This is a genomic window from Pseudomonas sp. 9Ag (assembly GCF_902506445.1).
Lineage (GTDB): Bacteria > Pseudomonadota > Gammaproteobacteria > Pseudomonadales > Pseudomonadaceae > Stutzerimonas > Stutzerimonas stutzeri_AB.
The window spans coordinates 737,942-965,125 of sequence record NZ_LR733836.1; the positions used below are offsets into that span (position 1 = coordinate 737,942).

At 60.1% G+C, this 227,184-nt stretch carries 207 protein-coding genes, 3 tRNA genes and 2 pseudogenes (1 of these 212 running past the window's edge); 98 read left to right on the plus strand and 114 right to left on the minus strand.

From position 1 onward, the window contains the following. The first annotated feature begins 14 nt into the window (after positions 1-14). Together rfbD and ALTERO38_RS03395 are read left to right on the plus strand one after the other, a co-directional pair. Positions 15-941 (plus strand): dTDP-4-dehydrorhamnose reductase, encoded by a 927-nt coding sequence (rfbD, locus tag ALTERO38_RS03390; RefSeq protein WP_159967275.1) that lies wholly within the window; start codon positions 15-17, stop codon positions 939-941. 131 nt (positions 942-1,072) lie between these two features. After that, positions 1,073-1,972 (plus strand): AEC family transporter, encoded by a 900-nt coding sequence (locus ALTERO38_RS03395; RefSeq protein ID WP_159967276.1) that lies wholly within the window; start codon positions 1,073-1,075, stop codon positions 1,970-1,972. A gap of 9 nt (positions 1,973-1,981) precedes the next feature. Here the strand turns inward: ALTERO38_RS03395 and ALTERO38_RS03400 are convergent, their stop codons facing one another. The 14 genes from ALTERO38_RS03400 to ALTERO38_RS03465 form a co-directional block, all read right to left on the minus strand. Then, on the minus strand, positions 1,982-2,728 hold the full coding sequence (locus ALTERO38_RS03400; protein ID WP_159967277.1) for a VC0807 family protein: 747 nt from the start codon (positions 2,726-2,728) through the stop codon (positions 1,982-1,984). Positions 2,729-2,816: 88 nt separating this feature from the next. After that, entirely contained in the window at positions 2,817-3,767 is a 951-nt protein-coding gene (locus ALTERO38_RS03405; protein ID WP_159967278.1) for a YbhN family protein, read from the minus strand. A 322-nt stretch (positions 3,768-4,089) separates the two neighbouring features. Continuing rightward, positions 4,090-6,888, minus strand: coding sequence for a hybrid sensor histidine kinase/response regulator (locus ALTERO38_RS03410; protein ID WP_159967279.1), 2,799 nt, complete (start codon positions 6,886-6,888; stop codon positions 4,090-4,092). Positions 6,889-7,003: 115 nt separating this feature from the next. After that, on the minus strand, positions 7,004-8,293 hold the full coding sequence (purD, locus tag ALTERO38_RS03415) for a phosphoribosylamine--glycine ligase (protein ID WP_159967280.1): 1,290 nt from the start codon (positions 8,291-8,293) through the stop codon (positions 7,004-7,006). 88 nt (positions 8,294-8,381) lie between these two features. Continuing rightward, complete coding sequence (purH, locus tag ALTERO38_RS03420) at positions 8,382-9,986, minus strand: bifunctional phosphoribosylaminoimidazolecarboxamide formyltransferase/IMP cyclohydrolase (RefSeq protein WP_159967281.1); 1,605 nt, start codon at positions 9,984-9,986, stop codon at positions 8,382-8,384. A gap of 82 nt (positions 9,987-10,068) precedes the next feature. Continuing rightward, positions 10,069-10,389, minus strand: coding sequence for a DNA-binding transcriptional regulator Fis (gene fis, locus ALTERO38_RS03425; RefSeq protein WP_021208373.1), 321 nt, complete (start codon positions 10,387-10,389; stop codon positions 10,069-10,071). Continuing rightward, entirely contained in the window at positions 10,386-11,399 is a 1,014-nt protein-coding gene (gene dusB, locus ALTERO38_RS03430; protein ID WP_159967282.1) for a tRNA dihydrouridine synthase DusB, read from the minus strand. Before dusB ends, fis begins: the two co-directional genes overlap by 4 nt. Before the next feature lie 197 nt (positions 11,400-11,596). Then, the gene (locus ALTERO38_RS03435) at positions 11,597-12,889 is read right to left on the minus strand and encodes a DUF3426 domain-containing protein (protein WP_159967283.1); all 1,293 of its coding nucleotides are present in this window, start codon (positions 12,887-12,889) and stop codon (positions 11,597-11,599) included. A 96-nt stretch (positions 12,890-12,985) separates the two neighbouring features. Next, the gene (prmA, locus tag ALTERO38_RS03440) at positions 12,986-13,867 is read right to left on the minus strand and encodes a 50S ribosomal protein L11 methyltransferase (protein ID WP_102836813.1); all 882 of its coding nucleotides are present in this window, start codon (positions 13,865-13,867) and stop codon (positions 12,986-12,988) included. 142 nt (positions 13,868-14,009) lie between these two features. Beyond that, positions 14,010-15,359 (minus strand): acetyl-CoA carboxylase biotin carboxylase subunit, encoded by a 1,350-nt coding sequence (accC, locus tag ALTERO38_RS03445; protein ID WP_102836812.1) that lies wholly within the window; start codon positions 15,357-15,359, stop codon positions 14,010-14,012. A gap of 17 nt (positions 15,360-15,376) precedes the next feature. Beyond that, positions 15,377-15,832, minus strand: a complete 456-nt coding sequence (gene accB, locus ALTERO38_RS03450; RefSeq protein ID WP_102836811.1) for an acetyl-CoA carboxylase biotin carboxyl carrier protein — start codon at positions 15,830-15,832, stop codon at positions 15,377-15,379. A 79-nt stretch (positions 15,833-15,911) separates the two neighbouring features. Then, positions 15,912-16,355, minus strand: coding sequence for a type II 3-dehydroquinate dehydratase (gene aroQ, locus ALTERO38_RS03455; protein WP_102836810.1), 444 nt, complete (start codon positions 16,353-16,355; stop codon positions 15,912-15,914). Between the two features lie 152 nt (positions 16,356-16,507). After that, positions 16,508-18,289: a protein-disulfide reductase DsbD gene (locus ALTERO38_RS03460; RefSeq protein ID WP_159967284.1), complete on the minus strand. Its 1,782-nt coding sequence runs from the start codon at positions 18,287-18,289 to the stop codon at positions 16,508-16,510. Between the two features lie 71 nt (positions 18,290-18,360). Beyond that, positions 18,361-18,684, minus strand: coding sequence for a Rieske (2Fe-2S) protein (locus ALTERO38_RS03465; protein ID WP_159967285.1), 324 nt, complete (start codon positions 18,682-18,684; stop codon positions 18,361-18,363). Positions 18,685-18,869: 185 nt separating this feature from the next. On the opposite strand from ALTERO38_RS03465, the gene ALTERO38_RS03470 reads away from it, so the two are divergent. From ALTERO38_RS03470 to ALTERO38_RS03480, 3 genes are read left to right on the plus strand one after another with little or no spacing between them, the layout of a single operon-like run. After that, entirely contained in the window at positions 18,870-19,853 is a 984-nt protein-coding gene (locus ALTERO38_RS03470; RefSeq protein WP_178114626.1) for an iron ABC transporter permease, read from the plus strand. Beyond that, positions 19,853-20,620 (plus strand): heme ABC transporter ATP-binding protein, encoded by a 768-nt coding sequence (locus tag ALTERO38_RS03475; protein WP_159967287.1) that lies wholly within the window; start codon positions 19,853-19,855, stop codon positions 20,618-20,620. Before ALTERO38_RS03470 ends, ALTERO38_RS03475 begins: the two co-directional genes overlap by 1 nt. Positions 20,621-20,630: 10 nt before the next feature. Then, a complete protein-coding gene (locus ALTERO38_RS03480; RefSeq protein WP_159967288.1) occupies positions 20,631-21,515 on the plus strand; it encodes a ChaN family lipoprotein in 885 nt (294 codons plus the stop codon). A gap of 236 nt (positions 21,516-21,751) precedes the next feature. Here ALTERO38_RS03480 and ALTERO38_RS03485 read toward each other — a convergent pair whose 3' ends face one another. The 4 genes from ALTERO38_RS03485 to ALTERO38_RS03500 all read right to left on the minus strand — a co-directional run bounded on the left by ALTERO38_RS03485 (position 21,752) and on the right by ALTERO38_RS03500 (position 25,402). After that, positions 21,752-22,549 carry a cyclic nucleotide-binding domain-containing protein gene (locus ALTERO38_RS03485; RefSeq protein WP_102836804.1) on the minus strand — a complete coding sequence of 266 codons (798 nt, stop codon included), beginning with the start codon at positions 22,547-22,549 and terminating at the stop codon, positions 21,752-21,754. 105 nt (positions 22,550-22,654) lie between these two features. Next, positions 22,655-22,927 (minus strand): TfoX/Sxy family protein, encoded by a 273-nt coding sequence (locus tag ALTERO38_RS03490; RefSeq protein ID WP_148925047.1) that lies wholly within the window; start codon positions 22,925-22,927, stop codon positions 22,655-22,657. Positions 22,928-22,935: 8 nt separating this feature from the next. Continuing rightward, positions 22,936-23,688, minus strand: a complete 753-nt coding sequence (locus ALTERO38_RS03495) for a class I SAM-dependent methyltransferase (RefSeq protein ID WP_159967289.1) — start codon at positions 23,686-23,688, stop codon at positions 22,936-22,938. A 151-nt stretch (positions 23,689-23,839) separates the two neighbouring features. Further along, positions 23,840-25,402 carry a bifunctional aminoglycoside phosphotransferase/ATP-binding protein gene (locus ALTERO38_RS03500; RefSeq protein WP_159967290.1) on the minus strand — a complete coding sequence of 521 codons (1,563 nt, stop codon included), beginning with the start codon at positions 25,400-25,402 and terminating at the stop codon, positions 23,840-23,842. Between the two features lie 153 nt (positions 25,403-25,555). Between ALTERO38_RS03500 and mrcB the strand changes: the two genes are divergently transcribed. Genes mrcB through ALTERO38_RS03515 form a run of 3 tightly spaced genes read left to right on the plus strand, consistent with a single transcriptional unit; the run spans position 25,556 to position 28,968 of the window. Next, on the plus strand, positions 25,556-27,868 hold the full coding sequence (gene mrcB / locus ALTERO38_RS03505; RefSeq protein ID WP_159967291.1) for a penicillin-binding protein 1B: 2,313 nt from the start codon (positions 25,556-25,558) through the stop codon (positions 27,866-27,868). A 54-nt stretch (positions 27,869-27,922) separates the two neighbouring features. Then, positions 27,923-28,636, plus strand: a complete 714-nt coding sequence (locus tag ALTERO38_RS03510) for a tetratricopeptide repeat protein (protein WP_159967292.1) — start codon at positions 27,923-27,925, stop codon at positions 28,634-28,636. Further along, on the plus strand, positions 28,636-28,968 hold the full coding sequence (locus tag ALTERO38_RS03515) for a YqcC family protein (RefSeq protein ID WP_102836799.1): 333 nt from the start codon (positions 28,636-28,638) through the stop codon (positions 28,966-28,968). The genes ALTERO38_RS03510 and ALTERO38_RS03515 overlap by 1 nt, the downstream gene beginning before the upstream one ends. Before the next feature lie 39 nt (positions 28,969-29,007). Here the strand turns inward: ALTERO38_RS03515 and ALTERO38_RS03520 are convergent, their stop codons facing one another. After that, complete coding sequence (locus ALTERO38_RS03520) at positions 29,008-29,439, minus strand: DUF4124 domain-containing protein (protein ID WP_148925042.1); 432 nt, start codon at positions 29,437-29,439, stop codon at positions 29,008-29,010. A 403-nt stretch (positions 29,440-29,842) separates the two neighbouring features. On the opposite strand from ALTERO38_RS03520, the gene ALTERO38_RS03525 reads away from it, so the two are divergent. The 6 genes from ALTERO38_RS03525 (at position 29,843) to msrQ (ending at position 35,828) form a co-directional block, all read left to right on the plus strand. Further along, the gene (locus ALTERO38_RS03525) at positions 29,843-31,567 is read left to right on the plus strand and encodes an acetolactate synthase 3 large subunit (protein WP_159967293.1); all 1,725 of its coding nucleotides are present in this window, start codon (positions 29,843-29,845) and stop codon (positions 31,565-31,567) included. 2 nt (positions 31,568-31,569) lie between these two features. After that, positions 31,570-32,061, plus strand: a complete 492-nt coding sequence (gene ilvN / locus ALTERO38_RS03530) for an acetolactate synthase small subunit (protein ID WP_073298694.1) — start codon at positions 31,570-31,572, stop codon at positions 32,059-32,061. 46 nt (positions 32,062-32,107) lie between these two features. Further along, positions 32,108-33,124, plus strand: coding sequence for a ketol-acid reductoisomerase (gene ilvC / locus ALTERO38_RS03535; RefSeq protein ID WP_102836796.1), 1,017 nt, complete (start codon positions 32,108-32,110; stop codon positions 33,122-33,124). Positions 33,125-33,273: 149 nt separating this feature from the next. Beyond that, positions 33,274-34,107 carry a CDP-diacylglycerol--serine O-phosphatidyltransferase gene (gene pssA, locus ALTERO38_RS03540; RefSeq protein ID WP_159967294.1) on the plus strand — a complete coding sequence of 278 codons (834 nt, stop codon included), beginning with the start codon at positions 33,274-33,276 and terminating at the stop codon, positions 34,105-34,107. A gap of 60 nt (positions 34,108-34,167) precedes the next feature. Then, complete coding sequence (msrP, locus tag ALTERO38_RS03545; RefSeq protein ID WP_159967295.1) at positions 34,168-35,190, plus strand: protein-methionine-sulfoxide reductase catalytic subunit MsrP; 1,023 nt, start codon at positions 34,168-34,170, stop codon at positions 35,188-35,190. Then, a complete protein-coding gene (gene msrQ, locus ALTERO38_RS03550) occupies positions 35,190-35,828 on the plus strand; it encodes a protein-methionine-sulfoxide reductase heme-binding subunit MsrQ (protein ID WP_159967296.1) in 639 nt (212 codons plus the stop codon). The genes msrP and msrQ overlap by 1 nt, the downstream gene beginning before the upstream one ends. Positions 35,829-36,665: 837 nt before the next feature. On the opposite strand, the pseudogene ALTERO38_RS03555 reads toward msrQ, so the two are convergent. From ALTERO38_RS03555 to mksB, 4 genes and pseudogenes are all read right to left on the minus strand, one after another. Next, positions 36,666-36,809 (minus strand): annotated as a pseudogene (locus ALTERO38_RS03555) (6-pyruvoyl tetrahydropterin synthase family protein); the annotation flags it as partial. Between the two features lie 399 nt (positions 36,810-37,208). Next, on the minus strand, positions 37,209-40,058 hold the full coding sequence (mksF, locus tag ALTERO38_RS03560; protein WP_159967297.1) for an Mks condensin complex protein MksF: 2,850 nt from the start codon (positions 40,056-40,058) through the stop codon (positions 37,209-37,211). Then, positions 40,055-40,744: an Mks condensin complex protein MksE gene (gene mksE, locus ALTERO38_RS03565; RefSeq protein ID WP_159967298.1), complete on the minus strand. Its 690-nt coding sequence runs from the start codon at positions 40,742-40,744 to the stop codon at positions 40,055-40,057. Before mksE ends, mksF begins: the two co-directional genes overlap by 4 nt. A gap of 95 nt (positions 40,745-40,839) precedes the next feature. Next, the gene (gene mksB / locus ALTERO38_RS03570; RefSeq protein WP_159967299.1) at positions 40,840-42,081 is read right to left on the minus strand and encodes an Mks condensin complex protein MksB; all 1,242 of its coding nucleotides are present in this window, start codon (positions 42,079-42,081) and stop codon (positions 40,840-40,842) included. A 318-nt stretch (positions 42,082-42,399) separates the two neighbouring features. Here mksB and ALTERO38_RS03575 point away from each other — a divergent pair, with 318 nt between their 5' ends. The 5 genes from ALTERO38_RS03575 (at position 42,400) to rimI (ending at position 47,955) form a co-directional block, all read left to right on the plus strand. After that, complete coding sequence (locus ALTERO38_RS03575) at positions 42,400-43,497, plus strand: carboxynorspermidine decarboxylase (RefSeq protein WP_159969624.1); 1,098 nt, start codon at positions 42,400-42,402, stop codon at positions 43,495-43,497. A gap of 32 nt (positions 43,498-43,529) precedes the next feature. Further along, positions 43,530-44,768 carry a saccharopine dehydrogenase family protein gene (locus ALTERO38_RS03580; protein WP_159967300.1) on the plus strand — a complete coding sequence of 413 codons (1,239 nt, stop codon included), beginning with the start codon at positions 43,530-43,532 and terminating at the stop codon, positions 44,766-44,768. A 346-nt stretch (positions 44,769-45,114) separates the two neighbouring features. After that, positions 45,115-46,662: a 2-isopropylmalate synthase gene (locus tag ALTERO38_RS03585; RefSeq protein ID WP_159967301.1), complete on the plus strand. Its 1,548-nt coding sequence runs from the start codon at positions 45,115-45,117 to the stop codon at positions 46,660-46,662. Next, positions 46,659-47,510 carry an energy transducer TonB gene (locus ALTERO38_RS03590; protein ID WP_159967302.1) on the plus strand — a complete coding sequence of 284 codons (852 nt, stop codon included), beginning with the start codon at positions 46,659-46,661 and terminating at the stop codon, positions 47,508-47,510. The genes ALTERO38_RS03585 and ALTERO38_RS03590 overlap by 4 nt, the downstream gene beginning before the upstream one ends. Further along, positions 47,503-47,955 carry a ribosomal protein S18-alanine N-acetyltransferase gene (gene rimI / locus ALTERO38_RS03595; RefSeq protein WP_102838049.1) on the plus strand — a complete coding sequence of 151 codons (453 nt, stop codon included), beginning with the start codon at positions 47,503-47,505 and terminating at the stop codon, positions 47,953-47,955. The genes ALTERO38_RS03590 and rimI overlap by 8 nt, the downstream gene beginning before the upstream one ends. A 98-nt stretch (positions 47,956-48,053) precedes the next feature. Here the strand turns inward: rimI and ALTERO38_RS03600 are convergent, their stop codons facing one another. Continuing rightward, positions 48,054-48,596, minus strand: coding sequence for a hypothetical protein (locus ALTERO38_RS03600; RefSeq protein WP_159967303.1), 543 nt, complete (start codon positions 48,594-48,596; stop codon positions 48,054-48,056). 185 nt (positions 48,597-48,781) lie between these two features. On the opposite strand from ALTERO38_RS03600, the gene otsB reads away from it, so the two are divergent. The 4 genes from otsB (at position 48,782) to ALTERO38_RS03620 (ending at position 52,644) form a co-directional block, all read left to right on the plus strand. Then, positions 48,782-49,537, plus strand: coding sequence for a trehalose-phosphatase (gene otsB, locus ALTERO38_RS03605; protein WP_159967304.1), 756 nt, complete (start codon positions 48,782-48,784; stop codon positions 49,535-49,537). A gap of 34 nt (positions 49,538-49,571) precedes the next feature. Beyond that, the gene (gene otsA / locus ALTERO38_RS03610; RefSeq protein ID WP_159967305.1) at positions 49,572-50,981 is read left to right on the plus strand and encodes an alpha,alpha-trehalose-phosphate synthase (UDP-forming); all 1,410 of its coding nucleotides are present in this window, start codon (positions 49,572-49,574) and stop codon (positions 50,979-50,981) included. 80 nt (positions 50,982-51,061) lie between these two features. Further along, positions 51,062-51,709, plus strand: a complete 648-nt coding sequence (can, locus tag ALTERO38_RS03615; protein ID WP_102838046.1) for a carbonate dehydratase — start codon at positions 51,062-51,064, stop codon at positions 51,707-51,709. Beyond that, positions 51,709-52,644, plus strand: a complete 936-nt coding sequence (locus ALTERO38_RS03620; protein ID WP_159967306.1) for a DMT family transporter — start codon at positions 51,709-51,711, stop codon at positions 52,642-52,644. The genes can and ALTERO38_RS03620 overlap by 1 nt, the downstream gene beginning before the upstream one ends. 153 nt (positions 52,645-52,797) lie before the next feature. Here ALTERO38_RS03620 and ALTERO38_RS03625 read toward each other — a convergent pair whose 3' ends face one another. The 3 genes from ALTERO38_RS03625 to ALTERO38_RS03635 all read right to left on the minus strand — a co-directional run bounded on the left by ALTERO38_RS03625 (position 52,798) and on the right by ALTERO38_RS03635 (position 55,249). Beyond that, positions 52,798-53,190 carry a VOC family protein gene (locus ALTERO38_RS03625; RefSeq protein WP_159967307.1) on the minus strand — a complete coding sequence of 131 codons (393 nt, stop codon included), beginning with the start codon at positions 53,188-53,190 and terminating at the stop codon, positions 52,798-52,800. A 394-nt stretch (positions 53,191-53,584) separates the two neighbouring features. Continuing rightward, a complete protein-coding gene (locus ALTERO38_RS03630) occupies positions 53,585-54,568 on the minus strand; it encodes an MDR family oxidoreductase (protein WP_159967308.1) in 984 nt (327 codons plus the stop codon). A 48-nt stretch (positions 54,569-54,616) separates the two neighbouring features. Continuing rightward, the gene (locus ALTERO38_RS03635; protein ID WP_159967309.1) at positions 54,617-55,249 is read right to left on the minus strand and encodes a TetR/AcrR family transcriptional regulator; all 633 of its coding nucleotides are present in this window, start codon (positions 55,247-55,249) and stop codon (positions 54,617-54,619) included. 424 nt (positions 55,250-55,673) lie between these two features. Here ALTERO38_RS03635 and ALTERO38_RS03640 point away from each other — a divergent pair, with 424 nt between their 5' ends. Then, on the plus strand, positions 55,674-57,587 hold the full coding sequence (locus tag ALTERO38_RS03640) for a sigma-54-dependent Fis family transcriptional regulator (RefSeq protein WP_159967310.1): 1,914 nt from the start codon (positions 55,674-55,676) through the stop codon (positions 57,585-57,587). A 99-nt stretch (positions 57,588-57,686) separates the two neighbouring features. On the opposite strand, the gene aldA is transcribed toward ALTERO38_RS03640, so the two are convergent. Next, entirely contained in the window at positions 57,687-59,123 is a 1,437-nt protein-coding gene (aldA, locus tag ALTERO38_RS03645; RefSeq protein ID WP_159967311.1) for an aldehyde dehydrogenase, read from the minus strand. 16 nt (positions 59,124-59,139) lie between these two features. Beyond that, on the minus strand, positions 59,140-61,296 hold the full coding sequence (locus ALTERO38_RS03650; RefSeq protein ID WP_102838040.1) for a PQQ-dependent dehydrogenase, methanol/ethanol family: 2,157 nt from the start codon (positions 61,294-61,296) through the stop codon (positions 59,140-59,142). Between the two features lie 543 nt (positions 61,297-61,839). On the opposite strand from ALTERO38_RS03650, the gene ALTERO38_RS03655 reads away from it, so the two are divergent. Both ALTERO38_RS03655 and ALTERO38_RS03660 read left to right on the plus strand, forming a co-directional pair. Beyond that, a complete protein-coding gene (locus ALTERO38_RS03655; protein ID WP_159967312.1) occupies positions 61,840-63,840 on the plus strand; it encodes a TonB-dependent receptor in 2,001 nt (666 codons plus the stop codon). Positions 63,841-63,979: 139 nt separating this feature from the next. Then, entirely contained in the window at positions 63,980-65,806 is a 1,827-nt protein-coding gene (locus tag ALTERO38_RS03660; RefSeq protein WP_159967313.1) for a diguanylate cyclase, read from the plus strand. 56 nt (positions 65,807-65,862) lie between these two features. Here ALTERO38_RS03660 and ALTERO38_RS03665 read toward each other — a convergent pair whose 3' ends face one another. Beyond that, entirely contained in the window at positions 65,863-66,765 is a 903-nt protein-coding gene (locus ALTERO38_RS03665; RefSeq protein ID WP_159967314.1) for a LysR family transcriptional regulator, read from the minus strand. A gap of 111 nt (positions 66,766-66,876) precedes the next feature. Between ALTERO38_RS03665 and ALTERO38_RS03670 the strand changes: the two genes are divergently transcribed. Further along, positions 66,877-67,305 (plus strand): VOC family protein, encoded by a 429-nt coding sequence (locus ALTERO38_RS03670; protein WP_159967315.1) that lies wholly within the window; start codon positions 66,877-66,879, stop codon positions 67,303-67,305. Continuing rightward, complete coding sequence (locus ALTERO38_RS03675) at positions 67,302-67,889, plus strand: glutathione S-transferase family protein (protein WP_148924451.1); 588 nt, start codon at positions 67,302-67,304, stop codon at positions 67,887-67,889. The genes ALTERO38_RS03670 and ALTERO38_RS03675 overlap by 4 nt, the downstream gene beginning before the upstream one ends. 63 nt (positions 67,890-67,952) lie before the next feature. On the opposite strand, the gene ALTERO38_RS03680 is transcribed toward ALTERO38_RS03675, so the two are convergent. From ALTERO38_RS03680 to ALTERO38_RS03725, 10 genes are all read right to left on the minus strand, one after another. Further along, the gene (locus ALTERO38_RS03680; protein ID WP_148924452.1) at positions 67,953-69,221 is read right to left on the minus strand and encodes a carbohydrate porin; all 1,269 of its coding nucleotides are present in this window, start codon (positions 69,219-69,221) and stop codon (positions 67,953-67,955) included. A gap of 163 nt (positions 69,222-69,384) precedes the next feature. After that, the gene (locus ALTERO38_RS03685) at positions 69,385-71,517 is read right to left on the minus strand and encodes a PQQ-dependent dehydrogenase, methanol/ethanol family (RefSeq protein WP_148924453.1); all 2,133 of its coding nucleotides are present in this window, start codon (positions 71,515-71,517) and stop codon (positions 69,385-69,387) included. A gap of 380 nt (positions 71,518-71,897) precedes the next feature. Then, positions 71,898-72,665: a lipoate--protein ligase gene (locus tag ALTERO38_RS03690; RefSeq protein WP_102838032.1), complete on the minus strand. Its 768-nt coding sequence runs from the start codon at positions 72,663-72,665 to the stop codon at positions 71,898-71,900. Then, positions 72,662-73,363 carry a 2-oxo acid dehydrogenase subunit E2 gene (locus tag ALTERO38_RS03695; protein WP_159967316.1) on the minus strand — a complete coding sequence of 234 codons (702 nt, stop codon included), beginning with the start codon at positions 73,361-73,363 and terminating at the stop codon, positions 72,662-72,664. The genes ALTERO38_RS03690 and ALTERO38_RS03695 overlap by 4 nt, the downstream gene beginning before the upstream one ends. Before the next feature lie 2 nt (positions 73,364-73,365). Further along, positions 73,366-73,599 (minus strand): lipoyl domain-containing protein, encoded by a 234-nt coding sequence (locus ALTERO38_RS03700; RefSeq protein ID WP_159967317.1) that lies wholly within the window; start codon positions 73,597-73,599, stop codon positions 73,366-73,368. A gap of 5 nt (positions 73,600-73,604) precedes the next feature. Further along, positions 73,605-74,627, minus strand: coding sequence for an alpha-ketoacid dehydrogenase subunit beta (locus ALTERO38_RS03705; RefSeq protein WP_159967318.1), 1,023 nt, complete (start codon positions 74,625-74,627; stop codon positions 73,605-73,607). Between the two features lie 13 nt (positions 74,628-74,640). Then, positions 74,641-75,711 carry a 2,3-butanediol dehydrogenase gene (locus tag ALTERO38_RS03710; protein WP_159969625.1) on the minus strand — a complete coding sequence of 357 codons (1,071 nt, stop codon included), beginning with the start codon at positions 75,709-75,711 and terminating at the stop codon, positions 74,641-74,643. A 98-nt stretch (positions 75,712-75,809) separates the two neighbouring features. Beyond that, positions 75,810-76,799 (minus strand): thiamine pyrophosphate-dependent dehydrogenase E1 component subunit alpha, encoded by a 990-nt coding sequence (locus ALTERO38_RS03715; RefSeq protein WP_159967319.1) that lies wholly within the window; start codon positions 76,797-76,799, stop codon positions 75,810-75,812. A 25-nt stretch (positions 76,800-76,824) separates the two neighbouring features. Continuing rightward, positions 76,825-78,402, minus strand: a complete 1,578-nt coding sequence (locus ALTERO38_RS03720) for a GMC family oxidoreductase (protein ID WP_148924458.1) — start codon at positions 78,400-78,402, stop codon at positions 76,825-76,827. A gap of 49 nt (positions 78,403-78,451) precedes the next feature. Further along, positions 78,452-78,955 (minus strand): gluconate 2-dehydrogenase subunit 3 family protein, encoded by a 504-nt coding sequence (locus ALTERO38_RS03725; protein ID WP_148924459.1) that lies wholly within the window; start codon positions 78,953-78,955, stop codon positions 78,452-78,454. 396 nt (positions 78,956-79,351) lie between these two features. On the opposite strand from ALTERO38_RS03725, the gene ALTERO38_RS03730 reads away from it, so the two are divergent. From ALTERO38_RS03730 to ALTERO38_RS03740, 3 genes are all read left to right on the plus strand, one after another. Further along, the gene (locus ALTERO38_RS03730) at positions 79,352-81,283 is read left to right on the plus strand and encodes a sigma-54-dependent Fis family transcriptional regulator (protein ID WP_159967320.1); all 1,932 of its coding nucleotides are present in this window, start codon (positions 79,352-79,354) and stop codon (positions 81,281-81,283) included. Positions 81,284-81,747: 464 nt separating this feature from the next. Next, the gene (locus ALTERO38_RS03735) at positions 81,748-82,758 is read left to right on the plus strand and encodes an NAD(P)-dependent alcohol dehydrogenase (RefSeq protein WP_159967321.1); all 1,011 of its coding nucleotides are present in this window, start codon (positions 81,748-81,750) and stop codon (positions 82,756-82,758) included. Between the two features lie 187 nt (positions 82,759-82,945). After that, positions 82,946-83,176, plus strand: coding sequence for a class I SAM-dependent methyltransferase (locus ALTERO38_RS03740; protein ID WP_256663934.1), 231 nt, complete (start codon positions 82,946-82,948; stop codon positions 83,174-83,176). A gap of 51 nt (positions 83,177-83,227) precedes the next feature. On the opposite strand, the gene ALTERO38_RS03745 is transcribed toward ALTERO38_RS03740, so the two are convergent. The 3 genes from ALTERO38_RS03745 to ALTERO38_RS03755 all read right to left on the minus strand — a co-directional run bounded on the left by ALTERO38_RS03745 (position 83,228) and on the right by ALTERO38_RS03755 (position 86,874). Next, positions 83,228-83,455: a hypothetical protein gene (locus ALTERO38_RS03745; protein ID WP_159967322.1), complete on the minus strand. Its 228-nt coding sequence runs from the start codon at positions 83,453-83,455 to the stop codon at positions 83,228-83,230. A 245-nt stretch (positions 83,456-83,700) separates the two neighbouring features. Continuing rightward, positions 83,701-86,325, minus strand: coding sequence for an SIR2 family protein (locus tag ALTERO38_RS03750; RefSeq protein ID WP_159967323.1), 2,625 nt, complete (start codon positions 86,323-86,325; stop codon positions 83,701-83,703). A 249-nt stretch (positions 86,326-86,574) separates the two neighbouring features. Further along, the gene (locus ALTERO38_RS03755; RefSeq protein ID WP_159967324.1) at positions 86,575-86,874 is read right to left on the minus strand and encodes a hypothetical protein; all 300 of its coding nucleotides are present in this window, start codon (positions 86,872-86,874) and stop codon (positions 86,575-86,577) included. Positions 86,875-87,332: 458 nt separating this feature from the next. Here ALTERO38_RS03755 and ALTERO38_RS03760 point away from each other — a divergent pair, with 458 nt between their 5' ends. The 16 genes from ALTERO38_RS03760 (at position 87,333) to ALTERO38_RS03835 (ending at position 96,295) form a co-directional block, all read left to right on the plus strand. Continuing rightward, the gene (locus ALTERO38_RS03760; protein ID WP_159967325.1) at positions 87,333-87,605 is read left to right on the plus strand and encodes a DNA-binding protein; all 273 of its coding nucleotides are present in this window, start codon (positions 87,333-87,335) and stop codon (positions 87,603-87,605) included. After that, positions 87,598-87,819, plus strand: coding sequence for a hypothetical protein (locus tag ALTERO38_RS03765; protein ID WP_159967326.1), 222 nt, complete (start codon positions 87,598-87,600; stop codon positions 87,817-87,819). Before ALTERO38_RS03760 ends, ALTERO38_RS03765 begins: the two co-directional genes overlap by 8 nt. 39 nt (positions 87,820-87,858) lie before the next feature. Continuing rightward, positions 87,859-88,188, plus strand: coding sequence for a DUF5447 family protein (locus tag ALTERO38_RS03770; protein ID WP_159967327.1), 330 nt, complete (start codon positions 87,859-87,861; stop codon positions 88,186-88,188). A gap of 3 nt (positions 88,189-88,191) precedes the next feature. Beyond that, entirely contained in the window at positions 88,192-88,629 is a 438-nt protein-coding gene (locus ALTERO38_RS21440) for a hypothetical protein (protein ID WP_256663763.1), read from the plus strand. Positions 88,630-88,819: 190 nt separating this feature from the next. Next, positions 88,820-89,209, plus strand: a complete 390-nt coding sequence (locus ALTERO38_RS03780) for a hypothetical protein (RefSeq protein WP_159967328.1) — start codon at positions 88,820-88,822, stop codon at positions 89,207-89,209. Between the two features lie 15 nt (positions 89,210-89,224). After that, complete coding sequence (locus ALTERO38_RS03785) at positions 89,225-89,404, plus strand: hypothetical protein (RefSeq protein WP_046162625.1); 180 nt, start codon at positions 89,225-89,227, stop codon at positions 89,402-89,404. Then, positions 89,401-89,616, plus strand: coding sequence for a hypothetical protein (locus ALTERO38_RS03790; protein ID WP_046162624.1), 216 nt, complete (start codon positions 89,401-89,403; stop codon positions 89,614-89,616). The genes ALTERO38_RS03785 and ALTERO38_RS03790 overlap by 4 nt, the downstream gene beginning before the upstream one ends. 10 nt (positions 89,617-89,626) lie before the next feature. Further along, positions 89,627-89,836, plus strand: a complete 210-nt coding sequence (locus tag ALTERO38_RS03795; RefSeq protein WP_159967329.1) for a major capsid protein — start codon at positions 89,627-89,629, stop codon at positions 89,834-89,836. Positions 89,837-90,267: 431 nt separating this feature from the next. Continuing rightward, the gene (locus ALTERO38_RS21445; protein WP_256663764.1) at positions 90,268-91,386 is read left to right on the plus strand and encodes a virulence factor TspB C-terminal domain-related protein; all 1,119 of its coding nucleotides are present in this window, start codon (positions 90,268-90,270) and stop codon (positions 91,384-91,386) included. Continuing rightward, the gene (locus ALTERO38_RS03805) at positions 91,386-91,700 is read left to right on the plus strand and encodes a DUF2523 domain-containing protein (RefSeq protein ID WP_159967330.1); all 315 of its coding nucleotides are present in this window, start codon (positions 91,386-91,388) and stop codon (positions 91,698-91,700) included. Before ALTERO38_RS21445 ends, ALTERO38_RS03805 begins: the two co-directional genes overlap by 1 nt. Before the next feature lie 4 nt (positions 91,701-91,704). After that, complete coding sequence (locus ALTERO38_RS03810; protein ID WP_159967331.1) at positions 91,705-92,901, plus strand: zonular occludens toxin domain-containing protein; 1,197 nt, start codon at positions 91,705-91,707, stop codon at positions 92,899-92,901. A gap of 131 nt (positions 92,902-93,032) precedes the next feature. Beyond that, positions 93,033-94,313, plus strand: coding sequence for a hypothetical protein (locus tag ALTERO38_RS03815; RefSeq protein WP_159967332.1), 1,281 nt, complete (start codon positions 93,033-93,035; stop codon positions 94,311-94,313). Continuing rightward, positions 94,310-95,305 (plus strand): tyrosine-type recombinase/integrase, encoded by a 996-nt coding sequence (locus ALTERO38_RS03820; RefSeq protein ID WP_159967333.1) that lies wholly within the window; start codon positions 94,310-94,312, stop codon positions 95,303-95,305. The genes ALTERO38_RS03815 and ALTERO38_RS03820 overlap by 4 nt, the downstream gene beginning before the upstream one ends. A 54-nt stretch (positions 95,306-95,359) precedes the next feature. Next, positions 95,360-95,638, plus strand: coding sequence for a type II toxin-antitoxin system RelE/ParE family toxin (locus tag ALTERO38_RS03825; protein WP_046162618.1), 279 nt, complete (start codon positions 95,360-95,362; stop codon positions 95,636-95,638). 12 nt (positions 95,639-95,650) lie between these two features. After that, the gene (locus ALTERO38_RS03830) at positions 95,651-95,956 is read left to right on the plus strand and encodes a HigA family addiction module antitoxin (protein WP_159967334.1); all 306 of its coding nucleotides are present in this window, start codon (positions 95,651-95,653) and stop codon (positions 95,954-95,956) included. Between the two features lie 69 nt (positions 95,957-96,025). Next, complete coding sequence (locus tag ALTERO38_RS03835; protein WP_306109794.1) at positions 96,026-96,295, plus strand: excalibur calcium-binding domain-containing protein; 270 nt, start codon at positions 96,026-96,028, stop codon at positions 96,293-96,295. Between the two features lie 87 nt (positions 96,296-96,382). Here the strand turns inward: ALTERO38_RS03835 and ALTERO38_RS03840 are convergent. After that, a tRNA-Met gene (locus ALTERO38_RS03840) sits at positions 96,383-96,459 on the minus strand. A gap of 457 nt (positions 96,460-96,916) precedes the next feature. On the opposite strand from ALTERO38_RS03840, the gene ALTERO38_RS03845 reads away from it, so the two are divergent. After that, positions 96,917-97,111, plus strand: coding sequence for a hypothetical protein (locus tag ALTERO38_RS03845; RefSeq protein ID WP_148924464.1), 195 nt, complete (start codon positions 96,917-96,919; stop codon positions 97,109-97,111). A gap of 409 nt (positions 97,112-97,520) precedes the next feature. After that, positions 97,521-98,636 (plus strand): metallophosphoesterase, encoded by a 1,116-nt coding sequence (locus ALTERO38_RS03850; protein WP_159967336.1) that lies wholly within the window; start codon positions 97,521-97,523, stop codon positions 98,634-98,636. Between the two features lie 8 nt (positions 98,637-98,644). Here the strand turns inward: ALTERO38_RS03850 and ALTERO38_RS03855 are convergent, their stop codons facing one another. The 10 genes from ALTERO38_RS03855 to ALTERO38_RS03900 all read right to left on the minus strand — a co-directional run bounded on the left by ALTERO38_RS03855 (position 98,645) and on the right by ALTERO38_RS03900 (position 106,621). Next, positions 98,645-99,343 carry a DNA-3-methyladenine glycosylase gene (locus ALTERO38_RS03855; RefSeq protein WP_159967337.1) on the minus strand — a complete coding sequence of 233 codons (699 nt, stop codon included), beginning with the start codon at positions 99,341-99,343 and terminating at the stop codon, positions 98,645-98,647. Positions 99,344-99,567: 224 nt separating this feature from the next. Continuing rightward, complete coding sequence (gene ychF, locus ALTERO38_RS03860; protein ID WP_159967338.1) at positions 99,568-100,668, minus strand: redox-regulated ATPase YchF; 1,101 nt, start codon at positions 100,666-100,668, stop codon at positions 99,568-99,570. 138 nt (positions 100,669-100,806) lie between these two features. Next, on the minus strand, positions 100,807-101,391 hold the full coding sequence (gene pth / locus ALTERO38_RS03865; protein WP_159967339.1) for an aminoacyl-tRNA hydrolase: 585 nt from the start codon (positions 101,389-101,391) through the stop codon (positions 100,807-100,809). Positions 101,392-101,425: 34 nt separating this feature from the next. Continuing rightward, a complete protein-coding gene (locus ALTERO38_RS03870; RefSeq protein ID WP_102838017.1) occupies positions 101,426-102,043 on the minus strand; it encodes a 50S ribosomal protein L25/general stress protein Ctc in 618 nt (205 codons plus the stop codon). Between the two features lie 124 nt (positions 102,044-102,167). Then, positions 102,168-103,109: a ribose-phosphate pyrophosphokinase gene (locus ALTERO38_RS03875; protein WP_021208703.1), complete on the minus strand. Its 942-nt coding sequence runs from the start codon at positions 103,107-103,109 to the stop codon at positions 102,168-102,170. Between the two features lie 83 nt (positions 103,110-103,192). Beyond that, a tRNA-Gln gene (locus ALTERO38_RS03880) sits at positions 103,193-103,267 on the minus strand. 53 nt (positions 103,268-103,320) lie between these two features. Continuing rightward, positions 103,321-103,395 (minus strand) — tRNA-Gln (locus ALTERO38_RS03885). A gap of 29 nt (positions 103,396-103,424) precedes the next feature. Then, the gene (ispE, locus tag ALTERO38_RS03890) at positions 103,425-104,270 is read right to left on the minus strand and encodes a 4-(cytidine 5'-diphospho)-2-C-methyl-D-erythritol kinase (RefSeq protein WP_159967340.1); all 846 of its coding nucleotides are present in this window, start codon (positions 104,268-104,270) and stop codon (positions 103,425-103,427) included. Further along, entirely contained in the window at positions 104,270-104,890 is a 621-nt protein-coding gene (lolB, locus tag ALTERO38_RS03895; RefSeq protein WP_159967341.1) for a lipoprotein insertase outer membrane protein LolB, read from the minus strand. Before lolB ends, ispE begins: the two co-directional genes overlap by 1 nt. Before the next feature lie 3 nt (positions 104,891-104,893). Next, complete coding sequence (locus tag ALTERO38_RS03900; RefSeq protein WP_159967342.1) at positions 104,894-106,621, minus strand: tetratricopeptide repeat protein; 1,728 nt, start codon at positions 106,619-106,621, stop codon at positions 104,894-104,896. Positions 106,622-106,803: 182 nt separating this feature from the next. Between ALTERO38_RS03900 and hemA the strand changes: the two genes are divergently transcribed. The 6 genes from hemA (at position 106,804) to ALTERO38_RS03930 (ending at position 112,214) form a co-directional block, all read left to right on the plus strand. Continuing rightward, on the plus strand, positions 106,804-108,072 hold the full coding sequence (gene hemA / locus ALTERO38_RS03905) for a glutamyl-tRNA reductase (protein ID WP_102838013.1): 1,269 nt from the start codon (positions 106,804-106,806) through the stop codon (positions 108,070-108,072). Then, on the plus strand, positions 108,069-109,151 hold the full coding sequence (gene prfA, locus ALTERO38_RS03910) for a peptide chain release factor 1 (RefSeq protein WP_159967343.1): 1,083 nt from the start codon (positions 108,069-108,071) through the stop codon (positions 109,149-109,151). Before hemA ends, prfA begins: the two co-directional genes overlap by 4 nt. Positions 109,152-109,221: 70 nt before the next feature. Then, the gene (gene prmC / locus ALTERO38_RS03915; protein WP_159967344.1) at positions 109,222-110,052 is read left to right on the plus strand and encodes a peptide chain release factor N(5)-glutamine methyltransferase; all 831 of its coding nucleotides are present in this window, start codon (positions 109,222-109,224) and stop codon (positions 110,050-110,052) included. Positions 110,053-110,071: 19 nt separating this feature from the next. Beyond that, a complete protein-coding gene (locus ALTERO38_RS03920) occupies positions 110,072-110,827 on the plus strand; it encodes a molybdopterin-synthase adenylyltransferase MoeB (RefSeq protein ID WP_159967345.1) in 756 nt (251 codons plus the stop codon). Continuing rightward, positions 110,808-111,611 (plus strand): glutamate racemase, encoded by an 804-nt coding sequence (murI, locus tag ALTERO38_RS03925; protein ID WP_372239353.1) that lies wholly within the window; start codon positions 110,808-110,810, stop codon positions 111,609-111,611. The genes ALTERO38_RS03920 and murI overlap by 20 nt, the downstream gene beginning before the upstream one ends. Positions 111,612-111,695: 84 nt before the next feature. Continuing rightward, positions 111,696-112,214 (plus strand): acyloxyacyl hydrolase, encoded by a 519-nt coding sequence (locus ALTERO38_RS03930; RefSeq protein ID WP_159967347.1) that lies wholly within the window; start codon positions 111,696-111,698, stop codon positions 112,212-112,214. A gap of 32 nt (positions 112,215-112,246) precedes the next feature. Here the strand turns inward: ALTERO38_RS03930 and ALTERO38_RS03935 are convergent, their stop codons facing one another. The 3 genes from ALTERO38_RS03935 to upp all read right to left on the minus strand — a co-directional run bounded on the left by ALTERO38_RS03935 (position 112,247) and on the right by upp (position 114,561). Then, complete coding sequence (locus ALTERO38_RS03935; protein ID WP_159967348.1) at positions 112,247-112,564, minus strand: YkgJ family cysteine cluster protein; 318 nt, start codon at positions 112,562-112,564, stop codon at positions 112,247-112,249. 93 nt (positions 112,565-112,657) lie between these two features. Next, the gene (locus ALTERO38_RS03940) at positions 112,658-113,920 is read right to left on the minus strand and encodes a uracil-xanthine permease family protein (RefSeq protein ID WP_102838007.1); all 1,263 of its coding nucleotides are present in this window, start codon (positions 113,918-113,920) and stop codon (positions 112,658-112,660) included. A gap of 2 nt (positions 113,921-113,922) precedes the next feature. Next, the gene (upp, locus tag ALTERO38_RS03945; protein WP_102838006.1) at positions 113,923-114,561 is read right to left on the minus strand and encodes a uracil phosphoribosyltransferase; all 639 of its coding nucleotides are present in this window, start codon (positions 114,559-114,561) and stop codon (positions 113,923-113,925) included. Positions 114,562-114,736: 175 nt separating this feature from the next. Between upp and ALTERO38_RS03950 the strand changes: the two genes are divergently transcribed. The 4 genes from ALTERO38_RS03950 (at position 114,737) to ALTERO38_RS03965 (ending at position 121,944) form a co-directional block, all read left to right on the plus strand. Next, entirely contained in the window at positions 114,737-115,294 is a 558-nt protein-coding gene (locus tag ALTERO38_RS03950; RefSeq protein WP_148924479.1) for a hypoxanthine-guanine phosphoribosyltransferase, read from the plus strand. Positions 115,295-115,776: 482 nt separating this feature from the next. Continuing rightward, a complete protein-coding gene (locus ALTERO38_RS03955; protein WP_159967349.1) occupies positions 115,777-117,576 on the plus strand; it encodes a DUF1302 domain-containing protein in 1,800 nt (599 codons plus the stop codon). 108 nt (positions 117,577-117,684) lie between these two features. Continuing rightward, positions 117,685-119,046: a DUF1329 domain-containing protein gene (locus tag ALTERO38_RS03960; protein ID WP_159967350.1), complete on the plus strand. Its 1,362-nt coding sequence runs from the start codon at positions 117,685-117,687 to the stop codon at positions 119,044-119,046. Positions 119,047-119,322: 276 nt separating this feature from the next. Continuing rightward, a complete protein-coding gene (locus tag ALTERO38_RS03965) occupies positions 119,323-121,944 on the plus strand; it encodes a LuxR C-terminal-related transcriptional regulator (protein WP_159967351.1) in 2,622 nt (873 codons plus the stop codon). A 141-nt stretch (positions 121,945-122,085) separates the two neighbouring features. Here the strand turns inward: ALTERO38_RS03965 and ALTERO38_RS03970 are convergent, their stop codons facing one another. The 4 genes from ALTERO38_RS03970 to ALTERO38_RS03985 form a co-directional block, all read right to left on the minus strand. Continuing rightward, positions 122,086-122,355: a DUF3509 domain-containing protein gene (locus ALTERO38_RS03970; RefSeq protein ID WP_102838001.1), complete on the minus strand. Its 270-nt coding sequence runs from the start codon at positions 122,353-122,355 to the stop codon at positions 122,086-122,088. Positions 122,356-122,485: 130 nt separating this feature from the next. Beyond that, positions 122,486-122,749, minus strand: coding sequence for a YebG family protein (locus ALTERO38_RS03975; RefSeq protein WP_159967352.1), 264 nt, complete (start codon positions 122,747-122,749; stop codon positions 122,486-122,488). A 107-nt stretch (positions 122,750-122,856) separates the two neighbouring features. Further along, positions 122,857-123,321 (minus strand): multidrug transporter, encoded by a 465-nt coding sequence (locus ALTERO38_RS03980; RefSeq protein ID WP_159967353.1) that lies wholly within the window; start codon positions 123,319-123,321, stop codon positions 122,857-122,859. Between the two features lie 130 nt (positions 123,322-123,451). Beyond that, a complete protein-coding gene (locus tag ALTERO38_RS03985; protein ID WP_159967354.1) occupies positions 123,452-123,913 on the minus strand; it encodes a DUF721 domain-containing protein in 462 nt (153 codons plus the stop codon). A gap of 238 nt (positions 123,914-124,151) precedes the next feature. Here ALTERO38_RS03985 and secA point away from each other — a divergent pair, with 238 nt between their 5' ends. The 7 genes from secA (at position 124,152) to ALTERO38_RS04020 (ending at position 133,812) form a co-directional block, all read left to right on the plus strand. Further along, entirely contained in the window at positions 124,152-126,890 is a 2,739-nt protein-coding gene (secA, locus tag ALTERO38_RS03990; protein ID WP_159967355.1) for a preprotein translocase subunit SecA, read from the plus strand. 112 nt (positions 126,891-127,002) lie between these two features. Next, positions 127,003-128,220 (plus strand): bifunctional glutamate N-acetyltransferase/amino-acid acetyltransferase ArgJ, encoded by a 1,218-nt coding sequence (gene argJ / locus ALTERO38_RS03995; protein ID WP_159967356.1) that lies wholly within the window; start codon positions 127,003-127,005, stop codon positions 128,218-128,220. 78 nt (positions 128,221-128,298) lie between these two features. After that, positions 128,299-129,237 carry a Nudix family hydrolase gene (locus tag ALTERO38_RS04000; protein ID WP_159967357.1) on the plus strand — a complete coding sequence of 313 codons (939 nt, stop codon included), beginning with the start codon at positions 128,299-128,301 and terminating at the stop codon, positions 129,235-129,237. Between the two features lie 192 nt (positions 129,238-129,429). Further along, entirely contained in the window at positions 129,430-129,993 is a 564-nt protein-coding gene (gene ahpC / locus ALTERO38_RS04005; protein WP_102837994.1) for an alkyl hydroperoxide reductase subunit C, read from the plus strand. Positions 129,994-130,132: 139 nt separating this feature from the next. After that, on the plus strand, positions 130,133-131,698 hold the full coding sequence (gene ahpF / locus ALTERO38_RS04010; protein ID WP_159967358.1) for an alkyl hydroperoxide reductase subunit F: 1,566 nt from the start codon (positions 130,133-130,135) through the stop codon (positions 131,696-131,698). A 229-nt stretch (positions 131,699-131,927) separates the two neighbouring features. After that, positions 131,928-133,055, plus strand: coding sequence for a DUF3182 family protein (locus ALTERO38_RS04015; RefSeq protein ID WP_159967359.1), 1,128 nt, complete (start codon positions 131,928-131,930; stop codon positions 133,053-133,055). Then, entirely contained in the window at positions 133,039-133,812 is a 774-nt protein-coding gene (locus ALTERO38_RS04020; RefSeq protein ID WP_102837991.1) for a S9 family peptidase, read from the plus strand. Before ALTERO38_RS04015 ends, ALTERO38_RS04020 begins: the two co-directional genes overlap by 17 nt. Here ALTERO38_RS04020 and ALTERO38_RS04025 read toward each other — a convergent pair. From ALTERO38_RS04025 to ALTERO38_RS04045, 5 genes are read right to left on the minus strand one after another with little or no spacing between them, the layout of a single operon-like run. Continuing rightward, positions 133,809-134,834 (minus strand): ion transporter, encoded by a 1,026-nt coding sequence (locus ALTERO38_RS04025; protein WP_159967360.1) that lies wholly within the window; start codon positions 134,832-134,834, stop codon positions 133,809-133,811. The two genes, ALTERO38_RS04020 and ALTERO38_RS04025, sit on opposite strands and share 4 nt — an antisense overlap. Continuing rightward, complete coding sequence (locus tag ALTERO38_RS04030; RefSeq protein ID WP_159967361.1) at positions 134,827-135,417, minus strand: cob(I)yrinic acid a,c-diamide adenosyltransferase; 591 nt, start codon at positions 135,415-135,417, stop codon at positions 134,827-134,829. Before ALTERO38_RS04030 ends, ALTERO38_RS04025 begins: the two co-directional genes overlap by 8 nt. A 15-nt stretch (positions 135,418-135,432) precedes the next feature. Then, positions 135,433-137,448 carry a HAMP domain-containing sensor histidine kinase gene (locus ALTERO38_RS04035; protein WP_159967362.1) on the minus strand — a complete coding sequence of 672 codons (2,016 nt, stop codon included), beginning with the start codon at positions 137,446-137,448 and terminating at the stop codon, positions 135,433-135,435. A gap of 42 nt (positions 137,449-137,490) precedes the next feature. Then, on the minus strand, positions 137,491-138,405 hold the full coding sequence (locus tag ALTERO38_RS04040; protein WP_159967363.1) for a putative 2-dehydropantoate 2-reductase: 915 nt from the start codon (positions 138,403-138,405) through the stop codon (positions 137,491-137,493). Next, the gene (locus ALTERO38_RS04045) at positions 138,402-139,370 is read right to left on the minus strand and encodes a response regulator (RefSeq protein ID WP_159967364.1); all 969 of its coding nucleotides are present in this window, start codon (positions 139,368-139,370) and stop codon (positions 138,402-138,404) included. Before ALTERO38_RS04045 ends, ALTERO38_RS04040 begins: the two co-directional genes overlap by 4 nt. A gap of 142 nt (positions 139,371-139,512) precedes the next feature. Between ALTERO38_RS04045 and ALTERO38_RS04050 the strand changes: the two genes are divergently transcribed. Together ALTERO38_RS04050 and ALTERO38_RS04055 are read left to right on the plus strand one after the other, a co-directional pair. Further along, positions 139,513-139,992 carry a YajQ family cyclic di-GMP-binding protein gene (locus ALTERO38_RS04050; protein ID WP_073302618.1) on the plus strand — a complete coding sequence of 160 codons (480 nt, stop codon included), beginning with the start codon at positions 139,513-139,515 and terminating at the stop codon, positions 139,990-139,992. Between the two features lie 87 nt (positions 139,993-140,079). Continuing rightward, positions 140,080-140,904, plus strand: a complete 825-nt coding sequence (locus ALTERO38_RS04055) for a mechanosensitive ion channel family protein (protein WP_159967365.1) — start codon at positions 140,080-140,082, stop codon at positions 140,902-140,904. 43 nt (positions 140,905-140,947) lie between these two features. On the opposite strand, the gene ALTERO38_RS04060 is transcribed toward ALTERO38_RS04055, so the two are convergent. Both ALTERO38_RS04060 and ALTERO38_RS04065 read right to left on the minus strand, forming a co-directional pair. After that, positions 140,948-142,648 (minus strand): AmpG family muropeptide MFS transporter, encoded by a 1,701-nt coding sequence (locus tag ALTERO38_RS04060; protein WP_159967366.1) that lies wholly within the window; start codon positions 142,646-142,648, stop codon positions 140,948-140,950. Positions 142,649-142,684: 36 nt separating this feature from the next. Further along, the gene (locus ALTERO38_RS04065; protein ID WP_159967367.1) at positions 142,685-143,056 is read right to left on the minus strand and encodes an MGMT family protein; all 372 of its coding nucleotides are present in this window, start codon (positions 143,054-143,056) and stop codon (positions 142,685-142,687) included. Between the two features lie 129 nt (positions 143,057-143,185). Here ALTERO38_RS04065 and ALTERO38_RS04070 point away from each other — a divergent pair, with 129 nt between their 5' ends. Continuing rightward, positions 143,186-144,202: a DUF481 domain-containing protein gene (locus tag ALTERO38_RS04070; protein WP_159969627.1), complete on the plus strand. Its 1,017-nt coding sequence runs from the start codon at positions 143,186-143,188 to the stop codon at positions 144,200-144,202. Between the two features lie 56 nt (positions 144,203-144,258). Here the strand turns inward: ALTERO38_RS04070 and ALTERO38_RS04075 are convergent, their stop codons facing one another. Next, a complete protein-coding gene (locus ALTERO38_RS04075) occupies positions 144,259-145,017 on the minus strand; it encodes an SDR family oxidoreductase (RefSeq protein ID WP_102837983.1) in 759 nt (252 codons plus the stop codon). Positions 145,018-145,117: 100 nt separating this feature from the next. Here ALTERO38_RS04075 and ALTERO38_RS04080 point away from each other — a divergent pair, with 100 nt between their 5' ends. The 5 genes from ALTERO38_RS04080 (at position 145,118) to ALTERO38_RS04100 (ending at position 149,096) form a co-directional block, all read left to right on the plus strand. Further along, positions 145,118-145,822 carry a HugZ family protein gene (locus ALTERO38_RS04080; RefSeq protein WP_159967368.1) on the plus strand — a complete coding sequence of 235 codons (705 nt, stop codon included), beginning with the start codon at positions 145,118-145,120 and terminating at the stop codon, positions 145,820-145,822. A gap of 127 nt (positions 145,823-145,949) precedes the next feature. After that, complete coding sequence (locus tag ALTERO38_RS04085) at positions 145,950-146,414, plus strand: FxsA family protein (RefSeq protein WP_159967369.1); 465 nt, start codon at positions 145,950-145,952, stop codon at positions 146,412-146,414. Positions 146,415-146,665: 251 nt separating this feature from the next. Beyond that, positions 146,666-146,959 carry a co-chaperone GroES gene (locus ALTERO38_RS04090; RefSeq protein WP_019340746.1) on the plus strand — a complete coding sequence of 98 codons (294 nt, stop codon included), beginning with the start codon at positions 146,666-146,668 and terminating at the stop codon, positions 146,957-146,959. A 57-nt stretch (positions 146,960-147,016) separates the two neighbouring features. Further along, a complete protein-coding gene (groL, locus tag ALTERO38_RS04095) occupies positions 147,017-148,666 on the plus strand; it encodes a chaperonin GroEL (RefSeq protein WP_019340747.1) in 1,650 nt (549 codons plus the stop codon). 199 nt (positions 148,667-148,865) lie between these two features. Continuing rightward, positions 148,866-149,096: a hypothetical protein gene (locus ALTERO38_RS04100; protein ID WP_159967370.1), complete on the plus strand. Its 231-nt coding sequence runs from the start codon at positions 148,866-148,868 to the stop codon at positions 149,094-149,096. A 27-nt stretch (positions 149,097-149,123) separates the two neighbouring features. On the opposite strand, the gene ALTERO38_RS04105 is transcribed toward ALTERO38_RS04100, so the two are convergent. From ALTERO38_RS04105 to ALTERO38_RS04135, 7 genes are all read right to left on the minus strand, one after another. Continuing rightward, positions 149,124-152,189 carry a multidrug efflux RND transporter permease subunit gene (locus tag ALTERO38_RS04105; RefSeq protein WP_159967371.1) on the minus strand — a complete coding sequence of 1,022 codons (3,066 nt, stop codon included), beginning with the start codon at positions 152,187-152,189 and terminating at the stop codon, positions 149,124-149,126. A gap of 27 nt (positions 152,190-152,216) precedes the next feature. Further along, entirely contained in the window at positions 152,217-153,359 is a 1,143-nt protein-coding gene (locus tag ALTERO38_RS04110; RefSeq protein ID WP_159967372.1) for an efflux RND transporter periplasmic adaptor subunit, read from the minus strand. Positions 153,360-153,653: 294 nt separating this feature from the next. Beyond that, entirely contained in the window at positions 153,654-155,279 is a 1,626-nt protein-coding gene (locus ALTERO38_RS04115; protein ID WP_159967373.1) for a methyl-accepting chemotaxis protein, read from the minus strand. A gap of 114 nt (positions 155,280-155,393) precedes the next feature. Further along, positions 155,394-156,488: a DUF1513 domain-containing protein gene (locus ALTERO38_RS04120; protein ID WP_159967374.1), complete on the minus strand. Its 1,095-nt coding sequence runs from the start codon at positions 156,486-156,488 to the stop codon at positions 155,394-155,396. Positions 156,489-156,490: 2 nt separating this feature from the next. Continuing rightward, entirely contained in the window at positions 156,491-157,564 is a 1,074-nt protein-coding gene (locus ALTERO38_RS04125) for an imelysin family protein (RefSeq protein ID WP_159967375.1), read from the minus strand. 42 nt (positions 157,565-157,606) lie between these two features. Continuing rightward, positions 157,607-159,022 (minus strand): di-heme oxidoredictase family protein, encoded by a 1,416-nt coding sequence (locus ALTERO38_RS04130; RefSeq protein ID WP_159967376.1) that lies wholly within the window; start codon positions 159,020-159,022, stop codon positions 157,607-157,609. A 171-nt stretch (positions 159,023-159,193) separates the two neighbouring features. Beyond that, entirely contained in the window at positions 159,194-160,537 is a 1,344-nt protein-coding gene (locus tag ALTERO38_RS04135) for an imelysin family protein (protein WP_159967377.1), read from the minus strand. 189 nt (positions 160,538-160,726) lie between these two features. On the opposite strand from ALTERO38_RS04135, the gene ALTERO38_RS04140 reads away from it, so the two are divergent. Together ALTERO38_RS04140 and ALTERO38_RS04145 are read left to right on the plus strand one after the other, a co-directional pair. Then, positions 160,727-161,299, plus strand: a complete 573-nt coding sequence (locus ALTERO38_RS04140) for a LemA family protein (RefSeq protein WP_102837972.1) — start codon at positions 160,727-160,729, stop codon at positions 161,297-161,299. Further along, complete coding sequence (locus ALTERO38_RS04145; protein WP_372239354.1) at positions 161,296-162,183, plus strand: GIDE domain-containing protein; 888 nt, start codon at positions 161,296-161,298, stop codon at positions 162,181-162,183. Before ALTERO38_RS04140 ends, ALTERO38_RS04145 begins: the two co-directional genes overlap by 4 nt. A gap of 36 nt (positions 162,184-162,219) precedes the next feature. On the opposite strand, the gene ALTERO38_RS04150 is transcribed toward ALTERO38_RS04145, so the two are convergent. The 4 genes from ALTERO38_RS04150 to ALTERO38_RS04165 all read right to left on the minus strand — a co-directional run bounded on the left by ALTERO38_RS04150 (position 162,220) and on the right by ALTERO38_RS04165 (position 167,368). Continuing rightward, entirely contained in the window at positions 162,220-163,605 is a 1,386-nt protein-coding gene (locus tag ALTERO38_RS04150; RefSeq protein ID WP_159967378.1) for a diguanylate cyclase domain-containing protein, read from the minus strand. 131 nt (positions 163,606-163,736) lie between these two features. Next, complete coding sequence (locus ALTERO38_RS04155; RefSeq protein ID WP_159967379.1) at positions 163,737-164,420, minus strand: spermidine synthase; 684 nt, start codon at positions 164,418-164,420, stop codon at positions 163,737-163,739. Between the two features lie 62 nt (positions 164,421-164,482). Continuing rightward, positions 164,483-166,543: a bifunctional diguanylate cyclase/phosphodiesterase gene (locus ALTERO38_RS04160; protein ID WP_178114566.1), complete on the minus strand. Its 2,061-nt coding sequence runs from the start codon at positions 166,541-166,543 to the stop codon at positions 164,483-164,485. 201 nt (positions 166,544-166,744) lie between these two features. Beyond that, the gene (locus ALTERO38_RS04165; protein WP_102837968.1) at positions 166,745-167,368 is read right to left on the minus strand and encodes a TetR/AcrR family transcriptional regulator; all 624 of its coding nucleotides are present in this window, start codon (positions 167,366-167,368) and stop codon (positions 166,745-166,747) included. A 386-nt stretch (positions 167,369-167,754) separates the two neighbouring features. Here ALTERO38_RS04165 and ALTERO38_RS21680 point away from each other — a divergent pair. Together ALTERO38_RS21680 and ALTERO38_RS21685 are read left to right on the plus strand one after the other, a co-directional pair. Then, positions 167,755-168,783 (plus strand): annotated as a pseudogene (locus tag ALTERO38_RS21680) (cache domain-containing protein); the annotation flags it as partial. A gap of 129 nt (positions 168,784-168,912) precedes the next feature. Further along, positions 168,913-169,641 carry a methyl-accepting chemotaxis protein gene (locus ALTERO38_RS21685; protein ID WP_372239398.1) on the plus strand — a complete coding sequence of 243 codons (729 nt, stop codon included), beginning with the start codon at positions 168,913-168,915 and terminating at the stop codon, positions 169,639-169,641. 219 nt (positions 169,642-169,860) lie between these two features. Here the strand turns inward: ALTERO38_RS21685 and ALTERO38_RS04175 are convergent, their stop codons facing one another. The 9 genes from ALTERO38_RS04175 to puuE all read right to left on the minus strand — a co-directional run bounded on the left by ALTERO38_RS04175 (position 169,861) and on the right by puuE (position 180,202). Then, positions 169,861-170,682 (minus strand): outer membrane protein OmpK, encoded by an 822-nt coding sequence (locus ALTERO38_RS04175; protein ID WP_159967380.1) that lies wholly within the window; start codon positions 170,680-170,682, stop codon positions 169,861-169,863. Between the two features lie 75 nt (positions 170,683-170,757). Then, positions 170,758-172,257 carry a nucleobase:cation symporter-2 family protein gene (locus ALTERO38_RS04180; protein ID WP_102837965.1) on the minus strand — a complete coding sequence of 500 codons (1,500 nt, stop codon included), beginning with the start codon at positions 172,255-172,257 and terminating at the stop codon, positions 170,758-170,760. A 212-nt stretch (positions 172,258-172,469) separates the two neighbouring features. Further along, positions 172,470-174,020, minus strand: a complete 1,551-nt coding sequence (locus ALTERO38_RS04185) for a cation:proton antiporter family protein (RefSeq protein WP_148924516.1) — start codon at positions 174,018-174,020, stop codon at positions 172,470-172,472. 159 nt (positions 174,021-174,179) lie between these two features. Then, positions 174,180-175,529 carry a nucleobase:cation symporter-2 family protein gene (locus tag ALTERO38_RS04190; RefSeq protein WP_159967381.1) on the minus strand — a complete coding sequence of 450 codons (1,350 nt, stop codon included), beginning with the start codon at positions 175,527-175,529 and terminating at the stop codon, positions 174,180-174,182. Between the two features lie 211 nt (positions 175,530-175,740). Then, positions 175,741-176,994: a urate hydroxylase PuuD gene (locus tag ALTERO38_RS04195; RefSeq protein ID WP_159967382.1), complete on the minus strand. Its 1,254-nt coding sequence runs from the start codon at positions 176,992-176,994 to the stop codon at positions 175,741-175,743. Between the two features lie 137 nt (positions 176,995-177,131). Next, the gene (locus ALTERO38_RS04200) at positions 177,132-177,656 is read right to left on the minus strand and encodes an ureidoglycolate lyase (protein WP_159967383.1); all 525 of its coding nucleotides are present in this window, start codon (positions 177,654-177,656) and stop codon (positions 177,132-177,134) included. A gap of 67 nt (positions 177,657-177,723) precedes the next feature. Further along, positions 177,724-178,719 carry an allantoicase gene (alc, locus tag ALTERO38_RS04205; protein WP_159967384.1) on the minus strand — a complete coding sequence of 332 codons (996 nt, stop codon included), beginning with the start codon at positions 178,717-178,719 and terminating at the stop codon, positions 177,724-177,726. Positions 178,720-178,757: 38 nt separating this feature from the next. Continuing rightward, the gene (gene uraD, locus ALTERO38_RS04210) at positions 178,758-179,273 is read right to left on the minus strand and encodes a 2-oxo-4-hydroxy-4-carboxy-5-ureidoimidazoline decarboxylase (protein ID WP_102837959.1); all 516 of its coding nucleotides are present in this window, start codon (positions 179,271-179,273) and stop codon (positions 178,758-178,760) included. Continuing rightward, entirely contained in the window at positions 179,270-180,202 is a 933-nt protein-coding gene (puuE, locus tag ALTERO38_RS04215; protein WP_159967385.1) for an allantoinase PuuE, read from the minus strand. Before puuE ends, uraD begins: the two co-directional genes overlap by 4 nt. Before the next feature lie 358 nt (positions 180,203-180,560). Between puuE and uraH the strand changes: the two genes are divergently transcribed. Next, on the plus strand, positions 180,561-180,914 hold the full coding sequence (uraH, locus tag ALTERO38_RS04220) for a hydroxyisourate hydrolase (protein WP_159967386.1): 354 nt from the start codon (positions 180,561-180,563) through the stop codon (positions 180,912-180,914). A 190-nt stretch (positions 180,915-181,104) separates the two neighbouring features. On the opposite strand, the gene ALTERO38_RS04225 is transcribed toward uraH, so the two are convergent. Continuing rightward, a complete protein-coding gene (locus ALTERO38_RS04225; protein WP_159967387.1) occupies positions 181,105-181,731 on the minus strand; it encodes a LysE family translocator in 627 nt (208 codons plus the stop codon). Positions 181,732-181,906: 175 nt separating this feature from the next. After that, positions 181,907-183,253 (minus strand): NCS2 family permease, encoded by a 1,347-nt coding sequence (locus ALTERO38_RS04230; RefSeq protein WP_102837956.1) that lies wholly within the window; start codon positions 183,251-183,253, stop codon positions 181,907-181,909. A 367-nt stretch (positions 183,254-183,620) separates the two neighbouring features. Between ALTERO38_RS04230 and ALTERO38_RS04235 the strand changes: the two genes are divergently transcribed. From ALTERO38_RS04235 to ALTERO38_RS04250, 4 genes are all read left to right on the plus strand, one after another. Then, on the plus strand, positions 183,621-184,376 hold the full coding sequence (locus tag ALTERO38_RS04235; RefSeq protein WP_019340774.1) for a GntR family transcriptional regulator: 756 nt from the start codon (positions 183,621-183,623) through the stop codon (positions 184,374-184,376). 398 nt (positions 184,377-184,774) lie between these two features. Beyond that, positions 184,775-185,446, plus strand: coding sequence for a metal ABC transporter ATP-binding protein (locus ALTERO38_RS04240; RefSeq protein ID WP_178114628.1), 672 nt, complete (start codon positions 184,775-184,777; stop codon positions 185,444-185,446). 41 nt (positions 185,447-185,487) lie between these two features. Continuing rightward, positions 185,488-186,306: a metal ABC transporter permease gene (locus tag ALTERO38_RS04245; protein WP_178114567.1), complete on the plus strand. Its 819-nt coding sequence runs from the start codon at positions 185,488-185,490 to the stop codon at positions 186,304-186,306. Between the two features lie 9 nt (positions 186,307-186,315). Further along, positions 186,316-187,188: a metal ABC transporter substrate-binding protein gene (locus ALTERO38_RS04250; protein WP_159967390.1), complete on the plus strand. Its 873-nt coding sequence runs from the start codon at positions 186,316-186,318 to the stop codon at positions 187,186-187,188. A gap of 15 nt (positions 187,189-187,203) precedes the next feature. Here the strand turns inward: ALTERO38_RS04250 and ALTERO38_RS04255 are convergent, their stop codons facing one another. From ALTERO38_RS04255 to xdhA, 5 genes are all read right to left on the minus strand, one after another. Next, positions 187,204-188,175 carry an IS110 family transposase gene (locus tag ALTERO38_RS04255; protein ID WP_128122069.1) on the minus strand — a complete coding sequence of 324 codons (972 nt, stop codon included), beginning with the start codon at positions 188,173-188,175 and terminating at the stop codon, positions 187,204-187,206. Between the two features lie 428 nt (positions 188,176-188,603). Beyond that, on the minus strand, positions 188,604-189,911 hold the full coding sequence (gene guaD / locus ALTERO38_RS04260) for a guanine deaminase (protein WP_159967391.1): 1,308 nt from the start codon (positions 189,909-189,911) through the stop codon (positions 188,604-188,606). 127 nt (positions 189,912-190,038) lie between these two features. After that, positions 190,039-190,899: a xanthine dehydrogenase accessory protein XdhC gene (gene xdhC, locus ALTERO38_RS04265; protein ID WP_159967392.1), complete on the minus strand. Its 861-nt coding sequence runs from the start codon at positions 190,897-190,899 to the stop codon at positions 190,039-190,041. A 97-nt stretch (positions 190,900-190,996) separates the two neighbouring features. After that, positions 190,997-193,387 (minus strand): xanthine dehydrogenase molybdopterin binding subunit, encoded by a 2,391-nt coding sequence (gene xdhB, locus ALTERO38_RS04270; protein WP_159967393.1) that lies wholly within the window; start codon positions 193,385-193,387, stop codon positions 190,997-190,999. Next, positions 193,380-194,819: a xanthine dehydrogenase small subunit gene (gene xdhA, locus ALTERO38_RS04275; RefSeq protein WP_159967394.1), complete on the minus strand. Its 1,440-nt coding sequence runs from the start codon at positions 194,817-194,819 to the stop codon at positions 193,380-193,382. Before xdhA ends, xdhB begins: the two co-directional genes overlap by 8 nt. Before the next feature lie 463 nt (positions 194,820-195,282). Between xdhA and ALTERO38_RS04280 the strand changes: the two genes are divergently transcribed. Both ALTERO38_RS04280 and ALTERO38_RS04285 read left to right on the plus strand, forming a co-directional pair. Next, positions 195,283-196,377 carry a calcium:proton antiporter gene (locus ALTERO38_RS04280; RefSeq protein ID WP_159967395.1) on the plus strand — a complete coding sequence of 365 codons (1,095 nt, stop codon included), beginning with the start codon at positions 195,283-195,285 and terminating at the stop codon, positions 196,375-196,377. A 25-nt stretch (positions 196,378-196,402) separates the two neighbouring features. Further along, the gene (locus ALTERO38_RS04285; RefSeq protein ID WP_102835004.1) at positions 196,403-196,927 is read left to right on the plus strand and encodes a nucleoside 2-deoxyribosyltransferase; all 525 of its coding nucleotides are present in this window, start codon (positions 196,403-196,405) and stop codon (positions 196,925-196,927) included. 184 nt (positions 196,928-197,111) lie between these two features. Here ALTERO38_RS04285 and ALTERO38_RS04290 read toward each other — a convergent pair whose 3' ends face one another. The 6 genes from ALTERO38_RS04290 to ALTERO38_RS04315 form a co-directional block, all read right to left on the minus strand. Then, complete coding sequence (locus ALTERO38_RS04290; protein WP_159967396.1) at positions 197,112-198,467, minus strand: 8-oxoguanine deaminase; 1,356 nt, start codon at positions 198,465-198,467, stop codon at positions 197,112-197,114. Positions 198,468-198,672: 205 nt separating this feature from the next. Further along, positions 198,673-199,374, minus strand: coding sequence for an ABC transporter ATP-binding protein (locus ALTERO38_RS04295; RefSeq protein ID WP_102835002.1), 702 nt, complete (start codon positions 199,372-199,374; stop codon positions 198,673-198,675). Positions 199,375-199,376: 2 nt separating this feature from the next. Continuing rightward, the gene (gene livG, locus ALTERO38_RS04300; protein WP_159967397.1) at positions 199,377-200,144 is read right to left on the minus strand and encodes a high-affinity branched-chain amino acid ABC transporter ATP-binding protein LivG; all 768 of its coding nucleotides are present in this window, start codon (positions 200,142-200,144) and stop codon (positions 199,377-199,379) included. Then, on the minus strand, positions 200,141-201,397 hold the full coding sequence (locus tag ALTERO38_RS04305; RefSeq protein WP_148924537.1) for a high-affinity branched-chain amino acid ABC transporter permease LivM: 1,257 nt from the start codon (positions 201,395-201,397) through the stop codon (positions 200,141-200,143). The genes livG and ALTERO38_RS04305 overlap by 4 nt, the downstream gene beginning before the upstream one ends. Continuing rightward, positions 201,394-202,317, minus strand: a complete 924-nt coding sequence (gene livH, locus ALTERO38_RS04310) for a high-affinity branched-chain amino acid ABC transporter permease LivH (protein ID WP_045425061.1) — start codon at positions 202,315-202,317, stop codon at positions 201,394-201,396. Before livH ends, ALTERO38_RS04305 begins: the two co-directional genes overlap by 4 nt. Positions 202,318-202,570: 253 nt before the next feature. Beyond that, on the minus strand, positions 202,571-203,689 hold the full coding sequence (locus ALTERO38_RS04315) for a branched-chain amino acid ABC transporter substrate-binding protein (RefSeq protein WP_102834999.1): 1,119 nt from the start codon (positions 203,687-203,689) through the stop codon (positions 202,571-202,573). 200 nt (positions 203,690-203,889) lie between these two features. Here ALTERO38_RS04315 and ALTERO38_RS04320 point away from each other — a divergent pair, with 200 nt between their 5' ends. Continuing rightward, the gene (locus ALTERO38_RS04320; protein ID WP_159967398.1) at positions 203,890-204,207 is read left to right on the plus strand and encodes a DUF2288 domain-containing protein; all 318 of its coding nucleotides are present in this window, start codon (positions 203,890-203,892) and stop codon (positions 204,205-204,207) included. Positions 204,208-204,220: 13 nt separating this feature from the next. Here ALTERO38_RS04320 and phnE read toward each other — a convergent pair whose 3' ends face one another. The 4 genes from phnE to ALTERO38_RS04340 all read right to left on the minus strand — a co-directional run bounded on the left by phnE (position 204,221) and on the right by ALTERO38_RS04340 (position 207,589). Continuing rightward, on the minus strand, positions 204,221-204,988 hold the full coding sequence (phnE, locus tag ALTERO38_RS04325; RefSeq protein WP_159969629.1) for a phosphonate ABC transporter, permease protein PhnE: 768 nt from the start codon (positions 204,986-204,988) through the stop codon (positions 204,221-204,223). Next, positions 204,985-205,818, minus strand: coding sequence for an ABC transporter permease (locus ALTERO38_RS04330; RefSeq protein WP_102834988.1), 834 nt, complete (start codon positions 205,816-205,818; stop codon positions 204,985-204,987). The genes phnE and ALTERO38_RS04330 overlap by 4 nt, the downstream gene beginning before the upstream one ends. Next, positions 205,812-206,672 (minus strand): phosphonate ABC transporter ATP-binding protein, encoded by an 861-nt coding sequence (locus ALTERO38_RS04335; RefSeq protein WP_159967399.1) that lies wholly within the window; start codon positions 206,670-206,672, stop codon positions 205,812-205,814. The genes ALTERO38_RS04330 and ALTERO38_RS04335 overlap by 7 nt, the downstream gene beginning before the upstream one ends. A gap of 65 nt (positions 206,673-206,737) precedes the next feature. Continuing rightward, entirely contained in the window at positions 206,738-207,589 is an 852-nt protein-coding gene (locus tag ALTERO38_RS04340) for a putative selenate ABC transporter substrate-binding protein (RefSeq protein WP_102834986.1), read from the minus strand. Positions 207,590-208,228: 639 nt separating this feature from the next. Here ALTERO38_RS04340 and ALTERO38_RS04345 point away from each other — a divergent pair. From ALTERO38_RS04345 to ALTERO38_RS04385, 9 genes are all read left to right on the plus strand, one after another. Then, entirely contained in the window at positions 208,229-208,555 is a 327-nt protein-coding gene (locus ALTERO38_RS04345) for a hypothetical protein (RefSeq protein WP_159967400.1), read from the plus strand. Between the two features lie 501 nt (positions 208,556-209,056). Continuing rightward, positions 209,057-209,389, plus strand: coding sequence for a hypothetical protein (locus tag ALTERO38_RS04350; RefSeq protein ID WP_159967401.1), 333 nt, complete (start codon positions 209,057-209,059; stop codon positions 209,387-209,389). Between the two features lie 172 nt (positions 209,390-209,561). Further along, positions 209,562-210,620 carry a M4 family metallopeptidase gene (locus ALTERO38_RS04355; RefSeq protein WP_159967402.1) on the plus strand — a complete coding sequence of 353 codons (1,059 nt, stop codon included), beginning with the start codon at positions 209,562-209,564 and terminating at the stop codon, positions 210,618-210,620. Positions 210,621-210,641: 21 nt separating this feature from the next. Next, a complete protein-coding gene (locus ALTERO38_RS04360) occupies positions 210,642-210,965 on the plus strand; it encodes a protealysin inhibitor emfourin (RefSeq protein WP_102834981.1) in 324 nt (107 codons plus the stop codon). A 66-nt stretch (positions 210,966-211,031) separates the two neighbouring features. Beyond that, a complete protein-coding gene (locus ALTERO38_RS04365) occupies positions 211,032-211,919 on the plus strand; it encodes an NAD(P)-dependent oxidoreductase (protein WP_159967403.1) in 888 nt (295 codons plus the stop codon). Then, positions 211,916-212,698, plus strand: a complete 783-nt coding sequence (locus ALTERO38_RS04370; protein WP_159967404.1) for a hydroxypyruvate isomerase family protein — start codon at positions 211,916-211,918, stop codon at positions 212,696-212,698. Before ALTERO38_RS04365 ends, ALTERO38_RS04370 begins: the two co-directional genes overlap by 4 nt. Positions 212,699-212,824: 126 nt before the next feature. Then, positions 212,825-214,171 (plus strand): MFS transporter, encoded by a 1,347-nt coding sequence (locus tag ALTERO38_RS04375; RefSeq protein ID WP_102834978.1) that lies wholly within the window; start codon positions 212,825-212,827, stop codon positions 214,169-214,171. Between the two features lie 128 nt (positions 214,172-214,299). Continuing rightward, entirely contained in the window at positions 214,300-215,565 is a 1,266-nt protein-coding gene (locus tag ALTERO38_RS04380; RefSeq protein WP_159967405.1) for an Hsp70 family protein, read from the plus strand. 55 nt (positions 215,566-215,620) lie between these two features. Next, positions 215,621-216,517: a CHAD domain-containing protein gene (locus ALTERO38_RS04385; RefSeq protein WP_159967406.1), complete on the plus strand. Its 897-nt coding sequence runs from the start codon at positions 215,621-215,623 to the stop codon at positions 216,515-216,517. Between the two features lie 30 nt (positions 216,518-216,547). Here ALTERO38_RS04385 and ALTERO38_RS04390 read toward each other — a convergent pair whose 3' ends face one another. The 3 genes from ALTERO38_RS04390 to ALTERO38_RS04400 all read right to left on the minus strand — a co-directional run bounded on the left by ALTERO38_RS04390 (position 216,548) and on the right by ALTERO38_RS04400 (position 218,578). Next, positions 216,548-216,961, minus strand: coding sequence for a DUF6306 domain-containing protein (locus ALTERO38_RS04390; RefSeq protein ID WP_159967407.1), 414 nt, complete (start codon positions 216,959-216,961; stop codon positions 216,548-216,550). 69 nt (positions 216,962-217,030) lie between these two features. Continuing rightward, positions 217,031-217,582: a peptidylprolyl isomerase gene (locus ALTERO38_RS04395; protein ID WP_148924561.1), complete on the minus strand. Its 552-nt coding sequence runs from the start codon at positions 217,580-217,582 to the stop codon at positions 217,031-217,033. Positions 217,583-217,645: 63 nt separating this feature from the next. Further along, positions 217,646-218,578, minus strand: a complete 933-nt coding sequence (locus ALTERO38_RS04400) for a LysR family transcriptional regulator (RefSeq protein WP_159967408.1) — start codon at positions 218,576-218,578, stop codon at positions 217,646-217,648. A 66-nt stretch (positions 218,579-218,644) separates the two neighbouring features. On the opposite strand from ALTERO38_RS04400, the gene ALTERO38_RS04405 reads away from it, so the two are divergent. Together ALTERO38_RS04405 and ALTERO38_RS04410 are read left to right on the plus strand one after the other, a co-directional pair. After that, positions 218,645-218,965, plus strand: a complete 321-nt coding sequence (locus tag ALTERO38_RS04405; RefSeq protein WP_102834972.1) for a 3-phosphoglycerate kinase — start codon at positions 218,645-218,647, stop codon at positions 218,963-218,965. Positions 218,966-219,145: 180 nt separating this feature from the next. Then, positions 219,146-220,486 (plus strand): DEAD/DEAH box helicase, encoded by a 1,341-nt coding sequence (locus ALTERO38_RS04410; RefSeq protein WP_148924564.1) that lies wholly within the window; start codon positions 219,146-219,148, stop codon positions 220,484-220,486. A gap of 45 nt (positions 220,487-220,531) precedes the next feature. On the opposite strand, the gene ALTERO38_RS04415 is transcribed toward ALTERO38_RS04410, so the two are convergent. Beyond that, complete coding sequence (locus ALTERO38_RS04415) at positions 220,532-220,828, minus strand: hypothetical protein (protein ID WP_102834970.1); 297 nt, start codon at positions 220,826-220,828, stop codon at positions 220,532-220,534. Between the two features lie 154 nt (positions 220,829-220,982). On the opposite strand from ALTERO38_RS04415, the gene ALTERO38_RS04420 reads away from it, so the two are divergent. Further along, a complete protein-coding gene (locus ALTERO38_RS04420) occupies positions 220,983-221,363 on the plus strand; it encodes a transcriptional regulator (protein ID WP_159967409.1) in 381 nt (126 codons plus the stop codon). 44 nt (positions 221,364-221,407) lie between these two features. Here ALTERO38_RS04420 and ALTERO38_RS04425 read toward each other — a convergent pair whose 3' ends face one another. From ALTERO38_RS04425 to egtB, 4 genes are all read right to left on the minus strand, one after another. Continuing rightward, on the minus strand, positions 221,408-223,510 hold the full coding sequence (locus tag ALTERO38_RS04425; protein ID WP_159967410.1) for a glycoside hydrolase family 5 protein: 2,103 nt from the start codon (positions 223,508-223,510) through the stop codon (positions 221,408-221,410). Positions 223,511-224,003: 493 nt separating this feature from the next. Further along, positions 224,004-225,755, minus strand: coding sequence for a S8/S53 family peptidase (locus ALTERO38_RS04430; RefSeq protein ID WP_178114568.1), 1,752 nt, complete (start codon positions 225,753-225,755; stop codon positions 224,004-224,006). Further along, positions 225,752-226,717 carry an L-histidine N(alpha)-methyltransferase gene (egtD, locus tag ALTERO38_RS04435; RefSeq protein WP_102834967.1) on the minus strand — a complete coding sequence of 322 codons (966 nt, stop codon included), beginning with the start codon at positions 226,715-226,717 and terminating at the stop codon, positions 225,752-225,754. The genes ALTERO38_RS04430 and egtD overlap by 4 nt, the downstream gene beginning before the upstream one ends. 3 nt (positions 226,718-226,720) lie before the next feature. Beyond that, positions 226,721-227,184, minus strand: the final stretch of a protein-coding gene (egtB, locus tag ALTERO38_RS04440; protein WP_159969631.1) for an ergothioneine biosynthesis protein EgtB. It continues 832 nt past the right edge of the window; 464 of the gene's 1,296 nt are visible here — the last part of the coding sequence; its start codon lies beyond the right edge, outside the window; its stop codon occupies positions 226,721-226,723.

Sequence of the window (227,184 nt, forward strand, 5' to 3'; positions counted from 1 at the left end):
GAGGCGCTAACCAGATGCGAATCCTAGTATGCGGAGCCGGTGGCCAGGTCGGTCACGAGTTGATAAACCGTGCCGGTGGGTACGGTCTCGAAGCGCTCGGCATGACTCGCGACCATCTCGACATCACCGATGCGGAGCAGGTGACTGATCTGGTCCGCCGCCTCAAACCGGGGCTAATCATCAACGCGGCCGCTTATACGCACGTTGACAACGCCGAGACGCACCGCGAGCAGGCTTACAGTGTCAACCGTGACGGTGCGGAGCGGCTGGCGCAAGCGGCTCGTCAAGCCTCTATCCCGCTGTTGCATATTTCCACCGATTACGTGTTCTCCGGTGATGCCCGAGCGCCTTATAACGAGGACGATGAAGTCGAGCCTACGGGGGTCTATGGTGCTAGTAAGCTGGCGGGCGAAACGGCCATCCAGGCTGTGCTGGACAAGCACCTCATTTTGCGCACCAGCTGGGTCTATGGGGCGCATGGTCACAACTTCGTTAAGACCATGCTACGCCTTGGCTGTCAGCGTGACGCGCTGTCGGTGGTTGCCGATCAGTTCGGTTGTCCCACTCAGGCCGGCAGCATTGCCGATGTGTTGCTGGAGCTGGCGCAGCGCTATGCCCAGAACGGCGAATTGAAATGGGGGCTCTATCACTACAGTGGACGATCTCCATGCACCTGGTTCGATTTCGCCGTAGAAGTCTTCCGTCAGGCAGAAGCCAAGGGCATGCTTGCTAGTCGCCCAAAGGTATCGCCCATTACCACCGCTCAGTACCCCACTCCTGTACGCCGTCCGGCTTGGTCGGTGCTCGATTGCTCGAAGTTCGAGACTACGTTCGGTATCAACACCCGGGACTGGCATGACGAGCTTTCCATTGTGCTCGACTCGCTGGCCAGGGCTGCAGCCTTAGTCGCAGCTGGCGCCGCGCAACACACCCAGGCTTGAGCATCCAATCCGCAATACCGGCTCTAGCGCATGCAGCTAGGCCTGATGTGGTGATCTGACGCGTCTCTCAGGTATTCTGTCCGGCCTTTTACGAGGCGGCATTAAGCCGCAACGTTTGCTGGAGAAGCCGCGTGGTGGTGTTTCAGGCAATATTGCCAATCTTCGGCTTGATCATGCTTGGCTACCTGCTGGGCTGGCGGAAATGGTTGGCAGGGGAAGCGGCAGCCGGACTCGCCAACATCACCTTCAAGCTGTTCATGCCGGCGGTCCTGTTCACCGGTATTGCTCGGGCCCAGCTGAGTGATGGGATGTCACCAACGCTGTTGCTGGCCTACTTTGGGCCGGTGGTTACCGTTTTCGTACTGGTTTCGCTGTTTGCTCACCGATTGCTCGGACGAGCCTCCCCCCTCGGCTTGACGGCAGCCTACTCAAACAACGTGCTGGTCGGCATCCCTCTGGTAACTACGTTGTTGGGGCCGGAGAGTCTGGTGTACGTATTTGCCATTCTTGTGTTTCACAGCCTGATCCTGTTTTCCCTACAGAGCTTCTATAACGCCTTCGGTTCAGGGCAACAGGTCAGTGCCTCGGCACTGCTGAAGAATCTGGCCAACCCTTTGATTGTCGGTCTGTTGCTCGGCGCCCTGTTGAATGCATCCGGTTGGGACCCGCCAGTGCCGATCTGGCGTGTGGCCGATTGGCTCGCCCAGGCCGCATTGCCATGCGCGTTGATGGTGTTGGGCATCAGTCTGTCGCGTTACCGACTGCGACCCAGCACACCGGCGCTCGGCCTGGCACTGGTGAAGTTGGGTCTGTTTCCATCGCTGGTCTGGTATGTCGGCGGATGGTTACCAGGTCTCAGTCATGAAGCCCTGAGCGTGCTGGTACTGCTGGCTGCCTGCCCAAGCGGTGTCAACGTCCTGGCCTTCGTGGTCAATCCGGAAGACACCCGCGTGGTCAGCTCGACAGTCTTCCTTTCGACGCTGCTGGCCGTGATCACCTTGCCGCTGTGGATGCTGCTGCTGTCGAGATGACTGCGTAGATCATGTCCGCTTATCCGTCTGCGCGTGATTGGCGATTATGTCCTCCAGCCGGAGCCCGGTCAGGCCGTGAATGGTTTTCCAGAGGTAGTAGAAAATCGCCATCATCATCAACATGCTCGGGATGGCGATCATGGGGTAGCTGAGTAAGGTCATGCGCCCCAGTTCGGCATTGAATGCTTCGCTACCGGCCGGACTGTGGACAATCCATTTGGCCAGTACGTAATTCATGAATGACGAAAAAAAGAAGGTGACGCTGAGGAAGTAGGTCGCTCGCAGTAGTCGCGTCTCGAAGTGAGCGGTTTGCCCGTTGCGCTCAAGTTGCTCGTGAACCTTGTCGACGTTTAGTACCTTCGGGTTGTACAGCAAGGTACGGATCAATGGAAAACGGGTGCGAGTAGACGCCAGCACGGCGACCCCAATGATGCCGGGAATCGCAGCTTCCTTGATTGCCAGCCATTGCGGATCGAGCTGTAGCAGGCCGATCCCCCCGGTGAGCAGCACGCTTATCAGGCCCAGCAGGGCGATCCAGTTGAACTTGCGGTATTTCGCCAGCTCGAACAGCCCCCAGCTGAGCGGAAAGGCAAGCGCCAGCAGCAGTGCGCCATCCGCGCCCAGTCGTTCTTCCCCGCTGAGCTTCATCAGGATCAATGATGGGATGACAATGCTGATGGCCAAGTCCATCAACGGGCGCGGTTTATGCGCAGCCGCCTGATCGGAGCTTGGTCGATTGGGTTGGGTATTGTTCATGTGATTCGATTTCGTCTCGTAAGAGGGCGAATGATCGCGCGGCAAAGCGCGCATAGCCATAGGGCAATAGTGTCGTTTCGTGACTCGTTCAGAGGCGCCTCGAGCCAATGCGTCGTCGCTGCGACCACTGTCCCGCTTCGAACAATGCGACGACCAAGATAGCCAAGGCAAGCGGCAGCAACAGGTAGAAGCCTCTGAATACGATCAGCGCGGCCAGCACATCAGCCGTGGGCAGCTCTGGCATTGCGGCAAGGAACGTTACTTCGAGCACCCCTAGACCGCCGGGCGCGTGTGACAGCAACGCCAGGGAGAAAGAGGCCAGAAATACGCCAAGTACGACCACGTAGCCGGGATTGCCTTCGTCCGGCAGAGCAAAATAGATGATCGCCGCAGCGCACGCGAGCTCGAGAGGCGCTGCAATGAGCTGCCGCCCGACGATAGGCAGGCGCGGGTAGGTGATGTGCCATTTGCCTACATGCATCGGCGGGAAGTGTCGCCAGGCACCGATCACATAGAGTCCGATAACACATAGCAGCGAAGTGCCTATCGCAATCGATAGCCATGGATCGACATCCACGAGCCTGTTGAGCAGTTCGGGTCTGAAAATCAACACGAAACCACTCGCCAGCAACGTCCCGAGGAAAAAGGTCAGTGAGCAGAATACGATCAGTACGCCGATCTCGTGGGGTGTCAGTCCTTTGCTGCGATATGCGCGGTACCGCACCACCGCGCCGGAGAACACCGACGCACCGACATTATGCGCAAGGGCATAGGTCGTGAATGAACAGAGTGTGATGAACCACCATGAGATGCGTTTACCGAGGTGCGCTATGGCGATCCGGTCGTACCACGCCAGCGCCACGTAAGCGCCCAGCGTCGCCAGCCCAGCCAGCACCCAGCTGCGCTGGCTGATCGCGTCGAGACTGTCGGTCAGTTCCGCCAACGATAGATTACGGATTTCCTGATAGAGCAGATAGCCGGACAGGATTACTGCGGTGATACCTACAAGCGTCCAGGCGACATCGCTCCTCTTCATCATTACGTGGGCTCCTTGGCGACGGCTTATGCCTCGAAGCGAAAGATTCGGACAATGGGTCATGCTGCGTCGCGGAATAATTCGGGCGGTCTTTTATCGGCAGCGGACCGGGCGTTTTGTTCATTGTCCGGCTAAATGCCGTTGGCCACGGCACCCGTACCCCGCCTTGGGGCCATGCGCGGGGAAGCTCAACAGAGATGCGCTCATGCCAGTTGTTTCTCGCGAAAATCAGGCTTTGGCAGCAGGTCCTTGCGGGGCCAAACGTTCCGGATGCCGGCTGATCTGAAGGCCTGCTGATCATCAGTAGGGCGGGTATGACCAGAGTCTAGCGATCCGCAGCGGCTGCTCGGCTCCTGGCCCAGTGCTCTATCAGCTCGCGTAGCTGGGACATTTCGACAGGTTTGGACATGTGCCCATCCATCCCCGCATCGCGGGCTCGCTCCCGGTGCTCACTGAGAATATGCGCGGTCAGCGCAACCACCGGCGTTCGCGGACGGGCCTCGAACGTTTCCCACGCCCGTAGCTGCGTAGTGGCCTCAAAGCCGTCCATCACCGGCATCTCACAGTCCATCAACACCAGGTCGTATGGATGCATCTTGATCAGTGCGAGCGCCTCTGCGCCATTGCTGGCGGTATCCGGTTTGAGGTTGAGCTTGCTGAGCATGCCGCGGATCACTTTGGTGGATATGCTGTTGTCTTCGGCGACCAGGATTCGGAAATCTTCCGGCACGGATAGAGGCTCGTTGGCTTGAGTCGCTGAGGACTGTGCGAGCGCGCTGGTGCGTCGGGCAAGCTCGTCTGCCAAGGTGGTTTTCAGCGTGTAACCGGCGACGGGTTTGGCCAGGATGCGTTTGATGCCAGCGTTGCGCGCAATGATCTTGCTTGGCGCACTGCTCATGCCCGTCAGCATGATCAGCAGGATGTCGTGATTGAGGCTGAAGTCTTCCTTGATTCTGCTCGCCAGCTGCATGCCCGTCATGCCGGGCATGTCCTGATCCAGCAAAACCACGTCGAAATAGTCGCGTAAGTGCGCCTTGGTCCGCAGCAGCGCCAGCGCCTCTTTGCCTGAGGCCACCGCACTGACCTCCATGCCCCAGCTGCTGCACTGCTGGCCGAGGACCTTGCGGCAAGTATCGTTGTCATCCACTACTAGCAGCCGGGCGCCTTTGAGCTGGTTATCGAGATCGCTGGCGGGTTCGGCAATTTCAGCCGCCAGTGGCAGACTCATCCATAGCGTGTTGCCGGCAATGCCCCCGGTCTGAATGCCGAATTCTCCATCCATCAGGTGAATCAGCTGCCGGGCGATAATCAGGCCAAGGCGGCCGCCAAGGCGGGTCGCGGCGAGAAAGTCTCGGCTATCAAGCGCAGCGTTGAGCAGGGCGTCGCGCTCCTGTGTCTCCAGCGGACGGCCACTGTCCTGCACGGTTATGCGCAGACGGGGCTGTCCTTCGCGCTCATCCACCGCTGCGGTCAGTAGCACCTCGCCTTCTTCGGTTTGCTTGAAGGCATTCTCGAGCAGGTTGAGCAGCGCCTGGCGCAGGCGAGTCGGGTCGCCAGCCACTACGTGCGGCATCTGCGGTTGGACAAAGCTGATCAGCTCGACTCGTTGCTGTTCGGCCTTGGCGCGGAAAATACTGAGACAGTCTTCGATGAGGGCGTTGAGATCGAACTGCACATCGTCCAGCTCGATTTGTCCTGACTCCAACTTGGAAATATCCAGAATTTCGTTGATCAGGTTGAGCAACTCATTACCGGAGCTGTGAATCGTCTGAACATAGTCACGTTGTTTGGCTGATAGCGAGGTGCTGAGCAGCAGCTCGCTCATACCGAGCACTCCGTTCATCGGCGTACGAATCTCATGACTGATCTTTGCCAGGAAGTCTGCTTTGGTCCGCAGCTCGGCGCTATTAACGGCTTCAGCAGTATGTTGGTTGCGGCTGTCGGACTGAATCTGGCGCTGCCGCTCGAGCAGCGCAAAGCTGAGGATCAGCCCGGAACAGGTGGCTACACTGAACATGATGCCAGTCAGCCAATCCGGGTCGAACTGATTGAAACCCAGCAGAACGGGCAGGACCAGCACGAAGCCGCCATCGAACAACAGCATGCCCGCGACCAGCAGCCGGGCGGGCTCGTAGCGCTGCCGCCAGTGATGAACAGCCACGACGGTGACGCTGACGGCAGTGACTAGCACCAGCGCATATATCAACCAGCTGAACCAGAGCTGACCGGTGAACAGTATGGTGGCTGCAAGCGCGCTGACCAGGCCAGTTTCCAGCGCAAGTACTCCTGTCGCCCAAGGTATCTTGCGGTGATGGAAAAAACCGTAGGTGAAGGCCAGCAAGGAAATACAGGTCAGCAATGCCGCCAAATCGGCGATCAACGGCTGGCTATAGATCAGCTTGGGCGACCAGACCGCAAGCAGACCCAGATTTGCGACTGCGCTGGTGAGCAGGGCACAGTGGAGCAAGGCAAGCCATACATGGCTGTAGCTCAAGGTGTAAGCGAAACGCAGCAGGTTGTAGATCGTCAGTAGTGCCAAGGCACCGAACAAGGCACCAAACAGGTAAGCCGGGCGCGCCAGCGCGACCAGTCCTACCTCATCCACGGTACTGAACCAGGCCATGATCGGGTGTGACGACTGCAGGCGGATATAGGCTTCGCGAGGCGTATCGTCATTGGGCAGCGAAAACAGATAGGCGCGGGTAGGCAGCGGACGCGACTCGAGTGGTCGGAGCTCGCCAGTCTCGATATGGCGTTCCAGCTGCCCGTCCCGCAGCAGATAGAAATCGAGGTACTGCACGCGTGGGGCAAAGATCCACAGCCAGTTCGGGTCGGCGAGCGCAGGAAGGTTTACCTGTAGCCAGACGGCGTTTTCACTGGCTGGAGCGGCGTAGGCGCGTTTGTCGATCCGCTGGAACAGGCTGCGCTGGGCGACAACCTCATCAAGCGTGAGCAGACCGGATTGATCGACGAGCAATCGCCAGTTGGACTCTGTCGCCGGTATGGCTTCTGGCGATACAGGAAGGGCCGCAGCTTCCGGAGCGGCGGCTAATGCAGGCCATGCGACCAGCGCAGCCAGCAATAGACTGAAGGTAAAAGCAATGGCGACCCTGAGTCGACGCACGATTGAAGTCCCTTCATGTGTGTGACGGTGGATTATAACCACCGCACAGGCGCTCAGTAATGCGCGCAACGATCAATAAAAGCTGCCGCTGCGCGCATCGCTCCGATTTTGGCGCTTAGCTTTCGCCCTGCTCGCGCGCTATCGCACGATAGCCTATGTCATGGCGATAGAAATGCCCGTCCCATTCGATACGGGCAGCCAGTGCATAAGCATTTTGCTGGGCCGCGGAGACCGTTTCGCCAAGCGCCGTGGCGCAGAGAACACGACCGCCTGCGGTGGTCACCGCGCCGTCCGCCAATGCGGTACCGGCATGGAAGACCTTGCCGTTCAACTGGGCGGCTGCATCCAGGCCGTGGATTACGGCGCCTTTGCTGTAATCACCCGGATAGCCTCCCGCAGCGATTACCACCCCGAGGCTCGGACGCGAATCCCATTGCGCTTCGACCTTGTTCAGCGCTTTGGCCAAGGCTGCTTCGATCAGCAGTACCAGACTGGACTGCAGGCGCAACATGATCGGCTGGGTTTCCGGATCGCCGAAGCGGCAATTGAACTCGATGACTTTCGGCGCACCGTTGCGGTCGATCATGAGGCCGGCGTAGAGAAAGCCGGTGTAAACGTTACCCTCGGCGGCCATGCCATTCACGGTCGGCCAGATAACTTCGTCCATCACGCGCTGGTGAACGTCAGCAGTTACCACTGGCGCTGGGGAATAGGCGCCCATTCCTCCCGTGTTCGGGCCGGTGTCGCCGTCGCCGACGCGCTTGTGGTCCTGGCTGGTGGCCATTGGTAATACATTGGCGCCATCGACCATGACGATAAAACTGGCTTCCTCACCCTCGAGAAACTCTTCTATCACCACCCGCGCGCCCGCATCGCCGAAAGCGTTACCGGAGAGCATGTCGCGCACGGCTTCTTCCGCTTCGGTCAGAGTCATGGCGACGATGACCCCCTTTCCGGCGGCCAGGCCGTCGGCCTTGATCACGATCGGCGCGCCTTTTTCTCGCAAATAAGCGAGTGCCGGTTCGACTTCGGTGAAGTTCTGATAATCGGCGGTCGGGATCTTGTAACGAGCGAGAAAGTCTTTAGTGAATGCCTTGGAGCCTTCCAATTGGGCTGCTGCGGCCGTCGGGCCGAAGCAGTCGAGCCCGCGCGAACGGAACAGGTCGACCACACCTTTGACCAGCGGCGCTTCGGGGCCGACGATTGTCAGCTGCACGTTCTGTTCGGCGAAGTCCGCCAGTTGCTCGAGGGCCAGCACATCGATAGCGACGTTTTCACACTTTGCTTCAGTTGCCGTGCCTGCATTGCCGGGCGCGACGAACACTTTCTCTACGCGGGGATCCTGCGCGACCTTCCAGGCCAGGGCATGCTCGCGGCCGCCGCTGCCGATAATTAAAACCTTCATACTCGATTCTCTCGTCTGAGAGCTGGAAGCCGAAAGCTGAAAGTCGGAAGCAGCAGGGCTTCAGTCTTCCAGCTTCACCTTCGAGCTTTTAGTGCCTGAAATGGCGCATGCCTGTGAACACCATGGCGATGCCGGCTTCATCTGCTGCGGCAATCACTTCGGCGTCGCGCATGGACCCGCCAGGTTGAATGACTGCAGTAATGCCGGCTTTGGCGGCATTATCGATGCCGTCTCGGAACGGGAAGAACGCATCGCTGGCCATCACTGCGCCGGGTACTGGCAAGCCGGCATGCTCGGCCTTGATCGCCGCAATACGTGCGGAGTTGACCCGGCTCATCTGGCCTGCGCCGACCCCGACGGTCTGCCGGTTCTTGGCGTAGACGATGGCGTTGGACTTAACGAACTTGGCCACCTTCCATGCGAAGATCAGGTCGTGGATTTCCTGTTCAGACGGGGCGCGCAGGGTGACGACCTTGAGGTCGGCTTCGCTGATCATGCCAATATCTCGGCTTTGAACCAGAAGCCCGCCGTTGACGCGCTTGAAGTCCCAGCCCGGCGCACGCTCGGCTGGCCACTGGCCGCATTCGAGCAAGCGTACGTTGGCTTTGCTAGCGACTACCTCACGCGCTTGTGCCGAAATGCTTGGCGCAATGATGACCTCGACAAACTGGCGATCAACGATGGCTTTCGCCGTCTCTCCGTCCAATTCGCGGTTGAAGGCAATGATGCCGCCGAACGCGGACTCGCTGTCTGTGGCGTAGGCCAGTTCGTAAGCCTGGCGGATGCCGCCCTCGGCATCCGGGACCACAGCGACGCCGCACGGATTGGCGTGCTTGACGATGACACAGGCTGGCTTGACGAAGCTTTTTACGCATTCGAGAGCAGCGTCGGTATCGGCCACATTGTTGAAGGACAATTCCTTGCCCTGCAGTTGGCGCGCGGTGGCGACGCAGGCTTCGTCGGCGGTTTCCACGTAGAACGCCGCAATCTGGTGTGGGTTCTCGCCGTAGCGCATGTCCTGCGCCTTGACGAACTGGGTGGTGAAGGTGCGCGGCAACAGACTGCGGCCTTCGGTGGAAAGTGTCTCGGCGCTCTGATCAACCGTGCCCAGGTAGTTGGCGATCATGCCGTCATAGGAGGCCGTGTGCTCGAAGGCTTTAAGCGCCAGATCGAAGCGTTGCGCATACGTCAGGCCGCCGGCCTTCAAGTTTTCGATAACGCTGGTGTAGTCATCGGCGTTGACAACGATGGCGACGTCCTTGTGGTTCTTCGCCGCGCTGCGGACCATGGTCGGGCCGCCGATGTCGATATTTTCGATAGCATCCGGCAACGTGCAGCCAGGCTTGGCGACGGTGGCAGCGAACGGATACAGGTTGACCGCAACCAGGTCGATCGGATTGATGCCATGCTCGGTCATGACTTCGCCGTCCAGATCACGCCGACCGAGAATGCCGCCATGTATCTTTGGGTGAAGCGTCTTGACCCGGCCGTCCATCATTTCTGGGAAACCGGTGTAGTCGGCCACTTCGACCGCGGCGATTTCGTTTTCGCGCAGCAGCTTGAAGGTGCCGCCGGTCGAGAGAATTTCGACGCCCAGGGCAACGAGTTCGCGTGCGAATTCAATGACGCCGGTTTTGTCGGACACGCTGATCAGCGCGCGGCGGACGGGAAGGCGGGTGCTTTGGTCGGTCATAGACATTTCCTAGGAGCTACAGGCTGCGAGCGGCAACTCCTTGGGGAACGGCTCGCACCGTTCCATCGGAGCGCGCCGCTGATCAGAGAAGGTCGTATTGCTTGAGTTTCTTGCGCAGGGTGCCGCGGTTCAGACCCAACAGCTCCGAGGCCTTGGTCTGGTTGCCTTTGACGTAATTCATCACGGTTTCCAACAGAGGTGCCTCCACTTCAGAGAGCACCAGGTTGTAAACGTCGGTAACGTCCGCGCCTTCCAGGTGGGCGAAATAGTTATGCAACGCCTTTTCTACACTGCCTCGCAAGGTCTGGCCTGCTTCGCTGGGCGTGTTGAGGTGTTGCTTGAGGTTCACATTGTCGCTCACGGATGTTGTTCCAGTTAACAAGGTTTCGTTCAACAGCGTCATGCAGCCACCCCTTTTCCTTCCCCCGAATCAGGGCTTGTACGGCGCTCGGCGAAAAACCTCCGAACGCTGGCGCATTGCGCATCCCTGTCTTCCAAACCATTGAACCGACCGCGGTACTCCTGCGCGCCGGGCAGTGTTGCCAGATACCAGCTGACGTGCTTGCGGGCGATACGTACGCCCATCACATCGCCGTAGAACACATGCAGCGCCTCAAGGTGCTGCAGCAGAATGTCTTCGACCTCAACCAGCGTCGGCGGCGCCATTAACTTGCCTGTGGCGAGGTAGTGGTTGATCTCGCGAAATATCCAAGGCTTACCCTGGGCCGCACGGCCAATAAGCAATCCGTCCGCACCGGTCTTGTCGAGTACCAGGCGGGCCTTTTCTGGCGTGTCGATGTCCCCATTGGCAAACACGGGTATTGCGACGGCCTGCTTGATCGCTGCAACGGTCTCGTATTCCGCATTACCGGTGTAGAGGTCGGCACGCGTGCGACCATGTACGGCCAGTGCAGCGATTCCGGACTCTTCAGCAATTCTCGCTATGGAGAGCCCGTTCTTGTTCTGCCTGTCCCAGCCGGTTCGGATCTTCAGCGTGACCGGCACATCAACTGCTCCGACCACCGCCTCAAGTATCTCCGATACCAGTTTTTCATCCTTCATCAGTGCGGAGCCGGCAGCCTTGTTGCACACCTTCTTGGCTGGGCAGCCCATGTTGATATCAATAATCTGCGCGCCCAGTTCGACATTTCGAGCGGCCGCTTCGGCCAGCATTTGTGGATCGCCCCCAGCGATCTGCACCGAGCGTGGCTCTGGGTCCCCCTCATGCAGCAAGCGCAGGCGCGATTTGCGGCTATTCCACAGGCGCACATCGCTGGTCACCATTTCCGACACCACCATGCCGGCGCCCAGACGTCGGCATAACTGGCGGAACGGTTGATCGGTCACGCCGGCCATGGGCGCGAGGATCAATCGATTCGGAAGGATGTAGGGGCCGATGCGTACCGCTGACATGAAGATTCCCTGCCTGGAGCCTGCTTGTTAGGTAGATCGGGACAGCAAAAAAGGGTGTGCATAATACCCGCTACGGATGACGGGTTAAAGGCTGTTCTGAACAAAATCTGAACAGCTCCGGACTTATAGCGAGCGGTAGCATGGCGCACTGAAACGGCGCGCGGTAAGCGCCGCCCGTCGTCTCGGGCGAGTGGACGTCAGTCAGGAGAGCGAAAGGCGAGGCTGTAATTCACCGCCTCAGTGCCAGGATCCAAGATGTCCAGCGCAATGTGGATAGGGACCTGCGAGGGCATTTCCCGTTGTCCCGCGAGCTCTCCGGAAAGGTATTCGCCCGGCTTGAAGGTTCGTCGCGCCAGCGTGTTGCCCCGAATGTCATCGAAGCGCACTTCCAGCAGCGGGAAAGGCTGGGCAAATGACGCGCGGTTGTAGATGATTGCATCGACCACCAGTGCTCCAGCGAAATCCGGGTGGCTGCGCACTACGAGATTGCTGCTCTTGATCTGGCTGATATCGACTCGGGGCGGTAGTTTGCAGTCCAGCGCAGGGCAGATTTTCTCCAGCCAAGGGCGGTACTCGTCCTGTCGTGCCAGCTCGTCAAAGTTATAGATCACATACTGGGTCGCCAACCCCAGCAGCGCTATCAGGTTCAACAAACCCCAGCCCAGCCAGCGGCCCCGCGGGCGCCGGCGCGGCTGCCAAGCGAGCTGCAAGGGTTCATCGTCCAGGTCGAACAACCGCTCCTCGCGATCTTGGCGTGTCGAGCGCGGCGATTCTCGCTCGGTACCGATCCTGTCTCGCGGTGCCAGCGTTGTTTGCCCATCGTCGCCGTCAGCGTCAGTAGTCAGATTGACTACCGGTTTGGCGCGTTCTGTAGCGTTCAGCTGCCCGATCACTGGATCACCAGGCGCCCCGAGCGGGCTGGGCGGGGCGGGATGTTCGACATTCACCGGAGTGAAGCGAATCTCTGCGGTGTCATGAGGATGTTCGACAATAGTTTCTGGTTGCGCTTCGAGCGGCTCGTTGCGCTCCTGCGGCTCTGAGTCCGCACTCAGCAGTTGCTCGGCCCACGCTTCGTCATCATCAGTCGAATGGTCGGCGTGCGGGTGTTGTTGTTGCTCGCCGGGTTGCGGCTCCAGCTCCAGAAACTCGCGGGAAAGCTCCAGCTCCTGTCGCTCAAGTTTCGCCAGCTCTTCATCGAGGTCCAGGCTATCCAGGTCCAGATCGTCGTGGATCCAGAAAGTGTCGTCTTGACCCGCAGGTTTGCCCTGCGCTGCCCGCCCGCTCGATGCTCCGCTGACAGGAGCTAGGGCGGTGGCGTCCGTGGTCGCTTCCCTGCTGCCAGCTGTGTCTGCGTCCTGCAGGTAGCGGGCGGCATTGAAAAGCTCCATGCAGGCGCCGCACCGCACCACACCCTGGGCTGCGCCGAGCTGGGTGCGGCTGACGCGGAAGCTGGTCTGGCAATGGGGGCATTGGGTGACGAAGCTGGTCATGCGTTGGTCCGGCTTAAATGGCCGTAGTCTAGCGCATGCTCGCCTGGAAGCAGCAGTGGCGGACGGCCGAGTTGATTGCTGTGTCTAAGGCAATGCTCAGAATCGACGGATACCGGTGATGCGGACCCAGCCGTCTTTTTCCGCCGTCGGGTCGAGCTCGAACTGGTTGGCATAGGCGGCACGCACTTCTTCAGCCTGCTCGGCCAATATTCCCGACAGGGCGAGACGGCCGCCGTGCTTGACCCTTTCGATAATCCGCGGCGCCAATGCCACCAGCGGGCCGGCCAGAATGTTGGCGACCACCACGTCAGCCTGACCTTCGGGCAGCTGCTCGGGCAGATACAGTGGGAAGCGTGCCGGGTCGATGCCGTTGCGCCCGGCATTGTCGCGTGATGCTTCAAGGGCCTGCACGTCGATGTCAGTTCCGACGGCTTGCTTCGCACCCAGGAGCAGGGCAGCAATGGCTAGAATGCCCGAGCCGCAGCCGAAATCGAGCACATCCAGACCCTCCAATGGCTGAGCATCAAGCCACTCCAGGCAAAGCGCCGTGGTTGGGTGAGTGCCGGTGCCAAAGGCCAGCCCGGGGTCGAGCAAAAGATTCACTGCATCCGGCTCCGGAGCAGCGTGCCAGCTCGGTACTATCCAGAGACGGCTGCCGAAACGCATCGGGTGAAAATTGTCCATCCAGCTGCGTTCCCAGTCCTGGTCTTCGATGCGCTCAAGCTGGTATTCAGGCAACTCCCCGCCGGTTAGCAACCGCAGGTGGGCCAGTAGGTTAGTTTCATCGGCATCGCCTTCGAACAATGCCAGCAGATGGGTATGTGACCACAGTGGCGTCGTATTGAGGTCGGGTTCGAATATCGGCTGGTCTTCGGCGTCCATGAACGTCACTGACACTGCGCCAACGCCCAGGAGCGCGTCTTCGAGGGCTTCTGCCTGTTCTGGGGAAATGGCAAGACGAAGTTGTAACCAGGGCATTGTGGCCTCTCGGAGCGAGCAACCGGAATAGCCGGTCGCAAAAGTCGGGATCTTACTGGAGCGTGTTGGAGGCTTCCATCTTGGCGATGCCAGAAACGGCAAGGGCTGCCCTTTGGCAGCCCTTGCTGATGTCAGCACTGGATCAGTGCTTGTCCATTCCCAGCTTCTTTTCCAGGTAATGGATGTTCACGCCGCCTTTGCAGAAGCCTTCATCACGCACCAGATCCCTGTGCAGAGGGATGTTGGTCTTGATGCCGTCGACGACGATTTCGTCCAGGGCGTTGCGCATGCGTGCCATGGCTTCTTCACGAGTGGCGCCGTAGGTGATCAGCTTGCCTATCAGCGAATCGTAATTCGGCGGTACCGAATAACCGCTGTAAAGGTGCGAATCGACCCGTACGCCAAAGCCACCAGGCGCGTGGAAGTGCTTGACCTTGCCCGGGCTCGGCAGGAAGTTCGAAGGGTCTTCGGCATTGATCCGGCATTCCAGGGAATGGCCGCGAATAACCACATCGTCCTGTTTGATCGACAGCTTGTTGCCGGCTGCAATGCTGAGCATTTCTTTGACGATGTCGACGCCCGTCACCATCTCTGTAACCGGATGCTCTACCTGAACGCGGGTGTTCATCTCGATGAAGTAGAAGTGCCCATCTTCGTACAGGAACTCAAAGGTACCGGCGCCCCGGTAGCCGATCTCAACGCAGGCGTCAGTGCAGCGCTTGAGTACTTCGGCACGTGCCTTTTCATCAATGTACGGTGCAGGCGCTTCTTCCAGGACCTTCTGGTGACGACGTTGGAGCGAGCAGTCGCGATCGCCCAGGTGTACGGCGTTGCCTTGGCCATCGGACAGCACCTGAACTTCCACGTGGCGTGGATTGCCGAGGAACTTCTCGAGATAGACCATCGGGTTTCCGAACGCCGCGCCCGCTTCGGTGCGTGTCAGTTTGGCCGACTTGATGAGGTCTTCTTCGTGATGAACGACACGCATGCCGCGGCCGCCACCGCCACCAGCGGCCTTGATGATAACCGGGTAGCCCACTTCACGAGCGATGCGTAGCGCTTCGGCCTCGTCTTCCGGAAGCGGTCCGTCAGAGCCCGGTACCACAGGTACTCCGGCTTTGATCATTGCGTCCTTGGCTGAGACCTTGTCGCCCATCAGGCGAATGGTTTCGGCTTTCGGGCCGACAAAGGCAAAACCGGATTTTTCCACTTGCTCGGCGAAATCGGCGTTTTCGGCCAGAAAGCCATAGCCCGGATGAATTGCGGTAGCGCCGGTCACTTCCGCTGCGGCAATGATCGAGGGGATGTGCAGGTAGGAGTTGGTCGCGAGGGCCGGGCCGATGCAGACGGACTCGTCGGCCAAGGCCAGGTGCATCAGCTCCCTATCGGCGGTGGAATGAACCGCGACGGTCTTGATCCCCAGCTCTTTGCAGGCTCGCAAAATCCGCAGGGCGATTTCACCGCGGTTGGCGATTAGTACTTTTTCCAACATCGCTGGCTCTCCGCGGTTCAAACGATGGTGAACAGCGGCTGGTCGTATTCGACCGGCTGACCATTCTCCACCAGGATGGATTCGATGGTGCCGCTGGTTTCGGCCTCGATGTGGTTCATCATCTTCATCGCTTCGACGATGCAGAGGATGTCGCCTTTCTTAACGCTCTGACCGACTTCAACGAAGTTGGCCGACTCCGGTGAGGAGGCGCGGTAGAAGGTGCCGACCATCGGTGAGCGGACTACAGTGCCATTGAGCTTTGGCTGTGCCGGCGCGGCATCGGCGGCTGGTGCGGCGGCCGGAGCGGCTGCGGGGGCCGGCATTGGTGCTTGCGCATAATAAGGCTGCTGCATTGCAACCTGCTTGCTATGACGGCTGATGCGAACGGACTCTTCGCCTTCGTGAATTTCCAGTTCGTCGATACCAGACTCTTCCAGCAGCTCGATCAGTTTCTTGACTTTGCGAATATCCATGAAGCAGTGACTCCCAGGTAAGTTCAAAGGGCATTGCTGCTCGCTTCTTCGAGGCCGTCGCGTGTTGCGCGCGGTCCTGTCAGGAAGCAGCGAGTTGTTCCAGGGCGGCCTCCAATGCCAGGCGGTAGCCGCTGGCGCCAAGACCGCAGATCACCCCTACCGCGACATCCGAGAAATAGGAGTGATGGCGGAAAGGTTCACGCTTGTGCACGTTTGACAGGTGCACTTCGATGAATGGGATGCTCACCGCCAGCAGCGCGTCACGTAGCGCAACGCTGGTGTGCGTAAAGGCGGCGGGATTAATCAGGATGAAGTCCACGCCTTCGCTGCGTGCGGCATGGATGCGCTCGATCAGCTCGTACTCGGCATTGGACTGTAGATGCAGCAGATGGTGGCCGGCATCACGGGCTCGCTGCTCCAGATCCTGGTTGATCTGCGCCAGCGTCGTGGCGCCATAGACGCCGGGTTCACGGGTGCCAAGCATATTCAGATTCGGGCCGTGGAGGACCAGAAACGTCGCCATGAGTATTCCTTGTTGTTCTGTCCAGACGGGCGCTTGAGCGAGCGGCCATCGGTGAGGGGAAAAACTATGCACGAAGCGAGGGCTGACTGTCCAGTCATGTCTTGATCGGCGTAAATGCCGACATTATGGCTGGAGATTGCTGCAGGGACTGTCTACAGAGAGGCTTCGGCGTGGTCCAGTCGCTCCATGAACTGACCGGTATCGATTTCGCCGACGACCCTTGCGTCGGTCAGCTCCTTGCCGGTGCGATCAAAGAACAGAACCGCTGGCGGGCCGAAGAGCTTATAGCGGTCGAGCAATGCCCGCTGCTCCGGGTTGCTGTCGGTAATGTCGAAGCGAACCAGGCGGTAGTCTGCAAGGCGTGGCGCAATCTCTGGAGCGGCGAACACTTCGCGCTCGATCACTTTGCAGCTGATACACCAGTCAGCGTACCAGTCGAGCATCAGCGGTTGGCCTGCTGCCTGCGCCGCGCCGAGTTGGGCGTCGAGTTCAGCCGGGGTAGTCACTGTGCGCCAGGCTTCTGTTTCGCTGGTGGAGCCACCGGCGGCAACTGAGGTGGAGCGAGGCAGCGGTCGCAGCGGATCGGAGTTCCCCTGCAGCGCACCGACCCAGGCCGCCAGGGCATAGACCAGCAGCACCAGGCCCAGCAGCTGTGCGAGTTTCTGTCGGGGTGTCTTGAGACCAAATTCCAGCGTGCCTAGGAACAGTGCCGTGCCGGCAGCCAGCAAGCCCCAGAGCGCCAGCGCTAGCGGGCCTGGCAAGACTCGCTCGAGCATCCATACGGCAACCGCCAAGAGCATCACACCAAAGACGTTGCGTACCGTGACCATCCATGGGCCGCTCTTGGGAAGTAGGGCGCCGCCGCCAATGGCGAACAGAATCAGTGGTGTGCCCATTCCTAAGCCAAGGGCGAATAGCTTGAGGCCGCCACCCAGCGCATCGCCACTGGCGCTGATATACAGCAAGGCGCCCGCAAGCGGTGCCGACACGCATGGCGAAACCAGCAGACTGGAAACCGTTCCGAGCACCGCGGCACCGAGGAATGAACCGCCTCTGGCATTGCCCGCAATGCGCTCGAGGCGGTGGCCCATCGCTTGCGGCAAACGTAACTCGAACAGTCCGAACATGGCCAAGGCAAAGGCGACGAAAAACAGCGCGAACGGCACCAGAATCCAGGGCGACTGCAAGCGGGCCTGCAGATTCAGTTCAGCTCCGAACATGCCCATCAGCGCGCCAAGCACGGCGAAGCCGGCCGCCATTGGCAGGACGTACGCGAGCGACAGACCAAAGCTGCGCATTCCTCCGATCTGCCCGCGCAAAACGACACCGGAAAGGATCGGCAACATGGGCAACACGCAGGGCGTGAACGTCAGCCCCAGTCCTGCGAGAAAGAACAACGCCACCGAGCGCCAGGACAGCTCGGCAGTGGTCTCAGTTGCAATGCTTGTATCCGTCGCTGCAGGTGCGGCCTTCGGCGTGCCGCCAATATCGATGGACTCGGTCTCCGGCGGATAGCACAAACCCTTGTCTGCACAGCCTTGATAGGTCACCAGTAAGGAAAAGGGCTGGTTCTGCGGGTTGCGGATTGGTAGTTCGACGTCGAGTACGCCGTAATAGACTTCGACTTCGCCGAAATAGTCGTCGGTCTTTTGCTCTCCCGCGGGCAGGTTCGCTTCGCCGATAACAACACCGGACGTATTGGTCTTGAATTTGAACTGGTGCCGGTAGAGGTAATAGCCCTCCGCTGCAACGAAGCGCAGCTTGACCTGTTCTGGCGATGCGTCGACCAGGCTCAGGCGAAACGCTTCGCGTACCGGCAGGAAGTCAGCACTGTTGTTCAGCCCCCCAAGCGTCGAGCTGGGGCGGCTGTCGAACAGGCCGGCAACAGCGGGGAGGGCGAACAATAGGATCAGTAGACTCAGCAAACGGCGCATGGTCATCTCACGGGAAGCAGTGGCCGCATGATACCCAACGCGGCCAATCGTCGCTCGTACGCAACGTCGCACTAGCGCACGTTCTGTAACCAGATGGTGCCGTTTTGCTCGACGTACGGCAGTGCCTGCAGTGCTTGTCCAGCGCAGGGGCCAGCGACGCATTCGCCGCTATCGATAAGAAACAGCGCGCCGTGGGTCGCGCATTGGATGAGGCTGCCGCTGCTGTCAAGAAACTGGTCTGGCAGCCACTCCAGCGGGATTCCGCGATGTGGGCAACGGTTCTTGTAGACATATAGCGTCCCATCCTTGCGAATCGTCAGCAGGCGCTGTCCTTCTCGTTCGAAACCCTTGCTTTGCCCCTCCATCACGTCTGTGGTCTCGCACAATCGAATCATCGGGTCCTCCTTATTTGCGAAGGATTATCACCCAATCGGTAGCGACAGGGTTGGCGAACAGCTGATAGCGCTGGCGGAGTGAGTGGCTGGCTTTTATCCTTCGGCTCGAACCTCAACTGGCGAAACTTTTGATGAGCCCAGTCCTATCCGCACGCCCTTTGTTTCTTTCGCTGGGCCTCGTGTGGCTGATCGCTTTCTGGTTGTCGCTGTCGCTCGGGCCGGTCCATCTGCCGCTGGTCGACATCCTGCAAGCTCTATTGCAGCTGTTTGGCTTATCGTCGGGAGATGAGGGTGCCGACCAGGCTGTGCTGATCCTCGGACAAATCAGATTGCCACGCGCCTTGCTTGGCTTGAGCGTGGGCGCGGTGCTGGCGTTGTCCGGCGTCGCCATGCAGGGCTTATTTCGTAATCCACTGGCCGACCCGGGGTTGGTCGGTGTTTCCAGCGGTGCCGCATTAGGCGCCGCCGCCACCATAGTCGGCGGTGAGCTGGTCGGCGGGATCTCCCTCTTGCTGGAGCCCTATCTGTTGTCGGTCAGCGCATTTCTCGGTGGCCTAGGTGTCACTTGGATGGTTTATCGCCTCGGTCGGCGGGACGGGCGTACCCATGTCGCGACGATGCTGCTCGCCGGTATTGCGCTGACTGCTCTGGCGGGCGCAGTGATTGGGCTTTTCACCTATGTAGCTGACGACAATGCGTTACGTACCTTGACCTTCTGGAATCTGGGCAGCCTTAACGGCGCAAGCTACGCACGGCTCTGGCCACTCTTGCTGGTGACAGTGGCCATGGCATTCTGGCTGCCTCGCCGGGCGCGGGCGCTAAACGCTCTTTTGTTGGGTGAGTCGGAGGCGCGTCACCTGGGCTTTGATGTCGAGCGCCTCAAGCGCGAGCTGGTGTTCTGCACTGCACTCAGCGTCGGCGCTGCGGTAGCGGCGGCAGGAATGATCGGGTTTGTTGGTTTGGTGGTTCCCCATCTTGTCAGGCTGCTGATTGGCCCCGACCACCGATTGCTGTTACCGGCGTCGGCGTTGGCAGGGGGCAGTCTGCTGCTCCTTGCCGATCTTCTTGCTCGGCTTATGCTGGCGCCTGCGGAGCTGCCGATCGGGATTGTCACTGCGCTGCTGGGTGCGCCTTTCTTTCTCTATCTGCTATTGCGGCAGCCTCACTGATGCTCAGTTTGCAGGGGGGCTGCGTTCGGCGAGGAGCATCCAACGTTCTTGTTGACGTTGACGTCAGGCTTGAACCGGGTGAGGTCCTAGGGGTGCTGGGGCCAAACGGTGCAGGTAAAAGCACTTTGGTTGGCGCGATGAGTGGAGAGCTGCCTCTCAACGCTGGCGAGGTGCTGCTGCATCAGAAGCCTTTGCACGACTGGCATGGCCCCGAGCGCGCCCGTTGCCTGGCAGTACTGCCGCAGAGCTCAACCTTGAGTTTTGGTTTTCGTGTCGATGAAGTGGTTGGCCTGGGGCGTTTACCCCATGACACGGGTTTTGAAGCCGACCGGACGATCGTGGCGGCTGCGCTTCGTGCGGCAGATGCGCAGCATCTGGCGCAGCGGAGCTACTTGTCACTGTCCGGAGGCGAGCAGCAGCGCGTGCACCTCGCTCGGGTGTTCGCCCAGCTCTGGCCTGGGCGTACTGGGCAAGTCCTGTTGCTTGACGAGCCTACAGCCATGCTCGATCCGCAGCATCAGCACAGCACCTTGCACGCGATTCGCCAGTTTGCCGAGCTGGGCGGCGCGGTACTGGTTATCCTGCATGATCTCAATCTTGCGGCGCGCTACTGCGATCGCTTGTTGTTGATGGCTGACGGACATGTGCAGCTGAGCGGTACGCCCGAGCAGGTGTTGCAGGCCGAGCCGCTGAAGTCGTTGTTCGGGCTCGATGTGCTGATCCAGCGACACCCGGAACGAGGCCATCCGCTAGTTATTGCCCGCTGAGGATTACCCCATGCGATTGCTATTGCCCCTCGTCATGATTCTGCTCACTGCCTGCCAATCGCAGCCGCTCTTGCCGACCTGGCAAAGCCCGGAGGGGCGTGAACATCCCGATCTGGGACGGATTGTCGATTTGCGAAGCGGCGAGCATATCTCGCCGAAACGGTTGATTGACGAGCTGGCCAAGGTCGATCAGGTCTTGATTGGAGAGCGACATGACAACCCGGACCATCATGCCCTGCAGCTCTGGCTTCTTCAGGCATTGGCGCAGCACCGGGCGCAGGGCAGCCTGTTGCTGGAAATGCTGAATCCGGATCAGCAGGATGATGTGGCGCAGGTGCAGGCATTGATTGACCTCGGGGAATGGCCGGCGGATCTGGCGGCTGCGCTGGACTGGCAAAACGGCTGGGAATGGAAGCAGTACGCGCCGGTGGTCAGGCATGCGCTGGCGCAGCCGTATCCGTTGATGCCGGCCAATCTCGACAGAGCGGAGATCATGCGGGTCTATCGCCGTATACCCACGCTGACCGGTGCGCCCGCTGACAATGAGGTGCAGCGGACCTTGCTTGAGCAGATTCGGATTTCACATTGCGACATGCTGCCCGAGACGCAGCTGCCTGCCATGCTGGCGGTGCAGCAGCAGCGCGACCAGCGAATGGCTGACCAGCTGGATGCTGCGCCGAAGCCGGCGATGTTGTTGGCCGGTGCTTTCCACGTCCGGCGAGATCTCGGCGTGCCGATGCATCTTGAGAGCCATGACGGTCGAGTGACCACCCGTGTACTGATACTTGCGGAGGTGGAAGATGTGGTTCGCGCCGGTCAGGCAGATTTCGTCTGGTACACCCCCGCCCAGCCGCAGCAGGACCATTGTGCCGGACTTCGGAAAGCGACCGAGTAGTTGGCATAACGCTTACGCGAAGCCAATGTTTTTGCGCGGACAAAAAAAGACCCGGCAAGAGCCGGGTCAAAACCGTGATTAGCCTGATGAGGAGATAACCTGAAAGTCCGACTGCCCGTTCTTTCAGCTTACCGGCTGATCTCGCGACCAGTGGTGCTAATAATAACAATTCTCATTCGTTGGTCAATAGGAGAATTCAATTAAATTTTCTCGGCTTTCGTCGGGGTCTCTTGGCGCTAGGCAGAAAGGGGCATGCGCAGCTGGGTGACCTCTTTATTCAGCAAGTCGATGCGCCTGGCCATGCTTTCTATCAGGCTGTGAGCAATCTTGGGGTTGCTCTGCATCAAGCCGAGAAACTGATCCTTGGGAATAAGCATGACGGTGCAGGCGGCGGTGGCGACGACGGTCGCGCTGCGCTTCTCTTGAGTGAAGACGGCCATCGCCCCGAAAATCTCGTCACGCTGCACGTCGCCAACCTTCTGGCCATCTACAAAAGCCTCGGCGTGGCCGTCGATGATGATGAACACGTTGTCCGCATCGTCCCCCTGGCGAATCAACTCGTCGCCCGCGGCAAAATGCTGGAAACCGGTTGTGGGGTGGATCTCGGGTTGCTTAAGGCGCGCCAATGCGTCTGACAACAGCGCCGTCTGCCCAATCAGGTACTGGGTATAGAGTTCCTGACGACGCTGGTCGGTATGAATGTGGCGAAACACCTCGCTGCGCGAATAGGGAATCAGGCGAATCGCTTCCTCGCTGCGGTAACGACAAAGCGGCAGTTCCATTCCTTGACGCAGCCCAAGCAGGTCGCCTTCCTGCATGTAAAACAGCGGTCTTTCATCGACCAGTGCATGCAGCAGCCCGCTGTCGATGATGAACAGGTGCTGCTCGGGTAGATCCTGCGCCAGGTCGTTGGAGCCCTTGATCTCGATAGTAGGTGCCGAAGGGGCGAGGCCTTCGAGCAGTTGCGCGGGGATTCCCTGCAAACGGTTGATCAGTTGATCGGCATAGGCCGGTTGTTCCCCGAGTAGATACATGTCGGCAATCCTTGGACAAGCGGGCTCACTGAGTTGGAGCGATGCGCGCGCTCACCATAAGGCCGCGCCGGACGAGAGTAAATCTCGTCCGGCGAGCATTGTGAGCTAGCTCTTGTCTCGGTAATCGTGCCGGGCCAGGTGCTGGTTCAGCTCGGTCTTCAGGGTGTCCGGCAGTTCCTTCCAGTTGACGTCACGCAATGCGCCTTCGATGGCGTATAGCAGCACTCTTGATGCGCTGAAGCCTCTGGATTTGACCGCGTGGTAAGCGCTGACCGCGCCGAGCCGACGCAGATCATCGGCCGTGTGGATGCCTGAGGCGTGCAGCCACTGCGCGGATGTTTTGCCGAGATTCCTCAAGGTCAACAGCTCGTCGTGCATGATTGCTCCTATCGGCCTGGGTAGCCGGCGAGGAAATGAAGCGGCCAGCGAACCCGGCGTACGCGTTCTGGGTTCCCCCACAGGCGCTTGAACTCAGATTCCAGTTCAGTGACTGGGTCTTGGTCGTGGGTCTGCTGCCACCGCTTCACTGCCGACCAGGTACGCAGATAGCCCAGTAGCTGTGGCAGGCTCCAGTGGATTTCGATAGCGAACGCTGGAGGTTGAAAGGTCTCGAAAGGCACCTGAAAGTTTCGGTAGCCGGCATCGACGCTGGCGCGTCCCGGAGGCCAGTAACCGCTAAGCGTATCGCTATGCAGCCGCCCGATCAGCGCATCCAGCGACGGTTCGATATGAAGCAAGCTGTAGCACCAGGCGCAGAACAGACCGTCTGTTGACAACACTCGCTTTGCTTCGGCAAAGAAGGCCGGCGTAGCGAACCAGTGCAAAGCTTGTGCGACCACCATCACGTCGGCCACACCATCGCGCAGCGGTAGGCGCTCGGCCTGCGCAGCAAATCGCTCCGCAGATCGCCAGTCGGCAGTGCCGGTCAGTTGCTCAATGCTGGCGTCGCATGCCACCACTCGGTCGAAATGGCTTGCTAGTGCGCGCGCGGCCTGACCCGTGCCCGACGCAACGTCAATCGCGCAGCGGGGCCTCGAGCACTGTTCGGCGAGCCAACTGAATAGACTGTTGGGATACGCTGGGCGGAACCGCGCGTAATCGTAAGGACGAATTGAAAAGAGCTGGACGCTGTCACCCATGGCAACGGTCCAGCGGCATCAAAGGCAGAACACTGTGAGGCATGGCCGACTTCCGCTGACAGACCTGTACAAGTATAGAAGCACCGCCGAGTTCTGCCCTCAGCGGTGCCTCGATGACACTTTTCTGTACAGATGTCAGCCAGTCCGGTTGTCAGAGGCCCGGCAGGCGTTGACGAATGTCACTGACCAAGGCGTCGAGGCTTCCCGCCTCGGGTGTGCTGATCTGCCGGTTGAGCAATTGCTCGCTCTCGCTCAGCGGCTCGCGAGAAGACTGTTGTGCTTTGATCACGGCCAGTGTGGCATCGGACGGATCGCCACCCTCAGCCTGCCGCTGGGTGAGCCACTGTTCGATGACTGCGTCAGGCGCCTCGCAGCTGAGAATCATAAAGGGCACGCCGGTCGACTCTGCGACTTGCCAGGCGGCTTGGCGATACTGATGGTTGAGATAGGTGGCGTCGATCACCACCGAGAAGCCTGCGCTAAGCGCGTTTTCAGCCAGCGAGTGCAGTCGCTGATAGGTCGCATCGCCGGCCTCGGCATCGTAAATTCCGGCGTTTAGCTCAGAAGCCTGTGACTCTGGCTGCGGGCCATAGAGTCGTTTGCGCTCAACATCCGAACGAATCCTGATCGCTCCCAGAGCCTCGACCAGGCGCAGCGCAACCTGGCTCTTGCCGACCGCCGATACGCCGTGGGTGATGGCAAGGAAGCGGGATGGAATGGCGCTGTAGCTTTCGGCCAGATTGGCGTAGCTGCGATACTGGCGCAGGACGATCCGGCGCTGAACGGCGTCTTCTTCCTGATGCAATCGGAACAGGCTGACCTTGGCCCGAACAAGCGCGCGATACGCCTTATAGAGGTTGAGCAACTGCAGCGCGGCATAGTCTCCGGTGCGTTCCAGCCAGCCGTTGATAAAGCGCCGTGCCTGACACTTCAAACCACGATCTTCCAGGTCCATCGCCAGAAAAGCTGCGTCGGAAGCGATGTCGATCAGGCGAAATGGCTCGTTGAATTCGATGCAGTCGAACAGCACTACCTTGTCTTCGATGATCGTAGCGTTGCCCAGATGCAGATCGCCGTGGCATTCGCGGATGAAACCTTGCTGGCTGCGCTGCTCGAGCAAGGGCTGCAGGCGGGCGATGCTGGTTTCGGTCCAGTCCAGCAGGGCGTCGAGTTGCTGCAGGTCTGCTTGTTCGGTGAGCAACGGACGAATCTGTTCGAAGTTCTGCCGCATCGGCGCGACGATCCCCTCGGCGCTGTTCAGCGCATGATCCGCAGCCACCTGAGGGATGCTCAGGTGGAACTTGGCGATTTGCTTGGCGAGGGCGTCGATGTGATTGTCCGTCAGCTCACCCCGGGCCTGTACCTCTGCCATCAGTTGCGTTTGTGGAAACTCGCGCATCTGCAACAGGTATTCGATTGGCTCGCCATTCCCGCCGATCTCCGGTTGCTCGACGCTGCCGGTGACAGGCAGGACCTGGAGATACAGTTCTGGCGCCATGCGCTGGTTCAGGCGCAACTCTTCCTCACAGTAATGTTTGCGAGCCGCGAGGTCGGTGAAATTGAGGAAGCCGAAATCAACCGGTTTCTTCATCTTGTAGGCGTACGTTCCGGTAAGGATGACCCAGGAAATATGGGTCTCGATGACTTTGAAGCCGTCGACCGGGTGAGGGTACAGGGCCGGATTCTGCAGTGCAGCAATCAGTGCTTGGCTCACGGTCACTCCTTGTAGGTTTGTTGGGCGGGTGTGTGAGCACTTGGGAGACAGTTCACACAGTCGGAAACGCACCATTATGTCCATCCACGGTAAGCGTGCAAACCGCCAAGAGGCCGTCTTCGGCGCAAATCAAAGTGCGTATAATGCGCCGCCATGACTAAATCACGCTCGTCTCGCTCCCGCTCCAAACGCCGTTCCGGTGCCTCTCGCCCATGGCTAGGCTGGATTATCAAACTTTCTATCGTTGCGCTGGTGCTGCTGGCCGGTGTTGCGGTGTATCTCGATGCCGTGGTGCAGGAGAAATTCTCTGGCAAGCGCTGGACGATTCCTGCGACGGTCTATGCCAGGCCGCTGGAATTGTTTGTCGGGCAAAAACTCGATAAGGATGACTTTCTCACCGAGGTCGATGCGTTGGGCTACCGCCGAGAAAAATCGGTGAGTGGGCCAGGAACTGTATCGGTCGCCAGTAACGCGGTTGAAATGCACACACGAGGCTTCCGCTTTTATGAGGGCGCAGAAGAGTCTCAGCGTATCCGGGTGCGTTTTTCCGGGGACTTCGTTGCGGGACTGGCACGCATGGACGGCGGCGAGCTGCCGGTGGCGCGGCTGGAGCCATTGGTCGTGGGTGGGCTTTACCCTGCGCACAACGAAGACCGGATTTTGATCAAGCTCGATCAAGTGCCGCCGTATCTGGTGGAAACACTGGTCGCGGTCGAAGATCGGGAGTTCTTTGATCATTTCGGCGTGTCGCCTAAGTCCATTGCCCGTGCCGTCTGGGTCAACCTTACCGCTGGGGAGGTGCGTCAGGGAGGCAGCACACTGACGCAGCAGCTGGTGAAGAATTTCTATCTCACCAACGAGCGCAGTCTGAGCCGCAAGGCTACCGAAGCCATGATGGCGGTGCTGCTTGAACTCCACTACGACAAGCCGGAGATTCTCGAGGCCTATCTGAACGAGGTCTTTCTTGGTCAGGACGGTCGTCGCGCCATTCATGGCTTCGGTTTGGCAAGCCAGTACTTCTTTGGACGGCCACTCGCAGAGCTAAAACTGCAGCACGTGGCCCTGTTGGTCGGCATGGTCAAGGGGCCGACCTACTACAACCCTCGCCGTCATCCTGAGCGCGCCATGGAACGACGCAATCTGATCATCGATCTGCTGGCTGAGCAGCAGGTGGTCAGTCCAGAGGAAGCTGCTCAGGCGAGGCAGGCGCCGCTCGGCGTGACGCAGCGTGGCAGTCTGGCCGACAGCTCATACCCGGCGTTTCTCGATTTGGTAAAGCGGCAGTTGCGAGAGGACTATCGCGACGAAGACCTCACTGAGGAAGGGCTGAGGGTTTTCACGAGCTTTGACCCGATCATTCAATCCAAGGCTGAAAAGGCCATGACCGATACGCTGAAGCGTCTGGGCAAGGCAGCCGAAGGCGTAGAAGGCGCGATGCTGGTCACCAACCCGGAAACCGGCGAGCTGCAGGCCATGCTGGGCAGTCGTCATCCAGGCTTTGCCGGCTTCAACCGGGCGCTGGATGCATCGCGGCCAATTGGGTCGCTGATCAAGCCGGCGATCTATCTTGCTGCCCTTGAAAAGCCCAGCCAATACACCTTGACCAGCCTGCTTGAGGATGAGCCGTTTTCGGTTAAAGGTACCGACGGCAAGGTTTGGAAGCCGCAGAATTACGGGCGTACCGCTCATGGCACGGTCTACCTCTATCAGGCCCTGGCGAATTCCTACAACCTGTCTACCGCGCGGCTTGGCTTGGATCTAGGCGTGCCGCATGTGCTCAAGACGCTGGCGCGCTTGGGCGCTTCGCCCGATTGGCCGGCTTATCCGTCGATGTTGCTGGGGGCGGGCGGATTGCGCCCTATCGAGGTCGCCGGCGTCTACCAGACGATCGCCAGTGGCGGCTTCAATACTCCGTTGCGGGCCATTCGCAGTGTCGTTGCGGCCGATGGCGAACCCCTTAGCCGCTATCCGTTCAAGATCGAACAGCGATTCGATCCTGGCGCTATTTACCTGACCCAATATGCCATGCAGCGAACGATGGTCGAGGGGACTGGGCGTTCTGTATACAATCAGGTCCCTAAATCGCTGGCACTGGCAGGCAAGACCGGTACCACCAACGATTCACGTGACAGCTGGTTTGCAGGCTTCAGTCAGGATCTGCTCGCAGTGGTCTGGTTGGGGCGCGATGACAACGGCAAAACTTCGTTAACCGGTGCCACAGGCGCGTTGCAGGTATGGGCGGACTTCATGCGTCGTGCCGACCCCTTACCGCTGCAGATGCCCGTGCCGGATAATGTGTCCATGGCCTGGGTCGATGCACGGACCGGAGAGGGGACGCTGGAAAATTGCCCGGGCGCCGTACAGATGCCTTATATCCGCGGAAGCGAGCCTGCTCCGGGTCCTGGCTGCGGCATCCAGGCCCCGGCTGAATCGGTTATGGATTGGGTTCGTGGCTGGTTGCCATAGGTGGCGGCTGGCCGGTTGGTTTATCAAGAGGTCTGAACTTTGAACAAGCAATGGATGATCGTATTGTTGGCGGCGGCACTGCTGCCTGGCTGCGCATCGGTCAAGCGCGGCGCGATACCCGTCGTCGATTCGGGGGCGCCGGTATCGGAGGAGGTTTCCGCGCGTCAGCCCAGTCGCCGTGCTAACGCACCGGTTACCAGTGGGCAATCTGCGCCTGCAGACTCGGGCGTTATGGTCATGGTGCCGCAGCAAAGCTCCGAGCCATTGCAAACCTATGGCGCGCCTGATGTCGCTTTCTCTGGGGGATCTGCGCAAGCGCCTGCCGTTGGGACTGGACAGTGGACCCCGCCCGCTCAGTCCGCGCCAATGCCCGCCCCGGTCCAGCGACAGCCAGTGCCCAGCGGAATCCCGTCAAGCAGTGGAACCTTGTCAGCCGATGAACAGCTCGATGGGCCGGTGCTGGCGTTGCTTACCACTGCGCAGCAACAACAGGGAGGAGGTGACCTGAACGGAGCCGCGTCCAGTCTCGAGCGGGCTCAGCGAATCGCCCCGCGCGAACCACAGGTGCTCTATCGGCTGGCTCAGGTCCGTCTGGCGCAAGGGGATGCCATTCAGGCCGAACAACTGTCTCGGCGTGGGCTGAGCTATGCGAGCGACCGGCCAGCCCTGCAGGCAAGCCTCTGGGAGCTAATCGCGCAGGCGCGTGAGCGTCAGGGAAATGCTGCAGGCGCTGCGCAGGCGCGCGAGCGGGCCAAGGTTTCGATGTGATGGATAGTCGAGTGCCGGCGTTGGCAGACCAGTTGCTACTGATCGAGCGCGAGCTTCGGTTACTTGGGGTTTGGGCGTCGTCGCCGCCTGCGCCTGAAGCGCTTGCCAGTCAGGAGCCGTTCTGCGTCGATACACTGGCGTTCGATCAGTGGTTGCAGTGGATTTTTCTGCCGCGCATGAAGCACATTCTGGAGCACGGTCAGCCATTGCCAGCCGTGTCGGGAATTTTGGCGATGGCTGAAATGGTTTATCAAGATCAGCCGCAGCGCGTGGGTGGGCTGTTTGAAGCGCTTGAAACCTTCGATCTACTGATCAGTGGGGGCGAAGGCTAAGCAACGCCGGCCTTTATAGGCAGGCGTTGGTCGCTGCGTTCAGTTACAGCTGTCGGCGATCTTCTGCTGGGTTTCGCCAATACGCGCCTGGCGTTCTTCTTCATTCAGGCGCCGAGTGCCGCCGTCTTCTTCTACGCGCACGCGCGGGTTGTTTTGCAGTTGTGCCAGATTGGTGCGCAGGGTAGTGCAATAACGTTGCCGCTCGGCTTCCTGCTCTGCAACCTGTTGCTTAACCTTGCGGTCAATGTCGCGCTGTTCGGACTCGCCTGAGTGTTCCGGCGCGTTGCCTTCGGCCACGGCTGGCTTTGGCGGGGCGATGGCCGTATTGAGCGTTTCGGCCGGCATGCCTTGGGGCGGCTGTGCTCCAAAATGCGTAACGCCTTTGGCGTCGACCCACTTGTAAACCTGGCCGGCCATGATGCTGCTGCTCAGTGCAAGCAGCAGGCCGCCTGCGAGAATGGTCAAACGCATGCTTTTCCCTTCAGTGGATGCAAAACCAAGCCGGTACTATACGCAAAAGACAGGGGGCTTCATTCTGCGCTGGATCACAGCTGAATGCAGCCGAAGGGCAACAGCGGACTTGACTTGACCAAGCCTAATCCGAACAATTCCATGCTTGCTGTTCTGAGAGGCCGCCGCAAGCGAGCCTTTCGCTCAATCATGAGGTGCATACCCGCGCCGACCTGCAACATCCGCAACGCGTTACCTCGCGCTGGGAGGGGCGCCCCGCAACACTTTGGGGCTTCCCTAGTACTCGCTTTGACAGTAGCTGACGTAGTCGGCGACCACCGTCGCTCATGCACTGCTTAGTAGTAAACCTAATTCTGGCCGGTCCGACGCGGAGCGGCTATCTGGCGTTCTAGAGGTGAATAACGTGGAACTTTTATCCGGCGCTGAAATGGTCGTCCGCTTCTTGCGCGACGAAGGCGTTAAGTACATCTACGGCTATCCGGGCGGCGCCTTGCTGCACATCTATGATGCGCTGTTCAAGGAAAAGGAAGTTACGCATATCCTTGTTCGTCATGAGCAGGCTGCTACTCACATGGCCGACGGCTATGCGCGTTCCACCGGCAAGGCCGGTGTAGTGCTAGTCACCTCCGGCCCTGGCGCGACCAATGCCATCACCGGTATTGCCACCGCTTATATGGACTCGATCCCGATGGTGGTCATCTCGGGGCAGGTTGCCAGCAATATGGTGGGCACTGATGCTTTCCAGGAAACCGACATGATCGGTATTTCCCGCCCCATCGTTAAGCACAGCTTCATGATCAAACATCCTTCGGAAATTCCCGAAGTGATGAAAAAAGCGTTCTACCTGGCGCAATCCGGTCGTCCCGGTCCTGTCGTTGTCGACATTCCGAAAGACATGACCAATCCCGCCGAGAAGTTCGAATACGTCTATCCGAAGAAAGCCAAGCTGCGTTCATACAGCCCGGCCGTTCGTGGGCATTCTGGTCAGATTCGCAAAGCGGCAGAGCTTCTGCTGGCTGCCAAGCGTCCGATCATTTACGCCGGTGGCGGCGTGATCATGGGTGGTGCATCTTCGCAACTCACTGAGCTTGCCAAGATGCTCAATCTGCCGGTTACCAATACCCTCATGGGCTTGGGCTGCTATCCGGGAAGCGACCGGCAGTTCGTCGGCATGCTGGGTATGCACGGTAGCTATACGGCCAACCTGGCAATGCATCATTCCGATGTCATCCTGGCTGTAGGCGCGCGCTTTGATGACCGCGTAATCAACGGTGCGACGAAGTTCTGCCCCAACGCCAAAATCATCCACATCGATATCGATCCGGCGTCCATTTCCAAAACCATCAAGGCCGACATTCCGATCGTTGGCCCGGTCGACAGCGTGCTCACCGAAATGGTGGCCGTCGTTAAGGAGATCGGCCAGGCACCCAATGCTGAGACTGTTGCCAGCTGGTGGAAGCAGATCGAGGAATGGCGCGGTAACCGTGGCTTGTTCCCATACGACAAGGGTGACGGCACCATCATCAAGCCACAGGCCGTTATCGAAACCCTGTGTGAAGTGACCAAGGGTGATGCGTATGTGGCTTCGGACGTTGGCCAGCACCAGATGTTTGCGTGCCAGTACTACAAGTTCGATAAGCCGAATCGCTGGTTGAACTCTGGTGGCCTTGGCACCATGGGCTTCGGCTTTCCGGCCGCGATGGGTGCAAAGCTGAACTTCCCTGAAGCTGACGTCGCCTGTGTTACGGGTGAAGGCAGCATTCAGATGAACATTCAGGAGCTGTCGACCTGCCTGCAGTACGACCTGCCGGTCAAGATCATTAACCTCAACAACGGTGCGTTGGGCATGGTTCGCCAGTGGCAGGACATGCAGTACAACAGCCGCTACTCCCACTCCTACATGGAGTCGCTGCCTGATTTCGTCAAGCTGGTCGAGGCGTATGGGCATGTGGGGATGCGCATCACCGATCTGAAAGATCTGAAGTCCAAGATGGAAGAAGCCTTCGCGTTGAAGGATCGCCTGGTCTTCCTGGATATCGCTGTCGATACCAGTGAGCACGTCTACCCGATGCAGATCAAAGACGGCGCCATGCGCGACATGTGGCTCAGCAAGACGGAGCGGACCTGATCATGAGACACATCATTTCTCTGCTGATGGAAAACGAACCAGGTGCCTTGTCGCGTGTGGTCGGGCTGTTCTCGCAGCGTAACTACAACATTGAAAGCCTGACCGTCGCCCCGACCGAAGACCCGACGCTTTCTCGACTGACGCTGACGACGGTGGGGCACGAGGAGGTAATCGAGCAGATCACCAAGAACCTCAACAAGTTGGTAGAGGTCGTTAAGCTGGTCGATCTGTCCGAAAGTGCTCACATCGAGCGCGAGCTGATGTTGATCAAGGTGAAGGCAACCGGCGCACAGCGCGCCGAAGTCAAGCGGACCACCGACATCTTCCGTGGGCAGATTGTCGACGTGACCTCCAATGTTTATACCATCCAGCTGGCCGGCACGACCGACAAGCTGGACAGTTTCATCCAGGCCATCGGTACGGCATCGATTCTGGAAGTGGTGCGCAGTGGTGTTACGGGTATTTCCCGTGGCGACAAAGTGCTGAGCATCTAATACGACTTATCGAATGGCCCGACCGGCCAGCAACAGGGGTAATTCCATGAAAGTTTTTTACGATAAAGATTGCGACCTCTCCATCATTCAGGGCAAGAAAGTCGCTGTCATTGGCTACGGCTCCCAGGGCCATGCCCACGCGTGCAATCTTAAAGATTCTGGCGTAGACGTAACCGTTGGCCTGCGTGCCGGTTCCTCGTCGGTCGCTAAGGCCGAAGCCCATGGTTTGAAAGTCGATAACGTTGCTGCCGCCGTTGCCGCTGCCGATGTCGTTATGATCCTGACTCCCGACGAGTTCCAGGGCCGCCTGTACCGTGACGAGATCGAGCCGAACCTGAAGAAGGGCGCCACGCTGGCGTTTGCCCACGGCTTCTCCATTCATTACAACCAGGTCGTACCGCGTTCCGATCTCGACGTGATCATGATTGCACCAAAAGCGCCGGGTCATACCGTTCGCTCCGAGTTCGTCAAAGGTGGTGGTATTCCTGACCTGATCGCGATTTACCAGGACGCCTCCGGTAACGCCAAGAACGTCGCTCTTTCATACGCATCGGGTGTCGGCGGCGGTCGTACCGGCATTATCGAAACCACCTTCAAGGACGAGACCGAAACCGATCTGTTCGGCGAGCAGGCAGTTCTGTGTGGCGGTTGCGTCGAGTTGGTCAAAGCTGGCTTCGAGACACTGGTAGAAGCCGGATATGCGCCGGAAATGGCTTATTTCGAGTGCTTGCACGAGCTGAAGCTGATCGTCGACCTCATGTTTGAAGGCGGAATCGCCAACATGAACTACTCGATCTCCAATAACGCCGAGTATGGCGAGTACGTAACAGGCCCCGAGGTCATCAACGCCGAGTCGCGCGCCGCGATGCGTAATGCCCTGAAGCGCATTCAAGACGGCGAGTACGCCAAGATGTTCATCACTGAAGGCGCTGCGAACTACCCATCGATGACGGCTTATCGCCGTAACAACGCGGCCCATGGCATCGAAGTGGTTGGTGAGAAGCTTCGCTCCATGATGCCGTGGATCGCTGCTAACAAGATCGTTGATAAGAGCAAGAACTGATCATCGGTATTGCTCGAAAGGACGCGGCCTCGGCCGCGTTTTTTCGTTTTGGCTGTGTGTCTCTGGTATAAACCGGTGTTTGGCCTAGGGTGAACCCGTTGTGCTAGGGCCTGTCGAAATTATTCAAACCTGCTGTAAGGTGAATTTGCATGAGTGAGCATCCCGAAGAGCCGAACAAATCCATCGAAACGGAAAGTCTTCTGCCGATCGACGAGCATATCGAAGAGAGCCAGGACGCCGAAGGTCGCAAGGTTCGCCATCGGGGCATCTATCTGCTCCCCAACCTTTTCACCACGGCCAATCTGTTTGCCGGTTTTTTCTGCATTGTCACGGCTATCAATGGCAACTTCTACGTCGCTGCTGCTACGGTCTTTGTCGCGATGGTGCTCGATAGTCTGGATGGCCGAGTCGCGCGCTTGACCAACACCCAGAGCGCATTCGGTGCGGAATATGATTCGCTGTCGGACATGGTCGCTTTCGGTCTAGCTCCGGCCGTTCTCGCCTACCAGTGGGCGCTGTCGAGTCTCGGAAATGTCGGGTTGACCGTGGCCTTCATCTACGTTGCCTGCGCAGCCTTGAGGCTTGCGCGCTTCAACACCCAAATTGGCAAAGTGGATAAGAAGTGGTTCATTGGTCTGGCGAGTCCTGCCGCTGCAGGGGTTGTGGCTGGATCGGTCTGGGCGGTTTGGGCGCTTGACGAACCGGGAATCCGCGGTCTCGATCTGCCCTTGGCGGTAATCATGTTGTTTGCGCTGCTGGTAGCTGCCGCGGGCCTGCTGATGGTCAGCAACATCAAGTACTACAGTTTTAAGGATCTCGATCTGAAAGGGCGGGTGCCCTTTGTGGCGATACTGATCGTTGTATTGGTGTTCGCCGTGGTGTTCAGTGATCCGCCGCGTATTTTGCTTCTGATCTTCCTCGCCTACGCCGTTTCTGGACCAGTACAGTTCCTGATGCGTCGCCGCAAGCGCGCCGAAAGTTGATTTTTGAGATTATCCGCTGTCTAGTGCTTGTTCATACAGCCTCGGACAGCGGAGTACATCATGCTTATCAAGACGCCGCGTCGCAGTGATTGTCTCGAATCAGAGATAACCCCCGAAGCGCTCTACCTGAACCGTCGTCGGTTCGTTGAGGGAGCGGCTTTCTCAATCGCAGCCGCAGGGCTGCCGGCTATAGCCGAAGCTGAAGCTGAAGCCAACCCGGCGCGCTATGCGGGCGTGGAACCAGCGGACTCGCCCGCTTGGTTTGACGAAAAACTACGACAGGCACATTGGAAAGCGGTAACGGTAAAAAACGAAGCCATTACCCCCTATCAAGATGCTACGCATTACAACAATTTCTATGAGTTCGGCCCGGATAAGGGTGATCCAGCGCGTCACGCGCCGAAGCTTGTCACGGAACCTTGGTTCGTGACGGTCGACGGAGAGGTGGCGAAGCCGGGCGAATATTCGATTGAAGATCTTGTTACGAACGCCGCGCTTGAGGAACGTATCTATCGTTTACGTTGCGTCGAAGCCTGGTCGATGGTCATACCGTGGCTAGGGGTTCCGCTTGCTGATCTGATCAGTCGTCTGGAGCCGACATCCGACGCTAAATATGTTCGCTTTGAGACCTTGGCTCGTCCAGAACAGATGCCTGGTATGCGTACTGGTTTTTCACTGATCGACTGGCCGTATGTTGAAGGCTTGAGAATGGACGAGGCCATGCACCCGCTGAGCTTGGTAGCCGTTGGGATGTATGGACGAGTGTTGCCAAACCAGAACGGTGCGCCATTACGTCTCGTAGTGCCATGGAAGTATGGGTTCAAAAGCATCAAGTCGATCGTTCGAATCAGTTTCGTTCGTGAACAGCCAGCGACCACGTGGGAATCCATGGCTCCGCAGGAATATGGGTTTTACGCCAACGTTAATCCCAAGGTCTCTCACCCGCGTTGGTCACAGGCACGCGAGCGACGGCTTCCGGGGAGTCTGTTTAGTCCAAATGTCCGCCAAACCCAGATGTTCAACGGCTACGAAGAGGACGTCGCGCACTTATACGCTGGGATGGATCTGAGAAAGCACTATTGATGCGCTATCCCTGGTGGAGGTTGTTGCTTTTCTGTTCCATAGCTAGCGTGCCGTGCTACTGGCTGTATCTCGCCGCGGTAGCCGCGCTGGGCCCAGATCCCGGCAAAGTGCTAGTTGATAATCTCGGCCAAGGCGCTTTGGTTCTTCTGCTGTGTTCTCTGGCGATGACGCCGCTGAGGTCTTTGACTGGCTGGTCCGGCTGGATTGTGTTTAGAAGGCAGGTCGGACTATGGGCGTTCGGTTACGCCGTACTTCATTTAGCTGCCTATCTATACTTTCTCTTGGGTTTGCAATTTGGCGATTTTGCTGCCGAGTTGGTTGAGCGCCCATATATAGCGTTAGGGGTTATCGCCCTGGTAGGCCTGTCAGCACTCGCGCTGACGTCAACGCGCTGGAGCATGCGCAAGCTTGGTAAGCGCTGGAAGAAGTTGCACCGCATTGTCTATCCAGCGTTAGTCGTCGCATTGCTTCACATGCTCTGGGTTGTGAGATCCGACGCGGGCCAATGGAGTTTGTACGCCACCCTCGCAGCGATTTTGCTTGCAGCGCGAGTTCCGGCAGTTGAGCGCGCCTTGGTCGGAATCAATGCCAGATGGCATGGCGATCCGTTAGCGAATAAAAACAAAAACAACCGTTGACGTGGGAATCTGAGTGCCTATAATGCGCACCTTCTCCGGCGCAGGCCTTTAGCGAAACCTCTTGTAAATCAAGAAGTTATCGAAAATAAAGGCTTGCACGGATGGCGAATTCGAGTAGAATGCGCCGGGCTGGCAGGGTGGTGGTTTGGCTCTGTTAGTGGCTTCGGTCAGGTTGATCGGAAGCGGTTGAAAGAGGTGGTTGACAGCGGTTTTGAACGCTGTATGATTCGCCNCCGAACTCAGTAGTGAAACGACGCATCGCCGATGGTAGTGTGGGGCTTCCCCATGTGAGAGTAGGTCATCGTCAAGCTTCTACACCAAACCCCCGATCTTCGTAAGAGGATCGGGGGTTTGTCTTTGGGCGCTAAAAAGTTGGGTATCCATCGCTGGGGCTTAAACCCCGTTACACAAGCGGTCGGGCAACTACTCGCAGAGACGCACTGGCTGCAGGCACAAACGGTCAATGCTTACGCGAGCATGCGGAGGCCGCACGAGAGGCAGTAACATTGCATCACAAGCGGAGACGAGCGACGCCAGCGCTAATGAGTCCGAGCAGCGATGACGTGATTGGCGCGCTTAGAAAGGGCGGCCTGAACGCTTTGGACTGAACAAGCCAAGGGTGCATCATCAAATGAGGCCTGGGAGTGAAAACCCATGTTCTCTCGGCTTGGCGCGGTGATACGCATCACACGATGCAAGCGTGAGCGTCGTCAGACCTTCAACGGAATGCGTGGCAAGTAATACGAGGATGGCTCATGGCCGGCAGAGGGCAGTCTCGAAGGGACTAGCCCCTGCTAGCTGCAACGTGTCGCGCAGAGCGCGCTGTCTAAGCGAGCGTCAATCGCCTCGGTACTCGCAACCACTTGTGCAGGTGTCGTGGAGTCGAATTCTCGATAGTTCCGGCAGTAGCGGCATCAGTTCATGCCAGATCCATTTGGCCAAGTTCTCGTTAGTGGGTTTGGCCAGACCGGGCAGATGATTTCAGGCGCAACCGTAGGGGCATGGAAAGGCCCGAATACAGCCTCCAAGCTGCGGGCGCGCGCTTAGAGGACCAAGGCCAAGCGCAGTAGTACGCGGTACCCAAGTGCCGATGACAAGGAGGTTTAGAACACCGTGGACGATCCTCTGTGCGGAGCGATAGCGCCATTATCGGGAGACTAAGGGCGTGCTCCAAAGCGAACTAAGGAAGCGAAAGTATCGGGCGGTCCAGTCGCCAGCAACCATAGCGTAGCTACTCTGACCTCGTTTGCGAGGATGCCTAACCGGCCCAGTTAGCGGACAAGAGACAGGCAGCGCGGACTGGGCTACGAACGCCAGGAAAGACGCCCGTGTTCAATGAGCCAGCCCATCCCAACGGCAGACTGGCTCGCCACCCAGATTTCAGCTGATCGGTTCGGCTTCTCGTACCGCGTTTCGCTCAGCTGCTACATCCGATTGCCCAGCATGTTCGCGCCGCTTGATGTATTTCCAATCCGCTTCGTCTATGTAGATGCCAGTCGGACCGCTGCCGCCTTCCAGGTCGATGGCTACATGGGCCGACACCTGAGGTTTGACCGATGCCAGAATCGGGACGAAGCCTAGTTGCAAACTGGTTTCGATCAACGCTTGCTGGTTTCGCTCGTCGATGTCCGCAGCTTCGTCAAGATAGTAGGGTAGACGTATGCGTCCGGCCTGTTCGCGATCCATTAGGTGCAGCAACAGGTACATGTTGGTCAGCGCCTTGATCGTCATCGTCGTGCCGTTGGATGCCGCGCCGTCGATGTCGGTATGAATTACCGGCTGACCTCCAACTTTGGTGATTTCAAAGGCGAGCTCAAACAGGTCCTTCAGCCCCAGCTGGTTGTTGTTTGCGGCAACCAGGCGCGCCAGATACTCTTTGGCTTCCTCGTTCTTGCTGTCCTGTTCGCTGCTTTGTTGCAGATCGAACACCGACAGCGTCTCGCCCTGCTCGTATTGTCCGGCGCTGTGGATGATCTGGTCGATATGCTTGAGCGCATCCTTGTTCGGTGCCAGGACGATGCGGAAGCTCTCAAGGTTCGACACCTGGCGCTTGTTGATCTCGCGATTGAACAACGCCAGCTGATGTTCGAGGCTGTCGTAGTCGCTTCGAATGTTGCGCAGGGTACGGGCAATGTCGGTAACTGCCGCCCTTCGCGCCTTGGCCAGCGTCAGGGCTTCATCCTGACGATGCGCGTACGCGTTCACCAATAGTTGAAGCCGACGCTCGGGGTCTTCTTCGCTATCAAACTTGGCGACGCCCTTGAGGCGTACCTGGGCGTAGAGCGCTTCGATCTGACCATCGACGCGCTGCAACGCCTGCCAGCTGTCCTGATAGTCGTTGAGCAGCGGTTGGAGGTTATCCAGCGAGTCATCCACTGGGTCCATGAACGGCGTGCCGAAAGGCAGGTCGGCCGGAAGCAGCTGACGGCGACGTAGTGCGTCTTCCAGCGTGCGTTCCTTGGCTTCGAGATCAGCCAACTGCCGGCCAACCAGCTGCAGCTTCGCCGAGAGGTGTTGTACCCGCTCGGTAAACGCATCGCTGGTCCGCTTGAGTTCGTCCTGCGCCGCCTCCGCCTGGGCCAGCTGCTCGAGCTTGCTGTCTTCTTCTGCTGAGAGGGTCTGGCAACGGCGGAAGTCTTCCAGCGCTTTCTGAGCGTCTAGTACCTGTTGATACAGCTGCTCGGCCTGCGCCTTGCTCGCGGCACGGTCGACCGCCACCGAATGCTGGGCCTTGAGTTGTTTCAACTCGCGCTCCAACCGATCCTTCTGATCACGCAGCGCAGTGCGGTCGGCCAGCGCCTGCAGGGCAGGTGGCTCGATATGGGACAGGTCGATGGAGAGCCCAGGCGCTTCAAAGTGTTCACCCTTGAAGCCGTCGAGCACAGCTTCGAGCGACTTGACCCAGGTATCGCCGTCGTCCATGGCGATGCCTTTGTCACCCAAGGGCAGGCTGAACAGTTGGCTATTGAACAGGCGCATCAGACGATCGACATCGGCCTGGGAGAACTCTTCGCGCAGGCGCGAATAGCTGTTGTTGTCTGCATGGTCCAGTTGCTGCCGGACCGACTTGAGGCGCTTTTCCAGGTCGCGCAGACGCTCGTCGAGGTCTTCGCTGGAGAACTGGCGCGCTTGGGAGAGCGCGCCAGCAAGTTCATCGTGAGCATCCTTGGCGGCGAGAAGTTGCTGCTCGAGTACGCGGGCATCCTCGACCAGCGCAAAGCGGTTCTTCAACGCCGAGAGCTCACCTAGCCAGCGCTGAATCTCGCTGATCTCACGCTCTAGGCGCATTAGCTCAGCAGTACCGCCACGCTGTTCATTCTGCAAACCGTCTTGTTCGCGGCGATAATGTTCGGCCTGGATGACCAGCTCTTCCTTGCGGGCGCCGGCATAGTCCTGCCAGGTGCCGAGGAGCGAGTCGAGCAAGGGGGACAGACGATGCAACTTGCCACGTAACAACTCACGCTGCGCGACGCCGGCGGCAAGCGCTTCGACCAGCGGGCCAGCTGCGACCAGTGCTTGATAGTCCTGCTCCATCCGGCGAACGTCGCGGAAGGCTTCTTCGGTGGCAGCGATATAGTCGACGCTGCCCGAGCGCAGGCTGTGCTCGAAGGCGTCCAGGAACAGCTGCTTGAGCTTGGCGGCGGTGATCTCGCGCATATGCAGCAGGTTGATGAACAGCGCACGGAAGGTCTTCAGGCTCTGCTCGCTGGTCGAGCGCAACGGGATCAGCGTCATGTCCAACGGAATCGCGGTATGGCCACCGACCAGCAGCCGGCGCAGTTCATCCGGTTTGGCCTCGTAGGCCTTGATGCCGGCGTGCTCCAGGTTGGCGAACAGCTCACGTTGGCGCAGGCAGGTGCCGTTCTGCTGATAGTGGTCGAGGTCCAGCGAGCCCTGATAGACGAAGAATTGATGGCCGAAGCCACCACCCGGTCCCCGCCCTGCCACACCGATCACGTGCGGGCCATGGGGCAGGGCGACTTCGACGAGGATGTAGCTGGTGTCGCTGGCGAAGTAGAACTTGCGCGACTGTTCCAGGCTGTACTTGCCGAAACTCATGTCCGACATGCGCGCCAGAATCGGAAACTGCAGTGCGTTGATCGATGCGGACTTGCCGAGGTTGTTAGCGCCGTATACAGACAGGGGCGTTTCCAGTGGAAAGATACCGAGGCTGTAGCCTGCGGTGTTCAGCAGGGCAAAGCGGCGAATGCCGTAGCGTTCCTGGCTCATGCTTCAAGCTCCTTTTCTTCAGCGATGGCACGCGCTAGGGCATCTTCTTCGGAATCGTCCGGGCCACGGTCGAGAAGAATGATGTCGTCCTCCTCTTCTTCCTCGGCGATAAGCTGTGGTGCGGGCAGTGGCAGGTCATTGCTGTGCAGGCTCGCCGCCAGGTCGCGGTCCTGCTGAACGGACAGGCAAACATCGAGGAAGCGGTGCATGGGCGGCAGGAAACGGTAGATGCCGTTGCTGTCTTCGGCGAAGCCCAGCTGCGTCAGGCGGCGGATTACCTTTTCCTCCAATTCGTCCTGCGTGGTGACTTCAGCCTGCAGAAACAGGTCGCGGTACTTATCGAGCAGCGCCGGCAGCTCATCACGGCCGAGGGTGCCGCCGTCCAGCACCGCGAGCGGATCGCGACCCTGATCGGCCAAATGTTCGACCAGGATGAAGGTGAACAACGCCAGGCGCTGAGCCGTCTTGTTGACCTGCGCGCCCATCTGCTCAGGGACGAAGTAGTAGAAACCGCGCGGATCGCAGACCAGTTCGAAGCCGAGCGCCTTGAACAGCGCGCGGTACTGGTCCTGCATGTTGGATAGCTGGGCGTAGCACTCGGGCTCGCTGCGCGACAGGTGATAACCCTTGAACAGCTCGCGGAAGATCGGCGCCAGCTGGGTCATTTCTTTCAGGTCGATGTTCATACGCAACTCAGGCAATCATCGTGTGAAACCGCGAAGCGCTTTTCACGAAAATGGGTAAACGGGACGGGCGGCAGGTTGATCGTGCAGTACAAGACTCAACAATCGGCATTAGCCAGCAGCGCGAATGAGCTGAGGCTGACCTGATGCTCGCGTGTCAGGTACTCGCGCCGCTCCAGGCGGTCGCGCTGAAAACGTGCATCGCGGGACAGACGCGAGAACCAGTAGAGCAGCTCATCGGTCGCGCCTTCCGGTTCCTGCTCCAGCAGCCATTGCATCAGGTCAGGCAGCGGCAGCGCCTGCTCGCAGCGGTCGAGCATCTCACGCGCCGTCAGCGGCGACCTCGGTGCGTCAGTCTTGCGCTTGCCGCCTGCCCGCGGAAACTGTGCCGGCTTCGGCTCGAAGCGGGCCAGGGCATAGACGTAGGCTTCGACCTGGCTGGCTGAGCCGAGGAAGGTACTCTGCGGCCGGGTGAACAGCGGCATCGAGGCCTGCGGCACGGCATCGAGGCCTTTCTTGCGGATGGCCGACAGCGCCAGCGCGGCACCACGGGTCACCGCATTGTGTCGACGCGCCTCCTCACGCAAGGGCAGCAGCAGCTCGCGAGCATGACGGAGGGTCAGCTGGGCGGTGCTCTGCATTTCCAGAATCCGCGCATGCGTGCGTAACAGCAGATCGTCGTCGACCAGTTGGCCGAGCCGCTGTTGCTCGCCGAGCAGCTTCATCAGCACCTGTTCGACGCGGTAGACGCCTTGCTCGAAGGCACCGTCAGCCGCGACCAGCTGAATCATTGGCTCGACATATTCATCCCAGGTCGCCAGGACCTCGGCGTAACGCTGACGCAACGGGATCTGCCGATCGCTGGTCTTGGCCCGGTCGGCGACGCCGATCAGCGCCTGCTCGTCGTTGGCGAGCTTCTTCAGTACATCGCGCACACGCATGTCGAGCAGGCGCAGCTGGCGGGCCAGGTCCTGGCCGTCGCGGATCTCGAAGGCGTCCTGGATGTGTCCCGCCAGGCGTTCGAGGTGACGCAGATAGGCTTCAATTTCCAGGCACAGGCCCAGGCGATGTTCGCGGCGCAGGTAGGCCAGGAAGTCATGAATCTGTGCGTTCAGCTCGAAGCGATTCGGGCTTTTCGCCACTGGGGCCAGAATATCCAGACGGATCCATTGATCGAGCAGGGCCGTGATGTCGGTGGGCGTTCCTTCCGGCAGTTGCGCCGCGAGCTGGTGACGGAGTTCGATCAGGCTCAGGGTGCCGGCATCGAAGCGCTCGCATAGCGGCTCGAGCAATGTCCAGTGTTCGGCGAGGGCGCGCAGTACGCGCTTGGGTTCGATCATCGAGGCGCCAATCCAGCCATGAAAAAAGGCGCAAATTGTACTGCATCCCCGCCGGCTTAATGGCAGGCGGAGACGATCGGATGCGCTCTGATCGGCACTCCTGTCAGCAAATGCAACGGTTCACCCGTTCGTCATCGTTTGCGGTTAGTCTGCCGCGCATCTTTGCAGCCCAGCAATTTCGTGGCGACCGAACATCATGAAAGTCGACGAAGTGTCGAAATGCTATTTCGATATGCGTTGGTTACCGGCACAATTCGCCCTTTTTCCAAACGGGAAGCGGTCGGCTTCCTGTCGGCGACCTTTTCGGGGCACGCACACATGATCAAGACGCCGTATTACCTCATCGACAAACAGAAGCTGCTGGGCAATCTGGAAAAGATTGCCTATGTACGCGAGCAGTCTGGCGCCAAGGCGCTGCTGGCGCTCAAGTGCTTCGCCACCTGGTCGGTTTTCGATCTGATGCAGCAGTACATGGACGGTACTACTTCGTCTTCACTGTACGAGCTCAAGCTTGGCCGGCAGAAGTTCGCAGGAGAAGCCCACGCTTACAGCGTGGCCTGGGCGGATGATGAAATTGAAGAGATGGTCGCCAATTGCGACAAGATCATCTTCAACTCCATTGGCCAACTTGAGCGTTTCGAGACCTCCACCGAAGGCACCATTCGTGGATTGCGCGTGAATCCCCAGGTCAGCAGCTCCGACTATCTGCTCGCCGATCCGGCGCGCCCGTTCAGTCGTCTCGGCGAGTGGGACCCGGAGAAAATCGCCTCGGTCATGGGCAAGATCTCCGGCTTCATGTTCCACAATAACTGTGAAAACGGCAGCTTCGAGCTGTTCGACAAGATGCTCGGCACCATCGAGGAGCGCTTCGGCTCGCTGCTCGAGCAGGTTGAATGGGTCAGCCTTGGCGGCGGCATCCACTTCACCGGGGAAGACTACCCACTCGATGCCTTCTGCGCCCGCCTGAAAACCTTCTCCGAGAAGTATGGTGTGCAGGTTTACCTGGAGCCGGGCGAAGCGGCGATCACCCTTAGCTCCTCGCTTGAAGTGACGGTGCTCGACACCCTCTACAACGGCAAGAATCTTGCGGTGGTCGACAGCTCGATCGAGGCGCATATGCTCGATCTGCTGATCTACCGCCTCAACGCCAAAATGGCGCCGAACGACGGCGAGCACAGCTACATGGTGTGCGGCAAATCCTGTCTGGCCGGCGATATCTTCGGCGAGTACCAATTCGATCGTCCGCTGACCATCGGCGATCGGCTGTCGTTTATCGACGCAGCGGGTTACACAATGGTCAAGAAAAACTGGTTCAACGGCCTGAAAATGCCGTCCATCGTTGTAAAGCAGCTCGACGGCAGCGTCGAGGTGGTTCGCGAATTCAACTTTGACGATTACCTGTCCAGCCTTTCCTGAGGCCGGCAGCTAAAAAGGGGTATCAAAAGAAATTGAAGAAGAACGTTCTTATCATTGGGGCAGGAGGTGTCGCCAAGGTGGTGGCCCACAAATGCGCGCAGCACAACGACGAACTCGGTCGTATTGCCATCGCGTCGCGCAGCATCTCCAAATGCCAGGCCATCATCGACAGCGTAGAGGCCAAGGGCGGCCTGAAGCAGCCCGGCGAAATCAAGGCTTATGCGCTGGATGCACTGGATGTTGAAGCGACCAAGGCACTGATTCGCGAAACCGAATCACAGATCGTCATCAACGTCGGTTCGGCTTTCCTCAATATGTCCGTTCTTCGCGCCTGCATCGACACTGGCGCAGCCTATCTCGATACGGCTATTCACGAAGAGCCGAACAAGATTTGTGAAACGCCGCCGTGGTATGGCAACTACGAGTGGAAACACCTGGCCGAGTGTCAGGAAAAGGGCGTCACGGCCATTCTGGGCGCTGGCTTCGACCCGGGCGTGGTCAATGCATACGCCGCCCTGGCGCAGCAGGAATACTTCGACAAGATAGAGTCGATCGATATTCTGGACGTCAACGCCGGTTCGCACGGCAAATATTTCGCGACCAATTTCGACCCGGAAATCAACTTCCGAGAATTCACCGGTCAGGTCTACAGCTGGCAGAACAGCCAGTGGACGACCAACCGCATGTTCGAGGTCAAACGCACCGACAACCTGCCAGTCGTGGGCGAGCAGAGCCTCTACCTGACCGGGCATGACGAGGTGCATTCGCTCTCCAAGCACCTCGAAGTTCCCAACGTCCGCTTCTGGATGAGTTTTGGTGACCATTACATCAATGTCTTCACCGTGCTGAACAAACTCGGCTTGCTTTCGGAGCAGCCGGTACGTACAGCAGAAGGCCTGGAAGTGGTGCCGCTCAAGGTGGTGAAAGCCGTGCTGCCTGATCCCGCTTCGCTGGCGCCTGGCTACACCGGCAAGACCTGCATCGGCGACCTCATCAAAGGCACGAAGGACGGCCAGCCGCGCGAGCTGTTCATCTACAACGTGGCCGACCATGAGGAGGCTTACGCCGAGACGGACAGCCAGGGCATTTCCTACACCGCTGGCGTACCGCCAGTTGCCGCCGCGCTGCTGGTAGCGCGTGGAGAGTGGGATGCGCGGCGCATGGTAAATGTCGAGCAATTGCCGGCGCAGCCATTCCTCAAGCTGCTCGACGCGATGGGCCTGCCGACTCGGATCAAGGACGAGCGCGGCGACCGGGCCTGGGATCAGTAAGCCAGCGACAAGTTGCACGCAAGAACGAAAGGCCCCGCTGCTCTGGCAGCGGGGCCTTTTACTTTGTCCGCGGCGCGGCGGTGGATGTAAAACGCGACATTCACCCTACGTATCAACGTGGGGCCTGGCATTCGTAGGGTGGAAAACCGCGAAGCGTTTTCCACAGACGTTTTTGGCCGTTGATGGCACACGCACCAGTGCCAGCACCACACATGTTTCGTGGTGAAGTAAAAGCGACATCTCCTCTACGAACGCAGCTGTGCCTTCCCGCCCCGTTCATTTCACGCGACAATCCGCAGACAACTGCGCCCCATGAGAGGCGCTTGGCAGCCGTGAGGACCTTCCTATGAGCAGCAATGATCGCGTCATCATCTTCGACACCACTCTGCGTGACGGTGAGCAGAGCCCCGGCGCCTCCATGACGGGCGAAGAAAAGCTGCGCATCGCCAAGGCCCTCGAGCGGCTGAAAGTGGACGTGATCGAGGCCGGCTTCGCCATCGCCAGTCCGGGCGATTTCGCCGCCGTCAAAGCCGTGGCCGACCATATTAAGGACAGCACCGTCTGTAGCTTGGCCCGCGCCGTTGATGCCGATATCGAACGCGCTGCCGAGGCACTCGCTGGGGCCAACTCCGGACGCATCCATACCTTTATCGCCACCAGCCCGATTCATATGCAGTACAAGCTGCGCATGCAGCCGGACCAAGTGGTCGAGCAGGCCGTTCGGGCGGTGACCAAAGCGCGCAACCTCTGCGCCGATGTGGAGTTCTCCTGTGAGGACGCCGGGCGGTCGGAAATCGATTTCCTGTGCCGCATCATCGAGGCGGCCATCGACGCAGGCGCACGTACGATCAATATCCCGGACACTGTCGGCTACGCCATTCCGCATCAGTATGCCGAGACCATCCGCCAGCTGCTCGAGCGTATTCCCAACGCGGATAAAGCTGTGTTTTCCGTGCATTGCCACAACGACCTGGGTCTGGCAGTCGCCAACTCGCTTGCCGCGGTAGTCGCCGGTGCTCGCCAGGTCGAGTGCACCATCAACGGGCTTGGGGAGCGCGCCGGCAATGCCGCCCTGGAAGAAATCGTCATGGCGATCAAGACCCGCCAGGACCTGCTCGACGTGCACACCCGGATCGAGACCGAACACATCCTCAGCGCCTCGCGTCTGGTCTCCGGAATCACCGGCTTTCCGGTGCAGCCGAACAAGGCCATCGTGGGTGCCAATGCCTTTGCCCATGAGTCCGGCATCCATCAGGATGGCGTGCTCAAGCACCGCGAAACCTACGAAATCATGTCCGCGCAATCGGTGGGCTGGAACGCCAACAAGATGGTGATGGGCAAGCACTCGGGGCGCGCTGCGTTCCGTTCGCGGCTCGAGGAGCTGGGCATCGTCCTGCCGGGCGAGGGCGAGCTGAACGCGGCTTTTGCCCGCTTCAAAGAGTTGGCGGACAAGAAGCACGAGATCTTCGACGAGGATTTGCAGGCGCTGGTGTCCGACACGCTGGCCGAGGACGTGCAGGAGCATTTCAAACTGGTCACCCTGGAGGTGGCGAGCAAGACCGGCGAAGTGCCGGACGCCAAGCTTGTACTGAGCGTGGACGGCAATGAGCAGGTCGCGTCCGGACAGGGTTCGGGACCGGTCGATGCGACCTTCAAGGCCATCGAGTCGATAGCCAATTCGGGCGCGACGCTTCAGCTGTATTCGGTCAACGCCATCACCAAGGGCACCGACTCGCAAGGCGAGGTCACGGTGCGGCTGGAGAAGGGCGGGCGCATCGTCAATGGCAACGGTGCCGACACCGATATCGTCGTCGCCTCGGCCAAGGCCTACCTCAATGCGCTGAATCTGATGCAGGTTGGCGCCAAGGCTCATCCGCAGGTGGCCGGGGTTTGATTACCGAAAGTCGGCGTCGGGCCTTTCTCGATGCCATGCAGATCACCACCTGGCTGCCGCGCGCCGAGCTGCCGTTTGCCGCGCCTTCGCGGCCGGAACTGTTGCAGTTCTTCGAGGCGGAAGAAGAGGCCGCGCCAGTCGTCGAGCCTGGCTCGGCGCCACAACCGACCCTTGCGGCACCTGAGGCAATAGCGCCGGCAGCGGCAGCTTCGGCGAGTCCGGCTGCGGATGCGGTTCGCTCGGTCATGTCGCGGGTCGCCATGCCTGAGCCAAAAAAGTCAGCCGCCAAGACTGGCGAGGCGCAAGCGGTCGCCGCCGAGCAGAAAGTTGCCGTACCGCCACCTCGCTTCGCCTTGCAGTTGTTGCGTGCGGGCAATGTCTTGCTCTTGGTCGAGCTGCCCACCGGGGAGTCCTTCCAGAGCCGCGATCCGGCTTACATCTTGCTGAAGGACCTGTTGCGCGCCGCCAGGCTGCCGGACAGCCCGCAGCAAGTCGGTGACGGTGAGCCGATTCGCTGGCCGCTGCTCCATCGCGGCAGCCTTGATCAAGGTGCAGAGGCCGCGCGCGACTATGTGCAAGGCGTGGTTGCCGCTGAGCTCGAGGGTATGGGGTGTGCCTGCCTCTGGTTGGTCGGTTCGCCCGCGCTGCGGTTTGCTGGCGAAGTCGAGGCGGACGCCTGCTACCGCGAGTTGACCATTGAAGGCCTGGGCGTTGCGTTGACCATACCGGGGCTGGAGCAGTTGATGGAGCAGCCCGGCAGCAAGGCGCAGCTGTGGAAAGCCATGCGCCGCAGCATGCCGCGCTGGGTGACTGGTTTGAGTGGGTCCACGAGTAGTGTTCATGAGTGATGCAGTGAGCTTCCGCCCGATGACTGCGGCGGATATCGAAACCGTGCTGAAAATCGAATACGCGGCCTTCAGCCATCCCTGGACCCGCGGCATCTTCACCGATGCGCTCACCGCCTATGAGTGTTGGGTGATGTTCGAGGGCGAGCAGCAGGTCGGTCATGGCGTGATCAACGTCATTCTCGACGAAGCGCATCTGCTCAACATCACGGTCAAGCCACAGAGTCAGGGCCACGGACTTGGTTTGCGGCTTCTGGAACATCTGATGCAACGGGCTCACGAGCGTGGCGGGCGCGAGTGCTTCCTTGAGGTGCGCGCGAGCAATACTTCGGCTTACCGCCTGTACGAGCGTTATGGCTTCAACGAGGTCGGGCGCCGCCGTGGTTACTACCCGTCCGCCGAGGGCCGCGAGGATGCGCTGGTGATGGCCTGTACGTTGATCGACTGAGCAGCGAAGGTCTGAGGCAAGAAGGCCCGACTCCAAAAGAGTCGGGCCTTCTTTTATCGCCATGCATCCATTGCGTATGGCAGGCAGCTTTGTAGACGCTACTGCCCCGGGGCCTTGTCCCGGCCAGAATCCAGCGGTGCGTCGCCGCCGAGTTCGTCGTCGTCCATCACATTGTCATTTTCATGCAGCACGCCGTCGCCGCCGCCAAGACCGGTGTCCGGGTCACCATCTGCCGGGCCGTCCCACGGCTTACCGTCCAGTGGGTCGGAGCGGCCCGCTTCGGCCTCATCCAGGTCGACATCGGCACCGATGCGATGCTCCGAAACTTCACTCAGCTCCTGATCGGCCGGCCCGCCATGACCACGTTCGTGCGGTGAGCGAGAGCCATCGTCAGGAATCAGCGTCTCTGGCGCCATGTCGTCCATGGTGGTCTGCCCGCCAGGTACTTCGCCAGTCGTCATGCCGGCTTCGGCTACGCGCTCTGGCGGAAACTCGTCCTCAAGTTCTTCGGCAGGCACTTCATCTCCAATGCGGCCTTTACGATCGTCCCGATGCTGGTCGAAATCGAGCTGCTCGATGGAACCCATGCGGTCCTCGGTAGTGTCGATTTCCTTGGGGGTGTAGGGCTTGGAATCGTTCATGACAACCTCCTGCTAGAACTCTGGTCTTGCAGGTTGTGACCCGGTGGCGATGTGAAGATTCAGGCCGGCCGCTGGCCGGTTTCGGCTTTATGAACCAAGCTGCAGTGGCTGTGCTTGTTGAATTGCAGGCGGCAGCCGCGATAAAAAAACGCGAACCACCACCGTTGATCGGGGGTCCCAGCTACATGAGTAAACAAGATGATCAACCCGAGCTAGAGACTCGGCGCTGCGCTTTTTTCTTCGATGTCGATGGCACGCTCGCTGATATCCAGTCGCGTCCAGAACTCGTTTTCATCCCGCCTCGTTCGCTGGCCGCGCTGGAACAGCTGAGCGCCAGCGGCATTCCTGTTGCAGTCGTGTCAGGCCGGCCAATCAGCCAGCTCGATGCGCTGCTCACTCCTCTACAGCTGCCAGCAGCCGGTGTGCACGGCGCCGAGCGCCGTACCGCGACCGGGGAGCTGCAAAACCTGGCTCTCGATAACGAGGTGCTCGATGCCATTCAGCGCGAGCTGGCGCAGGCATGTGCCGAGCATCCAGGCCTGTCGCTGGAGAACAAGGGCGTCGCCTTTGCCCTGCATTTCCGCCTGGCCCCTGAGCTGGAAGAGACAGCGCGTCACGTGGCCGAAGATTTTGTCTCCCGTTATGGTGAGGTGCTGGCGCTTCAGCCTGGCAAGTGCGTATTCGAGCTCAAGCCTCGCGGCGCCAGCAAGGGAGAAGTCATCCGTACCTTCATGCAGGAGGCGCCATTTGCCGGGCGGACGCCGGTCTTCATTGGTGATGATTTGACCGATGAAGCTGGCTTCACGGTGGTTAATGAGCTGGGCGGGGTCTCGATCAAGGTGGGCAGCGGAGCGACCGAAGCCACGCAGCGGCTGGAATCAGTAGAGGCTGTTGCCGCCTGGCTGGACCGGTTGCAAAGCACGCTGCTGGAGCCGCAGTAACATCCAATAAAACCAGATTGAAGCGAGAACTAGCATGAGCCGACTAGTAGTGGTTTCTAACCGCGTAGCGCCGATCAAGGCGGGGAAGGTCGCTGCTGGCGGGCTTGCAGTGGGCGTGCATGACGCGTTGCGCCAGGCCGGGGGTATCTGGTTTGGCTGGAGCGGGGACGTGAGCAGCTCCCCGCAAACCAGCACCGAGACCGTCGGTAACATCACCTACGTCACGCTGGGCCTGACCAAGCAGGACTACGATCAGTATTACCGTGGGTTTTCCAATGCCACGCTGTGGCCCATCTTTCACTACCGGATCGACCTGGCGCGCTACAACCGGCAGGAGTACGAGGGCTACAGGCGGGTCAACGGCATGTTGGCGGAAAAGCTCAAGCCCCATCTCAAGCCTGACGACATCATCTGGATCCATGACTACCACCTGATTCCTTTCGCCGAAGCCTGCCGCCAGCTGGGCATTCGCAACCGTATTGGCTTCTTTCTTCACATTCCGTTCCCGCCACCGGAGATTCTCACCGTCATTCCTCCGCACAACGAGCTGCTCAAGACGCTCTGCTTCTATGACCTTATCGGCTTCCAGACCGAGACTGATCGGCTTGCGTTTCAGGACTACATGACCCGCGAGGTGCGCGGCATTCTTGAGTCGGATGGCAGCTTGACGGCTTATGGTCAGAACTTCCGCGCCGGGGTCTATCCCATCGGCGTGGTGCCGGATGAGATTCAGGATCTCGCCGAGTCCTACAAGGGCCGCACCAAGCCCATGCGGCGCACCACGGATGTGGATCGCAAGAAGATCGTCAGCGTTGACCGGCTGGATTACTCCAAGGGGCTAGTGGAGCGTTTCATGGCCTACCAGGCGTTCCTTGAGCGCTACCCGGAGCATCGGCGTGCGGTGGAGTTCATCCAGATCGCGCCAACATCTCGCTCGGATGTGAAGACCTATCAGGCGATCAGGCAGCAGCTGGAAAGCCAGGCCGGACACATCAACGGTTGGCTCTCCGATCTGGATTGGACGCCGTTGCACTACCTCAACAAAAGCCATGACCGTCGCGCCTTGATGGGCCTGTTTCGGCAGTCAGACATCGGCTTCGTTACACCTCTGCGCGATGGCATGAATCTGGTTGCCAAGGAATTCGTCGCCTCCCAGGACCCGGAAGACCCCGGAGTACTGGTGCTTTCACGCTTTGCCGGCGCCGCTCGGGAACTGACCTCGGCGTTGATCATCAACCCCTACGATTGCATCGGCATGGCCGAGGCGCTGGACCGCGCGATGCGCATGTCGCTGACCGAGCGCAAGGATCGCTATGAGCACATGATGCGGGCGATACGTGCCGCTGACCTGGATGCCTGGCGCGACAATTTCCTGCGGGACTTGCGCGCCTTTTCTTCCCGCCCACGAGCCGAAGTCCAGGCGAATCCGTTGTTCACTGTCTAATGCTGTGACGTACCGGTCTGCGTGCTTGTCAAAACGCCGACCGGTTCGTAACGTGCGTGTCGGAATGGAAGGGGCAGGCGATGAGCAACGAGCTTCAACAGTTATTCGAGAACAACGCGCGCTGGGCAGAAGCGATCATCGAGGAAGACCCGACCTTCTTCACCAAACTGGCCAAGCAGCAGGTGCCGGAATATCTCTGGATCGGCTGTTCGGATGCGCGCGTACCGGCCAACGAAATTGTCGGCCTGCTGCCCGGCGATCTGTTCGTTCACCGCAACGTCGCCAATGTCGTCCTGCACACCGACCTCAATTGTCTGTCGGTGATCCAGTACGCGGTGGACGTGCTCAAGGTGCGGCATATCCTCGTCACCGGCCATTACGGCTGCGGCGGTGTTCGCGCTTCGATGCGTGACGACCAGCTCGGGCTGATCGACGGCTGGCTGCGCACCATCCGCGATCTCTATTACGAGCACCGCGAGCACATCGCCAGCTTCCCGACTGAAGAAGCGCAGGTGGATCGCCTCTGCGAGCTCAACGTCATCCAGCAGGTCGCCAACGTCAGCCACACTAACATCGTCCAGAACGCCTGGCACCGCGGTCAGCCGCTGTCCGTGCACGGCTGCATCTACGGCATCAGGGACGGTATCTGGAAGAACCTCAACGTCACCATCAGCGGTCTTGACCAGCTGCCGCCGCAGTACCGCCTTCGCACGCGTCAGCCCGTCTGATGGCGTCGCGTCAGGGATGGGCCTTCGCCGGTCTGTTGCTCGCTGTGCTCTGCTGGAGCGGAAATGCTCTGGTGGCGCGCGCCTTTCATGAGGCGATCCCACCGCTGACCCTCGCGTTCTGGCGCTGGACGCTGGCGACCTGTCTGTTGCTGCCATTCGTGGTGCGCTCCATCTGGACGCATCGCGCCACGCTTCGCGCAGCCGGCTGGCGCTTGCTGGTGGTCGCGGCGCTGGGCATCAGCAGCTACAACTCGCTGCTGTACTCTGCTGCGCAAAGCACCGAAGCCATCAACCTCACCCTGGTCAACACCTGTCTGCCGTTGTTCACCTTTATTGGCGGTGGCCTGTTGCTGGGTGAGTGGCCCGCCCGTCGCGCCTGGTTCGGCATGGCCATCGCCGCCTGCGGATTGGTCTATCTGATCAGCCGCGGCAGCTGGGATGCGTTTGCGAATCTGGCGTTCAAGACGGGCGATCTCATCATGCTCGTGGCCGTGCTGGTATGGGCGCTGTACACCCTGTCGCTGCGACGCTGGAGCAGCTTTCTCCAAGTTCCGCCGTTAACGCTGCTAGGCGTGTTGATGGCAATCGGTACGCCGCTGATCCTGCCGTTCTACCTGTTCGAATACAGCCAGGGCGGCGGTTTCACACCGAGTTTGACCAACCTCAGCGTCATCGCCTACACAGCGGTCTTCGCCTCGCTGATTGCGTATCTGTCCTGGAACCACGGCGTCAAAACCGTTGGCGCAGCCAAAGCGGCAATGGCGACTTATCTGATGCCGGTTTTCACTGCGATACTCGGTTGGCTGCTGCTGGGGGAAGGCTTGCAGCTGTTCCACTGGATTGGTGGCGGACTGATTTTCGCCGGTTTGCTGCTGGCGACCCAGGTCAGAGCAGGTAGCCCGCTCTTAAGTCAGGCGAAACAAAGCCCGCGCTAGCGGGCTCGTTTCAAGGCTTATCAGGGCGCTTGTGCGTCTGGATGGAGGGCCCCGGAACGCAGCCGTCTTATCAGCGTTCATGCGCCGCAGCCGGGGTGCAGCGCATAGACGTTCAACGGTGGCGCCGCTCTTGGTTGTGCGGTGCAGTGTAGATTATGGCGCGCGGTAGATGGCGCACAGCTTGTTGCCATCAGGGTCGCGCACATAGCCCAGATGCATCGCGCCTAGGCTGCTTTCGCGCAGCCCCGGTGGATCTTCGCAAGTTGTGCCGCCATGGGCCACACCGATGTCGTGGAACGCCTGGACCTGCTCGGCCGAATTGCACTTGAAACCAATCGTGCCGCCATTGGCGACCGTCGCTTCTTCACCGTTGATGGGTTCGGTAATACCGAAGAGGCTGCCATCGTGTCGGTAGAAGAGGCGGGTGTGCCCGGTAGGCCCGGTGTTACGGATCGGCTCACCTGCGCCGAGTAGGCCGAGCACGGCGTCGTAGAACCGCTTTGACCGTTCAATATCATTCGAACCGACCATTACATGGTTGAGCATGAGTCCCTCGCTAAGTGGGGTTGGTTGTGCGGCTGTGGACGAGCAATGTAGCACCGGCATGAAGCGGGACGTCAACGGGGTTCTGGGGATCAATGGCGGCTCGGGTTGATCCCGCTTTTGTTCGCTGAGCGCGCCCGGATGTTGGCTGGCTTGGGTCGCCTTTCTCGGCAACGTTCCAAGCCAAGCAAATTCAGTCCGAGCGGCTGGATTTGCTGCCCTCGGCGGAGGTGGGTCGTCATCCCGCTTGGGCTCGCGCCGCGAGACCGCCAGCAGGAACGAATCGCCTGGCAAGAGCGCTGCACATCCACGGCAGTCAACTCTTGGCGCAGCTAAAAGGTGGCGGCTCCGTTATAAAAAATGCGATCTGTAAATGGTGAGGGCAGTTATCTGGTGCTCACCGGTTTACATCAACCACCACACGCCCCCGGACTCTGCCTTCGAGTAACTCGTGTGCAACCGGTATGGCTTCAGTCAGGCCAATTTCATGGGTTATTTCATCCAATATCGATAGGTCCAGGTCGGTGCACAGGCGGCCCCAGGCCTCCACACGTTCGTTGTAGGGACGAGTGACGCTATTGATACCAATCAGGCTAACCCCACGCAGAATGAAGGGCGCCACGGTCGCTGGGAAGTCCATGCCTTGGGCCAAACCGCACGCAGCGACCACCCCGTCTGCGCGTGTGCCTGCGCATACGTTGGCCAGCGTGTGGCTGCCTACTGAGTCGATAGCCGCAGCCCAACGCTCTTTTGCCAAAGCACGCCCGGGATTGGACAATTCATTGCGATCAATGATGGTTGTTGCGCCCAAGCGCTTCAGGTAATCCGCTTCGGCCGGACGCCCCGTAGCTGCAATGACCGAATAACCTTTACGCGCTAACAGCGCGATGGCAAAGCTGCCAACTCCTCCATTGGCGCCTGTAACCAGCACTTCACCACGCTCCGGCGTCACACCTTGGCGTTCCAGCGCTAACAGGCAAAGCATTGCTGTGTAGCCTGCGGTTCCGATTGCCATTGCCTGGCGTTCGCTCAATGCCTCGGGCAACGGGATCAGCCATTCAGCTCGTAGCCTGGCCTTCTGGGCCAACCCACCCCAGTGCCCTTCGCCCACACCCCAGCCGTTGAGCAGAACCCGGTCGCCGATCTTGTAGTGAGGGTTGCTGCTGGCTTCCACGGTTCCGGCCAGATCAATACCGGGCACCATCGGAAACTGACGCACAACTGGACTGCCACCGCTGATGGCTAGCCCATCCTTGTAGTTCAGCGTGCTGTAGGCCACCCGAACGGTTACATCACCTTCAGGGAGCTGCGCTTCATCAAGGTCAGTCAAGCGAGCCCGATAAGCCTCTGCATCTTTTTCAATAAGAATTGCCTTAAACATCATCAGCTCCTAATTTAGACCGATCGTCTATTAATTGTCGAAAAAACTCTACCTAGTGATGCCAGCGAGAAACCCAGCGGCGAAGACCTCCAACGGCGCCGCATCCCGTACCAGCCTGGCGCGCATTACGGCACCTTCCCAACCAATCCAGAAGTATGCAGAGAGATCATCGCAGTTACTGCTTAGGCATATTTGCCGCTGGCTCGCCGCCTGACGTAAGCAATCCGCCAGACGCCTTTGCCAGTCGAGCAGAATATTCTCCAGCTCGTTGCGGAAACTCTCAGGTAGAACAATGACCTCTTGACCGAGATTGCCGACCAGACAGCCTCGGCGGAATTCGTGCTTTTTCATGCCCTCCTTGGCGTCGTCGACAAAATGGCGTATGCGGCGAAGCGGGAGCTCCGTCTCGTCCAGCAGCCAACGATCCAGTTTGCGACCAAAATAATCCGCATAGCGCTGCAACACCGCCTGCCCGAAGGCTTCCTTACTATCAAAGTAATGATAGAACGAGCCTTTGGGCACGCTAACCCGCTTCAGCACTGCGTCGATGCCCGTAGCTGCAAAGCCCTGTTCGGCGAATATCTCCATGCCGCAACGCAGTAGCAGCTCGCGAGTGTCCCCATGCTCTCTTTGGGCATTAGGCGGACGACCTCGGCGGGCATGAGTCTTAACTATAGTCATGGCGCTGATATTAGACCGATCGTCTCAAATGTCAATTGAGAATGTGACGCCAATATTCGTGTTCTCTGATTAGGTCCAGTTTCGTTGGTTTTTTTTCGACGGGCCGCTCTTGGATATGGCAGCAACTCAGCACTGCTTACTGCCGAGGTCGTTCTGCGTAAGCGCTTCGCGCAACCAAAAGGTGAAAGAGATATTTTTTGGGCTGACTGTCCACTTCTAGGCCGATATCTGCTCCTCCCCAGCGTCAACACGCAAGCCTCTCAGCGCCACGAAGCTCAATCAACGAAACGGCCACCTTAAAGACCGCAATCCGGCAGGCGGCGGCCCGGCCTGAAGTGGCCGTGCTAGGCTAGATTTTGGCTGTTCTCAAGTCGATACGAACAATTACGCAAGGCCCGACTCGGCGCCTTGTCTGGAGTCCCGCATGATCGCGCGTCCGCCATCAGAGCTTTCAACCGAACTCTCTGCATTCGTTGCCACGCACTTTGCCGACCGAGGATCCAACCCGGATCGGCTGATTGCCGAATCCTGGTACCGCAGTGTCCACGAGCACGGACTTGACCCGGCTCAACCTGCCGCCCACGTTCAGCTTGAGCATCACGAGATCCGTCTGCATCAGGAAGAGCACCATGACTTTCTGGCCATCGCGAGCCAGGGCATGGAAGGGCTGTCGCGGCGTCTGAATCCTGCCGGGTTCGCGGTGCTGCTCAGTGACCGCCGCGGTATCACGCTCGACGCGCGGCTGCCCGGGCAGTACAGCCCCTATGCCGATTCTGGGCTGGTGGTCGGCAGTTGCTGGGACGAGTCGCTGGTAGGGACCAACGGCATCGGTACGGGGCTGGCAGCGGGCCAGCCGCTGATCATCCATCGGGACGAGCACTTTCTCAGCAGCAACGCCATGTTGAGTTGCTCGGTAGCGCCGCTGTTCGATCCACAGGGTGCGTTGCTGGGCTGTCTCAATGCCTCGTGCCTCAACAGTGGCGGGCCGAAGCAGGCGCAGTACCTGACGCTGCAGTTGGTGAGCCTGTACGCCCGGCTCATCGAAAACGCCAGTTTCCACCAGCGCTATGCCACTTGCGCCATGCTGACTCTGGGCGGCGATGCCGGTGACCTGGGTAATGAGCGGTTGCTGGCGCTCGATGCGGCAGGCCGGATCCTCGGCGCCAATCGCGCCGCCTTCATGGCCTCGGGCCATGAGAACGCGCTGGTGGGGGAGGCGGTTCAGGATGTCCTGTCCATGTCACTGGATGAGCTGATCACCCTGACGCACGGTGGCCAGCGCAGCGCATCGTTACGGCTGGCCGGAGGGTCCGCGCTGGAGGTCACGCTACGTATGCCGTCGACCCCCGCGCCGCGCGCCAGAAGCGAGCGCGGCCTGAACGTCATTCCGGTAGAGCCTACGCTTGAAGACTTGGCCGGGGAGGACCCAGGCCTGCAACGCTCCGTCCAGAAGCTGCGGCGCGTGCTCGATCGGGATATTTCATTGCTGCTGACCGGCGAGACCGGCACCGGCAAGGAAGCCTTTGCGCGGGCGATCCATCAGGGCAGCGTGCGCGCCAAGGGGCCCTTCGTTGCGCTCAACTGCGCGGCGATTCCGGAGTCGCTGATCGAGAGCGAGCTGTTCGGCTACCGCGCCGGGACATTTACCGGCGCCAGCCGGCAGGGGATGAAGGGCAAGCTGGAACAGGCCAATGGCGGGACGCTGTTTCTCGACGAGATTGGCGATATGCCGGCGCACTTGCAGACGCGCCTGCTGCGCGTACTGGCCGAGCGGGAGCTGGTGCCGCTGGGCGCCGCCACGCCGGTGTCGCTGAATGTGCAGCTGGTCTGCGCGACGCACCGTGACCTGCCCGCCATGGTGGCCGCTGGCGAGTTCCGTGAGGACCTGTATTACCGACTCAACGGCTTGACGGTCAGGCTGCCCGCTTTGCGCGACCGGGCGGATCGCGCCGCGCTGATCCGTCGCGTTCTAGGACGCGAGGCCGGTGATGAACAGGTCGAGCTGACCGCCGAAGCGATGGAGCGGCTGGCCGATTACCGATGGCCCGGCAACGTGCGCCAACTGATCAATGTGCTGCGCTGTGCCGTCGCGCTGGCGGACGACGGGGTGATCGGTCTCGATTGCCTGCCGCCAGAGATCATGGCGGTGCTGGCAGAGCGGTCATCCGTTGCGCAGTCGCTGGAGACGACCCGCGACGCTGCCGAAGCGGCCCATTTGCAAGCGACACTCGAACAGCACGGCGGCAACGTCACGTCGGCGGCGCGTTCCCTTGGCATCAACCGCGCCACGCTCTATCGCAAGTTGCACCGTTACGGGCTCACTGCGCCACGCAGGTGAAGCTGCGCTGGCGACTCGGTAGTTTCGGTGGGCTGGCCGATTGCTCGGCCGAATAGCAAGAACCCCGCCGGTGCGGGGTTCTTGGTCACCTCAGGTCACTCAGCTCTGTATGTACACCGCATGGGTATGGGTGTACTCGTACAGCCCGTGCTTGCCATCGGCACCGCCGATGCCGGATTTGCGCACCCCGGCGTGGTAGCCCTGCATCGCCTCGAAGTTCTCGCGGTTGATGTAGGTCTCGCCGAAGTCCAAGCCTGCGGCCGCCTTCATCGCGGTGGAGAGATCGCGGGTGTAGATGGATGAGGTGAGGCCGTACTCGCAGTCGTTGGCCAGGGCGATGGCTTCGTCCAGGTCGTCGATGATCTGCACCGGCAGCACCGGGCCGAAGACTTCCTTACGCATGATCTCCATGTCGTGCGAACAGTTGGCGAGCAGCGTCGGCTGGTAGTGGAAGCCGTTGCCCAGGTCCGCAACGGCGCCGCCTGTAATCAGCTGCGCGCCCTGACTCTGCGCAGTGCGCACCATCTGCTCGACCTTGCGCAACCCGGCCTCGTTGATCAGCGGGCCCATCTCCACGTCCGCCTGGGCTATCGGGTCGCCATAGCGCGTTTCGGCCAGGGCACCGGCAATGCGCTCGATGAACTGGTCCGCGACACCGCGCTGCACGTAGACCCGCTCGGCGCAGTTGCAGACCTGCCCGGTGTTGATGATGCGCGAGGCGCGGATGGCGGTAACGGCGAGGTCCAGGTCCGCGTCGTTCATCACGATTGCCGGGGCCTTGCCGCCCAGCTCCAGGTTGAGCTTGGTGACGTTCTGCGCAGCGGCGGCCATGATCCGCTGGCCAGTACCGACGCTGCCGGTAAAGCTGATCATGTCGATCTTGTCGCTGGTGGTCAGGGCACTGCCGACGCCCGCGCCGCTGCCGCAGACCACGTTGAACACGCCTTTGGGCAGGTCGGTCTCGGCCACCAGCTTGGCGAATTCGAAGCAGTTGTTCGGCGTCTCCTCGCTGGGCTTGATGACAATGGTGTTGCCGGTCACCAGCGCCGGGGCCATCTTCCGGGCGATCAGGAAGAAGGGGAAGTTCCACGGCAGGATGCCGGCGACCACGCCCAGCGGTTTGCGGAACAGGAAGATGTTCTCGCCCGGCCGGTCGCTGGTGATGATCTCGCCTTCGATGCGGCGCGCCCACTCGGCCATGTAGTCGAGGTAATCGGCGGTAAAGTTGACTTCGACAAGCGCCAGGCTCTGGATCTTGCCGCCTTCCTCGGTGATGACCCGGGCCAGGCGCTCGGCGTTCTGGCGGATCTTGCTGGCGATGGCGCGCAGGTAACCCGCGCGTTCGACGGCGGGCTTCTGGCTCCAGGCTTTCTGCGCAGCGCGGGCGGCGGCGATGGCGCGTTCGGCGGTGGCGGCGTCGGATTCCGGCACGCGGGACAGCACCGCGCCTGTGGCCGGGTTGCGTACCTCGATGAGGTTGTCGCAGGCGACAAAGGCGCCGTCGATGTAGTTCTGGTAGGTCGTTGCGTCAGTCATGTCACTCTCCTGAGGGTCAGTTGCTGGCCGTTTTCTGAGTCGGCTGGGGCAGGTCGTTCGGGCCGTGCTCGATTCGGTCGTGGGCGCGCTTGATCAGGTATTGATGGATCTGCTCCATCTGCTCGCGATCAAACGCCTCGGCGAAGGAGGGCATGCCATCGGGGATGCGTGCGCCGTGGAGGATGCCGAGGAACTGCTCATGTTTTTCCGGAGTGAGCATGCGCAGGTCCGGCAACACGCCGCCGCTGACTGCGTGGATGCCGTGGCATTGCGAGCAGTAGCCGTCATAAAGCTTGGCGCCGGCCTCGACGGTGGCGGCATCGGCGGTTAGCGTCGGTGGCTTGGGCGCATCTTCACGCGGTGCCGGTTCCTGCAGTTCGGCCGTACCGCCGAGCTTGTAGGTCAGCACCTGGGCATAGGGCTGCACCCCGGCGCGCAGCGAGAGGGCGCCGGCAAAGGTGGAGAAGGCGCCGCCCCAGCCCGCCATGAAGGTCACGTACTGCTCGCCGTCCACGCTGTAGGTGATGGGCGCGGCCATTACCCCGCTGGCGGCCGGCTGCTCCCAGAGCTTCTCTCCAGTGTCGGCGGCATAGGCGATGACGCGACCGTCGGCGCTGCCTTCGAACACCAGATTGCCGGCGGTGCTCAGGGTGCCGCCGTTGAAGATGGTGACGTAGGGCACTTCCCAGGCCTGCTCTTGCTTGACCGGGTCCCAGGCGATCAGCTTGCCGGACCAGGTGTCGGCGTACTTGCCCAGGCCTTCCGGGTCCTCGGGCATCATTCCGGTCTTCAGACCCAGCTGGTACATGCTCTTGAATTTGTTGCGCGCCGGCGCATCCGGCACGTGCTCGTACCACGCCGACATGATGTGCGCCGGGATGTAGACCAGCCCGGTGTTCGGGTTATAGGACATGGGGTGCCAGTCATGCGCGCCCCAGAAGCCCGGCTGGACCAGCTTCGCCTTCTTCTCACCTTTCCAGTAAGCGGCGGCTTCGTCGTCGACGATGGGCCGGCCAGTCTTCAGATCGACGCCCTTGGCCCAATTGATCGGCACGATGTTTTCGGCCGACAGCAGCTCGCCGGTGGCGCGATCGATGACGTAGAAGAAGCCGTTCTTTGGCGCCTGCATCAGCACTTTGCGCTGTTTTCCCTTGATCTCGAGGTCAGCCAGGATCATGTGCTGGGTGGCGGTGTAGTCCCAGGCATCGCCCGGCGTGGTCTGGTAGTGCCAGACGTACTCGCCGGTGTCGGCGTTGACCGCAACGATGGAGGACAGGAACAGGTTGTCGCCCTTACCCTCACTGCGCCAGATCGGGTCCCACAGCGAGCCGTTGCCGACACCGATATAGAGCAGGTTCAGCTCCGGGTCATAGGCGAAGGAGTCCCAGGCCGTACCACCGCCGCCTTGTTCGACAAAGGCGCGGCCGTGCCAGGTCTTCTTGGCGATCTCCATGCCCTTGCCTTCGGCGGGCTTGTCCGGGTCACCCGGTACGGTAAAGAAGCGCCAGGCCTGATCACCGGTCTCGGCGTCATAGGCGGTGACGTAGCCGCGCACGCCGAATTCGGCGCCGCCGTTGCCGATCACTACCTTGCCGTTGACGACGCGTGGCGCGCCGGTGATGGAGTAGCTGCGGTCCTTGTCGAAGCGGGTGTCGACCGACCAGACGCGCTCTCCGGTCTTGGCGTCGATGGCTTCGAGGCGACCGTCGAGCACGCCGACGTAGACTTTGCCTTTCCACACGGCCACGCCGCGGTTGATCGCATCGCAGCAGGCCTCACCCGCGCGGGCGCGGTCGGACTTGGGGTCGTACTTCCAGATTTCCTTGCCGGTGCGTGCATCCAGTGCGTAGACGATGGAGAACGGCCCGGTGGTGTACATCACGCCGTCGACCACGATGGGCGTGGCTTCCACGCCGCGGTCGATGTCGAGCTTGTAGCTCCAGGCCAGCCCGAGATCGTCGACGTTGGCGTCGGTGATCTTCTTCAGCGGGCTGAAGCGCTGCTCGCCATAGTCACGGCCGTGGCTCATCCAGTTGCCGGGCTCCGCGTCGGCATTGGCGATGCGTTTACCGTCGACTTCGGCGGCGTGCAGCGGCAGGGACAGCAGGGCGGCAAGGCTGGCGCCAAGCAGTGTGGTGGGCCGTCGGCCCAGGTAGGGATCTAGGTGCTTCATCGCAGGCTCTCTCTTGTTATTGGTCTGGCCGCCCCGTGGGGCAGGTCTTTCAGGGAGAGCAACCGCTGTGCCAGCCGTTTCGATTTGGCAGCAAAGCCAGCTATGGCGCTGGCTGGCGCGGGTCGCGGTCGCCGCGGCTTACGCGGCTTGTCGCAACCAAACCGTTGCGCGGCTGCGACAACTGTCGCGCGGCTGCGACAAAGGCGCGCGCCTCCCAGCCTGTTATCCGCAGACTGGATGCAGAGGCGGCGATTGAGAATGGCCTGCCGAGGCAGCAGGACTGCCGGCTGGCAAGCCGTTGCGGAGGCGTAAACGGCAACGAGTGACGTCTTCAGGCTTGCTTGGCATGTGCGTTGCGTTAAAGACGCACAGGCCTCTGCAGGGTTTTCCGCATCGGGTGGTTTCTGTACTTTGAACGCGCGTTCCGGTGCGCCTGTTCCCGAGGCTGCCCAATCGCGTCCTCTTGGCCAGGGCAATTCAGTGGTTTGCCTGGCAACAGCGGTTGGCGACAGCCACGTCACCCCATAACAACAAGGTTCAACCATGTATCGACTCTTACTTGCCGGATCGCTCTTGTTGCCTACCGGACCATTGCTCGCGCAGACGGGCGAGCCGCTCACTCTCGATCCCCTATTGGTGAGCTCGCCCCGAGCCGAGTCCGACTGGTTTACCTTGCCGATGGCGGTATCCGCCGTGTCGGCGCAGGATCGTCCGGGCGAGCAGCTGCTCACCGTCGACAGCCTGCTCGGGCCTGTGCCGGGCGCGCTTTCGCAGAGCCGCTACAACCTGGCCCAGGGCATGCGCTTGTCCATTCGCGGCTTTGGTTCCCGCTCCAGTTTTGGCGTTCGTGGCGTGCGGGTGCTGGTCGACGGTGTGCCGCTGACCATGCCTGACGGGCAGACCGAAATGGATGGGCTGGATACCTCGTTGGTGGAGCGCATCGAGGTGATCCGCGGACCCTCGTCGACCATTTACGGCAATGCTGCCGGTGGCGTACTGGCGATCCAGACGCGACAGCCAGGGGATACGCCGTTCACGCAGGTCGAGGTGACCGGCGGCGAGCTCGGCTATCGCCGCATGCGCGCGGAAACCAGTGGCAGCGCCGGATCGCTGGGCGCCTTGCTAGCGGTCAACGCCACACAGCTCGACGGCTATCGCACGCACGGGACCGCCGAAACCAACCACCTCACCGGCAAGCTGCGCTGGCAAGGGGAGGGCGGCACGCTCGGCCTCACCCTGCATGCGATCGACAACCGAGCCGAAGATCCCGGTGGGCTGAACCTGGACCAGGTCCGGGCGGACCGTTCCCAGGCGCGGCCGCAGAGCCTTCAGTTCGATGCTGACGAAACTGTCGAGCAGCAGCGCCTCTCGCTGGTCTGGGATGGACAGACTGCAGGCGGCGATACCTACCAGTTGCGCAGTTATTACGGCCAGCGCGAGTTCAGCAACCGTCTCCCGTTGCGGAACAACGGCCAGACAGCCTATGACCGCTGGTTCGCCGGGGTGGGCGCCCAACGCACCTTTCACCGTGAACTGGCGGGCCTGCCGCATCAATTGACCGTCGGGATAGACCTGGAAAGCCAGCGGGACGAGCGCTCGCGCAACGACAACCTGCCCGGCGGCATCACCGGCGCCCTGACGCAGCGCCAGCGCGAAACGGCGGACAGCCGGGGTGTGTTTATCGAAGATCAGCTGAGCCTGGGCGACGCTTGGCTGCTCACCGCCGGCGTGCGCTATGACAGCGTGCGGCTCGAGGCCAAGGACCGCTATCTGAGCGACGGCGATGCCTCGGGTGAACGCAACCTGAATGACTGGAACTACAGCCTGGGGCTGAGCCGGCAACTGGACGCCCATCATGTGGCGTACGTGCGTTATGCGACATCCTTCGAGACGCCGACCATCAACGAAATGGCCAACCCAACCGGGGGCGGCTTCAACCCATCGCTTGGCGCGGCGCAGGCGGTCAACCGCGAGATAGGCTTCAAAGGTGAGCACCCGGGGTTGCGCTACGAAGCGGTGCTCTACAGCATGCGTATCGAAGATGAGTTGGTGCCGGAAGTCGACGGACGCACCTTCTACACCAACGCGGGGCGTTCAAGCCGCGACGGTGTCGAACTCAGCGGGGATTGGTTGCTGGGACACTACTGGCGATTGACCGGTGCCTGGAGTTACAACCGTTACCGTTTCGACCAATTCCAGGGCTACGACGGCAACCGCATCCCGGGGATTCCGAGGCAGAGCCTGTTCGCCGAAGTCAGCTATGACCGTGACGACTGGTATGCACGAGTCAACGTCAATGCCTACGACCATCAGTACGCGGACAACGCCAACCGCGACCGCGTGGCCGGCTACGCGGTAACCAACGCCCGCCTGGGTTGGCGGATGGTGTGGGGCGATCAGCGATGGGAGCCCTACATCGGCATCGACAACCTTCTGGACCGCGACTACTACGACAACCTGCGTATCAACGATAACTTCGGCCGCTACTACGAGCCTGCTCCAGGGCGGACGATTTATGCGGGGGCGAAGCTGACGTTCAACTAATGGCCTGAATCTTGGGGCGATGTGCTGTGGTTGCGTTCGCAGCTATCAAGCTGCGCGGAGATCGGTCGATATCAGACCGAGAGGTCGTATCGCATGAGCCACCACTCGCATCCTCCCTTTTCCGAGCGCGTCAGCCAACATGCAGCGACTTCTGGTTTGCCTTGTATGCGTGTTTGCCCTGTCAGTCTTGGGGTGGGGTAGCGCCAATTCCTATGCGTTACCCATAACCGACCTTTCAACCGCGCAGTCTCTCGACAACCGGGATATCAACCTCGAGTATTTGATTGCGCTTGATTCCGAAACCTTTAGCGCAGTAGCCGGCGCCGCCTATGCGGGTGCATGGCAATCAAACGAAAAACCGACCCTCAACATCGGCTACCAGCCAGCGGGGGCATGGGTGCGTTTTCACCTCGTCAATCCCAGCCAGGACGCGGTGCGGCGTTTGCTCCTGATCGACTGGAGCTTTGAAAGAGTCGAAGCGCGAGTGCTGGACCGGGCCAGCGGTGGCTGGTCGGAGGTGGTTAGCACCGGCAGTACTGTCACCCCGTCAGAACGGGCTCTCAAGAGTCCAGTACTGGTTTTGCCTCTCACGCTGCCGCCCGGTGCAGCTGAGGTTTACCTGCGTTTGCAGGCAACGCAGCCCATGGTTCTTCCCATTCGGCTCATCGACCTGGCCGCGTTCAATCTGGAAGAGCGTAACGAGAACCTGCGTATGGGCGCTTTCTTTGGCGCCATGCTGGTCATGATGCTGTACAACGCCTCGCTTTTTATATTCACCAGAGACCGGTCGTATATCTCCTACTGCTGGTATCTGGCGTCGGCCGCGTTCTATGTCGCAAGCGAGTATGGCTACGGTCCGTACTTCCTTTGGTCAGACTGGCAATGGTTCGCCCAACGCTCGAACTTCCTCTCCGTCAGCTTGGCATTCCTAGCAGCAGGTCTTTTCGAACGGCAGTTTCTGAACCTCAAGGGTGAAGGCGGCTGGGTTCTGCGTCTGAGCAATCTGGTGATTGCTTACTGGAGTGTCGCCGCGCTGGTATCTGTCGTTAACCCCTGGGCCATGGGCTACCTCTATATCGAGCACGGCGGCTTCATTACCTGTGTACTGGCCTTATCAATCGCTTTCCTCGTCTGGTTGCGGGGTAATGCCTCTGCAGGTTTCTTCCTCGTCGCGTGGTCAGGGCTGGTTGCGACCACGCTGTGCCTCACGTTGGCAATGGCAGGCTTGATTCCCATGAGCAGCTACGTGCGTTCCGCTCAACTGATGGGCTTCGTACTGGAATTCCTGCTTCTATCCATCGCGTTGGCCGATCGTATCAACCGAGAAAAAGCCTCCCGTTTGCGCGCCCAGAAAGCGCTGTTGATCGCGCAGGAGCAAGCCAATGCACTGCTCGAAGACCGAGTCGCTTCGAGAACGCACCAGTTGGAGCAAGCTAATCAGGAGCTTCGTCGGTTAAGCAGCACCGATCCGCTCACTGGCGTCAGCAATCGGCGCGGCTTCGAGGAACGGGTGAGCGCCTCGATCGAGCGGGGCCGTGCGGAAGGCCAGTGTCTCGCCTTCCTGCTGCTCGACATCGACCACTTCAAGCGTATCAATGACCAGTACGGTCATGGTGTGGGGGACGAATGTCTCGCTGTGCTGGGCGCTACGCTTGCGACGTTCAGTCGACGCGATAACGAGTTTGCGGCTCGTCTTGGCGGAGAGGAGTTTGCGGTAATTTTCTACGGCATGAGTGCACCTAGTGCGGAGGCCATTGCCGAAAAGATTCGGGTCGCTGTGGCTGAGCTGGAGCTTGAACTGCCTGCCAGTTCTATTCGCTTTTCGGTCAGCATCGGCGTCGCTGCCTGGATTCCCACGACGGGCGACAGCCCGCTAACCTACGCCAAAGCTGCCGACGAGGCCCTGTATCGAGCGAAAGCGCAAGGGCGCAATCAAGTTTGTCTGGCGCTTAGTGAGTACGCATGAATAGCAGGGCTCGCTGCGAGAGGAGTCCACTGCAGCTAACCGGCTGAACGCAGCCTTTATCTCTCATCCGGCCCCGGCATCACGCGCTCCAACCGCGGACACGCCCATTCAACGAATGCCCGCACCCTAGGCGACAGCTGCAAGGCGTGGGGGTAGACCAGTTGGATCGGCAGGTCCTCTGGCTCGTAATCCCGAAGAAGTCTCACCAGGCGACCGTCAGCCAGTTCATCGGCGACCTGATAGTGCATCAGCCGTGTGATGCCCACGCCCTGTATACAAGCCAGGCTGGCAGCGCGGATCTGGTTGCAGGTCAGACGTGGGGTGATTTCTTCGGCCTGTTCCTTTTCACCGTGGCGGTAGTACCAGTGACGTCCCTGGCCGGCGAAGGCGATGCAGGCGTGGTCCTCGAGGGCGGCCGGTGTGTCGATGGCCGGGGCGATGCTCAGGTAGTCAGGGCTGGCACAGGTGACCAGACGGGTGCTGCCGATTTGCCGGGCGACCATGGCTGAGTCGGGCAGGTGGCCGATGCGCAGCGCGAGGTCGAGGCGCTCGTCGAGCAGCGGGACGATCTGGTCGCTCAGGTTCAGCTCGACTCGAATCTCTGCGTGTTCCTTGAGAAATTCGTTCACCAGCGGTGCGACATAACGCTGACCGAACTCCATCGGCGCGGTGATGCGCAGCAGGCCGCGAACGGCACCGTCGCTGGCCTCCAGGCGCTGCTCCATGTCGGCGAAGTCCGCCAGCATGCGACGGCTCCAGGCGAGATATTCCGTGCCTTCGTCAGTAAGCGCCATGCGTCGAGTGCTGCGGTTCAGCAGGCGCACGCCGAGCTGGCGCTCCAGCCCAGCCAGCGAGCGCACCACTGATGCCACCGACTGCCCGGTCGCCCCAGCCGCCGAGCTCAAACTGCCGTTGTCGACAATCCTCACGAAATTGGCCATCGCCTTAAGCTTGTCCATTGCTACCTTCGATTAGTGCGGTTGCTGCATAGATGTTGTCAGGGTGGCGGCATAGGTGAAAACCGCTTTCCGGTTGAGACTGCAGGGAGTGAGGTCTTTGGAGTTTCGCACATGAATCAGTCAGCCAGTCCCGCTCGCATTGTCGCCTATGACCACATCGGCATTCGTGTCAGCGACAGGCCGCGCGCGATGGCCTTCTACCAGGCGCTGGGCTTCGTCGAGAGCGCGAGCTTTCCGCTGTTCGAGGCGAATGAAATGCTCAGCCCGGATGGCGTGCGCATCAACCTGATATTCAATGGCGCGCGTGCTCATGACTCGCACAACGTGCTGTTGGATGCGCCGGTCAAGCGGCCCGGTATGACTCATCCGGCCTTTATCGTCGATGACCTGGAGGCTCTTCAAGGCTGGCTGGACCAGCAAGGCATCGTCATTACCGAGGGGCCGCATCCAATCGGTCCACGACGGATCGCGCTGTTCATTCGCGACCCCGACGGCAACGTTCTTGAATTCAATCAGCTCATCGAAGGAGGTGCGCAATGAAACTGTACGACCTGGGTCCGTCCGGCAATTGCTACAAGGTGCGGCTGTTCGCAGCGCTGGCAAACATCGATTTGGGGCTGATAGCCGTCGATTTTCTCAATGGCGAACACAAGAGGCCGCCACTTTCCGAACTGAACCCGCTGAGGCAATTACCCATTCTGGATGACGCCGGGCATGTCGTTCGCGACTCGCAGGCCATTCTGGTTTATCTCGCGGGCGCTTATGGCGGCCTGGCGTGGTGGCCGGACAATCCCCGCGGGCAGGCGGAGATCGTGCAATGGCTGTCCTTCACCGCCAACGAGATCCAGCAGAGCCTGAATGCAGCGCGGCTGGTGCAGAAGTTCGGTTATCCACTGGACAAGGCCGCGGCGCTGGCGAAGGCACCGGAAGTGCTCCAACAACTGGACGACCATCTGCAGCACAACGACTGGCTGGCGCTCGACCGGCCCACCATCGCCGATTGTGCGGTTTACCCCTATGTGGTGCTGGCACCGGAGGGCGATGTGGATCTCACGCCGTATAGCCACGTGGCGGACTGGATGAAGCGATTGGAAGCGTTGCCGGGCTATCTGCCCAAGCCCTGACCCTGCAGCAGCGCTGACTGCACAGGCGACCCGATAGCGCGGGTCGCCGTTCGCGCTATGGGTTCAGAAGCTGACCACCGTCTTCAGACCCATGACTACCACGTCCTGCGCCTCTTCGAAGCCGCCGGGCTGGTGGAAGTATTGGACGTTCGGCGTCAGCGAGAGCGCGGGCGTCAGGGCGACGCGGTAGTAGAGTTCCGTGGGGTATTCCACGTTCGGCACCGGCTCGCCCTGTTCGCGCAGGTGCTTGCGGGCGTCGTCGTTGATTTCCAGGCGGCCGAGGCCCAGGCCGAGCTCGTCATTCGGGCGCGAGGCGAAGGGGGCAGAGAGGATGCCGCCAACCTGCCAGATGCGCTCGATATAGGTCACGTCCGGGTCGGACTGGATGAAGTTGGCGAACAGCTTCAAGCGTCGCTCGGCCACCGCGCTGCTCTGCCAGAGCTGCTGTTCGGCCATCAGATAGCCGCCGGTGGCCTTGTCGTGTTCGGCGGCTGGCGCGCCGGAAAGCGCCATCGGCCGGCCGGCAGCGTCACGGTAGATGTCCTCGAAATCGCCGGTATTGCGCCAGAGGCCCAGACGGTAGGCGCCGGGTTGGCCGGCGAAGGTCGGTGTCCAGCCCAGCTCGGCAACCGCGTGGTAGCCGGTGGTGCCCGACGGGCTGCCGAAATTCAGGCCCTGCTCGCGCTCGGTGAAACGCGGGTTGACCTGATAAAGCGCCGTCTGCAGCGACCACTCTTGGTCCAGCTGGTAACGCGCGGTGGCGCCCCACTGGCTGATCGGCCAGGTGAACCAGTTCGGCGTGACATAACCGGGCACCGTGCCGCAGAAGCCGAGGTTCTGAAACGGGCAGGCGAAGGGGAATATCTCGCCGCTCATGGGCAGGCGGCCGAGCTTTATCAGCAGGCGGTCGTCCAGCAGCGCCTGCTGGTAATAGAACTGCACCAGCCGGGTGACGCTGCCGTAGCCGTGGATTTCCTGGGGTTGCAGCAGGACGCCGAGATCGGCCTCGGCGTTGAGGTTCTCGCCGTTGCGGTTGACTACGCTGAAGCGGAAACCAGCGCCGGACCAGCCGAGCAGTTTCTCCAGGTCCAGCGCGGCATCGAACATCAGCTGATCGGAGTAGGTGCCGGTGTGGTCATCGCCGCCCTGGGTGTTCCAGGCCAGTTCGTTGACGTAGGTGATCTGCAGGTCGACGCCGGCCTCATGCAGACGGGTGCGACTGCCGTTCCAGTCGCCGAAGAGGAACTGATCGGGTGAATACTCGGCCGCGTGGGCAGAAGTGAACAGGCAGGCGGCGAGAACGCCGCTGCCGAAGCGCAGGCTTGTTGTCATTGTTCTGATCCTTCGGATGTAACTGTGCGGGTGCAGCGAATACCGTTAGCCGCAATGCGTGTGGGCATTCACGGTATTCGCGTGCGTTTCTGCTCAGTGGTAACGCCTGGCTATGTAGGCGTTATTGGTTCAAGTGCTTAGTTGGCGATTGGACGTGGCCGGCTTAATGTCCTCCGCCAGACTTCACACCATCGCGCGCTTGCCGACGAACGAAATGGCGAATGCTCTCCAGCTCTGCATCCGTCAGGTCCGGGAATTTGGGCATGCCGTTGGCAAGTAACGCCCCACCGCGCACAACACTCTCGAACGCTTTCTCACTGCCTTTGAGCAATATCGGCGACTCCCGCAGATCGGGTGCTTTCATACCCGCTACAGCTCCGGCGCCGTGACAGCCAACACAGAGGTTTTCCGCAAAGACACCCGCGCCTGCCTCGGCCTTTTTGGCGTCGACCTCGAACTTCTCGTCAATAATTGGCTTGGCAAGTTGCGGTGCAGGCTGTTCAGGAACAACCGCTTTTCCATCTAGCGAAAAGGTCATGATGCGGCGTTCATGCACACCATATTTCCAGCCGTGGCTTTCAAATCCCAGTTCACCGGAGCCGCCGAAGTTGGAGGCCAGTGCACCACCAGGACCCACGAGCAGGGAAACCATCTGCTTGCCATCCAGCTTGTAAGTAATCGGTGGCGCAGAGATACCGAGGCCTACGTCATAGGACCAAAGTTCATCACCAGTGCGGGCATCGTAGGCTTTGAGCATTCCATCAGGCTGGCCCTGGAAAACCAGGTTGCCGGCTGTGGTCAAGGTTCCGCCACCCCATGGGCTCTTCTGATTTACTTGCCACACACGCTTGTTGTTAACCGGGTCCCAGGCCTGTAGGGAACCGCGTGACTCGTGTGGGTCCTTGGTCAGTTCCCAACCGGTCAGCCCCAGGTAAAGTTTGTGGTTCGCCATCTTGTGGCCAGGCTTCGTGTTCTTGCCGTCGTCCTTGAAGGTGTTGCCCAGATGGTTGGTGGGGATAAAGGCAAGATTCAACTCGGGGTTATAGGACATTGCATGCCACGAGTGAGCGCCGAATGCCGACGGATAGATATTCTTCTCGCCATCGGGATACCTGGCGTCTTCCGCAACAATATGGCGCTGTTCTTTCAAGTCATACTTGGTAGACCAGTTAGCGTCTACGAACTTTTCAGCGGACAGGACCTTACCGTTCGAGCGGTCAATCGTATAGAAAAAGCCGTTCTTCGGCGCATGCAATAGAGCATCAACATCCTTGCCATCGATCTTCAGATCGGCCAGCACGATGTCCATGTTTGAGTTGTAGTCCCAGGTGTCACCGGGTGCAGTCTGAACATGCCATTTGTATTCGCCTGTATCCGCATCTACAGCCACGAGAGAGCACAGGAACAAGTTATCGCCACCCTCTGGACTACGCACCTTGATATTCCATGGCCCACCGTTACCTGTACCGAAGATGAGCTGGTTGTATTTCTCGTCGTAAGTCCAGCCATGCCAGGCATTTCCGCCCCCGCCGTTTTCCCACCACCGGCCAGTCCAGGTCTTGGCAGCCATCTCCTGAGCAGCATCCTCGAATCCATCGGCAGGGTTGCCAGGCACGATATGAAAACGCCAGACCTGTTTGCCCGTTTCGGCATCATAGGCGGTCACATAACCACGCATCGGGCCAAGTTCTGTTCCACCATTGCCTACAAATACTTTGCCGTCGAAGGCCTTGGGATGGCCTGTGATATTCAACGGCTGGTCGTGATCGAAGGTTCGGGTCTGCCAGACTTCCTTGCCGTCTTTTCTGTTGATCGCAATCAGACGGCCGTCCCAAGTGGCTATGAATAGTTTGTCACCGTAGGTTGAAAGGCCGCGGTTATGCTTCCAGAAGACTTTCTTCATGTTGTTGTCGATGATCTCTTTGGAAACTTGCGGATCGTATTCCCAAAGCATCTTGCCCGTGCGTGCATCGAACGCACGTGTTCTGTTCATTTCGCCAACGTAGTACATGACCCCATCGACGACCAAAGGTGTTCCTACAATATCGGAGCGATCCGGCAGCGGCGCGTACCATTCAGGCTTGAGCCCGCTGACGTTGTTTACGTTGATGTCTTTGAGGGGGCTGAATCGCTGTTCTGAGTGTGTTCGCCCGTAAGCCAGCCAATCAGTGGTGTTCGATTCGTCAGACAGTTCCTTGTCGGTAATGACTCTGTCTGATGCGTGCAGTGGCGTGACCGCAAGAAGCGAGGCCGCCATGATTATCTGTACCCTTAAACTCGACAGTTTGAATATCATTTTTGTTATTTCCTTGTATGGGGTTGTTTCTCGTTTCAGGCATTCCTTAAACGAGCGTCCGCTGCTAAAGCTCTTCTGATATTTGTTTTATTGGCGAAGCGGCTTCCACTGCTGCGCGCTGTAATGGCTAGCAACATGGATGTGCGTATATCACTGCTTTTGGATTAGTTATTTAAACTTCTATAACTAGAAATCCGGTTTGGTTGCGTTTGGGTTGCCAGCGCTAATGACGGTAGCGTCGCTGCGGTAACGCTCCGCAGAGAGTCGCAGTACATCGTCCTAGCAGGGTGTTGCTGCGTTGGAGCGGGTAAGGGGTGGGGTGGCTCATGGTGTTCCTCCGATGCATGGCCGGCCCGGATGGCCTGCCGTGTTGTTTTTATTCAAAGCAAGGGGGAGTGCCGTCCGGCGGCGAGGCCTTCGGGCGGATAAGTGCTGGCGCGGGCGCCGAGTTCCAGGCCCTGCCAGGCGAGTACGCGCTGGTAGCACTCGGGCAGGGATGTGGCGGTGGCCCAGGCATCGGCCAGTCGCTCGGCGAGCGCCAGATGGCTTTCGGCCTGGCAGCGCAGGTCGCTGGCGCAGGCGTGGTAGAAGCGGTTCACCACGTCAGCCATGGGTTCGCGCCAGTCCTCGATCAGCAGCGCGGCGTGCGCCAGCACCACCGGGCGTCCATCGCGGCTGCGCCGCCAGCGTTGGGCGGTGCCGGCCAGCTTGCGGCCCTCCAGCGTGAGGTTGAAGCGGCCGTCGCAGAATGCACCCGGCACCGCGCCCACACCGGCCTTGAGGCCGTTCTCCGCCAGCCACAGCGCCAGGGGCTCGAGCAGCCGCTGGTAGGCGATGTCGATGCGGTTGCCGGGCTCGTCGCCGCTAGGCAGCGCACAGGCCAGGGCAATGTTGAGCACGGCAGAGGATTGCGGCACCGGCTCGCCGCCCGTGTCGCGCAGCAGGATCGGCCAGCCCTGCGCCGCGCAGCGCTGGCTGGCCAGGGCGAAACCGGGCCGGCGCTCGAAACTGCCGGGCATCACCAGCGCCTGACCGGTCGGCCGCCAGAGCAGCAGCTGGCAGTCGAACAGGCCGTCACAGACGCGCTGCAGCAAGGCCCGCTCGGCATTCAGGCCGGCACCCACGCTGAACCGGGCGATGCCGTTCATGCCGCATACTCCTCGATACGCCGGCACAGATCATCGAGAAACGCTGCGGCGGGCGAGCCATTGACGGCGCGGTGATCGAAGGTCAGGGACAGGCCCATCCACTCGACTTCCACCAGTTCGCCGCTGGGCCCGAGTTCCAACCGCCGCTGAATGCCGCCGACACCCAGGATCGCCACTTGCGGTGGATTGAGGATCGGCGTGAAGTGGTGCACCCGTGACAGCCCCAGGTTGGAGACGGTAAAGGTGGCGCCGGTCAGCTCCTTGACCGACAGCTTGCCGGCCAGGGCCTTGTCTACCAGCGCCTTGCGCGCCAGGCACAGGCTTTCGCCGTCCAGCTGTTCGGCGTCGAACAGCGCCGGGGCGACCAGCAGGTCGCCCGGCAGCGGGATGGCGAGGCCCAGATGCACCGCCACGTGCTGGTGGATCACGTCGTCCTCCAGCGTGGCATTGAGCCCGGGATGGGCCTGCAGCGTCTCGATTACCTTGAGCAGCAACAGGTCCTGCACGGACACCGCGCTGCCCGCGGCCTTCAGCTCGGCGCGACGGGCTTTGAGCGCATCTAGCCGACACTCGCTGTGGTGGGTCAGTTGCGCGGTGGTCTGCAGGCTTTCGTGCATCTTCGCCGCAATCATCTTACGCATGCCCTTGAGCGGCACCCGTTCAGGTGCGCGCTCGGGCAGATTCTCCAGTTGAGTCATGGCTATTGCACCTGGCCGATGACCGCGCCCTTGGCGATCACCGCGTCTTCTTCTTCGATGATTTTCAGTACGCCGGCGGCCGGTGCCTCGATCTCGAACTGGGCCTTTTCCGACATGACCTCGGCGACCAGGTCACCGGCGGCCACTTCGGCACCATCGCTGACCAGCCAGGAGGTGATCACCGCTTCGGCGTCGCCTTCCCAGAGGTCGTCTGCAATCACAATGGGGGTAGTCATAATTGTCATTCCTTATGCATGGCGTGATAGGCGGCCACGATCTTGTCCGCGTTGGGCAGCGCCCATTGCTCCATGACCGGGGTGAAGGGGATGGGGATGTCGGGGAAGGCCACGCGCTGCGGGCGCGCCTTGAGCATGCCGATGTCGTGCTCGACCACGCTGGCGATGATTTCGCCGCTGACGCCGAAGCTGTGGTAGTCCTCGTCGATCACGATCAGTCGGCCGGTTTTCTTCACCGAGGCGATGACGTGCTCACGGTCCAGCGGCACCAGGCTACGCAGGTCGATAACCTCGGCGCTGACGCCGTCCTTCTCCAGCTGCGCAGCCGCGCGCAGGGCGTGGTGTACACCGGCGCCGAGACTGACCAGGCTGACGTCGCGGCCTTCGCGCACGGTATTGGCCTTGCCGATCTCGACGATATAGGGCTCTTCCGGCACCGGCACGGTGGCGCCTTTCTCGGTGCCCAGCCAGCCCATGCCCTGCAGCGACTTGTGGAAGAGGTAGACCACCGGGTTGTCGTCGCGGATCGCCGCGGTCATCAGGCCCTTGGCGTCGTAGGCGTTGCTCGGCACCACCACCTTCATGCCCGGCAGGTGGGCGAAGGTGCCGTAGAGGCATTGCGAGTGCTGGGCGGCGTCCGAGTAGCCGGCGCCGGTGGAGGCCATCAGCACCATCGGCACCGGCACCTTGCCGCCGGAGAAGTAGGTGTTTTTGGCCATCAGGTTGTAGATGGCGTCCATGCAGACGCCGAAGAAGTCGACGAACATCAGCTCGACGATCGGCCGCATGCCGTCCGAGGCAGCGCCGACGGCGGCACCTATAAAGGCGGTTTCGGAAATCGGCGTGTCGCGGATGCGTGTCTTGCCGAATTCCTCGTAGAGCCCGCGGGTGTTGCCGAACACACCGCCGAGCTGGCCGATGTCCTCGCCCATCACGAATACGGTCGGGTCCAGGCGCATCTCCTGCGCCACGGCGGTGGCCATGGCGCGGGCAACGGTGAGTTTTTTATCGGTTGTTGCAGTGGTCATGAGTCTCTCCTGTTCAGCCGGCCAGCGCGCTGGGACTGACGATGATCTTGACGTTGCGGTCCTTGTGGTTGGCCAGCTCCTCGAAGCCCTGCTCGAGGATGTCGTCCAGGCCGATGCGACCGGTGATCAGCGGGGTGACATCAATGCGGCCGTCGGTGATCAGCGCGATGACATCGGCGAATTCGCCGGCGTAGGCGAGCGAGCCGATCACCTGTTTCTCGGTAGCGACGATCTCGAAGAAGTTGAATTCCGAGGGTTCTTCGAAGATGCCGACCATCACGCAGCGACCGGCCTTGCGAATCACGTCGATGGCGAGCTTGGCGGTGGATTTGTGGCCGATGCATTCGAAGGAGACGCCGGCGCCGTAGCCGCCGGTGAGCGCCTTGATTTCGGCGATGGCGTCACACTCGCTGGGGTCGATGACCTGGTTGGCACCCACTTCAAGGGCCTTGGCCTTGCGCGCGGCGGACATTTCCAGGGCAATCACCTGGCCGGCACCGGCGGCCTTGGCGCACATGATGGTGCACAGGCCGATGGTGCCGGCGCCGACCACCACCACGGTTTCGCCAAGCAGGCTGCCAGCCTTCTTCACCGCGTGCATACCCACCGCCAGTGGCTCGATCAGCGCGCCGGCTTCCATTGGGAATCCCTCCGGCAGGCGGTAGAGCAGCTCGGCCGGCACATTGACCAGTTCGGCGAAGGCCCCGTTGTTCATCAAGCCGGTGAAGGCCAGCTGTTCGCAGAGGTTGTACTGGCCGGTCTTGCAGAAGCGGCATTGGCCGCAGTGTTGGCAAGCGTCGGCGGCGACCTTGTCGCCTGGCGCGTAACCCTCGACGCCTTCGCCGGTGGCGACGATCTCGCCGCAGAACTCGTGGCCGAGGATGCATTGACCCTTGATGCCAGTGAGCGGGTGCGGCGCATCCACCGGAATGAACACCGGGCCGGCGAGGTATTCGTGCAGGTCGGAACCGCAGATCCCGCACCAGTGCACGCGGATCTGCACCCAGCCCGGTTGTGGCGCACCCGGCAGGGCGACTTGCTCCAGGCGGATGTCCTTGCGACCGTGCCAGACGGCGGCGGTCATGGTGGCTTGGCTATTCATGGTGGTGTTCCTCCTGTTGCTCTGCTGTGTCCGCGTTTCGCGAGCAGGCTCGCTTCTGCGGTCTTCGGGATTGACCTGCGCTACACGAACACCTTCTCTAGCGCCTCTTCCGGGCGCGGGTAGGGGCTTTCGCGGGCGAACTGCACGGCCTCGTCGATGCGTCCGCGGGCGCGTGCGGCGATGTCTTCGGCCTGCGCTTCGCTCATCACGCCCTCGTCGATCAGGCGCTGGCGGTAGCCGGGGATCGGGTCTTTTTTCATCAGGCCGTCCTTCTCGCCTTCGGGGCGGTAGGTTTCGCCGTCGCCCATGAAGTGGCCGGCCAGGCGATAGGTCTCGATCTCGATCAGGGTCGGGCCGCCTCCGGCACGGGCGCGCTCGATGGCTTCACCCGCGGCGCGGAACACGCCGTCCGGGTCATTGTTCTCGACGAACACACCGGGCATGCCGTAGGCCGCGGCGCGCACGTGGTGCTGCTTGATGCAGGTGGCGCTGGCCTTGGCTACCGAGATGCCCCAGGCGTTGTCCTCGATGACGAACACCACCGGCAGCTTCCACAGCGCGGCGAGGTTCAGCGTTTCGTGGAAGGCGCCTTGGTTGGCCGCGCCCTCGCCGATAAAGGACACGGCCACGCCGGGCTTGCCCTGCATCTGCCGCGACAGCGCCGCGCCGACCGCAGGGCCCATGCCTTCGGCGATGATCCCGGAGCAGGAGAAATTCACCCGGCCATCGAACAAGTGCATGTGCCCGCCGCGGCCGCCGGAGAGGCCGGTGGCCTTGCCGAAGATCTCGGCCATCATCTCGTTGAGGTCCACGCCCTTGGCCACGGCGATGTGGTGCGGGCGGTGGGTGGCGGTGACGATGTCCGCTGGCTTGAGGTGCGCGCAGACGCCCACCGCACAGGGCTCCTGGCCGTTGGAAAGGTGCATCTCGCCGGGGATCGGCCCCTTGGCCATGTTGAACACCGGCGTCTTGCCTTCCATGTAGATGCGCTCGATGGATTCCTCCATGTAGCGGCTGGTCAGCATCTGCTCATACATCCACAGGCGCTGCGAGTTGTTGGGCTGGGTCATGGGTGGACTCCCTTGTAGTGGCGGGTCAGATCGCGCGTTCGTTGAGCAGACGGCCGATCTGTTCGGCCTGGCGCAAGGCCAGCGCGACGATGGTGAGGGTGGGGTTTTGGCCACCGCTGGTGGTGAACTGGCTACCATCGGAGACGAACAGGTTGGGGATGTCATGGCTCTGGCCCCACTTGTTCACCACGCCGTCACGCGCCTTGGCGCTCATGCGGTTGGTGCCCATGTTGTGGCTGGCCGGGTAGGGCGGCAGCTCGATGATGTCGGTGGCGCCGGCGGCCTCGTAGCACTTGGCGGTAGCGGCGACGCCGTGCTTGCGCATGGCGGCGTCCATCGGGTGATCGCTCTTGGTAACCACCGGGATCGGCAGGCCGTACTGGTCCTTCTCGGTGGCGTGCAGGGTGATGCGGTTGCTCTCCAGCGGCAGATCCTCACCGCACAGCCAGACCCCGGACATGTGGTTGTACTTCTCCATCCGCGAAGTGAACTGGCGGCCCCAACCCTGGGGCGTGGGGTCAAGGAAGGCGGAGAGGAAGGGCAGGCCGAGAGCAAGGATTTCCAGGCGGTAACCGCCGACGAAACCGCGCGACGGATCGTTGTAGGACTCGTCGGAAATGACCCCGGCGCAGGTGGTGCCGCGGTGCATGTTCACCGGCTTGGGCATCACCGCGAAGATGCCGGCGGTGGTGTGGGTCATGTAGTTCCTGCCGACCTGGCCGGAGGAGTTGGCCAGCCCGTCGGGGAACATCGCCGAGGCGGAGTTGAGCAACAGCCGCGGCGACTCGATGGAGTTGCCTGCCACGCAGACCACGCGGGCCCTCTGCCGCTGGATGGTGCCGCTGGCATCGGCGTAGACCACGGCATTGGCGCGGCCCTTGGCGTCATGTTCGATGCGCAGCACCATCGATTGCGGCCGCACCTCGCAGTAGCCGCTGGCTTCGGCGCGGGGGATGTCGGTGTAGAGCGTCGACCACTTCGCGCCCATCTTGCAGCCCTGCATGCAGAAACCGAGCTGCTGGCAGGCGGCGCGATCGTCGTAGGGCTCAGTGTTGATTGCCATCGGCCCGGAGAGGATCTCCTTGTAGCCGACCCGCTTGGCGCCGGTGGCCAGCACCTTGAAGGAGTTGTGCCAGGGGTGATAGCCCATGCCGGTGCTCGGCCCGGTCACGCCCATGTGCTTCTCGGCCTTCTCGTACCAGGGCGCCATCTCGTCCAGCGTCACCGGCCAGTCGAGCAGGTTGGCGCCGGCGATGTCGCCGTTGATGCTCTGCATCTTGAATTCGAAGTCGCGAAAGCGCAGAGCGATGCCGGCCCAGTGCACCGTGCTGCCGCCGACCGCCTTGACGATCCACGCGGGCAAGGTTGGATTGTTCTCGGCGAGGTGCCAGCCGCCGGCGGCCTGGCGTTTGTCGAGCCAGGAGATTTTCTTGAACATCGCCCACTCGTCGTTCTCGATATCGTCAAGGCTGAAACGCTTGCCAGCTTCGAGTACCACGCTGCGAATCTTCTGTTTAGCCAGCGCGTTGGCGAGCGTCCCGCCGCCGGCACCGGAGCCGATGATCACCACGACGCCATCGTCGTCCTGGGCAAAAGTTGCCATGGGGTGTTCCTCATCTTGTTCTTGTTGTTGTCCCGTGTGCACGGGGCGTTCAGAGCCAGTTCAGGTCGTTGAAGCCACGGTTGACGTAACCGCCGTACTCCCAGGACGAACCCTCGTAGCCGAACAGCGGAAACAGCGCCTTGTTGTCATACAGGCCGAACATCAGGCTGCTGCGCACGGCCTTGAAGAAGGAGGTGTTCTCGATGTCGGTCAGCAGCGCCACGCGCTCGGCCTCGTCGAGCTGTTCAAATGGAGACTCGTGGGCCTTGCGCGCCTGCTGTTGCAGGTCTTCCAGGCCGCGAGCGACCAGCGCGGGCTGCTCGTCCATCAGGCTGAGCAAGGGCAGCACGTAGTGGTGGTCGCTGATGAACGCGTGGGGAAATACATCGCGGCCCATGCGCAGCAGGCCATCGGGCAGGTCTGGCAGGCGTTCCTCGGCGAGCAGGTTCACCGGAATCAGTTGCGACAGGCTGAATGCCAGCAAGGACTGGCCGGAAATGGAAAGAAAACGTCGCCGGTTTAGCGTGCCGTGCGGGCGAGCTGAATCGTGCATGACATAGCTCCTGATTATTACCGGCCGTTCCGTTGTGCTCGGAATGCTGGCGATCTTGTTATGCGAAGAGTGTGTTCCGCAAAACAGTAAGAGCAGGTGCCATGCCAACTTTAGTTAAAAACATTTAATTAACTTAAGGTGCTGATTCTTAGGTGTTTTCAATAATTTAGTGGCGTCTCAGCTTTCAATGTGTAAAGCAATTCAGGCGTTACACCTGTAAAACGCTGTAAAGCGGTTTACAGTGCAGCGGCAAATAACATGAATAGATAAAGTGCTTCTAAAGTTCAGGATGGTCTGTTCGGCTCAATGGTTTATCCTCTGCTTATCGCACAACAATAAAATATATCGCTGGAGTCGCCCGCGTCAGGTCTGGCGCGAGCGCTTCAAGGAGGAGGCATGAACCTGCTATCCGGTCCTGTCAATCATGTTGATGCAGTGCTGTCGTTGGCCAATGCACCGCATCTGCCCGGTGATCGCGACCCGATCATCGCGCGATCATGGCGTCGCTGCGTGCATGACTATGGCCTGGACCCGGCGCACCCGGCTGAGGCCCGTTTCGTGCCGCGGCAGGTGCTGCGCGAACATCAGGATCAGGCCGACGAGCTGATCAACGTTGCCCGCGCCGGGGTCGAGCAGCTTTACCGGCAGATCGCCGAGCTGGGTTACGTCATCCTCCTAACCGACAACCGCGGCATCGCCGTCCAGTTTCTCGGCGACCCGGCCGATGAAAAGGCGCATCGCAAGACCGGCCTGTTCCTTGGTTCGGACTGGGGCGAAGACCACGCCGGCACCTGTGCAGTCGGTACCTGCATCAAGGAACAGCAGGCGCTGACCTGTCACCAGCAGGATCATTTCAGCGTCTGGCACACCAACCTCACCTGTACCGCCGTGCCCATGTTCAACCCGCACGGGCAGTTGCTAGCCGTGCTGGATATCTCTGCGCTGCGTTCGCCTCCGACGAAGGATTCCCAGACCTTTGCCCTGCAGCTGGTCAAGCAGTACGCACGGATGATCGAGGACGCCTACTTCATGCGCGTTTACCGCGAGCGGCCGATTCTCTGTTTCGACGGTTCCCGCGAATTTGTCCTGATCAACCGGCGCTACCTGCTGGCGCTGGGTGACGATGGCGAGTTGCTCGCCGGCAACACCGCCGCCCGCGGTCTGCTGGCCGAGCACGGGCTGATGATGCCGGGCCCCTTCGGCACCCTGGCGCAGGCGCGCATCGATCAGCTGTTCGATTGCGAGTTGAGCGACGTGCTGAGCATCCCCTACGCCAGTCACGACCAGGTCCGCGCCTTTCGCACCCACCGCCACCAGCTGTTCTTCGCCGCGTTGATGGAGCCGCGTCGCCCGATACCGGTGCCGGCCGAACGCAGCGTGCCCGGTGGGCATGCCGCGCTCGATGCCCTGGCCGACGATGACCCTGTGATGCGCAAGATGCTAGCCCGCGCCAAACGTCTATGCAGCGAGCCGCTGAACGTGCTGCTCAATGGCGAGACCGGCACCGGCAAGGAACGTTTGGCCAAGGCGCTGCACGAAAGCGGTTGCCGGCGCAGCAAACCTTTCGTGGCGATCAACTGCGGCGCGATGCCCGAATCGCTGATCGAAAGCGAACTGTTCGGTTATGCCCCGGGCACCTTTACCGGTGCCCGTAGCAAGGGCATGCGCGGGCTGATCCAGCAGGCCGACGGCGGCACGCTGTTCCTCGACGAAATTGGCGACATGCCGCTGCACTTGCAGACCCGGCTGTTGCGGGTGCTGGCCGAACAGGAAGTGATGCCACTGGGTGCCGAGAAACCGGTGAAGGTGGATATCCGCGTGGTTGCCGCCAGCCACCGCGACCTGCGGCAGATGGTTGAAAGTGGGGCGTTTCGCGAGGACCTGTTCTACCGCCTGAACGGCGCGGCGTTGAAACTGCCACCGCTGCGCGAACGCGCCGACAAGGGCTTCCTCATCGAGCGAGTGTTCGCCGAACTCGCCGAGGGCCGCCCGGGTAACCCGCACCTGCGCGGCGATGCCATGAGTGCGCTGCTGGCTTATCCCTGGCCGGGCAACATCCGCGAGCTGCGCAACGTGCTGCAGTATGCGCTGGCGACCTGTGAGGATGATGAAATTACGGTGCAGGACCTGCCGGACGAATGCCTGCCACCGATCCTGGCGCGCTGCCGTCAGTCGGCAGCCCCCTCCGAACCTGAGTCGGCGTCGGCACTGCGCGACCAGCTGCGTCGACACCGCTGGAACATCAGCGCGGTGGCACGGGAGCTTGGCGTGTCGCGGCCGACGGTGTACCGGCGCATGCGCGTGCTGGGTATCGAAGCGCCGGTGTGAACGGCGTTGGGGGGCTACTCGCTGCCGGGCTGTCGCGACGGCGTTTGCGGCTGGGGAGCATTAGGTCAGGCAGCTGTTCGCATCGGTCGCCGTCGCGCAGCAGGCTTTGTCATAAGGCTGATCATTCCTGCCACTGTTGGTGGGGGAAGTGTCGTGTTTTTCATCCTGCAACCAGAAGAGCGGTCTGACATTGTAACTGGCCCGTTGTGCGTCGGGACTGTTCACGCGAAGCGCATACGAGAAGCAGCATGGCGGGCTTGGGCGTGCCATGGATTAGTGGCGAACGCGCTTTCGAAGATGTGGCACGAGGTTGGTCTGCGCCCGCATCGCCGATGGCGCATTGGCTATGCTGTCGCGAATTCAATCGATGCTCGTGCAGCGATAGGCAGCAGACTTCGGCGGGCCGAACGGTGCCGGTGCCGGCGATTATCATTTAAGTCATCCCGTTAGCAAAGGAGCGATCCATGAGCCATAAAGCGATATTCGTACAGCCCGGTGGCGGCTACGACCGGGTCGTCGTCGGCACTAGCGAGGCGGCCACGCCAGGGGCCGGTGAAATCACCGTGCGGCTGCGCGCCAACTCACTCAACTATCACGATTTCGCGGTCGTGAGCGGGATGTGGGGACCGAGCGAACCGCGCATACCCATGGCCGATGGTGCTGGTGAGGTAGTCGCGGTGGGTACGGGCGTGAGTGAATTCGTAGTTGGTGATGCGGTGGTTAGCACCTTCTTCCCCGACTGGTTGGCCGGTGAACCGCTGATCGAAGGCTTCGCCACGGTGCCTGGCGATGGCATCAATGGCTATGCCCGTGAGATGGTCACCGCTCGTGCCACCTCGTTCACCCGTGCACCCAAGGGCTACAGCCATGCCGAGGCGGCGACCCTGACCACCGCCGGTCTCACCGCCTGGCGTGCGCTAATGGCTGACGGCAAGCTGAAGCCCGGCGACAGTGTGCTGATCCAGGGCACCGGCGGCGTTTCCATCTTCGCTCTGCAATTTGCCAAGATGGCAGGTGCCACGGTCATTGCCACCTCGTCCAGCGATGCGAAGCTTGAGCGCCTGCGCGAGATGGGAGCCGATCATCTGATCAACTATCGCAGCACGCCGGCCTGGGGCGAGACGGTGCGTCAGCTCACCGACGGCCGTGGCGTCGACCATGTGATCGAAGTGGGCGGCCCGGCAACGCTGGAGCAGTCCATGGTGGCCGCGCGCATCGGCGGGCACATCTCGGTTATCGGTATTCTCACCGGTGTTGCCGGCGAGCTGCCGCTGGTGCCGGCGCTGGTGCGCCAGTTGCGTCTGCAGGGCGTACTGGTCGGCAGCCGTACACAGCAGCAGGAGATGGTCCGCGCCATCAATGCCAATGGCATACGCCCGGTCATCGACAAGCATTTCGCAGTGGACGATATCGTCGAGGCGTTCCGCTACCAGGAAACCAACCAGCACTTCGGCAAGATCTGCCTGGATATCTAAGGGCTGATGTCGGCGGCGGCAGCGTTTGTAATGTGCGGTAACGCTGCCGACTATGTTTTTGTATGACTCTGAAACCGCTCATTTCTTGTAAGGCCATCTGCCCGCGGACTGGTTGCTAAGCGGCGTGCTGGTGGTGCAGTTCCATGAACGGAGCGAGATGAAATCGGAGGCACTGAAGTAGATGCTCATGGTATTGGTCGCACTCCGGATCTTGCAGCAGCAAAGCTCCGCACGGCAGCTATTACTTCAGCTACGCTGTCTGCCGGATGCGACGACCGAGACGTTGCTCGGCGATGTGGGTGCCGAGTGGCATATCCGGGAGAGCGGCCTGCGTTGCACGTTTGATCTCTGGCGCAGGCAGGGTCATGGAATGCCTGCTCCGCGACATGCGCTGCGGCCGGCAATGAGGAAGGGATAGATTTCAGTTTCATTTGCTAGGGACAGCCTGTTTCAGTCAAAGCAATCCCATTCATCCCTGAGGCTGTGCTGCCCACGGCGCAACGATGTGCACATCCGCAATAAGCAGCTGCGCCGCCACCATCCAGACCACAGCACCGATCAACCCCAACGACAGATGCCCAACCACGATGCCGATTGCGATCTGTTTCCAGAGAACGGCATGCTGGTTGGGATGGGAGGCAACGGTGCGATAGGGCGTTTCGCGCTCGGCGCGGATGTTGTCGAAGTCGTCTCTCATGGTGCGCTCTCGATGCGGCTGGCTAAACGGCAGGCACAAAAAAAGGGTCCAGCTTTCGCTGAACCCTTTCTTGAATTTGGTGGCTACGCAGGGACTTGAACCCCGGACCCCAGCATTATGAATCACTTGCGTAGCGCCTCGCAAGACCAGAAAACCCCATAAACCTTGGCTTTCAGCGGCCCCGATCCTCACTATCCCTGAGTTTTTCAGAAAGAACCATCGAAGTAGTCACCAAGATATGGGATTCATCCCACTGCACGCAGGTTAGATATTTTCCCGACCTCTGGTTCTGTGTTGCATTTTTTTAATAGAGGATCAATGAGCTGTATGAAGTCTTTTTCTGGTCTTAAATTGTCAAAAGCAGGCCACTTCAGCACCGATGCTAGATCTGTCTTGTCTTTCTCTATGGCCGTTTTAAGCTGCGCAATTGCTTTTTGATTCTCGTCGAGCAGAGAGTTTATAGCCGCTTTCTCCAAGTCGGAAGACGCATGTTTTAATAGTTCAGCGAGACGGACTTTGTCGCACTTGCCGCCATTAGATCTTCTGCAAATCTCGAAATTGACAATCTCACTTGACAAGCTTCTGTCGAATTTATTTTCATTTAGATATTCGCTCAAAATCTTTTTTGCAACTTCGAATTCGCTATTTTTTATAAGTGCGTATGCGTGAACACTTGTGTATCTATCCTTATCTTTAGTTATTTCTAGAAGTTTTTTGGTGGCTTCTACCGCCTTGCCGGGCATAGATAAGTCGTCATGTATATCTGCCGATGCAGTAAGATATGCAACGAGATTAAAGTTTTGTTTTATCGTTTCAAGTGTAGCTAAAGCGCCCAGCTTGTCCTTTGTTAGTGCTTGACATGTCATTAGTACTCTCGACGCCTCATAGTCATCAGCAATATTTCTGGCGCCAGATAGTATTTTTGCGGCCCGGGAAAATTCACCGAACTGCTGTGCTAATGTTACCCCAGCTGTAATGATGGCTTCGCTGTCTTTGTTTTCATCTGCAGTGCTTAATAAGTCATCAATTAATTCTTTTGATTCATTGCTCAGGTCGAGCTTGTAGGCTGCTTTAATTAGTTTTTCTTTAAAGTTTATCAAGTCTTTCTGTTTGACTTTTGTTTGGTGATTCTGCAGGGCTTCAAAAAAAGCAGCTTGTTGTTCCTTGTCGGAGAAATTGCCGTAGAAGTGCGCTTTTAATGAAATGCTCCTTGAGTTAAAAGGGCCTTGCTTATCAAGCGCAGTTATTATATCTAGTAAGATTTGTTTTTGTTCGGAGTTTGGGCGTTCTGTCGCATACTCGAGATCGTAAAGCCTGCCCCAACTGTGGTTAATGTGAGATGGGTTAAGGTTGATGCTTGTTGTTAAAGCTTCTCTTGCTAACGCTTGCGTAATAACCTTTTGAGAGCTTGGTAGGTGTCTCGCTCTCTCAATCAGCAGACTAGCTTTTTTGTCATATGCTATGTATTCATACGGTGAAACTTCTATAGCTTCGTCTATGATTTTTATCTTTTTGTCGCTATTGTTTTCTATTGATGCAATGGCTAGATATGGTCTTGGGTCGTTTGGCTCATACGTTTTAAGTTGCTCGTTGCACTCGATAGCTTTGTCAGTCATATCGGCTAAAATATAGGCTTTGCCTAACTGTGCAGTCAGGGATCTCCTAAGCTCTCTCTTAGGAGCCTTGTTGAGTTCATCTTGGCACTGCGAGATTGCTCCAGTATAGTTTTTGTCCATAATCAGTGCTTCAATCGTCATCAGTGCAGCCATTTCAGCGTCATCAAATTCTGAAACCTGATCCTTTTCTGTTAGCTCTTGTATAAGTCTTGATATGTTGCTTTTTGCTTTTTGTTTTGAAAGTCTTTCTACGTCTGATCTTATTATTTCAGAATTGCTTTGAAGTAGGAATTTGTTTGATGTGTATGACTCAATTATCTTGCTTGTTTTATTGTTTGTGAGGTCTTGCTCAAGAGATAAGCATTTGGTTAGTTTGAGGTTTAGTTCGGCGAAAAACTCATCAAATCCGTCAATCAGAACATAGTAAACTTTGTCTCGCCATAATAGTTTTCTTACTTCTTCTGATATGGTTTCGCCACGTCTAACGCACCAATATACTCCGTTGGTCAGGTGGTCATCTAATCGCAAGAGATAGCTTATTACGTCCATAACAGATCTATCGTATCCTGCGTAACCAACAGCTATGAGTCCTTGGCCTTTTAGCGTTTCTACTAATTTGTTCTTGGTGTTTTGCTCAAGTGACTCAGTCTCCCTGAGCGATCCCTTTATATCATCGAACAAATAGTCGCCGTGTAGCTTGATAATCTTTGGTCTGCTAGAGTATAAGTTTATGCTGTTTACTGAAGAGTCATGCGCGCAGAGCATCGGTCTGCGGTCTGAGTAATGATAGAAAGCTTCATTGAGGAGGTCGTCAAAGTTGGTTGTAAATATGCTATTTAAATAATTGTTCTTTACGAGGTTGACTAAGTAGGCGTAGCCGATAGAGGGTATTTTTTCAGAGACGAGCTCTTCTATAAATTTTCTTCTTTGACTTGGAAGGTCGTATTTTTTCTCAAATAAAGACGAATATTCGTTAGTCTCGCTATACCATTGTGAGAATCGTTCTTTTAAGAGTTTTTTTGCCTCTTCCGTAGAGTATTCGCTACCTTGATCGCTATACTCGTAGAATATCTCTCTTCGCCACTGGTCGATTAGTTCGCCGCCAGATGGTATGCCAGATGTTACTGAGCAACCTGCCCCTAGCAAGAGGCAGTAATTCGGGTTTTTCTCCACTCTTGTTTTTAGAAATCTAGCAATATCATCTACTGTGCGTTGTTTGTGTGGGTTGTCTGCTACAAGTTGTGTGGTGTCCATATACACATCCCCCGTGTTGATCTAAATGTTAATTCGTTCTTGTTCTTGTTCTTGTTCAGCGGTTGGCAAAGAGCTTGCTGACTGGTCTATTAAATTTTAGCCATAGGCTTCGGCTGCAGGGCGCTCTGCATCGCTAACTGAGGTTGCAACGGTGTTGGATTTTTCAGCGAGGATGGGGCTTGCAACGAGTGCTAGTGCTAGCAAAATCCCTTTCATTGGTTTTCTCCATTCGTTCGGGCGTACCAGCGCCTAGCTACGTTCTTGCGATCGCCATCCAGCGTTTGGGTTATGCGCGTCTTGGCTGGTCTCGCCAGGATCAAAAGTAGAGGCTTCGGAGCGTCGCCGTTCAGCTTCCTTCACACGAAGGGATTCGATGTAGCCTTCGGCTTGTTCTTTCTTCTCCCGCTCCGTTTGCTGCGCCTGGGCCTCTTGGTGGGCTTTCTCTGAGCGTGCCTTAGCAAACTCTTGCATCCCTTGCATCCCTTGGTAGATAGCAAACATCGCAGCTACGGTCACGCCTGCTTTCAGCACAGCTCGTTCAACGTCCATGTTCCGTCTCTCCTCCGATCCTTCGGGCATACCAGCGCCTAGCTACTTTCTGTGTGATCGCTATCCCGCGTTTGGATTGGCCAAGTTTCGGTTGGCTTCGTCGTAGTCCGGGCTGATTTCTCCCTGAGCGGGATCTATCCGCCCCGTTCTTAGCCAGAGAGAGTATTCGGGGTAGCGATCTGCCATCAAATCCAGTTCGCTTGTCCTCAGATTCGCTCTCTTGTCGTACCTGATCGTTTTACAGCGCTCTTCCTTTATCCCCGTGGCCTCGCTGACCTCTCGATGACCAAGCTTAGATAGAAAAAGCCTAACTCTGTCTTGAGTTGATTCCATAAAGATCTTAAAAAAGACTCGGTTGAAATATTCCACACGCGGAAAGCGATGGTATTATTCCACTCATGCAGTTGAAATATTCCACACCTGCTTAAGTGCGTTCACGGATTATAGGGGGTAAACACATGGAACAGTCTGGTGTAGCGGGGTTAACCATCGAAGGCCAAGCCGAACGGATCGTGAGCTTCCGGGAAGCGCCGTTCTGCACGCAGCTCGTGCTAGCCGAGATGATGGGCGTCGAGCAGATCACCGAAGACGTGGTTCGCGGGTGGGTGGAAACATTTACCCTCCCGACGGTAAAGATTGGTCGCCGCCGCGTCATCAACCTGCACCGCATCCGCCGCGATATCGAGCGGGGCAAGTCGGTGTTCTGCCAGGGGGATTACGCCGATGAGTAATCGCCCCTGCACCCTGCGCATCGCCTCGCTGCACGGCAAGAGCCAGCTCGTGAAGTGGAATGTTCTGGAGAAAGGCCAGTCCCGCACTCACTGCCATCGCTGCGTAGATGCGGTGGTCTCGCTGATTGTCGCTGACGATCCGCTGGACTCGCTGCTTGCCCAGGAACGTGCCCGCGAACGCTTCCAGATCAGCCGCGAATGGTGCGCGTCATGATGACCATCGTTACTGCTCCCAACGGCGAGGGCATGACCTATGACGTATGGCCGCAAGCCTCCACACGCACCGGACTGCGGCTGCTCTGTCTGCTGGTCCGGTCGCGAAGTGGCGAAGCCCGCTCGCTCCCGGTCCACACCCTGCGCCCAATGCCGCCCCGCGTCTGTGCTCCCGATTCGCACAATAAGGATGGGCAAGATCGCTGGTGTCTGGACAGTCCTCGCCTCGGAATGGGCGGTGATACCGGCCTCTACCTGCGAGAAACACACGCCACCAGCCCGACCGCCGAAGTATTGGAGCGTTGTGCTCGACACGGGCAAACCCACGCCCTACGTGCCGATTCACGAGCCGTTCGAGCTGGAGGCCTGAGCCGTGGCTAATCAAGAACCACACGCTGACTTCTTCTGGCGCGTCTATCTGCCCATCGCATTGCTCGCGGTGGTGATCTTCGGCTTCCCCTGGTTGGCGATGAAGATCAGCCAGCACCGCGACGGAGCCAAGCCCGACATCGCTCCCGCAAAAACAACCAACACCGAGGCCGAACAGGTCCAGGGCCGCGCTCCCGGCTTGTCCGAACACGCTTTACCGTTCGGAAAAACGGAAGCACGGGCGGAGCGCACCCTTGACCCTGCACAAACAGAAAAGCCTTCGCTCGTGAGTGTGGGGCAGCTTCTCCGCCCCGCGCTCCCGAGCCCTCGGCGGCAAGAGTGGGATGACAAGGGCAAAGCCCTTGGTGTTAATCAACTATCGATGAAATTAATAGTACGAAAGTTTAAACACCAGACTATCCCACTGTATTCCATAAACTAACGGCAACTATGAAGTTCGTTTTCCGGTGATAAAAACCCTTTCCAAGCGTGTATAACTAGTACCACAAACCCGTTGTAAGCCGCGTAAACCCTGGCGAGAGGGAAACGTTAACAGTTCCTCGGCCTGGGCTCTCTCGGCCCGCAAAAAGGCAAACCCACGCACTAAGCGTAACTAACTGAGGTAACACAACATGGCACGTTCAACTATGGAAGTTGCATTTCTCGGCACTCAGAAGCTCGCATTCAGCCAGAACGGCACCGAAGTAAAGATCGTTAAGGTCTTTTACGGTGATGAGCCGGACGGCCAAACCGAAAACGGTCTGTCCATCGTCAGCATGGACGTTCCCCTGGAAGTGGCCGATGAGGTGTTTGCTTCCGGCGCCAACTTCGAACCGCTGGAAACCGTGCGCATCCATTTCGAGATCGCCCGTGCTGGCAAACAGAAGGGCAACAATCTCTGCCTCCATCTGGAGTCCGCGAAGACCAACGCCACCCAGGCCAGTAAGCCTACTCAGCAGCCGACCCAACAACCCGGCAAACCTGCGACCGGCGCTCAGCCGGAACCAGCCAAAGCCAACTAAGGGGAGGGGCGGACCATGCTGATGGGTGACCGCGTTATCTGCGACTGCTGCGGCAACGACATGGGCAAGCTCATGAGCCTGCCTGCACCGCAAAGCGATCTGCTGCCCGATCTGCGGTTGCCGCCCCATTTCGCCGTCTGCCCCGACTGCGAACCCCTCGAACAAGCCGCCGACCTCCTCGAGGCCGGTGCATGAATTTCCTCGCCTGTGACGGTGACTGGCTGCAAGGCGCTGACGGTACGCCCGTCTGCTCCGGGTCGCTGGTTGCCCTCACGGTCGAGGAAATGCAGAGCCTCTACGGCGCTGCACTGTCCTGGGAACAGGTTTCCGAACTCCAGGCAGAAGCCATCGTGCTCTTTGCCACCGTGTTCGGATTTCTGGTCCTCAAAAAAGTCCTGAAACAGTGAGGTATCACCCATGCAACTGAACAAGCACTTCATCAAGAAAATCGGCGTTGGCGCTTCTGCCGCGCTCTCCACCCTGGCTGGCACCGTCTACGCAGCCGTTCCACCGGAAGCCACTGGCGCACTCGATGAGGCTGGCACCGATGTCGGCACCATCGGTTGGGCCGTCTTCGCCGTGATCATCGCCGCCATGGCGTTCAAGTACATGCGCCGCGCCCTGTAAGCCGGAGTTGCGCACCGCACGTGCCGAAGCAAACAAACCCCGCTCCGGCGGGGTTTTCACTTTCGAGGGAACGCCACCATGAGTTACCAGCTGTACGTCCTGATCCTGACCACCCTGGCGTTCTATCTCGTGTTTTTTGGGCGGGTGTGATGATGGAGCTTATTAATTTTCTCGCTCGGCTAACTACCCGCTGTAAGCTCGGTGTTATCTGCCACTTGTTTTTTTCGTTTTTGCTTTGGCACTCTCCAGCGAGTGCCGCTGTTTATAGTTGGTATGACAACTCTACTGCGCAGGCTTATCCATCTGCGGATGCCGCATGCCGTGCTAGGTATGCTGGTCAGACTCGCTATCAGCTAACAAGCGTTGTTTTGACAAGTGGTGGTGCATCAGCGACATGTAATGCGGTAGATACATTTGCATCTAATACGCCGGTGTATAGCACGGTCTACAGACAGGGTGATTCATGTCCTGCTGGTACTGAGCTTAATGACAATGGTGAGTGCGTAGCGCTGCCCAATGCCTGCGAAGCCACCAACGGTCAAACCATCCTCCACCAGCACCTGATCAAAGCTGCTGTCGGTCAACCCTCGACCGAGCCTCCTGGCAGCGTCTGCGCCAATAGCTGCCAATACACCTGGGGCTTCTCCGCACCGACCAACGTATACGCCTATACCAGCGGCAATCCTCCTGGCGTGTTCGGCTCCTACGAGTACACAAGCGCCGGGCTGGAGTGCACCGGAGGCGAACCGACCCGTGCCGCGCCTGCTGGAACCTCGGACGTAACCAACCCCGACGATACTCCGACACCAGATCCCGATAACGCGTGCCCTGAGGGCTATGTCTGGAACGGTACGTTTTGCAGCAAGGAACCCCCGAAGCCCTGTGATCCGGACGTTGAAGTGGGCGGTTGCGATGACGCTGAAAACCCCGATCCGGAAGACCCGACCGATCCCGAAGATCCAGGTGACGGCGAAGGGGATGGTGACGGTTCTGGGGATGGCGATGGAAGCGGTGACGGCGATGGCTCAGGGGATGGAGAAGGCAGCGGCGAGGGAGACGGTGAAGGGGATGGCACTGGTGAGGGAGACGGCGAAGGAGATGGTGAGGCTGAGTGCGACCCGGCCACCGATCCAGACAAGTGCATCAAGCCCGGTGTAACCGGTGAAGCCTGCGATGCCGAAATCAGCTGCAAGGGCGATGCAGTTCAGTGCGCCATCCTCAAGCAACAAAAGCAGATGCGCTGCAATGCCGAAGAACAGGCCGACTTTACCAAGAAGAAAACCGACATCGAGGGGCTGTTCAAGGGTGAACAGTTCGAACTTAAAGAAGCTGAGGTCAACGCGCCCAGCTTCATCAACAGCGCCGGTCGCTTCCTACCGTCCGGCTGTCCGTCGCCAGAGGCAATGAACCTGCGCTCAAGCGGTGGCCGCACGCTGCAAATTAAGTACGAACCCCTCTGCCGAGCGGCTACGGACATGTCCTGGCTGATCGTGGCTTTCACCGCAATGTTCTGCGCCGTCTACGTCGGCCGCGCCTTTGGAGGTGCCTGATGCATTTTTACTACCTTGCCATGCTGGCCGTGATGATCGTCAAACCGCTGGTGATGATGGTTTTGCGAGTGCTTGGCATCGGCATGGTCAGCTACCTCGGCATTAACTTCGTGATCGGCGAAGCCAAGGATTACATGCTCACCAACATGGGCAACGTCGCACAGTCGATTCAGCTGATCCTGGGGCTGGCGAAGATCGATGTTGCACTGAACATGTACTTCGCCGCGATCACAACTCGGATGGTATTGACCGGCATCGACAAGCTTGCCGATCGCCGAACCAAGCTCGGCAACGTCACCAACTTCACGGCCTGATCCCATGCTCATTATTCGCACGGGTAAGCCGGGGCACGGCAAGACCCTCAACACCATCCGTGAAGTCGACCAGAGCGCCCACGCCCAAGGGCGCGTTGTCTATTACCACAATATCAATGGCCTCAAACCTGAGCAGCTGAAAGCTAGCTGGTTTGTGTTTGAAGATCCGGAGAAGTGGTTCGAGCTGCCCGCCGACGCAATCATCGTGGTCGATGAGGCCCAAGGCTGGTTTGGCTCACGCGATCCCAGGGCACGGCCACCCGAGCACATCACCCGCTTCGAGACCATGCGCCACCAGGGCCACGAAGTGCATCTGGTCACCCAGGACCCGCGCTACCTCGATGTTCACCTTCGCCGCCTGTGCAACTCGCATATCCACTATTGGCGCGTCTTCAAATCCTCCCAGCTGCTGCGCTTCGAGTCGGAAGTGGTGGTGGAAAAGGTCGAGGTGAAATCCAGCTTCAAGGATGCCGACAAGAAGTCGCTCCGGCTGGATAAGAAGTACTTCGGCGCCTACACCAGCACGAACGCCAAACACCACTTCCAGACCAAGGTGCCGACCAAGTTCCTGTTGGCCGCGGCGGTGATCATCGGTGCTGGCTTTCTTGTGTATCGCGCCTATGCCCGCTATGAGCAAGAAAAGACCGCGCCCGATGCAGCAGATCAGATCGGCGCGCAGCTCGAATCCGAAAGCATGGTTGATCAGGCGAAAAGCGTCGTCGGCTCCTTCATCAACCCCATCGGTGGACAGGGCCAGGAACAGCCGCAAACGCTTGAACAGTATCTCGGTTCACGTGTGCCCCGGATTCAGGATGTGCCCGGCTCAGCGCCGATCTATGACCAGCTGAACACCCCGCAGTCCTTCCCCAAACCCGTCTGCATCGCCACCAACGACCGAGCGCTCATCAGCCGCAACCGACGGCGAATGAGCATTGGGGATACCGATGACGGGCTGACCGGGTGTCGCTGCAACACCCAGCAAGGCACGTTGCTGCAGGTGTCGTTCGAGTTCTGCATGACAGTCGTGCAGAACGGCTACTTCGACCCGACCAAGCCCGACCGAGGCTCGATGCAGGACCAGAACCGGAACAACCAGCTACCGGCACCGCAGCCGGTTGCACAGCCTCGCCAGGAACAAAGCGAACCCCAGGGCACGCGTTTTACGCATGTTCCGTATGTGAAGGGTGAGTTCCTGTGGTGAAGACCGTCAGCGTGCCCCTGGCACGCACGGCGAGGTACGAGCCGGCGTGCTGCGCGCGCTGACGTCCCTGTAACACGTCATACAAATTCTAGTGAGCAACCAGAGTAATCCAGAGTAAAGGGGAAAAAGGAATGGCAAATAAGGACTTCAAACGCATCGACATCCTGACCGGGTTGGAAGATGCCCATAGCCGACTATTCGTCGATCCGAGCACGGTCCAGTTTGTGGATCTGTCATCCGTTCGCCTGCTCCGCTGTGGCGTCGATACGGTTCGCCAGTTGTACCGTGGGCTGATTCGACCGGAGATCATGGCGTTGTTCGAGAAGCCGGGCGCTCTAGTCGAGTTCGCTGGGCAGATCTGGCATTCCGGTCGGGTAGGGCGGGACTCGGGCTACCAGTACAAGCTGCAAAACGCTGATCTTGGCTTCATCCTGCTCATCAAGAACTTTAACGCCAAGCTCGACAGCATCGGTCCGCACCTGAAAATCGAGGTGTCACCCCATGCTATCGACACGCTGTCACCTGAGCGTCTGCAAGAGCGCATGGATTATTACGCTGCAGCAGTGCTGACCCATCGAGAGCGTAACCAGTGTGCCGTTCACCTGGCGCTGGACCTGCAGGGCTGGAAGCCTCCGGTTGATCTGGTAGCGCGCTTGCACTGTCGCGCCAGAACGCACCGCGACATCACTGGCATCCACCAGATCGAGTGGGCGACCAAATCCAGTGTTTACGGTCGTGGGGAAACGTCCATGTTCGGTTCTGCTGGCGGCGTCCAGCTCTGCATTTACAACAAGACCGAACAGGCCCGCGCGACCGATAAGCTCGACTTTTGGGAAAGCGTTTGGCGTCGTCGGGATTCCTTCGATTTGGCTGATCCTGACAACTACGACCCGAACGCGGACGTTTGGCGTGTCGAGCTGCGTTACCACCATTCGATTATTCAGCAGTTCGCCAGCGGCTCCGTCGACGTAAAGACCGGGCAAGCTATCGAGACGGATTCCTATGCCGCTTTCTCGGCTCATCTGGACGGCCTGTGGCGGTACGGCCTCGGTCAATTCAAGCTGCTTGCACGCCCTGGGTACTTTGAGCCGATTTGGACGCTGATGCGTGATGACGTGCGGGTCGACGTGGCGGTTGATTCCCTGATCGATGACACCGAATACAAGCGCTACTACAAGACCAGCCGTGGATTCAGCGGCAAGAACGTGGAACTGTTCCTGGGAAACTTCGTAAGCCTACTAGCAAGGGAGCGGGTGGGCGCTAAGCAAGCTTTTGACCGGTTGCGCGAGTGGGAATGCTGGCCTGTAATCCGTGATCACTATGCGTCCAAGGATATGACGGAGCGTGATCTGTACAAGCACATCAAGAACCTGCTCCAGGAGCGTCATGTTCGATGGGGTAGGGCTGTATGACGGCCCGAAAAGACGGCAAAACCTGGACGGCTGATTTCTACGAGAATGGCCGGGCAGGGCGGCGAATTCGCAAGAAGGGATTTCTGACGAAGGCAGCAGCTCAGCGCTACGAATCCGAGTTCTTTGCGACCTTCAAGCTGACAGGCCGACCGCTAGATGATCGCCTTTCTGACTTAGTAACGCTGTGGCACTCGCTGCACGGCTGTTCGCTAAAAGACGAGAAGACACGACTGTCACGAACACTCGCGATCGCTGAACGGCTAGGTGACCCTCTGGCCTCCGAGTTCGATGCCCTGGCATGGGCACGGTATCGTCAGCGCAGACTCAAGGAAGCCTCTCCGCAGACCGTCAATCACGAACAGCGCTATTTGTCGGCCGTGTTCTCCGAGCTGATCCGTCTTGGCGCCTGGGTGGGTAAAAACCCGCTCGCCAGCATCCGCCAGATTAAGACCGACCAGACCGAGTTGACCTTTCTATCGCTTCCACAGATCCGCCAACTGCTCGATGAGTGTCGCCGGTCGACCAACAATCACACCTATCCGGTTGCGCTTCTGTGCTTGGCTACGGGCGCTCGCTGGGATGAGGCGGAATCCATGTCCCGTGCAGCCCTATTCGGTGGCAAGGCGCATTTCCACCGAACTAAAAACAGGCAGTCTCGGTCCGTACCGATACCCAAGGAAGTCGAGGAAATCTCACTGAAGCTGGGGATGCCCGGCAATGGGCGGCTGTTCATGACGTGTCGATCTGCGTTCCGAGGTGCTTACAAACGTTGTGGTTTCGACACACCAGGGCAGCTAACCCATATCCTCCGGCACACCTTCGCCAGTCACTACATGATGGCCGGCGGTGACATTCTCAGCCTGCAGCGAATCCTAGGGCACTCGTCGATCACCATGACGATGCGCTATGCCCATTTGTCACCGGATCACCTGGAGTCAGCCCTACGGCTTTCGCCACTGGCACAGGCTGGGCATTCGATTGGCGCGTCTTGACGACTTTACCAATTGGTATATGATTCATTAACGCTTAACGTTAAGGATTAAAGCGTGATTCTGAGTTTCAGGTGTGATGAAACCCGAGCGTTGTTCGAGTCAGGAGGCTCCCGGCGTTGGGGAAACATCCTGAACGTCGCGACCAGAAAGCTCGCGATGCTCAATGCGGCAACGGAGCTGCGAGATCTACGCTCCCCGCCGGGCAACAGATTGGAAGCATTGCAAGGCAACCGAGCAGGGCAACATAGCATCAGGATCAACGACCAGTGGCGGATCTGCTTTGTCTGGACAGACGCAGGCCCCACACAGGTTGAGATCGTCGATTACCACTGAGGAGGTGGCTACATGGCAATTAACGGCATGCGCCCCGTTCACCCTGGTGAAGTGCTGCGCGAAGAATTTCTAGAGCCGCTGGGCATCACTCCCACTGCGCTTGCTCGTGCGCTACGTGTATCGGCCCCGACCATTAATGACATTGTGCGCGAGCGTCGCGGGATAACGGCTGATACCGCTATTCGCCTGGGCCGCTACTTCGACACGTCCGCCCAGTTCTGGATGAACCTGCAGTCGGACTACGCCCTAGCGACTACCTATGCGGCGAATGGCGAAGAGATAGAGCATGAGGTCGAACCGTTGCGAGCAGTCGGTTAGTCAGACACTATCTGCGCCTCAAAAAAACCGTTGAAAGGATTCACGATGAAGAACTTACTAATCGCCCTCATGATCGGCGCGGCAGTTTGGCATTTCTACCTAAAGCCGGGTGCGGGGCAGTCAGTAAGTTCTACGGTCCTATCGACAACAGCAGCGCAGTCTAAGCCGGCTACAGGCTTCCCTAAGGTTGCGAGCAGCTCTTACTCATGCGATGGCCGCACTCACTGTTCTCAGATGAGATCCTGTGAGGAAGCGACGTTCTTCCTTCGGAACTGCCCCGGTACGAAGATGGACGGGAACTACGACGGCGTTCCGTGCGAGCAGCAGCATTGCCGTTGAGAGCGGCAGGTAGGCAGGGTGTAGACACTCTGTAGTCACTGAGCACAACAAAAAAGGGCCTACCTTTCGGTAAGCCCTTGTTTTGTTTGGTGGCTACGCAGGGACTTGAACCCCGGACCCCAGCATTATGAATGCTATGCTCTAACCAACTGAGCTACGTAGCCAAGTGGCGCGCATTATTGGCGCCGAGCGGTTGTGTGTCAACCCTCAGGGTGTGCTTTTTCTACCTGCTTTTTCAAATGCTTATGCTGCCGGTCCGACCGTTGTCGGTGCGCTGTCGATAAAGCCCATTTTGGCGGGAATACGAGGGTGGCCAGGCGCTCGCTGCAGTCGGGCACGGCGATCTGATGCTTCTGCTCGTCTGTCATTCGCAGCACCTGCGCTAGAGGCTGGCAGCGAGGTGTTCGCGCTTGTGCTAGTCGAGGCGAAAGTCAGGGTGTTTCAGCCGGCCGACGCGGTTTACAGCCGCAATACCACGTTGGCTGCGAGGATCACCTGTTTCCATAGTGCCCTGAGCGAGTTCCAGGGTGAACATGCCTGGACGGGTCACGGATGACCGGTCCGAACGATGCATCGCCAGACCTGCCTAATCCCTCAGGCACATATGCTAGGAGATAAATCATGCTCAGCATTACTTTTCCAAGCGATCCACCGCTCCATCCCTGGCTGGCGGACGAATCGCCGATGAACGACCTCGACGACGCCGAGAGTGACACCGAGCTGGATGATGGCGGTGTTCTACCGGACGAAGTACTCGAGCAGCTGGAAAAAGAACCGCCACCTCCGGACCCGATGCCTGATCCTGGCGTTATGTAGCAGTTAGGTTGTGCTTATCGATGGGTAGGCGTGCCGGCGGTTTTCAGCTGTGAGGCTAGCGCGCTCCGGCTCTGTATCCAGGTGTGAGGGTCACCGCGCCGCTTCTGCGCGACAGATCAGTCGCTTACGGCTGGCGACTGCCCGTGACGTTAGTTGAGCTGGCACCCAGTCAATCCAGCCCTCAACGGATCGAAATTGAACGGGTAAGTAGTTTCGGTCAACGTCTGTCACTGATGGCGCTGGCCATACACTCATGACTTGTGCCTGAGACACCGCACTTTTCTGTGCTTGGGCATTACGGACGGGGATCCTAGGCATAAGCGTGGTACAAGTTCTTTTCGATTCCGTTACGCCGCCTGCCGCCAGGGTGCGTAACAATACTCCACCCTTGCTTTAGAGACGTTAATGCATGAACAGGCGGTTGCTAGTTGTTGCGCTGCTGATTGGCTTGCATGTGTTCGTCGGTGTCACGCTGATTCCAGATCTGTCCCTTGGGCCATTCGGCAGCGTCTTGGCGTGGGGCTATCTCGTGCTCTCGGCTGTGCTGATGCGTTTCGGTGTGCTGGTACGCTGCGCCGGGAGTGCGCTGCTGGCGTGGTCCGGGTTGTTGGCGATGGGCATCTTTTCCAGTCTGGCGATCTTCGCACTGCTGCGCGCCTTTGTTTTGGTGGTGGCCTCGCTGCTCGGGTGGGAGTCGGCTGCTATTGGGCGTGGCTCGGCGTTGGCGGTGATCGTTGCGGTCGCAGCGGTCACCCTGTTCGGTGTGCTCAATGCGCGGCGCACGGCTCGTGTGGTTGAACGCAGCATCGCGCTGCGAGATCTTCCGCCAGGGCTGGAGGGCTTCAGCATCGTGCAGCTCAGCGACATCCACGTGGGTCCGACGATCAAGCAGGGCTACATCGATGCGATAGTCAGGCGGGTCAACGGGCTTTCGCCGGACCTCATCGTGATTACCGGTGATCTGGTAGATGGCAGCGTTGCCGATCTGGCCGATGACATCGCCCCGTTGGCGCAATTAAGCGCGCGGCATGGTACGTATGTGGTGACCGGCAATCACGAGTACTACTCCGGTGCGGACAGCTGGATTTCCGAGTTCGAGCGGCTGGGTATGGCCGTGCTGCTCAATCGTCATGTTCAGCTCGAACACGGCGACGCACGTATGGTGTTGGCAGGTATCGCCGATTATTCGGCCGAGCTGTTTCGTCCCAGCCATCGCAGCGATCCGGTCGCAGCATTTGCCGGTGCGCCCGATGACGTGCCGCGCCTCCTGCTGGCGCACCAGCCCCGTTCGGCCAAAGCCGCGTTGGAGGTGGGCTGCGATCTGCAGTTGTCGGGGCATACGCACGGCGGGCAGTTCTGGCCCTGGATGCATTTCGTGCGCTGGCAGCAACCATGGGTGGCAGGGTTGCAGCGCGTCGGTGAGATGCAGATCTATATAAGCCGTGGCACGGGTTATTGGGGGCCGCCGCTGCGCTTTGGTGCGCCGTCGGAGATCACGAGAATTCGTTTGGTCAGGGCTGTTTGAGTCAGAAACTAGCTCGCCAATGACTCGCGGCGCAGCAGCGCGTAATCCTGGCCTTCTTGTTGCCCGCGGCGTAGCGGATTGCGTGTGCAGTGCGCGGCAAAGCCCGCATCCACGAAGCGGTAGGGCAGATGCTCGTCGCGGCCGGTGGGGATGCCCAGGCGTGTGGTCTGGATGATGTCCGGACGTGCGCCAATGTCGTCCACGCGCAGTCTGGCAGGGTCCATGCGCTGGGCATTCCACTCTGCAACCTTCAGCCCCAGGGCCTTGCATAACAGTGTCTGGCCGGAGCAGAGACGGGTCAGGGGACGTGGGCCGCCTGCGGCCGAGGGGCTGTTGGTGCGCATGCGTTCGATGGATTCCTCACATGACAGCGAGTCGACCCAGGGATATCCGGCCTTGATGCAGACGGCGTTGCCGTCCCCTTGTACGCTGAAGTTGAGCGAGTCCCCGCCGCGTGAGTAATAGAGATAGAGATGCCCGGCTGGCATGAACATGGCGCGCCGCGAGGGGCTGTGACCGAGCGAAGAGTGACTGGCTTTCTCGTCGATGTAGTAGGCCTCTGTCTCGATGATGCGCGCCGACAACCACAGCCCGTCTACGCAGCGGCGAATGACGGTTCCAAGCAATGCCTGAGCGACGACTTGCGCGTCCCGGTCGAAAAAGGCGTCGTCGAGGTGCTGCAGCGGTGGTTCGGTGAGGCTGTTCATCTGGGCTCCGGCTTCGGCAGGTCTGCCTGTTCCGACCGCGCAAGCGGGGCGAATATTCCGCGGATGATGGTCAGATTCCGTACCGGTCGTCAGTCAGATGCCTGGAGCAGACGCTTTTCCCGACTGTTCAGCAGGACGAGTTTGCGGCTCGGAATGCAAAAAGCCTCGCGTGAGCGAGGCTTTTTGAGAGTTGCATCAAGCGCATGCCGAGCTGGCGATTTCGCTTACACGTTGAAGCGGAAGTGCATCACGTCGCCGTCCTTGATGATGTATTCCTTGCCTTCCAGGCGCCATTTGCCGGCTTCCTTGGCGCCGGCTTCGCCCTTGTACTGAATGAAGTCGTTATAGGCGACCACTTCGGCGCGGATGAAGCCTTTCTCGAAATCGGTGTGGATCACGCCGGCACCCTGGGGGGCGGTGGCGCCGATCTTCACGGTCCAGGCGCGGACTTCCTTCACGCCAGCGGTGAAGTAGGTCTGCAAGTTGAGCAGTTCATAACCGGCACGAATCACGCGGTTCAAGCCGGGCTCTTCGAGGCCTAGCGACTCGAGGAACATGTCTTTTTCCTCGCCATCGTCCAATTCGGCGATTTCCGCTTCGATCTTGTTGCACACCGGCACCACGACGGCACCTTCTTCGGCTGCGATGGCGTTTACCACGTCCAGATGCGGGTTGTTCTCGAAACCGTCTTCGGCAACGTTGGCGATATACATTACCGGCTTGCTGGTCAGCAGGTGGAAACCCTTGGCCAGCTGCATCTCGTCCTCACCCAGCTTCTTCAGCAGCGTGCGGGCCGGCTTGCCTTCGGTGAAGTGCGGGACCAGCTTTTCCAGCAGCGCTTTCTGCGCGACGGCTTCCTTGTCGCCGCCCTTGGCGTTGCGTGTGACGCGCTGCAGTTGCTTTTCGCAGCTGTCGAGGTCGGCAAAGATCAGTTCCAGTTCGATGATTTCGATGTCGCGCTTGGGGTCGACCGAGTTGGAGACGTGAATGACGTTCTCGTCTTCAAAGCAGCGCACCACGTGGGCAATGGCATCGGTTTCGCGGATGTTGGCTAGAAACTTGTTGCCCAGACCTTCGCCTTTGGAAGCGCCTTCAACGAGGCCGGCGATGTCGACGAACTCCATGGTAGTCGGCAGGATTCGCTCGGGCTTGACGATATCGGCCAGGGCCTGCAGGCGCGGATCGGGCATCGGTACGATACCGCTGTTCGGCTCGATGGTGCAGAAGGGGAAGTTTTCCGCAGCGATACCTGACTTGGTCAGCGCGTTGAACAGGGTGGACTTGCCGACGTTGGGCAGGCCGACGATGCCGCAATTGAATCCCATGGTGTCTTGCCTCGGTACTGGCTGGCAGCGGATGCGCTACCGGCGTTGCCAAACTGCGTTAAACGGCTTCGTGATGCGCTGCAGTGCAAGCTTTCCGCTCAGCCGTTGCCTTGTCTTGCGGTCCCGCGTCGAGTTCGATCAGGCCTTCTGGCTGTGCAGACGCTGCATCGCACGCGTCCAGTCACCGGCAAGAATCTCGGGTAGCACGTCGAACGTAAAGCCGATGCTGGCGTCGAGCTTTTCGCGCTCGGCCTGGGGCGCCCGGCCCAATACATAACCGGTTACCAGACTGCTGTGGCCCGGATGACCGATGCCCAGACGCAGGCGGTAGAAATTGTTCTGATTGCCGAGCTTGGCAATGATGTCGCGAAGCCCGTTATGCCCGCCATGGCCGCCGCCCTGTTTGAGCTTGGCAATGCCGGGGGGCATGTCGAGTTCATCGTGGGCAACCAGGATAGACTCGGGGGGAATACGGAAAAATCCAGCCAGTGCCGCCACCGCCTGACCGCTGCGGTTCATGAAGGTGGTGGGGATCAACAGGCGGACATCTTCGTCCTGATGGCGAAACTTGCCGACCAGGCCGAAATACTTGCGATCGGCGCTGAGGTTGACGCCCTTGTGGGCAGCCAGACGCTCAACGAAAAGGGCCCCTGCGTTATGCCGGGTCTGGTCGTATTCAGGGCCTGGATTACCCAGGCCGACGATCAGTTTAACGGCAGTCACGACAGAGGCCCTTCCTCAGGTAATGACGAGTGGATTACTCGGCAGCGCCTTCTTCTTTCGGAGTGTCTTCCTTGCTCACGCGAGGGGCGTGAACGTTGGCAACTGGCAGGTCACTGCCGTGTGCCAGGGCGACCAGCTGAACGCCTTTCGGCAGAGTCAGGTCGGTCATGTGCAGAACCTGGCCGACTTCAACCTTGGCCATGTCGACCTCGATGAACTCCGGCAGGTCTTGCGGCATGCAGGACACTTCGACTTCGTTGATGTTGTGCAGGATTTCGCCACCCTGCTGCTTCACGCCAACCGAGGTTTCCTGGTTGATGAAGTGCAGCGGAACGGTAGCGGTCAGCTTGTGACCTTCGACGACGCGGACGAAGTCAGCGTGCAGGACGAAGCTCTTGGCCGGATGACGCTGCAGTGCCTTGATCAGAACGGATTCGTTCTGGCCATCGACATTCAGGGTCAGCACGTGGCTGAAGGAGGCTTCGTTTTCCAGCATTTTGGCCAGGTCTTTGGCCAGCAGGCTGATGGACTGCGGGGCTTTGTCACCACCGTAGATTACGGCCGGGACGAGGCTGGCGTTACGACGCAGGCGGCGGCTCGCACCTTTCCCCAGGTCGGAACGCACTTGGGCATTCAGAGTGAAATCAGTCATTGTGTTTCTCCAGGATAACAACGCACCCGAAACGCTCGCGACCAGCGCTACCGGGCGGTTGGGCAAAAAACCCCGCACGAGGCGGGGCACATTTTCGTTCTGCGCAAAGGGCTAAGCGTTGGGCTTAGCGGAACATCGCGCTGATCGATTCAGCATTGCTGATGCGGCGAACCGCTTCAGCCACCATTGGCGCGATGTCCAGCTGGCGAATACGAGTACAGGCTTGCGCCGCTGCGGACAGCGGAATGGTATTGGTCACGACCAGTTCGTCGAGAACCGAGCCTTCGATGTTCTCGATGGCGCGACCGGACAGAATCGGATGTGTGCAATACGCAAAGACCTTGGCAGCGCCATGATCTTTCAGAGCAGTAGCGGCGTGGCACAGAGTGCCGGCGGTATCGACCATGTCATCGACGAGGATGCAGGTACGACCTTCGATATCGCCAATGATGTGCATCACCTCAGACTGGTTGGCCTTCGGGCGACGCTTGTCGATGATCGCCAGATCCACACCCAGCGACTTGGCGACGGCACGAGCACGCACCACGCCACCAATATCGGGGGAGACGATCATCAGATTCTCGAAGCGCTGAGCCTGGATGTCATCAACCAGGACCGGCGAGCCGTAGATGTTATCCACGGGCATGTCGAAGAAGCCCTGAATCTGATCGGCGTGCAGGTCGACCGTGAGGACGCGGTTAACGCCTACCACATCGAGCATGTCGGCCACGACCTTGGCACTGATCGGCACACGTGCGGAGCGCGGACGGCGATCCTGACGGGCGTAACCAAAGTAGGGGATGACGGCTGTGATGCGAGTGGCGGAGGACCGGCGGAAGGCGTCTGCCATCACAACCAGTTCCATCAGATTGTCGTTGGTGGGAGCACAGGTCGGCTGAATCAGGAAGACGTCCTTACCGCGAACGTTCTCATTGATCTCGACACTGATTTCGCCGTCGGAGAATTTACCGACGTAGGCGTCACCGAGAGGGATATGCAGCTGACGTACAACACGCCGGGCCAGGTCGGGGTTGGCATTCCCCGTGAAGACCATCATCTTGGACACGCGCAGTACCTGCCTGAGGGTGGATCCGATGAAACAAAAAGCTGTTCAAAAGGCCAGGCGTTTTGAACAGCTCTCGTGATGTTTGGCAGGGGCGGCTGGATTCGAACCAACGCATGCCAGGATCAAAACCTGGTGCCTTACCGCTTGGCGACGCCCCTGTAGATGTAACCCTGAAAAGTGCTTGTCCAGCTGTACTAACCCCGAAAGGTTATGGCAGGGGCGGCTGGATTCGAACCAACGCATGCCAGGATCAAAACCTGGTGCCTTACCGCTTGGCGACGCCCCTGTAACGTACAACCTCTAACCACTTGCTTCCTATGCCAGCTTTGCGAGCTTTCGGTGCAGCATCGAAATGTTGCGGCCTTGAGCGATGAATGCTGGTAAATCGGCTGGAAGTTGGCGGCAAACTTTATCAGCCTCACCTTTGTTTGGGAAGCTCCCAAACACACAAGCTCCAGTGCCGGTCATTCTTGCTGGAACAAATTTGTTCAACAAGCTCAAAGCGTTACGGACTTCTGGGTAACGCCTCTCGACTACCGGCTGACAGTCGTTATGACCGCCCCCTGCAAGAAGGCTGCGAACTGTAATGGCCGGGGTATTGCGTGTCAACTCTGGGTCGGAAAATATTTCCGCTGTACTAACAGAGACTTGCGGAGCGACGACAAGGTACCAGGGTTCGCTCAATTCGACCGGTTGCAGGCGTTCACCGACCCCTTCTGCAAAGGCCGCGCGGCCTCTGACAAACACTGGCACGTCGGCGCCCAGGGTCAGGCCGATAGCCGCCAGTCGATCTACGCCGAGGCGAGTCTGCCAGAGGTAATCCAGGCCCAGCAGGGTAGTGGCTGCGTCGGAGCTTCCGCCGCCGATGCCGCCGCCCATGGGCAGGCGCTTGATCAGTTCTATGTCAGCGCCGAGGGTGCAGGCGCTGTGGGTCTGGAGCAGGCGTGCAGCGCGGACGATCAGGTTACTGTCATGGTCGACGCCGGGAAGGTCCGTGTGCAATCGAATCTGCCCATCGGTTCGAGCTGTAAAGGTCAGCTCGTCACCGTGGTCAAGGAACTGAAACAGCGTTTGCAGCTCATGATAGCCGTCGGCGCGACGGCCGAGGATATGCAGCATGAGATTGAGTTTGGCTGGGGCGGGAAGTGTCAGCGCGCGCATCAGTGTCCGAGCTGGCGCGGTTGCCAGTCCTTCACAACCAGTGTGATCTTGAGGTCCCGGCCTGCCAGTTTGATGCGGTTTGGCAGTGTGTACCCGTCCTCCTCGGTGTAGCCCAGATACTGCACATCCCAACCATCCTGCTGCAAGCTGGCAAGTCGCCCGTTGGGATCAAGCGCAATGCGGCTGCGGCTATCCGGCGCCGGAAGGCCGCGTACCCAATAGAGAAGGTGGGAGACAGGCAATTGCCATCCCAGCTGGCTTTCAACCAATGCCTCTGGCGATTCGGCCTCGAAGCGTCCCTGTCCGGCAACCTCCAGGGCCACCGCATCAGGACGTCCTGTCAGGCGCGTGGCGCCACGCCCCAGAGGGCCAGAAAGGCGGATGTCGAAGTAGCCCTGGCGCTGCAGCCAGAACAAGGTGCCGCTGCCTGAATCCTGCGGTGCCTGGATTCCAATCTTGCCGCTGATCTGCCAGCCATCGATCTCGCTGATGTGGGCCTTATGGGCTTTCCAGTCCTCGGCATTGCCGGGGCCTTCCACGGACTCCTGCGGACCAAGACCGGCGCAACCAGCCAGCAGCAGGGCAAAGGTGGAGATCAGCAGGTTACGCATCAGCTTCATGGGTCAGGGTTTCTCCGAGCCTGTCAGGCGTTTGATGGTTTCGCGCAGCACTTCGCTGTCCGAATTGTCCTTCAGTGCTTTTGCCCAGATGGCGCGCGCTTCGCGCTGCTTGCCAGCAGACCACAGTACTTCGCCAAGATGAGCGGCGACTTCATGGTCGGGAAAGCGCTCAAGCGCCTTGCGCAGCTGGGCTTCTGCTTCTTGCAGATTGCCCAGTCGATAGTTGACCCAGCCAAGCGAGTCGAGAATTGCGGCATCGTCAGGGTTGATACGATAAGCCTGTTCGATCAGATCAAGTGCTTCCTGGTATCGGTCGGTGCGGTCAGCCAGCGTATAGCCGAGCGCATTGATAGCCATTGCATTGTCCGGCTCACGCTCAATGATGTAGCGCAGGTCTCGCTCCAGCTGAGGCAGGTCACCACGCTTCTCCGCAATCATGGCTCGGGTGTAGAGCAGGTTCAGGTCGTCGGGAAATTCATTCAGCGCCTGTTCTGCCAGTTCCCATGCCGCTTCTATCTGTTGCTGTCCGGACAGTGCTTCCAGCTCAATGAGGTATAGCTGAATAGCGTAATCAGGCTGCTCGTCACGAGCGCTTGCCAGCAGCCTCGATGCTTCCTGGTTGCGGCCAAGGGCAAACAGCAGCTCCGCCTGCATCAGTTTCGCCGGCAGGTATTCATTGCCAGGCCCGACCTTGGCGAACGCGGTCAATGCCTGCTCATTTTTGCCTAGCTCACGGTAAGCGCGGCCTAGGTTGAAATGAGCGGCGTCCAGATGGCTCCCGCGGTCGATCAGCTCTTCCAGATAGACGATCGCCTCACGCCAGGCCTGCGCTTCGAGGCATACCAGCGCCAGCGAGAAGCGCAAGTCATCGTCGCTAGGGTGCTGCTGAACCAGCGTAGCGAATTCGCCCATTGCGTCCTCGACCCGATTCTGCTCCACCAAAAGGCGCGCATAGGTCAAGCGCAAGCGCTTATCTTCGGGATGCAGGCGGAGGCTGTTTTCCAGAAGCGGCATGGCCTCGTTGCCACGCTCGAGAATCTGTAACAGGCGCGCCTGGAGCAAAATCGACGGAATTTCCTGCTCGTCGGACGGTTGCTCCTCAAGCAGCGCGAGTGCCTCTTCAGGGCGAGCGTCCTGCTGCAGCAGGACGGCCTTACCGAATTTCAGTTGAGGATTGTCGGGATGCTTGGCCAGCAACTGGTCGAAGCTCTTCAGCAGGCCGCTGCGCGTGTCCGGATCGGTTTCAGCGGCGGATAGCGCGAGGAAGTCGAAATGCGTATCGCCCTGACCCTTGAGCACCTTTTCCATGAAGGACAGCGACTCTTCATAGCGCCCTGCGCGTGCCAACTGAATGGCTGCCGCTCGCTGGGCATCGAGATTGTCCGGTGCATTGTTCGCCCAGATGATCGCCGTATCCAGCGCAGCCTGGTCGGCGCCGAGGTATTCGGCGATACGGAATCCGCGCTCTGCCACGCCGGCATCCTGGGTCGCGTTGGCCTGTTGGACATAGCTGCCCAAGGCGATGTCGAAGCGGTTGCGCTGGCCGGCCAGCTCTGCCACCAGCAACGCATAGAGGGTATCGCCGCTGAACGAGCCGTACTCGCTTGGGCTTTTTGCCGCAGGCTCCGCCGTGGCTTCCTCGATTGGCGGGCTGCTGTCAGGGGGGCTCTGCATGAAGCTTTGGCAGCCACCGAGCAATAGAGCGGCGCTGAGGGCGAGGAGTTTTTTCATAGGAAACTTAGGCTGATCTGCGGTCGCGGCATGATGACACAAGCCGCCAGGCAAGCACACGGCTCGGCTTGGGCCCAGCGTTTTGTGGGTTTGGTCCGTAACAGACAATGTCTGGCAATGGTTGTTCTGAGGCAGGCGAAGTAGGAGAATCGCGCGCTCCGTTTTCGAATCAGCGATCCTGCATGGCTTTCATCGCGCTTGGCATTAATCACAAGACCGCATCGGTGGACGTGCGCGAGCGTGTGGCGTTCACGCCCGAACAGATGGTGGAGGCGCTGCAGCAGCTGTGTCGTGTCACGCCTACGCGTGAAGCCGCTATTCTGTCGACCTGCAATCGCAGCGAGCTTTACCTGGAGCAGGAGCAGCTCGAGGCCGAGACGGTGTTGGCCTGGTTGGCCAACTACCATCGCTTGAGTCTCGAGGACCTCAAAGCCTGTGCCTATGTGCACACCGACGACCAGGCCGTGCGGCACATGATGCGTGTGGCCTCCGGTCTGGATTCGATGGTGCTGGGCGAGCCGCAGATTCTCGGGCAGATGAAGTCCGCTTATGCTGTGGCGCGCGAGGCCGGTAGCGTCGGCCCGCTGCTGGGTCGTCTGTTCCAGGCGACCTTTAGTACCGCCAAGACTGTACGTACTGACACTGCCATTGGTGAAAACCCGGTTTCGGTCGCTTTCGCCGCTGTCAGCCTGGCCAAGCAGATCTTCGCCAACCTCGATCGCAGCCAGGCATTGCTGATCGGCGCTGGCGAAACCATCACCCTGGTTGCTCGGCACCTGCACGAGCAAGGCGTCAAGCGCATCGTGGTTGCCAACCGTACCCTCGAACGCGCAAGCGCGCTGGCCGAGCAGTTCGGTGCCCATGCCATCTTGCTTGCCGACATCCCGCAGGAACTCTACAACAGCGATATCGTCATCAGTTCGACTGCCAGCCAGCTACCAATTCTAGGCAAGGGGGCGGTCGAGCAGGCGTTGAAGAAACGCAAGCACAAACCGATGTTCATGGTGGATATCGCGGTGCCGCGCGATATAGAAGCGCAAGTCGCCGATCTGGATGACGTCTATCTCTACACCGTCGATGATCTTCATGAGGTGGTCGCAGAGAATCTCAAGAGCCGCCAGGGCGCAGCCCAGGCCGCCGAAGAGCTGGTTGCGGTCGGAACTGACGATTTCATGGCGCGGCTGCGTGAGCTGGCCGCCGTGGATGTGCTCAAGGCCTATCGGCAGCACGCTGAGCGCCTTCGTGATGAGGAGTTGCTGCGCGCCCAGCGGTTGCTGGCCAATGGCGGCACAGCCGAGGATGCGCTGGCGCAGCTGGCGCGGGGATTGACCAACAAGTTGCTGCACGCGCCTAGCGTACAGCTGAAAAAACTTTCTGCCGAAGGGAGAGTGGAGGCACTGAGCATCGTCCAGGACCTCTTCGCCCTGCAAGACAGCACGGACAAACCATGAAAGCGTCGCTGCTCAACAAACTCGATACCCTGCAGGACCGCTTCGAAGAGCTGACAGCGTTGCTGGGTGACGCTGAAGTGATCAGCGATCAGACCCGTTTTCGCGCCTATTCGCGCGAGTACGCCGAGGTCGAACCGGTTATCGCCGCTTACCGCAAATTTCTCAAGATGCAGTGCGACCTTGAGGGAGCTCAGGCACTGCTCAAGGACAATGATCCCGACGTGCGTGAGATGGCCGAAGAAGAGGTTACCGAGGCGCGTGGTAAGCTCGAAGCGATTGAGGCTCGGCTGCAGCGTATGCTCCTGCCGAAGGATCCCAAAGATGGGCGTAACGTGTTCCTCGAAATTCGGGCTGGCACCGGTGGCGATGAAGCCGCGATCTTCTCCGGGGATCTGTTTCGTATGTATTCCCGCTACGCCGAACGGCAAGGCTGGCGCGTCGAGATCCTGTCTGAAAGCCCGGGCGAGCACGGCGGCTACAAAGAAGTGATCTCGCGGGTCGAGGGCGACAACGTCTTTGCCAAACTCAAGTTCGAGTCGGGCGCGCACCGGGTCCAGCGCGTTCCTGAAACCGAGTCTCAGGGGCGTATCCATACCTCGGCCTGCACCGTGGCGGTTCTGCCCGAGCCAGACGAGCAAATCGCGATCGAAATCAACCCGGCCGACCTGCGCGTCGATACCTATCGTGCCTCGGGTGCCGGCGGACAGCACATCAACAAGACTGACTCGGCGGTGCGCATCACTCACATGCCCAGCGGTATCGTCGTCGAATGTCAGGAAGAGCGCTCGCAGCATAAGAACCGTGCGCGGGCCATGTCCTGGCTGGCAGCCAAGCTGCAAGATGTGCAGGACAGCGCGGCGCACAAGGAAATTTCCGATACGCGCAAGCTGCTGGTGGGCTCGGGCGATCGTTCCGAACGTATTCGGACCTACAACTTCCCGCAGGGGCGCGTTACGGACCACCGTATCAACTTGACGCTGTACTCCCTCAACGAAATGGTCGGCGGTGCCGTGGAGCAAGTAATCGAACCACTGTTGCAGGAATATCAAGCCGATCAGCTCGCCGCGCTGGGTGATTGACTGCTCTTTTTATCGGCGGACCGGTTTGGTTCGCTGACTGCGGTATAACTGAATCCTGGATAACTCGAGCATGGCGACAATCGACTCCCTGCTGCGTGCCGCTCAGTTACCCGACTCGCCGAGCGCCAAGCTCGATGCCGAGTGGTTGCTTGCTGCCGTGCTGGGCAGGTCGCCGAGCTATCTGCGCACCTGGCCTGAGCGCGAAGTACTGCCTGAGGACGAGGCCCGCTTTGTCGCCCATCTTGAACGTCGTCGCCTTGGCGAGCCGGTAGCCTACATCCTGGGTCGCCAGGGCTTCTGGAGCCTTGAGCTCGAAGTGGCGCCGCATACCTTAATTCCAAGACCGGACACTGAGCTGTTGGTAGAGACAGCGATGAAGGTGCTGCCTGCCGGTGGTGCGGCGAGCGTGCTCGATCTGGGTACGGGAACCGGTGCGATTGCCCTTGCGCTTGCCAGTGAACGTCCGGCCTGGCAGGTCAGCGGCGTGGACCGCGTTACCGAGGCCGTTGCGCTGGCGGCTCGTAATGCCCAACGGCTTGGGCTCGGCAATGCAGCCTTTCTCGAGAGCCACTGGTTTTCGTCACTTAGGGGCCAGCGTTTTGAGTTGATTGTCTCCAATCCCCCGTACATCCCCGCCAGTGATCCCCATCTGTCGCAGGGTGATGTGCGTTTCGAACCGAGCAGTGCGCTGGTGTCGGGTGTTGATGGTCTGGACGACATTCGCCTGATCATTGAGCAGGCGCCCGATCACCTGAGCTCATCCGGCTGGTTGGTACTTGAGCACGGTTACGATCAGGCGTCAGCGGTGCGGAGCCTGTTGAGCGCCGGCGGTTTCGTTGATGTCGCCAGCTGCAGGGACTTCGGTGGCCACGAGCGTGTCAGCCTCGGGCGGCTGCCATGAATCAAGAGAGGAAATGTGCATGCTGAGCGACGACGAGCTGCTGCGTTACAGCCGGCAGATCTTGCTGAAACAGGTCGATATCGAGGGTCAGCTCAGGCTTAAGCAAAGCCGTGTACTGATCGTCGGGCTTGGCGGGCTCGGCTCACCGGTCGCGCTATATCTGGCTGCGGCCGGGGTTGGCGAATTACATCTGGCGGACTTTGATCGCCTCGATCTGACCAATCTGCAGCGGCAGATTGCTCACGACACCGCATCGGTGGGGTTGCACAAAGTGGATTCGGCAATGGCTCGACTATCTGCCCTTAACCCTTTGATCAAACTGGTGCCGCACCGCGCCGCGATGGACGTCGATACGCTTGAAGCGGCCGTGTCAGCAGTCGACCTGGTGCTCGACTGCACGGACAATTTTGCAGTCCGTGAAGCAGTGAATGCCGCCTGTGTGGCCGCGGTAAAGCCGCTGGTAAGCGGTGCGGCTATTCGGCTCGAGGGGCAGCTGTCGGTGTTCGACCCTAGAGTCGAGACGAGCCCCTGCTATCACTGCCTTTACGGCCATGGCTCCGAGGCTGAGCTGACCTGCAGCGAAGCCGGTGTTCTTGGCCCAGTCGTTGGAATGGTCGGCAGTTTGCAGGCGCTTGAGGCGATCAAGCTGCTGGCCGGCTTCGGTGAACCTTTGGTTGGCCGGTTGCTGCTGGTAGATGCGCTTTCCACTCGATTCCGCGAGCTCAAGGTCAAGCGCGACCCGGCTTGCACCGTCTGTGGCCACAGCCGTGACTGACAGCCGGCCGATAGGGGTTTTCGATTCCGGTGTGGGTGGGCTGTCGGTGCTTCGGGAGATCCGTGCGCGCCTGCCCCATGAGTCGTTGTTGTATGTGGCGGACAGTGGTCACGTTCCCTATGGCGAGAAAAGTCCGGAATTTATCCGTGAGCGCTGCCGGGCCATCGCTGCTTTCTTGCTTGAGCAGGGCGCCAAAGCGCTGGTGCTGGCCTGCAACACCGCGACGGCGGCCGGCGTGGCTGACTTGCGAGAGCAGTATCCAAAGCTTCCCGTGGTTGGGATGGAGCCTGCGGTCAAACCTGCCGCTCGGGCCACCCGCAGTGGGGTGGTTGGGGTGCTGGCAACGACTGGCACGCTGAAGAGCGCTAAATTTGCAGCGTTGCTTGATCGTTTTGCCAGTGACGTGCGTGTGATCACGCAGCCATGTCCAGGGCTTGTCGAACGCATCGAGGCAGGCGAACTTGCTACGCCACGCACCCGCATGCTGTTGGAGAGCCTGGTTCAGCCTCTGATCGAGCAAGGGTGCGATACGCTGATTCTCGGCTGCACCCACTATCCGTTTGTGAAACCTTTATTGCGCGAGATTCTTCCCGCAACGGTCGCTCTGGTCGATACCGGAGCTGCGGTCGCGCGGCATCTCGAAACCCTGCTGGCGGCCAACGGACAGCAAAGCGAAGGCGAGGCGCTGGTGCGCTTCTGGAGCAGCGGCGATCCTCTGCGATTGGCTGGCGTTCTTCCAGTACTTTGGGGTGAAAACGGTACAGTTTCCTACTGTTCTGCTTAGGAACTCCCCGCTGCGCTAGCCCTCTGTACTTAAGCAATACTGAAAAAACGAAAAGCTTGGCCAATTTCGATAAGGAAATTTCGCATGAACAAATTGATCTCCTTCGCTGCGGTTGCGGCAATTTCGCTGGGCCAGGTAGCTGCCGCCCATGCTCTTGACCTGACCGCTGCGGTTGGGCGTACCGGCGAGTCGACGATGACTTATCGACTGGGAGCGCAGATGGATTTCAATCGTAGCTGGTTCGAGACGGGCGTGGGCCGGCTGACCGGGTATTGGGATGCGGGCTACACCTACTGGGAAGGTGATGAGACCTCGAGCAATCACAGCATTTCACTTGCGCCAGTATTCGTGTACGAGTTCAGCACTGGATCGGTAAAACCTTACCTGGAAGCGGGCATCGGCATCGCGGCTTTCGAAAACACCGAAATAGAAAACAATGATCTTGGGTCCTCCTTTCAGTTCGAGGATCGATTCGGTGCCGGCCTGCGTTTCGCTGGCGGCCAGGAGATAGGCTTACGGGCTATTCACTATTCCAACGCTGGCATCAAGGACCCCAACGACGGCATCGAAACTTACGCGCTGCACTATCGAGCCTCGTTCTGACAGCTCGATCATGAAGCTGATGGTGGAAGCCGTCAGCCGTCCAGATAGGCTCGTGCTGAGCCTTTGCGCTCTTCGAGGCAGTCATCCGAGCCCAGCTCGAACTCCCGACAGATAAGCGGGCGCCGGCTGTAGATAGTGCAGCGCATGCTGTCCCGGTCCAGCGCTGCGCACCAACCGTCGTCCAGACGGCGCATGACCTGGCCACCCCAATCATCTTCATCGATGAAGCGTTCCGGGACGCCGGTGTCGGTCAGCAGCATGACTTCAAGGCGGCAGCAGCACGCGGCGCAGCTGCTGCAGCTGACTGTGTCGTCAGTCAATTGGCGGTGGGGAATGGCAGATTGAGTCATCGCGGCAGTCTACGCGTCTTGCGTCGGGATAGCTGCAAGCCAGGAGCGCCGCGAAAAGGGAAAAAGCCAGCACGGACGTGCTGGCCTAGCAGACTAGATGTTTTCTTCGATTTGCTTGTTTTTCCAGCCTTCACCGCCGGGTAGCACCAGATTGAGCAGCAGCGCGATGATGGCGCACAGCGAGATGCCGGACAGGCTGAACTCGCCGTAACCGAACGCCATGCCGCCAATACCGAACACCAGCGTGACGGAAACAATGATGAGATTGCGTGCTTCCGCCAGATCCACCTGATGGCGAATCAGGGTGCTCAAGCCAACCACGGCAATCGAGCCGAACAGCAGGCAAAGGATGCCGCCCATGACCGGAACTGGGATGCTAAGCAGTCCAGCCCCGAACTTGCCGATAAATGCCAGAACGATGGCGAAGACTGCCGCCCAGGTCATGATTTTTGGGTTGTAGTTCTTGGTCAGCATCACCGCGCCGGTCACTTCCGCGTAGGTGGTGTTAGGCGGGCCGCCGAACAGGCCTGCGGCCGAGGTTGCCAGGCCGTCGCCGAGCAATGTGCGGTGCAGGCCAGGCTTCTTGATGAAGTTGTTGCCGGTCACGCCACCGATGGCAACAACACCGCCAATGTGTTCGATGGCAGGTGCCAATGCGACCGGGACCATGAACAGAATGGCGCCCCAGTGAAATTCCGGCGCGACGAAGTTCGGAACAGCCAGCCAGGGTGCCGCCGCAATCCCTGCTGTATCCACGACACCAAACATGAACGACAGGCCGTAGCCCACCGAGACGCCGGCGAGGATCGGCACCAGTCGAAACAGGCCTTTACCTAGCACCGCCACCAGCAGGGTGGTGAGCAGTGCAGGCATCGAAATCATCATGGCTGTCGCATAAGGGACCAGCTGAGCGCTGCCGTCGCCGGCCTTGCCCATTGCCATATTGACCGCGACAGGTGATAGGGCGAGGCCAATGGAAATGATCACCGGAGCGATCACAACCGGTGGCAGCAGGCGGTCGATGAACCCAGGTCCTTTCAGGCGAACCGCAAAGCCAAGGAACATGTAGACGATACCGGCCGCCACCACGCCGCCAAGCACGGCGGGTAGACCGAAGTCTCCTTTGGCCGCGATGATGGGGGCGATGAAGGCGAAACTCGACGCCAGGAATACCGGAACCTGGCGTTTGGTGACCAATTGAAACAATAGGGTGCCGATACCGGCGGTGAACAGCGCAACGTTGGGGTCCATTCCGGTGATCAGCGGCATCAGCACCAACGCGCCAAATGCGACAAACAGCATCTGGGCGCCGGCTAATACCTGGCGCGCGAGCGGTTCTTCCAAGGGTTGCGACATGCTCAGATGTCCTTCTGCTTGGTGCCGAAGATTTTGTCTCCCGCATCGCCCAGGCCCGGCATGATGTAGCCGTTCTCATCCAGGCGGTCGTCAATGGAGGCGGTGTAGATGGTGACGTCCGGATGTGCCTTTTCGACGGCCTCAATGCCTTCCGGTGCGGCGACCAGAACCAGTGCGCGGATTTCCTTGCAGCCTGCCTTTTTCAGCATATCGATGGCAGCAACCATCGATCCGCCGGTGGCGAGCATCGGATCGATGATCATCGCAAGGCGCTGATCAAGGTCATCAACCAGGCGCTCCAGGTAGGTGTGTGCCTGCAAGGTTTCCTCATTGCGAGCAATGCCGACCGCGCTGACTTTGGCGCCTGGAATCAAGCTGAGTACACCGTCTAGCATGCCGATGCCGGCACGAAGAATCGGTACGACGGTGATTTTCTTGCCGGAAATCTTTTCGACCTGGACTGGACCGCACCAGCCATCAATGCTGTAGTTTTCCAGCGGCAGGTCCCGAGTCGCTTCGTACGTCAGAATCGAGCCCACTTCCTGTGCCAACTCGCGGAAATTCTTAGTGCTGATATCGGCACGGCGCATCAGCCCAAGTTTGTGGCGAATAAGCGGGTGGCGAATCTCTCGAATGGTCATGGCTGGCTCCGGCGGTCGAATAAACCGGCGTAGATTAATGCATCGACGTGTTACCGGCTATTGATGTGTAGGAGAGGGCTTGCCCTGTGCCTAGCCGCATCGGTATCGTCGCGCCCCTTAATTTGGGGGCGGCCGGCCGGGCTGCTTCATCTTCTAACTGTTCTGGAGCATCGCCATGTCCGTCGATCTAGCACACATCCGCCAGATCATGGCTGAAGCCGACTGTCTGTACCCCGACGCCGAGGTTGAAGCGGCGATCGATGCGATGGCCGCGAAAATCAATGCTGAGCTGGCTGACCGCAACCCTGTGGTGTTCTGTGTGATGAACGGGGGGCTAGTCTTCTCCGGCAAGCTGGTGACCAAGCTGAATTTCCCGCTCGAGCTTTCCTATCTCCATGCGACACGTTATCGCAACGAAACGAGCGGTGGAGAGCTGTTCTGGAAGGCGAAGCCGGAAATCTCGTTCATGGATCGTGATGTGCTGATCATCGACGACATCCTCGACGAGGGACATACGCTTGGTGCGATCATTGATTTCTGCAGGCATGCCGGTGCTGCCGCTGTGCATACCGCGGTGCTCGTCGATAAGGACCATCAGCGCAAGGCTCGTCCAGATCTGAAAGCAGATTATGTTGGGCTAAGCTGTGTTGATCGCTATGTGTTTGGCTACGGTATGGACTACAAGGGTTACTGGCGAAACGCTCCTGGCATCTACGCTGTTAAAGGCATGTAAGTAATAGCGTTATCGCACGGGCAACGTCGCCGGCCCGTGCGCTTTCTCCTATTAGCGACTTCTCGAATGCCTGCGCGTCAATTCACGCGCGCCATCTGTTTCGTTTCGCCTCACGCGTTGCGCTTTGGTAACGCTCCCGTGCATCACTCTATGCCCGAATGTTGAGACTGTATTGCACGCGTGCCCGCCTGAGGCTCGGCTATCGAGCAGGCAGCGGCTAGTTGCGTGCAGCTCAGGCAAATTTCTCGCGAAAGGCGTCGCAACTGCTCTATTTAGAGGCTTGCGTCTGTATTGCTGGCGGCTAAGCTCTCGGATAGCCTCACAAGCGCCTGCGCTGCGGGCAGCCTATATACGGCTGAACACCAATGCTGGCAAGGCTGTTCATACTTAAGGATTACAGAGCAAATCAAACCTTAGTGCGCTTAACCCTCAACCTCCGTGTGGGTAGGGTGAACGTACTTCGAACCAACCAGGAGCGCCTCATGACAAAAACAACAAGGCAAGGAATCTTCCAGCCCAAAACCCTGGCCCTCGCGGTCGCGTTGGGCATTGCGTCACCCGCTTATGCTGTCACGTTCAATATTGGGGAAGTGGAGGGTCAGCTGGACTCGGCTATGTCGATCGGTGCTAGTTGGTCGACAACCGACCGGGACATGGACCTGGTCGGTAGCGCTAATGGCGGTACCGGGTATACCCAAACTGGTGATGATGGTCGTCTGAACTTCAAAAAAGGCGAGACGTTTTCCAAGATTTTCAAAGGTATTCACGACCTTGAACTGCGCTATGGCGATAGCGGCGCCTTTATCCGCGGCAAGTACTGGTATGACTTCGAACTGAAGGATGAAAGTCGTCTATTCAAGGATATAAGCGATAGCAATCGTAAGGAAGCTGCCCAATCTTCCGGCGCACAGATCCTCGATGCATTCCTTTATCACAACTACTACCTAGGCGACCTGCCGGGTACCGTTCGACTGGGTAAACAAGTTGTCAGTTGGGGTGAAAGCACGTTCATTGGTAACTCAATCAACTCCATCAACCCGCTTGACGCGGCAGCGTTCCGTCGGCCTGGTGCTGAGATCAAGGAAGGCCTGATTCCTGTAAATATGCTTTACGTGTCGCAAAGTGTCAGCGATCAGCTAAGTATAGAGGCGTTTTACCAGCTGGAGTGGGATCAAACGATCGTCGACAATTGTGGTACGTTTTTCGCGGGTGCGGACGTGGTCGCGGATGGTTGCGACACAAACTACAACATCCTTGATGCTGCCACAGTTAATAATTTGCTTGCCTTGCCCGCTGCGACACGTGCTGCACTTGGGATCAACGTCGAGCAGGAAGGCCTTCTGGTCCGCCGTGGTAGCGACCAGGACGCTCGGGATTCTGGTCAATATGGCCTCGCGTTTCGTTGGCTTGCTGACTCAGCAGAATACGGCGCTTATTTCATGAACTATCACAGCCGTACACCAAATCTAAGTGTGCGAAATGCAAATGCTACAGCGATTGGAACAGCGCTCGCCACGCCAGCACTTGCCAGTCCTATTTTGCTTAGCAACGGAGAATATTTTCTGGATTATCCGGAAGATATTCGTCTCTATGGCGCGAGCTTTTCCACGACGCTGCCAACTGGCACAGCATGGTCCGGTGAGGTTAGCTACCGACCCAACCTGCCCATTCAAATTAACACTACAGATATAACAGGTCGGTTAGCGCGGACCGTTGCTACCGCCGCTGCTATTGGCGGCGCTACCGGTGGGGCGGCAGGGGCTGCCGCTGCAGGGCTTGCACAAGCAGGTTTTGAAAGTCGCGGCTACAATCGCAAGGAAGTGACGCAGCTACAAACTACCTTTACGCACTTTTTTGACCAAGTGCTAGGCGCTGGCCGAGTGACCGTAGTGGGAGAACTTGGTTACACCCATGTCGGCGGCCTTGAAAGCAAAAGCGAGCTCCGCTACGGGCGAGATTCGATCTATGGTCTAGACAATGCACAATATGGAAACGATGGTTTTGTCACGGCTGACTCATGGGGCTATCGTCTGCGGGCTCTTGCGAACTATAGCAATGTTTTTGCAGGTATCAACCTGACGCCTAACGTCTCGTTTTCTCACGATGTTAACGGCTATGGGCCTGTATTCAACGAAGGTTCCAAAGCCGTTAGCCTAGGCATTGACGCCGAATACCAGAACACCTACACAGCCAGCTTGTCTTACACCGATTTCTTTGGTGGCGATTACAACACCCTAGTTGATCGTGACTTCCTGGCGCTGAGCGTAGGCGTGAACTTCTAAGGAGGCCATTTCAATGTTGCCGTACGGAGCTCCTTTGAGAGCTCCGCTACGCGCCAGTCTACATACAAGGCCTCCGGCCAAAACAAGATCAAGAGGAACTGGAAGCGTATGAAAACAACAAAAAAATTATTCAGTGTCTTGGCTTTCTCGCTGCTGGCAAGCAGTGTGATGGCTGCAGTCTCCCCTGAGGAAGCCGCTAAGCTCGGCAATACATTGACTCCACTTGGTGCCGAGAAGGCCGGCAACGCTGAAGGGACAATTCCAGCCTGGACAGGCGGTCTTTCCACCGACGCTGCCCCGCTGGATAACGGCCATCTGACCAATCCTTTCAAAGGCGAGCAGCCTGAGTTTGTCATCACCGCGCAGAACGTTGATCAATATAAAGACAAGCTCACGGCAGGCCAGCAGGCCATGTTCAAGCGCTATCCTGAAACGTACAAGATTCGCGTTTTCCCGACTCATCGCAGTGCTGCCGTACCGGATCGAATCTACGAAGCGGCCAAAACCAGTGCGTTGAAAACCGAGCTGGTCGACGGTGGTAACGGTATCGCCAATTTCTCTGACAGCCGCTACTACGCGTTCCCCATTCCGAAGAATGGTCTGGAGGTCGTATGGAACCACATCACCCGATATCGTGGCGGTAATGTACGACGCAACATCGTGCAAGCCACGCCTCAAACAAATGGCAGCTACACGCTGGTGCACTTCGAGGACGAAGTGGCATTCCCAAGCGATATGTCCGATCTGGATGCTGAGCGTGCCAAGAACGCATTGCTGTTTTTCAAACAGCGGGTAACTGCTCCGTCTCGCCTTGCGGGTAACGTCCTGCTGGTTCATGACTCGCTGGATCAGGTGAAAGATCCTCGCCAAGCCTGGATTTACAACGCCGGTCAGCGCCGTGTGCGGCGTGCACCACAGGTGGCCTATGATGGCCCGGGCACGGCGGCAGACGGTATGCGGACGACCGACAACTTCGACATGTTTAGCGGTGCTCCTGATCGCTACGACTGGAAGCTGGTTGGTAAGAAGGAGCTGTACATCCCCTACAACAGCTATGAAATCAACTCTAGCGACGTGAAATACAGCGACGTTCTGAAAGCTGGACATGTGAATCAGGATCTGGCGCGCTACGAACTGCATCGTGTCTGGGAGATCGAAGCCAACCTGAAAGAGGGTGAGCGCAACATTTACGCCAAGCGTCGTTTCTTTGTTGATGAAGACACTTGGACCATCGTGCAATCGGAGCTGTATGACGGCCGCGGCCAACTGTGGCGTGTCGGTGAGGCGCATATGCTGCAGTACTATCAGCACAAAGTGCCGGCCTATGCCTTCGAGGCGCTCTACGACATTATCTCCGGTCGTTACATCGCTATTGGTCTGAGTAACGAAGAGCCAGCACACGAGTTCGGCTACAAAGCGTCGGCCCGTGACTTTACGCCGGCTGCATTACGTAATGCGGGGGTGCGCTAATTAGGTAGCATCTGTAAGGTGAATAAGGCGGCCAGTTGGCCGCCTTTTTTATTTGTCGGTCAGCCGGGAGTGATACTTTTCAGCCACTAGAGAGCTCGGTACCCATCCATTCAGAGCGGTATGCTCGTAGGGTGAGTCGACAAAAGATCCGCAATCGTGCAGGTTATTACGGCGCATGCGCATCGATTGAAAGACGTCGACTGCCCAGGAGTGGGTGCTGACAGCAGCGCTCAACGCGTTCCTCAATGGATTGATACGAATAAGAGAAACCTCGCTATGTCAGTACGCTTCAACCCTGGTGCCCTCAGCACAGAAGCCGCCGCGCAGGTTCAAATTGCGACTATCCCTCGGCTCCCGCCGTTGCATGTACCAAGACCTCGACTCGTCGATGCTTTATTAGAAGCCCACTGCCGACTGCGTTTGATCTGCGCACCCGCCGGGTTTGGCAAGAGCGTGCTGATGAACGAATGCGCGCGACTGATACCTGCCGATACGCATCTCGTCTGGCTTGGTCTAGGCGGTAGAGGGTTCTCTGCGGAAGCTCTGTATTCCCAACTTCGTCGGGTATTGAGCAGCACAATTGAGGAGAGCGGTGACGTTCAGCAAGACCTCATTAATCTGCTGAATGATTTTCCGCGACCGCTTTGGATAATGTTGGATGACTATCCGCGGGAGGTAACAGCGCCCTTCGACGCCTGCCTCGACTTGCTTATCGAGAGGGGCCCCGAATCCGTCAGCTGGTGGGTAAGCAGCCGTCGGCAGCCCGCTTGGAAGCTGCCTAGGCTATTGTTGCAGGGTGACTTGTTCGAACTGGAGGCCGAAGCGCTGGCGCTGACTGCCAGTGAGCTCCGGTTATTGCTCAAAGCGCACCGCCTAGAGCTCGCCGATGACACATTCAAACAATTGATGTCGGGCAGCGAGGGGTGGTTGGCCGGTGTCAGCTTGCTGTTATTGAATGCTGACGAGCAGGCGGTTCGTGAGCGGTTGATCGCCGGCACTTCACTGCTACGAGATTACGTGCAGCGCGAAGTACTTGAGGGACAGACCGAGGATGTTTGCCGTGCGCTTTTCGCGTTGGCGCGCATGCCGCGCTTTTCATCGCAGCTGTGTGAGCATGTCCTCGACGGCATAGGAAGCGATCTTCTCGATGTGCTCAAAACATCCCAGCTGTTTATTCGCCAGACCGACAATTGTGGTGAATGGTATCGCCTGTGGCGGCCGCTGGCGTTGATGTTGCGACGCATGCCCGGGGTAGCATCGCCCACCCAGACGCACCTGCGTGCCTGCCAATGGTTTGCCAACCGCGGTGAAATGCGCGAGGCGGTGGAGCATGCGCTGTGGGCGGGGCAGCCAGAAGTCGCAGCCAACTTCCTGCAGCGCTACGGGCAGGAGCAATTGCTCATTGGCGACAACGTTTCGCACTTCATGAAGTGGCGCAGTGAGCTGCCGCAAGACTTGTTCAACAGTACGACCCGGTTGATCGTGCTGCATGGCTGGGCTTTGATTATCTCTGCTCGCTTGGATGAAGTGGATGATTGCCTCGCCGATCTGGCGAAGTTCTTTCCTCAGCCCGATGCAAGGCGCCAGGCGCAGCTACTTGCTCAATGGCAAGCTTTGCGGGGTTTTCTAGCCCGTTTACGAGGTGAGCCGGAGGCTAGGGATTACTGCCTTCAGGCCCTGGAAGTCCTTTCTGATCACGCTTGGGCCCAACGGGTGCTTTGTTATCAGGCGTTATCTCAACAGGCGATAGCCGAAAGCCAGCTCGAATTGGCCCAGCATTACAACAGCGAAGGCATGAAGCTTGCCCGGCTCAAGGGCAGCGTACTGTATGAAGCGATGCTGAGCGTCGATCGAATTCAGCTGCTTGAAATTACCGGCGAGTTCGAGCGAGCCGTTGGGGTTCTCGAAGAGTCTTTGATGGTGCTACGCGACGGTGTCGGCCACAGCCCGATTATTGGTCGGCTAAAGCTGCTACGGGGCCATCTGCTCGCCTATCAGGGGCTCGATGAGCCGGCCCGCGAAGCGTATCAGCAAGGTCGAGCCGAGACTGAGACCTGCGGCGATTCGTACGTATTCTTCGGCTATGCAGGTCTGGCAGAGCTTGCAGCTCGCAGCCAGGAATTCCCTTCGGCTTACCATTGGTTACGAGAGGCCGAGCGGTTGGCCCAGTGGCGGCATGTGCCGGAAGCGCGTTTCAGGGGCATTCTGCCATTGATTACCGGCGTGACCTGGCTGCATCAAGGGCAGCTGAAGAAGGCCAGGGCCATATTCGTACAGGTGCTGGAACTCTACGATGGCCACACCTATATCGCACCGTCCGGGTTTTACGAGTTACTTCCGCGAGTTCATCGCTATCTTGCGGTTATCGACATACTGTCCGGCCGTGGCTCGCTGGCTATCGACACGCTGCGCGAACTGATCGACCAAAACCTCCGTTCTCAACGGTTGGGCCTGGCCTGTGAGTGTCGTTTTACGCTGGCCGAAGCGCTCCAAGTGGATGGCCTGCATGACGAAGCAGAACTGGAGTTACGCAAAGCCCTCGCTGAGGCTGCGAGGCAGCATCTGGTCAAGCCGCTGTACGAATTGCAGCATCGTCAGCCGCAATGGCTTGCTAGCATGTTGCCTGCTGGCAAGGGGGAAAGCTTGCGTGATCGATTGTTGCAATTCGAGCGAGAACCAGAAGAGAGCGCTGCTTCAGGCGATGAAATCATCCTGAGCAACCGCGAACTCACGGTCCTGCGTCTCATCGCCCAGGGATGCTCGAATCAAGAAATCGCCGAGCAGTTATTTATTTCGCTGCACACGGTCAAGACCCACGCGCGGCGAATCAACACCAAACTCGGGGTGGCCAGACGTACGCAAGCGGTGGCACGCGCTAAGGCTTTGGCCTGGCTTTAGTCTGATCAGCAGTGGCAGACCTAGATAAGCGCGTGTGGTAACGAGGGGCGCTGCCTGCCGCTGCGCCGGCAGAGAAATTGGCATTTCTCAGCTGTGTCAGAAGATCGGCAGCGCAAAGCCTACCGGCTACAACGTTGACCTTTACTGTGCTGCTGAATGCGAATGCTTGGTCAGGCGATAAGAGGTGTTCTGCCCGCCTCGTTCGATGGCGAGGCTGAACTGGAGACTGGTGATCAGGCGCTCCAGCTGCTGCTGGTCCCGCCATTGGCTGGAACTGATGAAGCGCTTTACCGCCACGCCCATCGTGTCGGTCAGCGTCAGCAGAATACTTCCGTCGGGTTTCTGAATACTGAAATTGACGTTGTAGTCTGGCTGAAACACATCACTGATTTTCTTGAATGGACTGTCCATGCCGGTTCCTGATTGGATGACTGCCCCCAATGGACCTGATGCTGTTTAACTAGTTTCGCCCGCTGAGCGTGTTGCTCTTTGGCAAAAGGAAGCACTAGCGGCCTGGGCTAAGCATAGCGCTCCGGCACTGTCAGGCCGGTTCGGCGGAAGCCGGTAGCTCCTGCAGTACTTCCGGATTGTTTTTAAAAGCCTTGGAAAAGAGGTCACGGTGTCGGGCCATGAAGATGCCAATGTCTTCAGCCTGCTGTTCGCTAAGTGACGGTGTGGCTTTCTGAAGTGCCGCAGCCAAGGCTTCGGCAAGCTCGAGCATTTTGTCGTGACGATCGGCTTCGGCTTTATCCATGAACAAGCGCTCCAGGTCCCGGCTGCTGCGGTATACAACTTCGACGGCCATCTAACACCCCGGCTCAATTGATAAAAATACTGTTTATCCATACAGCATATGCTGGCTGGCGCTGATTGAAAAGCCTCCGTGTGACGTCTGCGTGACAGTTGTTCACTTCAGTCAGCGAAATGTCCGCGAAGCCGCTCGGCGCGAAAGTCGAGATTGCGGCTGCGGTAGCCCGCGCGCAAGGGTGGTAGCGGGGCGCAGGAGTGCCAGCGTTGACCGGGTTGCAGGTCGCCCGGGCCGCAGTATTGTGGCGCATCGTAGTTGGAGGTTACCAAGTTGAGGCTTGAGCCGGGCGAGTAGGCGGCTACTTCCCAGCTCAGGCTGCGCATAGGCTTCGGGCTATGGTTTTCCAGAATGATGCGCAGCGGCTGTCCGGCTGGGCAGCTAGTCGGTGAATACGACATCCGCAGCTCGAGCTGGCCAAGCAGATGTTCCTCACGTTGTTCTTGCCAGATCACCCAAGCGGCAACGACACCAAGGCCGAGCAGCGCTCCCAAAGAAATCGGCACCGCTCGAAGTGGATACCGAATCAGTAAGATCAGCCAGGCTGCGACTAGAAACGCGCCGATCAGCATGATGAGCGGGCGCGCGAATGGTTAGCCATTGAAACCTCTTTTTCAGCGTGATCCGGCAAACATCCTAACGCCGGCTCGCGAAGGGTGCGACTTTCAGATGTCGGCCTGTGGTCGTGTTGGTGGACGCACGTCAGGCATCCTTGTCGGAGCGGGCGTGGCTGGCGAGTCGCTCAAGCGCGGCCCTGAGCTTGGGATCTGTTATGCCACGAGCGGTTTCCTGGATATTGTCTGCCGCTCGCACCGACAGTTCTGGCGCCGGTCCGGGCTTATGCCGCGGTGTTTCCGGGGGCTGAACCTTGAACTGAATACGGCTCAAGCCGCTGAACTCGTCCATGCATTGCAGCTGACGTTGTAAGCGTCTTTGCTGATAGCGCAGTCGCGTTGCCCAGTGGCCGTCGGTAACGATCAATAGCAGGGTACCTTCGCGCCATGAGGCGACACGGCAAAACTCCCGTGCCGCGGGCTGCAGTTGGCTGTCGACCAGTTTTTGTAGACGATCCAGCCGCCTCGCCTCGCCAAACAGCGCTTTTAGTGGTTTGGCCTCGCGCAGTAGCGCCGCGGGCGCTCGGGCCGGCAAAGGGCGAAACGACATGGCTGACGCTCGTAACTGAAGAGCCGACATGTTAGCAGAAGCTGCATTAGCCATCTGATCGAGGCATCACCGGCTAAACCTGCGACCGAATCGTCTGATTCCTGGCGCCATTGGCTGGCTCGCCTGCGCAGTAGGCACCTTTCCTCTCGAACGTTTCCGAGTAGAATGCCCCCTTTGCACGAAGCCGTGGTGGCCCTGCGGCCGTGCCTCCATCCCCAGCATGGAAGTCTTTGTCGATATGTTTGCGCCTTTAATGAAGAAGCTCTTTGGTAGCAAGAATGAGCGTGAGGTCAAGCGCATGCTCAAGGCGGTTCAATCCGTCAATGCGCTCGAAGAGCAGATGCTGTCTCTCTCCGACGAGCAGTTGCGGAGCAAGACCGAAGAGTTCAAGGCCCGCCTCGGCCAAGGCGAGACCCTTGATCAAATTCTTCCCGAAGCCTTTGCCGTCTGCCGCGAAGCCGGCAAACGCGTTATGGGGATGCGGCACTTCGACGTGCAGCTGATCGGCGGCATGACCCTTCACGAAGGCAAAATTGCCGAAATGCGTACCGGTGAAGGCAAGACGTTGGTTGCGACCTTGGCCGTATACCTCAACGCACTCGCTGGCAAAGGTGTTCATGTTGTTACGGTGAACGATTACCTGGCGCGTCGCGATGCCAACTGGATGCGTCCGCTGTATGAGTTTTTGGGTTTGACAGTGGGTATCGTCACACCTTTCCAGCCGCCGGAAGAGAAGCGCGCAGCGTACGCGGCCGATATCACATACGGTACGAACAACGAGTTCGGCTTCGACTACCTGCGCGACAACATGGCATTTAGCCTGGAAGAAAAGAACCAGCGCGAACTCAATTTCGCGGTTATCGACGAGGTCGACTCGATCCTCATCGACGAAGCCCGCACGCCACTGATCATCTCCGGCCAGGCGGAAGACAGCTCCAAGCTCTATCAGCAGATCAACCAGTTGATTCCTCTGCTCAAACAGCACATTGAAGAGGAAGAGGGCGTCGTTACTCAGGAAGGTCACTTCTCGATCGACGAGAAGACACGTCAGGTCGAACTGAACGAGTCTGGCCACCAGTTTGTCGAGGAAATGCTGACCAAGGCAGGGCTGCTTGCCGAAGGCGAGAGCCTGTATTCGGCACACAACCTCGGCTTGCTGACCCACGTGTATTCCAGCCTGCGCGCGCACAAGCTGTTCCACCGCAACGTTGAGTACATCGTCCAGAACAATCAGGTGTTGTTGATTGACGAACACACCGGTCGGACCATGCCAGGGCGTCGCCTCTCTGAGGGGCTGCATCAGGCCATCGAGGCAAAGGAAGGGCTGCCGATCCAGCCGGAAAGCCAGACCCTTGCGTCGACTACCTTTCAGAACTACTTCCGTCTGTACAAAAAGCTGTCGGGCATGACCGGTACTGCTGACACCGAAGCATTCGAATTCATGCAGATCTACAACCTGCCGGTGATGGTGATTCCGACCAACAAGCCGCTGGCACGCAAGGACTACAACGACCTGGTCTACCTGACCCAAGAAGAGAAATTCGCTGCCATCATTGCGGACATCAAGGATTGCCAGAACAACGGCCGTCCTGTGCTGGTGGGCACCGCAACCATTGAAACATCGGAATACGTTTCGCGGTTGCTGGTCAGCGAAGGCATCGAGCACAAGGTGCTCAACGCCAAGCATCACGACAAGGAGGCCGAGATCATTGCCCAGGCAGGACGCCCAGGCGCGGTCACGATCGCGACCAACATGGCCGGCCGAGGTACCGACATCCTGCTCGGCGGCAACTGGGAAGTTGAAGTTGCGGCGCTCGACACCCCCTCGGACGATCAGGTCGCACAAATCAAATCCGACTGGCAGAAGCGTCATCAGGCCGTGCTCGAGGCGGGTGGTTTGCATGTGATCGCGTCTGAACGTCACGAGTCGCGTCGTATCGACAACCAGCTGCGTGGTCGCGCCGGGCGTCAGGGGGATGCCGGGTCGAGCCGTTTCTACCTGTCGCTGGAAGACAGTCTAATGCGCATCTTCGCCTCTGATCGGGTGAAGAACTTCATGAAGGCGCTGGGCATGGAGTCCGGTGAGGCGATTGAACATCGCATGGTGACCAACGCCATCGAAAAGGCCCAGCGCAAGGTCGAAGGCCGCAACTTCGATATGCGTAAGCAACTGCTCGAATATGACGATGTCGCCAACGAGCAGCGCAAGGTGATCTATCACATGCGCAACAGTTTGCTGGCCGCTGAAGAAATCGGCGAAACCATAGCCGAGTTCCGCCGCGAGGCGCTCGATTACGCCATTAACCAGCACATCCCGCCGCAGTCGCTGCCCGAACAATGGGACATCAGTGGTCTGGAAGCGGTGCTCTACAGCGATTTCGGCGTGCGGCTGCCGGTCCAGCAGTGGCTTGATGAAGACGAGAAGCTGTATGAGGAGACGCTGCGCGAGCGCATCCTTGAAGCACTGATGGCGGCCTACAACGAGAAGGAAGAATTGGCTGGCGCCGAGGCGCTGCGCACCTTCGAGAAGCAGATTGTGCTTCGTGTGCTGGACGACCTGTGGAAGGACCACCTGTCGACGATGGACCATCTGCGTCACGGTATCCATCTGCGTGGCTACGCCCAGAAAAACCCGAAGCAAGAATACAAGCGCGAGTCCTTTACGCTGTTCCAGGAGCTGCTTGAGTCCATCAAGCGCGACAGCATTCGGGTTCTGTCCCATGTGCAGGTGCGTCGCGAAGACCCCGCCGAGGAGGAGCAGCGTTTGCGCCGCGAGGCTGAGGAGCTGGCGCAGCGTATGCAATTTCAGCATGCCGAGGTTTCGGCGCTGGAAGCCGACCAGGAGGAACCCGAGGCTGAAGGCGATGTAGCAGCCGCTGTGGCCCCGGCGCGTACCGAGCAGAAGATCGGGCGCAACGAACCCTGCCCCTGCGGGTCAGGTAAGAAGTACAAGCATTGCCATGGACAGGTCCAGTAAGCGGATCCGTCTGTGTTGACCCGCGCCGCGACCGGCTCTAGCCGCTCGCGGCGTTTTTCTCCCTGATTTTCGGTGGCCGAAGGCCATCCATTCCTTCTTAAGGAGCGCATCGATGGCTGTCGGTCTTGGTCCCCTACCTACACTGCACCCGGTTGCCGGATTCGAGCTTGGTATTGCTTCGGCGGGTATCAAGCGACCTGGACGCAAGGACGTCGTGGTGATGCGTTGCGCCGAAGGCTCAACGGTTGCGGGTGTGTTTACCCTCAATGCCTTTTGCGCCGCGCCGGTAATTCTTGCGAAGCAGCGAACTCAGGGAACCGTACGTTACCTGCTAACCAATACCGGAAACGCGAACGCCGGCACCGGCGAGCCCGGCATGCAGGCTGCAATCCGCAGTTGTGCCAGTTTGGCCGCCCTAGCCGGTGTCGAAGCCGAAGCAATCCTGCCGTTTTCAACTGGCGTCATCGGTGAGCTGCTGCCCGTTGAGAAGATTGAGGCGGCGCTTCCTGCCGCGTTGGCCGACCTGGATGAAAACCACTGGGCCGAAGCCGCCACCGGCATCATGACCACCGATACGCTGCCCAAGGGTGCGAGCCGTCAATTCGAGCATGAAGGCGTGACGGTCACAGTCACCGGCATCTCCAAAGGCGCCGGCATGATCCGTCCCAACATGGCGACCATGCTGGGTTACATCGCTACCGATGCAAAGGTCGCTCAGTCGGTTTTGCAGGATCTTCTGCGGGACGCAGCCAACAAGTCGTTCAACCGTATCACCATCGACGGAGACACCTCGACCAACGACTGCTGCATGCTGATCGCTACCGGCAAGGCTGGTGTCGTGGAGATCACTGAGGCTAGCGGAGAGCTGTTCACCAAGCTCAAGCAGGCGGTTTTTGAAGTCAGCATGGAGGTGGCGCAATCCATTGTTCGTGACGGCGAAGGCGCGACCAAATTCGTTACCGTTCAGGTCAACGGTGGTGGTAACCATCAGGAGTGTTTGGACGTCGGCTATGCCGTCGCGCATTCGCCGCTGATCAAGACGGCACTGTTCGCCTCCGACCCTAACTGGGGACGTATTCTGGCCGCGGTTGGTCGTGCAGGTGTTCCCGATCTGGATGTGAGCAAGATCGATGTCTATCTGGGGGGCGTGTGCATCGCCAGCCAAGGCGGTCGTTCGCCGAGTTACACGGAAGAGCAGGGCGCCGCGGTAATGGCTGAGGAAGAGATCGAAATTCGTATCGAACTCGGTCGCGGTGATTGCAGCGAGACGATCTGGACCACAGACCTTTCTCACGAATACGTACGGATCAATGCCGAATACCGCACCTGATCCGCTGGCAGTGACCAGCGTGCGCAAACCGCTGCGACAGGTCCCAGGGGCGCTCAGATCGCCGCTTGGTATTCGTAGATGAAACGGCTCCACGTCGCCGCGGGCGTGATCCGTGGCGCTAACGGTCATGTGCTGATCGCCAAGCGCCCCATGGACAAGCACCAGGGCGGCCTCTGGGAATTTCCTGGTGGCAAGGTGGAAGAGGGCGAGAGTGCGGAGTCCGCACTTGCTCGGGAGCTGGCCGAAGAGCTGGGGATTGCCGTAACTGCCGCGAGGCCCCTGATACAGGTACGCCACGATTATCCGGACAAGCAGGTGTTGCTCGACGTCTGGGAAGTGCTTGAGTTTGTCGGCGAGGCGCACGGCGCAGAAGGGCAGCCTCTGGCTTGGGTCGCGGCAGAGGATTTGCCGCGCTATGACTTTCCGGCGGCGAACCGGCCAATCATCGCTGCGGCTCGTTTGCCGAAGTCGTATCTGATTACCCCGGACCGCTTGGCGCCCCAGCAATTGCTAAGCGGATTGGCGCTTGCGCTTGATGCGGGGACTCGGCTGCTGCAGTTACGCTGCCCCTCTCTACCTGATGCCGAGTATCTGGCGCTGGCGTCTCAAGTACTGGAAATGAGCGCCGGGCGCGCGCAGGTGATGCTTAAAGGGTCGCTGAAATGGGCGCATGATTTCCCGGACGCCGGCTGGCATCTGACGGCCTCGCAGTTGGTTAGGCACGCCGGCGCCGGAAGGCCGATCGAGCCGGGGCGATGGCTTGCTGCGTCATGCCACGACAGGGCGGAGCTGGAGCTGGCAAAGCAGATGGGGGTTGATTTCATCGTGCTCTCGCCGATACTTGCTACGGCCTCGCACCCAGAGGCGAACCCCATGGGGTGGCAGTGCGCCGCTGATCTGCTGCTAGGCTTTGCACAGCCGGCATACCTGCTGGGCGGCCTTGGTCCAAGCGATATGGCGAGGGCTTCGCAGATCGGCGCGCAGGGCGTAGCAGGCATTCGCGCTTTCTGGCCATAGCGGCAACAGAGCGAAGTCGGTTCAGCAAGTTCGAATTGTCGCCGCCAGCAAGTGTCATAGCTGCCGACGCCGAGGAGGAGGGCTCCGATAGCTTTGGTCTATTGGGTTAATTTCCTCAATCAATTAACCATATCTCGCTGCCTGCGCTATCTTAGGCGGCGTTAAATTCTGAATCCCAAAAGGAGTTAGTAGATGTCTCTGATCAACACCCAAGTCCAGCCGTTCAAAGTTAACGCATTCCACAATGGCAAGTTCATCGAAGTCACCGAAGAGTCCCTCAAGGGCAAGTGGTCGGTGCTGATCTTCATGCCGGCAGCCTTTACCTTCAACTGCCCGACCGAGATCGAAGACGCTGCCAACAGCTATGCCGAATTCCAGAAGGCCGGTACCGAGGTGTACATCGTTACTACCGATACCCACTTCTCTCACAAGGTCTGGCACGAGACTTCCCCTGCTGTCGGTAAAGCTCAGTTCCCGCTGATCGGTGACCCGACTCACCAGCTGACCAACGCTTTCGGCGTTCACATTGCTGAAGAAGGTCTAGCCCTGCGCGGTACGTTCCTGATCAACCCGGAAGGCGTGATCAAGACCGTTGAGATTCACTCCAACGAAATCGCTCGCGACGTTTCCGAGACCCTGCGCAAGCTGAAGGCTGCTCAGTACACCGCTGCGCATCCAGGCGAAGTTTGCCCAGCCAAGTGGAAAGAAGGCGAAGCCACTCTGGCTCCGTCTCTGGATCTGGTCGGCAAGATCTAAACAGCCGAGAGGCGCTGCGCTTAGCGCAGCGTCCGAGGTGCTGTTCTTCGGACGATTCATCGGTCCGAGCTCCAACGCCTGGGCGTGAACCGTCCGGGCGTTTTATTACCTGAATTTCGTAAAAAGGGGATCGCTGCTCATGTTGGACTCCAATCTCAAAACGCAACTGAAAACCTATCTGGAAAAGGTCACCCAGCCGTTCGAGATCGTCGCGTCCCTCGGTGACGGCGCCAAGTCCCAGGAAATGCTCAGCCTGTTGGAAGACATCACCAGCTTGAGCGACAAGATCACCCTGCGTACCGACGGTGACGACGTTCGCCGGCCATCATTTGCGCTCAACCGAATTGGTGGCGACATCAGCTTGCGCTTCGCCGGCATTCCCATGGGCCACGAATTCACCTCGCTGGTCCTCGCCCTGTTGCAAGTGGGTGGGCATCCGTCAAAGACTGCTCCGGAAATCATCGAGCAGATCAAGAACCTCGACGGCGAGTACAACTTCGAGACCTATTTCTCGCTGTCCTGCCAGAACTGCCCGGACGTAGTCCAGGCGCTGAACCTGATGGCTGTGCTCAACCCGAATATCCGTCACGTCGCCATCGACGGTGCGTTGTTCCAGGAAGAAGTCACCGTTCGCCAGGTCATGTCGGTGCCGAGCATCTACCTCAACGGCGAGCTTTTCGGTCAGGGCCGCATGGGTGAAGAGGAAATTCTCGCCAAGCTCGACACCGGCGCTTCGGCGCGTGATGCCGAGAAACTCAGCGCTAAGGACGCCTTCGACGTGCTCGTGGTCGGCGGTGGCCCGGCCGGCGCTGCAGCGGCCATCTACGCGGCGCGTAAGGGCATCCGTACCGGTGTTGCCGCCGAGCGCTTCGGCGGTCAGGTGCTGGACACCATGGCCATCGAGAACTTCATCTCGGTCAACGAGACCGAAGGTCCGAAACTGGCCCGTGCGCTGGAAAACCACGTACGCGAATACGACGTCGACATCATGAACCTGCAGCGTGCGGCGCAGTTGATTCCCGCTTCAAGCGAAGGCGGTCTGCACGAGATCAAGCTCGAAAATGGTGGCTCGCTGAAAGCCAAGACGCTGATCCTGGCGACCGGTGCGCGTTGGCGCGAAATGAACGTCCCGGGCGAGCAGGAATACCGTGGCCGTGGCGTAGCCTACTGTCCGCACTGCGACGGCCCGCTGTTCAAGGGCAAGCGCGTCGCGGTGATTGGCGGCGGTAACTCGGGCGTGGAAGCGGCGATCGACTTGGCGGGTATCGTCGCTCAGGTCACCTTGCTCGAGTTCGACAGCCAGCTGCGTGCCGATGCGGTGCTGCAGAAGAAGCTGCACAGCCTGCCCAATGTCACCGTGATCACCAGTGCGCTGACCAGTGAAGTCATCGGCGACGGCAAGAAGGTAATCGGCCTGACCTACAAAGACCGCAACTCCAGTGAGTTCCATGAGCTGGAACTGGAAGGCATCTTCGTGCAGATCGGCCTGCTGCCCAACTCCGATTGGCTGAAGGGTACGGTAGAACTAACCTCCCGCGGCGAGATCATCGTCGATGCGCGTGGCGAGACATCGCTGCCGGGCATCTTCGCGGCAGGTGATGTCACCACGGTGCCTTACAAGCAGATCGTTATCGCCGTTGGTGAGGGCGCCAAGGCCTCGCTGAGTGCCTTCGATCATTTGATTCGCAGTTCAGTCGAAGACTGAGCGTCCGGGTAGAAAAGAAAGGGGAGCAGGCTTAGGTCTGCTCCCCTTTTTTGTTTGTGGCTGCGGACGGTCGAGATGAGTCCGCGACCGACTCGAAGGATAGATAGCCGATATCCAAGGTCTACTTCATTACACCGGATCCGCTTTGGCTCGGGTGATAACGAGCGAAACGGGCGGCTTTTGACCGCTCGCCGTGCATGTACCAGCAGTCCATGGAGCGAGCCCTCAGATGATCAATGCGGATGCGCCGCACATGCCCCGCGGGGCAGTAGTGACTCTGGCCAACAGAGCCAGAGATCCCAAACATGAAAAGGCCGTGCACGAGCATCTGGCCAAGCGTCTTGCCGCAGTTAAGGGCCTGACCTTTCTAGGTGAGTACGACCAGGCCATCGAGTATTCGCACCCACTGTATTTCGTGCCTTCGGGCACCATCATCGGTACCGATGCAGCCCGTGAACTGGGCCTTGATGATGAGGAAGACCTGTTCGGTGGCGTGGTGCCTCAGGGGTTCATAGAAACCAAGGCCATCACACATCCGCTTGTGCGGCCCGATGCGGATGCGCCGAGGGGCTGGTCCCGTGACTTCGCGGCTCGTGTCAGCGGCAGCGTGCTGCCTGGCTATAGCGTCTTTTCACTCGACGATGCTCGCGAAGCAGGGCGACGGCTGCTGCACGAAGGTTCGCTGAGGCTCAAGCCGGTGCGGGCCACTGGCGGGCGAGGTCAGGAACGAATCAATACCGAGCAGCAGCTGGATGATGCTCTGGAACACGTTGATGCCAAAGAGATGGCCCAGTATGGGCTGGTGCTCGAGGCCAATCTGGAGCATGTAACGACGTTCAGCGTTGGGCAGATCCGGGTGGCGGGAAGAACACTCAGCTACTACGGCACCCAGCGGCTGACGCCTGATAATTCTGGCGAGACGGTCTACGGCGGATCGGATCTGGTTGTCTCGGACGGTGATTTTGAGGCGTTGCTGAAGCTCGATTTGCCGGAGAAGGCTCGACTGGCCGTGATGCAAGCGCAGGTCTATGACGATGCCGCGTCGGCGTGCTTCCGTGGTTTCTTCGCGTCCCGTCGTAACTACGATATTGCGCAGGGCGTTGATGGCCGTGGTCGTGCTTGCTCCGGTGTGCTGGAGCAGTCCTGGCGAATCGGGGGCGCAAGTGGTGCTGAAATCGCTGCGCTTGAAACATTCATCAAGGGCGAGCGCGGAGCAGTACGGGCGTCCACCGTAGAGGTCTATGGTGAGTCGCAGGCCGTTCCGCCTGGGGCGACCGTCCTGTTCCGCGACGAAGACGCCGACGTAGGTTTCATTACCAAATACGTAGTGGTGGAGGATTATGGCAACTCAGAGTGAATGCGTAGACATCCTGGTTGATGATGAACATATTGCCGGTACGTTCCTTTCACCGCCCACCAAGCTGCCTGGGGTGCTGTTCGTGCACGGCTGGGGGGGCAGCCAGGAGCGTGACCTGACGCGTGCCCGCGGCATCGCGGGCCTGGGCTGCATCTGCTTGTCCTTCGACCTGCGGGGGCATGCCTTGACGCTGGCCCAACAGCAGACCGTCACTCGGGAGCAGAATCTGAATGACCTGTTGGCCGCCTACGATCTGCTGGCGCAGCATCCTCATATCGATCCGTCCGCCATCGCTGTGGTGGGAACCAGCTATGGCGGCTACCTGGCGGCGTTGCTGACAACCATGCGGCCGGTGAAGTGGCTGGCTATGCGGGTTCCGGCGCTGTACGGCGACGATGACTGGATGGTGCCCAAGCGTCAGTTGAATCGCGATCTGCTCAATCAGCTGCGCGGCAGACGTGTGGTGCCTGAAGAAAACCGCGCACTGGCGGCTTGTGCCGCATTCCGCGGCGACGTACTCATCGTCGAGTCCGAGCACGATCATCTGGTCCCGCACAGCACTATCATGAGCTATCGCGCCGCCTTCCATCAGACGCACTCGCTGACGCACCGGATCATTCTCGGCGCTGATCATGCGCTGACAAGCGACTGCTGCCAGAAAGCCTACACCGACATCCTGGTCAATTGGGCGACCGAGATGGTGGTCGGGGCCCGACTCGATCAGCAGGAAGGTCTGGCCGCCGCCAACCGGAACTAGCCTGGCGGCGAGGGTGGCTGAATGGGGCCGACGAACCGGCTCCAGCGCCGGTCCAACACCTGCTGCTTGAGCACTTCTATGACGTCTACCAGCAGCTCTTCGAGCGCCAGGTCGGTGTTTTCGTCCTGGTAAACCCAGGCCTCGAAAAACTCGTCGGCCAGGCTTCGCGCAAGTCGCTGGAATTGCGGACTCTGAAGTCCTTCCGCAGCGCCTTGAAGGAGCTGCGCGGCAATGTCGGCGAGCGCTTCATCCAGGGTATCGGCGACCCGCCCCCCCATGGGCAGACGACGCAACCGGATCACCTCAGGATTGTTCAGCAGCGCCTGGTGGATCAGTCCGCCCACATAACCTTCGATGGCGCCGCGATTATCCCGGTAACCGCTCTCCAGCATGCTGTGCATGCGGCGTGAAAGGTCGTTGAGCAGGCGCTCTTTGCGCGGCCTGACCACCTCCTGCAGCAGGCGCCGGGACAGGTCGTCACTGGCTCCGATTTCCTGTTGCATGCGGCTGAACAGGCGAACCATGACACGATCGGACAGTTCCTCTAGCAACAGCAGGTAGTAGCGATTGAGCAGGCCAAACACCGCCCAGCGACGCATGTCGATCAGACCCAGCCGTTGCAGGCGAATCAGCAGACTGCCGACGCGCAGCACCCGCAACCAGCGGAAGCCGCTCAAAGGAATGCAGCCGAGCACGTCATACCAGTGAGCGAAGGGGTAGTAGTACCAGCGGGCGTAGCGGCGCTCGAACAGCGCAACGGTCCAGCCTAGCAGCACGTCGAAGATGAGGATCGCGACGAAGGCGAGGTCGATGTGCTGGAAGTTCTGGTGAATCAGCGTGTCGTAGCGTTGATGCAGGACAGGCGCCCATTCGGCCAGTGCGTCGTTGATCGGCTGCAAGATGAACAGGCTATCGAACAGTATCAAGCCAAGGTTGATGCACACCAGCAAGACGATCAGGACTTCCCACGCCGCATGCATCCCGTCGATGACGCGCTCGCGCCGCCGCGTTGACTCAGGCATCTGCATTGGTGGGTGCGTCGGCAGCATGCCAGAGGATTTCCGGGCAACCCTGACGCCGAGCGATCAGCCGGGCCACCACGAAAAAGAGATCGGAAAGTCGGTTGAGATAAGCCAGGCCGACTGCGCGCAGCGGCTCGATCGCATTGAGCTGTTGGCAGCGGCGCTCGCTGGTCCGCGCCATGCTCCGGCACAGATGGGCCAGGGCGATCAGGCGTGAGCCACCTGGCATGATGAAATCTTCCAGCGGGCCTAGCTCTTGATTCCAGTGGTCGATTGCAGCTTCCAGACGCTCTACCTCGACCTCCGTCAAGGCCTGATACTCGGGCATCGCCAGCTCGCCACCCAGGTCGAACAGGCGATGCTGGCATGGGCTCAATACTTCAATCAGCTCGGCCAGTTGTGGCCAGCGGGCCTGGCCTTCGGCAAGCTCTGCCAATAACAGGCCCAGTTGGCTATTGAGGGTGTCGATTTCGCCCATCGCCTCGATTCGCGGGTGATCCTTAGGCACTCGGCGGCCGTCGGCCAGGCCGGTTTCTCCGGCATCACCGGTGCGGGTATAGATCTTCGAGAGTCGGTTGCCCATCTGGATTCCTTTGGTTCAGCTGTTGGTGGGTTCACTAGGCGAGACCAGCGGCAGGCGCAGGGTAAAGCAGGTGCCCTGGTCTGGCCTGGATTGCACTTCCATCTGGCCCTTGTGATTGTTGGTGATGATGAAATACGAAACGGAAAGCCCCAGCCCGGTTCCCTGACCCACCTCTTTGGTGGTGAAAAACGGCTCGAAGATCCGCTTGCGGATGTGTTCCGGAATGCCGCTGCCGTTGTCTTCGACCTGGATTTCAGCCCAGGGTGGATTCAGGCGTGTGCGCAAAGTGATCTGCCCGCGGACTCGCTCGGGCTTTTGGTGGATGGCCTGCGCCGCGTTTTTCAGCAGATTCAGCAGTACCTGCTCCAGCTCGTTACCGATGCAGGGCACGCGATCAATCTGAGGATCGAAATCACGGACGATTTCGATAGCACGGAAATCGAAGCCTTCGATCAGTGCGAAGTCATTACCGGCGATTTCCAGTGCCTGGTCGATCAGAACCCCCAGCTGACATTCGGCCAGCTGGCGGTTGCTGAGCCGGGTAAAGCTGAGCATATGGCTGACGATCTTGGCTGCACGTGAGCCTGCCTGTTGAATGCCATCGAGCAGCTGGGGTATTTCGCGTCGTTGCAGGTACTGGTTCACCGCCTCCAGCAAAACACCGGTTTCGTCGGCAGCTTCTCGGTTGCGCTCCAAGTCGGGGGAGAGGCGTCGGCGGATGTTCTGTGCATTGTGCAGGATGGCCCCGAGCGGGTTGTTGATCTCGTGCGCCATCCCCGCGGCGAGGCTGCCGACCGAGAGCATCTTCTCCGACTGCACCATGATCTCTTCCATATTGATCCGCTCGGTAATGTCGTCGATGCGGATCACCACGCCGCGCCCGCCACCCCCCATCAAGGGATACAGCGTCAAGGCGTAGTGCCGAGGCTCGTCGTTGAACGCCCAGGTGACCCGTTCAATCTTTTCGACCTGATGATGTTCGGATGTCCGGCGGATCTGAGTGAGGAACGGGCGCAGCGGCTCGAAGGCAATAAACACCGGTTGGTTCAGGGCGTCGTCGATGGACGTTCCGGATAGCGCACTGGCCTGTTGATTCCACTGAGTCACGTAGAGTTGCTCGTCCAGCGCGATGAGCACCGAAGGCATCGAGTCGATGATGCTGTTCAGGTAATTCTGGAAGCCGGTGAGTTTCTTTTCGATCTTGCTGCGAACCTGCACTTCCAATTCCAGTTTGCGGTTGGAATGGCGGGTTTCCTCCGCCAGGCCCTGGGCGTGATCAAACGCTTCCTGGGCCTCGTCGCGGGCGCGTTTGAGCTGCTGCTCGCGGGCCTCCATGCGCGACAGCATGGTGTTAAAGGCATCGGCCAGATGGCCGATTTCGTCCCGGTTTTTCGGTGTTGCCCTCAGGGAGTAGTCCTCGTCTCGCGTCACCTGCCGGGACAGGGCTTCCAGGTCGCGGATCGGGCGGGTGATCAGACGGCGAATCTGTCGGGCCACTAACGCCCATAGCAGCAGGCTGGCAAGGAGGATCGCGAGGCTGGCGGTAAAGGTGCCGGTGTAGAACGCGCCTGGCAGCTCGCTGCTGGCGACCATCAACAAATGGCCAGGTGGCCCGGCGGCTTGCGGCAGCTCGATCAGCAGATTGGCGCGCATCTCGCTCTTCTGCCACTCAGGCAATTCGTCCACCTGCTGCGGTAGATCCAGGGGATCGCCACGATACAGCTCAGCCAGGCGGCGTCCGGTGCGGTCATAGACCACGGCGGCCCGCAGCGGCGCATATTCGTTCAGCTTGCCGAGCAGCTCATCAGCGGCGGCTTTGGATTCCAGTGCTCGGTTACTCAGTTCGGGTGTGGCGAACAGCGCACCGAGCGTATGCATCGCCTGGGGCGCGACGCTCTGGCGTGAAATCCAGTAGGCCGCGCTGATGAACGTGAGGTTGGAAACCAGCAACAAGGTAGCCAACAGCACGAGCAGGGCGATCAGCAGCTTGCGGCCGACCGGAAGGTTTTCGAGGCGCTGGCGCAGGGTCATGGCAGGTACGGGCGAAGGGTGTTTCTGCAGGGTAGCGGTGGCTCAGTCGTCGGGCAATCCGTGATGGCGAAGGAGCGCCTGGAGCCGATCGAGCAATTCGCTCAGCGTCGGTGTCACCACCCCATGCTGATGTGCGGCGCGACAAGCCTGGCCCAGCAGAAAGCTGACTTCAGTCCGGCGCCCGTTCTGCACGTCCTGATGCATCGATGAAAAATTCTGAGCGGTCGCCTGGATGATGCGCAGCACTTCAGCTTCGAGCCCATCGGCTGCGTCCACCTGGTCGCATGCTCGCAGCACTTCGCTGAGCTCGCAGCAGAGCCTGTGCAGCGGCTGAGGGTGATTCAATAGCTCGCCGTTGCGACAATCGTTCAGCACGCTAAGCGGGTTGATGGCGCAGTTGATCGCCAGCTTGCGCCAGAGCTTGGCCATGATGTCTTCGGCCCAGCTGTATGGGATGTCTGCCAGGTTCAGCTCGGCAAGCCACGGCGGTGGTTGGCGGTTGACCGGATCGCCGAGCCAGTTCTGCCCCCGACCGGCGTGCACGATTTGAAAGCCGGCTTGGCGGTAGGCCCCTTCGGTGCTGGAAATGAAGATACAGCGGCTCTCTGGCCACCGTTCCGCAATGGCCTGCTGGCTGCCCAGCCCGTTCTGCAGGAGCAGGATTTCCGAATGTTTGGTAAGTCGCGGTGCAACCTCCGCGACAGCGGCTTCCGCCTCATAGGCTTTGCAGGCGACCAGCAGCCGTTCTATCGGCGTGGTGGCCTCTGGTAGCTCCGCGGGTATCGCGTAGAGACGGCCTGTACCGTTCTCGAGCTCAAGACCACCCGCGGCGTGGTATTCGGCAAGCCGTTTTGGATTACGCAGAATCAGATGCAGCGGCACGCCAGCGCGGAACAATCGCGTAGCCCATAGCCCGCCCAGACTGCCGGCGCCGAGCACATGCCAAACTCCTGTCATGACACGGGCTGCTTGTAGCGCAGGGGCACGATACGTCCCGTGGCGTATGCGTCAGGTAATAATGTTTCAGCCTGCGCAATAACCTGCTTGGGATCCACCGGCAGCGCGCTCGCATCAAGGCTGACCATGGCGATACCGGCCTTGATCGAGATAAAGCCCTCACCGGTCTTGAACGCTTTGAGGTTAAGTCCTTCGTGGAGTCGCTTGAAACTGCTTGGTGAGCAGCCGCGCAGGTCGTCGATCAGCGTCAGCGCGCCGAAATGACGATCATCCAGGCGGGTGAGCACGTCGAGCGGACGTACTAGCTGCTGAAGGCGTCGCGCGACACCGCGCAGTAGTTCCTGATGAAAGTGCTCACCGTAGCGCTCCCGTTGGCTGGGGATCTCCGGTAAGCCTATCAGCAGATAGCACAGCGCACCGCCGCGGCTCTCGACCTGGCGCAGGCTGTCGCCAAGGCGCTGATGGAGGTAACGGCTGTTTCCAAGCCCCGTGATCGGGTCGATCAGGTTGCGCTTCTCCAGGCTGGCGATGTTTTCGGTCAACAGGCGGTTTTCCCGCATCAGCCGCTGCAGTGAGCCGCACAGTCTATCGGCGGCATACACCCGGGGCACGAGCTGGTCGTTCATCACCGACTTGCCGATGAAATCATCCACGCCGTGATCGAAGGCCTTGCTCAGCACGTCCTGGCCGTCGCGTCCGGTCAGGAGAATGATGTAGGTGTAATGATCGGACATCTCATCCTGCTGGCGGACTTGGGCAGTGAGCTCCAGGCCATCCATTTCCGGCATCAGCCAGTCGGCCAGCAGAACATTGGCAGGGCGTTGTTCGATCAGCTCCAACGCCGCGCTTGCACTGTTGGCGAAACGAATGTCTTCGTATCCGGCCTTGGTCAGCGCGCGACCTATCATGACGCTGGAAAATTTGGCGTCGTCGACCACCAGGATGCTGAGTTGGGGGTTGGGCATTCAGGGACTCGGAGAAGGAGAGGGCTGTCACTGGGAAGGGAAGGGCCAGAGCAGCGCGAACAGTTATAATGATGGCGCATTTGAACCGTCAAGCTAAGCGCGCTGGGTCACACCCTTGCGCCGTTCCCAAAGGAGGAAGCCCATGCCCTCGTTCGACGTGGTGTCCGAACTGGACAAACACGAGGTAACCAATGCGGTTGATAACGCGGTCAAGGAGCTCGACCGTCGCTATGACCTGCGTGGCAAAGGCAGTTTCGAATTCAAGGAACTGACCATCAATCTGACCGCCGACGCGGATTTCCAATTGGAGCAGATGCTGGAAATCCTCAAGTTGAGCCTGGTCAAACGCAAGATCGATATCCAGTGTCTGGAGCTGAAGGATCCCTATCCGTCCGGCAAGACCGTCAAGCAGGAAGTGGTGCTGCGCGAGGGTATCGACAAGGAGCTGGCCAAGAAGATCGTCGCGTACATCAAGGAAGCCAAGCTCAAGGTGCAAGCGGCTATTCAGGGCGAGCAGGTGCGTGTGACCGGCAAGAAGCGCGACGACCTGCAGGAAGCAATCGCCCTATTGCGCGCCAAGGACTTCGGGATGCCCCTGCAATTCAACAACTTCCGCGATTGATCACCCCGCGCACGTTTTCGTGCCACTTCCCGCATTAGCCGAGCGCCTCTAACCGGGACGCTCGGTGCCCCATGGAGACCCTTTTCAATGGATTTCAGTGTCGATTACCTGGTCGAGCTTTCCGAGGCCTGGTTGCCTGTTGTCATTCAATACGGCGCGCAAGTCACCCTGGCGCTTCTCACTTTTCTCATCGGCTGGTGGCTGATCAACAAGCTTGTCGGCAAAGTGGGTACGGTATTGAATCGCCGCCAGGTAGACGCTTCGCTGCATGGCTTCATCGAAAGCCTGGCAAGCATCATCCTCAAGGTACTGCTGGTGATCAGTGTCGCGTCGATGATCGGCGTCGAGACCACATCGTTCATCGCCGTGATAGGTGCAGCCGGTCTCGCGATCGGTCTGGCTTTGCAGGGCAGCCTGGGCAACTTCGCCGGAGGCGTGCTGATCCTGATCTTCCGCCCCATCCGGGTTGGCGAATGGATTGAAGCTCAGGGCGTGTCCGGCACCGTGCATTCGATCCAGATCTTCCACACCGTCCTCAAGTCTGCTGACAACAAAACCATCGTGGTGCCCAACGGCAGCCTTTCGAACGGCCATATCACCAACTATTCCCGCGAGCCGCGACGTCGCGCGGACATCAATATCGGTATCGATTACAGCGCCGATATCAAGCTGGCTCGCAAGATCCTGCTGGAAATCGCCGAGGACGAGCGTGTTCTACGCGATCCTGAGCCGGTGGTTCATGTGGTCGGGCTGGCGGACAGTTCGGTGAATCTGTCGCTGCGGGTATGGGTCGCCACCGGCGATTTCTGGCCAGTGACCTTCGGCTTCACTGAACTGGTCAAGGAGCGCTTCGACGCCGCGGGGATCGGTATTCCGTTCCCGCAGCGCACCGTGCATCTGGTACAGCGCTGATCTGCGACGCGAAAAGAAAAGCCGGCTGATGCCGGCTTTTTTATTAGCTGTGCTCGGTCGAGGACATCGGTTCGGCGCTGCTGGGTTGCTGGCGGCTGCGCGTCCACTGCCAGACAATCAGGACCAGTGTCGGTATGCCAAGCAACGCAGTCACAAGGAAGAAGTTGCTGTAACCCAGCTGCTCAACCATGACGCCGGAATAGCCGCCCAACAGCCTGGGCAGCAACAGCATCAATGAGCTGAGCAGGGCGTACTGGGTAGCGGAGAATTTCAGATTGGTCAGGCTCGAAAGATAAGCAACGAATGCGGTCGAGGCCAGTCCGCCGCTGAAGTTGTCGCAGGAGATCGTGACGATCAGCATGTTGAGGTTGGCGCCCATTTCCACCAGCAACATGAACATCAGGTTGGTCGCCGCCGATGCAGCGCCGCCGATGAACAGGATGGGCAGGATGCTAAAGCGCACGATCAGCAAACCGCCAAAGGCAGCGCCTAGCAATGTCATGATCAAGCCAAAGAGCTTGCTGACGCTGGCGATCTGATCCTTGCTGAAGCCCTGGTCGATGTAGAACACGTTGGCCATGACCCCCATTACCGTGTCCGACATCCGATAGGTGGCGATCAGCCCCAGCAGCAACAGGGCCTGCCAGCGGTAGCGCAGGATGAAGTCGGTGATAGGCGTCAGCACCGGGCCCATCAGAATTCGGCCCGGACCTGAGAGACAGCCCCAACAGATCAGCAGATACATGGTGCCGCGTGGCCAGTAGCCGCCCCAGTAGGATTGGAACATGCCTGTGGTCGATACCATGAGGATGATCAGGACAATCACCGAAACGGCCTGGTGGACGAAATCGAAGCGTGCCGGGCGCTGACGTTGACCGGCTTGCTGGAGCATCTGGCGCACCGGAATCATCAGCGACCGCCCCCAGGGTGATAGCGAACCGATGATGAACAGCAGGTACAGCGTTGCCCGTGGCCAGGCCTGGGCAATCAGTGCGTTGATCATTGCCGGGACGGAAATCAGCAACACCAGCAGCAGGCCGACCGCCGCCATCTGATGATTGAAACTGAACCTGGACGGCTCGTGCGGCAGTGGCGAGGCGCCTTGTGGCTCGGGGATCAACAGGCTGGTCAACAGGCCCGGAAGGATGAGGAGGGCGAAGGCGATATAGGTCGTGGCCCAAGCGGCCTGGTTGTATTCGACGTTGCTGGAGCCCAGCCATTCGGCCAGAAACAGTGCGCCGGCGCTGGCCAGCAGCATGGCGATGCGGTAGCCGGTCATGTAGCTCGCCGCCAACGTGGCCTGCAATTTGTCCTCGGCGATTTCCAGCCGATAGGCATCGATGGCGATGTCCTGAGTGGCCGAGGCGAAAGCCACCGCCACGGCAAGTGCGATCAGCATTGTCAGGTTCTGCTGCGGGTTGCACAAGGCCATGCCGATCAGGCCGATCGCAATCACCGCCTGCGACAGAACCAGCCATGAACGTCGGCGGCCCAGCCCGCCAATCCAGGGCAGCCGCCACTGGTCGAGCATCGGCGACCAGACCCATTTGAAGGCATACGCGAGGCTGATCCAGCTGGCAAAACCGATGGTCTCGCGAGACACGCCGGCCTCGCGCAGCCATACAGAGAGCGTGGAGAAAACCAGGATAGCTGGAAGCCCGGCAGCGAAGCCAAGAATCAGCAGAGTCAACGAGGCCGGACTGGCGTAGGCGGCTAGCGCGGCGCGCCAGGTTTCACGGGACATAAAGGCAGATCAGGGGCTGAATATGAAGCGCGCACTCTACCCGCTGTGCTCCGCCGAATGCCAGCCGTGCCGACGTATGTCGACGCGGTCGTTGATCACCTGCACACCTTCAGCGCGAAGTCGGGCACGTTGCTCCTCTCCAGATACGGTGCCGGAGGCCAGGCTGAGGCGACCGCCTGCAGCCATCACCCTGTGCCAGGGCAGGCGGGTATCGTCCGGCAATTGCGACAAGATCCGACCGACCCAGCGCGCTGCGCGACCAAGCCCCGCTACGGCGGCGAGCTCCCCGTAGCTGGTGACCTTGCCTTCGGGGATCTGAGCCAGCGCCAGATACAACGTGGCTCGGCGAGTTTCGGCATCTCCGGTGCGGGGATCGCTGTGTGGCGCATCAGCCGGCTGGCTTGTCATGGAAGGGCTCCATTGGCGATGAGGTTTGCCACGATTCGAGGCTCCGTTTAGCGGCCAGCGCTTGTTGTCTTCGGTCGCATAAGGATAATGCCTGCCTTTCTCATTTACCCCACAGACACCCACTTGCCTATGTTCTCCCGTCCGCTTTCACGAACCTTGCTTTGCGTAACCCTTTCGACGTGCTCGCTGCCGATATTTGCCGATACCGTGTGGCTGAAAAACGGTGATCGCCTGACCGGCAAGATCAGCGTGCTCGATGGCGGCAAGCTGCTCATCGAAACCGAGTATGGCGGTTCCATTCCGGTGAAATGGAGCCAGGTCGCAACGCTGGAAAGCAATCAGCAGCTGCTGGTCAAGGTAGACGCTGCGTCTGGCGAGGTTGCGAAATCACTACAGGCGGCCAGTGATGGCATGGTCACGCTCAGCAACGGCGGCGCTCCGCGTACGGTCCCGTTGAAGTCGATCACACAGATCATCCACCCGAAGCCAATCATTCAGGACCTGACCTGGAAGGGCAACGTCGATATGGCGCTGGACTACAAGCGCGCCGAAACCGATACCGACGACTACGACATTTCATTCAAGACTTCGGCGCGGCATGGCCTCTGGCGTCATAACGGTTCCGGCGGCTACAACCGTGAGTACCGCGACGGCGTGACGGCCACCGATAACTGGGAAGCCGAATATGCGCTGGACCGCTTCCTCGACGAGCACTGGTTCTGGCAGGGTCGCCTGGAATACAAGCGTGACAAGATCGAGGACGTACGGCGCCAGCGCACCATCGGTACCGGTCCGGGTTACCAGTTCTGGGACAACGAGCTGGGCGCCTTCTCGCTGGCGTCACTTGCCAACCGCAGCGACTATGAGTTCGCCAGCGGCAACACGGAAGAGTTCTATTCGTTGGCGATGAAGTGGAATTACAACCGTTATCTGGTGGGCAAGACTTTCGAGATATTCAGCAACGGTGAGATTGGCAAACCGCTGGAGAACGTCGCCGACTATGAGTTAGACGCCGAAATGGGGCTGCGTTACAAAGTGACCGACTGGGCATCGCTCAATATGAAGGCCGAGAAGGACATCGTCAGCGGCGCAGAGAGCGATCTTGACGAAACCCGCTACAGCATCGGATTCGGTGTGGGCTGGTAAGACTTATAGGGTGATCGACCGGGCGCCTCAGTGCGCCCGGCTTCGTTTCTGGTGTTCTACAGGCGCAAGCCGCCATCGAGCTCCAGAATGCGCCCGGTGTAGTAATCGTTCTCGAATATGTACGCCACCGAATGGGCGATCTCCTGGGGTTTGCCCAGGCGCTTGAGCGGAATTCCTGCGGTCATTTTTTCCAGCGCTTCGGGTTTCATGCTGGCGACCATCTCGGTCTCGATGAAGCCGGGTGCAACACCGGCGACGCGAATGCCGTAGCGCGCCAGCTCTTTCGCCCAGACCACGGTGTCTGCCGCGACGCCCGCCTTGGCGGCCGAGTAGTTCGCCTGGCCCATGTTGCCGGCACGGGATATCGAAGAAATATTGACGATCGCGCCCTGGCGCTTCAGCTCGATCATCTTCGCGGCGACCTCGCGGGTGCAGAGAAACACGCCGGTGAGGTTGACGTCGATTACCGCCTGCCATTGCGCCAGGCTCATCTTCGACAGTTCGCCGTCCTTGAGTTTGATGGTCAGCCCGTCGCGGAGAATGCCGGCGTTGTTGACCAAGCCGTCCAGACCACCAAAATCGTCGCTGACCTGGCTTACCATGTGACTGACCTGCTCTTCATTGGCAACATTGCACAGATAGGCTCGCGCATCACCGCCGGCGCTCTTGCAGGCTGCCACCGCTTCGTCCAGTCGCTCCTGGTTGAGGTCGACCAGCGCCAGTCGGGCACCCTTGCTGGCGAGGTATTCGCCCATTGCGCGTCCGAGTCCTTGGCCACCGCCAGTAATGATGATGACCTTGTCTTTCAGCTGCATGCCCATCTCCTATCTATAGCTGCCAACGTCGAGAAACGACGTCCGCTGACGAAACCGTTATGCTGATGCCCTGCCGAATCGCCCCTTTTGAGGAACTCCCGTGAGCGTTCAAGCCGCCAAGCATGCCCGACAACTCCTGCTCAAGGAATACCGCGGCGTGCTCTCGACTCACTCCAAAGCCATGCCCGGATTCCCCTTTGGCTCAGCGGTCCCTTACTGCCTGAGCGAGGAGGGCTGGCCGCTGATCCTGATCAGTCAGATCGCCCAGCACACGAAGAATCTACAGGCAGATCCGCGCTGCTCGTTGCTGGTCGCCGAACGTGGTGCCGAGGATGTACAGGCAACCGGCCGACTGACAGTGCTGGCCGAGGCGGTGCCTCTCACGGACGAAGCAGCAGTCGAGGCCGCGGCCGAGCGCTACTACCGTTATTTCCCGGAATCACGCGACTACCACCGCGTTCACGACTTCGACTTCTGGGTGTTGCAGCCAGTACGCTGGCGCTATATCGGCGGCTTCGGCGCGATTCATTGGCTCGATCAGGTGGCATTGGCCAACCCTTTTGCACCTCCACGCGGGGGCGAGGTCGACATGCTTGAGCATATGAATCAGGACCACAGCTCGGCGATTGCTCACTACGTACAGCAGGCAGGCCTACCGTCTGCTCCGGCGGCGCGCATGGTCGGCATCGACAGCGAAGGCTTTCACCTGAGCATCGGCCAGGCCATTCACTGGTTGGCGTTTCCGGATACCTGTACCAGCCCAGGCGCCGTGCGCCAGGCCTTGGTGGCGATGGCGCGGCACTGAATTAATGCCCGCGTAAGCGCAGCAAAGAATAATCCGGTTACAGCCTGTTTGGCGGATGGGTTGAATTCGCTGCAGCCCGCCGTCATCTACACAAAATCGGAAGCCGTACTTCCGCCAAGGATTATCGATGCGAATTTTCTTACTGCTGTTTCTCCTGTTCCCGCTGGCCGAGCTGGCGTTGCTGATCAAGGTCGGCGGCTCCATCGGCGTGCTGCCGACCATCCTGCTGTTGGTCATCAGTGGCATGGCTGGCATCCTGTTGATGCGCCTGGCGGGTTTCGCCACCGCGTGGCGTGCACGCGAGCGCCTGGCCCGCGGCGAATTGCCGGAACGGGAAATGCTCCAAGGCTTGATGATGGCTGTTGCCGGGGGGCTGTTGTTCCTGCCCGGATTTCTCAGCGACGTCGTCGCGCTGCTGGTGCTCTTTCCGCCGACCCGCAAACTCTTCCTCGGGTTTGTCGGGCGTCGTGTAGAAGCTCAGGCACAGCGGCGGCGAGCCTTTGCCGATGACCTGCGTCAGCAGCAGGAAGATCAGCGTGGACCGCAACGTCCCAATGTGATCGAAGGCGAGTGGGAGCGTCGCGACAAATAATCACCGCTCCTGTCGCGAAGGCATGTCTCGGCATGCCTTTTTTATTGTCGTCAAATGCAAAAAATCCTCGCCGTCGCCCTTGAAATCATTTTCCGCGCCCGCATGTAGCGGTCACCGCAAGGTCGCTGTCGCAATTTGACAGTCCGTCTTCTGCGGCTCGCATTGCGGGCCGCAACCGGCACCGCCGGATTTGCCCAACCCGCCGATGAACTGCATCGGCATGGAAACCACTGTACTAGGAGAGATCGACAATGAAGCTTCGTCCTCTGCATGACCGCGTCGTGATCCGTCGCAGCGAAGAAGAAACCAAGACCGCAGGCGGCATCGTGCTGCCGGGCTCCGCTGCTGAGAAGCCAAACCGTGGCGAAATCGTCGCTGTAGGTACTGGTCGCGTTCTGGACAACGGCGAAGTCCGTCAGCTGGCCGTCAAGGTTGGCGACCAGGTCGTATTCGGCCCTTACTCCGGCAGCAACACCGTCAAGGTCGACGGCGAAGACCTGCTGGTGATGAGCGAGAACGAAATCCTCGCCGTCGTAGAAGCCTGATCAGCGCTCGCTTATAGCGAACAGCGTTCCATCAACAGAATTTGAGGAAGAATCAACATGGCTGCTAAAGAAGTTAAATTCGGCGATTCCGCCCGCAAGAAAATGCTGGCAGGCGTCAACGTCCTGGCTGACGCGGTAAAAGCGACCCTCGGCCCGAAAGGCCGCAACGTGGTTCTGGAAAAGAGCTTCGGCGCTCCGACCATCACCAAGGACGGCGTTTCCGTTGCCAAGGAAATCGAGCTGAAGGACCGTTTCGAAAACATGGGCGCGCAGCTGGTCAAGGACGTAGCGTCCAAGGCCAACGATGAAGCTGGTGACGGCACCACCACTGCAACCGTTCTGGCCCAGGCCATTGTCAACGAAGGCCTGAAAGCTGTTGCGGCTGGCATGAACCCGATGGACCTCAAGCGCGGCATCGACAAGGCGACCATCGCCGTTGTCGCCGAGCTGAAGAACCTGGCCAAGCCGTGCACCGACTTCAAGGCCATCGCCCAGGTCGGTACCATTTCCGCCAACTCCGACAGCTCCATCGGCGCGATCATTGCCGAAGCGATGGAAAAAGTCGGCAAGGAAGGCGTCATCACCGTTGAAGAAGGCTCGGGCCTGGAAAACGAACTGTCCGTCGTTGAAGGCATGCAGTTCGATCGTGGTTACCTGTCTCCGTACTTCATCAACAAGCCGGACACCATGGTGGCCGAGCTGGACAGCCCGCTGCTGCTGCTGGTTGACAAGAAGATCTCCAACATTCGTGAGCTGCTGCCAGTTCTCGAAGCCGTTGCCAAGGCTGGCCGTCCGCTGCTGATCGTGGCTGAAGACGTTGAAGGCGAAGCCCTGGCTACTCTGGTCGTCAACAACATGCGCGGCATCGTCAAGGTCGCGGCCGTCAAGGCGCCTGGCTTCGGCGACCGCCGCAAGGCCATGCTGCAGGACATCGCGATCCTGACCGGTGGTACCGTGATTTCCGAAGAAGTCGGCCTGAGCCTGGAAACTGCTACCCTGGAGCACCTGGGTAACGCCAAGCGCGTCGTGCTGAACAAGGAAAACACCACCATCATCGACGGTGCTGGTCAGCAGGTCGACATCGAAGCCCGCGTTGCGCAGATCCGCAAGCAGGTTGAAGACACCACTTCCGACTACGACAAAGAGAAGCTGCAAGAGCGTCTGGCCAAGCTGGCTGGCGGTGTTGCCGTGATCAAGGTCGGTGCCGGCACCGAAGTCGAGATGAAAGAGAAGAAGGCCCGCGTCGAAGACGCCCTGCACGCCACTCGTGCAGCCGTCGAAGAAGGCGTGGTACCTGGCGGCGGTGTTGCCCTGGTACGCGCTCTGCAGGCCATCTCCGAGCTCAAGGGCGAGAACGAAGACCAGAACGTCGGTATCGCGCTGCTGCGTCGTGCCGTTGAAGCGCCGCTGCGTCAGATCGTTGCCAACGCTGGTGGCGAGCCGAGCGTCGTAGTCGACAAGGTCAAGCAGGGTGAAGGCAACTACGGCTTCAACGCCGCTTCCGACACCTACGGCGACATGATCGAGATGGGTATTCTGGATCCGGCCAAGGTAACCCGTTCCGCTCTGCAGGCTGCGGCCTCCATCGGCGGTCTGATGGTGACTACCGAAGCTATGGTTGCCGAGAGCATCGACGACAAAGCTGCTCCAGCCATGCCTGATATGGGTGGCATGGGCGGTATGGGTGGCATGGGCGGCATGATGTAAGCCAGCCTGTCCTGCTAAAAAAAGCCCCGCATAGTGCGGGGCTTTTTTTTGCGCGTCGCACTGTCATGGGTCGAAAAGCCGAGGCGCGTACGAACTCGACTCCGGGCTCAAATCGACCATCGGTCATATTTCTCGGCGCCGGGTCGATTGCTCGACTATGGTGATTTTCTCGAATCGCCAAATAACAAGGGCTTGCGCAATGAAACTTGAAATCGCTCGAGGATTGTTTCTTGTCGGTTCACTGGGTGTTGCGTCGCTGTGTGCGGCGGCATGGAGTGAGCCGGACGCGAAGGTGGTTGCACGAAGCGATTTAAGCAGCCATTGCGCGGTGCCGCGTATTGCCCGCGCCTCTGTTTCAGAGACGCGCCCCGATCAGGACTTGCTGTTACTTATGTACGGGCTTTCCCAGAGCCTGGTAGGGCGCAGCTGAGCGACGTTCTCGTATCTCGAACCCTGCTTAATAGCCCTCTGACGGCCGCGCGCTTGTGGCCACTGCTGTCGCCTGGTCCGGGGTTGCCAGCACCGTATACACAGCCGGTAGCACGAACAGGGTGAACAGTGTGCCCACTGTCATGCCTGTGGCGATCACCAGGCCGATATCGAAGCGACTGACCGCTCCGGCACCGCTGGCCAGGATCAACGGAACCATGCCGAATACCGTCGCCGCGGTTGTCATCAAGACCGGCCTGAGCCGGATCGCAGCGGCTTCCTCGACCGCTTCACGACGGGTCAACCCCTGATCTCGACGTAACTGATTAGCGAACTCGACGATCATGATGCCGTGCTTACTGATCAACCCGATCAGCGTCACCAGCCCCACCTGGGTGTAGATGTTCATGCTCGACAGGCCGAGGAACAGGGGGACCAGCGCACCACAGACGGAAAGCGGCACCGTTACCAGGATCACCAGCGGATCGCGGAAACTCTCGAACTGTGCCGCTAGCACGAGAAAGATGATCGCCAACGCGAGCGCAAAGGTCGTGTACAGCGCATTGCCTTCCTGGATGTACTGGCGCGATGCGCCTGCGTAGTCGAAGGTGTAGCCCTGCGGCGCCTCCTCCAACGCAATGCCGCGCAGTGTCTCGATGGCTTCACCCATGCTGACGATCGGGAAGCCCTGGATGGTCGCTGCATTGAGCTGCTGGAACTGGGTCAACTGGGTCGGTCGGGCGCGGTCATGAACCCTGATCAGGGTCGACAGCGGCAGCATGTCGCCCTGCTCGTTTTTGACGTAGTAGTTGTTCAGCCAGCCTGGATTATCCCGGTAGGCCTGCTCGACCTGGGCGATGACCTTGTAGCTGCGTCCTTCGATGGTGAAGCGGTTGATCTCGCTTTCGCCGAGCAAGGTGGCCAGGGTCAGGCCGAGGTCTTCCATGGTGACGCCCATTTGCGCCGCTTTTTCCCGGTCGATCTCGACGACGATTTCCGGTTTGTCGAACGCCAGGTCTACATCGAGAAACGCAAACTTGCCGGAAGCCTGGGCCTTCTCCTTGATTCGCTCGGTAACCTGTAACAGCGACTCATAGTCGTTGGCGGTATTGATGACGAATTGGAACGGCAGGCCTTCGCCGGTCCCGGGCAGTGAGGGCAGGTTGAAGCCAAACACCTGCAGGCCCGGGATCTGATCGATCTTGGCCTGCACCTCGGGGAGCACCTCCATCTGGGTGCGCTCCCGTTCATCCCAGGGTTTCATCAGAAAGCCGCCAATCCCGCTCTGTACGCCGTTGAAGCCATTGATCTGGAACCAGGAGTAGTACTCGGGGAACGACTTGAAGATCTCCAGAAATTGATCGGTGTAGGCATTCAGATAATCGAGGTTCGCCGTTTGGGGAGCACTTGCCATCATGAAAATGATGCCCTGGTCTTCCTCTGGAGCCAGTTCGCTTTCGGTGAACTTGAGCAGCAGCGGAATCAGCCCGAGTACGATCAATGCGAATACCAGTACCACCGGCCGCGTGTTCAGGGTGCCGTGCAAGGCGCGCTGGTAACGCGCCTTCAACCGGTCGAAGAGCTGGTCCAGGCGGTGCGCCAGGCCACTCGGGTTCTCTTCGTGACGTAGCAGGCGCGAGCACATCATCGGCGACAGGGTCAGCGCGACCACGCCGGAAATCAGCACAGCGCCGGCCAGGGTCAGGGCGAACTCCTGAAACAGTGCGCCCGTCAGGCCTTGCAGAAAGCCGATCGGCGCATAGACCGCGGCGAGGGTGACGGTCATGGTGACGACAGGCATGGCGATTTCTCTCGCGCCGTCGATCGCTGCCTGAAAGGGCGTTTTGCCGTCCTCGATATGCCGATGGATATTTTCCACCACGACAATGGCGTCATCCACGACCAGCCCGATCGCCAGCACCATCGCCAGCAGCGTCAGCAGGTTGATCGAATACCCCATGGTCTGCATGAAGAACAACACGCCGATCATCGAGAGCGGGATGGTCACCACCGGGATCAGTACGGAGCGCACTGAACCGAGGAACAGGAAGACCACGACTATGACGATCACCACCGCTTCAGCGAGGGTCTTGACTACCTCATCGATGGAGGCCTGGATGAACCGCGTCGCGTCATAGGCGATGGTGACCTTCAGGCCGGGCGGCAATTGCGATTCGATCTGGGGCATCACTGCCCGCACTTCGCTGATGACATCCAGCGGGTTGGCGCTCGGCGTGCCCTTGACGCCGATATAGACCGACGGGATCCCGTCGAACGAGCTGATCGCGTTGTAGCTTTCTGCGCCCATTTCGACGCGCGCCACATCACCCAGCAGCACACGGCTGTCGCCCTGAGTCTTCAGGGGGATGGCGGCAAATGCCTCGGGTGTCTTCAGCTCGGTATCGGCGTTGATGCTGGTGACAACGTACTGACCCTTCACCTCACCGGCGGCGGACAGGAAGTTGTACTTGCGCACGGCCTCGTTCACGTCGCCGGCCGAGAGTCCGTAGGCGGCGAGCTTGACCGGGTCCAGCCAGAGGCGCATGGCGAACACCTGATTGCCGAGAATCTCAGCCTCGGCCATGCCGGGCAGGGTAGCCAGCTTTGGCTGGATGACCCTCGACAAGTAATCGGTGATCTGCGGATTGCTCAGCTGCTCGCTATAGAAGCTTATGTACATGAGCGCCGTGGAATCGGCCGCCTGCTTGTTCAGTACCGGGTCTTCTGCATTTTGAGGCAGCTGGTTCTTTACCGAGTTGGCCTGACTGAGCAACTCGGTATAGAGGCGATCCGTGTCAGCCCCGATACGCGCATAGACCGAGATGACCGAAACGTTCTGCTGACTGACCGACGTCATGTAGTCCACGCCTTCGGCGCTGGCCAGGCTCTGCTGCAGGGGCTGGGTGATATAGCCCTGGATCGTTTCTGCGTTGGCGCCGGGATAAGCGGTGGTCACCGTGATCAGTGCGCTTTCCATTTGCGGATACTGGCGGATCACCAGGCTGTTGAAGGCCTGGAAGCCAAGCAACACCAGCAACAAGCTGATCACGCTGGCCAGCACCGGACGGCGAATGAATGGATCGGTAAAAGCCATGGGGTCTATGTCCCTTCAATAGGCGTCTCAGCGGGCTTCGGGCTTGAGCTCGAGGGTGCGCTTTTCGGCAATGGCGACGTGGGCGCCGCTGTCCAGCTTGAGCTGCCCCGCAACGACCACCTGCTCGCCGGCTTCGAGTCCCTCGAGAACTACCACGCGTCCGTCGCGCCGCTCGCCGGTTTTGACGAAGCGGCGCTCAACAACCAGGTAGGGTTCGTCGGTCTCGGTCGCCGCGGTGCCTTCCTCGGGTTCGGGAGGCTGACCCTCCTTCACCACCAGTACCGAATTGCCATACAGGGTGTAGGTGATCGCGGTTTCCGGTACCACGATCCTGGATTGCTCGCTGGGCAGCAGCACCTGCAGATTGGCGAACATGCCGGGCAGCAGGCGCTCGCTAGGGTTGGCCAGCTCTGCGCGGACCTGCACGTTGCGGGTGGTGACCTCAACCTTGGGGTTCAAGGCGACGATACGGCCCTCGAACTGCTCACCGGGGAAAGCGGCTACCTGCACACGCACGGGCTGATCGATGGCGAGCAGAGGCACTTGCTGTTCAGCCAGGTAGAAATCGACGAACAGCGTCGACAGGTCCTGCAGCGTGGCAATCGGTGTGCCGGCAGCGACGAAGTCACCGACATCTACCTGACGGATCCCGATGGTTCCGGAGAAGGGGGCGAGGATGCGCTTTTTCGCCAGGCTGGCCTTCAGCTGGGCGACGGTCGCGTCGGCTTTTTGCGACTGGGCGTTGAGCCGATCGAACTCGCTGCGAGAAATGGCCTTTCCCTCGATCAGGCTGCGTGCTCGTTGGAATTCCACCTTTGCCAGATGCAGGTCCGCTTCCGCGGCTGCCAGGCTCGCCTGTTCGATCTCGCTGTCCAGCAGAACGATGGGCTGACCCTTCTGCACTTTTTCACCCGAGCGGAACTGCACATCGCTGATGGTGCCGGCGATCTCTACCGAAAGGTCGATGCCCTGCGAGGCGGTGAGCGTGCCAACCGCCGGAAGCCGGCTTTGCCATGGCTCCTGACTGGAGGCGACAACCTCCACGTTGATCGGCGGCTTCGGTGCCTTGAATTGCTGAATCTGTGTGGAGATCGAGTTGAACTTGAGGGCGGCAAGGATCAATACCACGACGATCACCGCGCCAAGCATCAGCAGCATGCGGCGCAACATTTTCCGTATTCCTTGGAGTAATGAGCCGGCTGACCATGGCTATGCAACGACGCAGCCGTATCGAATGCGCAAGCCACGACCAGCGCAGTTATGCACCAACCATGGCGTCGTGATTCGGCCCTGTAGGAGAGGGAGAATGGACGTTAGCTGCGAACCGAGTGCAAGTAAAGCGGGATATCAGGCGCTGTCTGAGGATCAGGAAGAGCGGCGTCAACAGCGCGCTTCGCGCGCCAGGCCGCTGTGTCGAATGCGCTTACGGCCCTGCGTTGGCAGGGCCTTGCATTTGATTTGAGGTCAGCCAGCCAGGCGATGAGTGACTTCGCTGAGCTGAGCGGACAGCCCGTGCAGATTGTGACTGGCCTTCTCGGTGCGCTCTACATTGTCCTGATTGGTGGTGGCGATGGCTGTAATCTCGATCAGATTGCGTGAGATGTCCTCTGCGACAGATGTCTGTTCTTCCGCGGCGGTAGCGATCTGGCGGTTCATGTCGCGAATGGCTTCTACTTCCAGAGTGATGCGCTGGAGCATGCCGCCCGCTTCAGTGACCTGCTCGACGCCTACGTCGCTACGGGCCTGGCCGTTTTCGATGGCCCGTACCGCATCCACCGCCCCCGTCTGTACCGTGTCGATGATCTGATGGATTTCCGCCGTGGAATCCGCAGTACGTTTGGCCAGCGTGCGCACCTCGTCGGCCACCACGGCAAAGCCGCGCCCAGCGTCGCCGGCGCGGGCGGCCTCGATGGCAGCGTTCAGCGCGAGCAGGTTGGTCTGGTCGGCAATGCCGCGAATCACTTCCAGCACCTTGCCGATACGGCCGCTGTCGGCCTCCAGCCGGCGGATCACGCTGGCGGTGTTACTGATCTCGCCGCGCATGTGGGTGATCGTTTCGATCGTCGAGCGCATCATGGCTTCGCCTTGTTGCGCCGACTGGTCGGCGGCGTCTGCGGCATGCGCAGCGTCCGCTGCATGACGCGCGACCTCTTGCGCGGTGGCAGACATCTCATGCATCGCCGTGGCGACCTGATCGGTACGGGAAAACTGCTCGCGGGTGCCTTGGCCCATCAAGGCCGCAATGGCGTTGAGCTCCCCGCTGGCGGTGTCCAGATCTGATGTGCTGCGCTGCAGGCGGGTAAAGGTGTCGGCCAGGAAATCGCGCAGCACATTGGCCGCTACCGCAAGGCGGCCCAGCTCGTCAGCGCGGCTGGTATCGACACGTTCTTTGAAATTGCCTTGGCTGAGGTTCGCAACATGGTTTATCAGGTGGCGGATCGGATTGATCAGGTTGCGGTTGACCAGCCAGGCACTGAACAGGCCAATCAACACGCCAGCGGCAAGCATGATCAGCGAGCCGACGATAATGGTTCGGTCTGCGGCCCTGCTGATGGTCGCCGAATTGGCAAGCGCGGACTCGCGTAGCTGCACCACCAAGGCGCTGAGCTGCTCACTGGTGGCGCGGTCGATGCCTTTGACGGCCGCGTCGCCGACAACCGGGTCACCGCCAGCCGCGATGAACGCGTCGCGGCCCACGCGATAGGCCGTGCCAAGCTTCAGGTGTTCGTCACGCAGACTTTTGATCTGACTGGCCAGCGCGGGGTCGTTCTGGCTGGCCTGTATGAGCGTGCCCAGCAACGCCTGCACTTCGCGCTCCTGCTCTTCGAAACTCCGCCAGTATTTGGTCAGATTTTCCTGAGATTTACCGCGTAGCAATACGTTCTTCCACTCCTGAACTTGCACCTTGAACTCGAGGTTGGACTGGTCGATGAGGCGCGAGGCTTCGATCGGTCCCTTGAGAAGACGCTGGTAGGCCGTGATTTCATCGGAGAGAAACGAAAAACTGGCGAGCGCGATAGTAAGCATCAACAGCAAGCTGCCGCCGATCAGCGCGAGCAACTGTCCACGCAGGGATTTTTTCAGGAACATCTGGGCGTTCTCGTATCGAAGGGGATGCGCTTGCATAAACAAGCCTGCAACGAGTAGTCGGGCTGACTGCTCGTCGCCGGTTTTTCGGCCTGGCGCTTCGATACTTGAACGCTTTCAGACGAGTCGCAGGTGATTGTCCCAAAGCCCCGCGGGTAGCTGTAGCGGGGTGCTGACGAACGCTCTGCCCGTGCAGTCGACGAGGCGGCAGCGGCCCTGGCCGGAGCTGACGACAAAGCCTTCTTTGACTGCCGCGACGCCGGCACAGTCCGGCAGGTGGATTTCCTCGCGCAGTGCCGTTGTGTCCAGGTCCCAGATGAATACCTTGTTGCCGCGCGGAGCCGTCACGGCCAGCAGGCGAAGGGCATCGTTGATCGCCAGGCTGGCGGTGTACTGGTTCATCGTCTGGCGCTGCGCTTCGCCTAGCGGGAAGGCTTCGAAGGCTTGGCCGGGGCGCTTGATGGCCAGCAATGGCACCTGATCCATCGGGTCGCCTTCGTACTGCTGGCCCGACACCACCGTGCCGTCAGCCGCCACCGCCAGGTGACGCACGCTGTTCATCTGCTCTGGCAACTGCTCCTTGCTGAGCAGCGTGCCGTCACGGCGCAGCATTACCAGGCTGGGTTCCATGGCATGCAGATTCATCATCTCCCGGCTGTCGGCCTCGGTGCGGATGCCGCCATTGGCGATCACCAGTGTCTCGCCATCCGGCATCCACAGCAGCTGATGCGGGCCGATGCCGTGGGTGGAATGCTCACCACTGCGCACCAGCTGACGACCCTCGACACGATAGACCCCGAGAACGCCGCGGCCGGCTTCGGCGGTGTCGTTCTCGGTGGTGTAGAACCAGTCGCCACTGGCGTGGAAGACGCCGTGCCCATAGAAGTGGCGGTCCGGCGGCGACGCCAGTACCTGCAGCAGCGTGCCGTCACGGCTGTCGATCAGATAGCTTTCACGGCTCGGGCGGCGTCCGACGAAGACGGCGAGCGGCAGGTGCGGGTGCGCGTAGACATCGTGACAGCGCTCGGCGACGGGCGTGGCGAAAACCTGGCTGCCGTCGAGGCGATAGCCAACCGCATAGTGGCGACCATCGGCATCGTTACGTGCCGACAGCAGCAACGGTTGTTCGGTGTGATGCGTCAACGTCCAGCCGCCGACGGCTGAAGCGGCCACCAGTGCGCTGCCCAGGCCCAGGAAAGCACGACGTTTCATGATCAGTCTCCGTCGTGGGCGTTGAAACCGATCTGCACCCCAAGAGCGCGCGCCAGTTCGGTCTGGTGCAGCCGGTGCAAGGCGTCGATGTCCTGATACAGCGCATCAAGACGTGCTCGGCCGGCTTCGTCAGCGATCAGCTCGCTTAAGGGCAGCATGATGTCCACCAGATGCTGACGTGCGGTTTCGTAGGAAACGTCGATGCGCTTGGCCAGATCAGCCTGTTCGGCCGGGACCAGCGCCTTCAATCCGTTTCCATCGCTACCAATCCAGAGCCGCTGGGCGCCAGCGAGTGCGGCATCGATGCTGGGAAGCGTAGCGTCGCTGCGCCAGGCTTCGGCCTGGAAGGGCTGAGGATAGCCCTTGCTCTGGCGACCGAGCGGTGCGCCAAGCTTTTTCTTCAGACCGTCCAGGGCGGTGACCTGAACGCGAAGCAAATCCGCGATCGCTTCGGACGATTCGGCGTAGCGCTCGTTGGGGAATTCGCTCAACTGGGCGGCCATGCCGTCCTTTGCCTTCCAGGCTTGCAGCATGTCGGCTGCGAGCTTTTGCTGATGCTCACCGATGGCTATCAGCAGCGGGCAATAACGCGCCTTGGTCGCACTTTCGCTGAGGTCGACGGCTTTGTCATGGAGCACGTACTCGTAAGCAGACAGGCCCTGCAGGACGACGCTGCCGTTCTCCAGATCGGCCTGGGTCAGCTGGGGCTTCCTTTTCAGCAGTGCGGTGACCTGCCGACCGACAAGATTCTTCTTGTCAGGCCAGAACTGTACTTGCCAGGCCCGGTTGCCTTCACCCATCGGTCCGATCAGCAGCGGCTGCAATCCCGCCCAGGCAAGCTGCGCCTGCAGGAACGCCTGGCGCGCATCGTTAATCTCTTCATTGCCTGCACAGAAGGCGATGCCGCTGGCTGCCATACGGCGGTTGGCTTCAGCCCAGTCGGTATAGGCCGGTAGCAGAACCTCGTCGGTCAGTGCCTGGCTTGTTTCCTGATACGGGTCGGATGGCGTACAGGCGCCTAAAAGCAGACCCAGTGCAGTGGCCGTGACGGCGCGAAAAATCTGGTTGCGGTACATGTTGCTCCTCAGGACTGGGCAAGGGTGCGTATGGTTGGGCATTTAAAGGGACCCGAGAAAGGCCAGCAGGGCGCTGCGCTCGTTATGGTCAAAGCCAAGCACGGCCTGCTTGGCACGCTCCGCTTCGCCGCCGTGCCAAAGTATGGCTTCGAGCGGATTGCGGGCGCGACCGTCATGCAGCAGCTGGGTGTGCCCGCTGACAGCTTCGGTCATGCCGAGGCCCCACAGCGGCGGAGTACGCCATTCACGGCCGCTGGCCTCGAATTCCGGCCGGTGATCGGCGAGCCCTTCGCCCATGTCATGCAGCAGCAGGTCGGTGTAGGGGCGGATCACCTGGTTCGCGAGTTCCGGCTCGGCGGCCTCGCCGGTGGTGAATTTCGGGATGTGACAGCTCTGGCACCCTGCACGATGGAACAGTGTCTTGCCGGCCAGGACCTGTGGGTCGTCCACGTTGCGCCGAGCCGGCACGCCCAAGTTGCGCGAATAGAACAGCACCAGCGACAGGATATGGTCGCTGACTTCGGGCTCGCCGCCGTCGGGCATCGCCAGGCACTCGGTCTGCGCTTGCGTGCAGCTGCTGCCGGACAGCAGGCTGGTCGTCAGGCCCATGTCGTTGAAAAAAGCGTCAGCGTTCTGCTGGTTCAGAGTCGGCTGTCCGGCTTTCCAGCCGAAGCGGCCCAAGGTGGTTTCGCGGGTTACCTGATCGAACACCCGGTTCGGGCGCCCGGAGATGCCATCACCGTTGCTGTCGTCCGGATCGGCGCTGGCGAGTATCGCCGCTTCCGGAATCGCTTCCAGCAAGCCGAGGCCGACCATTGCCGGGGCCACGCGGACCGAGAACAGCGTGTCGGGATGCATCGGGCCGTAGCCCAGGTCGGTAATTTTCAGTTGCGGCGTACGCAGTTCGACTTCGAAGCCGTCTGCGAAGCGCTCGGTATGGGTGCTGTAGCTAAGGCGTACTTTGCCCTCCGGCGCAACGCCGGGAATCGCCATGTCCTGCAGTTGGCCGCCATAAGTGGGTTCAGGCGCGATGCCTCGCTGATGGACCACTTCGGCGTGCTCTTCGCCTGCCGGAATCGACAGGCGCACCAGCATTGACACGGCGTTGCCGCGCTCGGCTTCCGCCGGACGACCACGGCCATCCTTGATGTGGCAGTTCTGGCAGCCGTTGGTGTTGATCAGTGGGCCAAGGCCGTCGCGTGCAGTCGTCGACGAGGGGGCGATAACCCAGGGGTTGCGAAAGAAACTGTTGCCGACGCTGAAGTCCAGCCGGCGCACCGGTGACAGGTTGGCAGAGGGCATCGAGAAGGCATTCTGGTCGGACTTGATGACCGTGGTGCTGCCACCGGAAAGCGCCTCGCCCGGTTCGGCCTGTTCAAAGCGCGGCGGATTTTCGTCGCAAGCGGTCAGGCTCAAGGCCAGCAGCAGTGCAAGGACAGGGAAGTAGAACGGACGCATCGGTAGCCCAGAGCCTTTCAAAGGTCGGCAATCTTAGCAGGCTACGAGTGGTTGAATAAGAGCAATTTGCATTTGGCGGCAGGCCGATTGGCCAATCGAGCAATGAAGCCCGGGGGGAGGGTGCATCAGTGCCAGAGGGAGCGGCATTGCGCCGCTCCCCCGGCGGGTGTATCAGAACTCGTGGTCAGCGGTGTCCGGGTTCAGATCGCTGATGCCCAGAGCGGCAGCTGCCTTTTCGATCGAGCCGGTCTGCTGGACCAGCGCGCCGATCGCAGCACGAACCTTTTCCTGGCCTTCACTGTTGTCCGGGCCAATCAACTGGTCAAAGGCCTCGCCATTTTCGGCGCTTTCGACCAGCACGCGCAGTTTGGCTTCGGTGGTTTCCAGGTCGGTCTTCAGCGTGCTGTTGACCTCAGGCGCAGTGCCTTCCACCAGCGATGCCAGGCTTGGGCCGGTCATCTTGGTGCCGTCGATGCGCTCGTACTCGCCCAGATAGACGTTACGGATGCCCTTGGCGTTGTAGTAGTGCGAGTTGTGCGTGTTGTCGCTGAAGCAGTCGTGCTCGTCTTCCGGCGAGTTGGCTTCCAGCGCGACCTTCATGCGCTCACCAGCCAGCTCGCCCAGCGACAGGCTACCCATGCCGAAGAACATCTTGCGCAGGCCATTTTCGGCCGACTCTTTTTCCAAGCTGGCGCGATAGTTGTCGGCAACGCCGGCTTTCCACTCGCCGACCATTTCTTCAAGGTCGCTGACCAGCAGTTCAGTGGCGGCCTTGAGGAAGGCGCGACGGCGGTCGCAATTGTCGCCGGTGCAGCCTTCGCCTTCGATGAAGTCGCTCACCGGGCGTTCGCCGGCGCCCGCATTGGTGCCGTTGAGGTCCTGGCCCCAAAGGAGGAATTCAATGGCGTGGTAGCCGGTGGCGACGTTGGCTTCGGAGCCGGCCAGCTCGTTCAGGCTGGCCAGCTTCTCGCCGGTGATCTCGCTGACGTCGATCTTATCTTCGCCAATCTGCAACTCTTTATTGGCAATGATGTTGGCCGTTGCGCCGGGGTTGCCGAGGGCGTGCTGATAGTCACCTTTGACATAGTCGATCATGCCCTCGTCCAGCGGCCAGGCATTGAGCTGACCTTCCCAGTCGTCGACGACCGGGTTGCCGAAGCGGAATACTTCGCTCTGCATATACGGAACGCGGGCGGCGATCCAGGCCGCTTTGGCCGCTTGCAGGGTTTCTTCGGTCGGATTGGCCAGGAGAGCGTCAACGGCATCCTGCAGCTTCAGAGCGGCAGTGTGCGCATCGCTGAACACAGCATGGGCGATATCGGCGTAGTGCTTGACCACGGCCTGCGCGGCTTCGCTGTTCACGGTCTCTTGGGCAGCCGGTGCCGGTTCGCTCTGGGTGGTGGCGGCTAGCGGGGCAGCGGCCTGTTCGGCCGGAGCTTTGTCTTCGCCGCAACCAGCGAGTGAAATGGCGACAGCCAGAAGGCTGGCGGTAGCCCAGACGGGAGTGCGTAGCATGGCGGGTTCCTTTGCTTGCAGGGTGGTGTGAGTGAGTCGGCAGCAGGGCTGCGACAAACGGATGCAGAACATAATGCGAAAGATTTGCATTTTGTGCAAAGAAAATGCGTGCGACAGGTCGCGTATCGCCTCCGCCGGCGCAGCTAGAATGCCCCCTCTGAAGTCTGGTCATCTTATGGAGTCGCCCTGATGAGCCTGAGTGCCGCCGTTGCATGTGTCCTGCTGTTTCTCGCCGCGGCTTATGCCGTGGTTCTCTACAACGGCCTGGTGCGACTCAAGCACGGCGTAAGCAAGGCCTGGTCGAACATCGACGTGTTGTTGCGCCAGCGTCACGATGAATTGCCTAAGCTGGTGGAAACCTGCAAGCAGTACATGCAGCACGAACGCAGCACCCTGGAGCAGGTGATCAGAGCGCGCACTGCGGTGTCCGACGCCCGCGAGCAGGGCGATGTCGGCGCACTAGGCCAGGCGGAAACCGGGCTTCGTGCAGGGCTGGGGCGTTTGTTCGCCTTGGCTGAGAGCTACCCGGAACTGCGCGCGAACGAGAGCTTTCGTCATCTGCAGCAACGCATCAGCGGGCTAGAAAGCGGCATCGCCGATCGCCGTGAGCTTTACAACGAATCGGTCAATCTCAATAACGTGCGCGTCGAGCAGTTTCCCGATGTGTTGCTGGCTCTTACGTTCGGGTTTCGAGAGGCAGCCTTGCTGCAATTCAGTGAGGCGGAGAAAGCCGATCTCGACCTCAAACCGCTGTTCGGTTGAGCGGGGGCGGAATGCTGCTTAGCGCTGCAGGCGTGGCGATGTGTCTGGTTGGCGGCTGGCTGTGGATCACTCGCTGGTCAAAATTGCGTCACCTGCTGGATACGCCGACGTCGCGGATCCGCTCGGCTGCGCAAGGCTACGTCGAGCTGGCCGGTGTACTGCGAGGCCTCCCTGACATGCCGCCGTTGATGGCGCCGTTGACGGCCACACCCTGCCTCTGGTGGCGCTACCGTATCGAGGAGTATCAATCCGGTGGCAAGCGCGGCAGCTGGAAAGTGCTTGAGCAGGGCAGCAGCGAGGAGCTGTTGCGGCTGTTCGATGCGACCGGAGACTGTCTGATCGATCCGCGAGGCGCGGAAGTGCTTCCCGCGCGGCGTGATCGTTGGACCGGTAACCAGCGCCGCCCTAGAAGTGCGCCGCCCGGTGGCGTACTGGCCTGGCTGACTGGCCATCGGCAGTACCGCTACACCGAAGAGCGGTTGCATGCCGATGAGCCGCTGTACGCGATCGGTGATTTTCGTACCTCCGGCGGCGGTCGGCAGGGCCTCGACCTACCGACCGCCCAGGGCCAGGTGGTGCGGGAATGGAAAGAAGACTACGCAGGGCTGTTGCAGCGATTCGACAACAATCGAGACGGCCAGCTCGACCAGGTGGAGTGGAACCGTGTGCGCCTTGCCGCCGACCTCGAAGCACAGCGGCGCCACCGGCTGGCCAGTAGCCGACAAGCACTGCACCAACTGGTGCGCCCTGGCGAGGGCTTGCCGTTTGTGCTGTCCAGTCATGGCGAAGAAGTGCTCGTCAGGCGCTATCGCTGGCAAGCGGCTGGCGGCGCGATGCTATGTTTGTTCGGTGCGGCTTTGCTGGCGGCTCGGGTAGCGGGTTGAGTCGCAGCGACATCCAGTGAGTCCTCCGCGTTTCGCTTAGCGCTGATCTTTATCGAGCAAGGTATCGACGGCCAGAGAGCTGCTGCAGCGCTGCCGGGCGCTTGCTGACTTTGCCTGGTACATCGCCTCATCGGCTCGTCTGAGCAGCGAGGCTTCGTCAGTTCCGTGCTCGGGAAAGTAGGCCACGCCAATGCTCGGCTGAATCGCCAGCGCCAAGCCGGCGAGGTCTATGGGCGCGTGCATCGCGGCAAGGATGTGCGTGACCACCACCGCCGTATCGGCTGCTGTGGGACTGCCTTCCAGCAACATGACGAACTCGTCGCCGCCCATCCGCGCAACCGTGTCGGTTTCGCGGATGTGTTGCGTCAGCCTTTGGGCGAAGGCCTGCAGCAGCAGGTCGCCGACGCTGTGGCCATAACCATCGTTAACCTGTTTGAATCCGTCGAGATCCAGATACAGCACCGCTAAGCGCTCGTCGTTGCGCCGCGCCCGTGCCAGGGCGGTTTTCAGCCGGTCGAAGAGGAACGCGCGGTTGGGCAGGCCGGTAAGTTCATCGTACTGCGCCATCCGCTCCAGGCGAGCCTGCAGTTGTTTGCGTTCGATGGCGGTGGCGACCTGGTTGGCGATGAACTGCAGCAAGTCTATGTCCTGCTCGCAATAGGTCGCGTTTTCTGCCGTATCGTTGAGCAGCAGCGCGCCGATGCAGCCCTGAGCGGTGGCGAGGGGCGCTGCCAACCAGCAGAAGCTGTCCGTGGCGGCCAATGCCTTGAGGTTGTCGCAGACCCCCTCACTATTCGCTGTCAGTAGTAGCGCTCGCCCGGTCCGAGTAACTTCCGTACACAGCGCCGCCGCCGGCTCGAGGGGAAGCCGTGCCGGATCGCCACCGGTTCTGCAGTAAGGAAATGTCGGACGGCCCCGATCCGGGGCGTTCAAGGCTACAAAACAGGTCGGCGCCGGGATCAGTCGGCCGGTGATCTGATGGACCTGTTCGAACAGTGAAGTCAGATCCGCGGTGTTGTGGGCCGCCTCGGATATTGCATAGACCGTCTCTTGCAGCGATTCAGACCGCTTGCGGCCGGTGACGTCGCGCGCTACGCCGACACGTAGCTGATCACCTTCTGACCAGCGGGCCGACCACATGATGTCTACCCGTTTTCCGTCCCTGCGGATGTAGCGATTCTCGAAGTGCAGGCTAGGCTGGCCTGACATTACCTGCTGTGCCGCCAGCTGGGTGCGTTCGCGGTCTTCAGGCGCTACCAGCTCCATCATCTGGCGACCAATCATCTCCTCCTGCGTATAGCCGAATATGCTTTCGCATGCCGCACTGACGTACACAAAATGGCCCTCGGCATCGACGACGCAGACCGCGTCGAGCATGAGATCCAGAACAGTTTCCAGAGAAGGACGGGATTCGGTTTTCATCGTACGTACCAATTTGGTTACTGCGCGGTATAGGGACGTATCGGTGTGGTCAGCCTTGAGTGTAGTGGAGCCCCACTGAAGCCGATAGCGGCATAGATGGCGATAAGCTATTACCGCCCACGGTTTGGCTTTCAGCTACGTTTTTCGGCAATCCAGATGGTGTGTCGAGTGCCGCGATTCCCGTGAGCGAACACCTGGACCTCCTCGGCGATGAACCCTGATCTGGCGAGGCGTTGGGAGAACGCCTGATCGGCGCTGGCCGACCAGACGGCAAGCAAGCCCTTGGGACGCAGCGCTCTGGCGCAGGCGTCAAGCCCGGTTGAGGAGTACAGCCAGCTGTTGCTCTTGCGCGTCAGCCCCTCGGGACCGTTGTCCACATCGAGCATGATGGCGTCATAGCCCTGCGGTTCGCTCTTCAGAACCTCGGCGACATCCTTGCGCAGCACGCGGGTACGTGGATCGTTAATCGGCATGCCGGATTTCTCGCCCAACGGGCCGCGATTCCAGTCGATCACGCCGGGCACCAACTCGGCGACCTGAACCTCGGCATCCTTGCCCAGATGCCTGAGCGCCGAGGCGAGCGTGAAGCCCATGCCCAGGCCGCCGATCAGCACACGCGGTTGTGGCCGATGCGCGATCTTTCGGCAGGGTATTTCTGCCAGCGCATCTTCGGACCCGTGCGTGCGGGTGTTCATCAGCTGGTTACCGTTGCCGCCCTGAATCTTGATGACGAAATCGTCACCGTACTCGAACAGGCACAGGGCACCGCCGCCATCCGGAATCTCGGCGGTGTCGATCAGTACAAAACGCTTCATCGGTGACGCTCTTGGGTTGAAATTGGAGGGGCGGGGTTGAAGCGCGGCACGGCAAACAACACTTACAGGTGTTCGGAGTTAAGTCGACGCTCGAACCGCAGCGACTGGCTGAGCAAAGCGGTCAGTTCCGCTGCGGGAATGGGTTTGCTGTAGTAGTAGCCCTGGCCTTCGTTGCAGCCTTCGTCGATCAGGTAGCGCTCCTGCTCGGCCGTTTCCACACCCTCAGCGATCACCAACATGCCCAGGCTCTTGCCGAGCTGGATGATGGCTCGAACGATGGTCGTGTCGCCCTCGACAGCCGCCATGTCGCGAACGAAGCTCTTGTCGATCTTGATCTTGTCGAGCGGCAGGCTTTTCAGGTAGCTCAGCGATGAGTAACCGGTGCCAAAATCGTCGATGGCGATCAACGCACCGGAGCGACGCAGGCAGTGCAGGTTATGGGTGGCTGCGGCGATGTCTTCCATCAGACCCGTCTCAGTCACCTCGAGCTCCAGCGTCTCGGGTGGCAACTTGTGACTGCTGAGCAGGATGCTGATCATCTCCGGCAGTCCGGCGTGGTGAAGTTGTACGGTGGAGAGGTTGACCGCCATGCGCAGGTCGCTGAAGCCTTGCTGATGCCATTCGCTCAGCTGTCGGCAGGCCTGGTCGAGCACCCACTCGCCTATGGCGATGATGCTGCCGTTCTGTTCGGCGAGGGGGATGAAGATGTCGGGCGGAACCATCTTGCCGCTCGGGTGAGACCAGCGCAGCAAGGCTTCGACACCGGTAATGCGTTTGAGGCGGTAATCGATCTGTGGTTGATAGACCAAATGGAACTCGCCTCGGGGAAGCGCTTCGGCCAGGTCATTCTGCAGTTCCCGGCGGGTCCTCATTTCGCTGTCGATGCTGGCTACATAAAACTGGTAGCGATTGCGTGAGCGGCTCTTGGCCAGTGTCATGGTCTGTTCGGCTTTCTGCAGCAGCTTTTCAGTGCTGTCACCGTCTTCGGGGTACAGGGTGATACCGATGGTGGCGCGCAAACGTATGTGTTGCTCATCGAGGGTGACGGGACGCTCCAGGTCGTCGAGCACCTTCTGCGCCAGTTCGGCCGCCTCGTAGGGCTGTTCGAAGCCGACCAGCACCAGGACGAATTGATCACCGCCCAGCCGCGCCAACGCCCCGACGCGCCCGCTCTGACTGCGTAACCGATCGGCCAGCGCCACCAGCAGCCGGTCGCCGTTCTGGTAGCTGAACTGCTCGTTCATGCCCTTGAAATCATCGAGTCCGAGGCAGAGTACAGCCACGCGGCGTTGCAACCTGGCGGCCTCGCTCAGGATGTTGTCCAGTTGCTGCTGCAGCTGCTGGCGGTTTGGCAGGTTGGTGAGCGAGTCATACCGGGTCATGCGTTGCAGGTTGCTTTCGGCCGCATGACGCAACTGCATGTTGTGCTGAATGGAGGCGAGCAGACCATTGGCCGTCTCGACCCAGAGGCCCAGTTCATTGCGCTCATGTCCTTTTGGCATTGGCAGCGAGTGCTCGCCGGGGCGGCCCGGGTTGATGCGCGACATGTGTTCGATGAGCTTGGTCAGCGGTCGCGTGAGCAGCCACTCATAGATCAGGTACAGCAGAAAACCCAGCACCAGCGCGCGAAGGATGCCGACGATGAAGAGCACCACCGAGCTCCTGAGGAAGGCGTCTCCATAGGGGGCGGTATCGAGCGTGATGCGCAGATCGCCGTAGTACTCGTTGTAAGGCGGGCGGCCGATCAATGGGATCGAGAACTCCTGATCGCGGCCGAGTATCGGGTCGGTCAACCAGCGCGAGGAGTGCGACATGAGCGGGCGGGACTTGGCCGCCAGCGGTGCTTCGCCGGGAAGGCCAATCGAGGCTTTGCGAATCGACTCGTGCTGGAACAGACCTTCCATGACCTGGGCACCCATTTCCCGGTCCAGGCTATAGATCGCCTGAGTGGACGGGTCGCGGGTCATGCGCAGGATTCGCTGAGCTTCGGCATCGATCAGCTGGCGGGTCGTGTAGGCATCGAAGATGATCTGCGCGCAGCTGAGTACCAGGCCAACGGCAAGCGCGGACAGCAGGACGATACGGAGCAGTGTTCTGGACAGACTGTTGCGCAATGCGGTCAATAGAATTTCCTTCTTCCGAGCCGGTGGCCAGCGCAAGTATTGGTTGTCGTGTGTGATGCGTCAAAGACGCGGGCTGCGGGCGCGAAGCAGAACGTATCAGATTGGCGGGTGTCCTGCCGCCCCCTTGATCGAATCCTGATTGAACCGGAAAACGACGCCGCAGGGCTATGCCACAGGTCCCATTGCGGTTTGATTGCAGCGTTAGCCAACAGGATTCGCTTCCTTTACCTCGCAGCCTTTGATGACCATCCGTGTGATCGTTTCGGCCGCGGCTTCATAGTCGGCATCATCGAGCGCAGTCTTGCCTGTTACGGTGGAGATCTGCCAATCGAAATCGGCGTAGGTCTGGGTCGCTGCCCAGATGCTAAACATCAGGTGATGGGGGTCGACGGCGGCCATCAATCCCTTGTCAATCCAGCCCTGAATGCAGGCCACATTGTGGGCGGCCTGGGCATTGAGCTGTGCGGCACGCTCGGCCGGTAGATGGGGTGCGCCATGCATGATCTCGCTGGCAAACACCTTGGACGCGCAAGCGTGCTCCCTGGATATGCGAATTTTGGTGCGGATATAGGCGCGCAACACGTCTGCCGGTTCGCCGGGCTGATTGAACGGAGCAGATGCCTGCAGCAGAGGCTCGACGATACTGTCCAGCACCTCGCGGTAGAGGTTTTCCTTGCTCTTGAAGTAGTAGTAGACGTTGGGCTTGGGCAGTCCGGCGCGGTCGGCAATGTCGCTGGTCTTACTGGCGGCGAAGCCCTTCTCGGCGAATTCTTCGCTGGCAGCACGAAGGATCAGTTCTTTATTGCGCTCGCGGATACTGGACATAGGGCCTGTTCGATTCATGACCACCCAGCCTGGTGGCCTGCCGCCGCATCCTAGCACCGGCTTCCGAACAGCCTCAAGGCAAGAGGCGGGCTTGATGCGAGGGGAGCCAGAGCGCTGGGTTGTAACGCGCGGCTGTCTCGTCAAGGGTCGCGCCTGCACACGTCATAGCCCAGCACGCCTGTTCGCAGCACTGGAAATCGATCTGGCTACAGCAGTCCGCCAAACGGTCATCAAGCCTTGGTCGTTTTGACCGATAGGATATTGGCGTCAAACATAATTTATGTATACACATTGATATCAAGGTTGTGTACGTTTACTAAAAAACAACCGAGGTCACACACATGCCTTTCATGCAACGCAGTATTCAATGGCAATTGATCGTCAGCATGGGGGCGGCTCTGCTTGCCAGTATTCTGATTGTCATTCTGGTCTATTCGTCGGCGGTCAACCGCCTGGCCGAGCGCTATCTGGTGGGGCAGGCGCTGCCTGCCAACATTTCCGCAATCCGCAATGACATCGAGCGCACTCTGGCGGCGCCGATCACCGCCACGGCCGGGATTGCCGGCAATACGCTGGTTCAGGACTGGCTGCAGTACGGTGAAAGCACCGACCAGGCGCAGGCGATGGGCCGATACCTGGAGGGCGTCAAGGCTCAGCAGAATGCGCTGACGACTTCCATCGCCGTGCTCGATAGCGGTAATTACTATTCGGAAGCAGGGCTCTCACGCACCCTCAATCGCAATGCTCCTGGCGACGGCTGGTTTTACAGCCTGATCGACAGCGGCACCAAACGGCGCTTCGAGATCGACATCGACAAGGCCTCTCGCCAGCCCACCCTGTTCATCAACCAGCGCATCGAGGCAGGCGGTAGGACCCTGGGGGTGGCTGGGCTTGGCTTCAGCTTGAAGAGCATGTCCGAACTGATCAGCAACTTTCGCTTCGGCGAGCGTGGAGAGGTATATCTGATCAGCGGCGGCGGTCGCGTCAAGGTGCATCCGAAAACCGAGAACAACGATCAGATCGAGCTTGCCGCACTGACCGGTAGTGAAGCGGCGCAGAAGCTCCTCGACGGCGCAACCGACGCGGTGCGCTTCGAACGTGATGGCGAGGCGTTTCTGGCGGTCGCTCAGCCATTGGAAAGCCTGGGCTGGGTGTTGGTCAGTGAAGTGCCGGAAGCGGAAATCTTCGCCGAGGCACGCCGCACCTTGTGGACCATCAGCCTGATCGGCGCCTGTATCGCGCTGTTCTTCCTCGGTCTCGTGGTGTTGCTGGCGCGCGGACTGGTGAAGCCTATTCGTCAGGTGACCAATGCGCTCGTCGAGATCGGTGGCGGTGGTGGTGATCTTACTCGTCGTCTGGACGAAAGTCGGGCTGATGAGCTGGGTGATCTGGCCCGTGGCTTTAACCGCTTCATCGGTAGCCTGCGCGGGTTGATCGGTGATGTGCTGAGCACCAGCGAGCAACTGCGCAGCTCTGTGGGACAGGTCGCCCAGGTGGTGGACAACACCGCGACCCGTGCGGGCCGCCAGCATGAAATGACCGACATGGTCGCCACCGCCGTGCACGAGATGGGTCTGACCGTGCAGGAGATCGCACGCAACGCCAGCAACGCCGCGCAGGCCTCGCAAGGGGCGCGTAGCGAGGCGATCACCGCACGGAAAGTCGTCGGCGATTCGATTGCGCACATCGAAAAGATGTCGGGTGATATCGGCCACGCCGCGGAGTCGGTTACCGATCTGGCGCAGCAGGTGGCATCCATCGACAAGGTGCTGGCGGTGATCCGCAGCATTTCCGAGCAGACCAACCTGCTGGCCTTGAACGCGGCCATCGAGGCCGCGCGCGCCGGGGAGATGGGCCGTGGTTTTGCGGTGGTTGCCGACGAAGTACGGACGCTGGCCAGCCGGACCCAGACGTCCACCGACGAGATCCAGCAGATGATTCAGGGTCTCAAGAGCGGTGCTGAAAACGCAGTCAATTCCATGCATGCAGGACAGGCTGCGACCGGTACCGGGGTGCAAGCGAGCCAGCGCACCGGACAGTCGCTCAGTGCAATCACCGAGCAAGTCGAAGCGATCAGCGACATGAACACACAGGTGGCGGCAGCGACCGAAGAGCAGAGCAGCGTGACCGAGGAGATCACCCGCAACGTACAGGGCATCGCCGACCTGGCCCAGGCCACCGCCAGTGATGTGCAGGGCTGTCGAGAAGATTGCCATGAGCTGAGCCGCCTGGCAGACGATCTGAGTCGGCAGATGGGCAGCTTCAAGCTGTGACCTGAGCGGCGCGCCCCGCTCCCTGGGCGGTGGCGCGCTGTATTGCGGTAATGCTTCAGCGATACGCTCGCCGATCGTTCCAAGGGCGGGCTAGCTATCGAACCGTGCGCGACTCAGCGCACTATCCGGACACGCCATAACGACGCCGCTTGAAAAACGTGACCAATAAAAAAGCAGCCTTTCGGCTGCTTTTTTGTCCCACATCCTGCGCCGGCTGGCTTAGAAGTGCGCTTTGACCAGCAGACTGGCGGTGTTCTGGTTGGTGCCCCCGACCAGATCGCTGACGAAACCACCGTCTTCGATGCCGTATTTGTCAGACCAGTAGTCGTATTCGATACCGACGTAGAGTTTGCCTGGCTCGCCGTCCAGCGCCTTGCCCAGGTCGTACTTGATCTGCGGGTTGATGTGCAGGTTCTTCGACATGAAGTCACCGCTGCTTTCCGAGCCGGCGTCGTTGACCACCCAGTCGATGAATCCGTCGAACAGGATGTCTGACTTGCCGACCGGGAAGGTCATCGCCCAGGTCGGCGTGACCTGCCACTGGCCGGAGGCGCGGCGGGTGGTGCCGTCGGGTTTGCGGTAGTACACGTTGATGGCCAGACGATCGAAGCCGGGTACATCGAGATCAACCGCGGGGCCTAGCAGATAGGTCTGATTGGGGCGGCCGGCGCTGCTTTCGCCGCGCTCGTAGGTGGCTGCCAGCAACACATCCTTCACCGGGCCGAAGCTCACGTCCTGGCCGCTCAGTTTGCCGAGCGACAGGCGCGGGCTGAATTCGCCGTAGTAGGTGTGTCCTTCCTCGCCTGACAGGCCGTTGTACCACTTGTTATCGACGAACAGGAACATGTCGCCCCAGCTCCAGCCGCTGGCGTGCTCGAAGGTCACGGTTTGCTGGATCTCGCCGGCGTCGACCTTGAAATCTTTGCCATAGAGATAGCTGAGGCTGTTGTTCTGCCAGTGAAGCATGCCATCGGCAAAGGCCGGGGCGGACAGCAGGCAGCCGGCCATCGCCAGCGACAGTGAAGTGCGCTTGAAGGTCATGTTGATACCCTTTGGTTTTGTTGTTGTGATGAATGCAGGTGAGGCGCCCGGCGCGTAGGCCGGGCGCCGGAGCCGTCAGCCCGTAGGCGTCAGCTGGGCCGATGGGTCGGTGGTGGTGGCTTTCGGATGGACCTTGGAGTAATCGGGAATATTGACGGCCAAGGTATTGGTGCCGACCGTGTCCTCGATCAGGTTGTCCGGATCGTAGTCATCCATCTCTTCCGGCTCGCGCGGAAGAAAGAAGTTGAGCAGGATCGCGCTGAACGCACCGATGGTGATGGGTGAGCCGAAGATGTTCTTCAGGACGTCGGGCAAGTTGGTCAGCACATCCGGTACGGCGGCTACGCCCAGGCCCAGGCCCAGCGAGATTGCCACGATCAGCATGTTGCGACGGTTGAGGCCGGCTTCGGCGAGGATCTTGATGCCTGCGATCGCGACTGTGCCGAACATGATCAGCGTGGCGCCGCCGAGTACCGGCTTGGGCATCAGCTGCAACACGCCGCCGACCACAGGAAACAGCGCCAGCAAGATCAGAATGCCGGCGATATACAGGCCCACGTGACGGCTGGCGACGCCGGTCAGCTGTATCACGCCGTTGTTCTGGCTGAAGGTGGTCATTGGCAGGCTGTTGAAGGTCGCGGCCAGCAGCGAGCTGCAACCGTCGCCGAGAATGCCGCCTTTGATGCGCTTCATGTACAGCGGGCCCTTGACCGGCTCACGCGAGATCATAGAGTTGGCGGTCAGATCACCGGCTGTCTCCAGCGGCGTGATCAGAAAGATCACCGCGATGGGGATGAAGGCCATCCAATCGAAGGCAAAGCCGAACTTGAACGGTTGCGGCACGCTGACTGCCGGCAAGGCGGCCAGGCTGGAAAAATCCACCATGCCCATCATCCAGGCGGCCGCGTAGCCCACCACCAGCGCCACGATTACCGCCGACAAGCGCAGCAAGGGGAGGCCAAAGCGATTGAGGACGATGATGGTGCCGAGGACCAACCCGGCCAGCGCAAGGTTAGGCAGCGCTCCGGGGTTCTCGGCGCCATAGCCACCGGCAATGTCGGTCATCGAGACCTTGATCAGCGACAGGCCCATCAGGCTGATGATGGTGCCGGTGACCACCGGCGTAATGATTCGGCGCAGTTTATCGATATAGCGGCTGACGGCGATTTCGACGAAGGCTGCGCAGAAGCCGACGCCGAACAGCGTGGCCAGGATGTCTTCCGGGCTGCCACCCCGATTCTTGACGATAAAGCCGGCCGCCAGAATCACGCTGAGAAAGCCGAAGCTGGTGCCCTGCAGACAAAGCATGCCGGCGCCGATCGGACCGATTCGCTTGGCCTGGATAAAGGTGCCGAGGCCCGAGACGAACAGCGCCATGCTCACGAGGTAGGGGACATAGTCGCCCAACCCCAGCACGCTGCCGATGATCAGGGTCGGTGTGATGACGCCGACAAAGCTGGCGAGTACGTGCTGTATCGCGGCGAATGTAGCGGGGATCGGACCCGGGCGATCTTCGAGCTGATAGATCAGGTCCTGGTTGGGAGCGTCACCGCTCCTGGATTCGGTTGCGGTCATGAGTCAAGCCTGCCATTCGTTATTGTTCGGTCATGGGCTTCCGAGGCTGCACGGACCTCGTAGCCTGACCGTCGAAAAGCTGTTCGTTCGGTCAGGTTGGGCTCGACTATAACAACCTGTGAACAGCTGTTGAAACAATTAATTTAACGATTGTGCACAATTGTGCTGGCGGAGCAGTGATTGTCCGCTGGGTGGGCTTGGTTCAACGTCAGTCAGCGGTTTGGCTGCAGCTCCCGCGCGACGTTCTCTGCCAGGCCGGCACCGGCTTCGCTCATGGTCAGGTAAGTGCGATCCGCGCCGGCCTCCTCGATCTGCTGGGCGATGTCTTCGTACATCGCGTGGGAGACGATCAGCCCATCGAAACCTTTGCCACGCAGCTTGCGCGTGGAGATGATTTTGGCTTCGGCATCGTTCATCGCCAGGATCACCGCCTCGACCTTGTTCATCTCCAGGCTCTCCCAGAACATCTGGTCTTCGGCGTCAGCGAACAGTACGTGGCGGCCTTTCTCGCTGCTCTTTTCTACGGTTACCGGGTCGGAATCGAGACTGATCAATCGCCAGCCCTGATTCTGCAAATGGTCGTAGGCGGCGCGGCCGGTGCGGCCCATACCCATGATCAGGATCTGCGCGTCACCCAGCGACACCGGCTGTTCGTCTGGGTGGCGTGTGTTGCGCTCCAGAGGGATCAGGCGTCTGGCAAAGCGGTCGTATAGTGGGTGTGAAATCCGGTTGAGCTGGGCAGAGACAACAAACGACAGGGCCACGGTGATGGCCAGTGGGGTAAGCCATTGCGGCAGCACCACGCTGGCGACAATCAGGCCGAACTCACTGTAGTTGGTCAGGCTTGCAGCGCTGAGAAAGGCACTGCGCGCGCGCAGGCGGAACAGCAGGAACAGGAAAAAGAACAGCGCACCCTTGAGCGGCAACAGCAGTGCTACTGCGCCGGCAAAGAGCATGGCGTTCATGTCCGGCAGGCCACCGATGCCGATCTGCAGAAAGAACCCGACCAGGAAGACTTCCTTGATTGCCCAGAGTGAATTGGACAGCTCGGTGGCGCGCTTGTGTTTGGCCAGCATCGCACCGAAGGCCAGCGCGCCCAGCTCGGAGCTCAGGCCCACATATTCAAAGCCGAGACCGCCGGCCACCAGCGCCAGCATCAGCCCCAGCAACACCATCAGTTCCTCGTGGCCGCTGTGATCGAGCAGGCGGAACAGCAGCGGGCGAAGTAATGGTAAGCCGAACACCAGCAGCGCCCAGGCTGACGGCACCTTTCCGCTGGCGATGCTCATCACCACCAGGGCGATCAGGTCCTGAATGATCAGGACGCCAATGGCGACACGGCCATGAAAGGCGCGCAGCTCGCGTTTGCCTTCCAGCACTTTCGCGGCCAGTACGGTACTGGAGAACGACAGGGCGATCGCCAGCAACAGACTGTCGCGCCAGCTGGTGTCGAGAAACAGCAGAATCGCCGGCAGTACCACCAGGCTGGATATGCCGAAGTGGAGCAGGCTGCCGCCGATGACTTCGCGGCGCACCAGGTTGCTCAGCTTGAGCTTGAGACCGACCGTGAACAGCAGCAGCAGCACGCCCAGGTGCGCGAGGTGCTCGAGAATCACACTGTCGGTCGGGCCAACCCCGAAATGTTCGCCAAAGGCGGCGAGGGCAAAGCCAGCGGCCAGATAACCAATCAGGGGTGGCAGCCCGATCGAGCGTGTCGCAAGGCCGAGGATGAATGCGAAGGCGATCCAGGTTGCTTCGATCATGGGTCAGACCTTCTCGTTCGGGCGGGCGGGGATAGGACGGCCGGGCATTTTAACGGTGGTGCGGTGCTTGTCGAGTGTCGGGCGGATGGAGAATAAAGCAAGGCAGAAAAAATAAGGCCCGCACATGGCGGGCCTGGGGGCTTATTTGGGACGGTATCGTCAGTGATGCGCAGCGCCTGTGAGCGCCTGGCGTTCGGCGCCACCAAGCACGTTGAACAGCAGGTTGAGGGTCACTGCGCTGAGCGTCGCCACCGCGATACCGCTGTGGGTGATCGGCTCCATCCAATGCGGCAGATGCGCAAAGAACTCAGGGCGGACTACCGGCACCATCCCGAGGCCGATGCTCACCGCCACCAGCAGCTGGTTGCGACGGTCACCGATGTCAGCTTCCTGAAGAATTTTGATACCAGTGGCCGCGACCATGCCGAACATGGCGATTCCGGCGCCGCCCAGCACCGCCGCCGGAATCGAAGCCACCATGAATGCGGCCTTGGGCAGCAGGCTCAGGCTGATCAGGAACAGCCCGGCAATCGCCGTGACGAAGCGGCTGCGTACGCCGGTCATCTGCACCAGGCCAATGTTCTGGGCAAAGGAGGAGTGGGTGAAAGTGTTCATGAAACCGGCGAGAAAGGTCGCCCCGGCATCGCAGAGCAGACCGCGGCGCAGTTGCTTGGGGTCCACTTCCTGACCGGTGATCTTGCCCAGTGCGAGGAACATGCCGGCGGACTCGACAAAGATGATCACCACCACCAGGCACATCGACAGGATCGGCGCGAGCAGGAACTGCGGCGCACCGAAGTGATTCGGCGTAACCACCTGAAATGCTGGTGCAGCACTGATGCCGGACAGGTCGACCATGCCCAGACTGCCGGCCAGCACATAGCCCAAGGCCATGCCCACCAGGACTGAAACGTTGACCCAGAAACCGCGCATGAACTGATTGATCAGCAGGATCACCGCCAGCACGGCTGCCGCTACGCCAAGGTAGGGCAGGGCGCCGAACTGACCGGTGCCGCTGCCACCACCCGCCCAGTTCACTGCGACCGGGAACAGCGAAAGGCCGATGGCGGTAATCACGGTGCCCGTTACCAGCGGGGGAAACAGGCGGACGATCTTGCACACGAACGGCGCAATCAATAGGCCGAAGAAGCCGGCTGCGATAGTCGCGCCGAAAATTCCGGTCATGCCCACGCCGGGCATGCCGGCCATCACTACCATGCTGCTGACCGCCGCGAAGCTGGCGCCCATCATCACCGGCATGCGGATGCCCACCGGCCCGATGCCCATCGATTGCACGACCGTGGCGATGCCGGCCACCAGAAGATCGGCGTTGATCAGGAAGGCGATCTCCTCACGAGACAGCCCTGCTGCCTGGCCCACGATCAGCGGGACGGCAACCGCGCCGCCATACATCAGCAGCACGTGCTGGAAACTCACCAGCAGCATCTGCAGCAAGGGCAGCCGCTTCTCTGTGGCGGGTGCGGTCTCTCGCTCGGTCACATCGTTCATGCAAAAACACCTCGGACGCTTTTGTTATTGGATGGTCGCGGTGGCCCCGCCGAACGAGCGGCGGCCGGGTATAGGGTGCTCGGGGTTTCGGCTGTCGCCGTCCGCTGGGCTTGATTTCGGGTCGAGCTGAGGCCTCGCCTGGTGCAGCGCGGCTTGAGCGTTGAAGAGGTGAAAAAAAGCCGCGCTCGAAAGCGCGGCTGGTGAGCGGCGATCAGTCGATCGGCGCGCCCTTGTCGATCCAGGCTCCGAGCAGATCGCGCTCTTCCTGGGTCATGTTGGTCATGTTGCCCAGCGGCATGATCTGGCTGGCCACGGCTTGCGCATGAATCTTCGCAGCCTGCAGGCGGATCTGCTCAGGCGTATCGAACATCACGCCCGCGGGTGCTGCGCTGAACAGCGGGCTGCTCGGTTGCGCGGCGTGGCAAACGGTGCAGCGCTCGTTGATCACCCGATGAACCGCGGCAAACTCGCTGTTGCCGGCTTGCGCGGCCGGCGCTACCGCAGCGGCCTGCTGGGCTTCGAGGCTTTGCTCGCGCGGGCTGGTTGGCACCGCATTGGGCACGCCACCCTGGCGGTTCGGCGCAGTGACGAACGCCAGACAGATCATGCCAACCGCAGCAGCAGGCAGTGTCCAGGCGAAGCGATTGCTGTCATGACGGGTGTTGAAGTAGTGACGCACCAGCACCGCGAGTACCGAGATACCGGCCAGGATCAGCCAGTTGTACCGGCTGCCGTAGGTGCTCGGGAAGTGGTTGCTGATCATGATGAACAGCACCGGCAAGGTGAAGTAGTTGTTGTGGCGCGAGCGCAGCAGGCCCTTGGCGGGCAGCAATGGGTCCGGCGTGCGGTTCTGCTCGATAGCGGCTACCAGCGCACGTTGTGCCGGCATGATGATGCGGAACACGTTGCCGACCATGATGGTGCCGATCAGCGCGCCGGTGTGGATGTACGCCGCACGTCCGCTGAAGACCTGCGAATAGGCCCAGGCAGCGAAGATCACCAGGACGAACAGGATCAGGCCGAGCAGTGCGGGCTTCTTGCCAAGCGGCGAGTCACAGAGCAGGTCATAGACGAACCAGCCGACGATCAGCGAGCCGAAACCGATGGCAATGGCCATCGCTGGGGCCATGTCGCTACCCGGCGCGATCAGGTAGAGCGAAGGGTTGAGGTAGTAGACCACCATCAGCAGGGTCACGCCCGACAGCCAGGTGGTGTAGGCCTCCCACTTGAACCAGTGCAGGTTGTCCGGCATTTGAGGCGGTGCCAACTTGTACTTTTCCAGGTGGTAGATGCCGCCGCCGTGAATCGCCCAGAGATCGCCCGACAGGCCGTCGCGGGGGTTGGCGCGGTTAAGGTTGTTTTCCAGCCAGACGAAATAGAACGACGCACCGATCCAGGCGATGCCGACGATCATGTGAATCCAGCGAACAGTAAGGTTCAGCCATTCGGTCAGATGTGCTTCCACGATAATTACCTCTTGCACGGCTGGCACGCCAACCGTTGTTTCTTCTTATTCGACTCGTCGCAAGTGTTCCGCTTGTTCTGAAGCACGCATGTCTGGTGTCGGCTAGTCCACAGCCGCGCCGGTCATGCCCGCGCTGATCAATCGGTTGCCTGGCCGGAGTCCCGGTGGGGGTCGAGGAGAAGCTGCTCGTCCTCGGTGAAAAAATGCTCGTCGCAGTTGTTGCCAGAACCGCTGCGATCGACCACCAGGAATTCATCCCGCTTTTCGATCGTCAGCACCGGGTGGTGCCAGACGCCGCGGTGGTAATTGACGCCCTGCCTGCCGTTGCTGCGGAAGGCGCGGACGTTACCCGGTACAGGTGCATCGCCAAGTGGCGCGACCACGACCAGAAAGGGGTTGCCGAGCAGCGGAATGAAAGCCTGGCTGCCCTGCGGGTGTCTTTCGAGCATGCGAATGACCAGCGGCATTTCCAGCGCGTCGGCGGCGAAAATGCTGATGATGGCCTGGTCGTCCGGCTGCGCGGTCTCGACCGACGCCAGCTTGTGATAGCGGCGGGTGGAACCGTTATTGATCATGAAGTAGTCGCTGCCTTCGGTTTCGATGACATCACCGAAGGGGGCAAAGGCTTCCTTGGTCAGCGGTTCGATCTTGAGTGTGCGCATAGGGACTGCTCTGTTTGGTGTTTATGTAGGAGCGAGCTTGCGAGCAAGCTCGCTCCTACAGGAGTTTTTACTTCACTGCCTTGCCGAACAACCGCAGACGGCTGACGCCACCGTCGGGGAAGATGTTCAGGCGCACGTGGGTGATCGGACCGAGCTTGGCGATCTGCTCGCTGAACTCGTGTTCGGCGTGCATTTCCAGCTTCTGGCTCGGCAGCAGTTCACGCCAGAACAGGCTCTGGGTCTCGATCTGGCTGTCGGTGCCGCCTTTAACAAAGGCCGCCTGGATGTTGCAGCTGTCCGGGTAGTTGCCTTTGAAGTGCAGGGTGTCGACGACGATGCGCTCGATTTCTCCAGGGGTGCCCAGCGCGACGATGACCCAGTCGTTGCCCGGCGTGCGGCGGCGGGCGGTTTCCCAGCCGTCGCCCATGTTGATGCCGCGACCCGGGTTGAGGATGTTGCTCATGCGACCGAAATGCTCGTCGGAGCAGGCCAGTGCGCGGCCGCCATTGAGTGCCGAGGCCAGGTCGAGCTGCTCGTTGTCGCCAACCGTGCTCCAGTCGCGGTACGGAATGCCGTGCACGCGCAGACGGGCGACGCCGCCGTCCGGGTAGATATTGAAGCGCAGGTGGCTGACCGGCTTGTCGAACGCGATCTCGTGGTAGTGATGGCTGTTGCCTTGCAGCTCTACCGCGGGAAGGATTTCAGTCCACTGGGTGGTGTCGTCCGGGTCGCCTTCGGCGAGGAAGCAGGCTTCCAGTGAGGCGGACGGCGGGAAGTTACCGGTGAAGAAGCTGGTGTCGATGTCGACGCCCTTGATCGAGCCGGGCACGCCGAGGCGAATGACCGCGTGGTCGTAGCCTTCGAAGCGCTTGCGGCGCGACTCCCAGCCGTCCATCCACTTGCCGTTGTCATCGAAAACGCCCTCCTTCCATACGGCCGGCGTCGGCTGGAACAGCCGGTTGACGTCGGCGAACCAGTCGTCGGTGACGGAGATGGCCTTGGTGCCCAGACGGGCGTCGGCCAGGTTGACGTATTTTTCGAAAGGTACGGCGTAGCTTTTCATACGTTGTTCTTCTCTTCGTGTCGTCTGATGGTGCTTGCTTACATCGCCTGCAGACGGAACAGGGCGATCTTGTTGATTTCGGCCAGGGCGCGGGCGAATTCCTGCTCTTGCGAGTTATTCATGCGCTCCTCGAAAGCGGCGAGGATCTGGTGCCGGTTACTGCCCTTGACCGCCATGATGAAGATGAAGCCGAACTTGGCCTTGTAGGCATCGTTCAGTTCGGTAAAGCGGGCGAACTCTTCAGCCGTGCATTCATGAATCCCGGCACCGGCCTGTTCGGCGGTGCTCGATGCGGTCAGTTCGCCGCGTACGGCTGCCTTGCCGGCGAGGTCCGGGTGAGCGTTGATCAGTGCCAGCTGGGTGTCGTGGTGGGCTGACAACATCGCCTGCGACATGCGGGTGTGCATCACCTCGACGTAGTCCAGCGTCTCGTCCACCCCGGCCTGATAAACAGTGTCGGCAACCCACGGCGAGTGCTCGTAGACATCAGCGAAGGTCGAGATGAAGGCGTCGCGGTCCAGGGTGGACGGCTTGATGGTCTTGAACGGGGTCATAGGCTGCGTTCCTGAGTAAGCGGGTGAGTCGAGTGCCAGTGGCGGGCTATGTCGACACGGCGGGCGAACCACACCTGCTCGTGGCCCTTGGCGTACTCGATGAAGCGCTGCAGCGCGGCAAGACGTGCGGGACGGCCCAGCAAGCGGCAGTGCATGCCAATGGACAGCATCTTCGGCGCGCCTTCACAGCCTTCGGCATAGAGCACGTCGAACGCATCCTTCAGGTAATTGAAGAAGTCGTCACCGGTATTGAAGCCCTGCACTTGGGTGAAACGCATGTCGTTGGTGTCCAGCGTGTAGGGGATCACCAGGTGTGGCTTGTTGGGCGTCGATTCCGGGTCCCAGTAGGGCAGGTCGTCGTCATAAGTATCGGAGTCATAGAGGAAGCCGCCTTCCTCGCGCACCAGCCGGCGAGTATTCGGCCCGGTGCGGCCGGTGTACCAGCCCAGCGGACGCTCGCCGGTGATGTCGGTAAGGATGCGGATGGCTTCCTGCATGTGCTCGCGCTCTTGCGCTTCATCCATGTACTGGTAGTCGATCCAGCGATAGCCATGACTGCAGATCTCGTGCCCGTCGGCGGCCATGGCCTTGATTACGTCCGGGTGACGCTGCGCGGCCATCGCTACGGCGAAGATCGTGAGCGGAATGTCGTTCTTGCGGAACAGCTTGAGCAGGCGCCACACCCCGGCACGGCTTCCGTATTCGTAGAGCGACTCCATGCTCATGTTGCGCACGCCCTGCAGGGGCTGGGCTGACACCATCTCGGATAGGAAGGCTTCGGATTCCTTGTCGCCATGCAGTACGCAACGCTCGCCGCCTTCTTCGTAGTTGAGCACGAACGACAGGGCGATACGGGCATTGCCCGGCCATTGCGGATGGGGTGGATTCTCGGCATAGCCGATGAGGTCGCGAGGGTAGTCTGCGCTCACTGTTGTTATTCCTTGTTTGATCCGCGGGTTACCGCTGTGAAGTGCGGGCAACCGTCATGGCTCAATTGTATACAAAAAGTTTTGCAGTTTGTAAATCAAAAATCTCGACAAGCCGACCGTCTGAACCCGGTGTCTTGGCATTCACCTCATGACGTTCATTGCATAGTCTGCCGGCTAGAGCCTTGCCATCTGATGCTGACCAGCAGGAACTGAGCCAAGGTGAGAGTTTATAAACTGTGTACAATTTCTGCCGAAACTGTCTTTGTTTTTTCTTGCGGGATGCTATGCTCGACTCACTCCACCACTCACCCACCAAGAGGAGGCGGGCATTGGCGGCCAATCGCTGATGCTGGAATCTATGGGACGTTTGACTACTCATGTACTGGATGCCGCTCACGGCTGCCCAGGCAGCAATATCCGCATCGAACTCTATCGCGTTGAAGGCGAGCGCCTGGAGCTGGTGATCACGCGCCAGACCAACAGCGATGGCCGCTGCGACTCACCTCTGCTGGACGGTGACGACTATCGTTCCGGCGTCTATCAGCTGCAGTTCTCGGCGGGCGACTATTACCGCGGACGCGGCGTAACGCTGCCCGAGCCGGCTTTTCTCGATGTGGTGGTACTGCGCTTCGGCATCAGCGCCGAGCAGGATCATTACCACGTGCCGCTACTGATTTCGCCTTACAGCTACTCGACTTATCGAGGCAGCTGATGGCATCTGCCGTGCCGTTATCGGTACGGCGGTTACCTCTCCCATGCGTGAAACCTTGACTCTCCTGAGTCCCCGGACCCGCCTCTAAGGCGGGTTTTTTTTGAGGTGGGCGTTCGGTGGCGTCTGACCGCTGTTGGGTCAGGCCAGGAGGGTGGGTAACGCGAAGCCTACCCACGGCTTCATGGAACCCTCACCGACTCATCAAAGAAGCCGCTCCCGCGCCTCCAAACAGAGCAGCGCTGGTTCGGTTGAACCAAACCTGCCCCTTTCCGGTGCGCAGGTAGCGCGACGTGCCATGCGCTCCCAGCCCGTACGCCAGCTTGCAGCAGAGGTCCAGCACCGCCCAGGTCAGGATCATCACCAGCAGCTGCGCCATGAAGGGCCGATCCGCACTGAGGAATTGCGGCAGGAAAGCCGCAAAGAACAGGATGTCTTTCGGGTTGCTGGCACCCAGGCCAAACGCGCGCCAGAACAGCTGGCGAAAGCGCGGGCTGACCTCAGCGGTCGCCACACTGGGGGCGTTGGCGGGGCGGCGAGATTCCTGCCAGCTCTGCCAGGCCAGATAGAACAAGTAGAAGGCGCCGATGATTTTCAGAACGCTGAATACCTGCTCCGACGCCAGCAGCAGCGCCCCAAGGCCCAACGCCGAGGCGCAGAGCAGGCAGATCGAGGCGCTAACCCCGCCGACGAAGGCCGGCCAGGAACGTCGGAGTCCGTAGTTGAGACTGTTACTGATCATCAGCAGCGACAGCGGGCCGGGGATCAGGATGACCACCAGCGCCGCGCTCGCAAACAACAACCAGGTTTCCAGGCTCATTTCGGCACTCCTCGGTAGGCAATAAGAAAAATGTACGTAGCGGGGGTGAGCTACCACGCGGCTGTAACGATAGGGCAAGTTGTATCACCACCACAGTTCTACCAACCGCAATCCGCAGGCTTCAAAACGTCAAAAAGCCCCACCGCCGGAACGGTGGGGCCACTGGTTCGCCTGATTAAAGAAAGGCGAACTTGGCGATGAAGATCACACACAACACGTACAGGCTGATCGAGACCTTGTCGCGCTGTCCGGTCAGCAGCTTGAGCGTCGCATAGGTCAGGAACCCCAGCGCGATGCCATTGGCGATGGAGAAGGTCAGCGGCATCATCACCACGGTGACGATAGCCGGAATGGTGTCGGTGTGATCCTTCCAGTCGATATTGGCCAGACCGCTCATCATCAGCATCGCGACGTAGATCAACGCCCCCGCAGTGGCATAGGCAGGGATCATGCCGGCCAGCGGCGCGAAGAACATCGCGATAAGGAACAGTGCGCCGACGGTCACCGCAGTCAAGCCGGTGCGTCCGCCCGCGGCAACGCCTGAAGCGCTTTCCACATAGCTGGTCACCGGCGGACAGCCTACGAAGGCACCCACGACGCTGGACGTGCTGTCGGCTTTCAGCGCGCGGGAGAGGTTCTGGATCTTGCCGTCCTCATCCACCAGGTGCGCACGGTGCGCGACGCCCATCAGGGTGCCGGCGGTATCGAACATGTTCACGAAGAGGAACGCGAGGATCACGCTGACCATCGCGACATTCAGCGCGCCGGCGATATCCATCGCCAGCCAGGTCGGCGCCAGGCTGGGCGGCATCGACACCACGCCGTTGTACTCGACCAGACCCATTGCCCAGCCGATGCCGGTCACCACCAGCATGCTTAGCAGGATGGCACCGAAGACGTTGCGGTGGCTGAGCACGGCGATCATCAGGAAGCACACCGCCGCGAGCAGGGCAGTGGGCTCGCCGAACGAACCCATGGTCAGCAGGGTGGCAGGGCTGTCGACAACGATGCCTGCGGTCTTGAGGCCAATCAGCCCTAGAAACAACCCGACCCCGGCGCCCATGGCGAAGCGCAGGCTCATTGGAATGCTGTTGAGCAACCATTCGCGCAGGCGGGAGAGGCTCATGATCATGAACAGGATGCCGGAGATGAACACCGCGCCAAGCGCGATCTCCCAGCTGTAGCCCATCTCACCGACCACGGTGTAGGTGAAGAACGCGTTGAGGCCCATGCCCGGTGCCAGGCCCACCGGCCAGTTGGCGTACAGGCCCATCAGGAGGCAACCGAGGGCCGCCCCGATGCAGGTGGCGACGAATGCGGCGCCGTGGTCGATACCCGCATCGGCCATGATGTTCGGGTTGACGAAGATGATGTAAGCCATGGTGACGAAGGTCGTCAGGCCGGCTAGCAACTCTGTCTTGATAGTGGTTCGGTGAGCACTGAGTTTGAAGAATCGGTCGAGCAAGCCGGGGTTTTTCGGCTGCAGGCCGAGGGCCGGCTGTTCCTGCTTGGTGGTTTCCACAAGGTGTTCCTCATCGTTCTTGTTGTCTATCACCTAGAGCAGTGCTCTCGAGGGCAGGTGATGGTGGGGCGCTTTCATTCGGTTTGTTGACCGAAAGGTCAGAAAGGCTTGACGCGATTATGCTTTTGTATACAAGAAATGCAACAGGCATTTCGGTGACTATGGCGTATTCACTGTTCTCGTTAAGCAATGTTGAGGTGAAAGAGCACGCAGTAGGGCGTCTTCTCGACATTCTGGAATATTTCTGGATTCACTGATTGTGCACAATAAAAAGCGCTTTATTTCCTTGTTTCGCTGTTGGCGACTCCCAGCTGCGTAACGAAAGGCAGTAAAGTTCGATCTGCCGACAATTCCGACGCGAGTCACCATGAACGAACAGTTGCAGCCTCTGAAAAAGCCGACACGAAGCGGCAAGGCCCGTACCGGGACCCAGGACGACATCGTTTACGCCCACATCTTTGATGCAATCCTTGAGCAGCGACTGGCGCCGGGCACCAAGCTCAGCGAAGAGGCGTTGGGCGAGATTTTCGGCGTGAGTCGCACCATCATTCGTCGCGCCTTGTCACGGCTTGCCCATGAAGGCGTGGTGCTGCTGCGGCCCAATCGCGGCGCGGTAGTTGCCAGCCCGAGCGTCGATGAAGCGCGGCAGATTTTCTTTGCCCGGCGCATGGTGGAGCGGGCGATTACCGAGCTGGCCGTGCAACATGCCAGCGCTGAGCAGCTGAGCGAGCTACGGCAAATGGTGACCGACGAGCAGGACTGTTTCGCCCGCGGCGATCGCGGCGCTGGAATCCGTCTTTCCGGGGAGTTTCATCTGAAGCTGGCCGAAGCGGCGAAGAACGCGCCGCTGGTGAGCTTCCAACGCAGCCTGGTGTCGCAGACCTCGCTGATCATCGCGCAGTACGAAAGCGGCAACCGCTCGCATTGCTCGTTCGATGAGCACAACGAGCTGATCGACGCCATCGCCGCGCGAGACAGCGAAAAGGCGGTGCGCCTGATGATGCATCACATGGATCACATCGACAGCAAGCTCAACCTCGATGAAGACAGCGCATCGGATGATCTCCATGCGGTATTTTCGCACCTGGCCCTGGCCAAGAAAAAGCCGCGTACTGCCCGCTAGCGTTCGTCCAGCTTCAAGTGGAATTGGCTCGGTGCGTCTCTGACGGCCGAGCCGCTGAAGGCACAGCTCTCACCTTTCAATCGGCTGTACGCTGAACTCGATCTCCTTCGGACAGCGCTTCGCTAAACGTCCCGCCATCCAGCGTTAAGTCAAAAAAGCCCACCAATTTCTGTCTCGTTCGTTTGAGGCTGCACACGGTGCTGGTCGGCCCGCTATCCGTTTACCAGTTTTAAGTGCTGCCGGGCTCGCCACGCTGCGCCTCAATCCCTAGCGGTGCATATCGCCGTTGTGCGGGACGATCACGATGCGCATAATGTTATGTTATAACTAGTACGTTAGGCGCTTCCGCTTGTACGGTCGAACGGTGTGTTGCGGGTGCTGGAATATCCGAGGTGATGATGATTCAATTCCATGGTTTGCAATGGGGCGCGGCCGGGCGAGCGCTGACGCCGCCGCTGGATCTCGCGCTGGAGGCTGGAAGCCTGACGGCTGTGATCGGTAGCAATGGATCAGGAAAGAGCAGTCTGCTCAAGGTGATCGCCGGGCTGGATCGGCCGGTTGCGGGGCGGATCGATATTGGCGTTCCACTTCTGGGTGGGGTGTCTTATTTGCCTCAACAGCAGCATGTCGACCGGCAATTTCCGATTCGCCTGGCTGAACTGGTCAGCGGCGGTTTCTGGCGTAGCCGTCTCGGGCGTGCCGAGCGCCAGACACGTTTGAAACAAACGTTGGCGGATTGGGGCCTATTGGATTTGCAAACCCAGGGCCTGCACGCATTGTCCGGCGGGGAATTACAGCGGGCGCTGTTGGCGCGCCTGAGTCTGACTGACGCCCAGGTGCTGTTGCTGGATGAGCCAGAGGCGGCGCTGGATGACGTGGGGCTGCGGTTGCTCTGGCAGCATATTGAGCGCTGGCGGCAGCAGGGAAGGACACTGGTTTTGGTCAGCCACAACCTTGCAGGTCTTAGCGAAAAGCGCTGCGGCGGCTTGCTGATCGCTCGCAATGGGTGCATCGCCGCGCCCATCCAGCAGTTCATGGCCGATCGCCAACGGCTTGGGCAGGTCGCGTGACGCTCGATGTGTTGTGGTCGCCATTTACTGAATTCGCCTTTATGCGCCGCGCTCTGTTCGGTGGCGTGGCGTTGGCCTGCAGTGCCGGACCACTGGGTGTGTTTCTCATCCTCAGGCGGATGAGCCTGATCGGAGATGCCATCGCCCACGGCATCTTGCCCGGCGCGGCATTGGCGTTCTGGTTGTTTGGTTTGAGTCTGCCGGCGCTGACCCTCGGCGGCCTCGTCGCCGGGCTGGGAATGGCGGGCGCTGCGGCCTGGGTCAGTCGGCGAACTGGCCTACGTGAAGACGCCAGTCTGGCTGCGCTCTATCCCATTTCGCTCGCCAGTGGCGTGCTGCTGCTCGGACTGGCGGGTCGCAAGCTGGATCTGCTGCACCTGTTGTTTGGCTCGGCACTGGCGGTCGACACGACCACACTGGTGGGCATGCTCGGCACGGCTGTGTTCAGCCTGCTGGTACTTGCACTGACTTACCGCGCGCTGGCGCTGGACAGCCTGGATCCGCTGTTTCTGCGTAGTGTCAGCCGCTTCGGGCCGCTGGCGCACGCGGCCTTCCTCACGCTGGTCGTGCTCAATCTGGTCATTGGTTTCCAGGCCATCGGCGCGCTGATGGTGGTTGGGCTGATGATGTTGCCTGCCGCTGCGGCGCGCTTCTGGAGCAGACGGTTGCCGGTGCTGCTGCCGCTTGCTGCGCTGATTGGGGCCGTGTGCGTATGGCTGGGGCTGCTGCTCTCCTTCCATGCCAGCCTGCCCAGTGGGCCGTGCATCGTGCTGCTAGCCGGCGCCTTCTATCTGTTTTCGGTCGTGGCTGGGCCTGTTCAAGGCCTGCTGCGCTCGCGCGCTTTTCCCATCACCGTCTGAGGTTTCATCATGCGATACCTGTTTTTTGTGCTCACGCTGTGGCTGCCGCTTTCACTGCATGCCGAGGAAAAGCTCAATGTCGTCACCAGCTTCAGCATTCTCGCTGACCTTGCCCAGCAAGTCGGTGGTGATCGGATTGAACTGACCAATCTGGTCGACGCGGATGCCGATGCGCATGTTTATGAGCCCAGCCCGGATGACGCCAAGGCACTGCTGCGGGCCGACCTGATCGTCGCCAACGGTCTCGGTTTCGAACCCTGGTTGGAGCGGCTGCTGGCCAGTAGCGAGCCTGCGGGCAAGCGCATCAACGCTAGTGCTGGCGTCGTTCCGTTGATGCTGGAGAAAGACGGCGAACAGGTACCGGATCCGCATGCGTGGCAGAGCCTGACCAACGCCGAGATCTATGTGCGCAACATCACCAAGGCGCTCGTGCAACTCGATCCGGATAACCGAGAAGACTATGAAGCGCGACGTGATGCTTACCTTGCCCGGCTGCATGCCTTGCTGAAGACGGCTGACGCTCAGATCGCGAGCTTGCCGTCCAGTCAGCGCAAGGTCGTGACCAGTCATGATGCGTTCGGCTATCTGGGCCAGGCCTGGCAGCTGGAGTTCATCGCGCCGCAGGGACTGTCGACTCACGACGAACCTTCGGCGGCCGAGGTGGCGGCGTTGATACGTCAACTACGCAGCGAAGGTGTGCGAGCGGTGTTCGTCGAGAACATCCGTGACCCGCGTTTGATCGAGCAAATCGCCGAAGAAGCAGGCGCCAAAGTCGGCGGCACCCTTTACTCCGATGCGCTGGCCAGCGAAGGGCCGGCTAGCACCTATCTCGGTATGTTCGAGCATAACCTCGACACCCTAATGGCAGCGCTGAAGCGGTAGATACCGTCTTCCCCATTACCGAGCAAGGGCCAGTTGAGGGTCGAAACGCTGGCCCGATTTAAGTACCCCATAGGCGATGTGCAGCAGCTTGCGCATCGCTGCACAGACGATTTGTTTTCCGGATTTTCCTTTTGCACTCAGACGCTCGCGTAGAGCACTAATGGCCGGGTTGTGTGTGAGCGAGCAGACCGCCGGCATGTAGAGTCCAGCCCTCAAGCGAGACGATCCTGTGCGGGATATGCGCGTCTGGCCCTTGTAGGAGCCAGACTCCTGAAGGCGGGGGTTCAGCCCGGCATAAGCGGTGATCGCGCGTGAGCTGGCGAAGCGTAGCGGATCGCCCAGCTCAGCCAGCAACAGGGCTGCGGAACGCTCGCCGATGCCATCAATGCTGGTCAGCAGGTCGCGTTTGTTGCGCAGGTCCGGGTCATCATCGATGTGGTCTCGGATCGCACGTAGCGTCTCTCCGATCTGCCGCTCGACATGGTGCAGCACTGAGTAGATTGAAGCCTGCACACTAGCGTCGGCCAGATCCAGGCGGTTGCGTTCCATTTGTTGGATCTCCTGCAGATCTTCCAGGCGCCGCACTAATGCTTTCAAGCGCCGGACGGCGGGAGGCTCAGGCTGCCAGGCCCGCAGATCACCCTGGTGCCGCTCGCCATACTCAGCGATGAGTTTGGCGTCGACTTTGTCGGTCTTTACGCGCTGGAGCTGGCTTCGAGCGTAATAGGCGACCTGTGCAGGATTGAGCACGCAGACCTGATAGCCTTTATCGTGAAACCAAGTCGCGAGCGCTTCATGGTAAGCGCCGGTCGCTTCCATCACGATCCAGGCTTGGGCATTGGCGTGCTTGAGCAGCCACTGCTGGAGCGCTTCGAAACCGGCCACCTCGTTTGGCAATTTGGCCTTGGTGCGGTACTTGCCATTGGGCTGCTGGGTGGCGATGTCGAACGTGCGTTTGGCGATATCGATGCCGATGACGCTGGGCATAAGTCCTCCTGCTGGTTCAGAAAGATCAACACTTCACTCAGCTCTACCTTGCTGATGCGAGCTCTCGCCGGAGGCGGGCTCTGGATACCGTTCGAGCTGTAAGAGTGAGTATGGAAGGCCGCAGCGCTATCTACGTCGCAGGCTCAAAGCCTAAGGGTGGATACGGCTTCCTGGCCTTCCCCCGATGATCAGTCGGGAACTATCACCCCAACATAGCGTGGTAGTCGAGATACAAGGGTGGATCACGCGATCCGGGCGTTGATCGAGCTCGGTGCGACGTGGCGTGGATCTAGAAACCGACATCCACCCTACGAGCGCCGGCGGTGGCTTCGACCGTAGGGTGGATCACGCTTCATCGATCCACGCGTTAGAGCACGCAGGTTGCGTAGCTGGCGAGACGATGGATCATCGCGCTTGCGATCTGTTATTCACGATGTCTTTTGGTGCACCGAAACCCCGGCGGCGTAGGTTTCCTTCACGGCGCGGTCGTCGCCGAGGATCATCAAGGCGAAGAGTTTTTCCTGCAGCGTCGTGGCCTGGCTTAGGCGGTAGTCGATCAGGGGAGTCGCCTTGTAATCGAGCACCACGAAGTCGGCATCCTTGCCCGGTTGCAGGTTTCCGATCTTGTCATCCAGATACAGCGCGCGCGCGCCGCCCAAGGTGGCGAGATACAGCGCCTTGAACGCATCGAGCTTTTGGCCCTGCAGCTGCAACACCTTGTAAGCCTCGTTGAGACTCTGCAGTTGCGAGAAGCTGGTGCCGCCGCCGACATCCGTACCCAGGCCCACGCGTACGCCGTGACCTTCCACCTTCGCCAGATCGAACAGGCCGCTGCCGAGGAACAGGTTGGACGTGGGGCAGAAGGCCACGGCCGAGCCGGTCTCGCCGAGGCGTTTGCATTCGTCATCACAGAGGTGGATGCCGTGGGCGAAGACCGAGCGCGCGCCGATCAGACCGTGATGGTCGTAGACGTCCAGGTAACCCTTACGCTCGGGGAACAGCTCCTTGACCCACTCCACTTCCTGCTTGTTCTCGGAAATGTGCGTGTGCATGTACAGGTCGGGGTATTCGGCAAACAGCTTTCCGGCCAGCGTCAGTTGTTCTGGCGTGCTGGTCGGGGCGAAACGCGGCGTCACGGCGTAATGCAGACGGCCTTTGCCATGCCAGCGTTCGATCAGCGCTTTGCTGTCGGCATAGCCGGACTCGGCCGTGTCAGTGAGAAAGTCCGGCGCATTGCGGTCCATCAGCACCTTACCGGCGATCATCCGCAGGTTGAGCTTCTCCGCCGCCTCGAAGAAGGCATCCACCGACTGCTTGTGCACCGTGCCGAACACCAGTGCGGTGGTGGTGCCGTTGCGCAGCAGCTCGCCGAGGAACAGATCGGCCTGTTGGCGAGCATGCTCCATGTCACTGAAACGCCCTTCGTTGGGGAAGGTGTAGGTTTCCAGCCAGTCCAGCAGTTGCGCGCCATAGGAGCCGATGACGCCGACCTGCGGGTAATGAATGTGGGTGTCGATGAAACCGGGAGTGATCAGCGCGTCCGGGTATTCGACCACCTCGGTGCCGGCTTTCAGGGTTGGAAGCAGGTCAGCCGCGCTGCCGATCTGAGCAATCTTTCCATCCTCGACAACCAATAGGCCGTCTTCGAAATACTCGTGAGATTGCTCGATACCCACCTCGCGCGGGTCGGCGAGGCAGTGGAGCAGGGCGGCACGGTAGGCTTTTGCTTGGGGCATGGTGAGTCTCGGAATCATTGTGTAGAGGACATTCGTCGATGTGGAAGGCCGCATCGAGGCGGAGCGTTTAACCGACTTGTATTCGGCTAAACGCGGGGGCGCTTCTCACAAAAAAGGCGCGGCTCGATCAGCCGTTCTGCGAGCGGCGCGAGGCGGGCACCAGCATGGGCACCGGCTTCGCGCCGTCCGCGGCTTTCTCACCGCTCTTTTCACCGAAATGGGCGTTGTAGGTGGCGATCACTTCGCCAGCGATGGATACCGCAATTTCGACCGGCAGCTTTCCCTTCACTTCGGCGATACCCATCGGGCAGCGCATGCGTTGCACGGTGTCGGGCTGGAAGCCGCGGTCGCGCAGACGGTGTTCGAACTTGGCGCGCTTGCTCTTCGAGCCGATCAGCCCGTAGTAGGTGAAATCGTTGCGTTCGAGGATGGCCGCGGTCAGCTCCAGGTCGAGTTGATGGTTGTGCGTCATAACGATGAAGTAGCTGCCTGCCGGCATCTCGGCCACCTCGTCGACCACCTCGTCGTTGACCACTTTCTCCACGCCCGCAGGAATATGGGCCGGGAATTCGCTTTCGCGCGAATCGATCCAGCGCACCTTGCACGGCAGATTGGCAAGTAGCGGCACCAGTGCGCGGCCAACGTGGCCGGCACCGAACACCGCGATATGCGCCTGCGGTTGGCCCATGGGTTCGAACAGCAGCACGGTGGCGCCGCCACAGCACTGGCCGAGGCTCGCGCCCAGGGAAAAGCGTTCCAGCCGCGTATCACGCACGCGGTTTTCAAGCATCTCCCGCGCAATTGCCTGTGCCTTGTATTCCAGATGGCCGCCGCCGATGGTGTCGTACAGGCGCTTGCGGCTGACCACCATCTTCGAGCCGGCATTGCGTGGCGTCGAGCCGCGCTCTTCGATGATGGTGACCAGCACGCAGGGTTCGCCTTGTTGCTGCAGGTCGGCGAGTGCTTCGATCCAGGCGGTATTGCTCATGGCTCTGTCCTTCGTAGGGTGGAAGACCGCGAAGCGTCTTCCACCGAAAACATCATGTTGCGCCGAAGGTGGACAAGCAAAGCGTGTCCACCCTACGTCAGGCCGGCGTGGTCTCCGTTGTCGCAGGCGCGCCTGCGTGTTGCTTCAACTTGCGCATCTGTTCCACACCCCACAGCACCCGCTCGGGCGTCGCAGGCGCGTCGATCTTCGGTTGAGCCTTGTAGTCGGCCAGGCTGGCGACGGCATCCTTGATCGCACACCAGACCGAAATACCGAGCATGAACGGCGGTTCACCGACGGCCTTGGAATGGAACACCGTGTCCTCGGGGTTCTTGCGGTTCTCTACCAGCTTGACCCGCAGATCCAGCGGCATGTCTGCCACGGCTGGCACCTTGTAGCTGGCTGGGCCGCTGGTCATCAGCTTGCCCTTGTCGTTCCACACCAGCTCTTCCATGGTCAGCCAGCCCATGCCTTGGACGAAGCCGCCTTCTACCTGGCCGATATCGATGGCTGGGTTCAGCGAGGCGCCGACGTCATGCAGAATGTCGCTGCGCAGCATCTTGTACTCGCCGGTCAGGGTGTCGACGATTACTTCCGAGCACGCGGCGCCATAGGCGAAGTAATAGAACGGCCGGCCGCGTGCCTGGCTGCGGTCGTAGTAGATCTTCGGCGTGCGGTAGAAGCCGGTGGACGACAGCGAGACCTGGCCGAAATACGCCTGCTGGATCAGCTCGTCGAAGGAGACGTACTGGTCACGGATGCGCACCTGGCCGTTCTTGAACTCCACATCCTCTTCAGTGACTTTGAAGTGCCTTGCGGCAAACTCGATCAGGCGCTGCTTGATGGTTTGCGCCGCGTTTTGCGCTGCCTTGCCATTCAGGTCGGTGCCGCTGGAAGCAGCGGTTGGCGAGGTGTTCGGCACTTTATCGGTGTTGGTCGCGGTGATCTGGATGCGGTCGATATCCACCTGGAACACTTCGGCCACGACCTGCGCGACCTTGGTGTTCAGGCCCTGGCCCATCTCGGTGCCGCCGTGGTTCAGGTGGATGCTGCCATCGGTGTAAACGTGCACCAGCGCGCCGCCCTGATTGAGGAAGCTGGCGGTAAAGCTGATGCCGAACTTCACCGGCGTCAGCGCCAGGCCTTTCTTCAGGATCGGGCTCTTGGCATTGAACGCGCGGATCTCTTCGCGGCGCTTTGCATACTCGCTGCTGGCCTCGAGCTCTGCGGTCATTTCCTCGAGCATGTTGTGCTCGACCATCTGGTAGTAAGGCGTGACGTTGCGCTCGGTCTTGCCGTAGTAGTTGCGCTTGCGCACATCCAGCGGGTCCTTGCCCAGCTCGCGCGCGACCGTATCCATGATCTCTTCGATGGCGACCATGCCTTGCGGGCCGCCGAAGCCGCGGTAGGCGGTGTTCGACGCCAAGTTGGTCTTGCAGCGATGACCGTTGATGGTGGCGTCGCCCAGGTAGTAGGCGTTGTCGGAGTGGAACATGGCGCGGTCGACGATGGAGCCTGAAAGATCCGGCGAGTAGCCGCAGTTGCCGGCCAGGTCGATCTCGATGCCGTGCAGCAGGCCGTCATCATCGAAGCCGACGTCGTACTCGACATAGAAGGGGTGGCGCTTGCCGGTCATGGTCATGTCTTCCATGCGTGGCAGACGCATCTTGGTTGGCCGGCCGGTGAGGTGCGCGATCACGGCGCACATGCACGCGGGGCCGGCGGCCTGGGTCTCCTTGCCGCCGAAGCCGCCGCCCATGCGGCGCATGTCGATGACGATCTTGTTCATCGAGACGCCGAGCACCTCGGAGACCAGCTTCTGCACCTCGGTGGGGTTCTGCGTCGAGGTGTAGACGATCATGCCGCCGTCCTCGGTGGGCATCACCGAAGAGACCTGGGTTTCCAGGTAGAAATGTTCCTGCCCGCCGATGTGCAAGCTGCCTTGCAGGCGACGCGGGGCGCTCGCCAGTGCGCTGGTCGAATCGCCACGCTTGTGGGTGTGGCTGTCGAGTACGAAGTGCTTTTTGCGCAAGGCATCGACGACGTCGATCACCGGTTCCAGATCTTCGTACTCAATGATCGCGGCCATGGCCGCTTTACGTGCGGTTTCCAGGCTGTCGGCAGCGACGGCAATCACCGGCTGGCCGACATATTCGACCTTGCCGTCGGCCAGCAGCGGGTCACCGGGCATAACTGCGCCAATGTCCAGCTGACCCGGCACGTCCTGCGCAGTGATGGCGATCGCAACACCGGGTACGGCGTAGCAAGGGGCCGTGTCGATGCGCACGATTCGGGCATGGGCGCGGTCGCTCATGCGGGCATAGATGTGCAGCTGATTGGGGAATTCCAGACGGTCATCGACGTACACCGCCTCGCCAGTGACATGCTTGGGCGCGCTGTCGTGCTTGACGCTGCGGCCGACGCCGGTGACCAGGTCCTGTTTGAACAGGGCGGCGATTTCTTCTTGGGTTTTGGTTGGCTTATGCATATGCGGTCACCCTTGTCTCGGCTTCCGGGCTTTGTTGCTCAAGGAAGCATTTGCGCAGCAGGTTCTGTGCGACCAGCAGGCGGTATTCGCGGCTGGCACGGAAGTCGGTCAGTGGCGTGAAGTCCTGTTCCAGCGCTTCACAGGCCCGCTCGATGGTGTCGGCATTGAAAGGCGCGCCGATCAGCGCACGCTCGCAAGCCACTGCGCGTTTCGGAATGGCTGCCATACCGCCAAAGGCGACGCGGGCATCGTCGATCAGGCCGTCTTCGAGCTTCAGGTCAAATGCCGCACAGACGGCAGAGATGTCATCGTCCAGGCGCTTGGAGACTTTGTAGGCACGGAACACTCGATTCGGCTGGGCGCGTGGCACGATGATTTTCTCGATGAATTCACCTTGCTCGCGAGCGGTGACCTTGTAGTCGATGAAGTAATCCTGCAGCAGCAGGGTGCGGCTGTTGGTTCCTTTGCGCAGCACCACCTGGGCACCCAGCGCGATCAGAAGGGGTGGCGAATCGCCAATGGGCGACGCGTTGCCGATGTTGCCACCGAGGGTGCCCTGGTTGCGGATCTGCAAAGAGGCGAAGCGGTGCAGCAACTCGCCGAAGTCCGGGTATTCCTCTGCCAGCACTTCATAGCAATCGGTCAGCGGTGTGGCTGCGCCGATCTCGATGCCCTTGTCGGTGACCTCGACTTTCTTCATCTCGGCAATGTGGCCGACGTAAATCATCACCGGCAATTCGCGGTGGAACTGGGTGACTTCAAGCGCAAGGTCGGTGCCGCCGGCCAGCAGGCGTGCGTCCGGGTTGGCGCTGTAGATATCGGCCAGATCACCTACGGTCAGTGGCGACAGACAGCGCTTGTCGCCGCTGTTCAGCTCGGCGGTTTCGCTGGGTGCGATGGCTTTCAGCTGGGCGATGGTATCGGCTTCGCGCGCATCGAATTGGTCCGGCTGCTTGCCGCAACAGGCCTGCTCCGCGGCTTCCAGAATCGGGCGGTAGCCGGTGCAGCGGCAGAGGTTGCCGGCCAGGGCTTCGTGGGTGTCGGCCTTGTCGTACCCATCCGCTGATTTTTGCAAGGCAAACAGGCTCATGACGAAGCCGGGCGTGCAGAAGCCGCACTGCGAGCCGTGGCAATCGACCATGGCTTGCTGGACGCTGTGCAGCTGGCCCTGGTGCTTGAGGTCTTCGACGGTGATCAGCTGCTTGCCGTGCAAGGCGGAGACGAAGGTCAGGCAGGAATTGAGCGTGCGGTAGCGCAGGCGATCTCCGTCCAGCTCTCCGACCACGACGGTGCAGGCACCGCAGTCTCCGGAAGCGCAGCCTTCTTTGGTGCCGGATTTACCGCGGTATTCGCGCAGGTATTCCAACACGGTGGTATTCGGATCGAGTGTCTGCTCACGGCGCAGTTCTCGATTGAGAAGAAACTGGATCAAGGCGGGCCTCCGGGGCGTTTTTGTTCTGGGCTCTGGCGGTGGAAATTAGCGTTATCTGACTTTTCGGTCAAGAAATTACTGACTCAAAAGTCAATGCGTCCGATGGACCGTTCCTGACTGACCCCGATTGCCGCCACAAAGCCGGGCCGAGCATGCCTAGAGTGTGGCTCAGGCTGGCTGCTCCTGCTGCTTGCGACGACAGGCGTGGGATTCGGCGCAGCTGGGAGCGCTATTGGGATGGACTGCTGCGACCGGCCCTCCGTTATGCCGCATACGCCACCAAGTTCAACCATCACCAAATTGGATGCAAAAAGCTGACCAATAGGACAACTACCGAAGCTGCCTGAGAATCTGGCCGCCTTCAATAACTGTATTGGTCGCCGCCGATCCGGTTAGGCGCACGGATGGGGATATTTGCCAGGGCTTGGTGCGTCGGAGCTTCAGGCCCCAAGAGAATTACAAGATGTTGCAGAGACTCAAAGACGAGACCTACCTCATCGTCGCGCTCCTGGTAGCAGTGCTGGCGTACGTGTTTGAAGAGAGCCTTCTGCACGGTGGCCGCACGATTGCGATGATCAGCACGGCGGTGCTTGTGCTGGTCATCGTGTTGGCCTCGGTACGCGTCGCTCACCATGCCGAAGTGCTTGCCGAAAAGGTCGGTGACCCCTACGGAACCATGATTCTCACGCTTTCGGCCGTGCTGGTGGAGGTCGTCATCCTCGGCATCATGATGTCGCACGAGCCTTCACCGACCCTGGTGCGTGACACCATCTACGCAGCGGTAATGCTCGACCTCAATGGCATTCTCGGGCTGGCTGCGCTGATGGGCGGGCTGCGGCACGGCGAGCAACCCTACAACGACGATTCCGCGCGGACCTACAGCGTGATGATCCTCACCGCGATGGGCGTCTCTATGGTCGTTCCTGAGTTCATTCCGCAGGAAGACTGGCGTCTGTACTCGGCCTTTACCATTGGCGCGATGCTACTGCTGTACGGCGTGTTTCTGCGGATGCAGGTTGGCGCGCACAGTTACTTCTTCAGCTATAGCTACCCGGAGAAGAAGCGTCGCCGCAACGAGCACCCGGCAACTACCCAGGCGTCAGGCAGTGCCGGGCCATCGATCGCCATGCTCTGTGTCGGCGTGGTGATCATTGGCGCGCTGGCCGAGGTGATGTCGCAGACGATGAAGGTGAGCCTGGTCGGAACCGGTGCACCGCCTATGCTCGCAGCCCTGTTGGTGGCAGCTATCGCGGCCGCGCCGGAAATTCTGACCGCCTTGCGCGCCGCGTTGGCCAACCGTATGCAGGCAGTGGTCAACATTGCGCTTGGCGCCTCGCTGTCCACGGTGATCCTGACGGTCCCAATCATGGAGGCCATGGCGCTGTATAGTGGCCAGCCATTTCAGATGGCGATGACGCCGGTGCAGACAACCATGGTGTTGATCACCATCATCGTCGCGGCTATCAACCTGAACGACGGCGAAACCAACGCGATCGAGGGCATGACCCACTTCGTGCTGTTCGCTACCTTCATCATGCTTTCGCTGATCGGGCTGTGACCCCGCTCAGCAGGATGGAACCTCAATGACGTTGCGCATCTATCTCGCTGGCCCCGCTGTATTTCGGCCTGATGCCATTGAGCATGGTGAGCGGCTCAAGGCCTTGTGTGCCGAGTTCGGCTTCATCGGTCTGTATCCGCTGGATAAGCAGGTGCCGAACGAGATCGAGTTGCCGCGTGAGCAGGCGGCCTGGATCTACCGGGCCAATCTGGAATTGCTCGGTCAGGCCGATGCGGTGCTTGCCGATCTGAACTTCTTTCGCGGTGGTGAGCCGGACAGCGGCACCAGTTTCGAAGTCGGTTATGCCGCCGCTCAGGGCAAGCCGATCTATGGCTATCTGGACGGGGAGGGCAGCTATGCCGAGCGTCTGCAGCGCCAGCATCCACAGCTTTGTGGCGTGTCCGGTCTCGATTGCGATGGGCTGCAACTGGAAGCGTTCGACCTGCCCGTGAACTTGATGCTGGCTGTGCCCGCTACGCTGATTTGCGGTGGGCCGCGTGAGGCTCTGCAATGCATGGCCAAGGCGCTGCGCCCAGCGCCGCATGCCTAGTCGCGCCTGAGCAAACTGGCCGTCGGCCCTGGCGCGGCAGTTTGCTTTTGACGGGCGTGTTTGCGCTCAAAATTGGCGAATCGAAGAACTGAGAAGCTGACTGCTCAGTCCTGACGCCGGCGAGCGTCGCTGCTCGCCGGTCATACGACTCGCCAGTCTTTTGAGCGAAACCTCAGCGTTGGGACTAGCCCGCGATCAGTTCGCGTGCCGCCTGGCTGTGGTTGGCGATCAGTCCGGCCACGTCGAGGCCTTCGATCTGGCCGTCGACCACCCGCCACTGTCCACCCGCCATCACCCGGTCGGCCCGGTCAGCGCCGCACAGCAGCAGCGCGGAGATCGGGTCGTGGCTACCGGAAAAACGCAGCTCGTCGAGCTTGAAAAGAGCCAGATCGGCCTGCTTGCCCACCGCCAATTCACCCACATCGTGACGACCCAGCAGCCGTGCTGAACCGCGCGTGGCCCAACCCAGGGCCCGCTCAGGCGTGATCTCTTCTGCACCGTAGCGCAGGCGCTGGATGTATAGCGCCTGCCTGGCTTCAAGAATCATGTTGGAGGCGTCGTTGGAGGCCGAACCATCCACGCCAAGCCCGATTGGCGCGCCTGCCGCTTCCAACGCCACGGTTGGGCAAATGCCGGAAGCCAGCCGCATGTTGGAGCATGGGCAATGGCAAATGCCGGTACCGGCCGCGCCGAGGCGGGCAATTTCGTCCTCGTTGAAGTGAATGCCATGCGCCAGCCAAGTGCGCTCCGATAGCCAGCCGACGCTGTCCAGATAATCCACCGTGCGCAGGCCAAAGCGCTGCAGGCAGAACTCTTCTTCGTCCAGGGTTTCGGCCAGGTGTGTGTGCAGGCGCACGTCGTGGTGTTCAGCCAGAGCGGCGCTGGCGCGCATGATTTCCGGTGTAACCGAAAAAGGCGAGCAGGGCGCAAGACCGATCTGGATCTGCGCGCCGGCGCCGCGCTCGTGATAGCGGCCGATCAACCGTTCGCTGTCCTCAAGGATTGCTTCGGCCGTCTGCACGGTGTGTTGCGGTGGAAGCCCACCGTCGGCTTCACCCAGGCTCATGGAGCCGCGGGTCAGCATGGCGCGCATGCCCAGCTCTCGAACGACGTCGATCTGCACGTCAATGGCGTTTTCCAAGCCATCCGGGAACAGGTAGTGGTGATCGGCCGCGGTGGTACAGCCGGACAGCAGCAGTTCGGCGAGCGCGACCTTGCTGGCGAGCGCCAGACGATCCGGCGTCAGGCGTGCCCAGACCGGATAGAGCGTCTTCAGCCAGGGGAACAGGGGCTGATTGACCACGGGGCCCCAGGCTCGCGTGAGGGTCTGATAGAAGTGGTGGTGCGTGTTTATCAGCCCTGGCAGCACGACGTGCTCACGGGCATCGAAGGTGCTGTCGACAGGCGTCGAGGGCGATTGCCCGGCGTCGAGCATTTCGACAATCACGCCTCTCTCGATCACCAGCCCGCCGGGGGCTTTCTGATCGTTGGCGGTGTAGAGGGCGAGGGGGTTCTTGATCCAGATACGGCTGGCAGTCATGGCCGGCTTCTCCTGAGTTGAGTTCAGAAATGAGCCAGCTCAGTTATGCCCTGTCTGCTGATCCAGGGGTCTCGTCGGGACGCCCAGATGGGGGTCAGGAAAGACGCGACGCAGAGCACGATAAAGGCTCGGCCCTCGCTTGTCATCCCCTGCATGCGCGCATGAAAAAGCCGGGCATTTGCCCGGCTCCTTCGTTTGCCTCGATTCAGCCGCCCAGGTAGGCGTCGCGAACCTTGGGGTTGACCAGCAGCTCCTCACCGCTTCCCTGCATGACGATGTGGCCGTTCTCCAGCACATAAGCCCGGTCGGCCAGCTTGAGCGCCTGGTTGGCGTTCTGCTCGACCAGGAAGATGGTTACGCCATCTCTGCGCAGCTGTTCGATGATGTCGAAGATCTGCTGAATGATGATAGGCGCCAGGCCCAACGACGGCTCGTCAAGCAGCAACAGCTTGGGCTTGCTCATCAATGCACGGGCAATGGCGAGCATCTGTTGCTCACCTCCGGACATGGTGCCACCACGCTGCTGGAAACGCTCCTTGAGTCGCGGGAACAGCAACAGCACCTTGTCCAACTGCTCCTGGAAGTCCGCCTTATTGGTGAAGAACCCACCCATGGCCAGATTTTCCTCGACCGTCAGCCGAGCAAAGATGCGCCGCCCTTCGGGCACCACGGCAATGTCCTTGCGCATGATGTCGAAGGTTTGCTTGCCGACCAGCTCCTCGCCCTCGAAGCGGATGCTGCCTTCGGATGCCATGGGCGTACCGCAAAGCGTCATCAGCAGGGTCGACTTGCCGGCGCCGTTGGCGCCGATCAGGGTGACGATCTCGCCCTTGCGGACTTCGACGTTGACGTTATGCAGCGCTTGGATCTTGCCGTAAAAGGTCGAGACGTTTTCGAAATACAGCATGGTTACGCCTCTCCCAGATAGGCTTTGATCACGTCCGGATTGTCACGAATCTGCTCCGGCGTGCCGTCAGCCAGCGGACAGCCCTGGTTGATCACCACGATATGGTCGGAGATGCTCATGACCAGCTTCATGTCGTGCTCAATGAGCAGAACCGTCACGTTGTGCTGGTCACGCAGCATGCCGATCAGCGCTTTCAGGTCTTCGGTTTCCTTCGGGTTCAGACCGGCCGCCGGTTCGTCGAGCATGAGGATGCGCGGACGCGTCATCATGCAGCGCGCGATTTCCAAACGGCGCTGTTGGCCATAGGCAAGGGTGCCGGCCGGGCGGTTGGCAATGTCGGTCAGGTTGACCTGATCGAGCCAGTGCGCGGCGAAATCCATTGCCTGGCGCTCGCTCTTGCGAAACGCCTTGGTCTTCAACAGGCCGGACAGAAAGCCCGTGTTCAGGTGCCGGTGTTGGGCGACCAACAAGTTTTCGATGGCGGTCATGTCCTTGAACAGGCGAACATTCTGGAATGTCCGCACCACGCCCTTGCGGGCAATCTTGTGGCCGGGCAGGCCCTCGATCGCTTCGCCGTCGAGCAGGATCTTGCCGTCGGTGGGTTGGTAGAAGCCGGTCAGGCAGTTGAATACCGTGGTCTTGCCGGCACCGTTGGGGCCGATCATCGAGACCACTTGTTTGTCATGTACGGTCAGGCCCACCCCGTTGACGGCCAGAAGGCCGCCGAAGCGCATGGTCAGGCCGCTTACTTCGAGAATCGGGCGGCTCATCGCTTCAGCTCCATGTGGGGGCGTTGCATGGGCAGCAGCCCCTGCGGACGCCAGATCATCATCAGCACCATCAAGGCGCCGAACATCAGCATGCGGTACTCGCTGAACTCACGCATCAGTTCAGGCAGCAGGATCATCACGATGGCGGCGAGAATCACCCCCAGCTGCGAGCCCATGCCGCCCAGTACGACGATGGCGAGGATGATGGCCGATTCGATGAAGGTGAACGATTCTGGTGACACCAGTCCCTGGCGCGCCGCGAAGAAGCTGCCGGCGAAGCCCGCGAACGTCGCACCGAGGGTGAACGCGGAAAGCTTGATCACGGTGGGGTTCATGCCCAGCGCACGGCAGGCGATCTCATCTTCACGCAAGGCTTCCCAGGCGCGGCCGATAGGCATACGCAGCAGGCGGTTGATGACGAACAGTGTCAGCAGCACCAGCAGCACGGCAATCAGATAGAGGAAGATCACCTTGTTGATCGACTGATATTCTAAGCCGAAGAACTCGTGGAACGTCTGCATGCCCTCGGCAGCGCGACGGTCGAACGAGAGGCCGAACAGTGTTGGTTTGTCGATGCCGCTGATGCCATTGGGGCCGCCGGTAAGATCGGTCATGTTACGCAGCAACAGACGGATGATCTCACCGAAGCCGAGGGTCACGATCGCCAAGTAATCCCCGCGCAGACGCAGCACTGGGAAGCCCAGCAGGAAACCGAACAGCGCGGCCATGGCACCGGCAATCGGCAACGCGACCCAGAACCCGATCCCGTAATAATGCGAGAGGAGGGCATAGGTATAAGCGCCAACGGCATAGAACCCGACGTAACCAAGATCCAGCAAGCCGGCCAGGCCGACCACGATATTCAAGCCGAGGCCGAGCATCACGTAGATCAGGATCAGCGTGGCGATATCCACCGCGCCGCGTGAACCGAAGAACGGCCACACCAGCGCCAGCAGAATCAGGCCGATGATGATGTAGCGCTGGGTCGATGGCAGGGTCAGGAAGTTGCCCGCACCAGCCGGTATGCTCGGTAGGTTGGGGGTCGCCGCCCAGCCGGCCGCCGCGTGGTGGCGGAACAGCTGCCAGAAGAACATGGCCACGGCGCATGCCGCGATGATCCAGAACGTCGTCGCGTCGCTGCCATGAACTTCGAGGCGAATGCCGACGGTGGTGAGTTTCAGGCCGAACACCGGTACCGCTACAGCGAATACCAGCAGTGCGCTGAAAAAGGCGGTGCGCAGATTGCGAGTCATACCTTTTCAACCTCCGGACGGCCGAGAATGCCGGTCGGACGGAACAGCAGCACCAGTACCAGCAGGCTGAACGCGACCACATCCTTGTATTGATCACCAAAGATATCGGCGCCGAACGCTTCGGCGACACCCAACACCAGACCGCCGAGCATGGCGCCCGGGATGCTGCCGATACCGCCAAGCACCGCAGCAGTAAAGGCTTTGATGCCGGCCAGGAAGCCGATGTGCGGGTTGATCACGCCGTATTGCATGCTGATCAGAACGGCTGCAACGGCCGCCAGCGCAGCGCCGATGACGAAAGTCAGGGCGATGATGCTGTTGGTGTTGATGCCGAGCAGGTTGGCCATCTTCAGATCTTCGGCGCAGGCACGGCAGGCGCGGCCCAGGCGAGAGCGGGAGATGAACAGCGTCAGACCCATCATGGCAATGATGGTGACGACAAAGATCAACACCTGCATGTAGGAAATCACCACCCCGTTCATGGCGCTTTCACCAAAGATGAAGTTGCCGGGCATCAGGTTGGGAATCGCCTTGTCTTTGGAGTCTTGGGAAAGCAGGACGACGTTCTGCAGGAAGATCGACATGCCGATCGCGGAGATCAACGGGATCAGCCTGTTGCTGCCCCGTAGCGGTCGATAAGCAACCCGCTCGATGCTGTAGCCATAGGCGCTGGTGACGATCATGGCGGCTGCGAACGCGCCGATCATCAGGATCGGCAGCGAATCGAGCCCCATCATGGTCAGCCCGACGATGGCGATAAAGGTGACATACGACCCGATCATGTACACCTCGCCGTGGGCGAAGTTGATCATGCCGATGATGCCGTAGACCATCGTGTAACCGATGGCTATCAAGGCATAGGTGCTGCCAACGGTCAGGCCGTTGATCAGCTGTTGGAAGTAGTGGTAAAGCTCAGGCATTACGTTCTCCTGAACACCCGCAGCCGTGCTTGCCGCCAATGCGGACCTGCTTCGAAAACGCTGCAGGGAGAATGCAGCGCCGTGGACTCGGTGCGGATCACGCACCTACCTGTCGAGGCGGGCCAGTTCTACAGGCCACTCGCTTGGTTGAAAGTGTTGCTGGGCGTCCCGTGCTTGTGGCCGGGTTGGCTCCGATCAGCTAAAACAAAGCCCACGGCGGATGCCGTGGGCTCTGGGTCGGTTGGTTATAGGTTCACTTGGCTTCGGTCTTGGTGCCGTCCTGGTGCCATTCGTAAACCACGAAGTTGAAGTCTTTCAGGTCACCCTTCTCGTCGAACGAAAGGTTGCCGGTCGGAGTATCGAAGGTGTTGCTGCGCAGGGCTTCGGCCACCTTGGCGGTGTCGGTGCTGCCGGCTTTCTCGATACCCTCGGCAATGACTTGAACAGCGGCGTAGGCCGGGAACACGAACGGGCCGCTCGGGTCCTGCTTCTTCGCCTTGAATGCGTCGACCAGCTTCTGGTTGCGCGGATCCTGATCGAACGACTTCGGCAGGGTGACCAGCAGGCCTTCGGAAGCCGGGCCGGCAATGGCGGAGATTTCCTTGTTGCCTACGCCTTCTGGGCCCATGAAGCGGACGTTCAGGCCCTTTTCCTTCGCTTGACGCAGCAGCAGGCCCAGTTCCGGGTGGTAGCCGCCGTAGTAGACGAAGTCCACGTTCTCTTGCTTGAGCTTGGAAATCATCGAAGAGAAGTCTTTGTCGCCAGCGTTGATGCCTTCGAACAGGCCAACCTTGACGCCTTTCTTCTCTAGGGTTTCCTTGACCGCGGTCGCGATCCCTTCGCCGTACTGCTGCTTGTCATGGATGACAGCCACATTCTTCGGCTTGACGGTGTCAGCGATGAAGTTACCGGCAGTCGGACCCTGCAGGCTGTCCAGACCGATTGTACGGAAAACCAACTCGTAGCCACGAGAGGTGATGTCCGGGCTGGTCGACGCTGCGGTAATCATCAGGATGCCTTCGTCTTCGTAAATGTCGGACGCCGGCTGGGTGGAGCTGGAGCAGAGGTGACCTACAACGAAGCTGACCTCGTCGTTAACGATCTTGTTAGCTACTGCCACGGCCTGCTTGGGGTCGCAGGCGTCGTCATAGACGATCCCTTCAAGCTGCTGACCGTTGACGCCCCCTTCCTTGTTGATTTGTTCGATGGCCATCTGGGCACCGATGAACTGCATGTCCCCGTACTGCGCGACAGCCCCGGTAACCGGACCGGCCAGGCCGATCTTGATGTTGTCGGCGGCCAGCGTGTAGCTCGCTGCACCCGTCAAAGCGATAGCCATGAATAGTTTCGAAAGACGCTGCTTGGTCTTCATATGTGCTCCACTTGCATCATTATTGTTTGGATCCTGCGGGCTGCAGTGTCGTTAAGGGCTCAACGTCCCCAAACGGTACGGCAACTGTACCGGCACAGTGTAGAAGCGTCAGCACCTGTTTGCACAGTCAGGAATTCCATCCGGTTGATGAGATTTACCCGAACGCTATCATTGCGCCCTTTTCATACCGGGTGAACCTCATGAGCGAAGATTCAAGCACTCTCTATGCCAAGCTTCTCGGTGAAACAGCCTCGATCAGCTGGCAGGAGCTGCAGCCGTTCTTTGCTCGTGGGGCGCTGCTGCGGGTGGCCAGTGACTTTGATCTGATCGCAGCGGCACAGGCGGTCGCTGAGGATGATCGGGAAAAAGTGACCGCATGGCTGGCAGAAGGCCATCTTGGCAAGCTTGAGGCAGAACAGGCCCAGGACTGGCTTGAACGCGATCCGTCACTCTGGGCCGTTGTCGTTGCGCCCTGGGTGCTGGTGCAGGAAAGGGCAGCGAAGCCCAGCCTGCACTGATTCAAGTCAGTCGCTAGCCGCGCACCCAGCGCTGGCGCGCCCAGCCACTCAACGCATCGACTGCCAGTACCATCAGCAGCATGGCCAGAATGACTGTCGAGGCCTGGGCCTCTTGGAACAGGCTGAGGCTCATGTAGAGCATCTGTCCGAGGCCGCCAGCGCCGACAAAGCCGAGCACGCTGGCCATGCGGATGTTGTTCTCCCAGCGATACAGCGTATAGGCCATGAGTTGCGGCCATAGCGTCGGAAGGGTGCCGTAGCAGAACGCACCGATCCGCCCACTGCCGGCCAGCCGCAACGCCTCGCTGGGCGCGCTCGGGGTATTTTCCAGCGCTTCGGCGAACAGCCGACCCAGCACTCCGGCTGTGTGCAGCGCCAGGGCCAGGGTGCCAGCATTCGGTCCCAGACCCGCCGCCAGCACCATCAGCGCCGCCCAGACGAGTTCGGGTATTGCACGAAACGCGTTGAGCAGCAGCCGTGAAGCGCCCTGGGCGACAAACCCGAAGCGTCCGGCGGCTGGCAGCGCCAGTATCAACCCGAGCACAGCCGCGAGAAGCGTGCCGATGGCCGACATCGCCAGGGTTTCCAGCGCGCCGTAACCGATGGCGCGCAAGTGCGGGGCCGACAGGTCGGGACTGAGAAAACCTGTGGCGTATTCGCCCATGTGCGCGAGGCCTTCGCGGCTGAACAACGTGCTGGCTTCGAGCTGCAGATAGCTAAACGATCCGAGCACTGCGATAACCAGGAGCAGCGGCAGGGCGTAGCGCGCGAGCGGTTTCAGACGTACCTCCGGCGCAGCTGCTGGCTGAGCAGGTCGGCCAGCAGCACCAGCACGAGGAAGGTCAGCAACATGCTGGCCACTTCGCCGCCGGCGAACATGCGGATCGACAGGTCCATCTGCTGGCCCAAACCACCCGCGCCGACGAAGCCCATCACCACGGAAGCGCGGATGGCGCACTCCCAGCGGTAGACGGTATAGGAGAGCATTTCGCCGGTGGCCTGCGGTAACACGCCATAGGCGAAGGCCTGCAGGCGCGAACCGCCAGCGCCAATCAGTGCGCGAGTGGGCAGCGGATCGACCGACTCGAAAATTTCCGCATAGACCTTGCCGAGCATGCCGGCATAGGTGATGGCAATGGCCAGTACCCCTGCGGTAGGCCCGAGCCCGACGGCGCGGACGAAGAGCAGTGCCCAGACGATCTCAGGGACGCTGCGCAGCAGAATCAGCAGCCCTCTGACTGGCCAACGCAGCGCCTGCGCCCACCAGTGAGGACGACCGCCGCGGCTGACCGCTGAGATCGACAAGGCGCGGGTCGCCAGCAGGGCGCAGGGGATGGCCACGGCGAGGGCCAAAGTCATGCCGGCGGTCGCGATGGCGAGCGTTTCCAATGTTGCGCGCCCGAGCAGGCGCAAGAACGCGGCATCATGAGCCGGAGGCCAGAATCCGGACAGGAAACTGGCCATGATCTCGGCGTTGCTGCCATCGAAGAGCACACCGATATCCAGTTCGCTCAACGACAAGCCCGGCCACAGCAGCGCCAGTGCCACGAGGGTCAGCACCAGGCGTGAGTGGGCGGCGGGGTCGCGCTGGGTGAAGACTGGGTTCAGCATCGAGGGATTTGCAGAGGTTGGCCGGGCATCGCCTGCAAGACCGCCGCACTGCCCAGTTGCTCATTGGCATAGAGCGCTTCGAGTTCGGCCGGCATTACCTGGCTGGACGGCTTGTCAAAGAGGATGCGGCCATCGCGCACGCCAATCACCCGAGGAAAATGCTCCAGTGCCAGCTCAACGGCGTGCAGGCTGGCCAGTAGCGTCGCCTGGCGGCTCATGACCTCGCGGTTGAGCACATTCAGTGAATAGGCAGCGAGCACGGGGTCCATCGCCGAGACCGGCTCGTCTGCCAGGATCAGTTCCGGGCTTTGGTAAAGCGCGCGTGCGATGCCGACTCGCTGCAGCTGCCCGCCAGAAAGCTGATCGCAACGGGCATAGAGTTTGTCCGCCAGATCCAGCTTGCCCAGCGCCTGCGCAGCACCATCCTTGTCCAGCGGATAGACCAGGCTGAGCAAGCTGCGTACAAGTGACCATTGGCCGAGCCGGCCGGCCAGCACCGAGGTGATCACCCGTTGCCGTGGCGGCAGCGGTGGCGCCTGGTGAATCAGGCCGATACGTGAGCGCAGCTTCTGCCGGGCACCTGCTGAAAGCGACCAGGGGCGGTCACCGAGCACGTCCAGTTGCCCAGTGACCGGTTCTAGATGAGTGGCAAGCAGGCGCAGCAAGGTGGTCTTGCCTGCGCCCGAGGGGCCGATCAGCGCAACCCGCTCGCCTTGAGCGATCTGCAGCTCGATATCGTGCAGTGCGAGCTGTCCACCGGCATGGCGATAGCTGACGCCGGCCAGCCGCAGGGCGGATTTGGCCGGAGACTCATCACTTTCGAGCAAGCCAGCAGACGTTGTTGCATGACTCATTCAAACGCACCCACTTACCCTGGCTTCAGAAACACGGAAGGCAGAGGTGCTACGGCTAGCTGGGCTCACTTCAACAGGCCAGCGGCGCGCGCAGCTTCCTCGATGCCTTCGTAGTTTTCCGGGCGGGTTTCGATGAAACGGGTGGCCGCTTGCAGATCGAGAATCTTTTTGTGTTCCGGATTCTTCGGGTCGAGCTGAAGGAAGGCGGTTTTGATCTTCTGGACCAGCGCCGGGTCCAGGTTGCCGCGTACGGTCCAGTTGTAATCGTAGTAGGGCGGCGTGGTGGAGATTACCCGCACCTTGTCGGTATCGACTTTGCCAGCCGCGACCAGCTTGTCCCAAACCGAGGCATTGAGTACGCCACCATCGGCCTTGCCAGCCTGGACCCATGCCGCCGTGGCGTCGTGCGCACCGGAATAGGCGATGCGTTTAAAGAACTGCTCGGGATCGATGCCGTCCTTGATCATGAAGTAGCGCGGCATCAAGCTGCCCGAGGTCGAAGACACGGAGCCAAACGCAAAGGTCTTGCCTTTGAGGTCCTGCAGGGTCTTGACCTCAGGATCTGCAGTGATGAATTTACTGGTGAATTTCTCGTCCTGTTCCCGCTGTACCAGCGGGATCGCATCGCCGGTCTTCAGGTGAGTCTGGACGAACGTGAAGCCGCCGAGCCAGGCCAGGTCGAGGCGGTCGGACGCGAGGGATTCGACCACCGCAGCGTAATCGGAAACCGGGGTGAACTTGACCGGCATGCCCAATTCTTTCTCGAGGTATTCGCCCAGCGGTTCGAACTTGCGGATCAGCTCGGTCGGGGCTTCGTCGGGAATGGCCGATACGCGAAGGACGTCGGCAGCATGGGTGGTGGCAATAGACAACGAAAGGGCAAGGCCGGTAACGGCTGCCAGGGTGCGCTTCAGCATTGTGGTTCTCCGGTTCAATAGCGGAAAAAGCGCGCGGATTATAGAGGTAGAAGGCGGCGACAACGCAAGCATCTGGCCGAGATGGCTTTATCGTCCGCCGAAACGAAAGCTGGGCGCCGTGTAAGCGCGCGCCGAGTTTGGCACAGTTTGACGGTTGGTTTGGCACTGCAGACTAGGGATGCTTAGTATCCTATTTGGCACTGCGCATCGTTTGGTGCGCAGCATTCTAGGAGCGATCGTATGAAGCAAGTCACGAAGGATCAACTTCTCTCTATAGCTAATGAGCGTCTGGATGCTCATCCGCACAAGCTTGAAGGAATGCGCTTTGACGATGTGGAGCAAAAANGCACTGCCCCGTCTGTCGGTCCGCCCGATGACCCCGCGCCGCGCCTGGGCTCCAGCGTCACCCGGCTTTATCCGGACTCTTCCGGCAGGCCTCCCTCCCCAGTGCCATACCTAACACCTCCTCACACGCCGGGTGTAGCAGAGCTTGGTGCGCTGTCTGTCCGGTCGGGTGGATGACGTCGATCAACACATGCTCAGTTCATGCAAAAAACTAAGCGAGTGGTGGCATTTAGCTATTTAAGTGCCATCAAGGGTTGATTAGACTTCGCCGCCTTCAAGGTCGAGGGTTACGACGTGAGTGAGTTCAAGGAAGAAAAGCGGAAGCTTCATGCGCTGCGAAAACATATCGACGTACTTCTGACGCACGGCGCAGTTATCACTCAGCGGGATCCGCTCGTCCTCCTCGATGGCGGACAGGTGCTTCGGGTCGACCACGGCATGCTCATCAGCTATTACAAATCCCTCGCATTGATTGAGCCGACCACCGACGGGGAATGGCCGGATTCATTGCGCGAGATGGCTGCCGATCTCTGCTGCCATCAGCTCGACGAAGCCATCGAAGCCGGGCTTGAAGACAATCCGGAAAGCGGCGCCTCGGCCAGGCAAGGCCAGGCGAGCTGATGCTGAGGGTCAGCCGGCGCTAATCGCCGGCTGGGCCGGAACCCCTATGCTTTCTGAACGCCGTGAAAACCATAGATTGCGCCAGCATATCGATTGTCTGCTCAGCGCCGGAGCGAGCCTGACCGGGCGCAGTCCGATCATCTTAGACTTTCACGAATGTACCTTTACGGTGCGTGACGGAAAGCTTTTTAACGAGAACGGGCTTCGAAGCCTGGTTGCAGTCATTGCCAGGCATGTGTGGTCCTCCGCGGAGCTACAACAGGTCGCTATCGAGATTTGCTTGGGTCAGCTCGACACCCGACAAACTGAGTTCAGTGCCTCCCGCGAAGCTAGGCGCATCTCCTTCCTATGACGCGCGTTTCAGCGCTCAGACGTCGCCATGTGTCAGCCCGCAAACAAAGCAAGGGCGCGCTCGCATCAGCACGCCGGTCTCGATATTTTTATTGTGATGCGCGTCACGTTTAGTAGAATCCGCCGCCTTCACGGATGATGGCTTTTGATGTGAAATCAGCTCAGGACAAGCGTGTACTCCATACGCTCCGCGAACAGGTCGACGCGTTGCTCGATGTTGGCGCGGTCATCACCTCGCGAGATCCGCTCACCATTGTTACAGCTGGCGAAACCCTGAAAATGAAGCATGGAACGCTTGTCGGCTACTCTCAGATCTTGGACTTGATCGAACCGGTTGCTGACCAGGAGTGGCCGGAGGCCTTGCGGCAAATGGCTATTGATCTCTGCATCAAGCAGCTCGACCAGGCAATCGAAGCGTTGACCAACGGTACCGCACCCGCCGAGACGCAGCTTGCCGCTAACGACAGCGCAATCATCGGCTGAACTCCCTCTCTGCGCTCCGCCGAATCAAAGCACCCCTATGCAGCTTGCCGACTGTGGCTTTTGCTCTAGCCTGCTCAAAGCAGACATTGAAAACAGCCGGCACGACATCGCAGCGCCTGAAGCAGCCTAATCTGAATAGACGCCCGCAAACGATCTGACTGAAGGGGAGCCCATGCACGATTCAAGCATGCGCCACAGCTTCATTCCGCCCTACATACTCGACCGGATCATTGCGCACGGCTCGGAGTGGCAGCGCGAGCGGGCCCAGGAAACGCTGGTACAGGTGCGCGCTCTGCTGCCCAATCCCGGGCCACCCAAGCGACAGCCAAGCGTCACCGTGCTGCCTGAGCGAGGTCGGCCGGGCGAGCCGCGCCGTAGCATTCACGATGCGGCGCAACAGATGCTGTTACCGGGCGTGCTGGCCAGAATCGAGGGTCAGCCGCCAGTGGGCGATTCGGCCGTCGACGAGGCCTACGATGCGCTCGGCAAGACCCACGCTTGTTTCTGGCAAGTGTTCGGTCGCGACTCGATCGACAACCATGGCTTTCCGCTTATCGGCACGGTGCACTACGGTGTTGGCTACGAGAACGCCTTCTGGAACGGCGCGCAGATGGTCTTCGGCGATGGTGACGGCGAGATATTCAACCGCTTCACGCTGTCACTGGATGTGGTGGCGCATGAGCTTGCCCACGGCATCATCGAGAGTGAAGCCGGGCTGCTGTATCTCAATCAATCCGGTGCCTTGAACGAATCGCTATCCGATGTGTTCGGCGTGCTGGTCCGGCAGTTCAGCCTCCAGCAGACAGCTCAACAGGCCGACTGGCTGATTGGCGCCGAGTTGCTGACCGACAAGGTGAAGGGCTCGGCATTGCGCTCGATGGCCAATCCCGGCAGCGCCTACGACGATCCGCTGTTGGGCAAGGACCCGCAGCCAGGGCACATGCGCGACTTCATCGACACCCGTGATGACAACGGCGGCGTGCACCTCAACTCGGGCATTCCCAATCACGCGTTTTATCTCGCCGCCCAAGCCCTCGGCGGCTACGCCTGGGACAAGGCCGGGCGCATCTGGTACGACACGCTCTGCGATCAGAGACTGGCCAGGCATGCGGATTTCATCGCGTTCGCCGGCTTGACCATCGAAAACGCATTGACCCGTTTTGGCGTCGGCAGCAGCGAGGCGCAGGCGGTCAGGCAGGCATGGACAGATGTCGGTGTTCTAGAGCGGTAACGGGCCCAACGAGGAGACGTGATGAAACAGTTACCAGCGCTGGGCACGGATGCCACCGTTCGCCTTTCCAGGCAGGGCGGGTTCGCCGCGATGCAGGCGCTTTCTCGGCCACGTGAGATCGATTTCGCCAGTTGCGATGAGCAGCAGCGGGGGCAGGTTTGCTCTGTTCTTGAGGGCTGCCTGCCGCTGGCGAGTGCCACCGCAGGGCAGGGTGATCGTCGTTATTATCAGATCGAGCTCCGCTACCGGGAAAACGACCGAGACAGCGAGTTGCTGCTGCAGGTCCCGGAAGAGCTGGCCCCAGGTGAACTGGTGCGGCTCTGGGACAAGGGCAAGGTGCTCTGACCGGTTTGGCTGCCAGCGTCATTGCGGCGCTAGAATCCCATCCCCGGTATTCAAGGAGCCATCCCCATGTCTGATTTGCCCTCTATCGCCTTTGCTGGCATCGGCCTGATGGGCTTGCCGATGTGTCGGCGACTCCTCGCGGCCGGCTATCAACTGACGGTCTGGAACCGTTCCCCCGAAAAATGTGCGCCGTTGATCGAGGCCGGGGCGAGACAGGCCGGCAAGCCTGCCGACCTGTGTCGCGACGCGGACGTCGTACTGCTCTGTCTGGCCGATACCGCGGTGGTGCGAGAGGTGGTGTTTGGCGCTGGCGGCATCATTGAAGGTGCTCGGACCGGGCAGCTCTTGGTCGATCATTCCAGCCTGGAGCCAGCCGCCACGCGCGCCATGGCTGCGGAACTCGAATCTCGGAGCGGCATGCGCTGGGTCGATGCGCCGGTGTCCGGTGGTACAGCAGGCGCCGAGGCGGGCAGCCTGGCGATCATGGCAGGTGGGCGCGGCGAGGATATCGAGCGGGTTCGACCTGTATTGGCGCACCTCGGCCAGCGGCTGACCCACATGGGCGATGTCGGTGCCGGCCAGGTCACCAAGGCCTGTAATCAGATGATCGTCGCCTGCAATGCGTTGGTCATCGCCGAGGTGGTGGCCTTGGCCGAACGCTCAGGTGTTGATGCCAGCCTCATCGCGCCAGCCTTGGCCGGTGGTTTCGCTGATTCCAAACCGCTGCAGATCCTCGCTCCGCAGATGGCTAACAGCGCGTTCGAACCGGTGAAATGGCGGGTTCGCACCCTGCTCAAGGATCTCGACACGGCCGTGCAGCTCTCCCGCGAAGCAGGCAGCGCCACGCCCATGACCGGGCTCGCCGCACAGTTGATGCGCCTGCATGGCAGCGGGGGCGAGCTCGAAAATGATCCCTCTACGCTGGTCAGGATGTTTCGGGAGCAAAAGCAATGAGGATCGCCGCGAACCTGTCCATGTTGTTCAACGAACTGCCCTTGGCGGAGCGAGTCATGGCCGCCCGGGTTGCCGGGTTCGACGGTGTGGAAATTCAGTTCCCTTATGAGCTTCCGGCGATTCGCCTGAAGGAGCTGCTTGAGCGTGCGGGTTTGCCGCTGGTGCTGATCAATCTGCCGGCCGGTGATTTCATGCAGGGCGGTGCCGGGCTGGCGGCGGTGCCGTCGCGGCAGGCTGAGTTCGACGCGGCCCTACAGGAGGCATTGACCTACGCGGCCATGGCGCGGCCGATGTGCGTCAACGTACTGCCCGGCCGGCTGGCCGAAGGAGTGACGCGTGAGCAGGCCCTGGAAACCCTGGCCGGCAACCTGCGCAAAAGCGCCGAGGCGTTCGCATCTCTGGGGGTGCGAGTGGTATGCGAGGCGATCAATCCGCTGGACATGCCGGGTTTTCTGATCAACACCCCGGAGCATCTGCAAGCGCTGCTGGAGCGCGTCGATCATCCCAATTGCCAGGCACAGCTGGACCTCTATCACATGGCCCGACAAGGGCTGGATGTTGCCGCTGGGATAGCACTGCTTGGCGCCCGGATCGGGCATGTGCAGTTTGCCGACTGTCCCGGCCGAGGGGCGCCCGGCACGGGCTCAATAGCTTTCGGGCCGTTGCTCGACGCCTTGCGATCGGTGGGCTACACCGGCTGGTTGGCGGCCGAATACCGCCCCGATAGCCCGGATACTTCGACCGGCCTTGGCTGGCTGGAGGCTTGGCAGCAAAGCTGAACCGTTGCATCGACCGGCATCAGCGAAAATGATGGTGACAGACAGACGCCTGCGAGAACCCTAGAGTCAGTTTCGAGAACCGGTCGGCACACGGCCGGTGCATAACAATAAATCGAGAGCGACGTCATGCAGCCATCCACCCAAGCCGCGAACGCCTGGCGCGTCCTGTTCCTGCTGTTTCTGGCCAACCTGTTCAACTTCTTCGACCGCACCATCCCGGCGATCATTGCCGAGCCGATCCGCCTGGAGTGGGACCTCAACGATTTCCAGTTGGGCCTGATCGGCACTGCCTTCACCATTATCTATGCGATCGCCGGCGTGCCGCTGGGCCGCATGGCCGACATCGGCTCGCGGCGCAAGATCATGGGCTGGGGCCTGACCGTCTGGAGCGGCCTGACTGCCGTCAACGGCCTGGCCTGGAATTTCTGGACCTTTCTGCTGGTGCGCATGGGCATCGGCATCGGTGAGGCCAGCTATGCGCCCGCTGCCAACTCGCTGATTGGCGACCTGTTCCCTGCGCACAAGCGGGCTCGGGCGATGGGCATCTTCATGCTCGGTCTGCCACTGGGGCTGTTGCTGGCCTTTTTCACCATCGGCTCGATGGTGGAGTACTTCGGCAGCTGGCGCGCGCCATTCTTCATTGCTGCAGTGCCTGGGCTGGTGCTGGCGCTGTTCATCTTTTTCGTCAAGGAGCCACAGCGTGGTGCGGCGGAAACGGTGAAGGTTTCGCAGACGCCGGTAGAACAGCCGATTCGCAAAGTGTTTGCGATCCGCACCTTCTGGTGGCTGGTGCTGGCAGGGCTGGCGTTCAATTTCGCCACCTACGCCTGTAACGCGTTCATGGTGCCGCTGCTGATGCGCTACCACGCGGTGCCGCTGGTGGAGGCATCGATCGCCACTGGGGTGATCGTCGGCTTGACTGGCTTGATCGGGTTGACCCTGGGCGGTTGGGTCGCGGACAAGATCCACCAGCGCTTCGCTCGTGGCCGTCTTATCTTCGCCGCTGTGAGCATGCTCATCGCGACCGCTCTGACCGGTTATGCATTGCTCGCCGGAAGGATCGAGGTTGGCGTGTTCGTCGCGGTCTTCAGCATCGGCTGGCTGTTCTCCTACAACTTCTATACCTGCGTCTACACCGCCATTCAGGACGTGGTCGAGCCGCGTCTGCGTGCGACCGCCATGGCGCTTTTCTTCGCCGGGCTCTATCTGCTGGGCGGCGGCATGGGCACAGTGGTAGTGGGGCTGCTGTCGGACCATTTCGCCGAGTCGGCAATGCTTGCCGCAGGCGCCAGTGAGATGAGTGAAGTGTTCCGGGCCGAAGGTCTGCACGGCGCCATGTACCTGATCCCAGCCTCGCTGCTGCTGACCATGGTGTTCCTGTTCCAGGCATCGCGCACCTTCTGCCATGACTCCAAGCGAATGACGGACGGCATGACCGACTCCGCAGCCGCTGCCGAGCCGGCACTCGCCTAACGGCGCGCCACTGCGGCAGCACTCGGCTGTCGCAGTGGTTTGCTTGGTTGAGATCGCCGACGATTGGCCTGCATTTGCCGGCCGGCTCGCATAAACTGCGCGGCCGTTTTTGGTAGTCCGGACCGCACATGCACAACCCGTCCCCCGCCCGCGCCTGCGGCATCGACTTCGGCACCTCCAACTCCACGGTCGGCTGGTGGCGTCCCGACGCCGAGCCACTGTTGACCCTGGAAGGCGATCAGCAAACCCTGCCCTCGGTGGTGTTCTTCAACGTCGAGGAGCGTCGTCCGGTGTACGGTCGTCTGGCCCTGTCCGAATACCTTGAGGGCTATGAAGGGCGTCTGATGCGCTCGCTCAAGAGCCTACTGGGCTCCAAATTGCTGAAGAGCGAAACCACCGTGCTGGGCAGCGCGATGCCGTTCAAGGACATCCTCGGGTTGTTCCTGAGCACGCTCAAACAGCGCGCCGAGGAGCAGGCCGAGCGCTCGTTTGATGAGGTGGTGCTGGGCCGTCCGGTGTTTTTCGTAGACGACGATCCGCAGGCAGACAAGGAAGCGGCCGATACCCTGGCTGCGGCTGCCCGGAAGATCGGCTTCAAGGATGTCTCGTTTCAATACGAACCCATCGCCGCAGCGTTCGACTACGAGTCGCGCATCGAGCGGGAAGAGCGGGTACTGATCGTCGACATCGGCGGCGGCACCTCGGACTTCTCGCTGGTGCGGCTGGCGCCGGAACGTCGTCAGATCGATGACCGTCAGGACGATATCCTCGCCACCTCGGGCGTGCATATCGGCGGTACCGATTTCGACAAGCAGCTCAGCCTGCAGGGCGTGATGCCGCTGTTCGGATACGGCAGCCGGATGAAAAGCGACGCGCCGATGCCCACCAGCACCCACCTCAACCTGGCGACCTGGCACACGATCAACGCGGTGTATGCGCCAGCTTCGCTGCGTGCGCTACAAAGCATGCGCTACGACATCGTCGACCCCACCGGAATCGACCGGCTGTTCAGTCTGATCGAACAGCGCGCCGGGCACTGGCTGGCGATGCAGGTAGAACAGGGCAAGATCGAGCTGACTGACCATGAACGCTTCCAGATCGACTTCGCACGAATAGAACCCGGCCTTGAAGCCACTCTCACACGTTCTGTATTCGAAACGGCGATCGACCCCCTGCTCGAACGAATCCGCACGAATGTCAGTCAATTGCTGATAAGTGCTGGGCTCAAGCATGAGGACATCGACACGGTCTTCTTTACCGGTGGTTCCAGCGCGATCCCTGCGCTGCGCCAGAGCGTCGCCGCTTTGCTGCCGCGGGCGCGCCATGTCGAAGGCAATCGCTTCGGCAGCATCGGTAGCGGCCTGGCCATCGAGGCGCGCAAGCGCTACGGTTGAATCGCCCGTCATGCCTGCTGCCTGAGCGTGGCAGCGGGCCTGAATGGGAGTTGTCATGGGCTACAAGCTGCGTCCGCAAGACCCTCCAGCCGAGGTGCGAAAAGTCGCTCGGCAGGGCATCGACAAGGCCATCAAAGCGCTGAGCGTTACACCCGAAGAACGCGCCGAGGGTGTGCATCAGGCGCGTAAACGGTTCAAGGAGTTGCGTGCGCTGCTGCGCCTGGTACGCAAGCCGCTGGGGGATGAGTTCCAGCGTGAAAACCATCGTTTGCGGGATCTGGGCCGCGCCCTGGCCGAGTCGCGTGATGCGACAGCCATGCTGGAAAGTTGGGATGCCCTGGCGAAGCGTTTTCCGAGCCTGTTCGCCGAGGCAGATTTCAGAAAGACCCGTCGTCGCCTGCAGGCGCGGGCGAAGCAGGCTGAAAGCGGCGCCACCGATCTCGATACGCGCATCGGCAAGGTCATCGATCAGCTGCAGGATGCGCGCAGCTGTGCCGACACCTGGCCACTCCAAGCGAAAGGCTTCGACTTGCTGGCTGGCGGCATCAGGCGCACCTACGCCGACGGTTGTGCTGAGCTGGCCAAGGCCCGGCACGATCTCAGCGACGAGCAGCTCCACCAGTGGCGCAAGCGGGTCAAGGATCACTGGTACCAGACGCGCTTACTGGCGCCGAGCTGGCCGAAATTGATGCAGCTGCGCAGCGACTCGCTCAAGGAACTGGCAGATCTGCTTGGCGATGACCACGACCTGGCGATGATGACGGAGCTGATGCAGGCTCAACCGGCGTTGTTCGGGGACGACACGCTGCGCGAGCGACTCGGCACAGCCGTAGCCGAGCGCCGCAGCGAGTTGCAGAGCGCCGCGCTCAAGCTGGGCGAGGAAATCTACGCGGAGGCGCCGAACGAGCTGGTGGCGCGCTGGCAGCGCTATTGGAATGGCGCCAGCGGCTGATAGACACTGGTCTGCCCAACGAGCCAGGCATCAGGCCGCCTGGCTGTTGATCTCGTGAATCTTGAGCATTTTTTCCAGCTCGGTGCGGACGAACTCATCGTTGCAGCCGGGCAGGTATTCGCGCAGCTTGCGGATCACCCATTGCTGACCGCGGTCGACGAAGGTCAGGCGCTCATCAAGCGATTCGATAGCCATCGCCTTGCCGTAAAACGCGCCGGTCTCGCGGTTGGGCTCGATGTTCAGGTGGTTCATGCAGTTGAGCACCAGCCGGCAGCTGTCGACCTCGCCCTGGCGGATCTGCTCGAGTAGTTTTTGCTGGGTTGGATCGTTGCACTGCTGCAGGCTTTCACCGGCGACCTTGGCCCCGGCACGCTCCGCGCTCAGCAGGTCCTGGAGCAGTTTTGCTTCCCCTTCCGTGGTGTTCAGCGGGCTCTGTTCACTCATGTCAGGTCTCCTGTTCAGCAAGCCGGTGCACGGCGGCTGCCGTGCACACTGTCGACCGAGGTCGAACGGTCAGAGTTTCTTCGCGGAGACGATCTTGACCGGCGTCAGCGGCACGTTCTGCATCATGCTGCGGTTGCCGGTCGGCACCTGAGCGATCTGGTCGACCACATCCATGCCGCGCACCACCTTGGCGAACACTGCATAGCCGAAGTCGCGGCTGCCATGGTCGAGAAAGTCATTGTCGCGGTGGTTGATGAAGAACTGACTGGTGGCCGAGTCGACGTTTTGCGTACGAGCCATGGCCAGCGTGCCGCGTACGTTGTGCAGACCGTTGTCGGCTTCGTTCTTGATGGGTGCGCGGGTCTTCTTCTGGCTCAGGCCTTCGTTGAAGCCGCCGCCCTGGATCATGAAGCCTGGGATCACGCGGTGAAAGACAGTGCCGTCGTAGTAGCCGCTTTCGACGTACTCGAGAAAATTCTTCACGCTGACCGGGGCCTTTTCAGCCTCCAGTTCGATTTCGATTTCGCCCATGCTGGTGTTCAGCAGTACGTGAGGATTCTCCGCAGCGAGCAGGTTGCCGGCGAGCAGCAGTGAGCAGGCGGCAAGTACGAGTCGTTTCATGGTCTATTCCTGATATGGGTAAGCGTGGGTCTGCCCGTCTATGCAGGCCGGTAGCAAGGTGCCTTAGCCATCGTGCGAGTGATTGCTTACCGGCTGAACAGGCGATTGCGCTTGTGCATCGTACGTCCTGATCAGGTCAATGAGAATCTGTGTGGCCGGGCCGAGCGGTTTGTCGGGGTTAGTGTAGAGGTAGAAAAGCGGCCGGCGAATGCTGCCTTGGACCAGAGGCAGCGGCTTCAGGGCACCTTCGGCCAGTTCGCGATGGATCATGTGGCGGGGCAGCCAGGCAAAGCCCAGGCCGCTGCTGACGAAGCCGACCGAAGTGGCCAGGCTACCGACCGTCCAGCGCTGTTCGGCGCCCAGCCAGCCGATGTCGCGCGGTTGCCGCTGGCCGGAATCGCGCACCACCACCTGCATCTGACTTTGAAGATCCTGAACGCTGAGTTTGCGCTGCAGTTGATGCAACGAGTGGTTGGGGTGGGCGACGGCGACGAATTCGACGGTGCCCAGTTCCTGGCCAAGATAGCCAGTGATATCCAGGCCGCTTATGGCCAGATCCGCTGTGCCGTCCTTGAGTACCTCTTCAACACCGGACAGCACTTCTTCGCGCAACCGCACCCGACAGCCGCGGCTCTGCGGCATGAAGGCGGTCAGCGCGCGGATCAGTTTGGCGTTGGGATAGGCGGCATCGACGACCAGCCGCACCTCGGCTTCCCAGCCTTGCTCCATGTGGTGGGCCAGCTCTTCCAGCTGACCGGCCTGGTTGACCAGTTGCCGGGAGCGGCGCAAGAGCACCTCGCCCGCATCGGTGAGCACCGCCTTGCGACCCTCGATGCGCAGCAGCGGCACACCCAGCTGTTCCTGCATGCGAGCCACCGTATAGCTAACCGAAGATTGCGAGCGATGCAGCACTTCAGCGGCCTGAGCGAAGCCGCTGTGGTCGACCACGGCCTGCAGGGTTCGCCATTGATCGAGGGTCACACGTGGGACTTTCATTCCATCGCTTTCCTGTTGCGTCGGTCTGGTACGCTGGCGGTCGCCAATTGGAGGAGCCCATAACAAATGAAAAGACTCTGCTTCGCTGCGCTCGTCATCTTCCCACTGAGCGCAGTCGCCGTCAGCTATCCCGTGGAGCTCGAACAAGAGCTTAACGGCGCCGAGGTGCTGGCGAGCACCGAGACCATCGACCGCGACATGGCCGGACTGGTGCTGCAGAACTTTGGTGAGGGCCCTGTGGAGTGTACCGCCGTGTTTCGCAATGGGCCGGAAATGCCGCGCACTCGACGTATCACGCTCGAGGCGGGAGAGAGCAAGCCCATGACCGCCAAGTTCAAGCGCGACGTGATCAAGCTACGCGTCAAGTTGACCTGCGAGCCTCAATGACGTCCGCATGACGCGCACCCGTCACCGAGCCAGCGGTGAACGCCAAGTGGCTTTTCTCTTTCTGACCATCTGACCGTAGCGGCCGGCTAGCCTGTCGCCGCGCTGTACAAAGACGCCTCTGCGCGCGTCGAACGGGTTACTCTATGCCACGTTTTTTTCGACTTGCTTGAGGTGTCACCCTTGTTTGACCAATTCGCCCTCCACGAACGCCTGCTCAAGGCGGTCGCCGAACTCAAATTCGTCGAGCCGACCCCGGTGCAGGTGGCGGCCATTCCCCCCGCGCTGGAAGGGCGTGATCTGCGGGTGACGGCCCAGACCGGCAGCGGCAAGACCGCCGCCTTCGTCCTGCCGATGCTCAATCGGTTGATCGGCGATGCCGTGGTGCGGACCGATGTGCGTGCGTTGATCCTGCTGCCGACCCGTGAGCTGGCTCAGCAAACACTCAAGGAAGTCGAGCGCTTCTCGCAGTTCACCTTCATCAAGTCGGCGATGATCACTGGCGGCGAGGACTTCAAGGTCCAGGCCGCCATTCTGCGCAAGGTGCCGGACATCCTCGTTGGCACGCCGGGGCGGATGATCGAACACCTCAATGCCGGCACCCTGATCCTCAAGGATGTCGAACTGCTCATCCTTGACGAAGCCGACCGCATGCTCGACATGGGCTTTGCCGAAGACGTCCAGCGGCTGGTCGGTGAATGTGACAAGCGCCAGCAGACACTGCTGTTCTCGGCCACCAGCGGCGGGGCGGCGCTACGCGAGATGAGTGCCGCCGTGCTGCGGGACCCGCTGCACCTGCAGCTCAACCGCGTTAGCGAGCTCAACGAAGGTACGCGCCAGCAGATCATCACGGCCGAAAACACCGAGCACAAAGAAAAACTGGTGCACTGGCTGCTGGCCAACGAGACCTACAAGAAAGCCGTGATCTTCACCAACACCCGCGTGCAGGCCGACCGTCTGTATGGCCGGTTGGTGGCCGAGGGCGTGAAGGCCTTCGTTCTGCACGGTGACAAGGATCAGAAAGACCGCAAGCTGGCCATCGACCGGGTCAAGGAAGGCGGGGTCAAGGTGCTAGTGGCAACCGATGTGGCCGCGCGAGGATTGGACATCGAAGGCCTGGATCTGGTGATCAACTTCGACATGCCCCGTTCGGGCGACGAGTACGTGCACCGTATCGGCCGCACCGGTCGCGCCGGGGCTGAAGGTCTGGCGATCTCGTTGATCTGCCATAACGACTGGAACCTGATGTCGAGCATCGAGCGCTATCTAAAACAGCGCTTCGAGCGTCGGGTAATCAAGGGGCTGAAAGGCAGCTATGGCGGCCCGAAAAACCTTAAGGCGTCGGGTAAGGCCGCCGGCACCAAGAAGAAAAAAGACGACAAGAAAAAGACTGCTGACAAGAAGGTCGCAGCCAAGCCGGTAGCCAAGCGTCCGAAAAATGCCAAGCGCGAAGCGCCGGCGTCATCGGTCGTCAGTCAGGACGGGCTCGCCCCTCTACGGCGTAAAAAGCCCGCCGCAGAGTGATCTGCAACAGCCGGGGCGGCATCACGGCCCTGGCTCGTTCCACCCCTATCGCTCTTCTGCTGGTGCGATAGGGGCCTGCTTCTCCGCCTGCTCCACGTGCTTGATGCGTTTTTCGTAGGCTTCACATTCGCTGCCGAGCTGCTCGGCAGTCTGCTTGATCTCCATATCGCGCAACTCTTCGTTGATCTTCGCGGCACGCTTCGGATCGCTCTCGGTCAGGGCGTTGACGCGGTCCGCCAGCTCTTTGGCCTTGGCATTGATCTGGTCGGTGGTGCATTGGTCGGCGAACACTGGCTGGCTGGCCAGCAGGGCGAGGGTGAACGGGACGATCAGACGTTTCATGGTGCGCTCCTTAATTAACGACCTAAATGGTGGATCGCACCTGGCGCGCTTTAGTTCAGCCTTTTGCGGTTGCGCTGGATCGAACCATGCCGCGGCGGATGGGGTCCGAATAGCGATGGCCGCCTCCCCGAAGCGGCGCAACAGGAGAACGGACATGACCTACGACTGGGACTTGATGCTACGCCTGCTGCGCGAAGCGCAGAAATCCGGAAACGAGAGCTTCACGCCACGTCAGTACGCTGACGAGCATGCCCTGGCGGTGGAAGAGGCCGGTCAGCCGATGCCCAACATGGATTCCTTGAAGGCCGAAGCGCAGAACTACGAGAGCCTGCTGTTCGAGGGCGGATACATGGTGGCGCGTCCAGAGGAAGAGGGCGGCAATGGCGAGAATTTCGTGCTCACTGATCGCGGTGTACGCCTGATGGAGATGCTAGAGGGTGGTGCGGGTCGAACCGAGAACCGTCGCCGTCTCGATGAAAAAGGTGAGGCGGCGTTGGTCCCGGAAGTATTCGACGGTGTCGCGACGGCAGGCTAGTACTTAAACGAAAGTCGCCCCGCAGAGGCGTCGCCGGTCGTGCATTACCGCAGCGGGCCAACGGCCCCGCAGGATTTGTTCGCTGCGTGCTTCTGCAATATGGGCAGCTGGGGACGAGGCTTGCCGCTTTTCACGTCCAGTGACAGCGCATAGTCGCCCCACCAGGGGCCGGCGGCCCAGTAGGTGCTGGGAATGCAATGCTGGCCCAAATACTTGAGCATGTTGTCCATGGCAACCACGGCCGAGGGAGAGAAGTCCGGCGCCCCGTGCTCACCGATGAAGCCACGCAGGCGATACCTGTTCAGCCACTCCACAAATGGTTTCGCACGCACCACACCAATCATGGGGTCGTACTTCTCGTAGCGGTTGGTGTAGTAGCCCGAGTAATCCTTGTCGAAGTAGAGATGCGCCTCGAACATCAGGTTGTTGTTCGGGTCGCGCATCCACGCGTCCTTGACCAGCTGGGTGTTGTAAGACGGCCAGTGGAAGGCACTGGACCAGCGATCACCGGCGATGACCACCCACTTTTCGGCATCGATGCTGCGGATGCTTTTTGCCGCTGCCAGCGCGGCGGTAGGCCACTTGCCGTTGGTGGTGTGTGGCTCGTTCATCAAGCCATAGCCATAGACGGCCGGATGGCTGGCAACCTTTTGTGCAATGCGTCGCCAGGCATCGGCAAACGCGCTCACCGGCACCTCGTTGGAGCCGATCATCTTGCCGTGATAGCGGTAGTAGTTATGCATGTCGAGGATGACCTGCATGTTGTATTTCTTCGCATGGTCGAGCGTCGTCAGCATGCGGCGGAGTTCGACGCTGTTCAGCTCACCGTTGAGCCTTGGCTGAATTCGCTCCCAGCGAAAGGGCAGGCGGACCAGTTTCAGGTTGCGCTCGGCGTAGCGCTTGAAGTCGGCTTCACCCGGGTAGATGTACTGCTTCAAGTACACCCCTGGAAGCCCGACATCTGCCCCAAACTCTGCTCCGGCTAAGTTGATCCCGACCAGGTTGATCGGGTTTTCCGGCGCTGCGTTCCCTGCCGCTGGCGTGCTGCCGACGCTGGGGCTTGTATTGCTGAAGCCGGTGCTGCTCACCGAGAGGGTGCGGGGATAGCCAACCGCCTTGCCGTTGATGGGCCCGCCATCGACCATGACGGTCATGTTGCCGCCGGAATGGTAGATAAGATTGATGGTGCGCACCTGGCCATCGAAGAAGCGGATTTTCGCGCCCTTGTGGAAGGCCGCCTTGTTCTCCGCCGTCGCCTTCACCGAGACGCCGACGAACTTGCTGGTGTTGTAAATGCCGTTGACGAAATCGCCGCCGTTAAAGGCGTTGAGTGCTGTGGTCATGGAGGAGCCGGTCGCAGGCTGGCTAACGACCGGCTCTGGCGCCGGAGCAGCGGGCTTGCTTGGAGCAATTGGCGAAGCCGGCGCAGTGCTGCTGGTGGTGGAGAACAGCTTATTAGGGTGCCCGAGTTTGCCGTTCAGCGCCGCGCCCGCAAGCATCACGCTCATGTTCTTGCCGGACACATACACGGCGTTGATCTTGCGCACCTGCCCGTCAGCCAGTTTTACCGAGGAGCCGACCTTGAATGCCGAACGGTTCGCGCTGTTGGCGGGTATGGAGAAGCCGGCCGACTTGCGCCATACCCCGTTCAACCAGTCGCTGTTGGTGTAGTTGTTGATGGCAGTGCCGTGGGTCGAGGTGCTGCTGAGCTGGTCGCTGCTGCTAACCGAAGGTTTTCCATCGGCCACCGCAGCCGTACCCAACGCCGCAACGGTTTTCGGGTGACCATTTATCGACGCGTTGAGGGTGGCTCCAGAGAGCATCAGGCTCATGTGGGCGCCGGAGTAATAAATCACCTTAATGGTGCGAACCTGACCGTCGGCCGTTCTGACCTGAGCGCCTTTCCTGAAGGTTGCTTTGTTGGCCGCCGTAGCCGGTATGGACAGGCCGGCCGACTTGCGCCAGCTGCCTTTGAGCCACTCTGGGCCGGTGAAGTCATTGACCTGGGCCGTGGCGACAACTTGTTGGGTAGTCACAGTGGCAGTGGCTGCTTGGGCAGGCTGGATTGGGCTTAAGCCTATAGCTGCGGCGAGCAGGGCGGCACTGAGTAGCACGTTACGTGTGCAGACCGTCGTTTTGAAGAGCATTGAAATCTCCGGAACTTAATACGACAAAGGGGCTTAACCCTTTAAAAAGTGCGGAGGCATCCAAGGACCCATGCATCGAAGAAGCACCGACCACTGACGCCACCATGCAACGCGTTTTCGCGCCGGAAGTATCGTGGCGTCGCGTGCATAGTCTTTATATAGATGCGGGATTAATTACTGAAGTTAAATTGGCGCCATTAAAAGCAACTCTAGGCGAGGTAATTAATAGTTTTACCTATATGGCCACTATTGTGTGGCAATTAAATATCAAATTGATTCTATTGATTAACTGTTTGAATTTATTGTGCTTATAGTTGTGTAGAACAATTTCGAGCGCCCAGCGGAGCCTTATCCGTCGCTTCGCTTACACGCCTCGCTTATAGCGCTCGTCTTGTTTCAGAGTGTTTCAAAGCTGATGCTCATGAGCTTCTGGTCATGGAGGTGCGCTGCTGCTGAGTGTCAGCACGGCGTTCCAGCCGAGGGGAATCGGTTCTCAGCGAACGTGCTGCAAACTGTCGACGGTCAATTCCAGTGCTTTGCGCATATCCAGACGGGCCGAGCGGCCAATGTCCTGGTTGTCGAGCCGGTAGCTGCGCTCCGATGGCAGGATCGGGGCTGTCAGGTCGTCGCCCTCGACGGCTTCGAAATCGCTGTTGCGGCCGATAGTCAGCGCGCTTCGGCGCAGCAGTTCGCGCAGCTGTTCAGGCTCCAGGGCCGGATTGATCGATAGCATCGCACCGACTACCCCGGTGACCATCGGCGTGGCGTACGAGGTGCCGCAGTGCACTTCGCCGCGCTTGCCAGGTTCCAGCGTCGCGGCGCGGGTACAGGCCGACGCGGTGATGTCGACGCGCATATCGATGTTAGAGGAGGGCCGCTTGGTGACGTAGGAAGGATGCTCGACCGGCACGTCCCTGGTGAAATCACGCTGGTGCGCACCCACTACCAGGAGCTGTTCTGTGATGAACGAGGAGGGCAGACGGTAATCGTCCTGACCGGAGTGGGCCGAGCCATTGCCCGCCGAGTTCACCACCACCACATCCGGATGCTCGCGGCGCAACCAGAGAAAGAACTCTTCGAGCAGCTCTTCGTAACCGCTCATCGCGACACCGGAGCGCACCAGTGAATCGATCTCCTCACCGTCCACATCAAGTGTGCCGACTCGATGGATACCCCAGCTCCAGTTCAATACCCTCACGCCGTCTTCGACCAGATTGACCGAGGCCGCGACGTTGGCGGTGATGCCTGCGTCCGAGTTGCGCTCGACGATGACCTCGAACCCTGAACTCGCCGGCTCCAATGCGCTGAGAAAGCCGCTGTCGCCAGGGTCGACGCTGCGCGCCGCGAGGATGCCGGTAACGCTGGTGCCATGATCGGCTGGGGAAGCCGCATCACGGGCATAGACGCAGGTTCGTGGCTTGGCAGGGTCGCAAGGGCCAAGGTAGGCGGTGAATTCGGGCGAGTCGAAGTCGACGTCGCGTTCAACAATGCCGATGCGCACCGGATGAGTGTTGATCGGCGGTTTTTTCGCGGGCAGGCGATGCAGGTAGTAGTCCACTGCATCGAGAAAGCGGTTGGCCACCCATTCGCTGTTGCGCGGCTTGCTTTGCTGATCCTCCTCCACAGGCTCTTCGGCGCCTGATTCCTCCACGACCACAGCATCCACACTCGTCTCGCTGCCTAGGCGCAACACCAGCGCGTCACGTTCGGTCAGGTTGCTGGCCGGCAGACGCAGTTGATAGGTATTGAGCGGGGCGATGGCGCCGACGACTTCGGCGCCGTATTTCGTCGCCAGACGCTGCGACTCCTCGAGCCCGTCGTGATCCTCTTCGATGATCAGGCTGACCAGGTTCACATAGGTGGTCAGGCCGTCCATGTTCTTGGCGACGGCATCGGGGCCGGCGGCCAGCACATGGCTGCCATTGAGCGTAAGCCAGACCGGGTTGCTGCGGCGCCCACCCTGTTCCAGCCAGAGGGGACCGCTCTGATGACCGTCCGGGCTCAGGGTCAGGCGCAGTCGGCCGCCATCTTCCTGGCTGATATCGACTGCCTCGCCACTCAGCCTCACTTCAAGGCTGCTTGAGTCGAGCCCTTCGCTTCGCAGGCAATAGGTCAGCTGTTCGGTGGAGAACAGATCACCGCAGCGCTGCAGATCCTTGATCCGCAGCGGTTGCTCTGCTGCCGTTGCGGTGCCGAGTCCAAAGGTTAGAGCGAGAGCGCTCAGGCGGTAGACGAATGGCCTCACGGACGGCGTTGTAGGTAATGCACGCTGAACAACGCCTGGGCATCGGTCCACTGGCCACTGCAGTCGAAACCAGCACTATTGGCCAGGTCGGCAAATGATTGCAGGGTGTACTTGTAGGAGTTCTCGGTATGCAGGCTTTCGCCGGCATCGAAATGAAACCGCTGCCCCTCGATGGTCACGTCCTGCGCCTCGCGGCTGATCAGGTGCATCTCGATCCGCGAGTCCTGCTCGTTGAAAAAGGCCTGGTGGGCGAAGCGCGATGGATCGATGTCGCTGTCCAGCTCGTGACGAATGCGCTGCAGAAGATTGAGATTGAACGCGGCGGTGACATGCGCACGATCGTTATAGGCGGCCTCCAGTACGCTGCGCTCCTTGACCAGGTCGACGCCAATCAGCACGCCACCGCCGGGCGGAAGAATCTCGTGCAGATGGCCGAGCAGCTTGCGCGCTTCCAGGGGCGTGAAGTTACCGATGCTGGAGCCCGGGAAGAACACCAGCGGATGATGCAGGGTGAAGTCGTCTGGAAGCTTCAGTTCATCGGAGAAATCAGCGCAGGCGGCGTGCACTTCGAGCCAGGGATAATCCGCGGCCAGGCGCTGGGTGCTGGTGAGTAAAAAGTCTTCGGAAATATCGATGCCCAGGTAGCTGACCGGGCGCAGGCCTTCCAGCAGCAGGCGTACCTTGCGGCTAGCGCCGCTGCCCAGTTCGATGAGATCGGTCTGCGGGCCGGCGATCTCAAGAATGTCATTCGCCGCGTCGGCGAGGATCTTTTCCTCAGTGCGGGTCACGTAGTACTCCGGCTGCAGACAGATCTGCTCGAACAGCTCCGAGCCGCGCCGGTCGTAGAAGAACTTCGGCGAGATCCGCTTGGGCGAGGCAGCGAATCCCGCCAATGCCTCGTCACGCAATGACGTGTCGTGGGTCGGCTGGGTCTGGTCATGAAAATGGACGGCTAGTGCCATGGGTCATAGCTCCCTGGCCAGGCGCAGCCCGGCGAATTGCCAGCGCATCGCTGGTTGAAAGAAGTTGCGATAGGTCGCGCGGATGTGCGCCTCGGGTGTTGCGCAGCCGCCGCCGCGCAACACCATCTGGCCAGACATGAACTTGCCGTTGTATTCACCCAGGCTGCCTTCCAGTGGATGGAAGCCCGGGTAGGGGCGATAGGCACTGGCGGTCCATTCCCAGACGTCACCGAACAATTGCGCCGGCCCTTCATGCGGCACGCTGGCAGCAACAGGTTGCAGATAGTCGCTTTCCAGAAAATTGCCGCGCCGGGGCTGGTCGGTGGCAGCCACCTCCCATTCGGCCTCGGTCGGCAGGCGGGCGCCGGCCCAGCGCGCATAGGCATCGGCCTCATAGAAGCTGACGTGGCAGACCGGCGCCTCCAGATCCAGCGGGCGCATCCCGCCAAGTGTCATTTCATACCAGG

Coding starts and splice junctions, on each gene's coding strand:
- rfbD (WP_159967275.1), top strand. CDS start 15: ATGCGAATCCTAGTATGCGGAGCCGGTGGCCAGGTCGGTCACGAGTTG.
- ALTERO38_RS03400 (WP_159967277.1), bottom strand. CDS start 2,728: ATGAACAATACCCAACCCAATCGACCAAGCTCCGATCAGGCGGCTGCG.
- ALTERO38_RS03405 (WP_159967278.1), bottom strand. CDS start 3,767: ATGATGAAGAGGAGCGATGTCGCCTGGACGCTTGTAGGTATCACCGCA.
- purD (WP_159967280.1), bottom strand. CDS start 8,293: ATGAAGGTTTTAATTATCGGCAGCGGCGGCCGCGAGCATGCCCTGGCC.
- purH (WP_159967281.1), bottom strand. CDS start 9,986: ATGACCGACCAAAGCACCCGCCTTCCCGTCCGCCGCGCGCTGATCAGC.
- fis (WP_021208373.1), bottom strand. CDS start 10,389: ATGACGCTGTTGAACGAAACCTTGTTAACTGGAACAACATCCGTGAGC.
- dusB (WP_159967282.1), bottom strand. CDS start 11,399: ATGTCAGCGGTACGCATCGGCCCCTACATCCTTCCGAATCGATTGATC.
- ALTERO38_RS03435 (WP_159967283.1), bottom strand. CDS start 12,889: ATGACCAGCTTCGTCACCCAATGCCCCCATTGCCAGACCAGCTTCCGC.
- prmA (WP_102836813.1), bottom strand. CDS start 13,867: ATGCCCTGGTTACAACTTCGTCTTGCCATTTCCCCAGAACAGGCAGAA.
- accC (WP_102836812.1), bottom strand. CDS start 15,359: ATGTTGGAAAAAGTACTAATCGCCAACCGCGGTGAAATCGCCCTGCGG.
- accB (WP_102836811.1), bottom strand. CDS start 15,832: ATGGATATTCGCAAAGTCAAGAAACTGATCGAGCTGCTGGAAGAGTCT.
- aroQ (WP_102836810.1), bottom strand. CDS start 16,355: ATGGCGACGTTTCTGGTCCTCCACGGCCCGAATCTGAATATGCTTGGC.
- ALTERO38_RS03460 (WP_159967284.1), bottom strand. CDS start 18,289: ATGCGCCGTTTGCTGAGTCTACTGATCCTATTGTTCGCCCTCCCCGCT.
- ALTERO38_RS03465 (WP_159967285.1), bottom strand. CDS start 18,684: ATGATTCGATTGTGCGAGACCACAGACGTGATGGAGGGGCAAAGCAAG.
- ALTERO38_RS03475 (WP_159967287.1), top strand. CDS start 19,853: ATGCTCAGTTTGCAGGGGGGCTGCGTTCGGCGAGGAGCATCCAACGTT.
- ALTERO38_RS03480 (WP_159967288.1), top strand. CDS start 20,631: ATGCGATTGCTATTGCCCCTCGTCATGATTCTGCTCACTGCCTGCCAA.
- ALTERO38_RS03485 (WP_102836804.1), bottom strand. CDS start 22,549: ATGTATCTACTCGGGGAACAACCGGCCTATGCCGATCAACTGATCAAC.
- ALTERO38_RS03490 (WP_148925047.1), bottom strand. CDS start 22,927: ATGCACGACGAGCTGTTGACCTTGAGGAATCTCGGCAAAACATCCGCG.
- ALTERO38_RS03495 (WP_159967289.1), bottom strand. CDS start 23,688: ATGGGTGACAGCGTCCAGCTCTTTTCAATTCGTCCTTACGATTACGCG.
- mrcB (WP_159967291.1), top strand. CDS start 25,556: ATGACTAAATCACGCTCGTCTCGCTCCCGCTCCAAACGCCGTTCCGGT.
- ALTERO38_RS03510 (WP_159967292.1), top strand. CDS start 27,923: ATGATCGTATTGTTGGCGGCGGCACTGCTGCCTGGCTGCGCATCGGTC.
- ALTERO38_RS03515 (WP_102836799.1), top strand. CDS start 28,636: ATGGATAGTCGAGTGCCGGCGTTGGCAGACCAGTTGCTACTGATCGAG.
- ALTERO38_RS03520 (WP_148925042.1), bottom strand. CDS start 29,439: ATGCGTTTGACCATTCTCGCAGGCGGCCTGCTGCTTGCACTGAGCAGC.
- ilvN (WP_073298694.1), top strand. CDS start 31,570: ATGAGACACATCATTTCTCTGCTGATGGAAAACGAACCAGGTGCCTTG.
- ilvC (WP_102836796.1), top strand. CDS start 32,108: ATGAAAGTTTTTTACGATAAAGATTGCGACCTCTCCATCATTCAGGGC.
- pssA (WP_159967294.1), top strand. CDS start 33,274: ATGAGTGAGCATCCCGAAGAGCCGAACAAATCCATCGAAACGGAAAGT.
- msrP (WP_159967295.1), top strand. CDS start 34,168: ATGCTTATCAAGACGCCGCGTCGCAGTGATTGTCTCGAATCAGAGATA.
- msrQ (WP_159967296.1), top strand. CDS start 35,190: ATGCGCTATCCCTGGTGGAGGTTGTTGCTTTTCTGTTCCATAGCTAGC.
- mksF (WP_159967297.1), bottom strand. CDS start 40,058: ATGAGCCAGGAACGCTACGGCATTCGCCGCTTTGCCCTGCTGAACACC.
- mksE (WP_159967298.1), bottom strand. CDS start 40,744: ATGAACATCGACCTGAAAGAAATGACCCAGCTGGCGCCGATCTTCCGC.
- mksB (WP_159967299.1), bottom strand. CDS start 42,081: ATGATCGAACCCAAGCGCGTACTGCGCGCCCTCGCCGAACACTGGACA.
- ALTERO38_RS03575 (WP_159969624.1), top strand. CDS start 42,400: ATGATCAAGACGCCGTATTACCTCATCGACAAACAGAAGCTGCTGGGC.
- ALTERO38_RS03585 (WP_159967301.1), top strand. CDS start 45,115: ATGAGCAGCAATGATCGCGTCATCATCTTCGACACCACTCTGCGTGAC.
- rimI (WP_102838049.1), top strand. CDS start 47,503: ATGAGTGATGCAGTGAGCTTCCGCCCGATGACTGCGGCGGATATCGAA.
- ALTERO38_RS03600 (WP_159967303.1), bottom strand. CDS start 48,596: ATGAACGATTCCAAGCCCTACACCCCCAAGGAAATCGACACTACCGAG.
- otsB (WP_159967304.1), top strand. CDS start 48,782: ATGAGTAAACAAGATGATCAACCCGAGCTAGAGACTCGGCGCTGCGCT.
- otsA (WP_159967305.1), top strand. CDS start 49,572: ATGAGCCGACTAGTAGTGGTTTCTAACCGCGTAGCGCCGATCAAGGCG.
- can (WP_102838046.1), top strand. CDS start 51,062: ATGAGCAACGAGCTTCAACAGTTATTCGAGAACAACGCGCGCTGGGCA.
- ALTERO38_RS03620 (WP_159967306.1), top strand. CDS start 51,709: ATGGCGTCGCGTCAGGGATGGGCCTTCGCCGGTCTGTTGCTCGCTGTG.
- ALTERO38_RS03625 (WP_159967307.1), bottom strand. CDS start 53,190: ATGCTCAACCATGTAATGGTCGGTTCGAATGATATTGAACGGTCAAAG.
- ALTERO38_RS03630 (WP_159967308.1), bottom strand. CDS start 54,568: ATGTTTAAGGCAATTCTTATTGAAAAAGATGCAGAGGCTTATCGGGCT.
- ALTERO38_RS03635 (WP_159967309.1), bottom strand. CDS start 55,249: ATGACTATAGTTAAGACTCATGCCCGCCGAGGTCGTCCGCCTAATGCC.
- ALTERO38_RS03640 (WP_159967310.1), top strand. CDS start 55,674: ATGATCGCGCGTCCGCCATCAGAGCTTTCAACCGAACTCTCTGCATTC.
- aldA (WP_159967311.1), bottom strand. CDS start 59,123: ATGACTGACGCAACGACCTACCAGAACTACATCGACGGCGCCTTTGTC.
- ALTERO38_RS03650 (WP_102838040.1), bottom strand. CDS start 61,296: ATGAAGCACCTAGATCCCTACCTGGGCCGACGGCCCACCACACTGCTT.
- ALTERO38_RS03655 (WP_159967312.1), top strand. CDS start 61,840: ATGTATCGACTCTTACTTGCCGGATCGCTCTTGTTGCCTACCGGACCA.
- ALTERO38_RS03660 (WP_159967313.1), top strand. CDS start 63,980: ATGCAGCGACTTCTGGTTTGCCTTGTATGCGTGTTTGCCCTGTCAGTC.
- ALTERO38_RS03665 (WP_159967314.1), bottom strand. CDS start 66,765: ATGGACAAGCTTAAGGCGATGGCCAATTTCGTGAGGATTGTCGACAAC.
- ALTERO38_RS03670 (WP_159967315.1), top strand. CDS start 66,877: ATGAATCAGTCAGCCAGTCCCGCTCGCATTGTCGCCTATGACCACATC.
- ALTERO38_RS03675 (WP_148924451.1), top strand. CDS start 67,302: ATGAAACTGTACGACCTGGGTCCGTCCGGCAATTGCTACAAGGTGCGG.
- ALTERO38_RS03680 (WP_148924452.1), bottom strand. CDS start 69,221: ATGACAACAAGCCTGCGCTTCGGCAGCGGCGTTCTCGCCGCCTGCCTG.
- ALTERO38_RS03685 (WP_148924453.1), bottom strand. CDS start 71,517: ATGATATTCAAACTGTCGAGTTTAAGGGTACAGATAATCATGGCGGCC.
- ALTERO38_RS03690 (WP_102838032.1), bottom strand. CDS start 72,665: ATGAACGGCATCGCCCGGTTCAGCGTGGGTGCCGGCCTGAATGCCGAG.
- ALTERO38_RS03695 (WP_159967316.1), bottom strand. CDS start 73,363: ATGACTCAACTGGAGAATCTGCCCGAGCGCGCACCTGAACGGGTGCCG.
- ALTERO38_RS03700 (WP_159967317.1), bottom strand. CDS start 73,599: ATGACTACCCCCATTGTGATTGCAGACGACCTCTGGGAAGGCGACGCC.
- ALTERO38_RS03705 (WP_159967318.1), bottom strand. CDS start 74,627: ATGACCACTGCAACAACCGATAAAAAACTCACCGTTGCCCGCGCCATG.
- ALTERO38_RS03710 (WP_159969625.1), bottom strand. CDS start 75,711: ATGACCGCCGCCGTCTGGCACGGTCGCAAGGACATCCGCCTGGAGCAA.
- ALTERO38_RS03715 (WP_159967319.1), bottom strand. CDS start 76,799: ATGACCCAGCCCAACAACTCGCAGCGCCTGTGGATGTATGAGCAGATG.
- ALTERO38_RS03720 (WP_148924458.1), bottom strand. CDS start 78,402: ATGGCAACTTTTGCCCAGGACGACGATGGCGTCGTGGTGATCATCGGC.
- ALTERO38_RS03725 (WP_148924459.1), bottom strand. CDS start 78,955: ATGCACGATTCAGCTCGCCCGCACGGCACGCTAAACCGGCGACGTTTT.
- ALTERO38_RS03730 (WP_159967320.1), top strand. CDS start 79,352: ATGAACCTGCTATCCGGTCCTGTCAATCATGTTGATGCAGTGCTGTCG.
- ALTERO38_RS03735 (WP_159967321.1), top strand. CDS start 81,748: ATGAGCCATAAAGCGATATTCGTACAGCCCGGTGGCGGCTACGACCGG.
- ALTERO38_RS03740 (WP_256663934.1), top strand. CDS start 82,946: ATGGTATTGGTCGCACTCCGGATCTTGCAGCAGCAAAGCTCCGCACGG.
- ALTERO38_RS03745 (WP_159967322.1), bottom strand. CDS start 83,455: ATGAGAGACGACTTCGACAACATCCGCGCCGAGCGCGAAACGCCCTAT.
- ALTERO38_RS03750 (WP_159967323.1), bottom strand. CDS start 86,325: ATGGACACCACACAACTTGTAGCAGACAACCCACACAAACAACGCACA.
- ALTERO38_RS03755 (WP_159967324.1), bottom strand. CDS start 86,874: ATGGACGTTGAACGAGCTGTGCTGAAAGCAGGCGTGACCGTAGCTGCG.
- ALTERO38_RS03760 (WP_159967325.1), top strand. CDS start 87,333: ATGGAACAGTCTGGTGTAGCGGGGTTAACCATCGAAGGCCAAGCCGAA.
- ALTERO38_RS03765 (WP_159967326.1), top strand. CDS start 87,598: ATGAGTAATCGCCCCTGCACCCTGCGCATCGCCTCGCTGCACGGCAAG.
- ALTERO38_RS03770 (WP_159967327.1), top strand. CDS start 87,859: ATGACGTATGGCCGCAAGCCTCCACACGCACCGGACTGCGGCTGCTCT.
- ALTERO38_RS03780 (WP_159967328.1), top strand. CDS start 88,820: ATGGCACGTTCAACTATGGAAGTTGCATTTCTCGGCACTCAGAAGCTC.
- ALTERO38_RS03785 (WP_046162625.1), top strand. CDS start 89,225: ATGCTGATGGGTGACCGCGTTATCTGCGACTGCTGCGGCAACGACATG.
- ALTERO38_RS03790 (WP_046162624.1), top strand. CDS start 89,401: ATGAATTTCCTCGCCTGTGACGGTGACTGGCTGCAAGGCGCTGACGGT.
- ALTERO38_RS03795 (WP_159967329.1), top strand. CDS start 89,627: ATGCAACTGAACAAGCACTTCATCAAGAAAATCGGCGTTGGCGCTTCT.
- ALTERO38_RS03805 (WP_159967330.1), top strand. CDS start 91,386: ATGCATTTTTACTACCTTGCCATGCTGGCCGTGATGATCGTCAAACCG.
- ALTERO38_RS03810 (WP_159967331.1), top strand. CDS start 91,705: ATGCTCATTATTCGCACGGGTAAGCCGGGGCACGGCAAGACCCTCAAC.
- ALTERO38_RS03815 (WP_159967332.1), top strand. CDS start 93,033: ATGGCAAATAAGGACTTCAAACGCATCGACATCCTGACCGGGTTGGAA.
- ALTERO38_RS03820 (WP_159967333.1), top strand. CDS start 94,310: ATGACGGCCCGAAAAGACGGCAAAACCTGGACGGCTGATTTCTACGAG.
- ALTERO38_RS03830 (WP_159967334.1), top strand. CDS start 95,651: ATGGCAATTAACGGCATGCGCCCCGTTCACCCTGGTGAAGTGCTGCGC.
- ALTERO38_RS03835 (WP_306109794.1), top strand. CDS start 96,026: ATGATCGGCGCGGCAGTTTGGCATTTCTACCTAAAGCCGGGTGCGGGG.
- ALTERO38_RS03845 (WP_148924464.1), top strand. CDS start 96,917: ATGCTCAGCATTACTTTTCCAAGCGATCCACCGCTCCATCCCTGGCTG.
- ALTERO38_RS03850 (WP_159967336.1), top strand. CDS start 97,521: ATGAACAGGCGGTTGCTAGTTGTTGCGCTGCTGATTGGCTTGCATGTG.
- ALTERO38_RS03855 (WP_159967337.1), bottom strand. CDS start 99,343: ATGAACAGCCTCACCGAACCACCGCTGCAGCACCTCGACGACGCCTTT.
- ychF (WP_159967338.1), bottom strand. CDS start 100,668: ATGGGATTCAATTGCGGCATCGTCGGCCTGCCCAACGTCGGCAAGTCC.
- ALTERO38_RS03870 (WP_102838017.1), bottom strand. CDS start 102,043: ATGACTGATTTCACTCTGAATGCCCAAGTGCGTTCCGACCTGGGGAAA.
- ispE (WP_159967340.1), bottom strand. CDS start 104,270: ATGCGCGCGCTGACACTTCCCGCCCCAGCCAAACTCAATCTCATGCTG.
- lolB (WP_159967341.1), bottom strand. CDS start 104,890: ATGAAGCTGATGCGTAACCTGCTGATCTCCACCTTTGCCCTGCTGCTG.
- ALTERO38_RS03900 (WP_159967342.1), bottom strand. CDS start 106,621: ATGAAAAAACTCCTCGCCCTCAGCGCCGCTCTATTGCTCGGTGGCTGC.
- hemA (WP_102838013.1), top strand. CDS start 106,804: ATGGCTTTCATCGCGCTTGGCATTAATCACAAGACCGCATCGGTGGAC.
- prfA (WP_159967343.1), top strand. CDS start 108,069: ATGAAAGCGTCGCTGCTCAACAAACTCGATACCCTGCAGGACCGCTTC.
- prmC (WP_159967344.1), top strand. CDS start 109,222: ATGGCGACAATCGACTCCCTGCTGCGTGCCGCTCAGTTACCCGACTCG.
- ALTERO38_RS03920 (WP_159967345.1), top strand. CDS start 110,072: ATGCTGAGCGACGACGAGCTGCTGCGTTACAGCCGGCAGATCTTGCTG.
- ALTERO38_RS03930 (WP_159967347.1), top strand. CDS start 111,696: ATGAACAAATTGATCTCCTTCGCTGCGGTTGCGGCAATTTCGCTGGGC.
- ALTERO38_RS03935 (WP_159967348.1), bottom strand. CDS start 112,564: ATGACTCAATCTGCCATTCCCCACCGCCAATTGACTGACGACACAGTC.
- ALTERO38_RS03940 (WP_102838007.1), bottom strand. CDS start 113,920: ATGTCGCAACCCTTGGAAGAACCGCTCGCGCGCCAGGTATTAGCCGGC.
- upp (WP_102838006.1), bottom strand. CDS start 114,561: ATGACCATTCGAGAGATTCGCCACCCGCTTATTCGCCACAAACTTGGG.
- ALTERO38_RS03950 (WP_148924479.1), top strand. CDS start 114,737: ATGTCCGTCGATCTAGCACACATCCGCCAGATCATGGCTGAAGCCGAC.
- ALTERO38_RS03955 (WP_159967349.1), top strand. CDS start 115,777: ATGACAAAAACAACAAGGCAAGGAATCTTCCAGCCCAAAACCCTGGCC.
- ALTERO38_RS03960 (WP_159967350.1), top strand. CDS start 117,685: ATGAAAACAACAAAAAAATTATTCAGTGTCTTGGCTTTCTCGCTGCTG.
- ALTERO38_RS03965 (WP_159967351.1), top strand. CDS start 119,323: ATGTCAGTACGCTTCAACCCTGGTGCCCTCAGCACAGAAGCCGCCGCG.
- ALTERO38_RS03970 (WP_102838001.1), bottom strand. CDS start 122,355: ATGGACAGTCCATTCAAGAAAATCAGTGATGTGTTTCAGCCAGACTAC.
- ALTERO38_RS03975 (WP_159967352.1), bottom strand. CDS start 122,749: ATGGCCGTCGAAGTTGTATACCGCAGCAGCCGGGACCTGGAGCGCTTG.
- ALTERO38_RS03980 (WP_159967353.1), bottom strand. CDS start 123,321: ATGCTGATCGGCGCGTTTCTAGTCGCAGCCTGGCTGATCTTACTGATT.
- ALTERO38_RS03985 (WP_159967354.1), bottom strand. CDS start 123,913: ATGTCGTTTCGCCCTTTGCCGGCCCGAGCGCCCGCGGCGCTACTGCGC.
- secA (WP_159967355.1), top strand. CDS start 124,152: ATGTTTGCGCCTTTAATGAAGAAGCTCTTTGGTAGCAAGAATGAGCGT.
- argJ (WP_159967356.1), top strand. CDS start 127,003: ATGGCTGTCGGTCTTGGTCCCCTACCTACACTGCACCCGGTTGCCGGA.
- ALTERO38_RS04000 (WP_159967357.1), top strand. CDS start 128,299: ATGAAACGGCTCCACGTCGCCGCGGGCGTGATCCGTGGCGCTAACGGT.
- ahpC (WP_102837994.1), top strand. CDS start 129,430: ATGTCTCTGATCAACACCCAAGTCCAGCCGTTCAAAGTTAACGCATTC.
- ahpF (WP_159967358.1), top strand. CDS start 130,133: ATGTTGGACTCCAATCTCAAAACGCAACTGAAAACCTATCTGGAAAAG.
- ALTERO38_RS04015 (WP_159967359.1), top strand. CDS start 131,928: ATGATCAATGCGGATGCGCCGCACATGCCCCGCGGGGCAGTAGTGACT.
- ALTERO38_RS04020 (WP_102837991.1), top strand. CDS start 133,039: ATGGCAACTCAGAGTGAATGCGTAGACATCCTGGTTGATGATGAACAT.
- ALTERO38_RS04025 (WP_159967360.1), bottom strand. CDS start 134,834: ATGCCTGAGTCAACGCGGCGGCGCGAGCGCGTCATCGACGGGATGCAT.
- ALTERO38_RS04030 (WP_159967361.1), bottom strand. CDS start 135,417: ATGGGCAACCGACTCTCGAAGATCTATACCCGCACCGGTGATGCCGGA.
- ALTERO38_RS04035 (WP_159967362.1), bottom strand. CDS start 137,448: ATGACCCTGCGCCAGCGCCTCGAAAACCTTCCGGTCGGCCGCAAGCTG.
- ALTERO38_RS04040 (WP_159967363.1), bottom strand. CDS start 138,405: ATGACAGGAGTTTGGCATGTGCTCGGCGCCGGCAGTCTGGGCGGGCTA.
- ALTERO38_RS04045 (WP_159967364.1), bottom strand. CDS start 139,370: ATGCCCAACCCCCAACTCAGCATCCTGGTGGTCGACGACGCCAAATTT.
- ALTERO38_RS04050 (WP_073302618.1), top strand. CDS start 139,513: ATGCCCTCGTTCGACGTGGTGTCCGAACTGGACAAACACGAGGTAACC.
- ALTERO38_RS04055 (WP_159967365.1), top strand. CDS start 140,080: ATGGATTTCAGTGTCGATTACCTGGTCGAGCTTTCCGAGGCCTGGTTG.
- ALTERO38_RS04060 (WP_159967366.1), bottom strand. CDS start 142,648: ATGTCCCGTGAAACCTGGCGCGCCGCGCTAGCCGCCTACGCCAGTCCG.
- ALTERO38_RS04065 (WP_159967367.1), bottom strand. CDS start 143,056: ATGACAAGCCAGCCGGCTGATGCGCCACACAGCGATCCCCGCACCGGA.
- ALTERO38_RS04070 (WP_159969627.1), top strand. CDS start 143,186: ATGTTCTCCCGTCCGCTTTCACGAACCTTGCTTTGCGTAACCCTTTCG.
- ALTERO38_RS04075 (WP_102837983.1), bottom strand. CDS start 145,017: ATGCAGCTGAAAGACAAGGTCATCATCATTACTGGCGGTGGCCAAGGA.
- ALTERO38_RS04085 (WP_159967369.1), top strand. CDS start 145,950: ATGCGAATTTTCTTACTGCTGTTTCTCCTGTTCCCGCTGGCCGAGCTG.
- ALTERO38_RS04090 (WP_019340746.1), top strand. CDS start 146,666: ATGAAGCTTCGTCCTCTGCATGACCGCGTCGTGATCCGTCGCAGCGAA.
- groL (WP_019340747.1), top strand. CDS start 147,017: ATGGCTGCTAAAGAAGTTAAATTCGGCGATTCCGCCCGCAAGAAAATG.
- ALTERO38_RS04100 (WP_159967370.1), top strand. CDS start 148,866: ATGAAACTTGAAATCGCTCGAGGATTGTTTCTTGTCGGTTCACTGGGT.
- ALTERO38_RS04105 (WP_159967371.1), bottom strand. CDS start 152,189: ATGGCTTTTACCGATCCATTCATTCGCCGTCCGGTGCTGGCCAGCGTG.
- ALTERO38_RS04110 (WP_159967372.1), bottom strand. CDS start 153,359: ATGTTGCGCCGCATGCTGCTGATGCTTGGCGCGGTGATCGTCGTGGTA.
- ALTERO38_RS04115 (WP_159967373.1), bottom strand. CDS start 155,279: ATGTTCCTGAAAAAATCCCTGCGTGGACAGTTGCTCGCGCTGATCGGC.
- ALTERO38_RS04120 (WP_159967374.1), bottom strand. CDS start 156,488: ATGAAACGTCGTGCTTTCCTGGGCCTGGGCAGCGCACTGGTGGCCGCT.
- ALTERO38_RS04125 (WP_159967375.1), bottom strand. CDS start 157,564: ATGTACCGCAACCAGATTTTTCGCGCCGTCACGGCCACTGCACTGGGT.
- ALTERO38_RS04130 (WP_159967376.1), bottom strand. CDS start 159,022: ATGCGTCCGTTCTACTTCCCTGTCCTTGCACTGCTGCTGGCCTTGAGC.
- ALTERO38_RS04135 (WP_159967377.1), bottom strand. CDS start 160,537: ATGCTACGCACTCCCGTCTGGGCTACCGCCAGCCTTCTGGCTGTCGCC.
- ALTERO38_RS04140 (WP_102837972.1), top strand. CDS start 160,727: ATGAGCCTGAGTGCCGCCGTTGCATGTGTCCTGCTGTTTCTCGCCGCG.
- ALTERO38_RS04150 (WP_159967378.1), bottom strand. CDS start 163,605: ATGAAAACCGAATCCCGTCCTTCTCTGGAAACTGTTCTGGATCTCATG.
- ALTERO38_RS04155 (WP_159967379.1), bottom strand. CDS start 164,420: ATGAAGCGTTTTGTACTGATCGACACCGCCGAGATTCCGGATGGCGGC.
- ALTERO38_RS04165 (WP_102837968.1), bottom strand. CDS start 167,368: ATGTCCAGTATCCGCGAGCGCAATAAAGAACTGATCCTTCGTGCTGCC.
- ALTERO38_RS21685 (WP_372239398.1), top strand. CDS start 168,913: ATGGTCGCCACCGCCGTGCACGAGATGGGTCTGACCGTGCAGGAGATC.
- ALTERO38_RS04175 (WP_159967380.1), bottom strand. CDS start 170,682: ATGACCTTCAAGCGCACTTCACTGTCGCTGGCGATGGCCGGCTGCCTG.
- ALTERO38_RS04180 (WP_102837965.1), bottom strand. CDS start 172,257: ATGACCGCAACCGAATCCAGGAGCGGTGACGCTCCCAACCAGGACCTG.
- ALTERO38_RS04185 (WP_148924516.1), bottom strand. CDS start 174,020: ATGATCGAAGCAACCTGGATCGCCTTCGCATTCATCCTCGGCCTTGCG.
- ALTERO38_RS04190 (WP_159967381.1), bottom strand. CDS start 175,529: ATGAACGATGTGACCGAGCGAGAGACCGCACCCGCCACAGAGAAGCGG.
- ALTERO38_RS04200 (WP_159967383.1), bottom strand. CDS start 177,656: ATGCGCACACTCAAGATCGAACCGCTGACCAAGGAAGCCTTTGCCCCC.
- alc (WP_159967384.1), bottom strand. CDS start 178,719: ATGAAAAGCTACGCCGTACCTTTCGAAAAATACGTCAACCTGGCCGAC.
- uraD (WP_102837959.1), bottom strand. CDS start 179,273: ATGACCCCGTTCAAGACCATCAAGCCGTCCACCCTGGACCGCGACGCC.
- uraH (WP_159967386.1), top strand. CDS start 180,561: ATGGGACGTTTGACTACTCATGTACTGGATGCCGCTCACGGCTGCCCA.
- ALTERO38_RS04225 (WP_159967387.1), bottom strand. CDS start 181,731: ATGAGCCTGGAAACCTGGTTGTTGTTTGCGAGCGCGGCGCTGGTGGTC.
- ALTERO38_RS04235 (WP_019340774.1), top strand. CDS start 183,621: ATGAACGAACAGTTGCAGCCTCTGAAAAAGCCGACACGAAGCGGCAAG.
- ALTERO38_RS04240 (WP_178114628.1), top strand. CDS start 184,775: ATGATTCAATTCCATGGTTTGCAATGGGGCGCGGCCGGGCGAGCGCTG.
- ALTERO38_RS04245 (WP_178114567.1), top strand. CDS start 185,488: ATGCGCCGCGCTCTGTTCGGTGGCGTGGCGTTGGCCTGCAGTGCCGGA.
- ALTERO38_RS04250 (WP_159967390.1), top strand. CDS start 186,316: ATGCGATACCTGTTTTTTGTGCTCACGCTGTGGCTGCCGCTTTCACTG.
- ALTERO38_RS04255 (WP_128122069.1), bottom strand. CDS start 188,175: ATGCCCAGCGTCATCGGCATCGATATCGCCAAACGCACGTTCGACATC.
- guaD (WP_159967391.1), bottom strand. CDS start 189,911: ATGCCCCAAGCAAAAGCCTACCGTGCCGCCCTGCTCCACTGCCTCGCC.
- xdhC (WP_159967392.1), bottom strand. CDS start 190,899: ATGAGCAATACCGCCTGGATCGAAGCACTCGCCGACCTGCAGCAACAA.
- xdhB (WP_159967393.1), bottom strand. CDS start 193,387: ATGCATAAGCCAACCAAAACCCAAGAAGAAATCGCCGCCCTGTTCAAA.
- ALTERO38_RS04280 (WP_159967395.1), top strand. CDS start 195,283: ATGTTGCAGAGACTCAAAGACGAGACCTACCTCATCGTCGCGCTCCTG.
- ALTERO38_RS04285 (WP_102835004.1), top strand. CDS start 196,403: ATGACGTTGCGCATCTATCTCGCTGGCCCCGCTGTATTTCGGCCTGAT.
- ALTERO38_RS04290 (WP_159967396.1), bottom strand. CDS start 198,467: ATGACTGCCAGCCGTATCTGGATCAAGAACCCCCTCGCCCTCTACACC.
- ALTERO38_RS04295 (WP_102835002.1), bottom strand. CDS start 199,374: ATGCTGTATTTCGAAAACGTCTCGACCTTTTACGGCAAGATCCAAGCG.
- livG (WP_159967397.1), bottom strand. CDS start 200,144: ATGAGCCGCCCGATTCTCGAAGTAAGCGGCCTGACCATGCGCTTCGGC.
- ALTERO38_RS04305 (WP_148924537.1), bottom strand. CDS start 201,397: ATGACTCGCAATCTGCGCACCGCCTTTTTCAGCGCACTGCTGGTATTC.
- livH (WP_045425061.1), bottom strand. CDS start 202,317: ATGCCTGAGCTTTACCACTACTTCCAACAGCTGATCAACGGCCTGACC.
- ALTERO38_RS04315 (WP_102834999.1), bottom strand. CDS start 203,689: ATGAAGACCAAGCAGCGTCTTTCGAAACTATTCATGGCTATCGCTTTG.
- ALTERO38_RS04320 (WP_159967398.1), top strand. CDS start 203,890: ATGAGCGAAGATTCAAGCACTCTCTATGCCAAGCTTCTCGGTGAAACA.
- ALTERO38_RS04330 (WP_102834988.1), bottom strand. CDS start 205,818: ATGCTGAACCCAGTCTTCACCCAGCGCGACCCCGCCGCCCACTCACGC.
- ALTERO38_RS04335 (WP_159967399.1), bottom strand. CDS start 206,672: ATGAGTCATGCAACAACGTCTGCTGGCTTGCTCGAAAGTGATGAGTCT.
- ALTERO38_RS04340 (WP_102834986.1), bottom strand. CDS start 207,589: ATGCTGAAGCGCACCCTGGCAGCCGTTACCGGCCTTGCCCTTTCGTTG.
- ALTERO38_RS04355 (WP_159967402.1), top strand. CDS start 209,562: ATGCACGATTCAAGCATGCGCCACAGCTTCATTCCGCCCTACATACTC.
- ALTERO38_RS04360 (WP_102834981.1), top strand. CDS start 210,642: ATGAAACAGTTACCAGCGCTGGGCACGGATGCCACCGTTCGCCTTTCC.
- ALTERO38_RS04365 (WP_159967403.1), top strand. CDS start 211,032: ATGTCTGATTTGCCCTCTATCGCCTTTGCTGGCATCGGCCTGATGGGC.
- ALTERO38_RS04370 (WP_159967404.1), top strand. CDS start 211,916: ATGAGGATCGCCGCGAACCTGTCCATGTTGTTCAACGAACTGCCCTTG.
- ALTERO38_RS04375 (WP_102834978.1), top strand. CDS start 212,825: ATGCAGCCATCCACCCAAGCCGCGAACGCCTGGCGCGTCCTGTTCCTG.
- ALTERO38_RS04380 (WP_159967405.1), top strand. CDS start 214,300: ATGCACAACCCGTCCCCCGCCCGCGCCTGCGGCATCGACTTCGGCACC.
- ALTERO38_RS04385 (WP_159967406.1), top strand. CDS start 215,621: ATGGGCTACAAGCTGCGTCCGCAAGACCCTCCAGCCGAGGTGCGAAAA.
- ALTERO38_RS04390 (WP_159967407.1), bottom strand. CDS start 216,961: ATGAGTGAACAGAGCCCGCTGAACACCACGGAAGGGGAAGCAAAACTG.
- ALTERO38_RS04395 (WP_148924561.1), bottom strand. CDS start 217,582: ATGAAACGACTCGTACTTGCCGCCTGCTCACTGCTGCTCGCCGGCAAC.
- ALTERO38_RS04400 (WP_159967408.1), bottom strand. CDS start 218,578: ATGAAAGTCCCACGTGTGACCCTCGATCAATGGCGAACCCTGCAGGCC.
- ALTERO38_RS04405 (WP_102834972.1), top strand. CDS start 218,645: ATGAAAAGACTCTGCTTCGCTGCGCTCGTCATCTTCCCACTGAGCGCA.
- ALTERO38_RS04415 (WP_102834970.1), bottom strand. CDS start 220,828: ATGAAACGTCTGATCGTCCCGTTCACCCTCGCCCTGCTGGCCAGCCAG.
- ALTERO38_RS04420 (WP_159967409.1), top strand. CDS start 220,983: ATGACCTACGACTGGGACTTGATGCTACGCCTGCTGCGCGAAGCGCAG.
- ALTERO38_RS04425 (WP_159967410.1), bottom strand. CDS start 223,510: ATGCTCTTCAAAACGACGGTCTGCACACGTAACGTGCTACTCAGTGCC.
- egtD (WP_102834967.1), bottom strand. CDS start 226,717: ATGGCACTAGCCGTCCATTTTCATGACCAGACCCAGCCGACCCACGAC.